Raw genomic sequence first — 229,400 nt, 5'->3', positions numbered from 1 at the left:
ACCGGTCGGAAAGAATGGAGAAGAGACGCGGGCCGCATCGGCTCCGCCGTGCCTGCGGGGAACCGCGGCCGAGTCGGGATGACAGGATTTGAACCTGCGACCCTCCGCTCCCAAAGCGGATGCGCTACCAAGCTGCGCTACATCCCGTTGCGGAAGCCGCGGGGCCTCCGGGCCGCGGGCGGCTCCTGCCGGAGCGGGCGACGGGAATCGAACCCGCACCATCAGCTTGGAAGGCTGAGGTTCTACCATTGAACTACGCCCGCGCGCGTACGACATCGATAGGATCGCCACGATGGTGTCTGCGTCGGCGACAGCAGGCTCCGCGCCACACCCGCGTTCGGCGGTCCCCGCCCGTGGCTCCCGCGGGTTGTCGGCCGGAATCCACTCCGCCGCAACGGATCACGGTGGATTCCGGCCGGGGTATCAGTCGAACTCGGGCGCCTCGTCGCGGGTGCGCTTGAGTTCGAAGAAGTGCGGGTACGAGGCGAGGGCGACGGCGCCGTCCCAGACCTTGCCGGCCTCCTCGCCGCGCGGGATGCGAGACAGCACCGGGCCGAAGAAGGCCACCTCGTTGATGTGGATGGTGGGGGTGCCGACATCCTTGCCGACCTTGTCCATGCCGGCGTGATGGCTGGCGCGCAACGCCTCGTCGTAGTCGGTGCTCGACGCGGCGGCGGCCAGTTCGGCGGGCAGGCCGGCCTCGGCGAGCGAATCGGCGATGACGGCGGCCAGCGACTCGCCGCGGTCCTCGCGCTCGTACTCCTCGCGGCGGTTGTGGATGCGGGTGCCCATCGCCGTGTACAGCGGCGAGAGGATCTTGTCGCCGTGCTGCTGGGCGGCGGCGATCGCCACCCGGACCGGCCCCCAGGCGGTCTTCATCATCTCCAGGTACTGCTCGGGCAGGTCGCGACCCTCGTTCAGCACCGCCAGGCTCATTACGTGGAACCGGGTCTCGATGTCGCGGACCTTCTCGACCTCCAGAATCCAGCGGGAGGTGATCCAGCACCACGGACACAGCGGATCGAACCAGAAGTCCACGCGGTCCTTACCGTCGGTCGGGGCGCCGCCGTCCGCCGGGGTGGTCGTCGTATCGCTCACCTTGAGTCCTCTCGGAAGATCGGGCCGGCACCGTGGAATCGCACCGGTGCCGTCAACACTGATCAACCACGGAATCTTCCGGATATTTCCCGGCCGGGCGACCGGCGCGCAGTAGTGTCGGAATCGACCTGGCTGCCCTCGTACGGAGGTGTGTCATGACCACGGATTCCGCGTTCGTCATCGTCGGCGGCGGGCTGGCCGCCGTCAAGCTCGCGGAGGCGTTGCGCGGCAACGACTTCGACGGCACCGTCACCCTGATCGGCACGGAGGAGCACCTCCCCTACGAGCGGCCGCCGCTGTCGAAGGAACATCTGCTGGGCAAACAGCAGCTCGCCGATTTCACCACCGCCCCCGCACAGTGGTACCGCGACCACCACGTCGAGGTGCTGCCCGGCACCACCGTAACGGCGATCGACCGCGACGCACGCACCGTCACGCTGCCCGACGGTTCCACACGGCGCTACGACAAGCTGGCGCTGGCGACCGGCTCGCGGCCGCACCGCCTGCCGATTCCGGGCGCCGACGCGGACGGGGTGTACGAGCTGCGCACGATCGAGCAGTCCGATGCGCTCCTCGCGCTGTTCGGTTCGGCGCGGCGGCTCGCGGTGATCGGCGCGGGCTGGATCGGCCTGGAGGTGGCGGCCGCCGCCCGCACCGCCGGTGTCGAGGTCACGGTGCTGGAGACGCAGCGGGTCCCCCTGCAAGCCGCGCTCGGCACCCGGATGGGCGAGGTCTTCGCCGAGCTGCACCGGGCGAACGGCGTCGACCTGCGCTGCGAAGTGCGGGTCGCCGAGATCACCACCTCGGGCGGCACGGCCACCGGGGTGCGCCTGGACGACGGCACCGTGCTCGAGGCCGACGCGGTCCTGCAGGCCGTGGGCGCGCGGCCGAATATCGAACTCGCCGGCAATGCCGGTCTCGCCGTCGACAGCGGCGTACTGGTGGACGAGCACCTGGCGACCAGCGATCCGAATATCGTCGCCGCCGGCGATATCGCCGAGCAGCAGCATCCGGTGCTGAAGCGGCGAATTCGCGTGGAGCACTGGGCGAATGCCCTCAATCAGCCCGCGGTGGCCGCGCAGACCATGCTGGGCAGGCCGGCCACCTACGACCGGCTGCCCTACTTCTTCACCGACCAGTACGACCTGGGCATGGAGTACACCGGATACGTCGCACCGGCTCAGGACGCGTCGGTCGTGATCCGCGGGGACGTCGCCGCGCGCGAGTTCGTGGCGTTCTGGCTGGACTCCGGGAATCGGGTGCTGGCGGGGATGAACGTGAACGTCTGGGATGTCACCGACCGGATCAAGGAGCTGATCGCGGGCGGCGAGGCGGTCGATCCGCAGCGCCTGACCGACCCGTCGACCCCATTGTGATCACCGTCACATGCCAGATGTGTAGAAGGCTCGCCGCCGGCTCCGACCTGTCGGTGAGAGCGCCACAGCGGGCGCACCGAACGGCGAGGAGCCGACCATGAAGTACATGCTGCTGAAGACCTACACTCAGGCCGCCTACTGCCACACCCAGATCGACCAGTGGACACCGGAGGAGATCGCGGCGCACATCGAGTTCCAGCGCGCCCTGGGCGAGGAGTTGAGCAAGTCCGGCGAACTGGTGGACGCCCAGGGTCTGGCCTTCCCCGACCAGGCCCGCATCGTGCACTCCGACGGCCGCTCGGCGCCCGTGGTGACCGACGGCCCGTTCCCGGAGACCAAGGAGTTCCTGGCCGGGTACTGGATGGTGGATGTCGACAGCCCCGAACGCGCCGTCGAGATCGCCGCCCGCGCCTCCGCGGGCCCCGGCCCGGGCGGCAAGCCGATCGGCGAGTACATCGAGGTGCGGGCCCTGATGGACGCCCCCACCGGCGACGCCTGACCGAATCCTGGTGCCCCGTGCCCGAATCGGAGACCCAGCAGCCCGGAACGCCAGCAACCGCGCCCGGCGATGCGTCCTCCGTCGTGAGCATGCCGTCTCCGGCTCGGGACGCGGGGTACCGGGGGCACGGCACGTCGCGGGCGGCGGGTGAGGTTGCGCTTCTGCTGCGGGAGATCGCGCCGACGGTGCTCGGTGTGCTGACGCGGCGGTCGGGGGATTTCGATAGGGCCGAGGACGCCGTGCAGGAGGCGATGCTGGCGGCGGCCACGCAATGGCCCGAGGACGGGCTGCCGGACAATCCGCGGGGATGGTTGCTCCAGGTGGCGCAGCGGCGGCTGACCGATGCGGTGCGCGCCGAAATCGCCCGGCGCAACCGGGAAGTCGCGGTCGCGGTGCAGGATGTCGTGCCGCCCAGCGATATTCGGCCGGCGCAGGACGACACCCTGACGCTGTTCCTGCTGTGCTGCCATCCGGCGCTGTCGCCCGCGAGCGCCATCGCGCTGACGCTGCGCGCGGTGGGCGGCCTCACCACCGAGGAGATCGCCCGGGCCTTCCTGCTACCGGAAGCGACCATGGCACAGCGGATTTCCCGGGCGAAGAAGCGGCTGGCGGCGGTGGAACGCCCCTTCGCGGCACCGGCCGATCTCGCCGACGACGGGCGGGTCGACTCGGTGCTGCGGGTGCTGTACGTCGTGTTCACCGAGGGCCACACCGCGACCGTCGGCGCTCGGCTGTACCGGGTCGACCTGGCCACCGAGGCGATCCGGCTGGCCTTCCTGATGCACCGGCTGCTGCCCGGCGATCCCGAGGTGACGGGCCTGCTGGCGCTGATGCTGCTCACCGACGCCCGCCGGGCTGCCCGCACCGGCCCCAACGGCGAACTCATCCCCTTGATCGAACAGGATCGCTCCCGGTGGGACCGGTCGCGGCTGGCCGAGGGCCTGCGGCTGGCCACCGCGGCGATCGGGCACGGCCTGGACGGCCCGTACCGGATCCAGGCCGCGATCGCCGCGCTGCACGCCCAGGCCAGGCGGGCGGAGGACACCGATTGGGAGCGAATCCTGGTGCTGTACACCATGTTCGACCGCCTCGCCGACAATCCGATGGTCACCCTCAATCGCGCCGTCGCCACGGCCATGGTGCACGGCCCCGCCGCCGGCCTGGAACTGGCGAACACCCTCGAGGATCGGCTCACCGGCAACCACCGCCTCGACGCCGTCCGCGGCCACCTCCACGAGATGTCCGGCGACCGCCCCGCCGCCGTAGCCGCCTACACGTCCGCGGCCCGCCTGACGACCAGCGCCCCGGAGCGCGACTACCTCACCCTCCGCGCCGCCACCCTGCGGCACGGGTGACAGGCGCCGACGTCGGCGACGGCCCGGACCCGGCCAGGGCCGGCGGACACCGAACCCGAAGGTCCCGGAAGGTCAGCTGCCGGACCAGGTCCGGGAGGTGATCAGTTCGTACGCCTCGACGTACTTGCGGCGCGTGCCGGCGACGATGTCGGCGGGGATCTCCGGGCCCGGGGGCTCCCTGTTCCAGCCGGTCGAGGTGGCCCAGTCGCGGACGAACTGTTTGTCGAAGGAGCGTTGCGGACGGCCGGGTTCCCAGTCGTCGGCGGGCCAGTAGCGCGACGAGTCGGAGGTCAGGACCTCGTCGCCGAGGGTGAGAACGTCGCCGTCCCAGCCGAACTCGAACTTGGTGTCGGCGATGATCACGCCCCGCTCGGCGGCGTAGGCGGCGCCGCGGGAGTAGACGCCGAGGGTGAGCTCGCGCAGGCGCTCGGCGACGAAGCGCCCCTCCTGCCGCACCACGTCGTCGAAGGTCATGGGCTCGTCGTGGCCCTGGGCGGCCTTGGTGGTGGGCGTGAAGATCGGCTCCGGCAGCTTGTCGCCCTCGCGCAGGCCCGGCGGCAGCGCGATACCCGACACCGAGCCGGTGCGCTCGTACTCCTTCAGCCCCGAGCCGGACAGGTATCCGCGCGCGATGCACTCGACCTGCACCATCTTCAGCGGCGCCACCCGCACCGCGCGCCCGGCGAATTCGGCCGGAACGTCGGTGGTCGACAGGATGTGGTTGGGGACATCGGCGAAGTACTCGAACCACCAGTTCGACAGCTGGGTCAGCAGCGAGCCCTTGTCCGGGATCGGCGTCGGCAGCACCACATCGAACACCGACACCCGATCGGAGGCGACCAGGAGCAGCGAGTCGCCGTCCTCGTACAGATCGCGCACCTTGCCGGAGTGGATGTGCCGCAACTGTCCTCCTCGTGGACGTGGGAAGCCGGGAATGTCGCTCAGCCTACCGACGCGGCATTGCCGCACGGTCGCCGCGGTAGGAACCCGGGTCCGGACACGAACCCCCGGGGCACCGCCGCGCGATTCCGGTACGGCGGACGCCTCGTCCGGCCGTCCGGGGCGGACACGGTCGGCCCGGCCGCGCACGGGCGCCGGCACGGGGCCCGGTCCGGGGACGCTCATCCGCTGAGCGCGGGCGCGGACGCGGCGGGGCGGCGGGCACCACGGATCGGCGGCCGGGCACCCGGTCGGCACCGCGCTCGTCCCCGGCGACCTCACCCCGAGCCGACGCCGAAACGGAACCGGCGCGCGCAGGTCGGCGGACACGATCCCGCACCGACGTGGCATTCTGGCTTCGTTGTCCCGCTCACGGGGCCGCGGCAGCACCGAACCCTCGCGACCGGCGGCACCGAGCCCTCGCGACACCGGGACCGACGCACCAACCGACGGCGCCGCCCGCTCCTCACCGGTGATGGGCGCCCCGCCCGGCACAGCTCTCCGACCAGCGAAGGAGTCTCCTTGTCCGCACCGAATCTCACCCGTGAGCAGGCGATCGCACGCGCCGCGACGATCGGCGTGGAGAACTATCGCGTCGACCTCGACCTGACCGGGTCCGCCGAGACGTTCTTCTCCCGGTCGGCCGTCACCTTCACGGCGACGCCCGGATCGGAGACCTTCCTCGATATCGTCGGCGCCGGGGTGCGGTCGGCGGTGCTCAACGGCGTCGCCCTGGAGATCGGCGACTACGACGAGTCCGAGGGGCTGACGCTGACCGGCCTGGCCGAGCGCAACGAACTGGTGGTGGAGGCCGACTGCGAGTACTCGCACACCGGCGAGGGCCTGCACCGCTTCGTCGACCCGACCGACGACAAGGTCTACCTGTACTCGCAGTTCGAAACCGCCGACGCCAAACGGATGTTCGCCTGCTTCGACCAGCCGGATCTCAAGGCCACCTACGACATCACCGTGACCGCCCCGGCGGGCTGGGAGGTCATCTCCAACGGCGCCGCGATCGAGACGACCGAGACCGGCGGCGGCGTCCGGCACACCTTCGCCACCACCCCGCGCATGAGCACCTACCTCGTCGCGCTGATCGCCGGCCCCTACGCCAAGTGGACCGACACCTACACCGACGAGCACAGCAGCATCCCGCTCGGCATCTACTGCCGCGCCTCGCTGGCCGAATTCATGGACGCCGACCGGCTTTTCACCGAGACCAAGCAGGGCTTCGGCTTCTATCACGAGAACTTCGGCGTGCCCTACGCTTTCGGCAAGTACGACCAGCTGTTCGTGCCGGAGTTCAACGCGGGCGCCATGGAGAACGCGGGCGCGGTCACCTTCCTCGAGGATTACGTCTTCCGCTCCAAGGTGACCCGGGCCTCCTACGAGCGCCGCTGCGAGACGGTGCTGCACGAGATGGCGCACATGTGGTTCGGCGACCTGGTCACCATGAAGTGGTGGGACGACCTGTGGCTGAACGAGTCGTTCGCCACCTTCGCCTCGGTGCTGTGCCAGACCTCGGCCACCGAATACACCAGCGCCTGGACCACTTTCGCGAACGTGGAGAAGTCCTGGGCCTACCGGCAGGACCAGCTGCCGTCCACCCACCCGATCGCCGCCGACATTCCGGACCTGGCCGCCGTCGAGGTCAACTTCGACGGAATCACCTACGCCAAGGGCGCTTCCGTGCTCAAGCAGCTGGTCGCCTACGTGGGCCGGGAGCCGTTCCTGGCGGGCCTGCGCGACTACTTCGCCCGGCACGCCTACGGCAACGCCACCTTCGACGACCTGGTGGGCGCGCTCGAAAAGTCTTCCGGCCGCGACCTTTCCGGCTGGGGCACGCAGTGGCTCAAGACCACCGGACTGAACATCGTGCGCCCGGAGTTCGAGGTGGACGCCGACGGCCGGTTCACCCGGTTCACGGTGATCCAGGAGGGCGCCCGGCCCGGCGCCGGCGAGCGCCGCGTGCACCGGCTGGCCGTCGGCGTCTACGACGAGCAGGACGAGGCCGGCGCATCCACCGGACCCCGTAAGCTGGTGCGCACCAAGCGCATCGAGCTCGATCTCGACGCCGTGGAGCGCACCGACGTGCCGGAACTGGTGGGCGTCCCGCGTGGCAAGCTGGTGCTGATCAACGACGACGACCTCACCTACTGCTCGCTGCGCCTGGACCCGGAGTCGCTGGACACAGTGGTCACCCGCATCGCCGATATCGCCGAATCGCTGCCGCGCACGCTGTGCTGGTCGGCGGCATGGGAGATGACCCGGCAGGCGGAGATGCGTGCCCGCGACTTCGTCGCGCTGGTGCAGCGCGGTGTCGGCGCGGAGACGGAAATCGGTGTGGTGCAACGAGTCCTGATGCAGGCGCGTACCGCGCTGGCCTCCTACGCCGAACCGGAGTGGGCCGCGCGCGAGGGCTGGCCGCAGTTCGCCGACCGGCTGCTGGAGCTGGCCCGGGCGGCCGAGCCGGGGTCGGATCATCAGCTGGCCTTCGTCAACGCGCTCAGCGACGCGCAGCTGTCCGCACAGCACGTCGAGGCACTCGGCGCACTGTACGAGGGAGATTCCGCCAAGGCCGGGCTGACGGGCCTGGTGGTGGACACCGACCTGCGCTGGCGGCTGGTGCGGGCACTCGCCGCGGCGGGCGCGATCGACACCGCCGGCGACGCGACACCGGTGATCGATGCCGAGCTCGACCGCGACCCGACCGCCGCCGGCCGCCGCCAGGCGGCCGCCGCGTCCACCGCCCGGCCGCAGCCCCCGGTGAAGGAGATCGCCTGGAACACCGTGATGACCGACGATTCGGTGCCCAACATCACCGCCCGGGCCATCGTCGGCGGCTTCGCCCCGGCGGGCCAGGCCGACCTGCTGGCGCCCTACGTCGAGCGCTATTTCGCCGAGATCCCCGGCGTCTGGGAGCGCCGCTCCAGCGAGGTCGCCCAGACCGTCGTCGTCGGCCTCTACCCGCACTGGGCGATCAGCGACGAGGCGGTCGCGGTGGCCGACAAGTTCCTCGCCGAGGACCGTCCCCCGGCACTGCGCCGCCTGGTGGTCGAGGGCAAGGCCGGCATCGAAAGGTCCCTGCGCGCCAGGGCTTTCGACGCCGAATAGCGCATCCACGCCCCTGCCTGTTCCGCCGCCTGCGTGACTCCGCGACGGCGGCGAGAACAGGCAGGGGACATGCTGGTCGTTCGGCGAGCAGTGCGTACAGCAACCCGGGCTGCTGGAATTCACCGAGACGCACGCGGTATCGGTCGCGCGGTGGTATGTGGTCGCGGTGTCGTTCGCCGCGCTGCTGGAGGACCATCCGGTCGACGCCGCACCGGGCTCCTTGGAGCTGTTCCGCGGCGATGCACCGCCCGCCGCCGGCGGACGCGACCGACACACCATCCGCCGCCAGTGGACGCGACCAACACACCGCCCGCCGCCAGTGGACGCGACCAACACACCGCCCGCCGCCAGTGGACGCGACCGACACCATGCCGCCAGGGTCCCGCCCCTCGTCGGGGCCCTGGCGGCACGTCTTGCGACGCAACGCGATTCCCGGGTCCGCGCGGGCGGGGCCGCCTTGCGAAGTCGTGGACGAACATCGGCCGGGCACGCAGGGAGGGGTGTCCGGCCGACGGAGGTCAGTCGAACGGCGGACGGATGTCGGTGACCGTGTACATCCACACGTCGACGGTCTCCATGGCGATACCCGTGTCCGGCGCGTCGGCTACGGCGCGCCAGGCGTCGAGGTGTTCGCGCGACTCCCAGCGCTCGAAGTTGTTCACCCGCTCCGGATTCAGGGGGTCCGCGGTGATGGCCACGTCGAAGCAGCCCTCGGCCGCCCGCGCCCGCCGGACCAGGTCCTGATGCGCGGCGACGAACGCGTCACGCCGGTCCGCCGCGACCGTGACATATCCGGCAATGATCAGCATCGGGCAACCTCCTGAGACAACGGCTTCCCAAGACAGACGGCGCGGCCGATCGAAATTCATCGCATCCGGCCGCCGTCACACCGCCGGACAACCCGTGCGCCTGTCCGGAGTCGGGGTGTCGTCCGGCATTCCCGAGAGAGTCCCGCGGCGGCCGGTAAGCAGATCTCCCGGGCACGATGCCGTGCTCCGCACACGCCGAGACAGTTGACCACCGGCTCGGCCGACTCCGCGCGTTTCCCGGCATTGTGACTCGTCGCCTCCGGGGCGACCGCATGGCCGATGGGAAGCGCCGGATCCTCGCTGCTGTGAGCAGATCCGCTCACAGCAGCGTGGGGCGGTTTTCCCGTGAGTGCGCGGGCACGGTGGGTGCATGACCAACGACGACAAGACTCCGCTGTTCAGCTGGCGCGCCCGCGAGCAACTGCTCAGCCGGCGCATTCTGGTGCTCGACGGGGGGCTCGACGACGACAACGGGACGCTGCTGGCGACGCAGTTGCTCACGCTCGCGGCCGAGGATCCCGATTCCGGTATCTCGCTGTGGATCCACTCCCCCGGCGGATCGGTGCCGTCGATGCTCGCGATCCGCGACGTGATGCGGCTGGTGCCGTGCGAGGTCTCCACGCTGGCACTGGGTTTGGCGTGCAGCGCGGGACAGTTCCTGCTCTCGTCCGGCACCCGCGGCAGGCGGTTCGCCCTGCCGCACGCCCGGATTCTCATGCATCAGGGTTCGTCGGGCATCGGCGGCAGCGCGGGCGAGATCGAGGTGCAGGCCGACGACCTGCGGCACACCGTCGAAACTGTGCTCGGACTGATCGCCGAGGACACCGGCCAGCCCTACGAACGCATCTACGAGGATTCCCTGCACGACCGCTGGTTCAGCGCATCCCAGGCCCAGGAGTACGGCTTCATCGACGGCATCGTCGACTCGTTCCACCAGGTGATCCCGAAACGACAGAAAGTGGGGATCTCAGCCTGAGCGGCCGGGCCCGGAGCCGGCAGCGAAGCGTAACCACGGGCCGCCCATACCGCACCACGACACCGCACAAGCAACCAAGCCCGAACCCGACAACGCAGCGCAACCACGCAGGACCCGCCCACGACGCACTGCGGCACAACAGGAGTAGCCGAGCCGGGCGCGGCAGTGAAGCGTGACCACGGAGGGCCACGCCGGCATTCACTCTCACCAGGACCGTCAGGAGACAGCATGACCAGTTACACGATTCCCAATGTCATTGCGCAGCATCCGCACGGCGAGCGGATCATGGACGTCTACTCGCATCTGCTCACCGAGCGGATCGTCTATCTCGGCACCCCGATCGACTCGGGGGTGGCCAACGCGCTCATCGCCCAGCTACTCCACCTGGACGCCGACAGCCCCGGGCAGGACATCAACCTCTACATCAACTGCGAGGGCGGCGACCTGTCGGCCATGCTCGCGGTCTACGACACCATGCAGCACGTCCACTCCCCGGTCGTGACCACCTGCGTGGGGCAGGCCATGGGCGTGGGGGCGGTGCTGCTCGCGGGCGGGGCGACGGGGCGACGCGCCATGCTGCCGCACACACGCATCGTGTTGCACCAGCCCGCGGCTCGCGGCCAAGGAGCGATTCCGGATCTGATCATCCAGGCCGACGAACTCGTCCGGCTACGCGCGGAGATCGAGACGATCCTGTCGAAGCACACCGGCCAGGAGGTGGAGATCCTGCGCCACGACACCGACCGCGACCGAGTCTTCACCGCCCAAGCGGCCGTCGACTACGGCCTGGTCGACCAGATCCTGGACCCGCGCGGCTGAACCGATCCGGGTTCGTCGATGTCGGCCGACGAACCGGGCGCGGCCACAGGACCTCGGCCAGGCCGTGCAGGGGTGCGGGACGTCCGCTCAGGCGGCCAGGGCCATGAGCGTGGGACCCTCGGGGCGGTGATCGGGCACGACCGGTTCGGGATCGCCCGGGGCGGTGACCCGGGTGAGGTCGAGCCGTCGGCGGCGTGCCGCCTCGAGCAGATCCGCGGGCGCCGCGCCGGACGCGCCCGCCGGCGTCGGCACCGCCTCTCGGCGCGAGGCGCCCGGACGGGCGAGGGCGAGCCGCCGCTGTCGCCGGAGTTCGTCGGCGACCTGTTCGGTGAGTCCGCCGAGGGAGGTGCCGAGCGCACCCGCCAGCGCGGCGATCATCTCGCTGGACGGCTCCTTACGCCCGCGCTCCACCTCGGACAGGTACTGCGGCGAAACTCCTGCGCGCCCGGCCGTTTCGGCCAGCGTCTCCCCTTGCTCCCGGCGCAGTGCGCGAAAACGCTCGCCGAGCGCCTCGCGCCACAGCGGTTCCCGGACCGCCTCCCCCGGCCGGGCAGGCGAGCGATCGTCGCGTCCGCCGGGAATCGAATGAAGTCGCGGGTGCTCGGCCATACTCCGAGCCTAAGGTCCCACCCGGCCACCGCACCCACTCATTACGCTCAGAGCGTAATTCGGACCTGCCGTTCGCAGGCCGGCGCGAGACCGCCCGGCACCGGTTCCGCGGCCGATACCTGCGTCGCCCGCGCGGGCTCACGCAACGGTGGCGGCATGCCGATCGGCGGCTCCGACCGAATCGGGGCTGACCGAATCGGACCGACGCCGCCCCGCTTATGTCCCCGCACTCGTTGCGGTGCGGGGAAACGGCAGGGGCGCAGCGTATGTCAGCTGGGGCGGCCGATGGCGGCGGCCATCACCCGGACGGCCGAGACCAGGCCGTCGATCAGCTGGCCCTGACGGAACGAGCTGAGCGCGGCCGTCACGCCGAGCTGGCAGATGCGGTCGTTGACCCGGTCGGCGACATCGCGGCCGGAGCGGACCTCGACGGCACGATCGTTCGGCGAGACGGCGATGAGCACCGAACGCTCCGCCTCGGGGGTGGCCGGGAAGATCGCCTCGACGCCGCTCGCCGGATCCGGCCGCAGCTCACCGATGTAGATGTTGAACCGGACCTTGGTCGCCCGGGTGGCCTCGGTCAGGGTGTTGTCCATCAGCAGCCGCTCGTTGTCGTTGAACGGCGCCTCCTTGAACATGTCCCCGGCCTCGTGCACGCCGGACACCCGGCCGCTGCTGGTGACTACGTATCCGCGCGGCAGGTCGGCCTCGACCACCGCGGGCCACTCAGAATGTGCCACTTGCCCGGCCTCCGATCAGGTCCGCCCCGGCGGATTCGATTGCCGCATGACCGCCATGCGAGGTACTGCCATGCGAGGTTTCGTCGACGTGGTGACCGAACGCCGTCACCTCGTCGGTCGCGCTCCACAGCACCGGGTCGGCGGTCCACTTGTCACCGAGGTTGTAGTGGACCGGCTTCTCGCCCGGCAGTGGCTTACCGAGGTACGACAACCCGGCGATCACCGCGTAGATCACCAGCGGGATGCCGACGAAGATCAGCGCTGTCTCGAGAATGCTCACAGCCCAACGTTAGACGATGCGTCCGACAGGGTCATCGACCGGTGACGTGTCGCGGCGACTCACACCAGCCAGACCGCCGCGTTCACCGGCAGCCGGTCGCCCTCCAGCGGCGCGCTGGCCAGCAGCACCTCGCCCGGCGGCAGCGGTATCGACGCCTCGGAGGCGTTCAGCGCGCAGACCAGCCCGCCCGGCCGCCGGAAGGCCAGGCAGTCGTCCGGGCTGCCGTACCAGTCGAGCTCGGCGCCGGCGAATTCCGGTCGCTCGGCACGCATCTCGATGGCCAGCCGGTACAGCGACAGCGTCGAATCGACGCTCTCCAGCTGCGCCTCCACCGTGAGATCCGACCACCGCGGCGGCAGCGGCAGCCACGACCGGCCCGTGGTGAACCCGAACGGCGGCTGCTCACCCTCCCACGGAATCGGCACCCGGCAGCCGTCGCGGCCGCGCACGGCATGCCCGGAACGCTCCCACGTCGGGTCCTGCAGCACCTCGTCCGGCAGGTCGTCGACGTTCGGCAGGCCCAGTTCGGACCCGTTGTACACGAACACCGCACCCGGCAACGCCAGCTCGAGCAGCATCATCGCCCGGGCCCGGTCCACCCCCACGCTGCCGCCGCCGTACCGGGTGACCTCGCGCTCGATATCGTGATTGGACAGCGTCCAGGTCGCGCTGGCGCCCACCGACGACACCGAACTCAGCGAATTGTCCACGGCCGCACGGATCTTCGTGGCGTCGAACGGCGTCTCGGCGAGCCGGAAGTTGAATGCCAGCTGCAACTCGTCGGGCCGCACGTACTCGGCGAAGCGGGCGTTGTCGTCCACCCACACCTCGCCGATCGACACCGCGTCCGGATACTCGTCGATCACCTTGCGCAGCCGGCGGTGGATCTCGTGCACGCCCGGATTGTTGAAGCGCGGATCGTCGTCGTCGTGCTTCAGCATGCGGGTCTCGACCCGTTCCATATCGGGCAGTCCCGGCGGCTTGGCCATGCCGTGCGCCACGTCGATCCGGAACCCGTCGATGCCGCGGTCGAGCCAGAACCGCATGGTCTGCTCGAAATCGGCGATCACCTCGGGGTTTTCCCAGTTCAGATCGGGCTGCTCGGCGGCGAAGATATGCAGGTACCACTGGCCCGGCGTGCCGTCCGGCTCGGTGATCCGGGTCCAGGCCGGACCGCCGAAGATGCTCGGCCAATTGTTCGGCGGCTCGCTGCCGTCGGAGCCGCGGCCGTCGCGGAATACGTAGCGGGCGCGTTCGGGGCTGTCCGGCCCGGCGGCCAGCGCCTCGGTGAACCACGCGTGCCGATCGCTGGTGTGATTCGGCACCAGGTCCATGGTGACCCGGATCTCCCGGTCGTGCGCCTCGGCGATCAGCTCGTCCAGCACCGCGAGATCGCCGAACAGCGGGTCGATATCGCGCGGATCGCTGACGTCGTAGCCGCCGTCGGCCATCGGCGACCGCATGACCGGGCAGATCCACAGCGCATCGACCCCCAGCAGCTCCAGATAGCCGAGCCGATCGCGCAGACCGCCCAGATCACCGACACCGTCCCCGGTCGAATCGGCGAAGGAACGCGGGTAGACCTGGTAGAACACCGCCGATCGCCACCACGGCGCACGCCCGTCCGTCTCGTCGGGCCGCACGGGAGCATGTTCGGCGCGGTATGAAGCTGTCACAACGGGTAATAGTGCCAAAGGCTTTCGGCAAAAGTCCCCCCGCCCTGGCGTGTTGGACCGATCCGGCTAATCTTCAGCAGGAATCGGACATTCCCCGGTACGAGCCGGAGTTTCCGGCAGACGTTCAGAATGCCGAGTTGACCAGCGAATTCGCCGCCATCTCCAGGTAGTCGAGCAGGGCGCGGCGATGCTCGTCGTCGAGCACCTCCGGCTCGATCTCCGCGACCGCGATCCGCATGCAGCGCAACCACGCGTCCCGTTCGATCGGGCCGATCGGAAACGGCATGTGCCGCATCCGCAACCGTGGATGTCCGCGCTCGTCGGAGTAGGTCCGCGGGCCGCCCCAGTACTGCTCCAGGAACATCCGCAGCCGGCGTTCGGCCGGGCCCAGATCCTCTTCCGGATACAGCGGCCGCAGCACCTCGTCCCGGGCCACCTCCCGATAGAACGCCGCCACGATCCGCCGGAACGTCGCCGCCCCGCCGACCGCCTCGTAGAAGGATGTCGCCGTCTGTTCGCCGGAAGCCATCAACCCTCACTGTGTCGGATTCGCTACTGTGTCGGATTCGCCGAACCTTCGTCGCGGCCCGCAACACCGCCAGCATATCGCTGCGCCGTTCGGCCCGGCACGGCCCGGGATCCGGCGGCGGACACATACCGCCCCCGGGTGTTACCGCACCTTCACGAAAGCCACAGACGGAATGTGTCAAATCAGCTGGCATAGCCGACGGTTCCATGGTCAACTGGGTGGCAGTGTCTGCCCAGATACCATACGAACCGGACCAATGAATTCGGGGTTCCCATGAAGCAGCGGAACGGTGCTCGGTCACACGAGGTGAGAACGCACCGACAACTCCAGCCCGCCGATGTCCACAATCGTGGGTCGGGGGCTTCTCCGCTGCATGTTCTGTCCGATAAACGTCCGTATCCGCACCGCACCGTCGAGCCGGTCACCAGCGCCACCGCATGGGTGAAGCGCCGGGTGTTGCTTCTGAATGCCACCTACGAGCCGCTCACCGCGCTGTCCGCCCGCCGCGCCGTCGTTCTCCTCATCTGCGACAAGGCCGATACCGTTCACCACAATCCCGACAGCCCCGTCGTCCACTCCGCGGGCACGTCGGTCGCCCTCCCGTCCGTGATCCGCCTGCGCAACTACGTCCGCGTGCCGTATCGCGCCCGAGTCCCGATGACCCGCGCGGCGCTGATGCACCGCGACCGCTACCGCTGCGCCTACTGCGGCGCCAAGGCGGAGACCATCGACCACGTGATCCCGCGCAGCCGCGGCGGCGCCCACTCCTGGGAGAACTGCGTGGCCTCCTGCGCGCCGTGCAACCACCGCAAGGCCGACAAGCTGCTCAGCGAGATCGGCTGGACCTTGCACCACTCGCTGGTATCACCGAAGGGCCCGCACTGGCGACTGCTGTCGACCACCGCCGACCTGGATCCGGCGTGGTTGCAGTACCTCGGCGAGGGCGCCGCATAGCCCCGTCGATCGACGAGGAGCCCGCCGCGGAGATTGCCGGGCAGGCGCCGTGCGGTCCTGTCACGCGCCCCTGATCCGTTCTCGCCCAGGCCGATCCGTATGCGGCCAGGCCCTCGGTGGGCGACCGTCGAGCCGCCGGCCGTTCACCGAACTCGGCATGTCGATGCCCGGACCGGCCGTTCAACCCTGCGGTTACCGAGTCTCGCGGAGCGGGGCGGGCCCCCGCGAATCGATCGGGTTCCCCCGGATTGCCATCGACCTCGACAGCCATCGGCTGTTCCCGCGAGCGGCGCTCGACCGTGCACCGATGAGCGGATACCCGCTCGCCGCACCACCTTTCGCTCTTCGTCCGCGGCCGAAGCCGAAGCCGAAGCCGCGGCCACGGTCGTAGTCGTGGCCGAGGCCCACCGGGCCACCTCACGCACCCACGATCCGGCTACAAGTTCCGGCGGCGGCTACCCAGCCGGGCCGTGCGTGGCAGATCCACCACCGATTCCGCTCCCGGGACGATCCCGCAGGTCGTGATGTGCGGCCACACCTGACAGAGAGCGCCCACACCAAAAGAGAGCACCGCTCTTGACAATGCGTGGGCGCGGCGGCATGCTCATATTCGACAGAGAGCATCGCTCTCTAAAGTGATAGGAGCGCACAATGCCCGAACTGCACGTCGTCACCGGAGCCGGGCCCGTCGGCACCACCGTCGCCGAACAACTCGTCGCCGCCGGGAAGAACGTCCGCGTCCTGACCCGGTCCGGTAGCGGCCCGGAGCATCCGCTGATCGAGCGCCGCAAGGTGGATGTCACACGGCGCGACCAGCTTTCGGCGGCCGTCGAGGGCGCGGTCGCGGTCTACCACTGCACGCACGGCTCGCGGTATGCGGCGAGCGCCTGGTGGGCCGAGCTGCCCGCCACCGAGCAGATCGTGCTGGAGGTGGCCGGCCGCGCCGGCGCCGTGGTCGTCTTCCCCGAGAGCCTGTACTCCTACGGCCCGGTGACCGCGCCGATGACCGAGGACACGCCCCGGGCCGCCGACTTCGGCAAGCCCGCCGTGCGGGTGGCGCTACTGCGGGCGCGCGAGGAATCGTCGACGCCGACGGTCAGCGTCGCGGCCTCCGATTTCATCGGGCCGCATGTGCGGAACTCGCACGCCGGCGAGCGCATGGTCCCGAATATCCTGGCGGGCAAGGCGGTTCAGGCCTTCGGCAAACCGGATCTGCCACACTCGTTCACCTACATGCCCGATCTGGCGGCCGCGATGATCGCCGCCGCCGCGAACCGCACGCTGTGGAACTCCTTCCTGCACGCCCCCACCGCGCCCGCGGCGTCGATCCGCGAGCTGGTCGCGGCGCTGGCCGGCGCCGCGGGGCGGCCGGCGCCGAGAATCCTCGCGCTGCCGACCTGGACGCTGCGCGGCGCCGGGCTGATGAACGAGCTGATGCGCGAGCTGGCGGAGATGAACTACCAGTTCGACCGGCCCTTCGAACTGGACTCCACGGCCAGCGAGCGGAGGCTCGGGTTGGCCGCCACGCCACTCCCCGACGTCGCGAAGGGCACCGTGGAGTGGTGGAAAACCGTTGTCGCCCAGGGTAAGTAATCCCGGCGACGAGCGGATCAGCCGTACTCGCTGACCTGCACGCCCCAGGTTCCGGGTTCTCGCGCCTCGAAGATGTGCGGGCGATCGCCGGGATAGCGGATGTAGTCGCCGGGTTCGAGCAGGACCGGCGCCTCGGCCGGTCCGGCCAGGGCTCGCCCGGCGGCCAGGATCAGGTGCTCGACCTCGCCGTGCGAATGCGGATCGGCCAGGCGCGGCCGGCCGGGCTCGGCGGAGACGCGGTAGATGTCGCGGCGGGCGTTCGGCGGGCCCGCCGCCAGCAGCGTCACCCGGTAGTCGGCCTCCGAGGCGCCCAGCATCGGCCCCTCCCCCGCCCGGATCACCTGCACCCGCGGGCGCGGCGGATCGAGCAGGCGCGAGAACGGAATCCCCAGCGCGACGCACAGCGCCCAGAGGGTTTCGATGCTGGGATTGCCGACCCCCGACTCCAGTTGTGACAGCGTGGATTTGGCGACACCGGCGCGACGCGCCACCTCGGTCAGCGACAGGCCGACCCGGGCCCGTTCGCGGCGCAACGCGGCGGCGATGGCCTCCTGCGGTGGCGCGGGCTGGGCGCCGTCGTGCTCGGTCATGATGAATGCAGACAGTACCCGGGGGTCGCGGACGCGTGATTGACGAGGCCGCCCTGTCGCGTTCAATATAGTAGCCGTGCGTTCGATTTGGCGAACACTCGGCCGGCGCGACCGGACCGGCATCGCAACCGTCTGCCTGGCGGTCGCGGCCATCGGCGTGTCCTACGGAGCCACGGCCATTACCGCCGGGATGCCCGCCTGGCTCCCCCTCGTGCTGAGCGTCCTGGTACTGGCCGGCGGTGCGGAATTCCTGTTCGTCGGCATCGTCGCCGCCGGTGGCGGCCCGGTCGCGGCGGTGCTGGCCGGGCTGGTGGTCAACGCTCGGCACCTGCCCTACGGGCTGGCCGTGCCCGATGTGGTGGGCACCGGATGGCGGCGGCTGATCGGCACCCACGTCATGAACGACGAGTCGGTGGCCCTGGCACTGGCCGAATCCGACCGCGACCGCCGCCGCGCCGCCTTCTGGCTGTGCGGGCTCGGCGTGCTGCTGGCCTGGCCGCTGGGCACGCTGCTCGGAGTGGCGATCGGCACCGCGGTGCCCGACCCCGACAGGTTCGGCCTGGACGCGGTGTTCCCGGCGGTGCTGCTGGCGCTGGTCCTGCCCGCGGTCCGCGGTGACCGGGCGACCCGCGCGGCCGTCCTCGTCGGCGCGGCGATGGCGGCGGCCGCCACACCCCTGCTCGGCGCCGGCCTGCCGGTGCTGCTGGCACTGCCCGCGGCGCTGCTCACACTGGTCGGCCGACGCGACCGAACACCCGACAGCGATCGAGAAATTCCGCGCCCCAACGAATTTCCGCCGCGAGGAGAGAACCGGTGAGCATCGCCCTGATCGCCGGCGCGATCGCCCTCGCGGCCGGGACCTACGCCCTGCGCTTCGCCGGCCCGGTGCTGCGCCGCCGCGTCAGCCTCTCGCCGCGCGTGACCCGGCTGCTGGAGGCGGGATCGGTGGTCCTGCTCGCCGCCCTGGCCGTCACCGAACTCGTCCCCGCGGGCCAGCGGGCCGGATTCGCCCTTCCCGCAGGCGTTCTCGTCGCGGTACTGCTCGCCTGGCGGCGCGCCCCGCTCCTCGTGGTCGCCGCCGCCGCTGCGGTGACGACCGCACTCCTCCGGCTGCTCGGGGTCGCGTAAACAGGAGTCGGCGGGATCCGGCGGATTTCGGGACCGCGGATTTCGGGACCGGGGATTTCGAAACCGCCGGTGCGGTGCCGGCGATCAGTCGTCGGCCGGGCGGGCCCGGTGACTCAGCGGGGTGTGAGGGGCATGCCGGGGCCGCGGCGGCGGGCCACGGAACCGTAGCGGGCGTCCAGTCGCAGCCAGGTGCGGGTGGTGCGCACCCGGACGATCTCGGTGGGGGCGATGCGGCGCGAGTCGGCCTTCTCGCCGGAGTGCGGGATGAAATCCATCGCGGTGAGCGTGAATACGACGCGCATCGGGACCTCGGCCTGTTCGTCCCCGCCGGTCACGGTGAGCACGGTCTGATCCAGCAGCGAGACCGGGGGCCCGAACTCGCTGCCGTGCTCCGCCGCCACCTCGGCGCCGCGTTCGGCCAGCTCCACCAGGCTGCGCGCGGGAACGTCGTCGACGTGCCTCCACCCCGACCGCGGCGGCAGGGCGGTGCGCCAGGCCGAATCCATCGAGTAGCCGAGATCGATCGGGTCCGCCGCCTGCGGCCCGGTCAGGCCCGACAGCAGCGTGTCGCCGCCGACGGTGACATCGTCGACGCCCAGTTCGGCGACCACGTTCCGCACCGCGAGCGCCTCGAAACCCGTTGCGGCCCAGGCAGAGACGTACTGCTCACCGCGGCGGCGCAAGCGGATGACGGCCGCCGGGTCCAGCCGCACGGCGCGCGCGACGAAGGTGGACAGATTCTCCCGCTCGGCCGGGTCGGGCACCCGCAGGGCACGCTGGTCGGAGTGTTCGAATCCCGGCATCATCGCCCCGTCGTCCTCACCTTCCACATCGTCGGCGCGGGCGGGCGGCCGGATGCCGCCCGCGACCGGCCGCAGACTCACGATCGGCCCGCCACTATGCCCGCACCCGCCCGGCGTCGGCCAGGCAGACGACCTCGGCGCGGCGCCCCGGTACCGCAACGACACCTTCGTCGTTCCGGCATGCTATCGGTCGGAACCCACGGGGGCCTATGGCGAGTGCCATTGCGGTACCCGCCCCGGTCCGCCGCGGCTCAGTCCTGCTTCCACTGCGCCAGGTAATCGCGCTCGGCGTCCGTCAGCCGCCGCAACCGCTGGGTATCGATATCGAAGGCGGCCAGCTGGGTGGTGGCGATCACCGCGGGCGGTGAGTCCAGGGCGGTCCCGTTCGCGCGCACCTCGTAACCGACCGTGAAGTCGACCGCGCGCAGCTGTTCGACCCACATCGCGATGTCCAGCGGCGTGTCCTCGTGCCGGAGCTGGCCCTTGTATCGCACGTGCAGATCGGCGAGCACGCAACCGGAGCGCAGACCGGCGGTCGGGCGGTCACCCTCGAACAGCCACGGAATGCGCGCCTCCTCCAGCAGGGTCACCATTCGGGCGTGGTTGATGTGCTGGAAGACGTCCATGTCCGACCAGCGGACATCGACCTTGGTGTGAAAGCGCTTGGGCAGCACGGCGGTACCGGCCGTCTTCGCGAGCCCGTTCACCGAACCGACACTCGTCACACTAACCTCCGATCGGATTGCCCCACGCACGCCTGCCACCGAGCGGCCGGCGCCGCGGGTCATGGAGCAGCGGGTCTCAACCGTTCCGGTGCGACGATGCCGCCGAACCGATTCAGTTCCCCAGTATGCCGGGTTCGCCGAGTGCCGACGGATCGAGGCGCCGCCCGATCCGCCGCACCCGGCTCACTCCGGGCAGGTCAGCACCGGATTTCGCGGCCGTTCTGTGAGTTGTGACAACGGTCGCGTCGCCCTCAGCGCTCGGACTGCGCGCCCACCCCGCTGACCATGCTGCGCACCTGCCGCGCCGCCACCGACAGCGTGGCCAGATCGTGCGTGCCGGACTCGAACAGCTCCGCCAGCGCGGTGCGGGCCCGGCCGAGCCGGGACTGGTTCTTCGACTCCCAGTACGCGATCTTCTCCTCGGCCGTCTCCTCGGGATCGCCGCCCGACAGCACGTCCAGGGTCAGCGAGCGCAACGACCCGTACATGTCGTCGCGCAGCGCCAGCCGGGCCAGCGCATGCCAGCGATCGCCTCGTTCGAGGTGGCTGACGGCCTGCAGCAGCCAGTCGATCTTCAGGTGCTCGTTGAGCGCGTAGTACAGCGCGCCCACCTCGTCGCCGCCGCGGTCGGTGATATCGGCGATATCGACCACATCGAGCAGCGGGAAGAGATTGAGCAGCCCGAACACCTCGGTCGCCAGCGGCGCCGGGACGCCGCGGCCGGTCAGCTTCGCCGACTGCTCCTCCAGCGAGTCGACGTGATGGCCGCGCAGCCAGCCCTGCACCTTGGGCGCCAGCTCGCGCACGCCCTCGGTGTACCGGTGGATCTCGGCGCCCACCGCTATCGGCTGCGGGCGGTTGCTCAGCAGCCACCGCGAGGCACGATCGAGGGTGCGCTTGGTCTCGAGCTCCAGCTCGTCCTTCACCGCGGTGGCGATGTCGGCCTCGCGGATCCGATGCCAGATGGTGTGCAGATCGAAGATCTCCGTCGCCGCCGCGAACGCGCGCACCGCGTCGGTCGCGCTGGCCCCGATCTCCTCGTTGAGCCGGTGCGCGTAGGTGATACCGCCGAGATCCACCATCTCGTTGATCACCATGGTGGTCACGATCTCGCGCCGCAGCCGATGCCGCTTGATGGCGGTGCCGAAGCGTTCCCGCAGCGGCGTCGGGAAGTACTGCGGCAACCGGGCCGAGAAGTACACGCTGTCGGGCAGATCCGATTCGAGCAGGTCGGATTTCAGCGAGAGCTTCGTATGCGCCATCAGATTCGCCAGCTCCGGCGAACTCAGCCCGTTGCCCTGTTCGGCACGGCGCTTGAGCTCGGCGTCCGAGGGCAACGCCTCCAGCTCCCGGTCCAGGCCCCGGCGCGACTCCAGATCCTCGATCAGGCGCTTCTGCACGTTCAGCATCCGCGCCGCCTCGGTCCGCGACAGGCCCATCAGGAAGTTCTGGGACACGTTGTCCTGCAATACCATTGCCGAGACCTCGTCGGTCATCGACGCCAGCAGCGAGTTGCGCTCCGCGGCCGGCAGCTCGCCCGCCGACACCACGCCGTCGATCAGCACCTTGATGTTGACCTCGTGGTCGGAGCAGTCGACGCCCGCCGAGTTGTCCAGCGCGTCGGTGTTGCACTTGCCGCCGCCCCGGCAGAATTCGATCCGGCCGAGCGCGGTCAGCCCGAGGTTGCCGCCCTCGCCGATCACCTTGACCCGCAACCGGTTCGCGTCCACCCGCACCGCGTCGTTGGACTTGTCGCCGACCTCGGCATCGGATTCGGAGCCGGCCTTGATGTAGGTGCCGATCCCGCCGTTCCACAGCAGTTGCACCGGCGACAGCAAAATCGCCCGGATCAGTTCCGGCGGCGACAGCGAAACGACACCGTCGGGCAGGCCGAGCGCCTGCCGGGCCTGCGGGCTGACCGGCACCGACTTCACGGTGCGGTCCCACACGCCGCCGCCCTCGCTGATCAGCGACGTGTCGTAATCGCGCCACGACGACCGCGGCAGGTCGAACATCCGCTGCCGCTCCGCGAACGAGCGCGCCGCATCCGGATTCGGATCCAGGAAGATGTGCCGATGGTCGAACGCCGCGACCAGGCGGATGTGCTCCGACAGCAGCATGCCGTTGCCGAACACGTCGCCGGACATGTCACCGACGCCCACGACGGTGAATTCCTGTGTCTGCGTGTCGATATCCATCTCGGCGAAGTGCCGCTTCACCGACTCCCACGCGCCCTTGGCCGTGATGCCCATGGCCTTGTGGTCGTAACCGGCCGAACCACCCGACGCGAAGGCGTCGCCGAGCCAGAAGCCGTAGGACTGGGCCACGTCGTTGGCGATATCGGAGAACGTCGCCGTGCCCTTGTCGGCGGCCACCACCAGGTAGGCGTCGTCACCGTCGCGGCGCAGCACCCGGGCCGGCGGCAGCACCTTACCGCTCGCCTGATCCACATTGTCGGTGATATCCAGCAGACCCGAGATGAACGTGCGATAGCACGCGACGCCCTCGGCCTGCATCGCCTGGCGGTCCGCACCCGGGTCGCCGGTCGGCGCGGGCGGATGTTTCACCACGAACCCGCCCTTCGCGCCGACGGGCACGATCACGGCGTTCTTCACCGCCTGCGCCTTGACCAGGCCCAGGATCTCGGTGCGGAAGTCCTCCAGCCGGTCCGACCACCGCAACCCGCCGCGCGCCACCGGGCCGAACCGCAGGTGCACGCCCTCCACCCGCGGCGAGTACACGAAGATCTCGAATTGCGGGCGCGGCTTGGGCAGTTCGGCGATCTCGCCCGGTTCGACCTTGATCGACAGGTAGTCGCGCGGCGTGCCGTGCTCGTCGGTGCGGTAGTAGTTGGTGCGCAGCGTCGCCCGCACCAGGCTCAGCAGGGCGCGCAGGATGCGGTCGGCATCCAGGCTCACCACCTCGTTGATCCGCTCGGTCAGCGCGGACTCCAGCAGCGCGGCCCGCTCCGGCGAGGCGGTATCGGGATCGAACAGCGCCGCGAACAACTCCACGAACAACCGGGCCGCCTCCGGCGACGCCAGCAGCACCCGGGCGATATTGACCTGGCTGTAGGGGAAGTCGGCCTGCTGTAGGTACTTCGAGTACGCCCGCAGGATGGTCACGGTCCGCCAGTGCAGACCGGCGCGCAGCACCAGTTCGTCCAGCGGATCCGCCTCGGCGCGACCGTGCCACAGCGCGGCGAACGCCTCCGTGAACCGGTCGCGCAGGCCGCTCACCTGGGCGTCGAATGCGTCAGGCCGGGCGGTGGCGGATATCCGGGCGGTGGCGGATATCTCGGTCGCGCCCCGGTTCTCCAGCAGTTCGGCATCCATGTTGCGGTCCAGCGACAGTCGCAACAGGTCGGGCCGGGCCTGGAGGCCGAAGTCGTAGATCCAGGTCTCCCGGCCGTCCTCGAACTGCAGCTGGTAGGGCCGCTCGTCGACCACCTCGACGCCCAGGCTCTGCAGCAGCGGCAGCACCTGGCTCAGCGAGATCTTGCCGCCGACGTAGAGCGTGAAACGCCATGAGCCGGGCTCGGATTCGGGGCGCCGGTACAGATGCTGGTCGATACCGCCGGCGTCCAGCCGTTCCAGGCGGACGATATCGGCGAGCGCGCGGCGCGCCTCGAAGTCCTCCTTGTAGGCATCGGGCAGGACGTCGGTGTAGCGACGCACCACGGCCGGATCCAGCACGGTGGAGGCGGCCACCTCGTCGCGCAGATGATCGTCCCAGGTGCGGCTGGCCTCGGCGAGCAGGCCCTGGATGCGGACCCGGTTCGACTCCGAGACATCCACCGGCGTCCCGGGTTCGGGCAGGCGCACGGTGAAATACACACTGGCGAGCTCGCTTTCGGAGACCCGCGCCGAATAGTCGATGGAGACGCCGCCGAGCTCGCGCACCAGGATGTCCTGGATCTCCAGCCGGACCCGGGTGGTGTACCGGTCGCGCGGCAGGTAGACCATGGCGGCCACGAACCGGCCGTAGGAATCCGAGCGCAGGAACAGCCGCACCTGCCGCCGCATGCCGACGTTGAGCACCGAACCGGCGGTGTGCCGCATCGTCTCGACGTCGGCGGAGAACAGCTCGGTGCGCGGGAAGGACTGGATCACCTCCAGCATTCCTTGGCCGGAGAACGAATCGAGATCGAACCCGCTGCGCTCGATCACCGAGCGCACCCGGCGCTCGACGACCGGAATGTCGAGCACGTTCTCGTGCATCGCGGCCACGGTGAACACGCCGATGAACAGATGTTCGCCGGTGACGGCCCCGGTGGAGTCGAACTCGGCCACGCCGACGAAGTACGGATACACCGAGCGGTGCACGGTGGCCGGGACCAGGCCCTGGGTGAGGATCAGCAGCGGGCGGCCGCCGCCGTCGACCGGGACGCGGAAGTCGGTGCCGACGTCGGGACGCAGCACGCCGAGGCAACTGTCCGGCACCACAACGGATTTCGCCTGCACGCCGCCCTCGGCGGGCCGCCGGTACAGGGCGTACCCGAGCAGGGTGAAATGTCCGTCGGCCAGCCAGCGCAGCAGGTTCGCGCAGTCGACCAGTTCGGTCCGGGAGAACGGCGGCGTGCCCTGCTCGGCCACGGCCTCGAGCTCCCGGGACAGCCTGTCCTGCACCGCGCGCATCGCCTCGGTGTCGCCGGTGACCTGACGGACGTCGGTGAGCACGTCGGAGATTCCGGACTCGAGCTCGTCCAGCATCGCGGGGCTGCTCGACGGATGCAGCTGGACGTGCATCCAGGACTCGCGCGGGCCGGCCGCGCCGTTGCCGTCGACCTCGTGCGGAACGGCCGATTCCAGCCTGCCCTCGGCATCGCGGGTCACCTCGAGCACCGGGTGGATCACCTCGCTGATGCTCACCCCGCACCGGCCCAGGTAGGACGTCACCGACTCCACCAGCAGCGGCATGTCGTCGGTGACCAGCTGCACGGCGGCGCCGAGACCGGCCGGGTCGTCCGGTCGGTACACCCGCACCCTCGCCTGCCCCGGCGGGCGGTGCATGGCCAGTTCGATATGTCGTCGAAATACCAGGTCCGACCCACCGGTGATCGCACAGTCCACATCGCCGGCGTCCACGTGGCGGAAGTACGCCTCCTCGAGGCTCGCCAGTTCACCGACCACCTGCTCCGGCAAACTCGCGACCCATGCCGTGGTGGACATATCGGACGAGACCGTCATTTTCTTCGCCAACTCCTCGGATTCGGTTCCGCAACAAAGTGACGCCGAAGTCGAGAGTAGCTGGCCGCCGGAAACGCCGCTGTGCAATTCCCTCGAACCCTCGGAGCCCCTGGGCCGTCCGCGCGGCCCGGTGGACGCGACCTCACCCGCGCACCACCCGATGTGCCAGGTAGTGCGCGACAAGCGTTGCGCCGGTGGCTATTTGACATCCGACCCAGTATGACGGATCACACAGTTCGCTTGTCGATAACCCGCGAGTAGCCAACGCGCTGCCGGATTCCGGTCCCGTCGCGACGACGGGACCGGACCGGCCGGAGGGTAGTCAGTCGCGCGTCAGTTTGCGGTGGGTGACCCGGTGCGGACGCGCCGCCTCCGGCCCCAGCCGCTCCACCTTGTTCGCCTCGTAGGCCTCGAAGTTGCCCTCGAACCAGAACCAGTCGGCCTCGTTGTCGTCGGTGCCCTCCCACGCCAGGATGTGCGTGCAGGTGCGGTCGAGGAACCAGCGGTCGTGGGAGATGACCACGGCGCAGCCGGGGAAGTTCTCCAGCGCGTTCTCCAGCGAGCTCAGCGTCTCCACGTCGAGGTCGTTGGTCGGCTCGTCGAGCAGGATCAGGTTGCCGCCCTGCTTGAGCGTCAGGGCCAGGTTCAGCCGGTTGCGCTCACCACCGGACAGCACACCGGCCGGCTTCTGCTGATCCGGGCCCTTGAACCCGAACGCGGAAACGTAAGCGCGCGAAGGCATTTCCTGATTGCCGACCTCGATGTGGTCGAGCCCGTCGGAGACCACCTGCCAGACCGTCTTCTTCGGGTCGATGCCGGCGCGGTTCTGGTCGACATAGCTCAGCTTGACCGTGTCGCCGACCTTGACCTCGCCGCTGTCGGGCTTCTCCAGCCCGACGATGGTCTTGAACAGCGTGGTCTTGCCGACGCCGTTGGGGCCGATGACACCGACGATGCCGTTGCGCGGCAGCGTGAACGACAGGTCCTTGATCAGCTGGCGATCGCCGAAGCCCTTGTCCAGATGCTGGACCTCCACTACGACGTTGCCCAGGCGCGGGCCCGCGGGGATCTGGATCTCCTCCAGGTCGAGCTTGCGCACCTTCTCGGCCTCGGTCGCCATCTCCTCGTAGCGCTGCAGGCGGGCCTTGTTCTTGGCCTGACGCGCCTTGGCGCCCGAACGCACCCAGGCCAATTCGTCCTTCAGCCGCTTCTGCAGCTTCTGGTCCTTCTTGCCCTGGACCGCCAGGCGCTCGGCCTTCTTCTCCAGGTAGGTGGAGTAGTTGCCCTCGTAGGGGTAGGTGCGGCCGCGGTCGAGCTCGAGGATCCAGCCGGCGACGTTGTCGAGGAAGTACCGGTCGTGCGTCACGGCCAGCACGGCGCCCTCGTACTGGGCCAGGAACTGCTCGAGCCACAGCACCGACTCGGCGTCGAGGTGGTTGGTCGGCTCGTCGAGCAGCAGCAGATCGGGCTTGCTCAGCAGCAGCTTGCACAGCGCGACCCGGCGGCGCTCACCGCCGGACAGGGTGGTCACCGGCTCCTCGGGCGGCGGGCAGCGCAGCGCGTCCATCGCCTGCTCGAGCTGGGAGTCGAGATCCCAGGCGTCGGCGTGGTCGAGATCCTCCTGGAGCTTGCCCATCTCCTCCATGAGCTCGTCCGAGTAGTCGGTGGCCATGAGTTCGGCGATCTCGTTGAAGCGGTCCAGCTTCACCTTGATCTCGCCGAGACCCTCCTCGACGTTGCCGCGGACGGTCTTCTCCTCGTTCAGCGGGGGCTCCTGCTGCAGGATGCCGACCGTCGCACCGGGCGCGATCCAGGCCTCGCCGTTGTTCGGCTGGTCCAGTCCGGCCATGATCTTCAGCACGCTCGACTTACCGGCGCCGTTCGGACCGACGACGCCGATCTTGGCGCCGGGCAAGAAGTTCAAGGTCACATCGTCGAGGACGACCTTGTCGCCGTGCGCCTTGCGAACCTTGCGCATCTGGTAAATGAACTCAGCCATATATCCCACCCTAATCTCTCGGTAATCGACCCACCCACACCGGGAGCAAGGTACCCCCAGGTAGGCAACGGGATTCAGGCAAGCTCCGCCACACCCCCGAGCCCGTCGTCGTCAAGATCGACAACATCCGTCTCCGACCCAGGTCTCCTAAAGGTCGTCACAGGATCGGAAGTCGTTCCCACACCAGATCGACCGCCGCCTGCGGCCGTTCATTGCCGACAGGCTGAAGGGTGCCCAGGCAGCCGACGCCGCACGCGGATCTCCGGCACGGTGTCACCCCCTATATCGGCGGCGAACCGATCCGCGGACTCGAACGGTCGACGGCCGGCTTCCGCCCATCGGCACGACCTCATCCGGTGTCGGATGCGGAGGTGGAGGCCGCATCGCCGGATTCCACCGGCTGCCGCGGTACCTCGGGAGCAACGGCTGTGGAACCGGCCGAGTTCCCGGCGCCGCGGCGCAGCACCGGCGCCGAACAGCGGCCCAGGTCGGGCCCCAGCGCGCTGGCGCGCATCTCCAGATCGCTGCGCTGCACGCCGTCCTTGGTTCGGTACTCGTGCGTGCGCAGCTGACCGTAGGCGATGATCGGATCGCCGCGGCGGATCGAGGCGTCCACCCCCTCCACCAGCCGCCGCCAGCAGTTGATCGTCAGGAACAGGCTGGCACCCTGCACCCACTCGCCGCGCTCGCGGTCGAAGCGGCGGGAATTGCTGGCCATCCGGAACGTCACCACCTGCTCACCGCTGGGCAGGCTGCGCCGCACCGGATGCGTCACGACCGTGCCGATGACGGCGGTATTCGCCTCATACATGATTCCTCCCCCTGGCAACTTCCTGAAGACCTCGCGACTTCATGAAGATTTCGGTAATTCCGACACCGCGTGCGACGGTTCGTGCACACTGATCCCCGCGGTTCCCCGAACCGCCACTTGCTCGGTTCGGGGAACACGTCCAAGCCTTACCGATCCGCGGCGGACACGCCAGGTAGAACGCGAATCTGGGGATGGATTTCCCGGTTGTGGATACGCGGTATTCCGCTACAGCGTCGCCGGATCCGTATTGGCCCCGCACAAGACGAGCACCGGCCGCTCCCCCGGTTCCGGCACGTACGCGCCGCTCTGGATCGCCGCCAGCGCCACCGCGCCCGCCGGTTCGACCACGATCCGGAACTCCCGCCACAGGTATTCCCGCGCCATCGCGATGGCATCGTCGGTCACCAGCACCGAGGCCATCCGGTAGCGCTGTGCGAGTTCCAGGGGAATGGCACCGATCCTGGTGGCGCCCAACGCATCCGCGGCGATGCTGTTGACGTGCACGTCCACCGCGCGGTCCGCGGCGAGCGCGGCATGCAGCGTGGGCGCGCCCTTCGGCTCGACGCCGACCACGCGCCCGCGCATTCCCAGTGCGGCCGCGATCCCGGAGGCCAGACCGCCGCCACCGACGGCGGCCAGCACCGGCGGGCGCCCGTGCACCTGCCGCTCGATCTCCAGCCCCACGACGCCGGCTCCGGCCACCACCGCGGGCAGGTCGTAGGCGTGCAACTGCAGGGCATCGCGCTCGGCGGCGAGCCCGTCGGCATATCCCTTGGCGTCGGCGTAAGTCGTTCCGTGCCACAGCACTTCGGCGCCGTAGGCCCACATGGCGGCCACCTTGGTATGCGGCGCCGACTCGGGCACCACCACCGTGCACGGCCGCTGCTGCAGGGCACACGCCAGCGCGGCGGCGATACCGGCGTTACCGCCGGAGGCGATGATGACGCCGCGGGCGTCACCCTTGTTCTCGAGCAGCGCGTTCAGGCTGCCCCGCACCTTGAAGGTGCCGCCGTACTGCAGGTACTCGAGCTTGAACGTCACCTTCACCGGACCGTGCGGACCGGTCACCTCGGTGTGGAAGACCGGCGTGACCCGGATCCGGCGGCCCAGGCGCAGCCGCGCCGCCCGCACGTCGGACCGGTACAACCGCACGACCTTTCGCGCATCGGTCACCCCCGGACCTCCCGGTCCCGCCGCGCCAGTTCGGCGAACATGGCGTTGTGCGCGGCCAGATCGGCGTCGTGGTCGCGCTCGGCGGCGCGGTCCATCCGCTTGGCCGCCCGGTTGTCGCTGCGCGACCACTGGACCAGCAGCGCCAGCATCACCAGCACCAGCGGAATCTCGCCGCTGGCCCAGGCCAGCCCGCCACCGGTGCGCTGGTCGCCGAGCAGATCGCTGTTCCAGCTCAGCCCCAGCGACCGGTAGAACCAGGCGCCGAGCACGGTCGTCATGCTCATCAGCGCGACGCCGAAGAAGGCGTGGAAAGGCAGCGACCCGAACACCATGCCCACCTTGGTCAGCGGCTGCACCTGTCGCGGCTTGGGATCGATGCCGAGCACCACCCAGTAGAAGAGGTACCCCGACACCAGGAAGTGCGCATTCATCGCCAGATGCGCACCGTGCGTGCCGACCACCGCGTCGAAGATTCCGGTGAGATACAGCCCGTAGAACCCGAGGACGAAAAACGCCGTGGCCACCACGGGCTGGGTCATGAACCGGGACACCGGATTGTGCACGGCGGCCAGCACCCATTCGCGCGGACCCGGCGGTGACTCGCGGCCCGCCGCCGGCAGCGCACGCAGTGTCAGCAGCACCGGACCGCCCAGCGCGAACAGGATCGGCGCCAGCATCGACAACAGCATGTGCTGAGCCATGTGCACGCTGAACATGGCCGGGGCGTAGCGGCCCACCCCCGAACTGGTGGCGATCAGCAGGACCGCGCAACCGCACAGCCACGCGACGGTGCGCCCGACCGGCCAGGTGTCGCCGCGGGCACGCAATCGCCGCACCCCGGTCAGATACAGCACAGCAAGCACGATCGACAGCGTCCCGAAGATCAGATCGAAGCGCCAGTCGAACAGGATTCTCGCGATCGTGGGCGGACCGGCCAGGTGGTATCCGAGCTCCACCTCGACGGGCGACGGAACCCGGCGCAGATCCGGGGGCGGCGTGCGGCCGAGGCCGACGGCGAGCCCGATGGTGGCCGCGAACACCAGCGCCTCCACACCGGCATAGCGGATCAGCGCGGCCCGGTCGTGCGGATCCGCCCGCAGCGCGGGCACGGCGATGCGCCGCTGCACGAATCCGACGACACCGAGCACACACAGCGCCATGGTCTTGGCGATCACCAACCGGCCGTAGGTGGTGGTGAACAGCTCGCTCCACGGCACCCGGACCCAGGCGTTGATCACGCCGCTCACCGCGACGACGGCGAAGGCGCCGGTCGCCACCAGCGAGAACCGCTGCGCCGCCAGGCCGGTGTGCGCACCCCCGCGCACCGCGTACGCCAGCACCGCGAACAGTCCGCCCACCCACAGGCACACCCCGACCAGGTGCAGGATCAGGCTGTTGGTGGCGATATCGTGCGCACCGCCCGACGACGAGTGCCCGGTGAGCGCGACCGGCAACAGGCAGCACACCGCCCACCCGAACAACGGCGGCGTCCATCCCCAACGCAGCGCCAGCCGGCATCCGACCGCCAGCGCGACGGCCATGAAGGCCGTCGCCCGCCAGGATCCGGCGACGTCGACCTCGCCGATGGCGTGCCAGACCTGCTCGGGCCGCAGCGTCGAGCGGACCGGTTGCCCGGTGGTGTCCGACAGCGTCAGCGGAACCAGCAGTGTGGCCGCGCCGGCCCACACCAGTGCCGCGATCCCGGCGCGCCGCAGCGCGCGGTACCCGCCGACGTCCAGCAGTCCACTACGCTGCGGAGGCGTGAGAAATGCCGCGAACAGCAGCGAGCCGACCGCCAGCGCGGCGGAGAGATCGGCGATCGCGCGCACCGCCGGCAGACCGTAAGTGGTCAGCGGACCAGGATCGGGAATTCCGAGCAGCGTCAGCGCCTGAGCTGCGGACAGGCCCACCACGATCGGCGCGACCAACGCCGCCACAGCCGTCGCGACCACCGTGAGCGCGGGAAACGCCGCCGCCGAATCCGACCGGACACCCGCTGCCTCGGATTCGACGGACGGGTCCTGCGGTGACGACATGCGATTCAGCCTAGTTCGTCCCCCGCTCGCATCCGCCCCGGCCCGACCCGCCCCCACCGGCCACTGTGACCGCGCCGACATGCCCGCGAGTTGCTCCCCGGCAACCCCGCCCCGATCTGGACGCTCGCTATACTAATCGTGCTGGACACCGTGCCACGAACCCGGCATGGTGTGTGGTGCTGCACTGCCTCCGTAGCTCAGTTGGATAGAGCAAGGGCCTTCTAATCCCTAGGTCGCAGGTTCGATTCCTGCCGGGGGCACTTCAAGTCTCTGACCAGCGACATCCGTCGCCGGATCAGAGATACCCATACCTCACGACGCTCAAACACCTGGGTTGAGATTCTCGCCGAGCGCGGACGCTCGGCGCTGCCCTGGATGAACTGGGACTTCAACTGATCTCAACCGTACCGCTATCCAAATCGTCACGCACCGATGATCGTTTGCGCAGATGGCTGATTCGCAACCCTCCTGCAATAACAGTCGTCCTGGAGGTTCCTGACCAACGACATGCGGTGGTCCCACGACTTGCCGAAGACGTTGGCGATGTACCGGACCCCTCGCTGTGCGGTCCCCGCCAAGCCCTGGTGGAACCCCCATGCGTCGCGGACGATGGGGGCCGTGGGCGGGGGGAGTTGAAGCTACGCAAGGGTTCCGACGGTAGGGAGGCGAAGGTGGGTTCGACGTCGTGGCCGCGCGGGTGGCTGAGCCCACGCGGTCGACAATTTATCGACGATCTCGACGTCGTGACCGACCTCCACGAGCCGATGAGCGACGACCGAACCGATGCACCCGGCCCCTTCATACCTGATCTCATTCATTCACATCGGAAGTGGCGCAACGGAATCCGGTGTCGTCGTCGCACATGGTATGGTCGGCGTCGTTGTGGGCCGCGGGGGCTGCCCGGTCGAACGGAGAGGTGAAGGCGCTGCCTTTAAGTTCGTATCTCCCGGTGGTGGTTTCACTTGCCTGCCATTCCCACACGTTGCCGCACATGTCGAAGGCGCCGAATGGGCTTGCGCCGCTTTGTAATTGTCGACCGGCGTGGTCTTCCGGGACCGCTGCCGCGAACATTGCATTTGGCGGGGTGGCCTGATTTCCCCACGGGTAGACATTGCCGCGCGTGCCACGCGCGGCTTTCTCCCATTCCAAGCTGTTGGGGAGGCGCTTGCATGCCCATTGCGCGTATGCGGTGGCATCGTCGTGGGTAACCCATACGACGGGACGTTCGACGATGTCCGATGGTGGGCACCCGTCCGGCCAGTGCTGGGGCGGCATATGGCAGGTGGCGGCGACAAATCGGGAGTAGTCACCGTTTGTGACAGAAAAAGCGTCGATCCAGAAGCCCGGCACCCATTCGGGTTTGTCCTGCGGCCCGGACAGATAGACCCTTCGGAATCCAGATGACCTGCCGTCTACCGGGTGACGGGTTCGGGTCGATTGGGCGAAGGCGTCGATGTCGAAGGCCGGACCTGTGTCTCTACTGCGCGGGAGCGCCGAGCCGTTCCCCTCGACGGCGGTGTGCTCGTCGGGGGTGTCGGTGCAGACGACAAGCCATATCGCAGGGTGCCCGGATCGGCATCGCCGCCGGTGCACGCGGTCGCGAAACCGGCTGCGGTGGCCAGTGATTCGGTCGGCGCGGACCAGCGGGGGTGTTTGCTGGGAGTTCCGAGCACGGTCATCGTTCGGCCTGCGTGGAACGGGTGATGAGCAGGTTCGCGAGCAGTCCCACGATCGCCGCGAGCAGCAGTACGACCCCGACGCGGGCGAGTCCGGTCTGCGGACCGGGCGCCGCGTACAGTCCGGCGGCGACCGCGGCGCCCAACGCGCCGCCCAGATTGTGGAAGGTCCACGACGCGCCGACCGCGAAGCCCGACTCGTCGGCGTCGACGGCCGAGAGTGCGGCGAGAGTCGCGGGCGCGAGAATGAGGGCCCAGCCGGCGCCGAAGAATACGAACCCGATGAGCAGCGCCGGTAGCGATCCGCTCAGCGCGCCCACCACGACGAGGACGGCGGTGCCGGCGAACGCACCGAAGCCCCACTTCAGCGGCAGCGTGGGGCCGTTGCGGTCGACCCATCGCCCGACGCGCGGGGACGTGAGTGCCATGGTGGCGCTCACCAGAAGCAGCAACAGGCCCGTAGCACGGACATCGAGAGCGTGGCGATCGGCCAGGTACGGCGGCAGGACGAGCAGTGCCGAGGCATAGAAGACGGCCAGAAAGAAGTCCGAGGCGAGCGCGACACGGAAACGCGGGTGCGTGAACAGCGCCAGTCGCAACAGGGGGGTACGCGCGCGGCGCTCCACCACAGCGGTCGCGGCGGCGCCGAGAACCGCCAGCACCACGGCGATCACGACCGGCGTGCTCAGCCGGCCCGTCGTCTCCGGCAGCGAGGCCACCGCGACCAGCGCCGCGACGGTCACCGCGACCAGCGCCTGGCCGGGCAGATCCAGCCCTACCCGCGGGCTCGGCGCCGGTGCGGGCACCGCGACGGCGATGGCGGCCAGCGCCGCGACGCCGAACGGGACGTTGATCCAGAACACGGCCGCCCACCCGAAGGCCGGAACCAGCAGGCCGCCGAGCACCGGCCCGAGCGCGAGGCCGACGCCGTTGACCGCATACAGCCGGCCGACAGCGCGACCGCGGGCCCCCGCCGGAAACAGGGTCTCGACCAGCGTCGAGGTCCCCGTGTAGAGGATCGCGCACGCGGCCCCCTGGACGAAGCGGGCCACCACCAGCGGGCCGACCGACGGTGAGAGTGCCGCGCCCACCGAGGCGAGCACGAACACCGCGATGCCGATCAACAGAGTTTGCTTGCGCCCCAAGTGATCTCCCAGCCGACCCGCGGTCACCATGAACATGGCCAGGGCGGTGAGGAAGGCACTCAGGACCAACTGCGCTACACCGAGCGACGTGTCCAGATCGTGGGTGATGGACGGCAGCGCGGTCGTGACGATCGTGAGGTCGACGCAGCCGAGGAACGAGGCGATGGCCAGGCCGAGGAAGCCGGCCGTGCGTCGTGCGGGCGAGGCCGGTGTCGGCTCGGGAGCAGACGTCTCGATGGTTTCGCTCATATCGCCGACTTCCGCTTCTGGAAGCGCAGCGGCAGCCACGCGACACGGTGCAGATCCCGCACCCGGAAGGCGTAGACCTCGCCCCCGAGCAGTCGCGACAGGTCATCGGCCGAGAATTCCCGGCGGGTCGTGGTCGACACGAAAGCCTGGTCGTTCACCGGCAGGGCGTCGTGGGTGACATTGATGGTCATGAGCAGATATCCCCTCCCGTGAATACTCGAACATGGCCGATGCGGGCCGAAAACCGCTGTCGCCGTGCGCGAAAGCCCAATTCGGACTGTATGCCGGAGCCGATTCGCGGGACACGGATTAGAATCGCCCTGCGGAAAATGCCGACTGCCGATTCGCGGGTCGGGACACGGACGTCGGCGGCTGCTCGAACGGACCCGAAACCTCGGCGCTCCCAGCCGGGTTCGACACTGCACCCGAGCGCGACACCATCGGAGGCGTCCCGCCACGCACGCACGTGGTATTTCACTCACTGCGATCGGATATCGAAACTCGCTGATTTACAGGCGGTTTCATCGTGGGATGGGCGGCGGGCGCCGAGTCGCGGGCTACCATCGGCGGCCATGACCTTCGATCCTGTCCCGCTCACCGGAGATCGCGCCACCGGGTACGACCAGCTCGCCGGACAGGCCGCGGCGCTGCTGGCGGGGGAACCCGACCGGATCGCCAACGCCGCCAACCTGAGTGCCCTCGTGTACCACTCACTGCTGGAGGTGAACTGGGCCGGCTTCTACTTCTACGACGGACACGAACTGGTGGTCGGCCCGTTTCAGGGTAAACCGGCGTGCGTCCGGATCGCCCTCGGGAAGGGTGTGTGCGGTACCGCCGCCGAGACCCGCCGCACCCAGCTCGTTCCCGATGTCCATACCTTTCCGGGGCATATCGCCTGCGACGCCGATTCCCGGTCGGAGATCGTGGTGCCGCTGATCCGCGACGACACCCTGATCGGCGTCCTCGATCTCGACAGCCCTCGCCCCGGGCGATTCGACGACACGGACCGGCGCGGACTGGAAACCCTCGCAGCCGTTTTCGTGAATTCGCCGACCACGTTCTGACCGGCACGCAGCGAGCCACGCCGCTCGCGGGACGTGGTCGCGACCTCCCGGAAGAACATACGGAACCGGGATCGGAATTGTGGGTCGTTTCTCGCTTCACGATCGGTAAAGAATCTCTTACCGACGAATCCAAGAATCAAGGTGGATCAAACCCTGTCGGTGCGCGGGGTGGGAGACACATCCTTTTCTGCGACAGTGATTCGTTCATCAGGACCACATCGGGGCTCAATTGCCGTGACTCACACAGGAATTCCGAAATCGATGAAGCGCGGGGACGATGAGCCCCGGTAAGCGCGTGCGTGCGGTCGCGGCGATGCTGCTCGCCACCGTGGTACTCGCCGGCTGCGCGGGGCCTGCGGTCGAGGAGCCCGGCGATGCCGGCCGCGGCGTGACGGTACTGCTGGGGCAGCTGCGCGGGTCGTGGCAGCAGCAGGAGACCAGCGACTGGTTCTCCGGGCAGGTCTGGAGCCAGATCGTCGACACGCTGCTCTACCGCGACAAGGACGGTTCCGTCGAGCCGTATCTGGCGCGGAGCTGGGACGTCTCACCGGATGGGCTGCGCTATTCCTTCCACCTCCGGCGCGGCGTGACGTTCTCGGACGGCACACGATTCGACGCCCGGGTCGCGGCGGACAATCTGAACCTGCTGGGACTGGGCGACAAGACGCGCGGCATTCCCCGCAATGCCAATATGCCCCAAAGCTTCCGGTCCGCCACGCCTGTCGGCGACGACACCGTCGAGGTGACGCTCGAGACGCCGGGTAACGGCCTGCCCGAGGCATTGACCGGTCTCACCACGGGCATGCTGGCCGAATCCACGATCAACGGCAGCCTCGAGTACCAGTCGGATCTCGCGAATGTCGTTGCCACCGGGCCCTATACGGTGTCCTCGGTCGATCCGGAGAAGCAGGTCGTCCTGCGACGCCGCGGCGACTACGACTGGCCCCGCGCCGGGGCACCGCACGCCGGTCCCGCGCAGATCGAACGGCTCACCTTCAACGCCCTGAAGGAAGACGGCCTGCGGGTGCGCGCGCTCGAGGCCGGCCAGGCCGACGTCATCCACTACGTCGAGCCCACCGAGGAGAAGCGGCTGGCCGAGGCCGGATACCACCTGCTGTACTCGAAATACCTGGGCGCCGTGTACGGATTGCAGCTGCGCTTGACCGCCGACCACGTCGGCGACGTCCGGGTGCGGCGCGCCGTCCAGCACGGGCTCGATCGGCAGGATCTGCTGACGACGCTGTACAACGAGAATTGGGAGCCCGCGCATTCGATCTTCCAGGACAACGTCGAGGGAACGCTCGACCTGAGCAAGGAATTCGCCTACGACCCGGCCCTCGCCGGCCGGCTCCTGGACGAGGCGGGCTGGACCGGCCGCGACGGCGACGGATACCGGACCCGGGACGGCCGCCGCCTGAGCCTGTACGTCTATCCGTCGGTGTACATCACCACCTCGGGAACCGAATTACAGCTCGTCGCACAGCAATTGCGCAAGCTCGGGATCGAGTTGCAGATCCGGGGCACCGACTTCAACAGCTACACCACGCAGACGCTGAGCCCGAAACTGCCCGTGTACGAGATCCATTGGTCGATGTACAGCTTCACCTCGCTGGTGAGCTGGTGGGGAAGCAAGAAGCAGAATGTCTTCCGCGCCGGCAACCCAACTCTGGACGACCTGCTGGCCGGCATCGTCGCCGCCTCGTCCCCCGAGCAACTGCACCCCTTGCTCGCCGATCTGCAACGGCTGCTGATCGATCAGGCGTATTTCATTCCCCTGCACCAGATCTACGAGACCTTCGCGACCGCGCCCCACGTGCACGGTCTCGACGCCACCGGACTGGGCCGACTGGTCTTCTACGACGCGACGCTGGACGCGAGACAAGGATCCGACAGCTGATGCGCGCCACCGACCATCTGCGGGTGACCGCGTGGAAGACGGTGCAGGCCCTGATCACCGTCGTGCTCGTCTACGCGGTGGTGTTCGTGATCGTCACCGTGATCCCCGGCAACCCGATCACCAACCGCCTGCGGGATCCGCAGAACAACTATTCCGCCGAGCAGATCGATGCGCTGCTCGCCTATTACCGCCTCGATCGTCCTGTCCTGGAACAGCTGTGGTATTCGATAGGCCGGTTCGCGCACGGTGACCTCGGACTGTCGCTGGCCTCGACGCGCCCGGTGTCGGAGATCTATCGGCACGCGGCGGTGTCGACGATCACCCTGTCGGTGCTGGCGCTCGCGCTGGCACTACTGCTGGCGCTGGTGATCGCGGTCGGCGCGCACTATCTGCCGCCGCGGTACGGCGGCACGCTGCTGCGGTCGGTGCCGTCGCTGTTCCTGTCGCTGCCGAACTTCCTGATCGGCCTGCTGCTGATCGATCTGTTCGCCTTCCGGCTGGGCTGGTTCGACATCACCCGGTATCAGGGGCCGGTGGCCGCGATTCCCGCGGCGATCGCCCTGGCCATCCCCGTATCCAGCCAGATCACACAGGTTTTCGTCTATTCGCTCGATTCGGTGCGGCACGAGCCGTACGCGATCGTCGCCGAGGCCAAGGGGCTCACCACGCCGTACATCTTCGTCCGGCATCTGCTGCGTCCGGCGGCATTGCCGACGCTGACCGTGATCGGCGTGACCGTCGGCGAGGTGATCGGTGGCGCGGTGATCACCGAAACCATCTTCGGGCGCACCGGTATCGGCTCGGTCATCGAGAAGGCCGTCACCAACAAGGACGTGCCGGTGCTGCAGGGCGGCGTGGTGCTCGCGGCGGTGGTGTTCCTGGTGATCAATCTGATCGTGGATCTCACCTATCCGCTGCTGGATCCGCGGCTGCGGAGATCGGCACGCGGGCCCGCCGGAAGGGCCCGGGAAGGGAACGCGCAGGCATGACCGATGTGCTGATCAAGGAGGAGTCCGACCGCACCGCTGTCGCGGGCGGCGTCCGACCCGCGCGGGAGGAGGTGGTCTCCGCCCGTCCGCGACGGCGATTCGGGCGGGCGGTGGTGCCGACGCTCGCGGTGACCGTGCTGCTGGTCATCGTGCTCTGGGCACTGTTCCCGTCGCTGTTCGCGCACCAGGACCCGTTCGACGGCGTGACGGCCGAGAAGTTCCAGGGCCCGAGCGCGCGACACCTGTTCGGCACCGACAACCTGGGCCGCGACATCTTCAGCCGCACCGTGCACGGCACCCGGAGCTCGCTGCTCACCGCGGTGATCGCCGTGGCGATCGCGCTTGTCGCGGGGTCGCTGCTCGGTCTGACCGGCGGCTACTTCCGCGGCGCCATCGATGCGGTGATCGGCCGGTTCACCGACGCGCTGCTCGCCGTTCCCAGCTTCCTGCTGGCCATGGTGGTGGTCACCTCGCTGGGCTTCAGCACGACGAACGCGGCGATCGCGACGGGAATCTCCGCGGTGGCGATCTTCGCGCGGTTGATGCGTTCGGAGGTGTTGCGCGTGACGAGCCTGAACTACGTGGAATCGTCGCGGCTGGTGGGCTGCGGGCCGTTGACGGTGCTGTTCGTGCACGTGCTGCCGAACGTCTATCGCAGCGTGATCGCCTTGGCCGTACTGCAATTCGGCATGGCGCTGATCGTCATCGCCGGCCTGGCCTATCTGGGGTACGGCAACCCGCCCCCCGCGCCCGACTGGGGCATCCTCGTGTCCGACGGCAAGAACTACATGGACCGGCACTGGTGGATCGTGTTCTTCCCCGGCCTGGTGATCATCGTGACCTGCCTGTCGCTGAACCGGGCGAGCCGGCTGCTGGCGGTGACCCGATGAGCGAGGGCAACGGCGCGGCCCTGCTGTCCGTGCGGAACCTGTCGGTGAGCTATCCCGGTGGCGCCGCGCCGACGGTCGAGGACGTGTCCTTCGACGTGGCGCCCGGCGAAACCCTCGCCCTGATCGGCCAGTCGGGCTCGGGCAAGTCGACCATAGCGAACGCGGTGCTGCGGCTGCTGTCGCACGTCGGCGCGCGGGTGAGCGGTGTGGTCGGATTCGACGGCCGGGACCTGCTCACGATGAGCGCCAAGGAATTTCGCGCGCTGCGCGGGCGGCGCCTGGGCTATGTTCCGCAGGATCCGTCCCATTCGCTGAATCCGGTGCGCACCGTGGGAGCGCAGCTCGCCGAGAGCCTCGGGCACCGGGATCTGCTCGGCGTCCGGCTCCTCGGCCGCGACGCGCGTCGCGCGCGGGCCGCCTACCGGGAGCAGGTGGTCGACCTGCTGAGCCGGGTACATCTGCCCGACCCGGTCGTGGTCGCCGGCCGGTATCCGCACGAGCTGTCGGGCGGCATGCTGCAGCGCGTGCTGATCGCCAACGCCATCGCCGGGAACCCGTCGCTGATCGTCGCCGACGAGCCGACCTCGGCACTGGATGTGACTGTGCAGCAGTCGATTCTGGAGCTGCTGGACTCGCTGAAGAACGAGCTGGGCGTCGGGCTCCTGTTCGTCACCCACGATCTCGCCCTGGCGGCGCAGCGGTCCGATTCGGTCATCGCGCTGGAGGGCGGGCGCATCCAGGAGCACGGCCCGGCCGCGGAGCTACTGCGCACTCCGCGATCGGACACCGCCCGGCGCCTGCTCGCCGACGTTCCGGCCCTGGCGCCCGGCAAATACGCCGAGACCCGGCGACGGCGCACGGCCACACACGATCGTCGCGAGACGGCCCTCGAGGTGACCGGTCTGGTGAAGACCTTCGGCAAGGGCGCGTCGGCGATCACCGCGGTCGACGGCGTGTCCTTCGCGGTGCCGCGCGCGACCACGCACGCGCTGGTCGGGGAGTCCGGTTCGGGCAAGTCCACCATCGGCCGGATCATCATGCGCCTGGAGCAGCAGGACAGCGGGCAGGTCTCGCTCGGCGGGGCCGCGGTGTCGGCGACCGGGAGGCGGGAGCTGAAGCAGCTGCGGCGCAATCTGCAACTGGTGTACCAGAACCCGTTCACCTCGCTGGATCCGGCGCGCAGCATCGACTACCTCGTCGCCGAACCGCTGGTGCGCCATCGGATCGGCACCCGGTCCGAGCGCGCCGAGCGGGCCCGCGCACTGCTCGACCTGGTCGGTCTCGGCGCCAAATCGGCGGCCGGGCTCACCACGGGCCGGCTGTCCGGCGGTCAGCGCCAGCGGGTGGCGATCGCCCGGGCACTGGCGCTCGAGCCGCGGCTGCTCATCCTCGACGAGCCGACCTCGGCGCTGGACGTGTCGGTCCAGACCCGGATCCTCGACCTGCTGGCCGAACTCCAGGAACGACTGGGGCTGACCTACCTGTTCATCTCCCACGATCTCGGCGTCGTCCGGCAGTTCGCGGACACCGTCAGCGTCATTCGGCGGGGAACGCTGGTGGAGCACGGCACCGCGGCCGAGATCCTGGAGGCCCCGCGGGAGGAGTACACCAGGCGCCTGGTCGCCTCGGTGCCCTGGTACGCCGGGGCGCCGGCCTCGGGGAATCGGTCCTCGGCGGATTGAGGGGCGGCGCGGCCGTGGCGATGCCGGACCTGTTGTTGCCGGACCTGCTACTGGGGACGCACACGCCACCGCGACAGGCGGCGTTCGAGGGTGACCAGCAGTCCGTTGAGGACCAGGCCGACCAGGGCGATGGCGATGATACCGGCGTACATGTCGGGGATCTGGAAGTTCTGCTGTGCCGCGGTGATCAGGTAGCCGAGACCCGCTCGGGCGCCGACCATTTCGGCGGCGATGAGTACCAGGATCGAGGACGCCGCCGCCATCCGCAGGCCGGTGAAGACCGACGGCAGCGCGGCGGGAAGGACAACCTTCCGGAACAGCTGGATGGGCGAGAATCCCAGCGAGACAGCCGATTTGATCAGCAGCGGTTCCACTGTGCGCACACCGTTGATGGTGTTCAGCAGGATCGGGAAGAACCCGGCGTAGACCACCAGCGCCACCTTCGACGTCTCGCCGATGCCGAGGATGAGGACGAACACGGGCAGCAGCGCGAGCGCGGCGGTGTTGCGGAACAGCTCGAGGATCGGCTCGAGGAAATCCGCCACCGGCCGGTACCAGGCGATGCCGATGCCGACGGGCACCGCGATGACCAGGGCGATCGCGAAACCGGTCAGCGAGCGCGTGAGGCTGGCCGACACGTTGTCCCACATCTGGCCGTGCCGGACCAGGTCGCCGAAGGCGTCCACGACCACCGAGAACGGCGGCAGGAACACCTCGTCCACCAGCCCGGCCCGCGGGGCGATCTCCCAGAGCGCGAGGAACAGCACGATGACCAGGACGGGCTTGACGACGCGCCAGCCCAGTCGCGCCGAGGCGCGCAGCACCCGCGCCGGGACGGTCCGCGGCGCGGGGTCCGGCCGCGCCGGAATCGGCTGCGGTTCGGCCGCATCCCGGACGGGGCGTTCGTCGAGATCCACGGTGCTAGACATGGCTGGGGCTCCGATCGGCGTGGGTGGTCGAGGCGCGTTCCAGGCCCTGCGCCCGGGTCACCTCGGTCTGCAGTTCGGCCCAGATCCGGTGCCGGAAGTCGCGGAAACGCTCGCTGGACCGGACGTCGTCGCCGGAGGCGCGTTCCAGGTCGATGTCCACGACGGCCTTGATCCGGCCGGGCCGCGAGGTGAGTACGGCGACCCGCTGGCCCAGGTAGACCGCCTCGTCGATGCCGTGGGTGATGAACAGAATGGTCTTGCCCGTGGTCTGCCAGATGCGTAACAGCTCGTCCTGCAGCAGCTCTCGGGTCTGCGCGTCGAGGGCGGCGAACGGCTCGTCCATCAGCAGGACCTCCGGATCGTAGGCGAGGCTGCGGGCGATGGCGACGCGCTGGCGCATGCCGCCGGACAGCTCGTGCGGGTACCGGTCGCCGAATCCGTCCAGCCCCACCAGGTTCAGATAGTGCGCGGCGGTCTCGCGGCGCTCGCGACGCCGCAATCCCTTGGCCTCCAAACCGAATTCGATGTTCGCGCGGGCGGTGCGCCAGGGCAGCAGCGCATACTGCTGGAAGACGATGCCGCGATCCAGGCCGGGCCCGGAGACGGGGGCGTCGTCGAGCAGGATCCGGCCCGCGCTCGGCTCGTCGAGCCCGCCGAGCAGATCCAGCAGGGTGGACTTGCCGCAGCCGCTGGGGCCGACCAGGACGAGGAACTCGCCGTCCCGCACCTCCAGCGTGACGTCCTCGAGCGCCGTCATCGGCTCCCGGGAGTCGCGGACGGGGAACTGTTTTCGCACCCCGATGATCGAAAGCTTTGCGGTGCCGGTCATTTCGCCGCTACCACCTCTCCGGACGGGCCGCCGGACGGCGCGTAGGTTCCGTTCGCGTACGGGTTGTCGTCATTGGTGTAGAGATCCTTCGCGGTCAGCTCGCCGGCATCGAGCTCGTTGTTGCGGACCAGCCAGTCGATCCAGATCTGCAGGTCCCGCTCCTCGATCACCGCGCCCGGCACCGGGATTCCCGAACTCCGCCAGTACTGCAGCAGGTTGGTGTTCTCGTTGCGGCCGCGCTGGTGGATGATCGACTCGAACCGCGCCAGGACCTCCTCGCGCGGTGTGACCTGCATCCAGCGGATCGCGCGGGCGGTGCCCTGCACGAAGTCCCGCACCGCGTCGCGATGTTTCTCGATGTAGTCCGTGCGGAAGATGTAGGTGCCGTAGTCGAAGGTGCCGAACAGGTCCTTGTCGGTGAACAGCGGATGGATGCCGCCGCGCGCGAGCGCGGTGTCGCGGAAGACGCTGCCGAGCGCGGCGACGTCGATCTGGCCCTTGTGCAGCGAGTCCTCGGTGCTGACCGGGGGCAGCACCACGAACTGCACCTGCTCGATGTCCTCCGCGCTCAGTCCCTGCCGGTGCAGCCACTCGCGGGTGACGAACTCGTGGTGCGCGCCGAGGGTGTTGACCCCGACCTTCTTGCCGATCAGATCACGGGCCGAGGTGATGCCGGAATCGTCGCGCACGTAGTACCCGGTGAAGGACCGGTCGTCGGCGCCGTAGGAGCTGAGCACCGGCCGCACCGGCGCACGGCCGGCGATCAGTTTCACGACCGCGCCGTTGAACGCGCTGCCGAACTCGATCTGGCGGGTGGCCGCGGCCTGGATATTGGCGGGGCCGCTGGTGCTGTCGTTCTCCCAGCGCAGCGCGATCCTGCTGAAATAGCCGAGGTCGTCGGCGAGTTCGAAAGGCGTCACCTGACCGGTCTGACCCTGATACCGCAGCACGGCCCTGCCGTCGGCGGTGGTGCCGGGGTCCGAGCCGCCGCAGCCGGCCGACAGCGCGAGGACGAACGGCAGTGCGAGCGCGACGGCCAGCAGCCGGGTCGGAAGGGGATGTGTCCTGGGAGAGAACATCTTTCGGTTCTTTCGCTGAGTACTCCGGCGCCGACGCGGATGCCCCGCCGCCGGATTCGATACTCCTGGAACTATGACGGCCGTCCCGGTGCGCGACAATAATTGTGCGCGCGGTGAGCGGAGGTATCGCCCGGGGCCTGTGCGTGCTGGTGCGGCGTCCCTACCACGTTCCGGTCAGGTCGTAGGTGGCCAGGATCGCGTCCAGGGGTGGGTTGACGGCCGGTGGGAGGATCTCGGCGCCGGGGTCGGCGGTGGGGATGAGGCCCTTGGCGGCCCGGCTTCTTCTGGTGCGGCGCAACCAGATTGCCCAGCAGTTCCATTCGCTGCCGTGCCGTGAGCCGTACATGATGCCGTGGGCGAGACTGGCGTCGTCGAGGGTGATCGGCCACAGGCGGGTGGCGATGGCCGTGGTGAGAGAGCGGTCGGTGCCACGCAATTCGGCGACACTGACCTCGGTGACGCCCCGTTCGACGAGGCTCGGCGGTGGGATCCTGGCGATCGCCGACAGGCTCGACGCGGCCTCGATGTCGATGAACCAGCCCATCGTGGGGAGGGTGATCTGATACAGCCGGTACTCGGTCAGCCAGGTCAGGTCGATTTCCCGGGGCGCGCGGAAACCGGCGTCCTCCCACTCCTCTCGGATCAGCGAGTCCAGTTCGTCGCCGGCATCGACGTCGTCGAAGTAGGTCGACGCGGCGACGGGCAGTGTCGGCTTGAGGGGAGCGAGCAGCTCGCCGTAGGCGCCCTCTTCGGTGCTGGCGGCGTAGACCGTCCTCTGCCCGGCCACGTCGTATCGGTTCCAGGGCGCGGGTGAATCTTCGCTGGAGAGTCCGCGCAACAGCGGATTGAGTGGGCCGTAGGAGGGTTTCGCCAACCGATAGACCTCGCGGCTGGCCGAGGCGACGAGCACCAAGCCGGTCTTCGAGCAGGTCCGCCGGGCGCTGGAGCGCCTGGCGTCGCTGATTGACACGAAGAATCCCCTCAGACGGCCTGCTCCGATCCGCTTGCAGCGGTATAGCTTAGTGGAGAGGGGATTCTCGCGGCTATCAGTTTCCCTCGGAGCCGTCCACGAAAGCGACTGCGGCGGCGATCACTTCGGGGAAGCGGCCCTCGCGGATCGCCACGCCCGGCGACTCCTCGCCCAGCCGGGGATTGGCGCCGATGAACCACGATCGGGCCACGTCCTCGCTTTCGGCCGTGGCGAGCAGAATCCAGCAGCGGTGCGCCACCTGCAGCCGCGCCAGCGCCGCGTCGCGCGGCCGCGGGCCGTCCGCGTGCGCCCACTTGTGTGGGAGCTTGCGGTCGCGCACGCCGGCGACCAACGCCACCAGGGTGGGCCCCAGATGCTGAATCAGCTGACGTGCGAGCTCGGACGGCTTCAGCCGCGCCGTTTCCACGTGGCTGGTGATGGCTCCGTTGGGAGCTGCCATGACTGTCACGACCTTCGCTGCACGAGACGGTTCCATCGGATTCGACCAGTTCAGGATATCTCTTATGCCACCTTAATGCAACCATTTGTGCTACCGTAAAAACCCATCAAATCCCCTCTTCGAACGGCTATTTCTCCATGTGGCGATGGCTCCGCGGCGAGCAGACACCAGCACAGTCCACCGGCCTGCACAGCCCCAAGTCGCCTCCGGCGGATGCCGATCCGCTCGGCGTCGCCCTCCACTACCTGCACCTGTTCCGGGACGAGTACGAACGCTCGCGGTTCGTGGTGAAGAACCGGGCCAAGCACGTCGTGGTCTGGACGGCCGTCGCCAACGGGCTCATCGCCGTGCTCGGCACCGCCATCGCCGTGTGCGACGCACCGTGGCTCGGGCTGTTCAGCACCGGCCTCGCCGCGTCGATCGGCGTCATCACCGCCTGGGACGGCCTGTACCGCCATCGCGAGATGTGGGTCCAGCGCAGTGTGATCCTGGGCCAGCTGCAAACCCTGCTCCGCACCACCGAGCTGCGGCAGGCGGCCGGCGAGGACCGAAACCTGCTCGCCCGCGAGACCATGCGGGAACTGAACGAAATCCTGGAGGAGGATCTCGAGGCCTGGACCTCGCTGCGCCGCACCCAGGCGCCGGCCCGCGAACGCAACGACGAACTCGCCGAGTAGGGATTTCACCGGGCCGGTTCGGCGCGGGTAACGTCGCCCGCCGAGGAGCCGGTCGAGCGGGAACGGAGGCGCGATGGCACGGTTCGGGCACTGGCGGCGGTCGGTCACCTTCTGGCGGGTGTCGGCCCTTGTGCTGGTTGCACTTCCGCAGGTGCTCGATGCGCGCTTCCCGGAGTCGGAGGACGCCGAGGCGGTCCACGGCGACGTGGCGATGTTCGGGGTGGCCTACCTGTCACCGCCGCCACTGCCCGAGCAATGGCTCGAATACGTCGCCGAGTCCGGTCTCGCGGTGCTGCTGCCCGCGGTCGCCCTCGTGCTGCCGCATCGGTATGCCCGGACCGGAATCTTGTGGGCCGCAGGGGTTCTGGCCGCACTCGGCGTGGCCGGCGGATACCTCGGCCTGTCCGCGCTGCAGAACGGCACCGGGGGATCGGGCTTCCTGCTGTTCATGTCGCTGTTCTACCTGCCGGCCGCGAGCGCGCTCGCGCTGAGCGAACGGGCGAACCGCCCCGCACCGAGCGAGCCCGAGATGAGTTAGACAGTCTCACAGGTGGTCCGGTTCCTCCCACCGATCATTTCCAGGCGAACACCGGTTGGCCGAAATGCGCGACGCGGGTGTGACGGCCGTGCAGGACCACTTCGCGGAACTGGTGCAGGACGGCCGCGGTCGGGGCATGCACGAGCGCGCCCCGGAACGGCCACTGGACGATGGGCTCCTCGACGGCCGGGTCGCTGACGAAGAGCGGGTCCACGTCGACCTCGTCGGGGGTTACGAGGAACACGTGCGCGACTTCGCCGGGATTCGGGCGTATCGCCTCGACGCGATCGCCGATCCATACGACGAACGGCGACATCACGTACCCCGACTTGGTGGCATAGTCGTCGAGCCGGCCGAGGACGTGCTCGGGCGTCGTCTGGATGCCGAGTTCTTCGGACAACTCACGAACCGCTGCCTCGGCCGCCGTTTCGCCACTGTCGACGCGCCCGCCCGGAAACGCGTACTGCCCCGGGTGGGAGCGCAGCGACGCACTGCGCTTGGTGAGGCATACGACGGATTCGCCCCGGTGCACTCCGACCGGAATCGCGATGCCCGCCGCGCGCCGCCCTTGCAGGGGAATCTCGGCGGCCCGGAACTCGCGCAGGGCATCGGTGAGCGTCTGCTGGTTCATGCCGAGGTCACTCCTTCCACCGGTCACTCCTTCCACCGTTGTGGCCTCGGCGCCGGTGTCGGCGAAACGGTTGTCGCGGTTCATCACAGTTCCCTCGGCCATCAGTTCGTTTCGTCCAGTAACCATAGGCCCCCGGCATTGTGGGCCGCCGGACAACCAGCGGTCCACGTCGAGGGTGGTGGCCGCCGCCCCGTCGCCACTCGGAACCCACTGGCCGCGTTGCGCTTCGGCACCGACGAGGTGGTCCGGCTCACCGCACGGACACCGGCACCACTGGTCGCGGGCGGGCAGGACCCGGTGGTCCCGGGGCCGAATCATACTGCGCACCAGTCGATGACCAGTGCGTCCGGACGCCCGGTCGGGGCGGGACGACCGGCCGAAACCCCCGGCAGTACGGCCCCGACACACCCACCGGGATGCGGACTGTCGGTGTCGTCCGGCATGCTCGTGGCGACACGACGTTCACCATTCCACTCGGAGCACATCATGCCGTCTCACCAAACGGGACAGAAACCGTTGTCGGACAGCGAGATCCGGCAAATAGCTGCCGATATCGACGCGGGCCGCCCACCGACCGTATGGTTCACCGCCGACGCGGTCGGTATCACCGAGGGACGATCCGGCAAGGTCGTCGCGCTCGCCGACCCGTCCGAACCCGACTATCTGCGGGTGCGTCCCACCGGATCCACCGACGTACTCGCGTTCTCCCCCACCGAACTCACCCTCGCCAGGCCCGCCCGCCGCCGCGCCGCGCAGCAGCACCCCCGCGCCACCCGGCGCACATCCCGATGACCGAGAACGACACCGACACCCGCGCACCGGATCCGAGCGGCACGACATCGAGATCCGGTCGGCTCGACCGTCACTCGGTGTCGGTCGGCGGTCACTCGGTGTCGGTCGGCGGTCACTCGGTGTCGGTCGGCGGCACCTCGGGCAGGCCCTCGCCGGCCCGCAGCTTGTCGGCGATGGAGGTGAGCAGCGCGAGCGATTCGTCGGACAGGTCGAAGGCCCGGTTGGACAGCCGCCGCAGACCGTAACCGCGCAGCTGGGAGAGTATTTCGAGATCGTGGTCGATCTTGGCGGCGTAGACGTCGTCGGTGAAGTAGGCGGGGTCGACCTTGAAGAACCGGGCGAGGGCCGCGACCGTCTCGGCGGACGGGTTGGTGCGCCGCCCGGACCGCAGCTGGGACAGATACGGTTTCGAGATCGGGTGGCCGGCGGCGGAGAGCGCAGCGGAGACTTCGGTGTTGGTATGCGGTTTACGACCCGGCGGATGAACCATGTCGAACAGTTTGTTCAACCGCTCGGCGAAGTCAGCCGTCATCGGCAGCCGACCTCCCCTCGATGGGTACTGGTTGTCGCCGCCCGCCCGGCGACGGGCGCCTCGCCGCCGAATGGCGGCGGTTGATCAACTGTACCAAGCAGGCTCGGCGGCCCCTCCGGCCCGGACACCGAGTCACACTGCCGCACAGGACAAATCGGGTGAAAGGGGCATGGTCACCGCAAACTCTCGGCGAAGCCGCGCGCGGCCGCCAGATCGTCGGCGTTCGGCCGGCCCTTCCGGATGCCGCCGACCAGTTTGAACGGCAGGTAGGTATCGAAGGCCCGGCACGAGAAAGTGGCGACGACCGCGAACCCCTTCTCCTCCAGCAACCGCGTGAGACCACGGGTGTACCCCGGCCACGGCGGCTCGGGCAGGCCGCTGGTGGAGAAGACGAACGCCTGGCCGCCCTGCTGCCGCGGCAGCGACCGGACGAACTCGCGCAACCGCGGGTGGAAGGCCATGGTGAAGATCCCCGACCCGAATCCCACGAGATCGTAGGCGCCGAGTTCGGCCGCATCGATCTGCTCGGGCTCGACGACCCGGGCGTCCAGGACCTCGCCGAAGACCTCCGCGATCCGCTGGGTATTCCCGTGCGACACCGAAGCGCACACGATGACGGCCTTCACCACAATTCCCCTCCAGCTCGGTCGAATCCTGTCGGCACCGGCCGGCCGAACAGCGGCCCCGTACATCTCCCTGGACCCGCTCGTTCGGTCACCGGCGGAGAACACTCCCGCTTCCCACGCAGGACGCTATCACTACCCCTGACGGGACTTCTCGCGGTCTCACGGAACGGGCCCATGACCGCGGCCGACATCGAACGGCGAGTGGGCGGCCCTCTCGGCGAGGACGGGCTCGCCGACCTCCGCCGGCTGCCCGCTCGGGCGGGCACAATGTTCGACCCGGCCGGGATCAACCCTCGGGGCCCGGCGAATCACGCAGTGCGGCAACCGCTCCGGTGAAGGCGCCCATACACATCGAGTGGACCTGTTCGCGGGTCGGGCGGTCGTGTTCGAGCCATTCCAGGCAGAGCGTGTGGACGAACATCAGCCAGGAGGTCAGCAGGGCGGACATGGCGGCGCGGGCCGCGCCGGTGAGGTCCGTGGCGCCGAGCACGACCTCGCGCATCGCGGTGTGTTCGCCGAAGACGATCGCCTGCACGACCGGATCGCCCGACAGCGCCCGATTGGCCGCGAGCACCGTGTTCCGGTTGGCGGCGAAGTACTCCAGGTGCACGTCCAGCCCGGCGGCGACCTGCCCGGTCAGCGGGACGTCCGGATCGATGCGCACCTCGGCCTGCAATGTCCCCGCCGCGCGCTCGTAGATCGCGGCGAACAGGGCGCTCTTCTTCGGGAAGTGGCGATACAGCAGCGCGCGGGACACACCGGCCCGCTCGGCGATCTGCTCCATCTGCACCCGCTCGTAGGGCATTTCGGCGAACAGCCGGGCTCCGGCGTCGAGCAGTTCGGCACGACGCTGGTCGGGCGAGAGGCGGCGGCGCGGTGGCATCGCCTCAGCTTAGTTGACACACGTCTACTTATCTGCCTACCCTTGCCCGGATCTAGTAGACACTTGTGTACTAAGTGCGGCACTGCTGGAGGGCGGAGTTGTGCGGGCTGTATTGCAGTGGTTTCTCGTCGTCTTCGGTGTCGTCTGTGCCACGATCGCGCTGGCGCACATCGTCATCGGGCCGAGCACGATCATCGGGGCGAACACACCGAATGCGACGCTGGACTCCGATATCCGGATGGTGATGGTGCTGTTCCTCGCCTACGGCATCGTCTGTGTCCGGGCCGCAAGGGATCTCGACCGCCACTCCGGGCTGATCCATCTGCTGATGCTGGTGTTCTTCGCCGGCGGACTGGTGCGCCTGCTGACCGTCGCCTACGTCGGCTGGCCACACTGGTTCTACATCGCCATGCTCGTCGTGGAAATCGGCCTTCCGCTGATCTACTCGCCGTTGCTGGCGCGAGTGACCGGACGCACCGCCCGCACGGACCTCCTGACCCTGGCCCGCTGACGGATCATCGCCGATGTCCTCGGCCGGGTAGGCACCGATCAGGGCATCGTCGCAGAGCGGGCGGTTTCCTGGCCCAATCCGAACGGGAGGAGTGTCGCCGGGTTCGACCAGTACACCGAGATCACGTCCGTCGCCCATCCCGCGGGGTGAGGCGGTTGACGCTCGACGGCGCCGATGGAAACCTTATATTTCAGTACTGAGAACATTGTTCTTACGCGCTCACCGGCGAGCCGACCGGCCGGAGTGGGCCCGGCCGGAGGCGAGTAGCGATGACCGAAGCGACGATGACGCCGGGCCGGCATGCAGCCCGGACCCCGGACCGCCCGGCGATCGTGATGGCATCCAGCGGCGAGGTGGTGACCTACGCGCAGCTCGAGGACCGATCCATCCGGCTCGGCCGGGCGCTGCGGGCGCGCGGACTCGGCATCGGCGATCACATCGCCATCCTGCTGGACAACAACCGGGAGTATCTCGAAATCGCCTGGGCGGCACAACGTTCCGGACTGTACTACACCGCGGTCAACCGGCACCTGCGGACGGGCGAGGTGCAGTACATCCTGGACGACTGCGGGGCCGTCGCCCTGGTGGCCGACGAGTCGGTGGCCGGTGTGGTCGCCGGCCTGGAGCTGTCGAACATCGCGGTCCGCCTCTGCGCGCACGGGGATCTGCCCGGCTTCGACCGCTACGAGGACCTGCTGACCGAGCACCCGCCGCTGCCGCTCGCCGACGAATGCGAGGGCCGGGAGATGCTGTACTCGTCGGGAACGACGGGCAGGCCGAAGGGAATTCGCAAACCCCTGCCCGCCACCGCGCTGGGCGATCCGGCGGCGGCGCCGGTGCAGATCGCGCAGGGGCTGTACCTGAGCGGGAGTACCGAGGGCGCGGTCTACCTGTCCCCCGCGCCGCTGTATCACGGTGCGCCGCTGGTGGTCTCGATGTCCTGGCATCGTCTCGGCGGCACCGTGGTGGTGATGGAGCGGTTCGATCCGCGGCAGTGCCTGGAACTGATCGAGCGGTACCGGGTGACGCACGCGCAGATGGTTCCGACGATGTTCGTCCGGATGCTGCGGCTGCCGGCGGCCGAACGCGAGCGCTACGACACGTCGAGCCTGATCGATGTGGTGCATTCGGCGGCGCCGTGCCCGGTCGCGGTGAAGCGGCAGATGATCGAGTGGTGGGGGCCGATTCTGAGCGAGTACTACTCCGGCACCGAGGACGTCGGCAGCACCTACATCACCGCCCCGGAATGGCTGGCGCACCCCGGATCGGTGGGGAAGCCGATGCAGCGGTGCCATATCGTCGGCGAGGACGGCACCGAGCGGCCGACCGGCCGGGTCGGGGTGGTGTACTTCGACGGCGGCCGACCGTTCGAATATCACAACAACCCGGACGAGACCGCGTCGGTCACCCACGAGCGCGGCTGGCGCACCCTCGGCGACATGGGCTATCTGGACGAGGACGGCTATCTCTACCTGACCGACCGGCGGGCGCACATGATCATTTCCGGCGGCGTGAACATCTACCCGCAGGAGACCGAGAACGTCCTGCTCGCCCACCCCGCGGTCGCCGACGCCGCCGTTCTCGGCGTCCCGGATCCGGAGATGGGTGAGGCGGTGAAAGCCCTTGTCCAGCCGGTGGATCCGGACTCGGCGGGCGAGCGGCTCGCGGCCGACCTGATGGCCCGGTGCCGCGCCGAACTGGCGTCCTACAAATGCCCGCGCAGCATCGACTTCGTCGGCGAGCTGCCCCGCGACCCCAGCGGGAAACTGCATAAACGCGTTCTGCGCGAACAGTATTGGGAAGGACACGACACTCGCGTGGTCTGACACGGCCGTTCCACCCACAGGACATTTCGCGCATCCCTCGCGTACACATCGCGCGTACCGGCGATGGAACCGCCAGGCGAAGTTAGCTTGAAGATAGCACCAGGCACACATTTCGTTCGGGCAGCCATTCACGATATCGAACGGAGACGCTCGTCGTGACCGAGGATGGGAGAAACGCGGATGGGGACGGTGCGGATGGGGACGGTGCGGACTGGGACGGTGCGGTCCGCCTGCTACGCACCGCGATCCGGCACCTGCTGTCGGGGGAGCCCCGGCCCTATCGCGACCTGTGGTCCCGGCGTCCCGACGTGACGATGCTGGGGTCCGCCGGCGGCTGCGCGACCGGATGGGACCAGGTCGATGCCGCCATCGCCCGCTCGGCGGAGCGGTTCTCCGGCTGGCGGATTCGCTACGACGAACAACTCCTGCACAGCCTCGGCAGCGGCGAGCTGGGCTGCTTCGCACTGCGAGAACGCATCACCGACCTGCGGCCGGCGGGCGAGGTCCGGGTCCGCCGAGTCACCGTGCTGTTGCGCCGCGAACGCGGCGCGTGGCGAATCTTCCACCACCACACCGATCCCCTGGACGAACGAGGGTGACCATGCCGAAGAACGCCGGCTGTGCGCTCTCCGGCCCGAACGCGGCACGTCGGATCGAGGGCAATCAAAACCAGTCGGTACACATCGAACGAAACCGACGACGATCCCGATTACGTCGAACAACGCAGGACCGCGGGTCGAGATATCGCGTCGGCGCACGGTAGCATTCCCGTTCCCGACGGCACCTCCCGCGATTTTCTGGACAACAGATCACGCACGCCATAAACTTGAGACAGTTACCGCGGAGACACTACGGCCGCATTCATTGCAGGAGTAGCCGTTGTCCGAATCTGGCGTACCCGAGGGACATCAACTTTTTCACACCAACAATCCGATCGAGGCGTGCGGGCGCAACAGTTCGATTTTCCGCCGCCATGCTCTCCGCATTCTCGGCGATCCGGAGGAATTCGATGCCCGCCATCGCCGGATTCGATGGGGATCGTTGTCGGTGCACGAGCTGAGTTTCGCTTCGCCGGTCGAGATCCGGGCCGAGGAGGACACCGCGGCCGACTTCTACACCGTGGCGATTCCCCTGAGCGGCACGGCACATCTGCACCTGGGCACGTCCGGCAGGCCACGAGTGACGATGCGATGCGGGCACAGCGGAGCGGTCATCGGGCCCTTCACCGCCGTCCGAACATGGTGGTCGGCACAGTGCGTCATGCTCCTCACCCGCATCGACGCCGCCGCCCTGACGGCACATCTCGAGACGCTGCTGCAGGAACGAATACCACCACGCGCACCGGCATTCTCGCCGGAACTGGACATCCGCGGCTGCGGCGGATTGTGGCACCGGCTGCTGCGCGCCTATCTCGACATGGCGGATATGCCGGGGACGCCCGTGTGCCGGCCGCCGCTGGCCCGGGTGGTGGAGCAGTCGCTGCTGACAACCCTGCTGGTGACGGCGCGGCACGATTATCGGGACCGGCTCGTCGGCGGCCGGAGTTCCCCGGTGCCGCCCGAGCTGAGCCGGATCGTCGAACATATTCACCGCAATCCGACGGCACCGAAGTCCGTCGCCGATCTGGCGGCCGTGGGCGGTATGAGCGTCCGTTCCCTGCAGGAGATCTTCTCGAGATATCTGGACACCACACCCACGGCATATCTCCGCCGGGTCCGGCTGTGGCGGGCTCGCGCCGACCTGTTGGCGAGCCCGGCACAACGGGGCGCCGTGGCGATCGCGGCGGCCCGCTGGGGTTTCAGCAATCTGGGACGTTTCGCGCAGGCCTATAGGGACGAGTTCGGCGTATCCCCGTCGAATTCGATTCACGTACCGTAGCGTTATTACCGGGATAGATTTCCGGAGAGGTCGGAATTTCACGACAGCGCCGAGGAGACATCATGATCCGCCCAGCAATCTCCGCGCGTCAGCCGCAGTTACGGCCGTTGGCCGACACCACCGAAATGGAATTCCGGCGCGCCGTCCACGACGTGACCGGAGAATTTCGGGCCGTCCTGACCCGGGCGCAGCCCCGCGAAGCGATCGCGCTCATCGACATGCTGAACACCGCCGACCGGATCTTCGTGGTCGGCGCCGGACGCTCCAAGCTGGCGGTCGACGCCTTCGCGATGCGGTTGATGCATATGGGATTCCGGGCGCACGTGTTCTCGGAGATGACCGCCCCGGCGGTCGGCGAGCCCGGTGACCTCGTCGTGGCCTGCAGCGGGTCGGGCGAGACACCCACCGTCACAGCGCATATGCGCACCGCGATCGATTCCGGAGCCGCCACGGCCGCCGTCACCGCCACCGAGGACTCGTCGCTGGCCGCGCTCGCCGATCTCACCGTGGCGCTGCCGGAACGCTCGGCCGACGGCATCCGCGACGAATCGGTCCAGTTCGTGGGCACGCTGTTCGAGCAGACAGCCTTCGTCTTCCTCGACGCGATCGTGCTGTCCATGGAGCGCCTGGGCCGCTACGACCGCAACCGTATGCTGCGCCGCCACACCAACTTCGAATGAGTCCGGAGCCCACATGCCCGACGTGGTCACCTGCACCAACACCAAGGCGGCGCTCGGCGCCGCCGAGACTCGACAGTGGATCCGCACCGTTCTGGTGCCGCTGGCCGACAAGCTGGGCGCGGCGGGATTCTTCGCCTGCCTGCCCGATCCGCTGCTGCCGATGGCCGTGGAGTCCTTGTCCGGCACCGGAATAGGGGTCGGCGCGCAGGACGCCTGGTACGAAACCGGCAACTACACCGGCGAGACACCGGCGGCGCTGCTGTGCGAACTCGGCTGCACCCACGTGATGATCGGTCACGCCGACCGCCGCGCGCGCGGCGAATCCGACGAGTTGATCGCCCGCAAGGTGGCCGGTGCGCACGCCGCCGGGCTGACGCCCGTGGTCTGCCTGGGTGAACGGGACCATCTCCCCGCCGCCGTCGCCGCGGAGGCGATCTGCGGACAGTTCGACGGCATCGTCCGGGACCTGTCCGCCGAGGCCGTCGCCGCGCTGCTGGTGCTCTACGAACCGGCCTGGGCGATCGGCGGCCGGGCCGCCGCGCCCGGCCACGTCGCCATCGTCTGCCGGACCCTGCGCCGCCATGCCGCCCGGCACGGCCGGCCGCCGGCCATCCTCTACGGCGGCGGCGTCGAGCCCGACACCTACCCGCGCCTCCTCGCCGCCGCGGCACCGATCGCCGGCGTCGGCCTCGGCCGCGTCGTCCATCGCCGCGAGATCCTCGAGGCCACCCTGGACACGATCCTGCGGACGCCCCGGAAGTAGGCGAAATCCTTGTGCAACAGGGTAGTCGGGTCGCATCCGGCAGACGCGCGGCCGAGGTGGCGCCGATGCCGGATTCGGCGGCCGGACGACGGCAGCGAGGACGAGCGGCGTCGCCGTACTACCTCGTGCCCGAGCGGCCGCGCGGACAGATCTCCCGCGCCGCGCCCTCCCGCGCGCGGACGCCGAGTTCGTCTTTCAGGGTCACCAGGACCGTGCGCGGGCGGTAGATGCTCGTGCGGCGGTACACGTCACCGCCGGGCGCGGTGTCGATGCTGTTGACGTTGTAGGTGACGACCAGGCGCGTCGGCGTGGAGAACTCAGGGTGGGCGTGCGCGTTGTAGGTGTAGACGTCGGGGTCGTGATAGGACCCCGGCGCACCCGTCTCCGGCGTGGTGTACAGCGTGGTGGCGGGGCCGAACGGGCCCCTCGGCGTCGGGCCGTACCTGCCGATCAGCCGATCGCTGAAGCCGTCGCCGCCCGCCATGGTGACGAGCAGGTACCGGTCCGGGCGCAGGGGATGCACCGAGAATTCGGCGTTGATCCCGTCGGCGACCCGGGCCGATTCCGCCTCGGAATCCGACCATCCGCGCCCGGTCCAGAAGGACATCGGGTTACGGAGATCGGCCCCCTCGACGCGCGCCACGTGCAGGTGCTTGTCGCCGGCCGCGGTCTCGACGCCGTACACGTACGTCCGGTCCCCCGCCGGCTGTATCCACTGGCCCCACTGGATGCCACGATCGCGGGGCAGCGGCGTCACCGCGACCGGCCGGCGCAGGTCGTGCTCGTCGAACCGCGCCACCGACGATCCGACGAACTCGAGATCGAGCGGTCCCGGCCCGGACGAGCGCCACTCGGTGAGCGGAACCTGGAGCGCGCCACCGAGATACGTGGCCGCGCCGAACCAGAACCAGTGCTCCGGGTCCGCCGGTTCGACTACCGCGGCCGGCCGCTCCGCGGTACCGCCGACGAGGGTGGTCAGCCGCCCGTCGGCCGCGCGGACGACGAACGAGTTGTGCACGAACCCGGCGTCCGGCGGGCGGCCCGGTGGGTCGACGGGCGGCAGGAACGTGTCGGAGAAGGCGAACACCTCGCGACCGCCCGGCAGCGCGGCGGACCAGGTCGAATCCCCGCCGGTCCAGCCGCGGCCGGAGTCCCCGTAGGCGGTGACGGCGGCATCGAAGCAGGTGAGCGGGCCGGCCTCGACGACCGACGGAGCGGCATCGCCGGGCACCGGCCACGGAGCGACCAGCCCGAGCCCGGCGGCCGCGACCACGACCGGGACGAGCGATCGGACCGGCCCTGGTGCTCGTACTCGGCGTCGCATGCCGCCCATCGTGTCATCGGCCGACCGGTTGACTACCAGCAAACCCGCCCTCCCGCCGACGCCGAGCCGATTCGCCGCACAGCGGCGAGCGAGCAACTGTGACACACTCGATTCAGACACGATGACCGAACCGATTGGGAGGATCGGTGGCCCACAGCACCGGCTCCGCGTTCGCAAGCGACGAGGACGACCCCGAGGACCCGGCCTTGCTGCGCCGGATTCTGGGGGTCCGGCTGCGCAAACTCCGCCTCGCCGCGGGTATCAAAGGGGATGCGGCCGGCCGGGCGATCCGCGCCTCGCATTCGAAGATCAGTCGCTTGGAGGCCGGGTTGGTGGGATTTCGCACCACCGATGTGGAGGACCTACTGACCTGCTACGGCATCGACGACCCCGGCACCCGCGCCGAGTTCGTCGACCTGGCACAGCGGGCGAGGACGTCCGGGCGCTGGCACCTCGACACCGATCTCACGCCCCGCTGGCTCGACACCTACCTCGCCCTCGAGGATTCGGCCACCCTGCTGCGCACCTACGCGCCCGGGACGATCCCCCACCTGCTACAGACACCGGACTACGCGCGGGAGGTGTTCGGCATCTCGCATCCGGGGTGCGCCGAGGACATCCAGCGGCGGGTCGAGGTGCTCGAACAGCATCAGCGGCTGTTGACCCGGGCCGATCCGCCCCGGATCTGGGTGGTCGTCGAACAGGCCGCGTTGCGCCGGCAGCTCGGCGGCCGCACGATCTGGGGCGAGCAGCTGGACCATCTCGCCCGCGCGGCCGAACAGCCCAACATCAGCGTGCAGATCATGCCCGACCACGCGATCGGCCCGGCCATCAGCACCGTTCCGTTCACCGTGCTGCGCTTCGGCGCCACCGACCTGCCCGATATCGTGCACGTCTCGCACGCCACCGGCGCCCAGTTCCTCGACAAGCGCGGCGATGTCGACATCTACCACGCGCTCTGGGATCGACTGTGCGTCAAGGCGATTCCGCCCGAGCGCACCAGCGACCTCGTCACCGCGGCCGCCGACGGCGCCCCCCTCTGAACCCCGGCCCGCCCGGCACCGGCGTCACGGGAGCGGATGGTTCCGGAACAGCTGCCACATGCGGTTGCGTACGTCGGCGCCTCGGGCGCCGCCGGGCGATTGCATCCATGCCGCGAGCACGCCGCGACGTGCGGGTGTCGTAACGGCCCAGCGAAATCCCTCAGTTCCTGGGCGGCGTCGTTTCAGATCCCCGGCCGGGGCGAACGGGTGGCCGGTGCCTACCGCAGTCTCGCGACGTTGTCGAGGATGGTGGTGCGGGTGGTGGCCCAGGCCGCGGAATTGAGTTCGGCGAATTCGCCGTGGCCGACGCCGGGGAGGATTCGCAGGTCGGTGTCGAGGCCGGCGCGGGTGGCGGCGGCGATGTAGCGGCGGCTCTGTTCGAGTTCGACGACGCGGTCGGCGTCGCCGTGTACGGCGCTGATGTGGGTGTCGACGGGCAGGTGGGCGATGGGGGACGCGAAATCGTAGCGGTCGGGGACCTCGGCCGGGCGGCCGCCGAGCAGGGTGCGCACGAATCCGTCGCGTCCGTTGGTCGCCGCGTAGCGCAGGTCCAGCACGGCGGCCATGAGGGTGACGCTGCGGATGCGGACGGCCGAATGTGCCGCGGGGCCGGTCATTCTGTTGTGCCAGCCCGCCACCCAGGCGGCCAGCTGCCCGCCGGCGGAGTATCCGGCCAGGTGCACCCGACTCAGGTCCAGGCAGTCGCCGCAGGTGTGCTGCACCACCGTCGCCAGCGCGGCGACGGCGTCACCGGCATCGGTGAGGGTGACCGGCCAGCCACCGTCGCCCTTCATCCGCCGGTATTCGATATTCCACACCGCGACCCCGCTGTCGGCGAGCGACCGGGCCATCGGCGCGAAGCCCGCCAGCGTCCGGCTCTGCGACCAGCTACCGCCGTGGATCATCACCACCACCGGATACGGGCCGGTGCCGCCGGTCGGCAGGTAGAGATCCCCGAAGGTGTCCGCGGCGTCGCCGTAATACACGCGCCGCGGCATTCCGGGCGCGCCCGCCGCGGACTCCACCGCGACGAGGGCCGGTGACGCCGTCTCCGACGAGGCGAGACCGATGGCGATGACAACGGATACGAGCACCACTATCGCGGCCGGGCGGCGCCGACCGCGTACAACTCTCGTCACTGTGGAAACCCTCCGGATACCGCTGACCGAGCGGTCGATACCGTACCGGCCGCCGCGCCCGCCGTCACCTCTTTACCTCGTCGTGCAGGAAAGAAGCGTTACCACCAGCCGAGCACCGGCTCCAGCTGCCGGCCGAGCGGCCCGGCCAGCGAGCGCGAATAGCTGGCCGACAGGTGATGTTCGTCGTGGTAGATGAGGATGTTGCCGGCGACCGCCGGACACACCTGGGGCTCGCAGACCGCGTCGGTGAGATCGATCGGAATCACGTTCGGGAACCGTGCCGCCGCGTCGATCTCGGGATCGACCGGGTCGAGTGCGTCGGCGCGGGGCATACCGCAGCTGATCCGATCCCCGCCCGCGGCAAGGCAATCCGGGGCCTTGTGCAGCACCCCGTCGCGCCGCAGCCACGGCGTGTCCCGGATGGCGACGACGTTGAGCCCGCGGTCGGCCAGTGTCGCCCAGACATCCAGATAGTCCTGCGGTGTCTCGTCGCCGATGCCGTCGCGGGGCCGGGTGCCGGTGGTGAAGATCCAGTCGGGGCGGTCGACGCCGAGCCGATCGATCACCTCCTGCGACCAGTCCCGGCAGTCCGGGATGGGCTCCCCCTTGTAGGTGGCGTTGTCGGCGAGGGTGAGCGGGCAGCCCATCTTCAGGTACACCTGGATGCGGAAGCCGTGCTGGGCGGCCAGGATCTGCAACGCCGGAATCCAGTGCTCGGCATGGGAACTGCCGACCACGGCGAGCGTGCGGGTGGCGTTCAGGTCGCCGTAGGTGCAGGTGATGACGGCGCGGTTGTCCCAGTCCGCGATGCATCCGTCGGCGGTCGGCGGTGGCACGTCGTTCGGCGCCTTGAGCACGCTCGGCCGCATCCGCGCCGGAGGCGTCGGTGCGCCGGAGGCGAGGGCCTCGGCGCCCGGGTACTGGGTCGGCTGCACCGCCACGGCCTCCTGCTGCGGGAACTGGTCGTCGACCACCACCTGCCAGGTGCCGGCGACCGCGACGATCGCCACGGCGGCGACCGTCAGCACGCCGCCGGCCACCCGCCGGTACCGCAGCGAATCGAGCAGCGCGGTCCCCGCCGACTCGAGCACCCGGGTGCCCCCGCGCGGCCGGATGCGCAGCCGCAGCGGCTCCTCCACCCAGCGGTGGGTGGCCCAGGCCAGCAGCACCGAGCCGGCGATGACGAGCAGACCGGCGCCGAGACCGGCATGCGGCTCGTCGCGGCCGGCGAGATAGAAGATCAGGATCGGCCAGTGCCACAGGTACAGCGGATAGGAGATATCACCGAGCCGGCGGGCCCACCGGGTCGCCAGCAACCGGTTGGGCCAGGGCCGCGCATCCGGTCCGGGAGTCGTCCCCGACAGGATCACCGCCACGCATGCGAGCACCGGCAGCAGTGCGACAGGTCCGGGAAATCGGTTGGCGCCGTCGACGATCAGCCACCCGCACAGCACCACTCCGGCCACGCCCAGCCAGGCCAGCACGATTCGGACGAGCCGCGGCAACGACAGATGCGGCGCGGCCAGCGCGAGCGCCGCGCCCGCCAGCAGTTCCCAGCCCCGCGCGGCGCTGTCGTAGTAGTTCCACCCCTGATGGGTGGCCGCGCCGTGCGCGGCGTATCCGAACGAGGCGACTCCCGCGCCGAGCACGACCGCCGCCAGCACCGGCAGCAGGACGTCGGTCCGCCTCCGGCACAGCCGGGCGAGCACCGCGACGACGGCGAGGGCGGCGAGATAGAACTGTCCCTGAATCGCCATCGACCACAGATGCTGGAGCGGGCTCACCGACGGATCGGCGGCCAAATAGTCCGACCACGTCAGCGCCAGCTGCCAATTCTGGTAGTAGAACAGCGAAGCCAGCGTCTGGGCGGCGAGACCGGACCACTGGGTGTAGGGGCGCAGCACGATGCCCGCGATCACGACGGCGGTGAGCACCAGGATCATCGCCGGCAGCAGCCGCCGCGCGGTCCGGCGCAGCGTGAACAGGACGCCCACCCGACCGGATTCGGCACGGCGCAGCAGCAGGCCGGTGAAGAAGTAGCCGGACAGCACGAGGAATACGTCCACGCCGCCGGAGACCCGGCCGAACCAGACGTGGAACACCACCACCAGGGCGATCGCCACACCGCGCAGCCCGTCGAGGTCCGCGCGGTATCCGGCGGCCGGGGACCGAAAAGTACTGCCGCCGAGGCCGGGCCGGGAGGAACCGACCGCCGGGCGCGTGATCTCGCTCGTCACCGTTCCCGGCCGACCTCACCCTCGGCCACCGCGGACCTGCGTCGATCGTGAGAACGCAGGGCGGCATGAACGGAGGATGACCAAGACACGACATTTCTCTTATCACGGGCGCGAATTCGGGGCTACTTCAACAAATCTCACCACATTCCGCGACCCGGCACACCGGATCGGCTCCACCAGCACGGATATCACCGATGCGGCAAGCGGATGTGAGCCATCTCGCAACCCCGCGGCACCGCCGGTCCGACCCGGGCCTCCACGGCGGCGGCCGGATCCGGGGGCGGATGCACCGGTAACGGGCCGTGTCCCCACCGCTAGCGCAAGCTACGGGCAGGACCGGCTCAGGCCAGCTCCTTGCCGAACCAGATCTCGGCATGTTTGTTCCGGTTGTAGGGCGCAATCTCCGAATATCCGTTCCGGCGGTACAGGGCGCGAGCTTCCACCAGATCCGAGCGGGTATCCAGCACGATCCGGGTACCGCCGAGCCCAGCCGCCGCCTCTTCCGCAGCCGCCAGCAGCTCGGCCCCACCACCGGTACCGCGCCACCGAGTGCGAACGAACACCCGCGCCAACTCGATCACACCGTCTTCGATCACGCCATCTTCGATCACACCGTCGCCGAACAGGCGCAAGCCCACGCACCCGGCCGGAACCCCGGCACACCGCCCGACCAGGAACAGCCCCCGCGGCGGAACGAGGTCCTCGACCGAATCGGCGGCCAGGCCCTTCTCGATCTCGGCCGCCGTGGACCGCCGCCCCAGATACAGCAGCCGGTAGCGATCGGCGACCTCGACGTAGTAACCACGCAGCAGCCCAACGGCATCCGGATCATGCACCGACGCCGGAGCGACCTCCCACACTCGTCCGCCGTCCCCGATCGTTGCCACATCGACATTGTCCGCGACGCGCCGGGACCTTGTCGGTGCGGGCTCAATTCGACATCGGCAGGACCTGGTCGATGACGAATTCGCGGCCGCGGACTCGCGCCGGCGCGCCGGCGTCGTAGTTGGTGATGTGGCCGAGAGCGGCCGGGCGGTCGGCCGGCAGCGCCTCGAGGGCATCGAAATCCCGGAGTTCGTCGAGCACGACCCGGGAGACGACGTCGACGAGGGCGCCGTCACAGTCCCGGAGTTCGAAACAGAACGTCGGGGGCACGAGGCTCCGAATACCGTTGTCGGACACCGTAACCGGTTCGGTGATCTCCTTCGTCAGCCCGGCCCCGCCCGCCACTTCGTCAGACACTTCGTCGGTCACCGTCTACGCCCTTCGCAGCCACACCCGATGTCAGAGCCAACCTAGCGTCGGAAACCCCACGGCAATAGGGCCTTTCGGCACCCGCCACGCCGCCACCGGGGCAACGCGCCTTCGCGGGCTCCGACGCACCGGGCGCGTGCCGCGATTTCCGTGACTCGGCGCCGGAAGAGCTGCGGAGGTACCGGTTTCGAGTGCCTGGCTTCGGTCCGCAGGCCACTCGACTCACCTCGGATCGGCCAAGGCGGCGGCGGTCAGGGTGAGGTGCCGGGTCAAGGTCGCGGCGGCGGTGCCGGGGTCGCGGGCCAGGGCCGCTTCCTCCAGGCTGCGGTGTTCGTCGGCGCCGTCGCGGTCGGGGTTGCGGCGGGCCGACCAGCGGCGGGCCAATTCGCTTGCGGTCCACAGGCGGTCGAAGGTTTCCAAGAGGACCGGGTTGCCGCAGCCCTCCAGCAGGGTGCGGTGGAAGATTCGGTGCGCCTCGGACCACGCCTCGGTGTAGTACTCGCCCTCCTCCGGCGCGTACGCCGGGGTGCGGGCCAGGCGGTGGTGGGCGGCCCGGACGCGGGCCTCCCAGTCGACGTCGCCGCGCTCGACGGACAGCCGCAGCAGGGCCGGCTCGATGGTCCGGCGGGCCTCCGCGATCTCCTGCCAGCGGCGGTCGGAGAAGGCCGGGACGGCGAAGCCGCGGTTGGGCAGCCGGTCGGCGAGGCCCTCGCCGACCAATCGCACGAGCGCCTCGCGCACGACGGCCAGGCTCACGCCTCGTTCCCTGGCGAGGTCCTGCGGCCTGAGGGCAGCGCCGGGGGCGTGACCCCCGCGCATGATCGCGTCCCGGAGCTGGGCGTAGACCTGCTCGGAGAGCATCTGCTTCGCCGAGGAGTCAGAGGTGATGTCCATCCGAGTCATGTCTCCATAATAGATGATCTGAAAAATAATCGATTATCTATGCTACGGTCGATGGAACGGGCGACGCCCCACCGAGATGCCGAAGGTCCTCCGAGGGCCGAAATACCGCCGCCCCCAGCATGACTCGAAAGGAATGACGCCGTGAGCGCCAACGACCCCTTCGCCCGCCTTCCCGAGGCGGCCACCTTCACCGTCACCAGCACCACGGTCGGCGATGGCGACCCGTGGCCCGCCGAGCAGCTGTCCTCCCGTGCCCCGGGCGGCAAGGACGTCTCCCCGCAACTGTCCTGGAGCGGTGCACCGGAAGGCACCGAGAGCTACGCCGTCACCGTCTACGACCCCGACGCCCCCACCGGGTCCGGGTTCTGGCACTGGGCGGTCGCCGACATCCCCGCCACCGTCACCGAACTGCCCGAGGGCGCCGGCGACGACACCGGCTCCGGCCTGCCCGCGGGCGCCCTCCCACTGCCGAATGATGCTCGCGCGACGCGCTTCCTGGGCGCGGCCCCGCCGGCCGGGCAGGGCCGGCACCGCTACTTCATCGTGGTGCACGCGCTCGATGTCGCCTCGCTCGGCGTCCCGGCCGATGCCACGCCGGCCCTCCTCGGCTTCACCATGTCCTCGCACATCCTCGGCCGCGCGGTCCTCGTCGCCACGGCGGAAACGCCGCCCCTGCGCGAACCCACCGAGCGGATGGAGGTTTCCCGCCTCATCCCGGCCCCCGCCGACGCCGTCTTCGCGGTCCTGACCGACCCGAAGGGCCACGTCGACATCGACGCGTCGGGCATGCTCATCGACGCCGAAGGCGAACCGGTCCGGCGGGCCGGGGACCGATTCCTGGTCCACATGGACAGGGAGGCCCTCGGCGACATTCCCCTGGGCAGATACGACGTCGAGGTCGTCATCACCGCACTCGTTCCGGACGAGGAGATCGCCTGGCAGATCGAGGCCCGCGGCCGGAACCTCCGCCACACCTACGGCTACCGGCTCGCGCCCGCCGAGGAGGGCACCCTGGTCACGTCCTACTACGACTGGTCCGAGGTCGACGAGAAGATCAAGCGGCGCTTCGCATTCCCGGTGATCCCCGAGTCTTCCCTCAAGGCCACCCTCGGCATCCTCGAGCGCACCGTCCGCCGCCGCGCCGCCTGATGGGTCGGGGCGGAAGCAGCCAGCGTGCGTAACCACGCAGGCCCCCCAGCAGGCGCAGACAACACCGCCCGACCGGGCGACCGGCGACGAAGGTCGGTCGTCGTGACCCCGGAAGTCCCTGTCGTGCGGGCGCGGCACGGCGGAGCGTTGGGGGATGACCATCGACCGTTCCGAACGCACCGAACATACGGTGCTGATCGCCTACGCCAGCGCCAACGGCTCCACCGCCGAGATCGCGGAGTTCATCGGAGAGCGCATGCGTGACAAGGGTTTACACGTGCGCGTCGCCCCCGTGTCGGAGAATCCCGATCCGGCCCGGTTCGAGGCGGTGGTGCTGGGCAGCGCCGTGCACAACGGTGAGTTCCTGCCCGAATTCGCCGAGTACACCGAGCGGCACGGCCTGGCCCTGCGGATGCGGCCGGCGTGGCTGTTCAGCGTCGGCATGGGTCCCGCCCTGCGCGGACCGCTCGGCGCGCCGCTGCGGCATTTCATCCCGCCCGCCATCGCCGACATACGGAAGCACCTGTGCGCCTTGGGCTACCGGTCCTTCGCGGGCGTGCTCCCCCGTCCCGACGACCGGCGGACCCGAATCATCGTGCGGCTGCTCGGCTGCCGGTTCGCCGACCTCCGCGACTGGCCCGCCGTCTCCGCCTGGGCCGACTCGCTCGCGATCTGGATCGACGCCCGGCTGCCGCAAGCCCCGTTTCCGGCCGTGCGCGAGCCCTGACGAACCGAGCCGGGCAACGAACCGGTATCCGACTGCCACGTCGCACCCTTCCCGTGCCGATACCGGCACCCGGGCGGGAAACCGCGTCCGGCCAACAGTTCCCTCACCGCACGCCCCGACCAGCGAATATCTGGCTACACTCAGTCGAGGATTCTGACGGCCCGGAAGATCGATGCGCGCGACGAAACTCTGAGAGGAGTCGGACATGGCGGTATACGACGTGGCAGATCGATCGGCGATCGTGAGCGGGGGTGGCTCCGGCATCGGTCGCGCCGTGGCGCTCGAGCTGGCGCGCAGCGGCGCGGCGGTGCTGGTGTTCGATCTGAACGCGGCGCACGCCGCCGCGGTCGCCGAGGAGATCCGGGCCGCGGGCGGCGCCGCCGCCCCGTTCGACGGCGACGCCTCGGACCCGGATACCGTGCGCCGCAGCGTCGCGGCGGCCGGGGAGCTCGGGCCGCTGCGGATCGCGGTCAACAACGCCGGCGTCGGCGGCGAGAGCAAGCCGATCGGCGAGTACTCGACCGAGAGCTGGCGCAAGGTGTTGTCGATCAACCTCGACGGCGTCTTCTACGGCCTGCGGGAACAGCTGCCCGTCGTCGCGGCGGCGGGCGGCGGGTCGATCATCAATATGGCGTCGATCCTCGGCAGCGTGGGATTCGCGAATTCGTCCGCCTACGTCACCGCCAAGCACGGCCTGCTGGGCCTGACCCAGAACGCCGCGCTCGAGTACGCGCCGCAGGGCGTGCGGGTCACGGCCGTCGGCCCCGGTTTCATCGAGACGCCGCTGCTGGCCGACACCATGGACGCTGATGCCAAGAAATTCCTGGCCGACAAGCACGCGCTCGGCCGCCTCGGCACCCCCGAGGAGGTCGCGGGCCTGGTCGCCTTCCTCGCCAGCGACGCCGCCACCTTCATCACCGGCAGCTACCACCTGGTCGACGGCGGCTACACCGCCCAGTAGCCCGATCAGGGCCGGCACCAACACAATCGGCGCGGGCCGCCGAGGGGACTCGGCCACCGCGAGCAGGACGGTTGCGTCCGCACGACCGCCCGCCGCGGCACCGACCGGCTACTCCGCATCGGCGCCGTGGCAGGGTCCGCCGGCGGTGCCCGAGCGAGGCGAGCCGTTCCGGAATTCGACCATCGCGAGCTCCCGTCCTCACGACCGTGAATCGGCAAATCCGAGCGCGGCCAGCCGGCGCCACTCCGTGATCGGCGCCGTGGCCTGGTCCGCCGTCAGCACCTGGAGGCAGACGTGATCGGCGCCAGCCTCGAAGTGGGCGCGGATCCGGGCGTCGACAGCGTCCAGCGCCGCCGGCCCGCCGCCCGCCACCAGCGCGTCCACCACCCGGTCACTCGGCCGGCCGGTCAGTTCGTCGGGCCGATAACCGAGCCGGAGCATATTCCGGGCGTACGCTCCGCCCCCGGCGAGGTACGCGCCGACATGGGACCGCGCGATATCGCGAGCGCCGTCGGCGTCCGATTCCAGCACCACCGCCTGCTCGACGGCGAGCAGCGCATCGGGCCCCAGCCGGCTGCGGGCGGCGCGGGTGTGCGCGACCGGAACGAAATACGGCAGCGCACCCGCGGTGCGTGCGGCGGCGAGGTCGAGCATCCGCGGCCCGAGCGCGGCCAGCACTCGACGAGAAGGGGCGGCGGGGGCCGGGCTCTGTAGCGGCACGGCATCCATCGCGTCGAGGTAGGCGCTCATCGTCCGGACGGCGCGGCCACCGGACGGAACGCGATAACCGAGATGAACCAGCGGCCGATCGTCGACTCGATGCCCGCCCAGACCGAGCACGAAACGACCCGGATAGGCCTCGGCCAGCGATCGTTCCGCGGCGGCCATCGCGATCGGATCGCGCAGGAAGATGTTCGCGATCCCGGTGCCGACCGTGAGCCGGTCGGTCGCGCCGAGCAGCAGTGCCGCCTGCACGAACGGGTTCCGGCCGAAACCCTCGCCGATCCACAGGGTGGCGAAGCCGAGCTCGTCGATCTCCGGGGCGAGGTCGCGCACCCGCGCGGCCGGCTGTGCGTCCCATGCCGTGGTCCAGAGGCCGATCCGGCCGATCCGACCGATTGCAGTGTCCATGCGTTCCTCCGAAGATTAAAGTGAGACCCTCTCACATTACTATAGTGAGGGGTACTCACATTGGCGAGTTATCATGGGCGCGAGGAGATATCGTTGACAAGAGAGGCCGGGGGACTACGCGCCGATGCGCGCCGCAACCGCGAGCAGTTGCTGGCGGTGGCCGATGCCGCGTTCCGCAGGCACGGCGTGGGAGCGTCGCTGGCGGAGATCGCGCGGGCGTGCAATATCGCGATCGGCACGCTGTATCGACACTTCCCCACGCGCGACGCCCTGCTGGAGGCGCTGTTGCACGACCGGGTCGAGGATTTGCACAGGCTGGCGGAACGACTCGGCGATGCGCCGGATCCGGCGGAGGCACTCATCACGTGGCTGCAGGAGTTCGGCCGGTGTTCGTCGACCTACCGGGGTTTGCCGGAGTCGGTCGTCGCCGTCGCGACGGATGCGCGATCCGATCTGCGTGCGAGCGTGATGAGCATGCACAACGCGGCCGGTGCGCTGCTGGCCCGGGCGCAGGAGGGCGGCGCGGTCCGGCGCGACGTCACCCGGTCCGAGGTATTCGCCCTGGCCTGTGGTGCCGCGACCGCGAGCCAGTACGGCGACGCCGACCCGGACCGGCTGCTGCGGCTGGTCGCCGAGGGCCTGCGCCCGCCGCCCGCCGATACGGCAAGCTGAGGCCGGCCGCCGAATGGCCGGACCGGCCGGTCGATCCGCGGCCCCTGGGAACTGCGGGGCGATCGTGACGTTAAGGATATTCTCCTAGAATGAGAATGACATTAACGCAGGAGCCGTGATCCGATGACGTCGCGCGCACCGCGCCCGACCCGACCACCCGATGAGGCACCATGACTTCCCCCACCGAGATCGGCCACTGGGTCGACGGAAAACCGTTCGCCGGAACCTCCTCGGTGACCGCACCGGTCACCAACCCCGCCACCGGGCAGGTCACCGGCCGGGTCCGGATGGCCGGCGGCACCGACGTGCGCACCGCCGTCGAGTCCGCCGCCGCCGCATTCCCGGCATGGCGCGACACCTCCCTGGCCAAGCGCGCCGCCCTCCTGTTCCGCTTCCGCGAACTGCTCAACGCCCGCAAGCCCGAGCTGGCCGCGATCATCACCGCCGAACACGGCAAGGTGCTCTCCGATGCGCTCGGCGAGGTGAGCCGCGGCCAGGAGGTCGTCGAATTCGCCTGCGGCATACCGCATCTGCTCAAGGGCGGGTACACCGAGAACGCCGCGACGAAGGTCGACGCGTACACCGTGCGGGCGCCGCTCGGCCCGGTGGCGATCATCTCGCCGTTCAACTTTCCCGCCATGGTGCCGATGTGGTTCTTTCCGCTCGCCGTCGCCGCGGGCAACACCGTGGTGCTGAAGCCCAGCGAGAAGGATCCGTCGGCCTCGCTGTGGATGGCGCAGCTGTGGGCCGAGGCGGGCCTGCCGCCGGGAGTGTTCAATGTCGTCCAGGGGGACAAGACGGCCGTGGACGAGCTGCTCACCGACCCCGGGATCAAGGCGGTGTCGTTCGTCGGCTCCACCCCGATCGCGCAGTACGTGTACACGACGGCCACCGCGACCGGTAAGCGCGTCCAGGCGCTCGGCGGCGCCAAGAATCACGCCGTGATCCTGCCCGACGCCGATCTGGACCTCGCCGCCGATGCCATGGTGAACGCCGGATTCGGCTCCGCCGGCGAGCGGTGCATGGCGATCTCGGTCGCGGTGGCGGTCGGTGACGTCGCCGACGACCTCGTCGACCGGATCGCCCGGCGCACCCGCACGCTGCGCACCGGCGACGGCCGCGCCGAGGCGGATATGGGCCCGCTGGTCACCGCGGCCCACCGCGACAAAGTGGGCGGGTACATCGACGCGGCGGCCGCCGCCGGCGCCACCCTCGTCGTGGACGGCCGCGGCATCACCGGCGACGACGGCGGCACCGGAATCGATGTCTCGCAAGGGTTCTGGCTCGGCCCCACCCTCCTCGACCACGTCACCCCCGAGATGAGCTGCTACCGCGACGAGATCTTCGGCCCGGTGCTGTCGGTGGTCCGCGTCGACACCTACGACCAGGCCCTCGACCTGATCAACGCCAACCCGTACGGCAACGGCACGGCCATCTTCACCAACGACGGGGGCGCCGCCCGGCGCTTCCAGAACGAGGTCGAGGTCGGGATGATCGGCATCAACGTGCCCATCCCCGTGCCGATGGCCTACTACAGTTTCGGCGGGTGGAAGAGTTCCCTGTTCGGCGACACGCACGCGCACGGCACCGAAGGGGTCCACTTCTTCACCCGCGCCAAGGCCGTCACCAGTCGCTGGCTCGACCCCAGCCACGGTGGCCTGAATCTGGGGTTCCCACAGAACGACTGAGGCCCGGACATACGGCGGAGCCCGGTCTCGGGCCCGCCGACCCGGTTCACAGCAACCACACAGCGAGTCTCCAGGTGCCTCGCGTCCTGCGCTCATACGGTTGTCACCGACGATTCCGCCGCGGATTCGACGGCACGAAGGACGCCCATGAGCAGCCGGTCCGGACGATACGAGGCGCACGAACACGATCTCGGTCTCGCGCACGACATTCGGGTCATGAACCGCCGCAGGGCCCTGCTGTGCTTCGGCGCCGCCGGGTCGCGACGGTCGCCGCGGGCTGCGCTCGACGGCGACAATGTCTTCGGTGACGGCTGGACCGCCGAATGGCCACTGTCACGGGCACACCCGCCGATGGCATGGCCATCGCCATCACCGTCGGCGTGGCCGAGAAGTCGCAGAGTGTGGCGAACGACGTGCCGCCCGGTCCGGGTGGGCCCGGCGGCCGGGACGGCCCCGGCGGAGCGGGTGACGGCGCACCGCCGTCGAGCCGCTGACCCGCCGAAGACTCAGGCCACGGCCGTCACGATGCCGCCGATGAGCGTGGCGGCCGCGAGTACGGCGGCGGCGATCACGCCGGCGACCCAGAGTTTGTGGTGCTTGGTCGCCTCCTCGCGGAGCTCGCCCTCGGTGCGGGTGGAGATGATGAAATGTCCGCCGCGCTCGGGCTTTCCGATCACCAGCGGGCCGATCCTGTCGTGCACCTCGCCCAGGATGTAGAGGCGATGGCCGAGGGGAATGATCCATTCCTTGTACTCGTAGCCGATGGTGGTGTCACCGCCGCCGGTCAGCACCTGCGACAGCATGCCGAGCAGCTGATTGCCGGAATCCTCGCCGCGGTGCGGCTCGAACCGGTTCACGGTCTGGACCGCGCCGTCGGGGGCGGTCCCGTTCGGGTCGACGCCCAGCGTCCGGCCCTGGCCGTCGATGAGCGCGAAGCCCTGCCACGAATTCTGCTCGGCAACCTTCTCCGACCGGCGCCTGCTGGTCCGGCGGCCGTTGCGGTGCTCGATGTCCTCGTAGTGCCGGTCGACCCGATACCGGTACCAGACGCACTCGGTCTGCGACAGCTCCGCCACCAACGGACCGTCGGGGTGCGGATGCGCCGCACCCGACACCTCACTGGTCTTGCGGAAACCTCCGCGCGCACCCAGTTCGTCGGAGACCTGCCGGAACTGTTCCAGCTCCGGAATCGACAGCTCCTCGGCGCCGATCATCGCGATCAGTTTCCCCCGCAGCCGCGACAACTGATACAGGCCGAACCCGGCCACGACGCAGGCCAGAGCCGCGACGATGAACCACCACATTCTCGATTCCCTCCCGCTCCGGAACACCACAGCACCTCAACACCACAGCACCTCGTCCCGGCCCTGCTGCCGAGGAGTATAGGCAGCGAGCAGCCGTCGAGACACCCGCCGGTTCCGAGGGTGCCGCCGATGCGGGCCGTCGAGGCGGGCCGGTGGCGAGCGCACGGCTATCTCGACGAGAGCGGACTATCCGCGCCGACGGAGCAGTGCGGTCGACCCGAATGCATGGGCGCTGTCGCGGGTCTCGACTTCACCTGGCAGGGCCTTTCTCCCCGCCTCGCGACCGAACCGTGGATGTGTTGTTCGGAAACACTCGAACCCCGGGGGAAAAGGCCGAAGTCTTGTCCACCCGCGACCGAACCGGTGTTTCCCGGGCACCGGGGTAACCGAGGCATCCGGACAAACTTCTTCGATTTGCGAAAGCCAATACAATGGGTGCTAGTCTTGTTCAATGGCTAAGAAGACAATTGTGGAAACCTTCGATGACCTGAATGGCGAGCGAATCGATAGCGATATCGTCCCGAACCCGACGATCCGCTTCGCGGTCGATGGCGTGGAGTACGAAATCGAACTCGGTGCCGAGAATCGCGACAAGTTCTACACGGCATTCGAGCCCTACGTCAAAGCGGCCCGCAAGGTGGGTGGCCGCCGCCCGCGGCGCGTCGGCGCGACCAACGGAAATGGGTCCGCGAGCGTCGACAAGGCAGAGGTGATCAAGATCCGCGATTGGGCGCAGGCGACCGGCCGTAAGGTTTCGACTCGCGGGCGGCTGCCGAAAGAACTCGTCGACGCGTACCGGCAGGCGAATTCCTGATCGGCGGGCGCGGGCGCGGGAAATCCCGCCGAGCCTCCGGTTGCCACGAATTTCCAGGTCAGCGCGGAACGCCACGATCGAGGCGGCACGGTGACGAACAGCCGCCTCGCGTGGCCCCGAACTTCTCGGCGGGGTAGCCGCCTATTCGATCAGCGCCGGCGCGACCGGTACCAGCAGGTCCACCAGCTCGCCCGCCGGCGGCCGCGGATCCATCAGCAGCCACTCGTGCGCAACGCCGTTGACGGTGCCGATCAGCGCTGCTCACCAGCGCCGTCCCGCCGCGGATCCGGGTACCCGGCCCGCCGATCCGGGACGGCCATCTCCACCAAGGTCGCCCACGCATAGCGCCGTTCGCGGCGATGCCGCTCCCTCCGATCGCTCACGCCGCCCGCTGCCGCCACCAACACGTTCTCGCGCGTGTCGAACACCTCGTACCGTATCCGAGCGGTTCGGCACCGCACCGGACGGGAAATCCAATTACCGACCAATTGGTCTGAGATAACGGATCAGTTGCTACTGATCGGAAATATCCCTCGCTCCGGTCGGCCGCCGATAAACTGGCGACCGTCCCCGGGTGCCCCGGGGATTCTCCACCGGGTGATCCGCGGTAGCCCAAGCCGCTGGTCACTTGCTGTACTGCAGTCCGATGAGGCCCGAGGTCGAACCGTGTTCCCTCGGGCCTCATCCTCCAGTTCCGGCTTCTCGGGTCCCGGGGTTGCGGGACGGCGCCCCGCGACACCGAATCCCGATCACCGAACGTGTCCGCGGTGGAATTACCGCCGCCGAGCGGGGTATCACCGAAGCGGACGACGAGAATCCCGCCCCACGACGACAACGGGAGAGGTGATCGAGGTGTCGGACTATCCCTCGATCGGCGTCCGCATGCTGCGGACCGCGCCCTGGAGCGCCAACCCGCTGATGCGGCCCGCGGACCGCGCCCTGGCCGTCCTCCGCGTGCTCGCGGTGCTGGCGTGCCTGCTGGCGATCCCGCTGGCCGGCGCGATCGGCACCGCCGTGTACGGCGACCACTCCGAACGGATCCGCTTCGAGCGGGCCACCAAGGTCCGGACCACCGCGACCGTGATCGACGACCCGGCGCCGGTGCGGACCGACCGCGGCACCCAGGCCCGGGTGCGATGGGACCACGGCGGCCGCGGCGGCGAGGCCACCGTGCCGATCCCGGCCACGGCCTCCCGCGGCGACCAGGTTCCGCTGTGGCTCGACACCCACGGCTACCCCACCGAACCGCCGGTGTGGCCCGGTGCCGCCGCGGTCGCCGGATTCGGCGCCGCCGCCGGAATGATCACGGCGACGGCTCTGCTCGGGTCCGGCATCTGCGCCGCGGCCGACCGCATCCTGCTCCGGCACCAGACCCGCTTGCTGGATACCGAATGGCGCCAGTTCAGCCCCGGACACCACTGATCGCCGCCGCGACCGCACGGTTCGGATCGAGCCCGCACCGGAGCACGCCCCTCGGCACCGGAGCGCGCCCCTCGGCGAAACCATCATCGCCGGCGCCGAAACTGCCCTTGGTCGAACTCTGCCCGTCGAACTCTGCCCATGTTCGAACTACGCCGGACCTGAGCCCTCGGACCGGAGCGGCCAACGGGCGCCCTCGGACCGGAACGGCCGACGGGCCGGAACCGTCGGGCGCTCACGCCGGAACGGTCGAGGCCACCCGGCCCCACACCCGGTGACCGGCCAGCGCGGCGGCGAACTCGGCGACGAACCGCTCGGCGAGATCCGCTCCGCCGCTGTCGGTGACGACCACGCCGTTGCTCTCGCGGACGCCCGGTTCCGCCGGGGTGTCGGGGCCGATGCCGGCGATGCGCAGCACCGTGGCGCCGGAGCCGAAGGCGGCGATCGGCTTGGCGTGCTTGTACGCCTCCAGCAGGAAGTGGATGGCGGAACCGTTGTAGCCCAGGGTATTCGCCGACTTGTTCCCGCCGGGTACCAGGACGGCGTCGTAGAGAACCGATGCGGTGGTGAGGATCGTGCGGTCCACCGCCAGGTCGCTGCCGTCCTCGCCCTGTACCGAACCACCATGTGGCCCCACGGTTTCGGCAATGGCCCCGCGGGCGCCCAGCAGTTCGCGCAACCGCCCGATGCCCGCGGCGTCCACCCCGTCGTCGACCAGGATCGCTATCCGGCGGGTCTCGATCGTGCCCAGCTCGGTAGTCGTCTGCGACAGGGCCGGGGAGACGAACGCGTCGCCGAGGTCTCGGTGCTCCGCGGGGGCGGGCAGGCCCAGCTCGCCCGCGACCCGGGTGGCCAGATCCGCGTCGATCAACGTCAACTGATCGACGACACGCCGGCGGATGCCGAGGGTGTCGACCTTGCCGAGTTCGAAGGCGAACGCCGAGACGATGTGCTCGGCCTCGTGTGCGGACATGCTGCGCCAGAACATCCGGGGCTGCCGGTAGTGGTCGCGAAAACTGTCGGCGCGCTTGCGCATGGCCGTTCCCGACAGCGACTCCGGATGGTGCCGGAAGCCGTCTGCGCTCAGGGCCGGGCACCCGCCGCCCAGCGAGTTCTCCGTATAGCTCGCGCGGCCCTGCGGGATCGCGTGCTGCCCGTAGCCGTCCTGCTGATGGTTGCGGACGTCGGCGAGGGGCCGATTGATCGGCAATTGCGCGAAGTTGGGCCCGCCCAACCGGATCAGCTGGGTATCGAGGTAGGAGAAGTTGCGCAGCTGCAGCAGCGGATCGTCGGTGAAGTCGATGCCCGGCACCACGTTCGCGGTATGAAAGGCGACCTGCTCGGTCTCGGCGAAGAAGTTGTCCGGGTTGCGATCGAGCACCATCCGGCCGACCGGCAGCACCTCGACCTGCTCCTCGGGGATGATCTTCGTCGGGTCCAGCAGGTCGAAATCGAAGTCGTGCTCGTGCTCCTCGGGAACCAGCTGAACGCCCAGTTCCCACTCCGGATACTGTCCGGCCTCGATCATGTCCCACAGGTCGCGGCGGTGGAAATCCGCGTCCCGGCCCGCGATCTGCTGACACTCGTCCCACAGCAGTGAATGCGTGCCGAGCTTGGGCGTCCAGTGGAACTTGACGAAAGTGCTCGCGCCCGCGGCATTCACGAGCCGGAAGGTATGCACGCCGAAGCCCTGCATCATGCGGTAGCTGCGCGGCAGCGCCCGGTCCGACATCAGCCACATGATGGCGTGCAGCGTCTCCGGCTGCAGCGATACGAAGTCCCACAGCGTGTCGTGTGCGGAGGCGGCCTGCGGAATCTCGTTGTGCGGCTCGGGTTTCACCGCGTGCACGAAGTCGGGGAACTTGATCCCGTCCTGGATGAAGAACACCGGGAAGTTGTTGCCGACGAGGTCGTAATTGCCCTGTGCGGTATAGAATTTCGTCGCGAAACCGCGCACGTCGCGCACCGTGTCGGCCGAACCGCGCGAACCCGCCACCGTCGAGAACCGGACGAACACGGGGGTGCGGACCTCGGGCCGGGCGAGGAACTCGGCCACGGTGAAATCGGCCATCGAATCGTCGTAGGGCTGGAAGTACCCGTATGCGCCCGCGCCGCGCGCGTGCACCACCCGCTCCGGAATGCGCTCGTGATCGAAGTGTGTGATCTTCTCCCGAGCGTGGAAGTCCTCCAGCAGGGTCGGACCGCGCTCGCCGACCTTCACCGCATCGTCGGTGTTGTCGACCCGCACGCCCTGCTGGGTGGTCAGCTTTCCCTGCCGCCGATCCACCCGGTACCCGTCGAGCTGCTCGTCCTTCACGTCCTGCTCGTGCTCAACATCCCGGCCCGGTCGGCCGTCCTCGGATGATCCGCCCACGGTCGCCTCCTCGGTAGAGTGCCCCCGCTGCGCGGCTGCCCGGTGCGACGGTGCGTAAACATCCGCGCTCTCCCGGTCGTCTCCGCCACGACATGCGCAGGCACGTCCGAGGCCGACGGCGCCCGCGGGACCGGCACGTGGACCGATTGCCCCTGCGGCCGGGCTGTGGGCGAGTTCTGCTCGAGCGGATTCGACCGTCTGGCAAAGGTTTCGGCGATATCGCAGGAGACGGGGCCGCTGCGCGAGAGCCCGCGCGGGCCTCCCCGCCGTCCTGCCGCCGGACCGGCCCCGCTCCGGGCTACTCGGGCCGGAACTCCTGACCGGATGCCGTCAGGAGCGCTCGCCCGGCTTCCCGCCGGCGAAGCGGCTGCCCAGGAAGCCGACGTAGGCGAGCAGGCCGACGGCGCCGAGTACGCGGGTGCGGCGGAAGGTGATCGCGAGTCCGAGCAGCAGTTCGGTGCCGCCGTTGCGGTAGGTCCACTGCCGGGTGTGCCGCGGGAAGGCGACACCGGTGATCGTATCGAAGAGCTGCGGGGCGGTGAAGTGCGCGGCACCGGTGCCGGCCAGGCCGAGGCCGAACAGGCGGGCGGGGACGCTGTCCGGGGTGCGGGCGTCGATGACCACCGGGTTCTTCGGCGTCTTGCCCTCGACCAGCGCCTGGCTCGCCCGGCGCTTCCTCCTGCTGCGGCCCATGGTCACTCCTGTCGGTCGGTCCGGGTTGCGGCGGCGGCCGGGGCCGCCCCGCTTGTCTGAGACAGTCTGTCACAGCGGCCGGCGGGCGCCCCGTGCGACGCGGGCCGACGAGTCCTACCGGCCGGTTCGCAGGCAGAAGCCGGCGCGCTGCCCGCGTTGAACGTTTAAACTTCGCTCGCTGAATGTGGGGTTCGGACTACGAGAGCGGGCTCATGACGAGCGTCGGGGACATCATCGCGGGCCGGTACACGCTGCGGGCGTTGTTCATGCTCGGCGGCGAGGGGATGGTCTGGCGGGCCACGGACGAGGATCTGGGCCGCGACGTGGTGCTGAAATGCCCGCGCCCGGACGACTCCGACAGCGCGGAGCGGTTGCGGACCGCGGCACGCAACGCGGCCCGCCTTCGCCACCCGCACGTCGCCGGCGTGCACGACATCCTGGTCGACGACGGCGTGTGCTGGCTGGTCATGGAGTACGTGCCGGGCCGCTCGCTCGCCGAAATCGCGCGCAGCGACCGCAAACTCGACCCGCTGCGCGCCGCGGCCGTCGGCGAGCAGATCGCGAGCGCGTTGGCGCACTGCCACGATCACGGGATCCTGCACTGCGACGTCTCCCCCGAGAACATCATCGTCACCGACGAGGGCGACGCCCTGCTGACCGACTTCGGCAGTTCCCTGGACCTGCGCAACGCTCCCACCGGAGAACGTCCGAGAGTCGATGCGGCGCGCGGGAAGTGGCAGTATCAGGCGCCCGAGATCGAACGGGGCGAGACGGCCGGTCCCCAGGTGGACGTCTACGCGCTCGCGGCGTCGCTGCAGGCCGTGACCCGGCGCCGCCGCCGCACCGGTCAGCTCGACGAGCTGCTGACCCAGCTGATGCAACCCGGGCCGAACCACCGCCCCGCCGCCGCAACCGCCGCGGCGCGCTTCGCTCGCCTGGAACGGCCTGCGCGAGAATGGAATCGCGTGGTGCTGCGGCGGGTGGCGATCGGCGTCGCGGAGATCACCGCCGTCGCGCTGAGCGTCGCGGCAGGTGTGGCCATACCGGTGACCGCGGCGACGGATACGCTGGGCGACCGGCGCACGGCCGATCCGTGCGCGCTGCTGGATCCGGCCGCGCTGGCCGAGTTCGGCCGGATCGATCTGACCACCGACGAGGCCAATTTCGACACCTGCGACCTGCGCGTGCGGATGTGGGGAGACGATTTCCACCCCGACGTCGGCCGGGTCCGGCTGATCCTGAAGGCCGACGCCCCCGAACAGACCTCGCAGCTGTCGCTCGTCCGGTCCGGGAACGTCACGATCGTGTCGGAGCCGCCCAGCGGCACCAGATGCATTCGCACCCTGGTGGTTTCGAGCGGCGGGAATATCGAGATCACCGGCGAGCGGCTGGCCGAGGCCGGGCCGGACCCGTGCGCGATCGCCGACGCATCGGTGATCCATGCACGAGACATGGTGTGGCGCAGTGCGATACCGCGCCGCTCGGCGCCCTTTCCGGCGGCTTCCCTGGCCCGGCACGACGCCTGCGGGCTGCTGGACGCCTCGGCACTCGGCAAGGTGGCGGGCATCGACGCCGTCCATCCGGTCGTCGGGTTCGGCAACTGGTCGTGCCGCTGGAACAGCACCATCGAGGGGCACGTGACCGTGCGCTACGACCGCGACTCGCTGAAGACCGCGGCCGACGGGCAGCCGCTGACGCTCGCCGGCCTGCCCGCCTTCCGCCGGAGCGGCCCCACCGATCAGAACAGCTGCGTGGTGCAGATCGAGTACCGCCGCTTCCGCGGCACATCCGGCGGTGACCGCGCCGAGGTCGTCGTGATCCAGTATTCGGGGGCGCCGACGACCGCGGAGCGCTGCGCCACCGTCACCGATCTCGCGACCACGGTCGCGGCCGACCTGACCGGATGAGAGCCGCGGGCCGGTTCTACCGGTAGGACCCGCTGTAGTACGGCTTGTTCTGTTCGTAGTCGTAGGGCTTGTAGCCGGGGTCCTGCGCTCCGGCGCATCCGGGCTGATAGCTGTCGCACGCGCCGTAGGGCTGGTAACAGCCGTAGCTGTTCGACCCGCACGGGTTGTATTGCGTTGCGGCGGTGCCAGTTCCGAATGCGATGCCGGGCTGCGCCGAGGCGGCCTGGAACGATGCGGAGCAGGCCGCGACGGCGAAGACCGAGATCGCGATCACGCGGCCGAGGGAGACGGTGCGGCGAGACATGGCGTCTGTTCCTTCCGATTCACTGAATAGCGTTGGAGTGCACCGGAATTCCGATCCCACGTCGACGCCGTGCGATCGGTGCGTCCGGCGCGGCCAGGTTAGCCATCCGGCCGCGGGACCGGTCCCGATATCAGCTCTCGCCGCCGAGCTCGATCAGGAACAGGTCGCGCGGCACCAAGGTTCCCGACAGCATGAGTTCCTGAATCAGATTGTGGTTCAACATATTACCGATCGGCTGCGGAACCTCCTCCGCGACCAGCCCGGCGACGCCGAGGCGGTGCAGCCGCAGCCGGACGGCGCCCACGAGTTCTTCGACCCGCCGCCGTTTCCACCCGGCGTCCGGCTGGATCTCGGCGAGAAGTTTCGCGGTGGCGTCCCACGTCCACGGTTGCGGCGTGGACTCGTGCCGCAGATACCGCTGCCCCAGCACGACCAGCACCAGCCGCTCGGTATCGCTGAGGTCGTGCGACGCAACGGGACTGGTCAGATGCCGGTGCCGAGGACCGGGCTCGCTCAGCCCGGAGGCGGTGACGAAGACCTCCAGCAGGTGTTCGCGCCGGTCCGACCCGCGGATGAACAGCGGCGTGTATCCGTCGTCGAGCGGAACCGGCTCCTCCTCCCGGAAAAGCAGGCACGACTCGGCGATCCGGATCGGCTGCGCCCCCAGATTGTGCACCCACCACCGGTTGTCGCCGCACACGAGCGTGCCCTGGTGCCGGCTGATCCGCACGTCGTTCTCCCCGATGCACACGTGCACCAGCGGCCGATTGCGGCCGAAGATCACCTTGCGGCCATCCTTGGGACGGAAGGTGACACCGCCGACGAGCGACAGCGCCGACACCGTCCCCGCGACCGGCGCGGCCACGCCCCGGGCGAGGCTGTCGTGCGAGGCGGGCAGGCGCTGCCCGTCCACCGGTTCCAAGGTCCGACACATTCGAATCACCTATCCGTCTGCGGTCCGGTTACCGTCCCGTCGATCCTGGCAGCGATCTCCGGGACCGATCCCGGAATCGTGCCGAATTGCCCCGCCGAGGCGCTACCGCAGCTCACGAAGTTCCTGCCCTGACGGCCGGCGTCGGCAACCGGCTGTCGCCCGAACCCGGGCCGGGCTGGCAAGATGCCCAGCACACGGAACGAGGAGGCGAAGATGTTGGCACTGCAGGAAATGTCGGATCGGCTGGAGATCCAGGACCTCACGGTGCGGTACGCACACGCGGTCGACACGCACCAGTGGGACCTGCTCGACGATCTCTTCACGCCCGACGCGCACATCGACTTCTCCGCGACGGGCGCCCCCACGGGCGGACTGGCCGGGCTCAAGGAGTTCCTGGCGCAGGTGCTGCCGAATTTCGTGGCACACCAGCACTTCCTCAGCAATTGGTCGATCACCGTCGACGGCGATACGGCGGCCGTGCGGACCATGTGCCACAACCCGATGGTGGTCGCGGACCAGGAGGGACGGCAGACGCTGATGCAGTACGGCCTGTGGTACGTCGACGACCTCCGGCGTGTCGACGGCCGCTGGCGCATCGCGCGGCGCGAGCAGGAGAAGAGCTACGCCTTCGTCGGCTCATCGGCGGTCGGACCCTGATTCGGGCGATGGGTGATACAGGCGATGGGGTGATACGGGCGATGGGCTGAGCGACAGACTCTGTGCCCCAACAGGACACAGAGCCTTGGTCGCCTCGAGGGCACGAACGTGGTGCAGGTCTATTTCCACCGGCACCAAGTCCGTGCGGGATCCTACTTCGACGCGGCCAGGTTTTCGGTGACCTCGGCGTGCGAGTTGCGGCCGAATCCGACGTGCGATTCGGCGCGCATGCGGTCCACCATGTGCGGGTAGTGCAGTTCGAACGCCGGACGCTCCGACCGGATCCGCGGCAACTCGTAGAAGTTGTGCCGCGGCGGCGGGCACGACGTCGCCCACTCCAGCGAACTTCCGTAGCCCCACGGGTCGTCCACGGTCACCACCTCGCCGAACCGGTGGCTCTTGAACACGTTCCACACGAACGGCAGCACCGAGGCGCCCAGGATGAAGGCGCCGATCGTCGAGATCGTGTTCAGCAGCGTGAAGTTGTCGATATCCAGGTAGTCGGCGTACCGGCGCGGCATCCCCTCGGCACCGACCCAGTGCTGCACGAGAAACGTCGTGTGGAAGCCGATGAACGTGGTCCAGAAGTGCCATTTTCCGAGCCGCTCGTCGAGCATGCGGCCGGTCATCTTCGGGAACCAGAAGTAGATGCCCGCGTAGGTGGCGAACGCGATCGTCCCGAACAGCACGTAGTGGAAGTGCGCGACGACGAAATAGCTGTCGGACACATGGAAATCCAACGGCGGGCTCGCCAGGATCACCCCCGACAGGCCGCCGAACAGGAAGGTCACGATGAATCCGACCGAGAACAGCATCGGTGTCTCGAACGTCAACTGCCCCTTCCACATGGTGCCGATCCAGTTGAAGAACTTCACCCCCGTCGGCACCGCGATCAGGAAGGTCATGAACGAGAAGAACGGCAACAGCACCGCACCGGTGGCGAACATGTGGTGCGCCCACACCGCGACCGAGAGGGCCGCGATGGCGAACGTCGCGTAGACCAGTGCGGTATAGCCGAAGATCGGCTTGCGGCTGAACACCGGGAAGATGTCCGACACGATGCCGAAGAACGGCAGCGCGATGATGTACACCTCCGGATGCCCGAAATACCAGAACAGGTGCTGATACAGGATCGCTCCGCCGTTCGCGGGGTCGTAGATGTGCCCGCCCAGGTGCCGGTCGTAGGCCAGCGCCATCAGCGCGGCCGTCAGAATCGGGAACGCCAGCAGGATAAGAACACTGGTGACGAGGATGTTCCAGGTGAAGATCGGCATCCGGAACAGCGTCATCCCCGGGCACCGCAGGCAGACCACCGTCGTGATCATGTTGACGCCGCCGAGGATGGTGCCCAGACCCGAGACGGCCAGGCCCATGATCCACAAGTCCGCACCCACACCCGGCGCATGCACGATATCCGACAGCGGGGTGTAGGCCGTCCAGCCGAAATCGGCGGCGCCACCGGGGGTGAGGAAGCCGGCGGTGGCCATCGTCGCGCCGAACAGATAGAGCCAATAGCTGAACGCGTTCAACCGCGGGAACGCGACGTCCGGCGCACCGATCTGCAACGGCAGCACGACATTCGCGAAACCGAACACGATCGCGGTCGCATAGAACAGCAACATGATCGTGCCGTGCATCGTGAACAGCTGATTGAACTGCTCCGGCGACAGGAACTGCAGACCCGGCCGCGCCAGCTCACCACGCATCAGCAGCGCCATCACGCCACCGATCATGAAAAAGGACATGGCCGTGAACATGTACATCTGCCCGAGCAGCTTGGGATCGGTGGTGGTGACCGCCTTGAACAGGAACGACCCCTTCGACTCGGACCGCGCCGGATAAGGCCGCACGGCCTCGAGCCGATCCTCCGGTTTCGGAGATACAGCAGTCACCACATCCTCCTAGGTCGTTCTCGCAACTCGTCCGTACCAACGGAACCGGCACCGGAAACCCATGAATGACGCGCACAACCGAACGCAAGCAGCATACTTGCAGCTAACGGATCTCCACACTGCCGCAGACCCCGTGTCCGGTGGGACACGGGGCCTGCGTGGAATCGGGCGGGGCCGTGCGCCCGCCCGGCCGGCGGACTCGGTGGTACGGGCGTATCCCGCGGCGCGGGCGCCTCGATGGTGGTCTAATCGGGCCTCTCGTGTCACGATCCATCGTCGGGCCGTGAACTGGGGCCGCCGTCTGTCCACGCTGTGCGCTCGCTGCGCGCCCCCTATCCCCGTCACCAGGCGATTCGCCGATCCACCCCGCGATCGACTATCGTGGAAACCCGTCGCCGCAAGGCACGCGGATGTAGCGCAGCTGGTAGCGCATCACCTTGCCAAGGTGAGGGTCGCGGGTTCGAATCCCGTCATCCGCTCCACTCCCTTCAGCACCGCACCGCCGCAGGTGCCCGCTCTGACGGCCCCGCATCAACGCCCCGCCGTCATCGCCGGCTGCGGACGTCCGCTTCTCGGACGCGAGATTCCCAGCGGGGCCGGAGAATTGGCGGCGACCACAATCCCGGCGATCGCGGGGTTGTGGGCCGACGTAGATGTTCTTCCCGCACTATCGGATCGGCGGGCGGTGGCGGATACTTCCGGTAAGTCGGGCATGGTCGATCCGAATCCGTCGATCCGAATCCCTGGGGGAATGCCGTGAGATCGATACGCGCAGTAGTGATTATGGCGTTGGTCGGCTGTCTGTCGTTCGGGCAGCCGTGGGCTCGGGCCGACGACGAGACATTCGGCGGGCCGCCGGCGCCGCCGAGCGCTCCGGCTCCCTCCGAGTTTCAGCGGTGGATCGACAGAACCGTTCCGGCACTGCCGTTTCCGGCGGCACCGTCGCCACCCACCGCCGACCTCCCGCCCGAACTTGCGGCCGTGTGGCGCGGCGTCCTGCCGCTGCCGACGGGTGATCCCGCCTTCGACGCGTGGCCGGCCGGTCTCGATCGGCTCGCACCCGGCGATCTCGTCGAGTGGCGCGACGTGACGGCGACGACCGCGCCACTGGCGGTCGTGCCGATCCGGCGCGCCCTGCTGCTGAAGTTCCGGACGACCGCGGCATCGGGCGTACCGTCCTTCGGCACAGCCACATTGGTGATTCCGGCGGCGGCCTGGACCGGCCCGGGCGGCCGGCCGGTGCTCACGAACGCACTGCCGATCAACGCGCTCGGCGCGCGCTGCACGCCGAGTTACGCTCTGGCACACGGCATTCACGACAAGTTCAACACCGGCGACCTGTTCCCGCCGACGACCTGGTGGGGCCTGAGCCGGGGCTATGCGGTGCTGGTCCCGGACCACGAGGGCCCGTGGATGTCGTACGCCGAACCGGCCGTGGCGGGCCACGTGGTGCTCGACGCCATCCGCGCCGTGCGGGCGGTGTCCCCGGCCGAGTTCGCGGACAGCCGATTCGCCGTCACCGGATATTCGGGCGGGGCGATCGCCTCGTATGCGACGGCCATGCTGCTCGGCGACTACGCACCCGAACTGAGCGGTGTGCTGGCCGGGGCGGCCGCGGGCGGGCTCGTCACCGACTACCGTGCGCTGGCGCACAAGTTCAACGGCAATATAGCGTCCGGAATCCTGCTGGCCGTGTCGCTGGCGATGGCACGAGAGCATCCGGAACTGCTCGCGACCATGAACCATCTCGCGCAGTGGGTGGCGGCCTCGCCGGTGAAGGACACCTGCGGCGACACCAACGGGCCGCTCGGCGTGATCGGAATCCCGATCGAGATCGCCACGAACACCGCCGACCCACTCGACAGCCCGGCCGCCGACCGGGTGCTCCGGCAGGCCGACCTGAGGGACCGGACCGCGGGAGCGCCGCTGCTCATCTACCATGGCGCACACGACTTCTGGCTCCCCATCGAAGGACCCCGGGAGCTGTACCGGCAGCAATGCGCACGCGGCGTTCCGGCCGTATTCCGCCCCGAGCCCGGCGAGCACCTGCTCGGCGCGCTCGCCGGATTCCCGGAAGTGGTCGACTGGCTCGATGCGCGCCTGCGCGGCGTCTCGGCCCCGACCGAATGCCCCGCGGCCCCGCAGCAACCCCCGGCTTCTCCCCCACGATGAGGTTCGCGAACCCTTCCCCTCGGCACGGCCCTAACGCCCTGGGAGACAGGGGGTTCCGGCAAGAGTCCCGCACGCCGGGCTCACTGCCGGTAGGTGGCCAGGAATCGTCCGATGCGTTCGATGATCGCTTCCAGGTCGTCGGCGTGCGGCAAGGTGAGGATGCGGAAGTGGTCGGGGTGCGGCCAGTTGAAGCCGGTGCCCTGCACGATGTGAATCTTCTCCTGTAGCAACAGGTCCAGGACGAACCGCTCGTCGTCGCGGATCGGGTACACGCTGCGGTCGATGCGCGGGAAGGCGTACAGCGCGCCCTGGGGTCGCACGCACGAGACCCCGGGGATCGCGTTGAGCGCCTCCCACGCCCGGTCCCGCTGTTCGCGCAGCCGCCCGCCGGGCGCGGTGAGCTCGAAGATGCTCTGGTGCCCGCCGAGCGCGGCCTGAATCGCCTGCTGCCCGGGGACATTCGCGCACAACCGCATGCCGGCGAGCATGGTCAGGCCCTCCAGGTAGTTGCCGGCGTGCTGGGTGGCACCCGACACGACCAGCCACCCGGAACGGAATCCCGCGCACCGGTAGGTCTTCGACAACCCGGAAAATGTCAGGCACAACAGATCCGGGGCGAGCGAGGCGACCGCCGTGTGCGCCGAGCCGTCGTAGCGGATCTTGTCGTAGATCTCATCGGCGAGGACGATCAGCTGATGCCGGCGAGCGATCTCGACCAGCTGGCCGAGCACCTCCGGCGGATACACCGCCCCGGTCGGGTTGTTCGGATTGATGATCACCAGCGCCCGGGTCCGGTCGGTGATCTTGGACTCGAGGTCGGCCAGATCGGGGTACCAGTCGGATTGCTCGTCGCACAGGTAGTGCACCGCGTGGCCGCCGTTGAGGGCGACCGAACCGGTCCACAGCGGGAAATCCGGTGCGGGAACGAGGACTTCGTCGCCGTTCTCCAGCAGCGCCGTCATCGCCATCATGATCAGCTCGGAGACACCGTTGCCGAGGAACACCTCCTCGACGTCGACGCCGGCGACCCCGAGGGTCTCGTAGTACTGCACCACCGACCGGCGCGGCGGCAACAGCCCCTTCGACGAACAGTAACCGCTGGAGGCCGGCAGCGACCGCACGATGTCCTGCACCAGCGCCGCGGGCGGCTCGAACCCGAACAGCGCCGGGCTCCCGGTATTGAGCTTCACCACGTGATGCCCCTCGGCCTCGAGCCGCGCGGCGTGCTCGGCCACCGGTCCGCGGATCTCGTAGGACACTCCCGCCAGCTTGCTCGACTGCTTGACCTGCATGAACATCCCTTCTCGGTGCCGTTGCCGGACACTCTACTTGGAATTACCAAGTATGCACTTGGATTTTCCAAGCTCGACGCTACAGTGGGTGCGTGCCCCGCCGAAGCTACGACCACTACTGCTCCGTCAGCCGCGCCCTCGATATCGTCGGGGACCGCTGGAGCCTGCTGGTGGTCCGCGAATTGTGTTCCGGCCCGCGCCGATACAGCGATCTGTTCGCCGATCTGCCCGGCATCAGCACCGATATGCTCGCCGCCCGGCTGAAGGACCTCGAGCGCGACGGCATCGTCACGCGCGGCAGCACCGGCCCGCGCACCTATGCGCTGACCCCGCGCGGCGACGCCCTGCGCCCGGTCCTGAACGCGTTGTCCGAGTGGGGAACTCCGCTACTGGGCGAGCGCCGGGCCACCGACGCCGTCCGCGCCCTGTGGTTCGCGCCGCCGCTGGGCCGGGCCGTCGCCGAACAACTCGGCACCCACACGGCCACGATCCACCTCGGCGACACCACCTTCCACGTCACGGCCACCGCAGCGGGAATCGCCCACCACGACGGCCCGGCCCCCACCCCCGCCCCCGAAATCCACCTCGACCTGCCCGCCGCCACCGCCATAGCCACCGGCGCCCGCACCCTGACCGACACGGCACCGGGTGTTCGGATATCGCCACCGGACACCTGCCCGCCATCCTGAGACGAGAACCGGCAGCCGTACTCCGAATGGTTGCAGGGCCGGATCTCTTGCGCGATAGTACGGATGTGATCGAAGATCAGTTGTCCGAGGCGTTCGACCTCATCGAGATCCGGGGCCTGCTGTCGGGCGGGTTCGCGGTGCGGGGGCCGTGGGTGTCGCGCGGGACGATCGGTGTGCCGCTGAAGTTCATGGCGATGGCGCGGGGCCGGGCCCGCCTGGTCACCGACGGGCTCGACGGCCCGATCGAGCTCGAACCGGGCGACGTCGCGATCCTCAACAACCGCGCGTGGCTGGAGCTGCGGGGCGGCACCGGAGACGAGCCGCCGCGCGAGGTCGTGCCCGAGGACGGCGATCCCTTCCTCCGGCTCGCCGAGGCCGACGACGGCACCGACGTGCTCATCGGCGGCTATATCGACCTCAACCCGGTGGGCCGGGCGCTGCTGCTGCAGGCGCTGCCGCCGGTCGCGCACGTCCGGGCGGCGGCCGCCACGGCCGCGAACGTGCGCGGCAGCCTGGACCGGCTGCTGGACGAGGTGACCGGCAACCGGATCGGCTCGGCGTTCGCCGTCCGGCAGTACGGCCAGCTCCTGCTGCTGGAGGTGCTGCGGGCCTACGTCGAGCAGGCCGAACTCCCGCCGGGCTGGTTGCGGGTGCTGACCGACGAACGCCTGAGCCCGGCGCTCACCCTGATGCACACCGAGCCGGGCAGACCCTGGCGCCTCGACGAACTGGCACGTGCCGCGGCGATGTCGCGGACCTCGTTCGCCGAACGCTTCCGTGTGGTGTCGGGCATCCCCCCGCTGACCTACCTCAACCGGTGGCGAATGCTGCTGGCGCAGCGGGCTCTTCGCGGCGGCGACGTGCGCATCGGAATGCTGGCCGCCGATCTCGGATATGCCTCGGAGAGCGCCTTCAGCACCGCGTTCAAACGGGAGGTGGGCGTCTCCCCCTTGCGCTACCGCTACCGCGTGCGCGACGAGAAGTCGGGCTACGCAGAGCCTCTACCGACCCGGCCGGCGGCGATCGGCTGAATCGCGGTGCGCCGCCGGTCGATCGCGGCCGACCGGATCAGTTCGCGCAGTTCGGTGACGGCGGTGCGCCCGCGCTCCTCCGGCGGTATGGCGTCGAAGACCTGCTCGGTGAGGCCCATGACGAAGCGGGTTCGATACCCCTCGGCCGGCAACCGCTCGACGGTGGCCGTGGCATGGCGGGCTCCTTCGGCGCAGTCGCCGCTGCGCACCCGGCACAGCGCGCGCTGCAGTTCGATCTGTGTCGGCCCGCGCAGGAAACCGGGCGGGTACAGCCGCAGCGCGGCCTGCTGCGCGGCGTCGGCGGCCTCGATATCGCCGAGATGGGAATAGACGAAACTCTCGGCGAACCGCACCCGCTCCTCCGGATACGCCCAGCAGTGCCAGCCGTGGTCGGCCGTCATATCCGGCGGCAGGCCGGCGAAGGTATCGCGCAAGGCACGCAGCGCGGTCTCGGCCTCCGCCGCCCGGCCCAGCAACGCGTACGACTGCGCCCGCGCCGCGAGCAGGCCCGGCCGCCCGACCACCGGACCGGTGGCGATCAGCTCGTCGGCCGTGCCGATCGCGCCGACGATCGACAGGGGTGGGCGGCCGTCGTAGATGTCCCGGATCGCCGCACGACCGCGGATGTACAGCATGATGTGCGGATCGCCCGAGGAATCGGCGGCGAACCGGGCGGTGCGCCACCAGCGGGCGGCTTCCCGAAACTGTCCGAGATCACCCACCGCCTGCGCCATGTACTGGCTCAGCAGGGCGCCGACCTTGTACAGCTCCCGGCGCCGGTCGGCGCAGGGCGCCTGCGCCAGCGCGAGCTGGAGAATCAGGATGTCGGGCAGCAGCATCTCGGGCAGGCGCCTGGACGTGTCCATGCCGTAGCAGTCGGCATGTTCCCGGACGATCTCGTACCAGTCGGTGATATCGGCCGATTCCCCCTCGGCGACAGCCTGATTCAGGCCGTGGCGGGCCGCCTCGACGCCCAGCGCCGCGCCCACACCGGCGAGGGGGATATCGTCCAGAAAGGTCCGCCGCCGCACCTCGGCGAGGCCGCCCCCGATCGGCGCGGGCGGCGCGGGCGGCACAGGCGGCGCGGCGCACTCCGTCCCCCGCTCGGCGCCGGCCCGACTCGGCGGCCGGAAGCCGAGTTCCGCATCGGTCTCGATGCCGAGTACGGCGCGCAGCCCGGCCCGGCAGTCGTCACCCGGCCAGCGGACCAGACCCCGCTCGAGCTTGCCGATGTAGTTGCCGCACAACTGGACCGACCGTCGGCGCTCCCGGAACACCCAGGCGTTCACCGACTCCGCCAGTTCGGCGCGGGTCAGCGGGTGCCCGCTCGTCGAGGAGCGGATCCGGTTCCGTGCGTAGTTGAGCTGGTCGTTCGGTTCTCGCATGTCCCCGCCATTCCGATGGCCCGCGCATTCTTCGCGGAATCATCGCAGCTCAGGCCGCGCCGTACCGCAGGATCCGGCAATCTTCCCCGAACTCTCCCCCAAATGTGACCGCAATCGGGCGTTCCGCCCGGCGGCCCGGCTCCGGAAACTGTTGCGCAGCCCCGCTGCCGGGTCGATGCCGGACATCCGGCACATCGCCCGGGCCCGACCCGTGTGACGCCCGCGCGATGGCAGCAGCTCCCCGGCGGCGGGTGCTCACGGCGCGAGACAGGAGAAGCGCGATACAGAAGAAGGGAGCGTCCGGAATGTACGACGACATGATCGATGAGATTCCCTCGCAGGCGGTCGTGGGCACGCCGGCCGGCCCGGAGGCAGGCACCCGCCCGATCACCGAACGCCCGCTCGCGAGCGACTGACGGCCGGGTCCGGCATGGAGGTGCGTCACACCGAGATCGAAGGTCTTCGCGCGACGTGGCGCCTGGATCGCCGGCAGATCGAAATCCTCGAGGTGCACAACCTGTCTCGTGACGCCGAGACCGGTGCGGAGGTGACATTCGAGCCCGGCACCGACCTCGCCGAGGCGCGCGTGCGGCGGCCCGAGTGGGAGCCGCTGTGGAACGCGATCCGGCGCGAGTTCTGGCTGGCATGCACCCGGCGGCCCGGCGATCGGCCCACACCCCGGTGAGGTCGCCGGATCAGCTCCGCGCCACCAGATCCCGGCCCAGATCGGCCGCGGTCTCCCGCAGCAGCGGAATGACGGTATCCATGTCCAGTCCCGAAACCCGGGCCTGCGGACCCGATATCGAGATGGCGGCCCGGGCCGGGGCGTCGGGGATCGCGACCGCGAAACAGCGGACGCCGACCTCCTGCTCGCCGTCGTCCTGCGCGTAGCCCTGGATGCGGATGCGGTCGATCTCGGTGCGCATCACGTCCGGGTCGGTGATGGTGTGCGCGGTGCGGGGGCTCATGGTGATCCGGGCCAGGACGCGATCGGTCTCCTCCGGGGCGAGCGTGGCCAGCACCGCCTTGCCGACGGCCGTGCAGTGCAGGTCGACCCGCTGCCCCACCTCGGTGAACATGCGCATGGCATGCGGTGAGGGCACCTGGGCGACGTAGACGACCTGATCCCCGTCGAGCACCGCCATATTGGTGGTCTCCCCGGTCAGGTCGCGCAGCCGGGTCAGATGCGGGCGGGCCGAGGCGCCGAGCACCCGGCCGGCCGACTCACCGAGCCGAATCAGCCTGGGGCCCAACGAGTATCGCCGGGACGGCTGCTGACGGATGTAGCCGCCCACGATCAGGGTGCGCAGCAGCCGGTGAATGGTCGGCTGCGGCAGGCCGGACGCCTCGGCGAGATGCGACAGCGTCGTCTCGCCGCCCGCGTCGGCCACCAGCTCCAACAGTTCGAAGGCACGATCGACGGACTGCACCCCGCCGGTCCGCGGACGGGCTTCGGTCACGGCGATCCTTCCCTCGTGGGTGGGCACGCCCACCATTTTCGCAGCCGGCTTCCGCCTTACGAAACTTGGCAATACGACGCCGGAACGTATCACGGCCCGTCCGGCCGCCGCGAACTAGCAGAAGCCGGGGATCCCGTGCCACGCCGCGCCCGGATCGGTCGCGTCGTCGCGCTCGACCGTGGCCTCGATCAGGCCGTACGGGCGATCGGCGGCGATGAACACCTCGCCGGGGTTGTCGATGCCGAAACGATCCAGGTCGTACCGGAAGTGGTGCTTGTTCGGCGCCGAGAACCGGATCTCGGCCACCTCACGATGCTGCTCCAGCACCGCGTGCCCCATGCTGTAGAGCGTCTGCTGCAGCGCGTAGGAATGCACGGAAGCGAACCGGCTCAACAGGATCGAGCGAATCGAGTCGTAGGTCTCGTCCCAGTCGACGTCGGTATGGTCGTAGCGCCACCGGGCGATCAGGGATGTGGCCATGACCCGATCGGTGGTCTCCTCCAGCGTCGTGTATTCGTCCTTGAAGAAGCCGTGGAACTCCGAGCCGGTCGTCTTCAGCAACACCAGATCCCGGATACCGGAGACCACGTGCGCGCGCCGGTCCGGGCCGGCACCGTCCACGTTGATCACCGTGGTGCGCACGCCCCCGCCACGCTGCACGAAGGAATGGTCGTGCCCCCGGCCGTCGACCGGGATGCGGTCCCAGGCGTATTCGTCGATCTCGATGCGCGCACCGTCGGCGCCCGGGCAGCGGGCGATGAAGTGGTCGGCGAGGGTGAGGCCGAAGTCCTCGATCGCCGCCACACCCTTCTCCTCGGCGAAGGCGAAGATCGTGTTCTTCTGCGAATCGGTGGGGAGGATGTCCTTCTGGTCGCCCGTGACGTGGGCGTCGGCGAACCGGCCGCGCAGCGCGGTGGAGACGTTGAGATCGCGGATGTGGTGGCGCGCGGAGTCGCGGTGGACCCGCACCAGGCGGTTCTCGGCCTTGCCGTACTGGTTGGGCCCGAGCTGGATGGCCATGGACGTTCAGCTCCCTCGATAGGTGGACATGGCGAACGGTGACAACAGCAACGGCACGTGGTGATGCTGCCGCGGATCGGCGACGGTGAAGGTGACGGTCACCTCGGGGAAGAAATGGTCGCGGTCGCCGAAATAGCCCGCCGTGTCGAAGGTCAGGCGGAAGTCGCCGGCCTCCACCTGCGCGGGGCCGATATCCGATACGCGGCCGTCGGCGTCGGTGCGGCCGCTGCCGAGTTCGCGCCAGCCCTCGCCGGTACGAAACTCCAGGCGCACCACGATGCCCCGCGCCGGATGCCCGGCGGCGGTGTCGAGCACGTGCGTGGTGATGGCGCTGCGACCGGAAGTAACCAACCGCTCCAACCGCTTTCGCGCGATCGCGGCGAGTTCCGCTCGGGTGACCAGGATTTCGCTACCCGGATCGTTGTCCAACCGGGTGGTGAGATCGGCGAGCAGCTCGGGACCGCCGCGGCCCGCGGCGCAGACCAGGTAGATGTGGCCGAACTTCGCCTCGTAGGCGAGGTTGCCCACCCGCAGCCGCTCGGCCAGCTCGGTGTCGGCGGCATCGACGCCCGACTGCTCGTGCGCCGCCCGGGAACCCGGCGCGGTGACCGCGCCGATGCGCGGATGGTCGGCCAGCGCCCGGCGCACCTGCTCCGCGGTGAGTGCGAGCGCCTCCCGTTCGGCCAGCGCCAGCAGGGACTCGCGGTCGGCATAGGGGCGTGCGCCGCCCACCTTGTCGATCCACTCCGCGACGCCCAGCACGTCCTGCAGTGATTCCCGCCAGCTCGCGGCAGGTAGCTCGTTGATCCGGGAGATCGGGAGCGGTTCCGTCACGGGGGTTCACCTCCGCCCGGCGCACCGGGGATCGACTAATTCTGCATTACGGAATATTAGTTTCGACTGACCGAATGTAAGGCGACCAGCAAAGGACTGTCAAACCGGCACGGGCGCGGTTCACCCGGGACCGCATCGGGGTGTTGATCGGCACACCATTCTACCGTTACCGTCGTTGTACGGAATTATGATTCCATATAACGGAAGATAATATGTCGGTGGATCCACTACATCCACTCCCCTACGCGGTGAACCTGTCCTGTTCACCGAGATCCCCCTGCTGGACCGCCCCGCGGCGGCCGCGGCGATCGGTTTCGACGCCGTGGGTTCTGGTGGCCGTTCACCACCGCCACCCCGGACGACGCCGCGATCGAGACCTTCGCCCAGGCCGTCGAGCAGGCGGGCGTGCGGTTGATCGGCCTCCATCTGTTCGCCGGGGACATGCCTGCCGGCGAGCGCGGCCTGGTGTCCTGGCCGGGCCGCGAACAGGAATTCGCCGACAGCGTGGCCGCCGCCGCGCGGATCGGGCGCCGGCTGGGCTGCCGGGCGTACTGGCCGACGCGGGCGGTAGACGCGCCGGCAGCATCGCCGAGGCGGTACGCGACGCCGAGGTCGTGGTGACCATGCTGCCCAACCATCCCGAGGTCGAACGGGTTGTGCTGGGCGACGACGGCGTCTTCGCCCATGCGCCGGAAGGTGCTCTGCTGATCGACTTCTCGACCATCCGGCCGGCGAGTTCGGTCGCACTCGCCGAGGCCGGTGCCGAGCGCGGATTCCGGGTACTGGACGCACCGGTGTCCGGCGGACAGGCGGGGGCCGAGCAGGGCGTGCTGTCCATCATGGTCGGCGGTAACGAGGCCGACTTCGACTCGGCCACACCGATTTTCGAGGCGGTCGGCAAGACCTACCGGCACGTCGGGGGCACGCGCGAGCACGAGCCGGCGTGCGCCGGGCGGCTACCCGACGAGGCACAGCCGCGCTCCGCGGGATGCACCGCCGCTTACGCGCTCACCGAATATCCGGCTCCGCGTGCGGGATGCCGCCGAATTGCCTGCCCGTCAAGGAGAACGGATCGCCGAGGAGTATCCGCCGGTCACCGCCCCCACCCGACAGCGGCGACCGGCACACCGGCCGCAACCGCCGAGAGCGGGCCGGCGGCACGCCGATGGCATAGTCTGCGCTGATGATGTTCCGGCGAATCACGGGCACGGCGCTGGCATGCGCCGGTGCGGCCGTCGTCTGTGTGTTGCCCGCGCGGGCCGTGGCGGACGAACCCTGTGCGGGCTGGCGGATCGACACCGTCGCACAAGGATTGGAGCAACTGGAGAATCTCGAACCGGACGGGCAGGACGGCTTCTACCTTTCCGGGGACACGAAGGTCTCTCACGTCGACGGTGGCGGGCAGGTCCGCACGGTGCTCGACAACCTGGCGGCTCCCGGTGGCCTCCAACTCGACGGAACGACTCTGCGATTCCTCACCCGGCAGGACGGCCGGTTGTGGGAGACGGACACCGCGACCGGCACCTCGGCGCCACCGGTTCCGTTGCCCGGCAACGGTTTACTGCGACTTCCCGACGGCGATCTCCTGACCACCTGGGTCGGCACCGAGGGCGGACCGTCGCGGGGTGTCAGCCGCTATCGGCACGACACCGGCGCCGTGGAACCGAACTGGTCGCCGGTGCCGCGCGCGGAGGGTCTGGCCCTCTCCCCCGACCACCGCACCGTCTACACCGACGACCTGTTCACCGGCCAGATCTACCGCATACCGCTCGACGACCCCGGTGCGTGGACCACCGCCGCCACCCTGCCCGGACTACTCTCCGGGCCCGACGACCTGACCATGTCGCGGGCCGGAGATCTGTATGTCGCCGCCCACGTCGCCGGGACGGTCTACCGCGTCGATCCCGATACCGGCGCGGCCTGCGCCGTCGCGTCGGGACTGTCGGGCGGGTGGACGGGCCCGAGTTCGGTGCGCATCGCACCGGACGGCGACGGCTGGGCCCTGTATGCCACGCTCTTCGACGGAACACTGCGCCGGCTGCGGCCGCCGGCCGATGTCGCTCTGGCACCGGTCCCGACCACCTGAAATCCGGCCGCTCGGGTAGGTCTGCCGCGGTGATCGGCCGACGGCAGATATGTTCGAGGGAATTCGGATCCCTGTCGCCGAACTATCAGGAAGCGGGGTGCGATGCACTGGGATCAGATGACCGCAACGCCGGACGACCTGCGCAAACGCGCGACGAGGCTGCGCCGCGGGGTCGGTCAGCTCGGCATGATCGAGGCGATCATCGACGCCGCGACCGGCCCGTGGCTGGGCGCGATGGATGCCGACGGCCGCGGCACGGCCGAGCTGCGCATGCACCTGGCCGGGCGATACCGGCTCACGGCCGTGGTGACCAGCGCCGGAAAACTCAACCTCGTGCAGATGCAGACCCCGGCGGCGGGTCCGGGCGCCGAGCGGGTGCTGTCGTCGAAGCCGCAGCTGCGGCGCGGCTGGGAACCTCCCGAGAGCATGCCCAAACAGCCGGACTGGCTCGACCACGTCGTCGACTGGGTCGCCCGCGCCAGCGCCGACGTCGACCGCCGCGCCGTCATCGAATGGCATCTGACCGGCACCGACCGCAAGCTCGCCGCCATGGACGACACCATCGACAGCCTGCGCGTCAGCCTGCGGGAGCGCGAACAGCTGCGCGACGAACTGGCCGCGGAGGTCGCCGAGCTGCGGGCGGAACTCGAATCGCTGGGCACGCGGGCCGAGCCGGGCCCGGAGACGACGTCCGACGACGAACCCGCGTCTCCGGAAACGGCCTGGACCTGATCCCCGGGGACGCGGCGGAGCACTCCTCGCACCTGACGGGCGCGGTCGTATGCGGGCCGGAGAAACCGCCGGCGGTCAGAGCTGCCGCACGACCGCGCCCTGTTCGTCGAGTACGGCGATGGTGGGCGTGCCGTCCATCGCGACCTGCAACCGAATCCGCGGCCTGCCCTGCGGGTCGCACAGCATCAGGGCGGAGCCGTGCTCGTTGTCGACGGACAGGTGGACACCGGTCGGATGACGCGCTTGCTCGAGCGGAGCCTCCGGATCCCCCATGTGGTTCATCTCCAGCGACGCGCCTCCGGGCTGCTGATCCGAAAAGCAGCCCAGATGGATGGCATCACCATTCGGATAGTCGAAGGAGATCTGAGCGCCACCGGCGGCCGCGACAATGCCGCCCTTCTCATTGCCGTTCTCGTCGTTGAACAGCAAATAGGAGGCGTCCGGACCGGACCGCTCCGCGGCCGGATACGTCTTACCGCCGATGATGATCGGCGGCTTGGTCGTCTCCAGCAGAAAGCGCTGCTTCCCGCGACGATCGACCACCTTGAACGATCCTTCGGCGACCGCCGCGTCGTCCTCGGTCTCGCCGACCTTCGCGGCGGCCACTCCGGCCCCGACCCCCACGGCCGCCGCGACAGCGGAGCCCACGATGGCCGCCCGCCGACTGGTCGTGCTGTTATCCGGTTTGTCCTCTCCCATCGGCCGAGCATAGGGCGCGCCACCCGGCGGCGCCCCGGAAAACGTCGGGTCAGTAGGCGATGAAGAGGATCTCGTCGCGGGTGTACTCGTGGCCGGGGTGGTTCTCGGCCAGGTGCTTCTGGGTCTTCTCCACCAGGTCGTCCTCGTCGGTGCCGACGATGGATTCTCCACAGGGGCAGTTCAGGTTTCGCTTCATCAGCAGTCCTTTCCTCTGATCGGAAGTGTAGGCGTTCCCTTATGGGTAACACACACTGGCCGATACCGGACGGTGGGTTTGCGTATTCGCCGAAGGGCTGGGTCAACCGTAGACGCGATAGAGAGATTCGGCCACGCACACCGGTTTGGCGCCGCCCTCGCGTTCGAAGGTGAGCCCCGTCGTGATCTGCGCGCCTCCGTCGAACCGATCGACGGCATCGATCGACAGTCGCATCCGATACCGGGCATCAACCGGCAGCGGCGCCGGGAAGCGGAGACGATCGACGCCGTAGGCGACGGTGAACGCGAACCCCTCCAGGCGCCACAGCTCCGCCATCAGCACCGGCGCCGCCCCCATGAGAAAGTAGCCGTGCGCGATGGTCGAACCGAACGGTGTCCGCCGCGCGAACCCAGGATCGACGTGTAGCGGATTCCGGTCGCCGGTCGCCTCGGCGAAACGGTCGATCGTCTCCTGCGTCAGCTGCCGCCACTCCGACACCGCCACCCGCCCGACCGCCGATTCCAGCTCATCCACTCCCCTGATGATGATCATCACCCGATCGTAACGACGCGGCAGAACACCGTAGCGGACCGCCGAATTCCGCTGCCTCCGGCGAAGACTCAGCAACCGTCCGGTATCACTTTCGGAACATTGCCGATTTCCCAATCCTGTTGTGAACGCGACCCAATCGCCGTAGCGTTAATTGGTTGTGTGCGCTGATCCCAGTGTCTACCTGCGACTGGCAGAGGCAGGATTCCGCAGGCAGTGGCACTACCGGCTGGCAATGTTCGCCGGCATGTTCACCAATGTGGTGTTCGGGCTGGTACGCGCCTCGGTGATGCTCGCCGCGGTGCGAGCAACCTCGGAATTCGGCGGGTACAACGCACATTCCATCGGGGCCTACGTCTGGCTGTCGCAGGCGTTGCTGGGCGCGCTCGGCGTGATGGGGCCGCCGCTGGATCTGGTCGAACGCATCAAGAACGGTGACGTCGCGGTGGACTTCCTGCGTCCCATCGACATCCAGTTCTCCTACCTCGCGTCGGATCTCGGCCGCGCCGGCTGCACGCTGTTGCTGCGGGGACTCCCGAGCGTCGCCGCGGGCATGCTGACCTTCGAGCTCGGACTGCCGCGCACCGGCGCCCCCTATCTGCTGGGCGTGGCGAGTGTCATACTGGCGGTGACGATTTCGTTCCTGTTGCTGTTCGCCGTGAGCTTGGTCGGCTTCTGGCTGGTGGAGACGCGAGGGATCAGGCTGCTGTACCAGATCGTCGCGACTTTCCTGGCCGGATTGTTCGTCCCGGTCCACTTGTTTCCCGGTTGGCTGTACCTCATCGCGCGCCTCACCCCGTTTCCCTCACTGCTCCAGGGACCGATCGACGTGCTCTCCGGGCGGGCGGCGGGTGCGGAGGCGTTGCAGATACTCGGGCTGCAGGTGTTCTGGGTGATCGCCGGAACAGCGCTGGGGAGGTTGCTACTACGGGCGGGCCGGCGCAGGCTGGAGGTGCAGGGTGGCTGAGACATCGGATACGCTGCCGCCGGTAATCACTGCGGTACACGGCAATTGGTTCACTCCCTACGTCGCCGTGCTGCGCTCCCGGATGCGTTCGCAGCGGGCCTATCCCCTGTCGTTCGCCGCGGATATGCTGTCGTCGTTACTCATCGGGCTGGTCGAATTCGCCGAGGTCTGGGTGATCTACCACAACGTGCGCGTACTCGGCGGTCTGGACATGCGCGCCATGCTGCTGTTGTTCGGACTGTCCAATCTTGCCTTCGCCCTGGCCCAGATCGTGGTGGGGCACACCGACACCCTGCCCACCTACATCCGGATGGGCACCCTCGACGCCTTCCACCTGCGCCCTCAGCCGCTGTTGCTGCAGCTGATCACCAGCGACGTGTCGCTGCGCCGGCTGGCCCGCGCCGGCGTCGCCGCGGTGGTGCTGGTCACCGGCCTGGTCGTCAACGACATCGATTGGAACACAAAGGCTTTCGTACTCCTACCGCTGTCCCTGGGGGCCGGCACAGCGATCTTCGCCGGGCTGTTCGTCTGCGCCGCCGGACTACAGTTCTTCCTCGTCGACGGCTCGGAGCTGACCAACAGCTTCACCTACGGCGGCTCGTTCGCCTCCCAGCAACCGACATCGGTGTTCTCCCACCCGATGACGCTGCTGTTCGGATTCGCCGTGCCGGTGGCCTTCGTGGCCTACCTGCCCACGATCGCGCTGCTGGGCCTGCCCGGCCCGGCATGGCTGCCGTCGTCGCTGGCGTGGGCGACACCCGTCGCGGCGCTGTGGATCTGGATCCTCGCATTGACGTGCTGGCGAATAGGTGTACGGCACTATCAGGGAGGCGGTGGATGAACGCGATCGAGAGCATCGAACTGACCCGGCAGTTCGTTGTGCGGCGCAAGGAGGACGGGCACTGGCGACGCCGCCGCGACGTGCTGACCGCCGTCGACCGCATGAGCTTCACCATCGAAACCGGCTCCGCCGTGGGCTATATCGGCGCCAACGGGGCGGGCAAGTCCACCACGATCAAGATGCTCACCGGCATCCTGGTGCCGACCTCCGGCACGGTGCGCACCTGCGGGCTGGAGCCGGTGCGGCAGCGGCGCGAACTGGCCGGCCGCATCGGCGTGGTGTTCGGCCAGCGCTCGCAGCTGTGGTGGGATCTGCCGCTGCGCGAATCGTTCACGATCCTGGCCGCCATCCACCGGCTCGATCCCGACGCCGCGCGCAAGCGCACCCACGAACTCGTCGAACAGCTGGAGATGGCCGCCACCCTGGACACCCCGGTGCGCCAGCTCTCACTCGGCCAGCGCATGCGGGCGGAAATCGCGGCGGCCCTGCTGCATTCGCCGGAGCTGCTGATTCTCGACGAGCCGACGATCGGCCTGGACGTACTGTCCAAGCAGCGGCTGCGCGAGTTCCTGTCCTATGAGCGGATCCAGCGCGGCACCACGCTGCTGCTGACCACCCACGACATGGGCGATATCGAGCGGCTGTGCGATCGGGTGCTGGTGGTCGACCACGGCCGGCTGGTCTACGACGGCTCGCTGACCGGCCTGGCCGCCACGGTGGGGATGCGGCGAGTGCTCGTGGTCGACCTCGCCGCACCCACCGCCGACCTGACCGGCCTGCCCGGCGCCCAGCTGCTGGCCAGCGAGGGCGGCGGCATCCGTCAGCGCCTGGCGTTCGATGCCGAAACCACCACGGCGGCACAGCTTCTCACCGCGGTCTCGGCCCGGGCCGAGGTGCGCGATCTGTCCATCGAGGAGCCCGACATCGAGGATGTGGTGCGCCGGATCTACGACGCGGACTCCGGCTCCCTCGGCCCCTGGTCGAGCCGGAAGGGCGGGTACTCGTCACGCATCAGCGAGGCGTAGGCCCGCACCCGGATCGACCAGCGGTTCACGCCCATGACGAACGCGTACAGCCCGGCCGGATAGCGGCCGGTGAACAGCAGGCCGATCACGGCGATCAGGACCAGGACGGCCAGCAGCGGCGGCCAGCCCATGCCGCCACCGTCGCCGTCGCCCCAGTACTGCCCGCCACCGGTGAGGGCCGCCACGATCAGATACTGCGGAATCGCCAGCAGCCACCACTTGATCAGCACCAGCCCGCGCGACAAACGCTCGGGATAGTCCACCTCCAGATCGGCCGGATAATTATCGTCCGGCCGCAGGCTGAACGGCGGATACCGGTCGGTCCCCAGCGCCGACAGGGCATAGAAACGCACCCGCCAGGACCACCGCATGACGCCGACGTTGAAATCGAAAAGCCCACGGGGATAACGCTCCGTGAACAGAATGGCGAAGAACGCGATCACGGTGACGACGAAGTACGCGATGCTGAGGAAGAACAGCACGATGTAGTGGGGAATCGCCAGAATCCATTTGACTATCCACTGCCAGCGCGACAGTGCGGGATCCAGATCACCGCGCACGCGGATCGGGTGGGGATTCACCTCGGGTTGCGCAGTCGTATCGGGTTCCATGACGCCACTCCTTTCGGGCGTTTCGGCTCGTCCATGCGGGAGCCGGTTGTGTCGTCAATTGTTTCCCACCGAACCGGAATCTATGGGACTTTCCGTGGTGGATGCGTCATCGACGAGGTCGCGTACGGCGTGTCCGATTCGGCCGGTCGCGTACGGCGCGGCGCCGCGCCGTTCCTGTTGCGGACCCGATCGGGGTGTGCCAGGTTGCTTCTGATTCTCCACGGCGCGCGGCCGGCGGTCGGCGTCGAGCGAATAACGAGGAGTACGAGTGCGATTCCGCCGAAACCGATTGTTGCCGTCAGGTAGCAAAAAACTCACACCGTTGTCCCGGGTGATGCGGCCCCGTACCATTCGCGGTCAGCTGACGCGGGTGCTCGTGGTCTCGGTGCTGCTGGCGCTGGTGCTACTCGGGGTGATCGTCGCCCGCCAGGTCGACGCGTACCGCGACACCGACACCACCGTGCGCGGGGTCTCGCTGGCGCTGTCGGTGCAAGACCTGGTGCACGAATTGCAGCGCGAGCGCGGCCTCACCAACGGCCTGCTCGGCGGCGACGCGGCGCTGCGGCAGACCGTCGACGACCAGCGCGCGGCCACCGACCGGGCCCGGCTTGCCCTCGACTCCGCGCTGACCGCCGACGCACCCGGCGCGGATCAGGCGCGGGTGGCGCTCGAACGGCTCACCGCGCTCGGCGATACCCGCGACCGCGTCGACGCCCGGGGCGCCGATCGCACCTCCACCTTCCAGTTCTATTCCGACACGATCGGTGCGCTCGGCCGCACCCGCTCCGGCCTCGAGCACGCCCGCGACGACGAGATCTGGCGCGGTCTGCAGGCCCTGTACGCCCTCGGCGACGCCAAGGAGTTCACCGGTCAGGAGCGCGGATTCCTCAACGGCGTCTTCGCCGCGGGCGGTTTCGGGCCGGGCGAATACGTGCGGTTCCTCACCATCCGCGCCGGACAGAACTCCGCGCTGGCGGCGTTCCGGCAGGACGCGACCGCCGGCCAGCAGGCCCGGCTCGACACCGTGCTGCATTCGGAGGACGCCGTGCGGGCCGCCGAGGCCGAGTCGGTGGCGCTCGCCTCCGACCGCGGCCCGCTGACGCAGCCGGTCGCCGCCGGCGACTGGTGGGCCCGGATGACCGCCGTCATCGACCAGCAGCGCGACGTGCAGGGCAGCGTCGGCGCCGATATCGAGCACCGAGCCGATCAGCTGCGCCGCACCGCCGCCCTCCAGCTCGGCGCCTACACCGGGGCGGCCATGCTGGCCCTGTTCATCCTGGTGCTGCTGGTGGTGGCGAGCGCCCGCGCCATCGTGCGCCCGCTGGCCGCGCTCGCCGGCGAGGCCGACGACGTGGCCTCGCGCCGGCTGCCCGAACTGATCCACGCCTGGCAGGCCGCGACGGACGCCGAACCCGATCCGCCGCAACAGGTCCGGACGCCGGCGGGTGCGAGCACCGAGATCGTCTCGGTGGCGGAGGCATTCGACCGGGTGCAGGTCACCGCCTACGAGCTCGCCTCGCAACAGGCGCTGCTGCAACGCAATACGACCGAGTCACTGGCGAATCTGGGGCGGCGCAACCAGAATCTGGTGCGCCGGCAGCTGGCGTTGATCAGCGAGTTCGAGCGCGAGGAGCTCGACCCCAAGATGCTGGCCAACATGTTCGAACTCGACCATCTGGCAACCCGCATGCGCCGCAACGCCGAAAGCCTGCTGGTGCTCGTCGGCGAGGCCAGCCCGCGACGGTGGTCCGAGCCGATCCCGCTGACCGACGTGATCCGCGCGGCGCTGTCGGAGGTCGACGACTACCCCCGGGTCGTGCTGCGCCGCGTCGACGACGTCGCGATCACCGGCGCGGTGGTCAGCGACCTGGCGCATATGCTGGCCGAGCTGATCGAGAACGGATTGGCCTTCTCCCCACCGGATCTGGAGGTCGAGATCTACGGCCGCCGCCTCGGGCAGCACTACCTGCTGGCGATCGTCGATCACGGGGTCGGGATGTCCGCCGACCAGCTGGCCGACGCCAACGCCCGGCTGCGCGGCGACGCCGATTTCCTGGTGGCGCCGACCCGGTATCTCGGCCACTACGTCGTCGGCCGACTCGCCCGCCGGCTGGGTATCGAGGTGGAACTCACGGTGTCGCCGGTCAGCGGCGTGGTCGCGCGGCTGCTGCTGCCCCTCGGGCTGCTGGCCGATCCCGGTACGGCCCGGCCGAACGCGACACCCGATGCGGCACCCGCGATCCGCGCGCGGGACATCGACGGTCACCCGGCGACCGAGACGACATCGGAGCATGCGGCCGCCGAGGTCACACAGCCCACTTTCCGTTCCACCCGGCGCGCGCTCGCGCTCTCGCCCGATCCCGCGCCCACCACGGAACTCCCGTCGGTCAGCACCGGGAACGCCGGGAACGGGCAGGCGCCGGAACGCTATTCGCCGGGGCGGCACAGCCTTCCGGCGAGCCGGGAGACATCGGCAAACACATCGGCGGGCACACCGATGGACACATCGGCGGGCACACCGTCCGGCGATCCGCAGCCCGACCCGTTCCCGACGCTGCCGCCCGGGCCGATGAAGGACTCCCTGTACGCCGCGGCCGCACACCGCAATCGCGCCGCCGCGGCGCCGGAAGCACCCGAACCTCACACCCCCGACGACACACCTGTTGCCGAAGTTCAACGTACGCGAAACGGGCTCGTCAAGCGCAACCGGAAGACTCGCGATGCCGGAGCCCGCCCCGCGGTCGCGCCCCGGCAGCCGGCGGCGCCCGCCGCCGACCGCTCCCCCGACCAGGTCCGCGGCATGCTCACCGGTTTCCGCGCCGGACATCAGCGCGGCGAATCGACCGAGCGGCAACGGATTCCGGCTTCGACCACACAGGAGGAACCCAGGTGACGACCCACCTGCCGGACACCGGTCCGCACGCGTTCAACTGGCTGCTGACCGACTTCGTCCGCAGCACGGACGGTGTCCGCGACACGGTCGCGGTATCCTCGGACGGACTATTGATGGCGATGTCGGACGGCCTGGACCGAGCCGGCGCCGATCGGCTCGCGGCCATGGTCTCCGGACTGGTCAGCCTGTCCCGGAGCGCCTCGCGCAGTTATGATTTCGACGGGCTGAAACTGATCATGATCGAGATGCGCCGCGGTTTCCTGCTGGTGTCGGCGATCGCCGACGGCAGCTGCATCGGCGTGATCGCCGGCAGCGATGCCGACGTGGGCCTGGTGGGCTACCAGATGGCCGTGCTGGCCGACCGGGCCGGCGCGCTGCTCACCCCGGCGCTGATCTCCGAACTGAGAGAATCGTTGCGCAGATGACCGAGCCGCACAGATTGCCGGATCGCCGGATGATCGCGCTGAACCGGCCGGCGGCGTGGTCCGATCCCCGCGCGGCCCCGCCGCACCAGCACGCCGACGGCGGTGGCGACGAACCGGTGGTCCGGCCGTTCCTGATGACCGGCGGCCGCACCGCTCCGCTGGTCGACGGCCTGCGCATCGAGACCCTGGTGCACGCGCGCCCCGCCGCGCTGTCGGCACCGCTGCGATTCGAACAGCAGACCGTCGTCCGGCTCTGCCAGCAACCCCGTTCCGTCGCGGAAATCGCTGCCGCACTGGATGTTCCGGTGGGCGTGGCCCGGATCGTCGTCGGCGATCTGGTCGCCGCCGGGCACGCGACGGCACAGACCGCGGACGAACTGTCCACCGCCGCCATCGAGAGGATCAGGGATCTTGTTCGGGCACTCTGACACCGCACACTCTGACACCGCACACTCCGAGGACGCCGCACACTCCGAGACCGAGCGCTCCGATGCCGGGGATTCCGACACCGCGCCCGAACTGTCGGCCTCCTCGGTGAAGATCGTGGTCAGCGGCGGTTTCGGGGTCGGTAAGACCACCTTCATCGGAGCGATCTCCGAGATCGAGCCGCTGTCGACCGAGGCGGCGATGACCGAGGTGTCGGTCGGCGTCGACGATCCGGGCCTGCGCGAGGACAAGACCACCACCACGGTGGCGATGGACTTCGGCCGCATCACCCTCGACCGCACCCTGGTGCTGTACCTGTTCGGCACGCCGGGCCAGGAGCGATTCGAATTCCTCTGGGACGACCTGCTCGACGGCGCGCTGGGCGGGGTGATCCTGCTCGACACCGCCCGCGTCGAGGACTGCTACCCGGTGCTGGACTACTTCGAGCAGCGCGATACCGCATTCGTGGTGGCGGTCAACCGGTTCGACAGCGGCCAGCACTTCGACCTGGACGAGGTGCGCGAGGCCCTCGATATCGACGAGTCGATCCACCTCGTCGAATGCGATGCGCGCGACCGGACGTCGGTCAAGCAGGTCCTGGTCGAGCTGCTCGAACAGGTGCTGCTGCACCGGTTGTCGCAGGCGGTCGCCAGCTGACCCCGCAGACGGCCGACACCGCCCCGGCGCGAACACCGGGGCGGTGTGAGAAGAGCCGGCGAGGCGGGCTCAGCCGCCGAAGGAACCCGTCAACAGGGTGTTCAGAATGCCCTGGAAAGCAGCGCCTCCGGTGTTGAGCAGACCGCCGAGCGCAGCGCTTCCGGTGTCGATGATGACGGGGATCATGGTCGAACCTCTCTGTAGGGAACAGGTATTCGCGGTCGGCGCCCCTGTTGGACCAACGACCGGAACCCACATTTCCCAGACCACCTGAACACCGGCTTGCCTGTAGCTGAGAGGTCGCTGAGAGCCCCTGTGCGATGAATCATGCTAACGAAATCCGCCCGCGGGGCGATGAATCCGCATCTCCGCTACCCTCCGGCCCGGCGTCGCTACCTGCGCAGACTCATCCCGGAATGCTGCCCTGCGACGAATACAGACTGATTCCGCCCTGGTCGTCGAGGAAGGCGTTCACCAGCATCGTGCGAGCGGCCAGCAACTCCTCCGGCTCCGGCGCACCGGTGGTGACCGAGATCTGCGGGATGGCGGCCCAGTTCACCACGTAGCGCTCCGGCGGCCCGGCCGTGCCGGACACGTGCGCCAGCCGGAACACGGATACGGTACGGCGCTCCATCAGATTCCGCACCACATCGGCGATTCGCTCCGGATCTTCCAGCGCGAACAGGAAGCCGAAGGTCAGCTCCGGGGAGGACACGTAGGCGGACACGAAAGACCAGGCTATCGGACGGCACGCGGGATGCGGCACGTGGATAGCTACCGTGTCGCCGAACAGCGAGTACATCCGTTCACCGAAACCGCACGCGACCGGCCGCCGGATCGGCTCGGCGGCACGGCGTTTCGTGATCTCGCCGGACGGGTATCCTGCGTTCCTACATCCGTGCACGATCTTCGATCTTGGCGGCCGCGTGACCCGCCCGTAACGGTCTATAACGATTGTCCGGCAGCTTCCGTTTTCGGGCGGCGGCTTGTTGCGCGGATTCCCCCGAGGCGCTTTCCTGAATATGTCCCGCATTTACCCGGACAGTCTTCTATCGCATCGTCGCGGCTTTTCCCGGTTTCTTCACCGTGAGCATGTGCCGAGGACTGTCGTGCCCGGGCCGCGGGACTGCGCCGTGGCCGAGGGGAGCCCCTCCCCGATACCCCCTCGGCCCTGGCGCATCCAGTCGACACAGGCGAGGGTGAGGACCATGGCGACCGAATACGCCGGTGGTCGTATCGAATTCGGTGGGCTGCCATCCGCGGCGGAACTCCTGCACGCATTCCGCAGCGGCGCGGACAACGCGCATCCCGTACTCGAAGCCGGATACGACCTGGTGCGGTGCCACGAGCGCCGCCGGCACGCGCAGCAGGCCGCGCACGCACCCGACGCGCCCAGCAGCAGGGTCGCCGCCTGCAGTCAGGTCGTCGACGATGTCGACGGCGCCCGGACCCGGCTGATCGATCACATCGACACCTGGGTCGCGGAGCACGTCGCGCACCGGGCCGGCGCCTCGCTGCACACCGAGACGCTCGGCGCCGTCATCGACCGGATGGCCGCGAAATGGGTTGCCGCGCACCATGCTCTGGGCCTGCGCATGGCCGATCCGAAGGGCGACCGGCGTACCCGGGTGAGCGTGCTCTCGCGCCGGGGCGGCGTCGACGGCGAGGCGCACCTGCAGTGGGTCCGCCTCGCCGAACTCGCCGACGGTTACAAGGACCTGATCACCGACGTCACCGAGCATCGACGCCGGCTGCCGGTGTTCTGAGCACCGGCGGCACCCGGATCAGCGCTGGTCGGGGTCGATGATCTCCACGTCGGCGTCGATATAGGGCTGATCGGCGGCGACGTGCGGCGTCTGCCGCGACTCGTCCGGCAGCACGTCGGACTCGTCACGCCCGCCGTTCACGTCGGCGGCGGCCTCGTTGTCGCGCCGCGCGGCCGCGGCCGCCTCGCGCATCTCGATGGCGTCGGTGACCCATTCCCCGACCTCACGCGTCACCTCGGCGACGGTACCGGTGATGATCGTTGCGATATTGCCGACGTGTCGTGCCCCGGACGACGTCAATTCCTGGATCAGATCCTTGTTGCTTTCGAATTTCCCGATCATTCACACGCCCGCTTCACTAGGGTGTCGCTCTCGCATCACGATAACACCGGGAGGTGACGTCTTCCCGGTCGGCGCGGGCGGCAGCGCGAGGCGGAACAGCTTCCCCCACACCTCACCGATCTGCTTGCCGAGCGGGCCGGTGTTGTAGGGCAGGCCGTATTTCTCGCACAGCGCGCGAACCTCGGGAGCGATCTCCGGATAGCGGTTGGCCGGCAGGTCCGGAAACAGGTGGTGCTCGATCTGGTGCGACAGGTTGCCGGACATGATGTGGAACAGTGTGCTGCCGGTGATGTTCGCCGAGCCGAGCATCTGCCGGACGTACCACTCGCCGCGGGTCTCGTTCTCGGTCTCCTCCTCGGTGAACGTCTGTACGCCGGACGGGAAGTGGCCGCAGAAGATGATCGAGTACGCCCAGACGTTGCGCACCAGATTGGCGGTGGCGTTGCCGGCCAGGGTGGACAGGAACAGCGGCCCGCTCAGCAGCGGGAACACCACGTAGTCCTTGAGCACCTGCCGCCCGGCCTTGCGCACCTGCCCCTTGACCAGCCGCTTGATATCCGACCACGAGCGCTTCCCCCGGACGATGTTGTCGGCCTCGAGGTCGTGCAGCATCACGCCCCACTCGAAGAACAGCATCAGCAGCGCCGCGTACACCGGATTGCCGAGGTAGTAGGGATTCCACTCCTGACCCTCGTCGATGCGCAGCACCCCGTACCCGATATCGCGGTCGCGGCCGTGGATATTGGTGAAGGTGTGGTGCACGTAGTTGTGCGAGTGCTTCCACTGATCGGCCGGACAGACCGTATCCCATTCGAACACACGGGAATTCAGGCCCGGCTCACGCATCCAGTCCCACTGGCCGTGCATGACGTTGTGGCCGATCTCCATATTGTCCAGGATCTTGGAGACGCTCAGCGCGGCCACCCCGGCCAGCCAGAACGGCGGCAGGAAGCCCAGATACATCAGGCCGCGCCCGGCGATCTCGAAACCGCGCTGCGCCTTGATGATCGAGTAGATGTATTCGCGGTCGCGCTCGCCCAGATCGGCGGTGACGCGCTCGCGCAGTTCGTCCAGCCGGCGGCCGATCTCCTCGACCTGCTGCGGGCTGAGCACCAGCGGGCCGTTCTCGGTCTCGGTGAGAATGGTCATATCGCTTTCTCCCCTTCAGATTTCGATGTCCACGTCGCCGACGGCGGCGTTGATGCAGAGCTGGATGGGCTGATCGGGATCGCCGTCCAGCTCGCCGGTGCGCAGATTGCGGGTGCAGCCGGAACGCCGGACCGCCGTGCAGGAGAAGCAGATCCCCATCCGGCAGCCGTACTCCGGTGTGAGACCGGCGGATTCGGCCTGGTTCAGCAGGCTGTCGCCGGTGTTGTCGGCCCGCACGCCGCTGACCGAGAAGGTGGTGGCGCCGGTGACGCCGGCGGGATCCACCGGCGGGGCCGACAGCGTGAATTCCTCGGTGTGCAGCCGGTCGTCGAGCCCTTCGGCCCGGTAGACGCGGCGGACCGCCGTCATCAGGGCCGGTGGGCCGCAGACGAAGGCTTCTCCCGCGGCAAACCACGGCGCCAGCTGCTCCAGGGTGTCGTAGCCGAAGTAGCCCACCGGGCGCGCGGGGGCCGCGCACGACCACGGGGCGCCGCCGCTCGCATCGGCGGAATCGGCCTGAGCCGCAACGTCTGTCGGCCCCGAGCCGCCCGAAGCAGGATCCACCGGGAGCGAGTCCGCGGCGCGCTCGGTCTCACCCGCCGTCCGCGGAGCCGCATCGGATCCCGGCGACCCCGGGCGCTCGCCGACGGCGCGGCTCGGGTACCGCAGCTCGATGCGGAAGTTGTTGTGCCGCTGGGCGATATCCTCCAGTTCCGGTCGATGCGGGACGGCCTCCGGCGAGGCCGCGTAATGCAGGAACACCAGCTTTCCCGGGTAGTTCTCGTCGGCGAGGGTGCGCAACATCGACAGCACCGGGGTGATGCCGCTGCCCCCGCTGATCAGGAGGATCCGGTTCGGGCGCGGATCGGGCAGGGCGAAGGCACCGGCGGCCGGCGCCAGATCCACCACCATGCCCGGCGCCGCGTGCCGGAACAGGTACTGCGAGACCAGGCCGTCCGGATGCGCCTTGACGGTCAGGCGCAGGTGCCGGTCGCGGCGGCCCTGCGTATCGATCGGCGAATAGCAGCGGGTGTGCTTGACACCGTCGATCAGCACCCCGATCTGCACGTACTGCCCGGCACGGTGTCCCGACCACTGCCGGGTCGCGCGCAGCGTCAGGGTCACCGAATCGGGCGCCGAGCGGCGCACGTGCGTGATCTCGGCGCGCATATCGCGCAGGGTCAGCGTCGGCCGCACCAGCTCCAGATAGCGATCGATCGGGTGCGGCGAGGTCAGCGTCTGCACCAGGTCGACGAGTCCCCTCATGCGGTTCTCCCAAGGCTTGTCGGGCCGAGCGTGTCACCGAGATCCGGCCGTCCGCGCGTCGTCATAAGCGCCGGAACAGCTACCCACAATTTCGGTGCACATCTGTACACTCAAATAGTGTGCCTGCTGGTGCCACACAAGTTCAACCAGCAAGAGCTGTGACCGAAGCAACATCCCGGGGAGAGAACGAATCGTGAACGGATGTATGCTCACCGAGATGAGCGAGCAGGTGGAGTCCCGCGTCGAGCGCAAGGAGCGCACCCGGCAGGCCCTACTGGAGGGCACGCTGACGCTCGCCGCCGACCGTGGCTTCGCCGCGCTGTCCCTGCGTGAGATCGCCCGCTCGGCCGGCATCGTGCCGACCGCGTTCTATCGGCACTTCGCCTCGCTGGACGAACTGGGCGCCGCCCTGGTCGACGAGGGCGTGCGCCAATTGCGCTTGGCGCTACGGGAATTGCGCCGCACCCCCGACGCCCGGCTCGCCGAGACCGTGCATTTCGTCTTCGGCCAGGTGTCCGGCCGGGAGGCGCTGCACGGCTTCCTGATCCGCGAGCGGCACGGCGGCTCGTCCGCGCTGCGCGGCGCCATCGTGGTCGAGATGCAGCTCATCACCAGGGAACTCGTGGTCGACCTGTCGCGCATCCGGGCCCTCGACGCCTGGCCCCCGGACGATCTGGAACTGGCCGCCGACCTGATCGTCTCCACCGTCGCCGATCGCATCGCCGACTACCTTGCCGCCCCCCTGCGCGACCGCGTCGACATCGTCGACCGAGCCGTCCGTCAGGTCCGCTTGATAGCCCTCGGCATGGCCTCCTGGCGCACCACCGGAACCCCCTGACCGCCACTCACCTCCTCGCGACGCCGGCGCGGATCACGGCGTGGGAGGATCGGCCCATGCCACGCATCGCCACCGCCGAGAAGGTCGAACTGTCCGCGCTCCTGGAGTTCCTGCGGCCGCGTCATCGCGGCGTGCTGATGACCACCCGCGCCGACGGCAGTGCCCAGCTGTCGCCGGTGACCTGCGGTGTCGACTCCGAGGGCCGCATCGTCGTGTCCACGTATCCGGCCCGCGCCAAGACGCGCAACGCCCGCCGCAACCCCCAGGTATCGATCTGCGTGCTGTCCGACGAGTGGAACGACCCGTACGTCCAGGTCGACGGGCGGGCCGAGGTCCTCGACATGCCCGAGGCCGTCGACGGACTCGTCGACTACTTCCGCTGCATCTCCGGCGAACACCCCGACTGGGACGAGTACCGCGAGGCCATGGCCCGCCAGAACAAGTCGCTGATCCGCATCCACATCGAGCGCTGGGGCCCCGTCGCCACCGGCGGCTTCCCGCCCGAACTCGCCGATTCCTGACCCGTTTCCCGCTGGGCCCGAATGACTTTCGCGGCCCGGACTACGCCGGCGGCCGGATATCGCCGGGGACCGTCACAGGGCGCACTCCTCGAGGGGGTAGCCGGGGTTGCGTTCGGCGACGAATGCCTCGTGTGCCTCCCAGTCGGCGGGATCGAAGCGGCCGTTGCCTTCCTCCGCGTTCTCCGGGTTGTCGAACATGCCGGCCTCGAATCCGGTGACCAGAGTGTCGAGCCACGCCTCGAGGGTGGGATGGATGAGCGTTCGGTACTCGTCGTCGTGAACCCACTCCGTATTCCACCACAGCTCCTCGAAACCCTCGTCCTGCGCGACCTGGGCAGCGGTATCCATTGTGTCGGCGATGTTTTCGGCCGACATCAGGGACCAGTAGAACGCCAGACACCCGAAGTAGTCCTGACTCTGCCCGTTTCGCCAGGTGAGCAGCTCCCGTAACAGCGAAGGTAGTTCGCCGTCGACCCGGCCCGCGATCTCATCGATGGCCGCCGCCGAAGCACCGGGCAGGAGCCCGGCGTGAAAGTCGGGCCGGTTCGCCGCCAGCCAGCTGTCGAGTCGCACGAGGAGCGAATGCATTTCGCCAACCTACCAACCGAATCGGTTCGGGCCGAGGCGAATCAGCGGCGACGGGCACAGGCGGACGAGCCACGACGCCCGGCTCCATCCTGTGCCCGCGAACCCCGACCGAGCGCATCCTGACCGCAGAACAGGCCGTGCCGGCGCTCTCGCCCGGCGCACACGTCGAGGGCCGATCACGACTTGAACCTGACGTACGGTCGGGTCTTAGCGTCGGCGGCACCGGCGCAGAGTGCGTCGGCGGAAGTGGGAGAAGGCGGATGGACGAGCCGGAATCCGGGCGAATGTGGAAGGTGGGTGAGCTTGCCACCGAGGCCGGTTTGACGGTGCGGACGCTGCACCATTACGACCGGATCGGCCTGGTGTGCCCGGCACAGCGGACGTATTCCGGGCATCGGCTGTATGCCGAGGCCGATGTGCGGCGGCTGTACCAGGTGATGGCCCTGCGCCAACTGGGGCTGCGGCTGGACACGATCACCGAACTGATGGCCGGCGCGGTCGACGTGACGCAGGTGCTGGCCGCGCACCAGGATTTTCTGGCCGCACAGCTGACCGCTATCCAGGATCTACACGCCCTGGTGTCGGCGCTGACCGCTACGACGGAAAGCCGGCCGGCAACATCCGCCGAAAACTTCCTGGAATTGATCAGGAGGACCGTGATGGTCGACGACACCGTCAAGAAGTACTTCAGCGAGAACCAGCTGGCGCAGCTCGCGGCGCGCCGGGAGGAACACGGCGACGAGCAGGTCCGCCGTATCGAATCGGGATGGGCCGAACTCATTCCGAAGGTCGACGCGGCGATCGAGTCCGGCGTGGACCCGTCCTCGCCGGAGGCTCGCGCCCTCGCCGCCCGATGGATGGAACTCCTCGAGGGCTTCCACGGCGGCGACGCCTCCCTGCGCGAGAACCTGTATCGCATGCAGGCCGACAACGCCGACCGAATCGAAAGCGAATTCGGCGGCCCGTCCCCCGCGCAGATCGAATTCATCAAGGCCGCCAACGCTTCTCGCTGACAACCGGCCGAAGATATGAGCCGCGACTCGGAGACGTGGCGCACGGGAGGTCCCGTGCGCCACACCGAACCGCACGACAATGCCGGTGTTTCCACGCCGACCGGGCGGGCCGACTCTTGATCAGCGGGTTCAAGGTTCGCGTCCTCCGGGCAACGAGAGCACCTGCCCGACGGATGGTGCCGATTCGGTCGGCTGGGAGCTTCGCGGTGGCGGTCGGCCGATCGGGCCGGGCCCCGGCGTCAGCCGATCGGGGTCAGCATTCGATGGGGGCGCTCCAGGGCACGGGCTACTCGGTCGCCGCGGCGCATCGCGTTGGTCCCGGGCCCCGGGCGTATGACGAGGTCGTCGGGGCCCGGGGTCCGGCCGCACGCCGGGCAACGGCCGAAATCGTCTATGTCGCTGCCGCATTCCGCGTGGCTGAAGATCCGGGCGGGGTGCGGGCCGTTCGTATGGCGCTCGCCCCACTTGGACAGCGAGAAGATGGTGGGCCACAGCGCCCGGCCGGCCTCGGTGAGCAGGTATTCCGGATGCCCGCCCGAGTCCTGCCGGACCAGCACGCCGGCCTCGATCAGGGTGTCGAGCCGGTCGGTGAGCACGGCCCGGGAGATATCGAGGTGTTCACGCAGGTCGGTGAATCGGCGCACGCCGTAGAAGCAGTCGCGCAGGATCAGCAGGGTCCAGCGCTCGCCGACCACCTCGAGGGCGCGGGCGAGGTAACAGCCCTGCCGGTCGTATCCGGTTCCCAGTGCCATGGCTCCATCGTATCCGCGGTTAGGTCTGTTCACCAGACCGAATCTCTGTCACGATAGTCTGGTGAACAGACCAAGCCCCGGCACGGCCGCAGCCCGATCGACCACCGACACACCGGCGTCTTTCGGTGCGGCGCTTGTGCTTACGTCGCTGAGCACGTTCGTGGCCATGCTGGCCTACTCGGGCCCGCTGGGCAACGCGGCGACGATCACGACCGCCCTGACCGCCGCACCGGGAACCACGATGTGGATCCTGAGCTCGATGAGCACCGCCCTCGCGGTGAGCCTGCTGACCGCGGGCGCGCTCGCCGACCAGTCGGGCCGCCGGAGGATCTTCGTCGTCGGTGGGTACGTGTTCGCGGCCGGATCCGTCGTGTGCGCCACCGCGACCACGGCCGCGCAGTTCGTCATCGGCCGACTCGTCGAAGGGATCGGCGCGGCGGGCCTGATCGCGACCGGGCTGGGCCTCGTGGCCGCGGTGCACAGCGGCGCGCGGTCGCGGTCGCTCTCGGCCAGCTGGTGGGGTGCCAGTATGGGCCTGGGCATCGCGCTCGGCCCGCTGCTGACCGGCCTGTTCGACCTCGCGGAATTGTGGCGAGCCCCCTACTGGCTGCTCGCCGTGGCCGGAGTGGGCGTCGCGCTCGCCGCGCGCCGCTGCTTCCCGGAGACGGCGGTCGTTCCCGGCAGGCACCTGGATCTGCTCGGCGCCGCCCTGCTGACCCTCGGGATCGGACTGCTGCTGGTCGCGCTCATCGAAATCCGCCAGGGCGGCCTCGTCGCGGCCCCGATCTGTTTCGGTGTTTCGGCGGTCGCCCTGGTGGCCTTCGCCGTCAGCCAATTCCGCAGCCGCTCACCCATGATGGACTTCGCGCTGTTTCGCCGCGGCGACTTCACCGCCGCCACGGCGGCTGCCGCGGTCACCGGCGCCGGAGTGATCGCGCTGATGTCGTTCGCCTGCACGTTCCTGGTCACCAGCATGAATATGAGCACCTTCGGCGCGGGTGCGGCACTCGCGCTCTGGTCCGGCACCAGCGCCGTCTCCGCCGTGCTGGGCCGCTGGGCGACAGCGCGAATGACCGGCACGGCGCAGCTGGTCCTCGGCCTCGCGGTCACCGGAATCGGCCTGCTCCTCCTCACCGGGCTCGACACCGATTCGACCATCCGGCACCTGATCCCCGGCCTGCTGGTGGCCGGCGTCGGCGGTGGCGTCCTGAACGCGGCATTGGGACGGCAGGCCACGGCCACCGTCCCGCCCGAACGCGCCTCGGTGGGCGTCGGCATGAACAACACCACCCGCTACATCGGCGCCTCGGTCGGAGTCACCGTCGTCGGGGTCCTGGCCGCCGCGCCGCGCGACGATCTCACCGCGCAGCTGTCGGGCTGGAATCTGGTCTCCGTACTCACCGGAACCGTCACCCTCGCGGGCGCCGCGACGGTGCTCCTGCTCCACCGGCGCGCACCCGACACCACACATTCACAACCGACAACTCCTGTCCCGCAAGGTAAGTCGACATGACCCGCAGGTGCGGTTCCACGAACGTGCACGCATCGAGCGACACCCCACTCGAGCTCGAGAGCCGACGCAGCACTGCTCGTTGTGAATCGTGTGTAGAACAGTCGTCGGCCATTGCGGATGCGGTGGTTGTGGAAGTCGGTCGGTACGGGACCGGCGGCCGGTGTTGCCTACCGGATACCGGAGACCCGCTGTGCGCGTTGGATCTTCGGCCGCGACCGTTCAGCAGCATCCGTCATGGTGTGGCGCGGGCGCCTTCCGGCTCGGGGCGGTGTTCACCGGTGACCGGGTGTCGCCGCGCCATTCGACCGCCCGGCTCGGGGGCGGGGTCTGCTCGCTGCGACGCTCGACCAGCGGCACACCGTCGACGACCACCGTGGCGATGCCGGGCAGGTCGCCCAGGGCGAAGCATTCGAGCCCGTCCTGGGCCGTCGACCCCGTGATGGGGCCGAGGACGAGGAAGTCCGCCGGTTTCCCGACCGCCAGCACGCCGCCGTCCAGACCGTGCGCCGCGGCGGTCTGCCCGGTGCCGGCTGCGACGGCCGCCACGGGATCGACACCGCACATCGACGCGAGATAGCAGATATTCCGCAGCATTCCCCGCGGAATCACGCCGGTGCCGCCGGGGGTGTCCGTCCCCAGCGTCAACCGCCCGAGTTCTCCCCGGGCGGCGAGTTCGTCGACGACGAGTTTCGTGGCCCGGAAATTCATCGAACTGCACACCTCGAGCTGTGCCGAGGGCAGGTCCCGGATGATCGCGAGGAGGTCGCCGTCGGGCGCGGGAATCGGCCCGCCCGACAGGTGGCCGATGATGTCCGGGGCGACCGCGACCGCGATGTCCCGGCCCGCCACCCGGCTCGATCCCGACCGCGAGACGCCGCCGGAGTGCATCTTCACGGTCATCCCGCGCTCGTGCGCCCACCGGACATAGCGCTGGGCTTCGCCGTCGCCGAGCCGATTCCAGTCGTAGAAGATGAACTTGAGCTGGTCGATCCCTTCCCGGGCCGCCCGGTCGAAATGCTCCTCGGACATGCCGGGCACCAGCAGCACCGTTCCGGCGTTCACCTTCACGCCCGACGGCCGCATGCGAGCGGTGGTGTGCCGGGAGGTGATCGCGATGCTCAGCACCAGTTCCGGGGTGAGCGCGGTGAAATCCAGTCCGGGAATGTGGAGTTCGCCCGCGGACACCATCGAGGTGGTCCCGCCGTGCAAATAGTTGTGTATCCATCCGACCGAGTTCTGCGCCGGTGTCCATTCCCCGAACGTGGGATGCACGTGCCCGTCGACCAGCCCCGGCAGCACCGTCAGGCCGCCTGCCGACAGGACCCGGTCGGGCGCGGGGTGATCGACGCCGATGTCGGTGATCACCCCGTCCTCGACAACCATCGAGGTGTTCCGCAACGGCACCTGGTCACCGAGTCCCTGCACCAGCAGACCGATGTCTTCCACGAGAAGTACGGTCACGGCTTCCCCTTTCAGGTATATTGGATTTTGTATACACTACTCCACATTCAGTGCTGCGGCAGACCATCACAGCGGGAGACCGTCACTGCGGCAGACCGGTGTCAGGGCAGCCGCGCGCCGCGGCAGGCCGGCGCGGATCCCGTCACCGGAGACGTCGCCGGATCACCGTTCGCCCCATCGCAGAGGAGATGCGCCATGTCCCTGGTCCCTTCGTGGGAACTCCGAGCGGAGTTCGCCCGCGCACTGTCGGCGATGTACGGCACCGAGGTCCCCGCCTACAACGACCTGCTCGAGGTCGCCACCGAGGTCAACGGGGACGTGCTCGGCCGCGACGGCGCCGACGCCGAGCGCTTGGGCGACGCCGGCCGGGTCGCGGCGGAACGGCACGGCGCGATCCGAGTCGGCACCCCTCGGGAGATGCGCCGGGTGGCGACGATCTTCGCCGGATTCGGCATGACACCGGTCGGCTTCTACGATCTGCGTGAGGCGGCCACCAGCGCCGTCCCCGTCGTCTCGACCGCCTTCCGGCCGGTCGCTCCGGAAGAGCTGGCGCTCAACCCTTTTCGCGTGTTCACGTCGCTGCTGGTCATCGACGATCCGCGGTTCTTCGCGCCGGAGATCACCGCGGAGCTGAGCCGATTCCTCGACGACCGCGAGCTGTTCGGGGAGGAGCTGCTGGAACTCGCGGTGTTGGCCCAGGACGGCGGGGGCCTCCCCCGCGCGCAGGCCGACCGCTACGTCCGGCTCGCGACGGCCGCCTTCGAACTGTCCGGCGATCCGGTGGATCACGAGTGGTACCGGACGCTGGACGAGATCTCGTCCGTGGCGGCCGACATCGGTGGCGTCACGAGCACGCACATCAACCATCTGACCCCTCGGGTGCTCGATATCGATGAGCTCTACCGCCGGATGGAGGCGCGGGGCATCACGATGATCGACGAGATTCAGGGCCCGCCCCGCTGGGCCGGACCCGATGTGCTGCTGCGCCAGACGTCCTTCCGGGCGCTGGCCGAACCGCGCAAGTTCCGCGCCGCCGACGGCAGCGTCTTCACCGGCTCGCTCCGCCTCAGGTTCGGCGAGGTCGAGGCCCGGGGAGTCGCACTGACACCGGCCGGCCGCGACCTCTACGACCGGATGATCGCGAAAGTCGATGCGCGCCTTGCCGACCGGCCCGGACGCACCAGGCAGGAGGTGGCGGCCGAGGTCTGGTCCGCCGACCTGCCGGCGAGCGAAGACGAACTCGCGCTGCGGGATCTCGCCTATTTCACCTTCACCGTCGCGGCCGAACCACCGAGCACCGGCCGGCCCGGCACCGATCTGGCCCAACTCGTTCGCGACGGCTGGGTGACTCCCCAGCCGATCGTGTACGAGGATTTCCTGCCGCGCTCGGCGGCCGGCATCTTCCAGTCGAACCTCACCTCCGAGGGCCACAAGGACACGTCCCGGGACGGATCGGACCGCAGCCCCGAGTGGCTGTCCGAGATCCTCGGCCGCCCGGTCGCCGACCCCTACGACCTCTACGCCGCCCAGCGCCAGGCGAGCCTGGACCGGGTCGCCCGGCAGCTCGGGCTCTCCGCGCCCATCACACTCACGAAGGATTCCCGCTGACCGGACGGCCTGACGACCACTGATGCTCCAGCAGCTGACGTCACCCATTTCTCGCCCTCCTGGCACGCCCTCGCCCCGTCATCCGCCCCAGCACGCCCCTGCCACGTCATCCCGGCACGCGCCTGCCTCGTCATCCCAGCACGCCCTTGCCACATCATCCCGGCACGCTTTTGGCCGGGAACCATTGCGGTACTTGTGAATTCCGGCCACAAGCACGCCGGAACAACGGAGAGACAACACACCCGAATGACCGAGAGGCAGCACGCCCGAATGACGGGGGCGGGGGGCGGGGTTGCGGTACTACTCCGACGTATCGGCGTCCAGGACCGCGTCCACGATGCCCTGATATCCGGTGCAGCGGCAGATATTTCCCGATATCGCCTCCCGTACCGTGTCCTCGGTCAGCGGCTTCTCGCGGTCGGGGTCGCGTAACAGTTCCACCGAGGTCACGAGGAATCCGGGTGTGCAGAAGCCGCATTGCAGCCCGCGCCGCTCCGAGAAGCACCGCCGCAGCCGCCCGGTTTCCTCGAACCGGTCCAGGCCCTCGACGGTGACCACGTCGCATCGATCCACCTGCGCGGCCAGCGTCAGGCAGGCCCGGGCGCTGCGCCCATCGATGAACACCGCACACGCACCGCACACGCCGTGCTCGCAGCCGAGATGGGTACCGGTCAGGCCGAGTTCGTCGCGCAGAAAGTCGGCCAGCGTCATGCGCGCGGGAACCGTTCGCTCACAACGGCGTCCGTTGATCGTCACCACGAGGGGCACCGCCGCGGCGCCCGGGGAATTCTCGCCGGTCATCCGATTGCTCCTGTTCCTCGCTCGATGCGGCGTTCGGCGGCGGTCAGCGCCTCGGCCAGGGCGGCCGCGCACAGCCGGCGGGAATAGCCGGGGTCCTCGGACGACGGTTCGGTCCGGGACGCCCACCGCTCGGCGAGATCTCGCCACAGGTCCGGTCCCGGCCGTTCGCCGATCACGTCCTCGCCGAGGAACAGTAACGGCCGATCGGCCGCGTTCAGAACCGCCGCCCGCAGGGAGGCGATGCGGCGCTCCGGATCGAGACCGAGCAGCACGCCGGCGCCCGCCATCCCGTAGTCGCCGTGCTGATGGGCGTATTCCACGAAGCCCCAGCCCTGTTCGGGCGCGATCGCGGGAACCGAGATCCAGGTGATCATCTCGTGCGGGTGCAGGGAGTTCGTGTAGAACGACTCGAACATCTCCTCGGCGGCCACCTCGCGACGACCGGTGACCGCGGATTCGACGTGGCAGGTGGCGCCGAGAGCGACGGCGGCCAGCGGCATCTCCGCGGCCGGGTCGGCGTGCGCGATCGAGCCGCCGAGGGTGCCCCGGTTCCGGATGCCGATATGGCCGATGTATCGCGCCGCATTCGCGAGAAGCGGTGTGCGCGTGGCGATCAGGGGATCGGTTTCGACCGTGCGGTGGGTGACGAGAGCACCGAGGATCAGGTCGTCGGTGTCGTCGAAGATCCGGGTGAGTTCGCCCAACCGGCCGATATCGATCACCGCGCTGGGCCGGGCCAGGCGGAGATTCATCAGCGTCAGCAGCGATTGGCCGCCGGCCAGCAGCTTGGCATCCGGATCCTCGGCCAGCAGCGCCAGCGCCTCGGCCACCGAATCCGGTCTGTGATAGGCGAATTCGGCGGGCTTCACCGCGGCACCTCCGCTCCGGCCGATGCCCGGCACAGCGCTCCGGTATCGATCGGGGTCCGGGTCACGTGGAAGCCGCCGCCGAGCGCATCGTCGACGCCGGCGGCGACCGCCGCGTAGACGGCGATGGTCCCGCTCTCCCCCGCTCCGCGCACCCCGATCGGGTTGACGGGCGTATCGACGTGCAGGTGGTTGACCGTGACCCGGGGCATATCGGTGGACAGCGGAAGATGGTATGCCGCAAACGTGGTCGACAGCGGGTTGCCGGTGTCGGAGTACCCCCACCGCTCGAACAGCGCCCCGCCCACACCCTGCGCCACGCCACCGACGACCTGGCCCTCGACGATCTTCGGGTTGATCTCGCGCCCGCCCTCGTGCGAGACGGCGTACTCCAGGATCCGGACCATCCCGGTCCGGCGATGCACCCCGAGAACCACCGCATGCGCCCCCATCGTCCATGTCACGGTCCGCGGCCGGAAGACGGCGGTGACGTCCATGGCACGGCCGCCCTCCCCGTCCCCGCCGACCGACTGCGCGGCCGCGAGCCCGCGCCAGTCGACGGAGCGATCGGAGGCGGTGAAACGCCCGGCCTCGTAGCTCACCGGGCCGTCGGCCAGCAGCCGGTGGGCCCGCTCCGCCGCGAGTTCGACGAGGTCCCGCGACGCCTGGTGGATGGCCGAACCGGACAGAATCGCCGAGCGGCTGGCGAACGTGCCCACCCCTTCGGGCAGCCGCTCGGTGTCGGAGACGACGTAGTGCACGGTATCCAGCGGAACGCCCAGCGCATCGGCGGCGACCTGCGCGAACACCGTCTCGTGCCCCTGCCCGGCGCTCGCCGCGCCGGCGGTGACCTCGAAGTGGCCGTTCGGCAGCACGCGGATGCGGGCGGTCTCGTGCGGCCCCCGCCCGGTGGCCTCGAGATAACAGCCCAGCCCGTATCCGATGCGGAGGTCCGGATGTTCGGCGGCATACCGTGCGACGCGTTCCGGAGGCAGGGTCTCGGCGACCGAGTCCAGGCAGGCCCGGTAGTCGGCGCCGTCGTAGACGATCGGCACGCCGTCGCGATAGGGAATCGGCCGCGGGTAGGGCATATCCGCCGCGGTGAGCAGGTTTCGCCGGCGGATCTCGGCAGGTGTCAGGCCCAGCTCGGCGGCGGCCGCGTCCAGGCTGCGTTCCAAGGCGAAGGCGGCCTCCGGGCGCCCGGCACCGCGATACTGGGCGACCAGTGTCTTGTTGGTCAGCACCGCGCGGCCGGCGATGCGCGCGGCCGGCATCCGGTAGGGACCGAGCAGATGAATGGCGGTATTGGCGACAATCCCTGCGACCCAGAGACTTCCGGCCCCGATGTCCACGACGAAGTCGTCCTCCCACGCGAGGATCGTCCCGTCCTCGGCCACCGAGAGCCGCGTGCGGTGCAGCTGGTCGCGACCCTGCGCACTGGCCGCGAGGTGCTCCTGGCGATCTTCGACCCAGATCAGCCGGTGGCCGGTCAGCCGGGCCAGGATCGCGAGCACGATCTCCTCGCCGTAGACGTTGGCCTTCGTCCCGAACCCGCCGCCGACGTCCGGAACGGCGACCTTGACCTCCTGGGGATCCCATCCCGTCACGCCGCAGATCGCCTTGCGCACCATGTGCGGGACCTGTGTGGAGGTGACGACGTCGACCTGCCCGCGCCGGGAATCGACCTGTGCGAGAACGCCTCTGCACTCCAGCGGCACCGCGCCGTGCCGGTCCATCCGGTAGGTTCCCTCGACCACACGGTGCGCCGACTCGCGCGCCGCATCCACTCCGCCGAACGAGAAGCCCAGCCGTGCCGCCTCATTCGTCGCCAGATGATCGAAGAGAACGGGACTGTCCGGTTCGAGGGCGGCCACCGGATCGGTCACCACCGGCAACGGCGAATACTCCACCGCGACCGCCTCGAGCGCGTCCTCGGCCCGGTATCGGTCCTCGGCGACGACGACGGCGATCGGCTGACCCACGTAGTGCACGCGATCGCCGGCCAGGATGGGCAGTCGCTGCTCGGCCAGGACGCAGGAGGTCGCCGCGTCGAAATCCGCGTCCGGGCGGGTCAACAGCGGAATCGGCGTTCCGTCGATGCCGAGGTCGGCGGCGCCGAAGATACCGAGCACGCCCGGCAGCCGCTCCGCCGCCGACGCATCGATCCGGTCGATGCGCGCATGCGCCTCGGTCGAGCGGACGAATACGACGTGGTGCGCTCCCGCCGCGAGGTCGGCGAGGAAACGCCCCTGCCCCCGCAGCAGGCGATCGTCCTCGCGGCGCGGCACCGAGACGCCGATGTATTCCCGTGAAGAATCGGTACTGGTCACTGAATTCGCTTCTCCCACTGCCACAATGCGATCGACAGGGTGAAGGAGACGGTGATCAGGAGCACGAGTGTCGCGACCATCGACGCGTAGTCGCCGTGGCTGTACGCCTGTAGAACCACCCGGCCGAGTCCTCGCCGGGTGGCGAAGAACTCCGACAGCACCACACCGACGACGGCCAGGCTGACCGCCAGGCGGATGCCGGTGAGCAACGGCCGGCGAATGGCGGGCGCGATGAGGTACACCAGCTTCTGCCACGCGTCGGCCTGCACGGATTCGGCCAGTTTCCAGTAGACCCGGGGAATTTCCCGCACCCCCGTCGACACGTTGATCAGCACCGGGAACAGCGCGAACAACACACCCATGACGATCTTCGACCCGACCAGGCTGAAAATCGGCAGCAGCACCGGGTACAGCACGATCTTCGGAATTCCGTTGAGCATGATGATCAGCGGCTCGAAGGTGCGCCGCAGCCACTCCGACAGCCCGAGGAGCAGACCCAGGACGCCGCCGACGGCGGTGCCGATGACGAAGGCGAAGAACACATTCTGAGCCGTCACCCGCACATCGAAGATGTAGCCGGGGTCGGTGATGTTGTCGGCCAGAACGGAAATCGTTTCCGCCGGTGAGGGAATCACGAAGGTGAGCCCGGAGGCCACCTGCCACAGCAGTACCAGGAGCACGGCCAGGGCGAGCGATCCGACGAACTGGTTCTCGGCCAGCGCCCGTAGGCGACTCCTCGTGGACGACGGATACCGCGGCGCCGGTGCAGTGGTCGTCATCGGGTCCTCCCTCGCGTCAGCGCGCGCTCGACCAGGGCCAGGATCACGGTGAGGACGCACGACAGAATCAGCACCACGGCGATGTAGGCGAACATCCCTGTGTTGTCGAAGATTTCGTACAGGTAACGCACGCGATATCCCAATCCGGCCTGCGCCGTGGTGAATTCCATCGCGATCGTGCCGATCAGCGCGTAGACCACCGCCAGCCGCAGCCCGGCGACGATATAGGGACCGGCGGCGGGTATCGCGATGGCGAACAGCGTCTGCCGCGGCGAGGTCCGCAGCGAGCGAGCCAGTTTCATGTACACCGGCGGCATACCTTTCAGGCCGACGGCGGTGTTCAGCGCCATCGGAATGGCCGCCATGATCGTCGCGAGAATGATGACCGACATGGCGTTGATACCCACCACGACGATCATCACCGGATAGAACAGCACGAGCGGCACCGCGTAGAACGACACGAGATACGGTTCGAAGATCCGGCCCATCAGCGGCAGCCGCCAGAACAGCACGCCGGCGGCGAGGCCGATGAGCCCGCCGAAGACGATGGCCGCCGCCACCTCGAGGCCGGTTCGCCGCGCATCGGTCCAGAACTGGCCCTCCGTCACCAGCTTTCCCAGCTCCGCGACGATCGTCGACGGCGCGGGCAGAATGCTCTCGTTCCACAGCCCGGCGCGGACACCGATCTCGCAGATCACCGCGAACAGCGCGATGAGGACGACGGTCGCGACGACGCTGTACAGGCCGTCGCCGATCCGCCGCCCGCGCCGGCCCGCAGGCCGCGGACGGCCGGCCGGCGGTGCCGCCTCCGCCGGCGAATCATCCTGTGCGACAAAGGAGGCGGTCATCGAATTGCCGCCTCCTGCTGCGTGAACCCGCGCTTGGATTCGGCCTGCAGCGAACTCCAGATCCGGTTGTGCAGTTCGTTGAATCGAGGAGTCGACACCACTCCGGCGTCCCGGTCGTCCGGCAGATCGATATCGACGGTATCGATGATCGTGCCGGGGCGATAGGACATCACCCAGACCCGCTGGGAGAGCAGAATCGCCTCGGAAATGTCGTGTGTCACGAATACCACAGTCTGATCGGTCCGCGCCCAGATCTGCCTGACCTCGGCACCCAGGAAAAGCCGGGTCTGCTGGTCGAGTGCCGCGAAGGGCTCGTCCATGAGAACGACCTCGGGCTGGACGGCGAGGGTGCGTGCCAGCGCCACCCGCTGGCGCATCCCGCCGGACAGCATCGACGGATACGATTTCTCGAACCCGGTGAGCCCGACCAGTTCGATCGCCTCCCGCGCGCGGGTGCGCCGGGCCGCCTTATCGATGCCGATCATCTGCATGGCGAAACAGACATTTTCTTCCACGGTCCGCCACGGCAGCGTCGAATCCTCCTGAAAGACGATGCCGATTCGCGGGTCCGGCCCGGTGACCGGCGTACCGCCGATACCGACGGCGCCGGTGGTCGCCTTCTGCAACCCCGCGACGACCGCCAGCAATGTCGACTTGCCGCACCCGCTGGGGCCGACGATGGAAACGAAACTGCCGTGCGGCACGTGCTCGGTCACCGCGTCGACGGCGGTCACACTGCCCGCCGGCGTCTCGAAGACGACCGATACGCCGTCCATGGTGATGCCCTGTTGATTCATGCGGATGACTCTCCGATCCACTACTGGAAACTCGTGCGCGCTTGCACCGGCAGATACTGCTGATCCAGTTCGGTGGACCAGTCGACAGGTTCGGTGATCTGCTCGGCCTCCAGCATGAGATCCGACAGATTCTTCAGGCCCGCCGGATCCACCCGCAGCGAATACCCCTTGGCGAGCTCCGGCGAGGCGGCGAACGCCCGGGCCAGGACGTCGGGGGTGACGCCGATCAGCGGAGCGATCTCCGCCGCGGCCGCGGCCGGATCGGCCACCACCCAGTGGTTCAGGCGGTCCACGACCCGGAAGAAGATGCGCAGATTCTCGGGATTGCCGGCGGCGTAGTCCTTGTTGACGGCAACCAGATCGGCGGGCAGGTCGCCGAGGACATCCCGGCTGTTGACGAGGACCTCGGCATTCTCCGACATCCGCTTTTCGGTGATATACGGCTCCATCGCCCACCCCGCGGTGATCTCACCGGCCTTGGCGGCGGTCCAGTTGTCCCCCATCGCCCCGACGGCCTGCGATTTCACCTCGAGATCGCGTTCGAGTCCCTTGACGAGCAATTCGGTGGACGAGCCGGCCGAGCTGAAACCCAGGGTGGCATTCTGCACGCTGCGTCCGGCCGGCGCGATCCATCCGAAATCGTTGACCTGGAACCACGGGGCGATGACGGTCAGATTCGAACTGACCTGCCGCGAGGCCAATACCACGGAGCTGTTGCCCGCGATCGCCAGATCCGCATCGCCGCTCGTGACGACCCGGAGCGTATTTCCACCGCCGCCGCCCGAGTACATGTTGACGGCGAGGCCCTCCTCGGTGAACCACCCCTTGTTGATCCCGACCTGCAGAATTGCCATGAACGGCAGGCTGTCGACCCCGGTCGCCGAAATTCTCAGCGAGTTCGAACTCTCGGTCGGCGCGGCGGATTCGTTCACGCAACTCGCGGTCCCACCCGCCACCACGAGGGTTACCAGAACGGCCATGACACGTTTCGGGAAGCGGGCCATTCGCAAACCTTCCAGGTAGTGGATACTGGATCCAGTTTACGAATCGGTGTGACCTAGGTCAACGAAATTTGATTTCCGGTACGTAAAAGTGTTGTTCCGCGCCGATGGCGCGCGGCCAGGTAGCGGGCCAGCTCCAGGCCGCCGGCCAGGCCGAACATCGCCGCCGCGAGCGTGGCGCTCCACCCCGGGGAGGTGTTCTGCCGCAACGAGATCGGCGCGGGAGGCTCCCCGGCCGCTTCCGTCACCACCTCGCCAGCCGGTCGCACGGCACCGTCGGCCGGAGTCAGTGCCCGCTTCAGCCGAGGCGGGGCGCCGGGGACCGGACTGCCGGGCGCCGGGAATCCAGGCCCCTCCGGCTCCCGGGAATCGTCGGATGGCATTGCTACAGACCCGCGACGATCTCGGCGAACCGGCGAATCGTGGGCTCTCTGCTCTGCCCCGGCCGCACGAACGGAACGATCGAAACCTGATCGACCCCAAGCGATTCGATCTCCTTCAGACGCCGTGCGCACTCCTCCGGCGTGCCCGCGAGCGCGAAGAGATCGACCAGCTCGTCGGGAACCAGATCCGCGTGCGACGCCTCGGTATCCATGTGGTGGTAGTAGTCGTAGGACCGACGGATCCGTTCGATGGCGGCGTCGAGGTCGGGCGAGACCTGCGCGGGCAGCGGGCGAATCGCGACGCGCGAGACGTGCGCCCGGACGAGGTCGCGGGCCTCGGTGCGGTCCGGGTCGATGGCCGTCGGGGTCCACAGCACGATGTGGATGTCGTCCAGCGTGCGGCCGCTCTCCTTCGCCCCCTCCTCGATGGTGGCGAGCGCCGCCTCGATGAAACGCGGTTCGGTCCCGACCAGGACGATCACGCCGTCCGCGATCCGGCCGGACATCCGGAGAATCTTCGGCGCGGAGGCCGCGATGTAGATCGGCACGTGCACCGGTTCGGTCAGGTAGTTCAGGTGATACTCGGCGCCGCTGGTCGGCTCGGCCACCTTCTCCCCGCGAAACAGCAAGCGCAGCTGGCGAATCGACTCCTCCAGCGCGGCCAGCTTCAGCGGCCGGAGACCCATCGTGCGCAGCGACGAATCGCCCGTGCCGATGCCCAGTGCGACACGGCCGCCGGTGAATTCCGCCAGCGTGGCCCACGAGGACGCCAGCAGCGACCGGTGACGGGTGACGGCATTCGTGACGCCGGTACCGAAGACGATCCGCTCCGTCCCCACCGCGGCGGCGCCCATGACCGTCGACGATTCCCGCCAGATGTTCTGCGAGTCGCCGAACCAGACGTTGTCGTACCCCAGCGACTCGCTCAGCAGCACGTAGTCACGCATCGCGCCGACCGGCTCGGTGGGGAACAGACCAACTCCCATGCTCAACATCCGATTCGAACCTTTCGCCGATAGCGGGCCACGAGAGCGAGCCACCCGGGCCGCTCGCCCGAACGCTCACCCGACCGTAGATTGACTGGATATCGGATCCAATCCTACCGTAGACGGCACCTGCCGCACCCGGAAGAGCTGTTCACCCCGAATCTCGGAGCCGCCCCATGCACCTCGTCAACGAGTTCACCGTCGATGCGCCGATCGAAACCGCCTGGTCGGCGCTGACCGATATCCCCCGGATGGCCGCGTGCATCCCCGGCGCGCAGATCGACGGCTCCGACGGCGCCGGCTACGACGGCCGGGCCGTCATCAAGGTCGGGCCGGTCGGCCTGACGCTGCTCGGCACGGCGACGGTGCTGAGCCGGGACGACGACGAGCACTCGATGGTGCTGCGGGGATCCGCTCGCGACCGCAAGGGCCAGGGCTCCGCGGAGGTCGTCATCACGATGAACGCGCGGGCGGACGGGAACGGCTCGGCGGTCACCGTCACCACCGACCTCGAATTGGGCGGCCGCATAGCGCAATTCGGCGCCGGGGTGATCTCTCAGGTGAGCGGGCGGATCATCGGGCAGTTCGTCACCCGCCTGAACGCGATGATCGCGGCGGAATCCGGTGCGCCGGCGACCGCGATATCGGCGGCCCCCGCGACGCCGGGCAGGGCATTCGCCGCACCCGGGACATCGGATCGGCGGGACCGGTTCATATCCCTCGCGGTCACCACGCTCGCGGGTGCGGCACTCGGACTCGCGGTGGGCCGTGCGGTCTACGCCCGGCCCTGACCGGATTCGCGATGCGGCTACGAACCCTCTTCCGCCCCAGGGGATCCGAGAATCTGCGTCAGGTGGTCGATGGCGTGCGAACGGTGCTGGTGATTGAGCGCGACCACCCGCTCGACATCGCCGGCCTCGACCGCCTCCAGGAGCATGACGTGCTCGGAATTGACCTTCTCCAGATCCATCAGCTCCGCATAGAGCGGGCGATACGGATCCGCGGTGTTCCACAGCTGGTTGACGATCCGCTTCGTCCGCGACATCCGGCTCCGCTCGAAGGTGAGAAAGTGGAATCGCCGATTCGCCACGCCGACGGCCACCAGATCTCCCGCCGCCGCGGCCACCTCCATATCCGCCATCATGGCGCGCATCTGATCGACGGTCTCCGGCGAGACCGGCTCGCGCATCGCGTCGCGGATCAGTTCCTGCTCGAGCAGATCGCGAATCCGGAAGATCTCGGTCAGCTCCGCCAACCCGAGCTGGACCACGCGATATCCGCTGTGCGGCTCGTAGGTGACGTATTCCTCGGCCGCCAGGGTCTTCAGCGCCTCGCGGACCGGGATTCGCGACATCCCGAACTGTTCGGCCAGGACCTCCTGCACGATCGGGGTTCCCGGCGCCAGCCTGCCCGTCGTGATGTCCTGCCGCAGGGCATCCGCGGCGGCCTGCTGCGCGGTCTTCGGGCGGACGAATCCGGGACGGGGTTCGACCGGCTGCTGCCCCGCCTTTCTGGCTGGCGAATTCCGTTCAGAACGCGGTCCCGCGGGCACCGGCCCCTCCTCTCCGTATAATGGATATTCTATGCGATCCGATCATAGTGCGTGAACTCCCTGCCCCGGCCCACGAGTGGGCGAGGAAGAAATGAACGTTGTCGACACCGAAATTCTGCCGCGCTGGCGGCGCGGCGAGCCGATTGCCGCTGCCACAGTGGTGAATACGTCGAATTCGGCACCCATGCCGATGGGGTCGACGATGTACGTGACCCGGTCGGGGTCCGTCGTCGGAAGCGTTTCGGGTGGTTGCGTGGAGGCGGCGGTCCTCGAGATCGCCACCCGGGTGATCGACGACGGGCAGCCCCGGATCGCGCGTTTCGGGATCACCGAAGACGAGGCGTTCGCGGTGGGCCTGACCTGCGGGGGTGTCATCGAGGTGTTCGTGCAGCGCATCGACCGCGCCATCTTTCCCGAATTCGCCGATGCCTGCGCGCAAGCCGGCGAGCCGGTGACCGTCGCCACCGTTGTTCGTTCCCCCGCCGCCGACCGGGTCGGCCGTCGGTTGGTCGTTCGAAACGACAGTGTCACAGGCACTCTCGGTACCCCCGCTCTGAATGCTCGCGTGGTGGACGATCTTCCGTCGATCGGCGGCACCGCGCTGCGCCGCTACATGACCGCACCGGACACGGCCGGCGAACCGACCGAGGTGTTCGTGACGGTACGCCGCCGGCCGCCCCGCATGCTCGTCTTCGGGGCGACCGACTTCGCGGCGGCGCTGGCACGCATCGGTTCCTTCCTGGGGTACCACGTCACAGTGTGCGACGCACGCGCCACCTTCGCGACACCCGAACGGTTCCCCGCGGCGGACGAGGTCGTCGTCCAGTGGCCACACGACTACCTGCGGGCCGAACGCGACGCCGGCCGTCTCGACGGCCGGACCGTCTTGATCTCGCTGACCCATGATGCCAAATTCGAGATCCCTTTGCTCCGAATCGCATTGAGCGCGGAGGACTGGCCGGAGTCCCCGGCCTACGTCGGCGCGCTCGGCTCCCGGCGGACGCACGCCGACCGCTGCGCCCGGCTGCGTGCGGCCGGCCTGACCGAGGCGCGGATCCGCCGGTTACGGGCGCCCGTCGGATTGAATCTGCGCGCGGTCACGCCGGAGGAGACGGCGGTATCCATCGCCGCCGAGATCATCGCGCTCGGCCACGGGGGCGACGGGCGCGCCCTCTCGAGTACCGCGGGCGCGATCCACGCCACGACCTACGGCATGGGCCGGGGCGCCTGTGACGCGCCCTCGGGGACGACCGCGGACCAGATCTCCTCGGCGCTCGGCTCCGCTCCTTCGTGAACTCCTTGGGCGACAAGCAGTTTGCCGGTATTGACCAGATGCGCGTACATCGCCGCCGCCGCGGCATCGGGGCGTGCGGCGAGTATGCCGTCGAGGACGGGCGCATGTTCGGCCTCGATGTCGCGCAGTCCGCGATCCTTCTCCGCGGTCGACGCGCCGAGCAGCCGGGTGGTCTCCCGCAGCCCCTGCACGATGGATCTGGCCCGCTCGTTACCCGCCGCCGCCAGGATCAGATCGTGAAAAAGCATGTCGTGCCGGGCGAAAAGGTGCTCGTCGCCGGCCGCCGCGGCCGCGCGCATCAGCCGGCACTGCTGCCGCAGCGCCTCGCGCAGCGCATCGTCCACGACGCTCGCGGCCCGGCGCGCGGCGGGCAGTTCGAGGGCCAGCCGGACGGCGAAGATCTCGGCGATCTCTTTCGGCTCGGGGAGGAGAATCCGAAACCCCTGCCGCGCCTCGAATTTGACGATCCCGACCTCCTCCAGGCGGAGGAGGGCCTCGCGGACGGGAGTGCGCGAGATGCCCAGCACCTCGGCCAGCTGGTAGACCGAGTACTTCACGCCCGGAACCATCCGACCGGTATCGATGGCGTGGCGAACCGCCGCCACCGCCCGCTCCATCCGCCGGCCTTCGCCCGGAGCCAGCGGGTCGAGATCGAGGGTTCCGTCTGCCACGACCTCACCGTATCAAGACGCCCCCTCCCCTAGCATGCTACGAATCTGTAGCATGCTAGGACATGATCTCCCCTGCGGGCCTGGCCGCCGAGCTGCACCGGGCGGGTGTCAGCGATGTCCTCGCCGACGACACCACCAGAGCCGCCTACTCGTCCGATGCCTCCCTGTATCGATCGCTGCCGCTGGTGGTCGCCCGTCCCCGCCACGCCGACGAGGTGGCGGCGGCGCTCGAGGTGTGCCGCCGCGTGGGCGTGCCCCTGACCAGCCGCGGCGGGGGAACCTCGGTGGCGGGCAACGCCGTCGGCGAGGGACTGGTTCTCGACTTCAGCAGGCATATGAACCGGGTGTTGTCCGTCGATCCCGAGGCGGCAACCGCGACCGTCGAGCCGGGAACCATCCAGGCGGTGGTGCAGAGCGCCGCGGCGCCGCACGGGTTGCGCTTCGGGCCGGACCCGTCGACGTTCACCCGCTGCACGATCGGCGGAATGATCGGCAACAACGCCTGCGGATCACGGACTCTCGGGTACGGGCGCACCTCCGACAATGTCACCGGGCTGCACGTGCTGACCGGCTCCGGCGAGTCGATCCGGCTCGACACCGCGGCCGAGGCTCCCCCGTCGCCCACGCTGACGCGGCTGCGTCAGGTCACCGGTGCCGGGCTGGCCACGATCCGAACGGAACTCGGGCGGTTCGGCCGTCAGGTCTCGGGCTATGCCCTGGAGCATCTGCTGCCCGAGAACGGATTCGATGTCGCCCGCATGCTGGTCGGCAGCGAGGGCACTCTCGCCGTGGCGACGGAGGCGACGGTGCGGCTGGTCACCGAACCCGCGCACCGCATTCTGGCCGTGCTCGGCTATCCCGACATCGCCGCGGCCGGAGACGCCGCGCCGGCGGTGCTCGAGTTCCATCCCACCGCGTGCGAGGGCATCGACTCGCGGATCGTCGACGTGGTCCGGGAGCGCCGTGGTCCCGACGCCGTTCCCCCGCTGCCCGCCGGGGCCGCGTGGCTGTTCGTCGAATTGGTCGGCGCCGACCTCGACGCCGTCATCGCCCGGGCCGGACGGCTCGGCGAAACATGCGGCGCCGTAGACAGTCTCGTCGTCACCGATGCCGCCAGAACGGCCGAACTGTGGCGGATCCGAGCCGACGGGGCGGGTCTCGCCGGCCGCAGCCAGACCGGCCTGCCCGCGCACGCGGGCTGGGAGGACGCCGCCGTCCCGCCCGCCCGGCTGGGCGCCTACCTGCGCGAGTTCGACGCCCTGATGGCCGATTTCGGTGTTGCGGCGCTACCGTACGGTCACTTCGGTGACGGCTGCCTGCACATCCGGATCGACTGGCCCCTCGGCAAGCCCGGCGGAACCGGAATCTTCCGTGAATTCCTTTACGCGGCAGCGACATTGGTCGCAAGTTACGGTGGGTCGCTCTCGGGTGAGCACGGCGACGGGCGCGCCCGCAGCGAACTTCTCCCGCTGATGTATTCGGCCGATGCGCTCGGCCTGTTCGCCGCCGTCAAGCACACCTTCGATCCCGCGAACATCCTGAATCCGGGAGTCGTCGTCGATCCCCGCCCGGTCGACGCGGACCTCCGGGTTCCCGCCGCGCCGATCCTGCGCCGCGACCTCGCCCTGGCCTATCACCGCGACGGCGGCGATTTCACGCAGGCGGTGCACCGCTGTACCGGTGTCGGAAAATGCCGGGCGGACAACACCGCGACCGGCGGCGTGATGTGCCCGTCGTATCAGGCGACCCGCGACGAAAAGGACTCCACCCGCGGCCGGGCCCGGGTGCTACAGGAGATGATCAACGGCACCGCCGTCACCGCTGGGTGGCGATCACCGGAGGTGCACGAGGCGCTCGACCTGTGCCTGTCCTGCAAGGGGTGCTTCTCGGACTGTCCCACCGGGGTCGACATGGCGGCGTTCAAATCCGAAGTCCTGCACCAGAGTTACCGCAGGCGCCGCCGGCCGGTGACGCACTACTCCCTGGGCTGGTTGCCGCGCTGGGCCCGAATCGCCGGTCGGGCACCGAATCTGGCCAATGCGGCCATGCGGCTCCCGGGCCTCGCGCCGCTCGCGTTGTCCGCGGCCGGGGTGGACAAACGCCGAACCATCCCCGCCTTCGCCACGCAGACATTCCGGTCCTGGTTCGAGGAAACCCGGCCGACCCGGCCCGCCGCGGGCGATCCCGTCGTGCTGTTCGTGGACTCCTTCACCAACTACTTCACCCCCGAGGTCGGGCAGGCCACGGTCCGCGTGCTCGAGGCGGCCGGATATCGGCCCGAAATCACCGAGCGACAACAGTGTTGCGGACTCACCTGGATCTCCACGGGACAACTCGACGCCGCGAAACGCATCCTGGGCCGCACCGTGAACGCGCTGCACGCCCACTCCCCCGCCGGCACTCCGATCGTCGGCATGGAGCCCTCGTGCACGGGCGTCCTGCGATCCGACGCCGGCGAGCTCGTCGGAACGGCCGCCGCGGCGGCGGTCGCCGAGAACACCCGCACCCTCGCGGAACTGCTCACCGACCGGCAGTGGACACTGCCGGACCTGACAGGCCGGGAGATCGTCGCGCAACCTCATTGCCACCACCACTCCGTGATGGGCTGGGGCCCGGACGCTCGATTACTCGAACGGGCCGGTGCGCAGGTGCGGCGACTCGGCGGCTGCTGTGGCCTGGCAGGCAACTTCGGCGTCGAGAAAGGCCACTACGAGGTCTCCGTGGCCGTCGCGGAACAACAACTGCTCCCGGCGGTTTCGTCCGCCGCCCCGGATACCGCGATCCTCGCCGACGGCTACTCCTGCCGCACCCAGCTGGCGGATCTCAGCGAACGTCGAGGGCAGCATCTCGCCCAGCTGCTGGCGGAGGAACTCGACTCCCAAGGGCGCACGGAGTAGGTCGGGGCCTATCGAATTGCGTACCGACAGAGCACGAGTGGTGCCCGGCCGACCGACACGATCGCACACGGGCGCCCCGCGTGTCACGAAATGACCTCGGCGGCAACATGTTCGGGTAGGAACGACGCGGCACCGAGGGCCGTGCGCCGTACCGCCGGGGCAGGTCCTCGCCCCGGCGAACGCACACACGGAAACTATCCGAAGATGCGCGCGGTGGCGAGGGTGGTGAGCCGGTTGTCGTTGCCGGTGTCGCGCACCTCGACCCGGGCCAGGCCGTCGTGCAGGCGAGCCTCGGCGGCGACCGGGCCGACACGCGCGCCGAGCAGATAGCGCAGGCCGAGGAAGCTCAGGGTGGAGCCGGGCGCGAGGGAGAGCACGGACTCCTCCGCGGCCAGGGCGAGCAGGCCGCCGTTGACGGTGCCGGAAGCGTTGAGCCCCTCCACCGATCGCGGCAGCATCACGGTTCCCGGAGCGACGCGCTCACACTCGGCCCGCTCGGCCAGCGGCACGGGCAACCGTTCACCCGTCTGCGGGAGATCGACGCTCAACCCCTCGGGAAACCGCACCTCCGGATCCGGCGCCACCATGAAGGACGCTGCGCTGAAACCGATCGGCTCGCCGTCCACGCTGAACTCGCATTCGGCGACGAACACCGAGCGGCCGACCTTCACCGTCCGCCCGACGGCCCGCACCGCACCGGAGGCGGGCGCCGGCCGATACAGGTGCAGGTCGAGTTCCAGCGTCACCGGCACACGCGGCCCCATCACCAGCGAGGCCAACAGACCCGAAGTCGTATCGGCCCAGGTAGCCAGCACGGAGGTACGCAGCACGCTGGTACCGGGAACATGCATCTCGGGCGTGATCTCGGCGGACCCGTGCAGTTCCTCCCCCACCCGCCGGGTCGCGAACCCCAGTTCGCGCAGGATCCGGCCGCGATCCTCCAGGCTGCTCGGTATCGTCGTCACGGTCTTCCCTCCGCCGTCGGGCACCACTCGGGCGCCCGAACCGGGTAAAACTTCATTCTCCGATACAGAGAATGACACTTACGAAGGTAGCGCTCCGGCGCGCGGGATGGTTCGGCATGCCCGGTGACAACGACCACACGGCCGGCACACCGAGGCCCGGCCGTACCGGCTCCAGCCCTGGCCTGCGACCGGTAGCCGATTCACCGCGCGGCCGGCGTCGCCACGGCACGCGGCACGGGATCCCAGGTGCGCTGGACGGCGTCGGCCCATCGAGCCGCGAAATCCTTACCGACAGAAGATGATCCGGCCCGAACCAGCACCGGACGCCCTGCGGCGAGCGCGGTACAACAAAGGGCTCTTACCCGGCCGTGCCTGAAATCGGTACTGGGGCAACGGCAGAAGGGCACCCCCCGGGCCTCGCGACTCGGCGAGGTGCCCTTCCCGTATCCGAGATGGTGCCGAGCACCGGATCTGATGATACCGAGAGCAGTGGGTATTTTCTCGGTCATTTATACATTTTTTTCCGTACTATGCACCGAGTTGCATAGTACGGCGAGTATCAGTTAATCTCGGCGCATGGCTCTCGAGCATGCGTTGCTGGTGTCGCTGACCGAGCGCAGCGGCTCCGGTTACGAGCTGGCGCGGCGGTTCGACAAGTCGATCGGATTCTTCTGGAAGGCCACCCACCAGCAGATCTATCGCGTCCTCAAGCGCATGGAGGAGCGTGGCTGGGTGCGCGGCGAGGCCGTGGCGCAGGAGGGGCGGCCCGATAAGAAGGTCTACCGCGTCAGCCCCGACGGTCGCGCCGAACTGGCCCGCTGGATCGCCGAGCCCAGCGAGGACATCGGCCCCCTGCGGAGCGAACTCGGCGTCAAGATCCGTGCCGCGGCGCACGGTGAACTCCCCGCGGTGCTCGCCGAGGTCGCCCGGCACCGGGACCGGCACGCCCAGCGGCTCGAGGCCTACCTGCTGATCGAGAAGAAGGATTTCCCTGCGCCGCAACGGCTCACCGGCACCGCCCTGCACCAGTACCTGGTACTGCGCGGCGGCATCCGGCTGGACTCGGGCTTCGTCGAATGGTGCGACGAGGTACTCGAGGCGTTGCGCCCCGATGTGACTGCCCGTACCGGCGCGGATGCCTCAGCCCGGCATCCGCTTCCCGCTACCGAAAGGTGATCCGATGACCGCGAATCCCGATTCCGCGGCCGCACAGTCGAACCCGTTCCCACACTTGTTCGAGCCCCTGCCCCTCGGCCACACCACACTGCGCAACCGGGTCGTGATGGGCTCCATGCACACCGGGCTCGAGGACCGGGCCTGGGACACCAACCGGCTGGCCGCCTACTTCGCCGAACGTGCCCGCGGCGGAGTCGGTCTCATCATCACCGGCGGCTACGCGCCGAACCGGGAGGGCTGGCTGCTGCCGTTCGGCGCCAAGCTCAGCAACAAGACCGAGGCGTACCGGCACCGCGCGATCACCCGGGCCGTGCACCGCGAGGGCGGCAGGATCGCCCTGCAGATCCTGCACGCCGGCCGCTACGCCTACGTGCCCTTCAGCGTGTCGGCCTCCTCGATCAAGGCCCCCATCAGCCCCTTTCGCCCACGCAAGCTGTCGGACAAGGGCATCGAGCGCACCATCGACGACTACGTGCGCTGCGCGCAGCTCGCGAAGCTCGCGGGCTACGACGGCGTCGAGGTGATGGGCGGCGAGGGCTACCTGATCAACCAGTTCCTGGCCCCGCGCACCAACAGGCGCACCGACAGGTGGGGCGGCTCGGCGGCGAACCGCCGCCGCTTCCCCCTGGAGATCGTGCGCCGAATACGCGCCGCGGTCGGCGACGACTTCGTCCTCGTGTTCCGGCTGTCCATGGCGGAATTCGTCGAACACGGCCAGACCGAGACCGAAATCGTCGCGCTGGCAACAGAATTGGAACAGGCCGGCGTCGACGTCATCAACACCGACATCGGCTGGCACGAGGCCCGGGTGCCGACCATCGTCACCTCGGTGCCGCGTGCGGCATTCGTCGAGTTCACCGCGAAAATCAAGGCGCGGGTGAGCATTCCGGTGTGCGCGTCGAATCGCATCAACATGCCCGAGGTGGCCGAGGAGATCCTCACCCGCGGCGACGCCGACCTGATCTCCCTGGCCCGGCCGCTGCTGGCCGACCCGGACTGGGCGAACAAGGCCCGGCAGACCCGTGCCGACGAGATCAACACCTGCATCGCCTGCAACCAGGCCTGCCTGGATCACGCTTTCGTGCACAAAACCGTGTCCTGCCTGCTCAACCCGCGCGCCGGACACGAGACCGACCTGCGACTGCTCCCCACCCGGCGAACGCAACGGATCGCGGTCGTCGGCGCGGGCCCGGCCGGCCTGTCGGCGGCGGTCAACCTGGCCGAACGCGGGCACAAGGTCGACCTGTTCGAGGCCGACGGCAAGATCGGCGGGCAGTTCGACATCGCGCGCCGCATCCCCGGCAAGGAGGAGTTCAACGAGACCATCCGCTACTTCACCCGCAAGCTGGAGACCAGCGGCGTGCGGGTTTTCCTGAACCGGCGGGTGAGCGCGGCGGAGCTGACCGAGGGCCGCTACGACCACGTGGTGCTGGCCACCGGCGTGCGCCCGCGCATCCCGGACATCCCCGGCATCGACCATCCGAAGGTCCTCACCTACGCGGAGCTGGTGCGCGAGGAGAAGCCCGTCGGCAAGAAGGTCGCCGTGATCGGCGCCGGCGGAATCGGCTACGACGTCAGCGAATTCCTCACCGTCGACGGCCATCCGGCGCTGAAGCTCGACGAGTGGAAACAGGAATGGGGCGTACTCGCCGACGATCCGGACGCCCCCGGCCAGCTCACGAAGCCGAAGCCGTCGCCCGCCACCCGGGAGGTCGTTCTGCTGCAACGGAAGTCGACCTCGTTCGGCAAGAGCCTCGGCAAGACCACGGGCTGGGTGCACCGGGCCGCGGTGAAGGCCAAGGGCGTCGAACGGGTCGGCGGGGTCAACTACGAGCGCATCGACGACCGCGGCCTGCACATCAGCTTCGGCGAGAAGCGGCAGCGGCCGACGGTCATCGAATGCGACAACGTCATCCTGTGCGCCGGCCAGGAATCGGTGCGCGAACTGGCCGATCCGCTCCGCGCGGCCGGTGTGCGGATCCACCTGATCGGCGGCGCGGAGCTGGCCGCCGAACTGGATGCCAAGCGTGCCATCGACCAGGGCACCCGGCTGGCGGCGGCGCTGTAATGCCGGATCTGGTGAGCCTCGGCCTGCCGGGCGACGAGAAGTCCTGGACGGCACTCGGTTTCGCGGTCGACAATGCGAGATTGCAGGTCGGCTCGGTCTCCTGCGTGGTCGATATGCCGCCGAGCTGGGGCTTCGACGAGTTGCGCGGCGACGCATCGGTTCTCGGCGTTCCGGAACTGGTGAGCGAGAATACGGCCGGTGCGGCGGATCCGGTGCACAAGGTCGAGCAACTGCTCGAACATCTCGCCGCCGATACCGACGCCCCGGTCCCCGCGAAGATCGGAAACGACTCCGGCACGGCACATCCCAACGGCGCGACCTTCGTCGACCACATCGTCTACCTGGCGAACGACCTGGACGAGGCCGTCGCCGGGCTGACCGATGCGCTCGGCATGCCGCCGCGCCGCCGCTTCCGCCCGCGCGGTCCCTCCGGCCCGGAGATGGCCTTCTACCGCGTCGGCGAGGCATTCATCGAGGTCGTCGCGGCCCCCGGCCGGTCGCCGAGCCTGATCGGCATCGCCTTCGGCACACCGGATCTGGACGCCACGGTCGCCGCCGTCCGCACCGCGGGCGGACCGATCAGCGACCCGAAACCGGCCGTCCAGGGCGGCCGCATCGCCAGCGTGTGGAACGGACACATCGGCTGGGGCATCGCGTTCATGGAGCCCGAACCGCGCTGAATCTCAGCGCCATCCACCGGCACAGGCCAGTGCCAGGCTGCCGACCGCCAGTACGACGGAGAGAATGCCGCCGAACAGGAGCGGGCGGGCGCCCGCGCGGCGGACCCGCTCCCAGGTGAGCGAGGTTCCGACCGCGACGCAGACACCGGCGATGAGCCAGGCGCTCACGCGCGACGACGCGCTGCCGACCACCGCCGGGATCAGGCCGGTACCGGCGAGCACCGAGGCCGCCACGAACAGCGGCACGAACAGCGGGAAGACCCGCCGCAGGGCGAAACGACCGGTCCCGGACGCGCGCCGCCGTTCGAGGTGCAGGCCCAGGCACATCGGCACGATCAGCAGGCTGCGGACGAGCTTGACGATCACCGCGAACTGCGCGGCCGCCGGTCCGAAGACGACACCGGCCGCCAGCACCGAGGACGTGTCGTTGATGGCGGTGCCCGCCCACAGCCCGAACCCCTCGTCGGACATCGACAGCAACCGTCCCACCGGCGGAAACACCAGCACCGCAACGATATTGAAGACGAAGATGGTACCCAGCGCGTACGCCGCCGCTGCTCTCCGCGGCCGCATGACCGCCGTGGCGGCGGCGATGGCGGACGCACCGCAGATGGTCGTCCCGACCGCCACCAGCGTCGCCGACTCGCGGTCGAGCGCCAGCAGCCGACCCACCACCAGCGCCGCGAGCGATCCGATCACCGCCGTGCCCAGAAGTACGACCCCGGTGCTGTGCCCGACCCGGAGCACCGCGTCGAACGGCAAGCCGAGACCGAGCAGCACGATCGCCGCGGGCAGCAGTCGCCGCCGGGCGAAGGCCAACCCCGGACCACAGGCTCCCCCGTCCTCGACGGCGCGCGGCCGGAAGGCGCCGAGGGCCGCGCCCGCCAGCAGGGCAAGCACGGGTGCGCCCACGACGGGCGCCCACAGCCCCAGCGCGGTGGCCACCGAAGCGACGCCGATCACGAGCAACAGACCGGGGACAAGAGGCCGCACGTTCGTCATTCGCTCACCCTCGCGTTCCGGGCGAACGTCCGGTAGCCGCCGATTTCCGCGCACCTCATAAGTGAGACTTATGGCCGAAAAGATGCCCGGGCTCCGGACCACCGAGCGAGGTTTCGCCCGAGGACACGCCGGAACGACGGCAGCCATGCGCCGAAGTAATCGACCAGCTACCCACCGGAGTGATCGGCGGCCACGCACCGGACAGCTGAGTAGCTGTGCGGCGGAACGACCGGCAGGCACACACACCGGAGCGACCGGGAACTCGCGCACTCCGGGTGAGTGGGCAATTATGCGGCAGGACGCCCCAGCAACCAGCGCCGGGTGGCCGGGCTACCACGCCAGGACACTCTCGAGCAGGACACTCTCGAGCTGTGCGCTCGGATGTCCGAGACCCACGGGCTGCCGCGGGGTCGGCCGGGCGCATAATCGGGCCGTATGAGCCTGCCACCCGAGATGCCGGACCTGGGGGCACTCGACCTGCTCGTTTCCGTGGCGGAGCTCGGCAGTCTCGGTGCCGCCGCGCGCCGGCACGGCATCAGCCAGCCCGCCGCGAGCCTGCGCATCACCGCACTGGAGCGTCGGCTGCGCCTGCGGCTGCTGGATCGCGGCCCCACCGGCTCGGCGCTGACCGAGGACGGTCACGCCGTGGTCGATCGGGCTCGTCCCGTACTCGACGCCGCCGCCGGATTCCTGGACGGCGTCGTGGCCCTGCGCGACGTCGACAAGCCGCGGCTGCATATCGCTTCCTCGAAAACTATTGCCGACCACCGGATTCCGCAGTGGCTGGAGGCTCTGCGCCGAAGCAGTCCGGAGGTGACGGTCACCCTCGAGGTGGACAACTCGCTGCACGTCGCGGAACTGGTGCGCACCGGCGGGGCCGATCTGGGATTCGTCGAAGGTCCGCATGCGCCACGGGATCTCGGCGGCCGCGTCCTCGGCGCGGACGATCTGGTCGTGGTCGTCGCCCCGACCCATCGATGGGCTCGCCGCCGCAGGCCGCTGACCCTGCTCGAACTCGCCGGCACCTCCCTGCTGTGGCGCGAATCGGGCTCGGGCACAAGGGATACCGTATGGGAGACGCTGCGCCCGTACGGCCCCGTCGCGGCGCCGGCGGCCGAACTCGGTTCGGCGGCGGCGATTCTGGCCGCCGCACGCAGCGGCACCGCACCCGCGGTGCTCAGCGGACTCATCGCCGCACCGGATCTGCGCACCGGCGCCCTGCACGCGGTCGAACTCGCCGACCCGGCCGCCCTCACCCGGAAATTCCGCGCCGTCTGGCGGCGGGCGAGCCCACCGTCCGGCGCGGCCGACCTCCTCGTCCGCTACGCGCTGCGCCTCGAGCACCGGCCGTAGCCGTGTCCGGGCGGGACGTCGCAGGCGACCGGTGGCGCGACAGCCGACCCGGTAGGCTCCCGGGCGTGAGCCTGCCTGCACCGACCTCCGAGAACCGTGCCGTCGTCACCGGAGCCTCCTCCGGGATCGGGACCGCGCTGGCCGAAGAGCTTGCCCGGCGCGGATATTCGCTGATCCTGGTGGCCCGCCGGGGCGATCTGCTGACCGAACTCGCCCAGCGGCTGACCGAGCGGTACGGCGTCACCGCCGAGGTGCGCGCGGTGGATCTGTCCGATCGCGAACAGCGTTCGCCGCTGACCCAGGAGCTGTCGGCCCGCGATATCGCCGTACTCTGCAACAACGCCGGTGTCGCCACGTTCGGCCCGGTCGCCGAGCTCGATCCCGGTTTCGAGCGGTCGATCATGGAGCTCAACGCGGTGGCCGTGCACGACCTCACGCTCGCCGTGCTGCCCGGCATGATCGAGCGGCGCGGCGGCGGCATCCTCGTCACCGGCTCGGCGGCGGGCAACATGCCGATCCCACACAACGCCACCTACGCGGCGACCAAGGCGTTCACCAACAGCTTCTCCGAATCGCTGCGCGGCGAACTCACCGGCACCGGCATCAACGTCACGCTGCTCGCGCCCGGCCCGGTCCGCACCGACAACCCGGATCAGGACGAGGTCGGCGGCAAGATCCCCGACTTCGTCTGGGTCACCGCCGCCTACACCGCGAAGATCTCGATCGACGCCCTGGAACGCAACAAGATGCGCGTGGTCCCCGGCCTGATCAGCAAGGGTATGAGCGTAGCCGGGCAGTACGCGCCGCGGGCTCTGACGGCACCGATCGTCGGCACCTTCTACAAGCGGCTGGGCGGCAGCTGACCGAGGTGGTCGTGCGGCCGGTCACAGCCGTGTCAGCAGGGCGTCAAGATCGCGGCAGCAGCTGTCAAGGCCGTGTATCGGCACGGTTGGGCGGCAGGGAATCGGCGTAGTCCTGTCGATGGCCCCGCAGCAAGGCGAAAGCGGGGAAACAGCAGGAGAGACCGTGACTCTGCTCGAGATATTCCCCTCACTGCGATCGGGAATGCCGTCCACCCGGGTCGACACCGCCGTCTGGCCGTGCGAGACCCACTACGACGCGCTCGGCCGCATCGCCATCGGCGGCATCGCCCTGGCCGACATCGCCGATCAATACGGCACGCCGACCTATGTGCTGAACGAGACCGAGGTCCGCGACCGGTGCCGCGCCTACCGCAGGCACTTCCCCGAGGCCGAGATCATCTACGCCGCCAAGGCGCTGCTGACCAAGTCGGTGGCCGGGTGGATCACCGGCGAGGGCCTGTCGATCGACGTGTGCTCGGGCGGCGAACTGGCGATCGCGCTGGCCGCCGGCATCGACCCGCGGCGCATCGTGCTGCACGGCAGCGGGAAGCCGTTCGCCGAACTGGAGGCGGCCGTCGCCGCCGGGGTCGGCCGGATCGTGATCGACTCGCTCACCGAGATCACGCTGCTGTCGGCGCTGGTATCCCGGACACAGCAGGTGCTGCTGCGATTATCGCCCGATATCGACGTGCACGGGCATCCGGCGGTGAAAACCGGTGTGGCAGACCAGAAATTCGGATTCCCGCTCGGCAGCGCCGAGGCCGACGAGGCGATCGAGCGGGTGCTGCGGCAGCCCGCCCTCGACCTGGTGGGTTTCCACTGCCACCTGGGTTCGCAGATCCACAATCCGGATCACTACGGCGAGGCGGTGCGTCGCCTGGTCGCCGAAATGGCCCGGGTGCGTGACGAATTCGGCGCGATGCCGACCCAGCTCGATCTCGGCGGCGGGCACGCGGTGGCCTACCGCTCCGGCGATGCGGAGATGAACCTGTACGAGCTCGCCGACATCATCGAGGACGCGCTCGACGCCGCCTGCGCGCGCAATCGCTTTCCGCGCCCGCGCATCTCGCTGGAGCCGGGGCGGGCGATCGTGGCCCGGGCCGGGGTGACGCTGTACCGGGTGATGACGATCAAGCACATCGAGGGCGGCCGCACGTTCGTCATCGTCGACGGCGGCATGAACGACAATCCGCGCGTCGCGCTGTACGGCGCCCGCTACGACGCCGTCGTGGCCAACCGGCATCCCACCGGGCCGCAGATGACGGCCACGGTGGCCGGGCGCTACTGCGAGGCCGGCGACATCCTCGCCGCCGACGTGCGATTGCCCGCCGACCTGCGCCCCGGCGAGATCATCGCCGTCCCCTGCACCGGCGCCTACCACCACAGCCTCGCCTCCAGCTACAACGGCGTCGGCCGGCCGCCCCTGATCGGCGTCCGCGAGGGCCGCTCCCGCGAACTGGTCCGCCGTGAAACCGCAGCCGACCTCCTCGCCCGCGACCTCGGCTGATCCCGGCCTCAGCGGCGGCGGGTGCCGAAGATGCTGCGGCTGATCTCGCGGCCCGCGGCGCTGGCGGCGGAACGGAGGAAACCCTTGACCGCCGGATTCTTCATCATGCGGTCGACGGCCGAATCTTCGTCGCGAGAAGGTTTTTCGGGTTTGCCTTCGGGTTCCGGCTCCGCCGCGGCGACCTTCGCGTTCAGCAGCTCGTAGGCCGATTCGCGGTCGACGGTCTCGCCGTACTCGGCCGCGAGCGGGCTGGACTGCGCCTGCGCGCGAATGGCGTCCTCACCGATGGTGTTCATCAGCGAGCGCGGCGGGCGCAGGCGCGTCCAGGCCACCGGCGTCGGGGCGCCCTGTTCGGACAGCACCGTCACCACCGCCTCGCCGATACCGAGCGAGGTGAGCGCCTGCTCCAGGTCGTAGACGCCGGTCTTCGGGTAGGTGCGCACCGTCTTGGTCAGCGCCTTCTGATCCTCGGGGGTGAAGGCGCGCAGCGCGTGCTGGATGCGGGCGCCCAGCTGCGACAGCACCTGATTCGGCACGTCGGTGGGCAGCTGGGTGCAGAAGAACACGCCGACGCCCTTGGACCGGATCAGCTTCACCGTCTGCTCCACCTGATCCAGGAACGCCTTCGAGGCGCCGTGGAACAGCAGATGGGCCTCGTCGAAGAGGAAGACCAGCTTGGGCTTATCGATATCGCCGATCTCGGGGAGCGTCTGGAACAGATCCGCCAGCACCCACATCAGGAAGGTGGAGAACAGCACCGGCCGCGACGACTGCGCGCCCAGCTCGAACAGCGTGATCACGCCCCGATCGCCGTCCGTGCGCAGCAGGTCCGACGGATCCAGTTCGGGCTCGCCGAAGAAGGTGTCGCCGCCCTCGTTCTCCAGATTCACCAGCGCCCGCAGGATCACGCCCGCGGTGGCCGCCGAGACGCCGCCGATGCCCTTCAGGTCCTCCTTGCCCTCCGGGCTGGTCAGGTGCTGGATGACCGACCGCAGATCCTTCAGGTCCAACAGCGCGAGCCCCTGCCCGTCGGCCCAGTGGAAGATCAGGCCGAGCGTGGATTCCTGAGTCTCGTTGAGCCCCAGCACCTTCGACAACAGAATCGGGCCGAACGCCGTGATGGTGGCGCGGATCGGCACCCCGATGCCCTCGGTGCCGAGCGAGACGAACTCGGTCGGGTAACCGGCCGGCGCCCAGTCGGTGTCGCCGGTCTCGCGGGCGCGCGCAGTCAGCTTGTCGCCGCCCTCGCCCGGCCGCGACAACCCCGACAGGTCGCCCTTCACATCGGCCAGCACCACCGGCACCCCGGCCGCGGACAGCTGCTCGGCGATGCCCTGCAGGGTCTTCGTCTTACCGGTACCGGTCGCCCCCGCCACCAGGCCGTGCCGGTTCATCATCCGCAGCGGAATCCGCACCCGGGCGGCCGGATCGACCGCCTCGCCGACCACCACCGTCCCCAGCTCGAGCGCCGCGCCCTCGAAGGCGTATCCGGCGGCGATCTCCTGCGCCTCGGAGTTCCCCGAATCCGCCGCCGCTTTCTCCCCGGAAGTACCCATCGCCGATCCTCCGTCTGCCCTGCCAACATTCCGCCAACATTGCCGACCGCCTGACCGAAGCACGGACCTGCGAAAACTGTATCCCGGCGCACGTCGATTCGTGCGGCAACCGTAGTCGGCAACACCGAGGCGATCGCCCGGCTACGGCCATCGAACCCGGTCGGCGGCACAACACGCAGGCCATCGCGCCGGATATCGGTGGCCGCTCCTTGCCCGCGTGCCGCCGGTTCGGCGAACGGCCATCGGATGAGCTGTAGTGTCGTCCGAGTGTCGGAGAAATACATGGTGTGGATGGATTGCGAGATGACCGGCCTGCGACTGGACGTCGACAAGCTGATCGAGGTGGCCGCGCTGGTAACCGATAGCGACCTCAACATCCTCGGCGAGGGCGTCGACATCGTCATCCATGCCGACGACGCCTCGCTGGCCTCGATGCCGCCGGTGGTCCAGGAGATGCACGCCAAGTCCGGACTCACCGAAGAGGTGCGACGCTCCACCGTCACCATGGCCGACGCCGAGCAGCAGGTTCTCGACTACGTCAAGCAGTACGTGCCCACCCCGCGCACGGTCCCGCTGGCCGGCAACTCCATCGCCACCGACCGCGGCTTCATCGCCCGCGACATGCCCGCCCTCGACGCCCACCTGCACTACCGCATGGTCGACGTGAGCTCGATCAAGGAACTGTGCCGCCGCTGGTACCCCCGCATCTACTTCGGCCAGCCGGAAAAGGGCCTGACCCACCGCGCCCTGGCCGACATCAAGGAGTCCATCCGCGAGCTGGAGTACTACCGCCGCACCGCCTTCATCCCCGCCCCCGGCCCCTCCACGGCAGAGATCGCCGCGGTCGCCGGCAGCGTCGGTTCCGCAGAAGAATCCCCAGCTGGAGACGCCGATTAGGTCCAGCCCAGCCCAAGGCGTTACGATCTAGCCCGCCGGTTGTTACCGGCAATGGTGGCTGTAGTTCAGTTGGTAGAGCACCAGGTTGTGATCCTGGCTGTCGCGGGTTCGAGTCCCGTCAGCCACCCTAAAAGGGCAGGTCACGGAAGCATTCCGGGCCTGCCCTTTCGCTTGGACTAGAGTTTCCAACTCTATTCCAACTTTTCCGGCCCTCGCGTACCCACCGATCATGAGGCGTAGGCGTTGAGCACGTCACGGTTATCAGGCACCTCGGCGGCCCTGTCGACGTAGTGCTGGGCGGTCACCCGAGAGCCCGCCGCGTGGTTGAGCTGGCGTCCGGCGGCGTCAACGCCCTTGGCCTCCGCTGTCGCCGAGGCAACTGTCTTGCGATACGTGCGCAGCGTGATGTCCGCGAACTCGCTGCCCCGGGCCGACCGCCAAAGTCGGTTGAAGTTGTTCGGGTTCTTTACCTGACCGTTTCGCGAGGTGAAGATCAATCCCTGAGCAGGCCGCCTCCGATCGACGGCGCACCGTCTCCGCATCATCGCGAATCATGGTGTCAACGGGGCTATTTCGATCTCAGTTCGCCAAGATACGCGGTCTACGATAAACGCCATCCTGCATAGGAAACGGCTACTCCACCCGAGACACCGCCTGGACCTGCGAAGGAGGCCGTGATGTACCGACCTCAGTAGGACCCGACACATTCGCGCGGGGCCGGATCCTCCATCCGGACCAGCGACAGGTACGCGAGCTTGCGCGCTCGCCGACACCGGAGACCAATCGGTGCCGCACCTACTCGACACACGGCTGTTGCACTACCGGATCGCGACGGCGGGTGCTCTCTCGGCCGTCGCGCGCGAGGCCGACTCTGTTGGTGCAGATACCGCACCAATGACCAACCTGCCCTCGGAACCGTACCGAGTTGGATCGACCGAATACCGGCTCGATGTGCACACCGGTAGGCCAATACTGCACAACTGAGCAGCCGAACGAAAACCGACTCGGCACAACGACTTCCATATCATTGACCAAGACCAGGGATAAGCGACGTGGCCACACTGCTCGACACCGCGGCGGTAGCCGAACGCGACCGCCCGGAACTGATCGCTACCACTGTGCTGGAAGCGTCGGCACCGGCACAAATAATCCTGCACGATCGGAACCGCGCTGTACACGGCCGTATAGAAGGATGGCAGTTCGGCGCGACAGGACTGGTGCGGGTACGCACAGCCGGTTTTTGCGTAGTACGCACCCCGCGTCAGATCCGGCAGTCACCGGCCTCGTCGTTGCAGATCTCCTTGTCCCGCAACAGCATCGTGCGACGAACGCAAGGCAACATCCGATCCGAACTCCGGCCGCAACAGACACACATAACGGACTACAACCAACCCTTCGAGGTCGATTGGTGCGGCGGCGAGGGTATCGCCTTGGGAATCCCATTGCAGGACCTCGGCGTACCGGCCGAAACCCTCCGCCGCGCCGACCACCTGCAAGCCAGTCCATTTCACTCGTTGATCGCCAACCAGCTTCTTCTCATGGCCGACGCCGCAGAAGTCCTCGTCGCCGATCCCGCCGCGACCGACCTCGGTGCCGCCTGTGTGGAGATGGTGCGCGCCCTGCTGATCTCCGCCGCAGGCGGCCACGGCGACGGCACCGCACTGCCCGCCGACATCATGATCACCCAGATCCGCCACTACATCCAACAGCACCTCACCGACCCCGACCTCGCCCCCGCGAGCATCGCCCGCGCACACCACATCTCGATCCGCTACCTCTACAAACTCTGCGCTCGAGCCAACTTCAGTCTGCACCGATGGATCATCGCCCAGCGCCTCGAGCGCGTCCGCCGCGACCTCGCCGACCCGAAAAATCGGCACCGGACCATCGCGGTCATCGCACAGCAATACAGCTTCCGCGACCCCTCACACTTCACCCGCCGCTTCCGCGCCGCCTACGGTATGACCCCCCGTGAATGGCGCGACACAGCACTCACCCACCGACCGAGCTAACCGATACGAACCCTATCGGACAATCTACCCATCCTCGGGACGGTCGAACTCACCGTCACGCCGAACGGCTCGAGACTCCTCAGCGTTACCGCGCACGTCAGCTCCCCCAGATAGACACGGTTCGCCAACATCCGTGTCAGTTGCCGCGTCACCGAGGCTCTCGGTCTGAGAACGACTGGTCAACGGTGGCGGCCCGCACGGCGTTGTCGGGCTCGCCTGGTTGACGAGGCTGATGTCGAAGGTCGTTCCCGCATCGCCGGACCGGGTGATCGTGCCGTCCAGTTGGGCGGTCAGGGCGTTGATGAGGCGTAACCCCAGGGAACGGGTTGTGCGGAAGTCCACTGCTGCCGGCAGTCCGATTCCGTTGTCGCTCACCAGCAACCGTATCCGGTCGCTGCCTGCCGGCCGTAGATCGACGCGGATCTCACCACACCGTCCGTCCGGGAAGGCGTGCTTGAGCGCATTCGACACCACCTCGCACACGAGCAGCCCGCACGGGATCGCCGTGTTCATCCCCAGCGTCACGTCCCGCACCGTGATCCGCAATTGGATGCGTCGGCTGTCGGCACCATAGGAAGACGCGAGGTTGGCTATCAGATTCTCGAGGTACTCGGCCGCGTCGATGCGAGCCGGTCCGCTCGACTGGTACAGCTGCTCGTGGACCAGCGCCATCGATCGGATACGGTCCTGGCTTTCCTCGAGCACCTCCCGCAGGGATTGTTCCTCCAAGCAGCGCGACTGCAGACTGAGCAGGCTGGTGATGGTCTGGAGATTGTTCTTCACGCGGTGATGGACCTCCGCGAGCAGGATCTCCTTTTCGCGAAGCGAGGACCTGATCCGATCCTCGGCGTGCCGACGCTCGGTGACGTCACGGACGACCTCGATCACCAGCGGCCCGTGCGCCCGCTCCATCGAACTCAGCATGACCTCGACGGGAAACTCGGTCCCGTCGCGGCGCCGGGCTGTGAACGTCGCGTCCACCGGCCGGTGATCGGGAGCTGTGAGACAGGCGGTGCGGCGGTCCACGTGCAGAGCGCGGGAACGTTCCGGAAGCAGGGTTTCGACGGTCCGCCCCAGCAGATCCGCGCCCGCGTACCCGAACATCTTCTCGGCCTGCGGATTGACGCAGACGATGCGCCCTTCCCGATCGCACACCACAACACAGTCGGGAGCCGATTCGAACAAGCTGCGCAGCGTCGCCTCACGGGCGCGCAGCTCCTGTTCGGCTCGTCGCCGCTCCTCGGTCTCCCGCTGCAGGTCGGTGTAGAGGCGGTCCGCCCGGGTCCACAGCGCCGCGGTCCGCACGGCACGGCGCATGGTGGCCGCCGACAGCGCGAAACCCCCCGCGGTGCCGATAGCGACGATGAAGGCGGTCAGCAACATCCAGTCATCGAGCCGTAAGCGGCCCCGGCCCCCGGTCGGTCCCGGGACCAGAAACACCACGCTCCACATCAACACCCCAGCCACCGAAGCAACCAGGGCGGGTGCCCTGCCCCACCGCCCGGCGACCAGAAGGACAACGACGACGTGGACGAGAGCCACTGCTCCTGGCCGGTCACTGATCAGATCGCGAAACGGCAGGAAAGCGATGGTCACCACCGCCAGCCCTGACAGCGCGACGAGGTACGGGACCGCCGATCTGCCGCTCACTACCAGGCCCCCCGAACCAGATCACCGAGTCGCGCCGGCGCGGGACGACGCATCCGCACAGTATCCCCGGTTCGGACCCTGTAGCCTGCTACCCCCGGCACGCTGGATACGCTCGCGTGGTTGTCCCGGACAAGGGATCCATCCAACGACCCGGTCACCGCATCCACCTATGGCTGCCGAAGCGACGAGAAGCAACCGACCGTATCGGCCCGAGCCGACACACTGGCTCGCTCGTCGAGACGGAGCTTACAGCCCAATCGCGACACCCGGAGCCCCGTTCGTCCCGTCTTGACACATCCGCCGCGAGTGGCCGGGGGCCGGCCGCCGGGCCCTGTTTTGAAAGTGGGTGAGGGCGGGCGGGTGCCCGCCCTCACCCGTGTCGTAGCCATTGATTGATGGCGGCGATGTGGGCGGTGGCCTGGTAGCGGACGGCGAGTTTGTCGTATTTGGTTGCCACGGCCCGGTTTTCCTCGAGTTGGCCGATGCCGCACTCGACCGCGTGACGGTCCTTGTACCGTTCGGGGCCCGGCGTCGAACCGGCTTGTCTGCCGAGACCGGCCCGGAAACGGCCGCAGGAACGGCTCGACAGGTACCCGGGGAATCCGCGGCCACTTCCCGAGTCCCGGTGGGGTTTCCGGCTCGTAGCCCATTCACGATGCGGCCCGAGTGGAACAGGGGTTCACACCAGGTCGGCGAACGACTCCACGCAGGCGATGCTGCCGGACACGATGAGTTCGTCGCCGTCGGAGACGACGGTTTGCGGTGTGGCGTAGGTGAATTCGCCGTTGCGTGGTTTGATGGCGACGACGGTGACGTGGAAGTGTTCGCGCAGCCCGCTGTCGGTGAGTGTCATGCCGACGACGGCGTCGGGCGCGGTGGTGCGGACCATGGCGAAGTCTTCATCGAACTCGATGTAGTCGAGCATGCGACCGGTGACCAGGTGCGCGATCCGCTCGCCCATGTCGAATTCGGGCGCCACGACGTGGTGGGCGCCGATGCGTTCGAGGATGCGGCCGTCCTGGGGGTCCGGTCGATTGGGCCTCGAACTCCACGAGATCGACCTCCACGCTTACCTGGTCGCCCCCAGGGCTGTGCGCTGCGCGCCCTTCGCCCTCGTCGGCGTAGGTTTCGTTGGCCGCTTTGTACCAGTGGCGTAGGGTGCCGGCGCCGGGCCGCGCCCTATCTGCTGGGGCAGCCGTTGGGGGCGGATACGCCGTGTAGCCGGTCGTCGAGCCAGGTCATGGCGGGTTCGAAGCTGGTGGCCATGCCGATGACGTGTTCGCCGAAGACGCCGATGTACGAGGCGGTGGCGCCGAGTCGGCACTGTTGCTCGAACAGGGCGCGGGCGCCGGCGGCGGGGATCCAGAATTCCTGTTCGCCGTTGATGATCGCCATCGGTACCGCCGAACGCATCTGCGGCATGCGGGTGGCTTCCAGTATTTCGTGTGCGATCGGGGAGTGCAGCGGATCGGTGATGTCGGCGGCGATGTCGATCGGCAGCGATAGTGCACCGGGTGGTGCGATCAGGCTGATACAGGCGTTTTTCAGAGGTGAGGTGGCGATCCATTCCGCCAGGTGGTTCATTTTCCCGAGTATCTCGGGGCGTTCGCGGGCGATGCCGAAGACGGCCGCCAGGAAGAACGAGCTGGCGAAGTTCCCGTTCATGGTGTGGGTGAGCATCTCGTAGTCGGCGGGGACTCCGCCCGCGGCGGCACCGGCCACGGCCGTAGCGAGTTCCGGTGCGTAGCCGGCGACGAGTTTCGCGGCGGCGACCGTGGCGATCGCCCCGCCCGAGTAGCCGAACATGCCGAAGCGGCTGTCGCCCAGTTCGCCGGGATCGACCGCCCGGGTGGCGCGTATCGCGTCGAGAACGATGTGTCCGGCGACGTAGGGTTCGGCGTAGGCCATGCGGGGGCCTTCGTGATCGGGTATCAGGACCGCGTATCCGCGAGACAGAGCGAGCTGGGTGACGGGTGGGACGAAATCGGTCGGTGAGGTGGTCGGTGACAGGCCGTGGGCGAGCGTGTAGCTCGCGCTGCAGGCGCGGCCGAGGCCGTCGGTCGCGACATTGTTGACGACCACGGGCCGTGGGCCGGGACCGGACCAGTCCGCGGCGGGGACCGCCAGTGTCGCTGTCGCGAACGACGGTGCGCCGTGAGCGTCGGTGGTGGCGAATTTGAGTTGCGTGACTCGCCGCACGGGCACCACCAGCAGTGCCGCGGCGGCCGAGGTCACCTCGCGGGTCTCGACGATCTGCCCCTCGCCGAGGGTGTCGAGTCCGGGCGGCGAGTCGTCGAAGAATTCGTCGCCCACCGGATCGGGCATCACCGCGCGGTGCAGGGTCGCCGGGTCCGCGTCGGCCGTCGGCGGCGGGGGCACGAGTGCGTTGATGATGTCCGGCAGGGCCGCCGGAGGCGGCGGCTCGGCGGGTGGCGGCGCAGCGTTCGCCGGGACAGCGGCCAACGCGCTCACGAGCGCGAGCACAACGATGCCCCGGCGCCGCAACGATGAGCGCGGAACGTGAGACACCGGGAATGTTGCCGACATCTCGACCTCCTCGGATCGGTCACGATTTCTCAGCTGGCGGGTCGGGCGGACGGTCCGGCCGTGGCGCCGCCCGCTGTACCCCGTCACGGACCCATCCACAGGCAGATGCAGGGCATGTCCGCCAGGTCCGACGGCACGTGGTCATCGATGCGCACGCGGGCGATGTGCTGGGCCTCGGCTTCCTCGGCGAACTGCGCCGCGGCCGCGGCCGCGGCGCGGTAGGCGACGACGATCGGCGACCCGCCGGCCGAGAATTCCACGGTCACGCGGCACGTCCCGTCCACATCCGCGCCGGGGTCGGTGCCTGCGGCAGGGCGATCGCGTGGCCCAGGATCGGCGCCCGGGGCTGGATGCTCATGCGGCATAGTCGCCTCCGTACCGAGGCGGCCGGCACCGCGCCCGCAGCGGCCGGGTTCCGGGACCGGTGACCGCGTCGTGACCGGGCCGGGCTGGTCCGGTGGCCGGCCACAGTCGCTCCGGTGACACGGTGGCGACCGGGCACACGGTGCGCACGGCCGGCAGGCGGTCGCGGCCCCACATGTCGCGCAAGTGCAGCAGGTCGGGCACCACCACCGTGTCGGCGGCCAGCATGCGCGAGACCGTCAGCAGGTGTGCGATCGGATCGGTGATGCCGTCGGTGCCCGGCTGTAGCCGCAACATCCGCACCAGGCGCCACTGGTGCCGGCCGGCCATCGCCCGCACGGCGGGCTCCTCGGCATCACTTACCGCGCGCGACATGGCGCGATTGCACGCCGTGCGCACGTCGGTGCGCAGATAGCCGACGACCACCGGACCGGATCGCGGCCTCGTCGCCGCACGCACCGGCCACAGACCACAGGCCGCGGGCACCGGCGGACGGGGGATCGGCTCGGCCGCCGGACCGGCCCGGCCGCTGCCGGGCACGCCGTTGCCGTGCTCGTCCGCGAACCGCACGCCGGTGAGCAGAGTCGTTGCCGCTCCAGGTGCTGCGTGGTGGCGAAGATCCATCGTCATGAGACCTCTTCCCCCGCCTCTCCCGGGCCACGGATCTCTCGGCTGCTGTTACCGGCAGTAGCCGGGCATTCGGCCGTTCGATTTCGACGGCAATGACCATGCGAGCGAGACGTGCGGAAATATTTGTTCATCCGCCGCCGGAAACGCCGCACCACTGGCCGAGCACGCCCGAAATACCGGTGAGACGTCGTCACGATGAGCGGAGATCTCGAAACACGCCTCGGGTGCTGCTCACCGGGATAGCGAAACGCATCCGCCGGACCCTGCGCGGCACGCTGTCGGGACCGCGAAAGAAACCTGTGGGGTTGTTACTGGTGGTTACGCCGTTATCAAACCTCGGAAACAGACGGCGCCGCCACCCTTTACGAGGGGCAAAAATAGTGCCGAAACCGTGCATTGTCGACATCACCAGCGGCGATCAGGGAAATAGGCAGAATCTTTGTCTGCTTTTCCGGCAGCATCCGGCCGTGACAGGGCCGCGGCGCGGATCGGTGGCCGGGATCGCGCGGCCGGATGCCGCCGTGCCTTACAGCTCGGGTCCTGCGTACTCTCGCCGTCTGACCTGGTGGACGCGCAGATATGGGTCGACGAGGGCGTCGTCGTCCGGGATCTCGCTGATCTGGATGCTCGCCGTCCACGGCTGTCCGGTGTCGGGATCCCGCATGTGGCACGGTGTTTCCGGGCCGCGGCTGTACACGACCGCCGTGGGGTTGTCCCGCCACAGCGCATTGAACTCGTCGCTGGCTCGCAGCCGCCGCAGCACCGTCCATGCCTCACGGCAGCCGCGGAAACGAGCCAGTCCCGCGCGGATGATCGCCACCAGCCAGACCGCCTCGCCGTGCCAATCCACGGCGACGTGTTTGGCGGGTGACTCGCCGGCACCCGGACGGAAATGCCACAGGGCGACGTTGTCGTCGGCCTCCTCGTGCAGTCCGGGCATCGCCTGGTAAAAGGACTTGTTGCCGACCACGACGTTCCACACCGGATCGGTCACGCCGTAGATGACTCCCTTCGAGTCGAAGAACTCGAGGTCGTCCAGCCGGTCGGCGATCGCCAACTGCCGGCGCAGATCGTCGACCGTCGGCAACTCCAGCGCCGGCGCCGCCAGCTCCCGGGTATAGCGCGCCTGCCGGGGCGTCAGCTCATAGCGTTCGACGAACCGCTCGACGACCCCCCTGCTCGGGACGACCCGGTTCCGCTCGATCTGCTTGACGTAGGAGTCGCTGACGCCGAGCAGGTCGGCTGCCTTCTCCCGCGAGAGCACCCTGCCGGTCTCCTGATCGCGGCGCAGCCGCCGCAGGGTCTGCAGCCAGCTACCGAGATCCGGCATCTCGGCTCTCCCGGCCTTCCCGTCCCGCGCCCGGCCGCGATACCGGGACGCCTCGATCCGCTCACCGGAATTCCCGCTCATCTCGCAGCCCCCTCCTCCCGCCCCCGGTCCCCCTGTTTCCTCGCCACCCGCTGGGATCGACGAACAACCGGCCTCACCCGCACGCGCGTGTGTGTCCTTGTGCATATCAAAACTCGACCATCCCGGCAAATACTGATCCTTGCCACGCGGCGGTTTCACGGCCCGTCGTCCGAGCCGGTCCGAGCCGCCCGGCATTACCGCGAAAAGCGGCAAATATCTTGCCCATTTTCGCAGTCGGTGCTGATCGCGGCGGCAACGCGAGTATCAGGCAAAATCTCTGCCCTCCGAACCGGTAGCGGCGCAGCCCATTTCCGAGGTTTGATGGGAAACAAGCCGGCCGAGGAGGGAAACCCCCATGACATCCGCATCACCAGCGGTCGCCGATATCCCTGCCGCCCCGGGAGCCCTGCCCATGATCGGGCACGGCTGGGCACTGATGCGTGCACCCCTGCGCTTCCTGGCGTCACTACCCGACCACGGCCCCCTGTGCCGCATCAAACTCGGTCCCGAAACGCTCGTCTGCGTCTGCGACCCGGCCCTCGCCGACGACGTCCTGCGCAACGATCGGATCTACGACAAGGGCGGGGTCCTGTTCGAGCGGGGCCGCGAAGTCGTCGGCAACGGACTCGGCACCTGCCCGCACGCCCGGCATCGCCGCCAGCGGCGCCTCTGCCAGCCCGCGTTCGGCAAAGACCGGTTCCCGGCGTACGCCACCACCATGACCACGGAAATCGCCGCCACCGTACAGACCCGATGGACCGACGGCCAGGTGATCGACCTCGGCGCAGAACTCTCGGCGATGACCTTCCAGGTAGCGATCACCACGATGTTCTCCGAATCGCTGCCGCCGCAGATCCGCAGCATCGCGGCGGATCTGGGCACACTCAACGCCGGCCTGTTCCGGCGCACGGCCCTCCCCCCGGCGCTCAACCGGCTCCCGACCCCGCACAACCGCCGCTTCAACGACGCCCTGCGACGCGTGCGGGACTGCGCGGCCGCGGTCATCACCCAGCGGCGCACCGGTCCCGCACACGACCACGACGACCTGCTGACAGCATTGCTGCAGGCGCGGGACTCCGATTCCGACTCCGTCCTCACCGACGCCGAACTCATCGACCAGACCCTGACCTTCTTCATGGGCGGCGGCGAAACCACCGCCGGCACCCTGAGCTGGGCGCTGTATCTACTGGACCGACATCCCCACATCCGCCACCAGCTGCACCACGAGGTCGACGCGGTCCTGCACGGCCGCACCGCCACACAACACGACCTCCCGCACCTCCCCCTGGCCCGGCGAGTGATCACCGAGACACTGCGGCTCTACCCGCCCACCTGGATCCTCACCAGACACGTCACCGCCGACACCACCCTCGGACACACACCCATTCCCGCCGGCACGACCATCGCCGTCAGCCCCTTCATCGCCCACCGCAGCCCACAGCTCTACGACGACCCGGCCGAGTTCCGCCCGGACCGCTGGATACACCGAGCACCCAAGCCCGACGGACGCTTCATCGCGTTCGGCGCCGGCGCCCGCAAATGCATCGGCGAGGACTTCGCGTGGATGGAGGCCACACTCGCCCTCGCCACCATCACCGCCCGATGGCGCCTGTCGTCGGCCGGGCCACCGATCACCCTGTCGATGACACAGATCCCCGTACCCAAACACCTCCGGATGCGACTGACCCAACGCCGACCCAACGGCGAGGACGCCGCACACTGATGCGCAGCCGCGGGCATCCGGCCTGCGCACCGCTCCGGCCGATTCGTCCGACCCGGACCCGAACACCGCCCACCGTGTAGTCGTCCTGATGGGTGAGGGACCGTCCGATTAAGGGCGGATCCGACCTCGGTGTCGGTTGGTTGCCGGCCGGGGTGATCGGGCCTTCGAAGGTGATCGCGAACGCGGTCAACGCATTCGCGATCACCTTCGCCGACCGCTGGCCCAACGCCCAAACCTACTGAGAGACAACGCCGGAAACACCGTCAGCGAGATAGACCCCGCCCGTCGAACAACGCGCCGACTGCGGCGGGAACTGCCGCAGTGGTAGATCGCAGCCAGCGAAAGGTCGGGCGGCGCAATCCTTCCGGGCCTGTTCGATATCCGGCGGGACCTCATATCGCTCCTGGCTGATGGGCGGTGTTGTCTCGTCGGCCGAGTGTGGGTAGGAGGGCGCTGGTGATGGGTGTGGCCGCCCCGGCCGTCGGTGTGTCGGCGACCGGGGCGGGGAGGGTCACGTTCCGTTGGCGGGCTGGGTGTAGGTGTGGCCGTCGAGGGTGGTGGTCATGGTGCCGGTGGCTTGGAAGTTGTTGCGGAGCGTTTCCGGGCCCATGGTGAATCCGCCAGGTTCGCTGGTGGTGCGGGAGCCGGTGTGGGCGCCCGAGACCTTCAGGTCGCTGTGCCAGGTGAGGGGTTCGAATCCGATGACGCCGGGTTTGGAGACGCTCTCGGTGCCGTCGAGGATGATGCCGTCGCCGTCGCTGTAGCCGGTGTAGCTGACGCTGATGGCGGTGATCATCGTCTTGTCGGGGTTCTCGGTGATGACGACCTGCGCGCTGCCCTGCTCGGTACCGCGCAGGGTGTAGGTGCCGGCGGGCAGGTGCGGGCGCGGGGGCAGCGGGTCACCCGGGCGGTGTTCCACGCCCCACGCGGCGTCCGGGGCCTCGGCGACCGGCTGCGGCGCGGTGGGGGCGATGTCGTCGAAGCGGGCGATCATCACCCGGCTGTGGCGCCCGCCGGGTTCGCTCGATTCTGGGCAGGGCAGCGGGTTCGCACCGCCGCAGGCGGGTGCGGTGACCAGGTTCTCGGCCCACACCGCGCCGGTGCTGTCGGCCAGCCAGGCCGGGTCGGCGGCGGCGTTCCAGTTCGGGTCGCCACCGGCGTTCACCTGCTGGCTGTCTCCGGTCTGCAGATCGACGAGGTAGGGGGTGAAGAAGCGGCGTTGGCCGTTGTTGCGGATGCCGGAGATGTGACCGGTGGTGGGCATCTGTTCCAGGATCGGGGGGATGCCGGGGATGCCGGCGAGGAAATCGACGCGGCCGGAACCGATGACCTGTTCGGCGAGCAGGTATCTGCCGTCGGGAGAGGTGGCCATGGGGTCGGTGTAGCCGGCGAAGGGGGTCAGGGCGCGCGAGGCGCCGGTGGTGTTGTCGGTGGCCCAGGCATCGATGCTGCCGGACTGGTGGTGCTGGATGCCCAGGGCCGCGGTGCCGTCGGGGGTCCAGCCCCGGAACTCGCCGATCATGCCGGCGGGGTTGAACTTCAGTTCATCGCCGTCGATCAGGTAGGGCTGGTACTGCGGGGCGGGGTTGTGCAGAGCGCGGACGTCGGTGACGGTGTAGCGGTTGCCCGCCGGGTCGAAGACGAGTTCGCCCATGAACGGGATCTGCTCGTACTGGTCCTCGCGCTGGGCCGCGTAGCTGAAACCGATGTGCACGTCGTCGGGGTTGAGGCGGGGTTCGCGCAGGGTGCCGGGCCGGCCGTCGCCCGGGTTCCACTGGAGCGGGTAGATCCGTATCCGGTCGGCGGTGCAACGGTTGTCGGCGAACCGGTACTCGCCGCAGTCGATGATGTTGGTACCGGCCAGCGCACGCTTGCCGTCGCGGAATCCGTTGATCGGGTAGGTCAGTTCGACCGAGTTCGAGGCGTCGGTGCTCATCCCGGCCGGTCGTGTCGGTGCGGGTTGCCCGCAGGTCAGGCACTTGTAGCCGTCCCCGTTGGGAAACGTGGTGCCGTCGGTGCGCACCAGCAGCACCTGCGGGCCGGTGAAGGCCGCGGCGGGCCCTTCGGCCGGAGCGCCCGCGAACCTGACGCCCACCAAGGTGAGATTGCTGTCGGGCCAGTAGGTGCCGATCGAGCCGAGAGCGCCCCAGCCGGGATCCGTGCACCCGGTGCCGCGCGGGTTGACCTCGGTGGTGCACGAGCCCGGTTCGGCCGAGGGCGCGGTCGGCGGCACCGGCAACTGCGCCAGCGACACCTTCTGCCGCAGTTGCATAGAGGGATCCACCGCGAGCTTGCCGCCGTTGTCGCTGATCGGTGTGCGCACCGGGGCGGGGGCCTGGGACGAACATCCGGCGAGCAGCAGCACCACAACAGCGACGGCGAACTTGGTCGGATGGCGGCGACGCGGCGACGGTTCACCCGGAGCGAGTCCACCAGAAAACATCTTCACAGATGTATCTGTACCACAGATGCATCTGTGGCGATTCACTTTGCTACCGTGGTCGGCGTGAACGGCAGACAGCTCAACCGTCTGGCCCGGCGGCTGCACGAGCTGGCTCGCGAGGCCAGCACGTACCCCGGGGACCCGATTCCCACCGCGGGAGAAACCGCGGTCCTCGGCACGGTCGCCGAGCATCCGGGCAGCTCCATCCGGCAGCTGTGCGAGCGCACCGGGTTTGTCCAGAGCCATATCTCCACGATCGTGGCCGGCCTCACCGAACGCGGACTGCTCATCACCTCCACCGATCCCGCCGACCACCGCCGGACCCTCGTCCACCCCGGCGAGCCGCTACTACGCGGAATCCGGCGACGTCAACGCCCCATCGACGACACCCTCACCACCGCCCTGGGCGGCCCCGACACCGCCCGCCGTGTCAGCGAGCTCCTCGGCGAACTCGCCATCCTGCTACTTCCCGACCCGGAATCCTCGAGCCCGGCCGATCACCCGACGCCGCCTCACGACGACCGGCACGCGTCCTGAGACATCGACCGTCGCACGGTGGCGGGTCGGAGCCAGCGGCAGAGCAGTGACGACACCGGCGCAGCGGTGGACGCGCCGGGATGGGGATGGGCCGAAAGCTGCAGGGCGAACGTAGGAGCTCCGTCCCAAGTTCGGCGGTAACGGGTTCTGCTCTACCCCAGCAGGATTCGGTGTCGGATTAGCGGAAAGCCTGCACGGCCGTACATTTGACGATCTCGCGTCGCCGGACTCGAAATATCCACCTGCACTTGACTATGCCGCAACGGCATAGTGTTCCATGAAGGCGATTGCGCGGCAGAACCACCAGGCCGAAGACGTCGCCGCACCCGGCCTTCGGGCCGGACTATCGAGGGAGTGAATTTCGGATGGGTTACAGATCGGTGTTCGGGTTCGGGATCCTCGCCGCCGGATTCATCGGTGCCGCGGGGGTTTCGGCGCCGGTGGCCACGGCGGAACTGCCGCCCGGCTTCTCCTGCGACGGTAACCGTTGCACCAACGACACCGACGACCAGTATCTGGTGAACGGTACTGTGTTCTGCCACGAAACCAACACGATTGCGCCGGTCCAGTTCCTCGTGAGTGCGCACGGCTATGGGAGGCCGGTGGTCCCGTGCTACACCAGGACAATGGAGGGGCCGGACGGTATCCCACGCACGGCACCAAGTAACAACTACTCGCAGCTTCACGTCGACAGCGCTGTTGTCCATAACGGGCCCTGGGTGAATTCGGGCTCAGCGGGATAGTCGTTTCCGAAGGGCGAGTCACCCCGCCACCGCGACGGCTTCACACAATGTCGGTCGATGCGACGAACGCTCCGGCTCCCGGGTGAGCACCCCGGCGCAGAATCAGGACTGGGGACCGAACCACCACAGCAGACTCAGCGGAGGTGAATCCCCAACTTCACCGCATCCGCCTGTGCCGCAATCCGATACGCCTCAGCTCGGTGCGAGTACGACCGGATTGCCGCCAGCCGAGCCCGTGCCTCGCACGACGCCGTTCGAGCATCGCGCACCTTCACTTTTACTCTGCGGGCCGCCGTCTGCGCCTCTGCCAGCGCGCGACGGGTCCGATCGCACTCCGCAACGACAGCCGTTCTCAGTGCCTCCATCACCCCAGTATTGGCTACAACCCGATCACATCGCCGAGGTTTGAGCGCAAGTCTCGAAGGACTGCCGCTCCCCTCCGGCTCGCGGCGCTGTCCGGCGTCGTCCTGCTTATCGTCCTACCGGAACTCGGCCTGCCCTTCCGAATCGAGTGCGATCACCGGCAGCCCGGTCGCCATCGCCTCGAGCCGGCACGCTACCTGTCCCCGTAGCCGATACCGTAGCCATAACCGTACGAGCGTGCGATTCCGTACCCGTAGGGACCGCCGACATCGTGGCGACCGGGCCCCATCGGAGGCGCGGGATGGTCCCGCCGCAGATCCTCGGCCCGCGCGAACTCCGGGAAGACGGCCGTCGCCATAGGAGTGCAGCGACGGGACGAGCTCCGACAAGACATTTCGACACCATGAACAGGACGCCGGCGATGAACAGGCCGATGATGCTGCCCGAACGAAAGAATCGTGGAAGCCGCCGGCGCCATGATCAAGCCCATCGTGGTTTCTCGAACGCCCGGGTGACACACTCCAGCGCCGTACGCGGGTGCGGTGCGAGACTGCTGTGATGACTACCGAGGATCAGCGACCCGGCCCGCCCGTGACCAGTGCCTCGATCCTCGTGCTGACGCTGGCGCGCCGGGTCGAATCCGAACTCGGCGCGGCGCTCGCGCCCCTCGATCTCACCGTCGCCCGGCTCGGCCTGCTCGGCCACATCTCCGGCGTGCCCGGGGCGTCGTTCAGCGAGCTGGCCCGGATGTCGGGGATCAGCGTGCAGAGCGTGCACACGGCGGTGAAGGCGCTGGTGGCCGCCGGCCTGGTGCGTGACCGGACGGCCCGGGCCGGTTCCGCCTCGACGATCGAGCTGACCCCGAAGGGCACCCGGCTGTTGCAGGCAGCGGAGGACGTGGTGACGGAGGTGGACGAACGCCTGTTCGGGGCGGAGTCCGATCCCGTTCTGCGACGGGTCGGTACCGCCATCCTGGCCGCGTTCTCGGGCTGACCCGATCCGCCTCAGGCCGTGGTGCGGGCGGTCAGGTCGTCGAGCAGGATCATGACCTCACCCTTCTGCTTGATCACCTCGGTGATGCGGATTCGCAGCGCCGACAGCTCGGCACCGGCGATCGGATCCGGCAGCGGGTGCTGCAGGCGCCGCCACTCACCGTGCGCGGATACCTCGCCCAGCAACAGGTTTCGAGCCTCCTGCCCGGCGGACGAGATCCGCGCCGACACCTCGATCGACGCATGCGGCGACCGCACCCACAGGTTCACCGCCGTCAGGCTGCCCGGAATCGACGGTGCCCGACCGGGTTTCGCGACCAGCTCCACCGTAAGATCGTCGTCCGCCGACCGGACGAGCAGCACGAGGGCCCGGTGGTCGGCACCGGTCGCGCCGTCGGCGTAGACGCCGAGATCCTTGTTCGGCGCTCCCTCCGAGAACGTGGTCAGGTGCGTCCGGCTCGCCCCCGTCCCCTCGATCTCCCATTTCTGCTTGTCCTCGAAGTCGTCCAGCAGTACCTCGACCGACGCATCCGACATCGCCACGTCCCCTTCCTCCGCTCACCGACCTGTACCGGCCCTCGAAACCCTACAAGCCCGCACCCCGATCCGGTCCCCGGCGCACGCGATCACGGGGTGGTGAGCGGGCCACCGGCGGCGCGCCAGTCGATCAGGCCGCCGCTCATGTTCACCGCGTCGAAGCCGTTCTCCACCAGCAGATTTGCCGCTCCGGCCGACCGGAGACCGCCGGTGCAGAAGGCGATGAGCAGGCGGTCGTCGGGAAGCTCCAGGCAGCGTTCGGGCAGTTCTTCCAACGGCATGTGGACCGCGTCCGGGATGTGCGTCCGGTTCCATTCGAAGCGACGGCGGACGTCCACGACGAGCGCGCCGTCGGCGACCAGGCGGACCGCCTCGGCGGCGGTGATGGCCGGCGGCCGGCGCAGGTAATGCCGGAACCTCATGCGCCGCGCACCTCCCGTCACACGGTGACCATCGTCAGCGGGCCGCTCAGCACGGGCAGCAGCGCGCCGGCGCGGGTGCGCACCGTCAGGCCGCGACCGAACAGCGCCGTGACGGCGACGGCCAGGTAGAGCGCGCCATGAGCCGGGCCGAGCGCACTCGCGACGGTGCCGTCGTGCACGGTGGCCAGGTTCAGCAGCACGAGGACACTGACGAGTTCGAGTACCGAGAGCACGGCCGGCGTGCGCAGCAACGCGGTCATGCGTAGCTCGATCCGGGACGCACGACCATGAGCACGACGACGACCGCCCACAGCAGGTTGAAGACGCCGGACAGCATGCCGAGGCGGCGCAGCCGGGCGCCGTCGTCGGGGGCGGCGAACGCCTCGCGCTGGCGCGGCGCGATCTGCAGTGCGAGCAGACCGCCCGCGACGGCGGTGAGCACCATCGCGACGATGATCCAGACCTCGGTCGTGCGGCCCTGCACGACGGCGAGCGTGAGGCCGACGACGGGAACCGCCAGCGCCAGCACGCCGTAGACGCGGGTGATGCGATGCAGCAGGCGGGCGATGTCGTGGCTGCGTTCGGCCCGCTCCGCGCCGGCGGGTGTGACGGTCACCGGCGCGTATCGGGGAAACAGGCTGGTGGCCACGGCGACGGGGCCCACGAAGAGGATGCCCGCCACGACATGGACGGACAGCAACAGAGATTCCATAACCTTCAGCCTAACTGAAGGATGTGGAAGTTCACCCGGTCACGGGAATCACATTCCGATCCGGGCACCCGGCCCGGACGTTCAGGGCTCGTCCGCTGTCACTCCTCGACCTCGGCCGGGAGCACGCCGCTGTCCACCGCGCGGACCAGTTCGGCGTGGTCGGCCTCGGTCCGATCGGCGTAGGCGAGGGCGTAGCGGGCGTAGGCGGAATCCATCCTGTCGCCGTCCTCGCAGTAGCCGGCGAGGACTCGCGGATCGATCGAGCGGCTGTGCGCGCGGGCCAGCAGGGCTCCGGCGAGACGGCCGTAGTCGTCGAGGTCGTTGCCCTCCAGCTCGGTGACGTCGATGGAGCCCTTGCGATTTCGGAACTGCCGGACGATGTACGGGTGCTCGCCGATCGTGGCCCAGCCGAGCAGGATGTCGGTCTCGGCCTGCACCAGGCGCGCGCCCTCGACGATCCGCCGGCCGTCGTGCGGCACGGGCGCGAGGCCGAGCGCCTCCCGCAGCGCGGTCGGCCGGGCCTGCTTGGCCTGCAGCACCAGCGCCTCATCGCCGTTGCCGCGCAACAGGATCAGATAGTTGCGCAGTCCGACGCTGCCCGTGCCGACCACGCGGAAGGCCACATCGCATGCGGCGTACCGCTTGATCAGATGGGCCCGCGACTCGCGCAGCGTCTCCACATAGCCGTCCAGGGCGTCGGTCACCTCGGCGGCGACCTCTCCCGAAACCTCGGTCAGCACAGGCGGATCGGCGACGAACCGCCAGTGCGACTCCTCCACCTTCGTCGACTTGGCCGCGACCTTCTCACTGGTGTTCTTCTTCGCCTTCTTACTGGCCTTGGCGAAATCATCGAGCAGCGCGTCGGCTTCGGCCCGGTCGATGATGGATTCGTCGCCGAGCGCCGTCCAGGATTCCAGGAACGGCAGCCGCGCCAGATGGTCGATGGTGCGGCGGTAGCTGCGGGCGGCGTCGTGCGCGGCCTCCTCGCACCGGTTCTCCGACACCCCGGCCTCCCGGCCGGCGAGCACCAGGCTGGCCACGAGCCGCTTCAGGTCCCACTCCCACGGACCGGGCGCGGTCTCGTCGAAGTCGTTGATATCCATGACGATTCGGCCGTCCGCGGTGCCGTACAACCCGAAGTTCGCGGCGTGGGCATCGCCGCACAGCTGCGCGGTCAGGCCGCTGCTCGGTGTCGCGGCGAGGTCGCCGGCCATCAGCGCGGCGCTGCCTCGATAGAACGCGAACGGCGACTCCAGCATCCGCCCGATCCGCAGCGGTATCAGCTCCGGCATCCGGCCGGCGTTGCTCGCCTGCACGAATTCGACGATCGCGGGACGGTCGTCGGGGAGGGCCAGATCCCGGTGCTCCCGGTGGTCGTCGTCCTCCTGCAGCGCCCGGCCGCGCGCGTACGCCTCGTCCGAATCCAGCCACTCGTCGAACATCCCACGCACTCCTCGCTGTCTGCCCCACACCTGCCACCTCAACGTACGCGCAGGTGGGGGCAGTTCCGCGCAGGACTCGGTCAGCCAGGGGCTCGGTCAGCCGTTGTCGGCGTTGCCGGCCTTCCACTCCGCCCACGGGATGTTCCAGTCGCCGAGCCCGTCGATGCCCGACAGCGTCGGGCCCACCGTGTTCTTCACGATCGCGATATCGCCGCGCTTGGCGTTCTGGTAGACCCACTGGGCGTCCGCGGGGCTGAGGTTCAGGCAACCGTGGCTGGTGTTGGAGTAGCCCTGCTGGCCCACCGACCACGGCGCGGAGTGCATGAAGATGCCGCTGTAGGACATCCGCGTCGCGAAATCGACGGGCGTGCGGTAGCCGTTGGGCCCGGTCGCCGCGACGCCGTAGGTGGACGAGTCCATGATGATGTGGTCGAACCGGTCGCTGATGATGTACACGCCGTTGTCGGTGGGGTCGGACGCCTTGCCCATCGAGGTCGGCATCGAGCGGACCACCTGGCCGTTGTGCTCCACCGTCACCGTCTTGGTGTTGTCGTCGGCGGTGAAGATCATCGGGTCGCCGACCGTGAACGCGGAGTGGATGTCGCTGTCGCCGATCAGGCCGTTGCCCAGGTCCTTGCCGTAGGTGTTCACGTCGACCGTGACCCGGGTGCCGGGGGCCCAGAAGTTCTCGGGCCGCCACCGCACCTCACGGTTGTTGACCCAGTAGAACGCGCCCTCCACCGGGGGGACCGTGGTGACCTTGATCGCCTCCTGCGCGGCGCGGCGGTCGGGAATGTTCTCGTCGAACTGCACGGCCACCGGCTGGCCGATGCCGACCACCTCGTCCTCGCCGGGCAGCAGCCACGGATGCGTCTTGACCCGCGGCGCGAGCGTGGTGAAGCTCATCGTGCTCGTGGCCTTGCCGCCCAATCCGATCGCCTCGGCCTGCAGGCGGTAGGTGCGGCCGAAGCCGAGTTGCTCTGTCGCCTGCCAGGATCGGCCGTCCGGGGCGAGCTGACCGCCCACCGCGCCGCCCTCCGGGTTGAGCAGCGTGACGCTCGCGAGCTTGCCGTCCTCGACGCGCAGGTTCAGCGGTGTGGCCGGGGAAACGTTGGCCTCACCGTCCTTGACCGACGAGACCAGCTTCGGCGTGATCAGATCGGCGACCGGGTTGGCCTTGATGGCCGGCCCGCCGCCGGTCGCCCCCGAATCGCTGCACGCGGTCGCCGCCAGCCCGAGCACGGACAGGACGGCCATCGATCCCAGGAACATCTTCGACCGAAATCGGCCCCGCCAAACGCTCATGTGCAACCCCGTTCCATGTTCTCGGCGCCGCCGGGCCGACCCGACGATGCTGCTCGACCCACCACGCTTGCGGGGATCGGTCGAGACCACGCCCCGCCTATTCTGCCAGCCGGAAGGGCCCGAAACGCGCAAACACGACGGGCTCTCCGCACCGGCCTGCCCCTTCATCCGTTCCGGCCGCCCATCCGTTAACAACCGCCGCCACATCTCCCCCCACCGCCCGCGAACAGGCGATTTCACTTTCGCCTCGCCGGGCTGTTATGGTTTTCCCCGCACCCGGAACGGAGCCCACGGGCCCCGTCACCGGTTCACGCATCAGCGCCATTAGCTCAATTGGCAGAGCAGCTGACTCTTAATCAGCGGGTTCGGGGTTCGAGTCCCTGATGGCGCACACTTCCTCTTACCGCAATCAGAATTCCCGTGCCACGTGCTCTAGTGCACTAGAACACGCTCCGTCCGATCCCGTGACCGGCGGTTATCTTCCGTTTCCCCAGTTCGTGCCTCCGGTCTCGACCGATCCCGATACATCGGCATCCACTGAGCCTCGCAAGCTTCGGGGCGGACAACTCGAGTCGATGCCGGCCACGTCCCTCACTCGTGTGCGGGTGGTGCTCGGCTCGGTGCTGGTCAACCACAACGGCCGGATCGCGGAACGCGCCGTGCTCGGTTCGCTGGGATGGGCGCCCGGCGTCCGCATCGATATTCGATCAGTCGCCGAAGGCGTCCTTCATGTCGTCGCAGACCCGAACGGCGCACACGCGATCGCCCGCAACGGCCAACTCCAGATCCCCGCCGTGATCCGCCGCCGCGTCCGGCTGCGGATCGGGCACCGGGTACTGCTGGCCGCTCATCCCGACCGGAACCGGCTGATCATCGTCTGCGAATCCGTCCTGCACGAGGTCGTCACCGAGATCACCACCGTGATCGACGGGGGTGAACCGCAGTGACAACCCCGGCCGCCACCGGTACCGAACTCGACGCCGCCCGCACCCTGCTGGCCCGCATGGGCATCACCCCCGCCGACCTGCTCGACATCCGCCCGGCCGCACCGACCTTCGCCGAATACATCCCCACCGTCCGGGACAGGGTCACCTCACCGTCGACCCTGCGCACCTACAACACCCATTGGAAACGCCTCGAACGCGAGTGGGGCACCCGCCGCATCGACGAGCCGAGCCAGGGCGAGGTCACCGCCATGCGCGATACCGCGCGGCAAGGTGCCAAACACGACCGCAATGCCCGCGACGGCCGCGGTGCGGCCGAGGCCATGATCGGCGCACTGCGGTTCCTGTACCGGCACGCCGAGGACGACGGGCTGATCCGGCCAGGCGACAACCCGGCCAAGCGAGTCGCCAAACCGCGGCGCGCCCCGTCGACCCGGCGCGGGCTGCCGCTCGAGCAGCTCGCGGATATTACTCGCGTGGCCGCGACCACCGGCAACGACCCGGACCTCGACACTCTGTTGCTGCGGCTGCATGCCGAAACGGCGTGCCGTCGCGGTGGCGCGCTGGGTCTGCGGCCCGAGGATCTGGACGCCGGGAATTGCCTGATCTTCCTGCGGGAGAAAGGCAAGAAGTCCCGGTGGCAGCCGGTGTCGCCGACACTGATGGCCAACCTGCTCCACCACGCCCGCGAGCGCGGCGCACGACCGGACGAGCAGTTGCTGCGCTACCGCAGCGGCAAGCCGATCACCCGCCGCCGCTACGACGGCCTGTGGACACGGATCGGACTCGAGTTGCCGTGGGTGGAGAAACAGCAGATCAGCATTCACTGGCTGCGGCACACGACCCTGAAATGGGTGGAGCGCAACTTCGGGTTCGCCGTCGCCCGCGCCTACGCCGGGCACGCCGAAAGCAAATCCGACGGCGCCACCCCCACCTACGTTCGCGCCGACCTCGACGAGGTCGCGCTGGCGCTGGCCACCCTGACCGGCGAACCGCATCCCCTGGCGCTCGCCGCCTGACCCTGACCCGACTCCGAAAAGGAGGTCGTCATGTTCCGAGTTGAAAGCAAATCTGTCTCGCCCGCCGCTCAAGCCGAGTTCAGCGCGTGGGCACTACGACGTGCGCACGCTCTCGTCTTTGTTCGTCGACTTCGTCGGCACACCACACCCGAAATATCCCGGCGGACGCGGGTGATCCGCGAAATCCGTTGGGCCGCAGTCGTCGCCGCCGCCGAAATCGGGGCGGCGAAGGTTCGCAGGCGGCTGCGGATCGCTGGGGGTACGCGATGAACCCCGCCAGCTACGACATTCGCACAGTTGTCATCGCGATCGATCAGCACCCGCTCGCGGTGTGCCTGACCGCACTCGCCGTACTCGTTGTCCTCACCATCACAGTCCGGTGCAGCCGTCGACTCATCGGTCGCGCGCACCATCGCGGCTGGCAGAGCGAGAAGGCGGGCACGGTGCTGGCAGCGCTCATCGCGACGGGCGTCAGCGCGCAAGGCATGTGGATCTTCATGGGCGACACGCTGCAGTTGACGACCACGCTGCGGGTGATGTTCTTCGGGTTCCTCGAAACCATGACCATCACCAGCGCCATCCGAGCCCGCGCGGCGCAACGCGCCGCCGGTTCGGCCGGCGTCGACGGTGTCGCCATGTGGATCCTGACAGGTCTGAACGCGATCCTGTCGGCCACCGAGGCAGACAACCTCGGCACCGTGCTGATCCGGTTGAGCGCGCCCCTGGTCGCCGCGTGGGGCTGGGAGCGCAGCATGGCCTTGGAGCGGCACCTGCGCACCGGCCACGGCGCCCGCATCAACTGGCGCATCACCCCTGCGCGACTGCTCGCCCGGCTCGGACTAACCGATCCCAACCCGCAACGCAGCGCTTCCGACGAGGCAGCCCAACGCAGCTTGATCGCTGTCGCGCTCGCGGTGGACGATGCGAGGGTACTGCGCGACAGCACCAATCCGAACCTCCGCAAGGTGCGCAAAGCGCAGCAGCGGCTCCGGCAGGCGATGCGCCGCGCTGCCGCGGACGGTGGGTTGATCCCGGTGGAGGGCCGTGACCGCCGCGAGGTGCTCCTCGACCACATCGCCGTCCTGCGCAGCACGTCCGCACTCCTCGATCTGGACATGCCGAATCCGTGGCCGAGCATCGGCTGTGGCGAATCCGCCGCAGAGTCCACGATTCGTCTGCTGCGCAGCGATGCGCAGCAGGACGAATCCGGCGGCGAGCACGGCGCTGACCTACCTGCGCGGCTCGCGCCAGGGCCGTCGCTGTCTCGTGTCGCGGACGGCGACCGTGCCACCGAGGCACGCAACGGTGCGCACCGAGACCCGGCTATGAACGGACAGACGAAGCGGTTGCACGTGATAACCGACCGCAATCTGTGGGCGACGGTGGCCGAGCAGGTATGCGCCGACGACCCAGCGCGTCGACGGCAACCCGACGAGGTCGAGGCGATCCTGCGGCTACACCACGACGAGCATCGGACTTATCCTCAGATTGCCCGCGAGGTCGACGGGTTCAGCAAACACGCCGTCGGCCGGGTGATCCGCCAAGCCCGCAAATACCATTCAATCCAGCAGGCAACCACAGGCCGAGGGAGCACACTGTGACCGAGCGTGATCACGGCAAGCGCTTCGACCGCATCGCCAAGCTGCTTACCCAGGCTGCCAGCGTCGCGGGAACGCCGGAAGCCGACGCATTCACCGACCGCGCCTTCCGGCTCACCGCCGCAGCCGGGATCGATCGGTCCGGCTGCCAAGAGTCCGCCATCGTGCGCCGTGACTTTCCTGTCGAAGGCGATTTCCTGGATCAGCGGATCATGCTGCTCACCCGGATCGCCATAGCACTGCACTGCGCCTATGCGTACTGGTTGTTCAGCCCGACCACATCGTCGGTGGAGATATACGGAACACCAGAGAACATCGACCGCGTCCGAGTTCTCTACGAACCGCTACAGGCACGCATGTTCCGGCAGGCGATGTCCTCATCCCGACCGCCATCGTCCGGCTTGTCACCGGAAGAACACCGGATCAGCTGGATGCAAGGGTTCACCCTCAGCATCCGGGCACGCCTACGCGAAGCAGAGGCAGCTGCGGCGGTCGACGCGGACCGACGCGACGGCACCGACGTCCACACCCGCAGACACACGACCGATGCCGAACGAGCCGACGCTGAGAAGCGACGGCAGCTGCCAAAGGTACGCCGCCGCACTTTCAACCAGAAGCTCGGGCGCGACGCACTCGTCGAGGGTTACCGTGCTGGCCAGAGCACCGACGTGCAGTGAGGACGATAGCCGATCGGGGCGCCGACAATGCTCGCCGAGTCGGCGCTCTACCTGACTCAGGCGTGCCCGGATTGCGTGCTCAGTCGCGACGTCAGCCACTCGTGGCGGACACGGACACCGGATACAAACGACACAGGGGCCATGCGGCGAAGAGTTGTTCCGGTGAAGCGGCAGTACGAAACGGTACCGTGGCCGGACGTGACAATATTGAGCCACGTGCAGTCGTGGGCACAATCCTGGCTTCTACGTCGCCGTAGGCCAGAAATACAAGAGCAGGGACCAGTGCCGCCGCCGGTCATCCGGACCGGCAGGCTGGCGGTACTGTTCGATGCCGAGAACGTCTCCGCGGGCAAGGCGGGCGCGGTGCTGGCGTCCGTCGCCGACCATGGCGAGGTGGGGATCAAACGCGCCTATGGCGACTGGAGCCGCCCCCACCTTGTCAGTTGGTCTCTCACAGCTCGCGCCTACGGGATCCGTGCCGTGCACGCACCAGCCATGTCACCCGGCAAGAACACCGCTGACCTGGCGCTCGTCGCGGAGGCGATCCAACTGGCCTACACCGCAGATCTATCCGGGGTCGTCATCGTCAGCAGCGATTCGGACTTCACCGACCTCGCGCTTCGGCTGCGTGAAGCCGGGCACGTCGTGTTCGGGTACGGCGAACGCCGAACCCTTCCACCGTTCGTCGCCGCGTGCGATCAGTTCGTCTTCCTCGATAATCTCACCTCCCCCGAGAGTGGCCCAGCCAAACCCGCCACCGCCCCGGCCCGAAGAACCGCGTCGAACCCAGCGCTCGACTCCTCGAAGAAACCCTCGCCGCAGAACGATGGCAATGGGTTACCGGTGCATGCCGCGGACCGGCTGCGGGCTCTCGTGGACGCCACCGCATCCGCTGACGGTTGGGCCAACCTCGCCACCGTATGCAGCCGCCTCCATGCCGAGTCCCCGAACCTTCATCTGCTTCCTGCCGACAAGCGCAATAAGCCCGGCCGCTACCTCAAAACTTGCGGCCTGTTCGACGTGGCCAACCGGAGTCCCGGCGACGGGAAACCGAAGGTCACATTCCTGCGCAACAAATCCTCAAACAAGTCCTCGTCAGGAGTATCTCCCGTTGGACAGAAATAGCCCTGGAGGCGGGCCGGTTACCGCGGCCACGGCACAAGCGGCGGGCTGCGAATACCTGATGGACAAAAATCGTGGCAGCGTCTTCAGGTCAGTACGTAGTTGATCGGGTTATTCGAGAACCCCAGCCGGGATGTATGGGAGGAAGATCGCTCAGCTGGGGGTCCGGTGGCATGGGTGTCTGTGTGTCGTCGCCGTCCCAGCGTCTCCCATACTGGTCGGGGATCGTGCCCCAGCCCCAATACGGGCAAGGCAGATCGGGCTCGACACCGACCGCCCGCACGGGATCGATGCGGCTGTCGGCGACGGTACAAAGATGGGTCCAGCAGTCTCCGAGGTCGAAGATGTAGACGAATTGCTGACCGAGATCGAGGTGGCTCAGCCTGGTCTTGCCGCTGCCGAGCACGATGCCGGGTTCGTCGAAGTCGGGGTCCGGTTCACCGATACGAAGGCCGTTACCCAGTTCGAACTCGTGCAGATGGCTTCGATCCCAACGGGCGAACGCATCGTCGATCGCTGTGGCCAGCTCGGCGAACGTATGCCGGCGGGCTGCTGCGAATATCCGACCCGGCCGCGGCCACAACTCGTCGCCACCACCGCTGACGAGATCAATCCGGATGGACAGCCACGTGCTACTCACGACGTTGATCCTGCCATTCACACTCGCCCGGTTTCGCGATAAACGCTGACCGTCTTCCCTGCAAGGTTGCAACCCCTGCCGGATAGCTCCCGGCAGCCCTACGCGCGTGGCTCTGCCGTCGAGGTCAGACCGCATGCGGACCGTTCGGTGCCGGCAGCCGGGGCTGCCCCGTCGTCGGCGCCGCCATCGACACTTGAGTTCCCCGCGCGGACGCCGGCAACCGTCGCCGGAGCTGTACGATCGCGCCTCACAGTGCGTACCGATCGGGGTGCGGCTTCGGCTTGCGAAATGTCCTCCGATTGCTGGTCCGATGCAGCAGCGATCAGACGTCTCGCTTCTCGGCTTGTCAATCCGGTCCGGTCGGCAATAACGGGTAGCGCCTCACCGCGTCGACTCATTCTCGCAAGACATCCTGCTTGCTTCAGCTTCAATTCTTGGACGACAGCCTGATGGCGTTCCCGGGCACTTCTGATCACAGCATCGCGATCGGAGTCGGCCGTCGCGATCTCCTGTTCCAGAACCAAGTAATCGATGAGGTCTGCCTCGTTCTTCCGGTCCCGTTCAGCCTGCTCCGCGCGCTCGCGAGCGAGGCGCTCGCGCGCTTCACGACGTGCGACGATCGCTGCAGCTTTCTTACGAACCACCACTGCACTCCTCACTTGCCAAGCACACCTTCAATTCGCAATCCATTATACTTCTTGACATTTGCCGCATTCTGACCTAGCCATTTAAATACATGCCCAACTGTCACCGACTCGCCCCTTCCACACCTCTTGCACCGAGGATAACAAAACAATAACGACGGCTATAATATATGTAGTGACAGCGACGCTGCATAAGATTTCTGCTGGGAGCGGGTACGAGTACTACGTTCGGCAGGTTGCTGCGTGCGATGCCTCGGATCGGGGCCGTTCCGCGCTGGCGGACTACTACACCTCGAAGGGCGAATCACCCGGTTCGTGGTGTGGGTCCGGGCTGGTGGCGTTCGGTGACGTCGATACCGGTGACCTGGTGTCGGAGGGCCAGATGAAGGCGCTGTTCGGGGAGGGCCGGCATCCGAATGCGACCAGTATCGAGGAGCAGATCCGCACGGCAGAGATCGCCAAAGGCGCGAAGGCGAAGGACGCAGCGCGGGCGGCGTTGGCTGCCACTCGGCTGGGCAACCCCTACAGGATCTACGCGGAGGGCGGGGCGTACAGGCAGCGGTGCGCGGAGGCGTTCGCTGCCGCCAACGTCGCTCGCGGCGAGCCGCCGAACGCGGCGCTGCCCGACGAGCAGCGGGCGGTGATCCGCTCGAAGGTCGCGCGGGAGATGTTCGCCGAGGAGTTCCATCGAGCCCCGGCCGACGATCGGGAGTTGTCCGGGTGGGTTGCCCGCAATTCTCGCAACGCCACCACCGCCGTCGCGGGATTCGACTTCACTTTCTCCCCGCCGAAGAGCGTGTCCGCGCTCTGGGCGATCGCGCCGCGCGTGGTCGCGGACAAGATCACGGCGGCGCACGACGCCGCCGTGGCCGATGCGCTCGCGTATCTGGAGCGCCACCACACCTACACGAGGGTGGGTCGCCACGGCTGCCGTCAGGTCGACGTCGAGGGCTTGGTCGGGACCGCGTTCGTGCATAGAGACAGCCGCGCGGGTGACCCGGATCTGCACACGCACCTGGTGATCGCGAACAAGGTCCGCACGCTCGACGGCGGCTGGTATGCCCTCGATGGCCGGTTGCTCTACCAGGGCACCGTGACGGCGTCGGAGGTCTACAACAGCCGCTTGGAGAAGCATCTGGCGCTCATAGTCGGGGTGGTATTCGAGACCGTTCCGCATCCCGATCCGTCCAAGCGGCCGACCCGGGAGATCGTCGGGGTCGATCGCGAACTGTGCCGGCGCTGGTCGCGGCGCCGCGCCCGGATCGAGACTCGTCTCGGCGAGCTGGCGACCGGGTTTCAGCACCGTCACGGTCGCGAACCGACCTCGAAGGAGATGCTCGGTTTGGCGCAGCAGGCGACCCTGGACACCCGCGAATCGAAACACGAGCTGCGGTCGCTGGGCGAGCAACGCGCCAGCTGGTGGGCCGAAGCCGTCGAGGTGCTCGGCTCCCCCGCCGCGGTTGTTGCGATGGTGCACGCGGCCTGCCATCCACCCCGCACCGAGCCGGAAACGATTGACGCCGTGTGGGTTTCCCGCGTCGCGGACGAGGTGATCGCCACGGTGTCCGAGGAGCGTGCCACGTGGCGGGAAACCCATGTCCGGTCCGAGGCGGAGCGCCGGGTTCGAGGCCGGGTTCCCGCCGACCGGTGGGAGGCCACGGTGGAGTCGGTCGTGGCCGCGGCGTTGGCGCCGAACCGTTCGATCGCGCACCGCATCCCCGACCGGATCGCGACGCCCGCGCTGCTCGTGCGCCGCGACGGTTCGGAGGTCTACCTGACGGCCGGTGCGCAGCAATACACGTCCGCGCGGATCCTCGCCGCCGAACGGCGCCTGCTGGCCGCCGCCCACCATCGTGGCGCCACGACCGTCACCGACGGCACCGTGGATGCGGCCGTGCGCGCGTTCGCCGACCGGAACTCCGGCCGCGGGCTCAACGCCGGGCAGGAGGCCCTCGTGCGGCATTTCGCGACCTACGATGCGCAGTTCACGGTAGCGACGGCACCCGCCGGCACGGGCAAGACCACCGCCATGCGGGTGCTCGCACGAGCATGGACCACCGAGCGCGGCGCGGTGCTCGGGCTGGCCCCGACCGCGGCCGCCGCGGCGGTGCTGGGCGAGGACATCGAGGCCCCCACCCGCACCATCGACAAACTCACCCACACCCTCGAGCGAATCCTCGCCGGGGACGATCCGGTCGTCCCCGAGTGGATTCACGACATCGGCCCGCACACGTTGGTGATCATCGACGAGATCGCCAAGACCGGCACCCTGAAGCTGGACCTGGCCGTCGCGTTCCTGCGCCGGCGCGGCGCGAAAGTGGTCGGCATCGGCGACGACCACCAGCTCGCCTCCGTCGCCGCCGGCGGCATCGTCCGCGACATCGTGCACGCCACCGACGCGCACACCCTGACCTCCGTCATGCGGTTCGTCGACCCCGACACCGGAGAACGCACCGCCGAAGGCCCGGCCAGCCTCGCCCTGCGCCGTGGCGACCCGGCCACCATCGGCTACTACCTCGACAACGACCGCATCCACTCGGGCACGCCGGCCGCGATCCAGGACGCCGCGTACACCGCGTGGAGTGACGACACCGCGGCCGGGCGCGACACGATCATGCTGGCGCCCACCCACGACATCGTGCACGCGCTCAACGAACGCGCCCGCGCCGACCGACTCGCCGTCCTGCTCGGTTCCGGCGGGTCGGTGGGCCGGCAAGCCGAACTGGACGACGGCCTGCACGCCAGCGTCGGCGACGTGATCATCACCCGCCGCAACGAGCCGCGGCTGCGCATCTCGACGACCGATTCCGTGCGCAACGGATACCGGTGGCTCGTCACCGCCGTCGGTCCGGACGGCAGCATCACCGCCACGCACCTGAAGTCTCGGCGACGCGTCACCCTGCCGCCCAGCTACGTCGCCACGAACGTCGACCTGGGCTACGCCTCCACGATCAGCACCGCCCAGGGCATCACCGTCGATACCTGTCACGGTGTCCTCGCCGGGCAGGAAGACCGCGCCCTTCTGTATGTGATGCTCACCCGCGGCCGATACGCCAACCACGCCTACGTACCCACCGCACCCGACGGCAGCGAACACAGCCCCTGGACCTACGAAGCGCTGCACCCGCCCACCGTCGTCGACACCCTCACCGACATCATCAGCCGCGACGGACACCAACGTTCCGCCACCACCCAGCAGCGCGAAATGCACAATCCGAGCGTGCGTCTCGGCCACGCCGTCGACGCCTACACCGACGCCATCGGCGCCGTCGCCGAACACCTCGCCGGCCCCGACACCATGACCCGCATCGACGAAACAGCCGATCAGATCTACCCAGGACTGACCGACCAACCCGCCTGGCCAGTACTGCGCGGACACCTCGCCACCCTCGCCGTCGAGGGACACGACCCCATCGACGCGCTCCGCGTCGCCGCCGACGAACGGGAACTCGACACCGCCGACGATGCCGCCGCCGTCCTCGACTGGCGACTGGACCACACCGGCAACCACTCCGCCGGCACCGGCCCGCTTCCCTGGCTACGCGCCGTACCCACCGCACTCACACGCGACCCCGTCTACGGCCCCTACCTGGCCACCCGCACACGGCTCGTCACCGACCTCGCCGCGCAGGTCGCACACCGAGCCCGGCGATGGACAACCGCGTCGGCGCCGACCTGGGCGCAGCCATTAGCAGGCGTCGACGCCGGCCTTCTCGACGACCTCGCAGTCTGGCGTGCGGCCCTGCATATAGACGACGCTGATCGCCGGCCAGTCGGGCCACCACGCCGATACCCGCTAGCCGAGAAGCGGCATCAGGACCGGCTGCACCGCCGGATCATCGAGATCCTCGGCAGCCATCCCGGCCATGCCACCAACCGGTGGGCCACACCCGCCCACCAAATCAGCCCTCGCATCCTCGACGATCCGCACTGGCCGCTGCTCGCCGAACAACTCGACCTCGCACACCGCGCAGGATTCGACGCAACGAACCTGCTGCGTACCGTCGCCGACCGCCGGCACCTGCCCGACGAACTCCCTGCCGCCGCGCTCTACTGGCGACTGGTCAGCGAACTGGAACCCGGCGCACTCGCGGCAGCGAACAACCACCTGCAGCCCGCATGGACCGCCACGCTGGCAGACGTTCTCGGTGACGACCTCGCCACCCGGGTGTTGAGCGACCCCGCATGGGCCCAACTCGTCGCCGCGATCGAAGCCGCCGACCCCAACGAATGGCCACCCCAGGTACTGCTGGACTCGGCCTACGCACTCATCACCGCAACCCGTACCGACAAGCGAAACACCGTCCAACCACACGAGCTGACCACCGCCATGGTCTGGTGGATCGACAACATCGTCCACCACACCGCCACCCCATCGACCGACCTTCCCCCCGAACCACCCGACCCCCACGCCGACGAAGAAGCCGCCGCCCGCGCCGGCATCACCGACCCCGACAGCCCGATCGAACCCGACGACGAACACCCACAGCCCTGGGCATCGCCAGCCGGATTCACCAGCGAAACGCCCGACGACAACTACTTCGAGGCGCTGCTCGCAGACCAGCCGCCCAGCGAAGCCGACCAGTGGCAGCTCACCGAAGACAACGACTTCGACTGGGCAGCGGCCGCACTCCATGCCGCCGAGACCAGCCCTCGCCGATACCCGAACCTGTCACTCGCCGAGCAATCCGACCAACTTCACAAGGACCTGGACGACCAGGCGCGGTTGATAGAGGAGCTGCAAGCCGAGATCGACGCCCACAACCCCTTGCGCGACATCGGGATCACCGACCCGGACGTACTCGAACTCCGCACCCGATCCGACCAGCAACGGCCCCACCGAATCGCCTGGCTCGACGCCATGGAGCGCCACCTCGACGCCGAAATACAGGCAGCAACCGACCGCGCCCGACGCCACGAACTCGCGGCAGAACTCGACCGAACGAACGGACACGACCCACAGATCGCCGAACTCAAAAACCTGATGGACCAAGCAGGACCAGCCGTAGCCGCCGAATACGCCGACACGGTCGCCGCCCTCCAGGCAGCACCCGACAACGTCAGCACTCGGCTCGACCTGCACTTGGCCGAACTAATGGCATCCAGCTCGACCAAGGCAGCCGAGGAAGCCAAAGCGGAGGTCGAAGCCGCACGAATCGCGCTGGTCGAATTCGCCGGTGGCCCAGAGCAACTCGTCGACGAAACAGACGTACAGCTAGCCCACCTGAACTCCAGGTTCCATCTTCGCGACCAACTCACCCACGCCCAACAACAGCTACAGGAAACCAAAACCGAGCTATTCCGCGTCACCAGCCTCCGCCGCACTGAACACGCGCAGGCAGCCGATCAAGCAGTCATTGATCGAAGTGGCGACCCGATCTGGCGGCTGACCGACAGCCAACTGGACAAGCTGATCAGCAGCCTCCGCCAGCGACTCGCCGTCATCGCCCCACCCAATCCAGCCCACGATCCCGATCAAGCCGACCGACACGTCAGTATCGCGATCGGCTCGAAGGCCGACGTGGCGCGATTCGAACAGCGGCTGACGGAGGCACGCGAGGAGCGGAAGCGCCGAACAGCGCTCACCGACGACCAACGCACCCACGACGCCGCGCTCCGCACGCGAGCTGTAGACGCTTCTGCCCGGCGACACGATAATGTCGCTCCCATACCACCGCCTGCGCAGGATCAGACCACGGATTTGGGCCTCTAGAGGCTGTTTGAGAAGTGACCTGTCAGGTTTGTGGTAGGCGGGCAAGGCGGCGGTTCATCTGGAGGATGGCGGCCCATCGGACCATCGTGATGTGTTGTCGGGGAAGGCGTTCGTAGTCGCGAGCGCAGCGTCGTCGTCGGCTGATCCAGGCGAAGGACCGCTCCGCGACCCAGCGGCGGGGAAGGACATGGAAGCCGGTGAGCTTTTCGCGTGGTCGGTGGACGATGTCGATGGCCAGACCGAGCAGGTCTTCGCAGTGGTCGCTGAGCGGGCCCTCGTAGCCGTGATCGGCCCAGACACGACGGATACCACGGCGACCAGCCCAGTACAGTGCCTTCCAGGCCGCGTCGCGGTCCTGCACGGAGGCGGGGGTGACCAGCACCGAGACCAGCAGGCCGAGGGTGTCGGTGACGATGTGACGCTTGCGGCCGTTGACCTTCTTGTAGTGGTCGAATCCGCTGGTGTCGCGGCCCACGACACCTTCGGCGGACTTGTGCACCGACTGCGAGTCGATGCATCCGGCACTCGGATTGCGGTTGCGCCCCAAAGCGATACGTAGACTGCCGCGCAGCGCGTCGACCAGGTCGGCGGTTGCGCCGTCGTCTGTCCAGCGCCGCATCAGGGCGTAGACGGTCTGCCAGGGCGGGAAATCGGCGGGGAGACTGCGCCATTTGATGCCGTTGTCGACCAGGTAGAAGATCGCATCGACCACGGCACGGCGATGATGTTTCTCCGGTCTGCCACCAAGTTCGGTCAGCGCCAGCGGGGCTGGCAGCAGTGTCACCAGGACCGCCCACTCGGCGTCGGTGGTGTCGGAGGGGTAACGGCGGGTGCGGGTGGCGCACCCGCAGGTGCAGGCTGTACCCGGTGTCCGGCGGGCCGGACCGGCAAGGTTCAATGACATCGGCGGGTTGTTGTGATCGCGAGTGTAGGCAACTCAGCGATACCAGCAACCCGCCCCCGACCCGGTGCGACACACCGAAAAACCTTGCTGCCGAGCCATTCTCGGCGTTCTTCCTGTCATCACGAACCAGATCGGACCACCCCAGACGGTTCAGCGAACAGAGCCGCATCACCTACCACACGTCCCGACCGACCTTCTCAAACAGCCTCTCTAGTACCAATGCCGCACTGAAAGGTGGGTGCTATCGGCGACCATGCCTGCCGCCCGGGGCCGCGGATAGAGCGCGGCCTTATAGGCGAAAGGTAGCGGTTCGACTACGGATAAGAAGGTTGAGTTCGATTCCGCTACTCGCCGCCCGTCGGCCACTTCACAAGGGCCTGGCCAGCCAGATGGTCCATGCCGTTGAAGGTCATGACCGGGTGGCCGTACAGCTCATAACCGTCGGCGAGCAGCTCGTTGACCAGCCGCTCGAAGTGCGCCCAGTCGGACTTCCCCGGAACGCCGGCGATGAACCGGTAGTGCGGGATCCCGGGCCGGGGTGTCAGCCAGGCATCCTGTGTAGTCCACGCGCCGTCGCCGCGTTCGGCCGGTGCCCTCCCCTCGCTGTGCTCCATCAACCAATTATGGCCGGGATGGACTCGCGGGCGGGAGGATTCGCGAGGCCCGGCCCGCTGGCGCCGGGGTGGGAAGTCCGACCTGCGGCGGCGACCGCCGCAGGTCGAGCGCGCCGCCTGTCCCTCGTCCCGGCAAACGTCGGTTCAGTGACCTGAAACACAGTCAGTCCGGTCGGGCATCGCGGTATTTTCCCCGCTTCCAGAGCCGGTTCACAGTGTCCGTTATCGAATTGCAATGCATGCCAGCTATCGAACAGCACACTTTCGCCGGGTTGCATTCTAGTGTTGACCTGGTGATTCCCTTGCCGACATTGCAGGCCGGATGTGTTCCGGACAGCCTTATGTCACCGGATTGTGGGGCGTTTCCCCTGCTCTCCAGGTCAGGGGATCGAGTACAGTCCAACAGCAGGTAACGCACATGATGTGACCCATCTCACAATATTGGCGTTGGTTGGTCGCATCGTTGTTGTCCTGAGCAACGACGCTGGGAGAACGGGCGTTACCGTATGGATGTCCTACTAAAAGGAAATGCTCGGATTCGCAGGGCGCTGACCCTGACGAACCCGAGCATCTCCGGGGCAGGTCACCTGCGCGACGACGAGGCCAATCGAGCGATCGCGCGAAGTGACACAGCAGACAGCCTGGCGAGTGTCGCCAGGCTGTCTCTGTTAGTCAGGGACGCGACCACCGCGGCGGCATCGAGTCCCATAGCTACAGCCTGGACCAACTCTCCGACTGTCACCGGCCGGCGCGGGCGCGGAGCCTTCTGCCGGTCGGAGTCCGATTCGGACGGATCGTGATCCACCGAACCTCCTTTACTGCCGGACCACCTGGATGGTGGTCGGGGCTCTTGGCCCGCTTTGCGCCAAAGGGGGCTGAGGGCAGTACGGAGACTCGAGGAGGATCAAGCAATCGCCGCGTCGAACAAACGGTCAGTCTAGAGCGCGTCACCGTCATGCATCTGCAGAGACACCGCGCCACATTCCATCCGGTCTTCCTCGGTCGATCATCCAATCCGATCGGATGGCCCACCAGCGCGGTCGAACTCGGGTACGCCCGTGAGCCACGCGCTATTGGATCACCCCTTCAATCCGGAAAAGAGACGACACGCCGTAGTGCATCCCACGGCCGTCTCATTTCCCGTGCTATCGAAATTTCACCTGTGGCGAACTAACGGTGTTCACTTCACGGGGCACGCCGGACAGGACCCGGCGCCACGAACCCGCTCTTCGCCATTTTCCTTGTGCCCCAGTGCTGTTCGAGTACTGCGGTGAGCATCCTCGTCTTCGCAGGTTCCGGTAGCGCCGCGATGATCTCGCTGACCACCCGGGGGTGCATGTCGACGAGCATCTCCGCGGCCACGCGGGGTTTCGCGATGGCGAGGTTACCGATCGCGGACCGGTCGCCGTCACGGGCGCTGGGCAGTACGACTCCGTGCATCGAGCGGGTGCGCGGCGGGCTCTCGCCGGCGAGCACCCTGTTGAACTCGGCCCGCGTCCACGCTTCGGCCCACGCCTGGTCGGACTGCCACGGCCGCTGCTGCTCCTCGGACTCGAAAGTCACGGTCGACCGATTCCGCAGCGCGATCACGATCGCCTGGAACAGCGACGCGTTCGGGCGTCGCCGACCGGTGAAGATGTCCGACAAGGTTGTGACCGAGGCCGTGACCTTGTTCGTGCGGACATGGAACGAGTGAAAGTTCACCTCCGGCGCCAGGTCGCGCAGCGGGGGGTTCCCGGCAGCCACTTTCAGCCGACGCAGCTCGTGGGCGAGATCGCCGAACGTTTCGACCAGATCCGGCCGCGGCCGCCAGTCACGAGTGCCTCCGACCGCCAGCTCTCGCGGTCTCGGATACCCCTCCTCCTCGTCATCGTCTTCGCCGTCCTCACCGCTCTCTCCCGGCCGCCGGCGTGCGCGCAGCGCCTGGGACAGCACCTCCCAGTACGCCTTCCACGTCGAAAGTTCGGCAGGAGTCGCCCCGCAGCACTTGAGGATGTCTTCGGTGACCGGCCACGTCGGAAGCCGTTTGCCACCTACGGCGGCGGCGATCGTGGACCGTCCCCACTTAGTGAGCTTGGCGATTTCCCGATAGGTCAGGCTCGGGTCACGAGCCAACTGTTCCTGCAGTTTCGCCGCGAAGCGGGCGACCGGATCACTGCCCTCGATCGGAGTTCGTTTGCGTCCCATCGAGATCACTCAGCCCAACAGCAGGAGCCCGACCGGCGGGCCCGCGCGAAGCGCACCGGCCGCAGTCGGCGAGAACACGACGGAGACTCCGCCTCCGACACGGCGAGTCGTACACGGAATGTCGTCGAAAACATCAGTGGCGGAAAGCCGTTTGCATAGCAGTGTCTGCCGCGTAGAGAGAGGGCGGGGCATCGAGTTCCTTCTTATTTCGGACACTTCGGTCATTCGGGATGGAACGGGAAACGAGCAGTGCAGCGGTGCGAGAGCGGGTGAGCAGCCCGAACCCTCCGGTTTGCACGGCCTCTAATCGTGCACTGCCGAACCGTCCAGCGGAACAGAAATTGAAGACCAGATTGTCCGGACCTTGCCGAATGCCGAACCGTTGTCCGGTTGTCCATAGAATTATCGGACAACCTTATGAAAACCCGATGACCACAGCGCATTCCGATACACTCCGTCCCGGATCTGTTCGGCTTTGTCCGACCCCGTACATCACCTCGCGAATGCCTCAATGAAGAGCACATCCTTACCAATCTCGCGGGTGTGCTTACACCTCCGCGAGGAGGGCCGGGCCGGTGGAACGGGACGCCTCTCGGGTGGAGTACCTGGAGCAGCGGGTACTCCACCCTCATTCGGCACGAGCCGATCTCGACGGGGCTGGCATGCATCGACGAACGCGCACGGACCGCGACTGCCCGGCCCATGATGATCGCCTCGCCGATGCTTTGAGCGCTGTTGCGGCCCAGGGAGATCGAGGTTCCGACGAGCGGGATGGGGTTCGACGGGACCACCGAAAACCGGGCGGATATGACGTAGCCGCTGGTCAGATGACTCGATCAGCAGGTGCCCGTACTGTTGGAAGAGCCAAAGCACCAGCGCCTCAGGGGGTTTGCGATGCCCAGTTTGGAAGAGCTGTACAACGAGCTTATCGCGAAGTCGAAGCAGCTCGGCCACGATCCCGATCCCGTCCGTGTGCGCACGCTGCGGGAAGAACTCGACCTACTCGACGACCGGGTCCGCCGCGAAGTGCCGGCGGGCAAACGGCACTACGAGCTGACTCTGCTGAGCAGCGAGGCCGATACGTTCCTGACCGCCGCAGATTCCCGCATTCAGATCGCCCGCAGCGTCGCCCGCGCCGCACGCGAACGCGAAGCACACGACGCGGCGCACCCGAACATCCTGAGTCCGCGCAGCGCGCTCGGGGACTGGAGGCCCGGCGACGCGCTCGGCCGGGCCGTGCACAATCGCCGAGAGGGCCTCGATCGCGAGCGCTGACCACCGAAACCACTGTGGTGCATGCCGAGTCGTCGGCCGCATCGAACGCAGAAGGGCCACCAACCGGTGGGCCCTTCTGTCTGGACAACACATGCCCTGTTGTCAGTGCGACGCTCTACCAACTGAGCTACACCCCCATGAGTGGAGGCGACGGGGCTCGAACCCGCGACCTTCGCAGTTGCCGACAAGCATATACCGGTGCACCGACAGCCTTGCCGACACACGCGATTCCCGTTGAAGCCGCCAAGCCTTGCTGACCCGGCGGGCCACAGATCGACCCCCCGATCGGGCTGTGGACCGCCGCCTCCCCTGTCAGCCCGGCCACCCCGCTACCGAACCGTCGCCTCCGCGACCTCGACCAACTCATCGACGCTGAAGTACATGGCGTCTACGCTGAAGGACCGCTCTCTCATCCGAGACCGGAAGATCGGCTGGTACACCTCCAACTTCGCCTGGTAGTAGGGCAAACATCGGTGATGCGAGTTGCCGTCGTCGCCGATCTCCTCCAGGCGGGGCACGATTTCCTGCCAGCGAGGAAGATGCCGGTCGGGACTGACCAGGTACTGCGTGTAGGTCAGCAACCGGCCTTCCAGATCGTCCGCGAGGTCGAAGCCGTCGAACTGCAGCCTGCGGATCCGGTCCTCACCGAGCACTGCCCTGTCCTCCGGGCTGAGCTTGTCGATGCTCGCACCGAGTACGCGGAACATGTCCAGGATGTCCCAGACCAGCTCGCACTCGCTACGAGTCATCTCGGCGCCGATCGTCCCGAACACCGCTTCGTACTCCCCGGCGAATCCTTCGTCGAGGATCTCGGCCTGCTGGTTGTAGTGATCGGCCTCGTCCGGATGCAGCGCCGCCAGAATCTTCGCCTGCTGCGAGAGCAACAGCCGTTCGGCCATCGTCAGCGAAACCGGCACCTCACGGCGATCCAATCCCCGGATGTCACGGCCGAGCAGATCATCGATCTGATCTCGCAGGAGCAGGCTCACGGTCACGCGCTTGGACTGCGCCAGCGCTTCCAGTTCGTCGCGGGTCTTGTCGTCAACCCTGAGAGTAATTGTGGCCATCAAGAAAGCCCTCCTGCGTCATACGGTACACGGCATGTAATACCGTATTACGACGGTAGCACAGTATTACATGATGCGACACGAATGAGCGCGTTATTGCTCGAAGGCGGTTTCGACGACCGCGGCCTGCTCGGCGGTCCCGGCGCGGAAGTAGCGGGGCTGATCGAACGAACGATATCGTCGCCGACAGGCTACCGCTGGCTCACGATCCGCTACGAGCGCAAGGGATCTCACTACTGGCCTTCCTGACGCTGGCCGCTACGCTCACCTGCTTCAAGAAACTGACGAAAGCGAAATCAGCGACATGAGACACGTCGGGCCCACAGCCGTTACCGGCGGCGGTTGTCGGACACCTCGATCACCGGCCGCTAGGTCTTGATCGGGTTACAGGTCCGCAGGCTGTTCTGCGGCAACTCCGAGTGCGGCAGAAGAACTTTCACCGAACAGGTCCCGCAACTGGCCGCCAGGCACGCCCGCCGCACAGTGATCCTGCAGCGAACGCCTTACTCGAGAAAGCCAGAATTCTGCTCCTGACAACCAGCGATCTAAAAACCCTGGGATCCACCGACGACGTTGTTGCTCTGTTGCACCGGCGCCTGCTCGACCTCGTGGCCGCAGGCACTTTCACTCTCGCGTAGCTCTGTTCGGTCCCCGTGCGGTGGCGGGAGAGCCAGTATCCAACACTCCCGGATGACGTGATTCGACTCAGCATCGTTATTGCGTCCATCCGCCACGGTTCATGCGTTCGAAGTAGGCGTCGTCGGCTGCTTGGATTTCTTCTTCGGTCATGGGCCGGTCGTGCTGTCGGGTCTGGCGGGGGTCGAATGTTTCGCGGATGGTGCGCAGGCCGTTCTCGACGCGGTGGTCGCTGGTGAGGGGGCGCATGGCTTGGGTGGATTTGTGGCGGGCGTCTTTTTCGGCGGCTGCGGTCGCTTCGAGGATGAGGCGGGACAGTTGGTTGCCGAGGCGGGTGGTGTTGGCGGGGAGTGTGAGGGCGCGGAGGTGTCCGGCGGAGTCGACGACGGCGGTGATGGTGCCGTTGGCGGCGGTGCCGGTGCCGCGGATGGCGGCGAGGTCGGCTTTGACGCGGGCGGCTTTGTTCTGGATGTCGGCGATCGAGGCGTCGAGGTCGGGGTACTCGCTCATGGGATCAGGTCCGCGAACTCGGCTCGGATCTCGGGCCGGGTTCCCGGTTCCCGGATGTAGTAGAGCGGGCTTTTCGCCCCGAAGTACCCCTTGATCGTTTCCCGGGTGGGGTCGGCGCCGCGGGCACGCAGTACCCGGATCGTGGCGACCGGGTCGCCTCGCACGGTGGTGGCGGCCCAGTAGATCGCCGGCATCCCTTTCTCGGTCAGGGCGTGGATGTCGGCGCCGGCGTCGAGCAGCCGGGCGACGACGTCCGCGGCGCCGGCGTCGGCGGCGAAATGCAGCGGGGTCCAGCCGCCGCTGTCGGCGAGGTCGACGTCCTCGGAGGCCAGCAGTTCGTTGACGGCGGCCAGGTCACCGTCGCGGGCGGCGTAGTGTAGGGGTGTGCGGCCGAACTCGTCGAGTACCGGCATCATTTCTCCTCTCGGTGGTGGTCACGGTTGCCGGGGAAGTCCTCGACATGGAAGTAGTCGGGATGACGGTTGACGTGATCGTTGAACTGCTGTTGCGTCATATTCTGATCCTGCGCCTCGGCCAGCAGCTTGCGGTGTTCGAACCCGCTGTTGTGCCCGTACTCCCACTTCGGGTTCACCGGATACCGGACCTCGTTCGCGGCGTCGACGTAGTACTTGCCGTCCTCGGACTTCGGCAGCTGGGTGACCCACGGATTGTCGTCGTAGGACCTGTTGATCGGCACCTTGATATCCGGCTCGGACTTGACCTCGTAGAACTCCGGTTCCTTCCCGGGCGGGCCCCACTTCTTGGTGCCGGCCTCGATCGTGTCCTTGGTCTGCTGCGTCAGCTTCGGCCGATACAGACTGGAGAACGACGTGAACGGCCCCGGCGCCACCGCCCCCTCCGCGCCCGCCAACGCCGGGCGCGCCCGCAACAACGGAATCAGCGCCTCGGTGCCACGAGAGACCGCCTGCGACACCGCGACCGGCACCCGCGCCGCCTCGGTCAACCCGACCAACGCGCGGATCATGGCCGCGATACGGGCACCATAAATGGAGATAGCCAGGGCCATCCCGCCCTGCGCGGCGACCGCCGACCCGCCGCCGGTCAGCGCGGCCCCGATCCAGCCCGCGGCCTGGTCGACCGCGACGATCGCGGCGAGTTCGATCAGCGCCTCGACGATCTGGCCCTTGGTGTGGCTGACCGAATCCGCGTACGCGTCACAGGAACTCGCCAGCGCGTCGCACGCGCCGGCGAGGGTGTCGAACTGGTTTTTGACCAGATCGGCCTGTTCGAGGGCCTGCTGGGTTTCCGGGGTCTGCTGGGATTCGATCAGCTGTCGCGCCCCCGGCAAGCCGAGGGTGGCCATCCGCAGCTTGGTGGCCATCGACCGCCACGCCCCGGCCGCGGTGCGCAGCTTGCTCGGCCTGCCGTTGGGCCACAGTTCGCCCTGGACAGCGCCTTTCACCCAATCCCAGCCGGTGGGCTCGGGATCGTCACCACCGAACGTCGGGGGCGGTTCGGGCGGGTTGTACACCGGCAGCGACCCGGGCGGGAACACCAGCGCGGCCGGGTTGGCGTCCGGGGCCGACTGGGTGTTGGCGTTGCGGTGGTTGGACGACGTCGCCTGCAACAGGTCGTGCATCTGCCCGACCGCCAGCGCCAGGTCACCGAGCGCATCAACAGTGCTGTAGGCGGCCGGGTCGTAATCGGCCGACCACTTCAACCCCGCATTATCCGAACCCGCCGACCCGCCACACCCGGCCAGCGCGCTCGACAGCTCCGTGATCGCCGGGACCAGACTGTTGCGGTGGATCTGCGCGTAGACCTCGGCCGCCTGCGTGAACCCGTCCGGGTCGACGACGATCGGCGCAGTCACCGCGGCCACATCCCGGTGTTGGTGTCCACCGCGGTCGAATAGTTCGTGTGCGCCCGGCGAGCGACCGTACGGAGCTCGTCGAGGTTCCCCCGCATCTCCCGCACACCAGCCGCCCACTTGTCGTGAGCGGCCCGCTGCGCGGCCGCGGCCTGGCTCTCCCACGACAGGTGCAGATCCGCGATATGCGCATCGATCTCACCGAGCCACGCATCGACATCGGCGCCGAAAGTCTCCATCGCCGTCACCGATTCATCCAGCAGCGGCAGATCGACCCGGAACCGATCACTGTTGGGGCCCACCATCACGCCCTCCCACCCGGATCCCGCAACGAATCGCTGACCCGCTGGATGACGGCACTGCTGTCCTGGTCCTGCGCCTCATACAGATTCGCGGTCTCCGCCAGCTTGGCCGCCGACTCATCCAACGCCGCAATCACAGTGTCGGCGCCCTGCTTCCACTCGATCCAGCTGCCGTCGTACCCGGCGGCAGCCTTACCGTCCCAGCCCTCGGCCAGCAGCCGCTTGCCGACCGTATCGTCCAACCGCTGCAACCGATCCCGCATCGCCTGCGCCTTACCGGCCACGCACCGCGACGCCTCCCGTAGCCGCGCCGGATCAACCCGCACCTGATCTGCCACACCCGCCTCCCCTCCGGTGGACCGCACCCCGTACGTCGTCTTCGCACTATAAGCCGCGACCGACTGAAAGTTGGAGGGGCCGCAACGCCCGACAGGACACCCACCGGTCACCCACACCGCCGCACGGCACCACCCGCACCGGTCCGGCGTCGAACGGGGTATGGACAAACCTTGCGGTGTAGACGGTCCGGCGCTGCGGTGGCAGCAGGCGCGGATACGGATCCTGCTCCGGATCTCCTGTGGCCGCCCACCACTGTGCCGCCGGGATCGGCGGCGGCTGTCCCGATACGGCATCACCGTCGACTAGCCCGATCCGGCCCGGCGCCGCCGGGCCGGTGTCTCAGTCTGTCGGTGTGCGTCGATACATTCGCTGCAGCAGGCGATCCCAGTAGCATCGGCCTGCCTCGACCGGTGGGAGGGTGGGAAATTGACGACATTCGCGGCCATGTCATGGAGTTGTTTTGCGCGGCAGCGGAATTGCGTGGCTATACGGGGCAGGTGACGGCCGCGGGAGAGGTGGCGGTGACCTGCGTGTCCAGGGTCACGGCCTACTACCTGGCGAACCTGTTGGGCAAGGTTTCCGCGGCGCCGCAGCAGGAGTGGGCGGCGCTGGGTGCCGGCCACCTCGGCACCGGCCCGGCCCACAACGAGGCGACTCATGGTGCGGTTCTGCTTACTCCTTCCCGACTGGCGAAGGTGGCGGAAGCTCAAAATAGCGGCGGATCCACCACGTCACCGCCACATTCTGAGACTCCGCCATCGGTCCTGAGACCCCTACATTCAGCCGACGTGTTCGGTCTTGTCAGGCTGCCGCCGAAGACGTGAGGTCGAACTCTCGCTTCTCAATGCCGTCACAGAAGGCATCCCACTCCGAGTGCGTGTACGTCAGGGTGGTCGGGCCGCTGGAGAGGGAGACGCCCCCATCCGCACGGTACGAGATCGTCGGAAGTCCACCGAAGCCCGCGCCGTCCTCGTCCATCACGGCGTCGAGGAATTGATGCCAAAGACTGCATGGGATGCTGATCATCGGCTGGTCTGCGCCACTGCGGGTGCCAGGCTCGCGGAGGTACTTGCTATCGCGGATCAGCCAGACCTCCCCTGCGTTGGCGACTTCGACGCAGTTCGACGTCGAGGTGGACTTGGTCGCCTTGAACCAGTTGAGTGCGGTGGTACTGGCGTTCATGTTGTTGAGCTTACTCACCTGCTGGATCTGTCCTTCTTCTGTCCATCTATACGAGTCCGTTGAGGAGATCCAAGGAGTCCTCGCGGCTCAGTGACTCTGTCTGCAAGTGTCCGAACACGATAGTCATGTTGCGGATCCGTTGTTCGTCCTCGACGAGTTCGTCGTGGGTCGGCACCTCGTTCCACGCGAGAGTGGGCAGATGCGGCCGGGGGAAGTCGAGGAGGTGAAAGGTAGATACCCCGCGTATAGCGCCGGTGTGGCTCGCGAACGGCAGCACGCGAAAGTCGATGGTGTCGTGCGCCTCAATCATCGAGATCAGATGTTGTAGCTGCCTCCGCAGCACGTCGGGGCCGCCAGTCTGCTGCCGCAGCGCTGCCTCACTGACGACGACGTTCAGGCGAAGCGGATCGTCATCGGTCAGGCGTTTCTGCCGCTCCAAGCGTGCATCAATTCTCTGCTGCACCTCGATCTGACGGATGAACGCCGTATCACCAGTGATCAGCGTGCGCGCGTACTCCTCGGTTTGAAGCAGACCGGGAATGAGCAGGCTCTCGACCGTGCTGATCTCCTCGGCGCCCCACTCAAGCCCGAAAATACGAAGCTGCTGTTCGCTGAACAGCCCGCTGTACTCAGACCACCAGCCGCTCTGGCCAGCCAGGCGGCGGACTTCCATCAGGTCTTCTCGCTCCTCAGGGCTGAACTCCAGAAACTCAAGAAGGCGGGTGGTGTTGTCCTCCTTCAGGATCCGCAAGTCACGCTCGACTTTGGGCCAGTAGGTCGTGGAGAACCCCAAGGCTGCCGCGATCTTCGGGCCAGTGACATTCAGCTCGTCCCGGCGCTTCCGCGTCCGATACGACAGTTCCCAGCGTGCCACTGCCGGTGACCTCGGTGCCATCGCAGTCGGTTCCTCTCCTCGGATCGGGGCAGCGCCACCATAGCATTCGTCGAAATGACAGCTGTCATTCATGATGCTACAACTAGCGATAGAACATCTTGACGCACTAGTTCTTGTCGTTCTAGCCTCACATGTGTCGGCCGTCACAAGCGGATGGCCACGCGACTACAGCAGGCAGAGGTGATGACCATGCAGCTCGACTCGGCACCGGAGCCGCTAGTGCGGTACGTGGGTCTAGACCGGTACGCCCTGCTGTGGTTGCCCGGTTGGACCGTCGAAGCCGGGACGGCGCAAGCGGCGGTCCGCGCGGCGGAGGCGGTGCAGCAAAAGCCTGCAACGGATGACCAGGTGTGGCAGGTGGTCCGCGAGGGAGCGTCGGCGCTCGGGCTAACGCTTCGCGAGTTCGCACAATCCATTGCGCCGGATGTGGCGATACCGCCCGAACCATCAGTGCCGGACGGGAATCCCGTCCGGCGCCGGTGGCTTCGAGGCGGCAAATGAGGGGGCCGACATGTATCCGCAACTGTTGATGCTGGGTTACATCCGCGAAGAGCTGGTGCTCGACGCGCTTGAGGCGGAACGGCAGATGGGCGCGTTCGCGCTCGGGGAGGGATTCTGCCTGGGGCGCGTGTATCACGACGCCGCCACGGCGACGGGCTCCCTATGGGTGCTGGGAAACGAACTCGATCGAGGAGACTGTCGTGACCTGGTGGTTCCCTCTCGGATGCACCTAGACGCAGCACCAGGGCCACGGTGGGTGGTGCAGCGGTTGTGGGAGATGGATCCCGCGCTGCGGTGCTGGTCGCTGGACCGGCGGGAAGGACTCGCAGTCCTCCGCCGACGTGAGCGGGGTGGCGACCACTCGCACTCAGCGGGGGTGACGGAGCTGAACTGTTTCCGGTGCCCGGTCACACCCGCGGGCCGGGCGACGGCCGGGTTGCATGTGCACGAGAGCCTGACGCGAGCCGGCTTGCGCGACATGGTGACTGCGGTGGACACGGTGCTCGGTGCGCTGGTCGACGAGGCGCTGCTGGCGCGTCGGCGGCGGACATCCCGGGAGTATCCGATCTATACCCGCACCGCGGCGGCGCTGCAGCAGCTGGCGAGCGAGGCGTTCAACGAGCTACAGGTGAGGCTGCTGGTCACGCGCTCGGACGAACTCGTGGTGGAGGTCGTCGAGCCGCGCGAGCACGAGAAGGACCTGCTGCCCGCGGCGCTCGTTCCTCTCGGGCGAGGCGGGCGGCTACGGCCGCGGGAGGGCGGCACGCTGACCTGGTGGGCGCTGCCGCTGGCGGCCGCCTGGACCGAAATGGCGGACCTGGTGCGCGCCCATCACAACGTTGTCGCCGGGGGTGTGTTGTGAACCCAATGGCTTATGCGATTGTGCGGCAGGACATTTCGGGAGATCTGACCGACGAGCATGTCCGGCGGCTGCGGCAGCTGGCAACGGCCGAGCAGCTGGACCTGCGCGGGATCTTGCTCGCCGAAGACGATGCCCCGTACGCACAGCTGTTCGCGAGTTTCGAGGCATCGCGGATAACGGTGCTGCTGCTGCCGGACCTGCGGTGCGTGAACGGGTGGCAGGACGTGATCCGGCACCAGGTCGAGGTGCTGACGCTCGCGCCGCGAAAACGCTGGGAGCGGCTGCCGGAGCCCGACGCGGAAGACACCGTCGGGTGAGCCGGGGACGTGGCCATGACCAGCGATGTGCACGTGACGGTGGAGTTCCCGACCGACCAGCTGCCGATCGTCATGGAGTTCCGGGCCGACGCCGAGGCCGCGCTCCACTTCGCCGCGGAGGCCGAGCATCTGCACATCGCGCATGTCCACATCGACGACGACGTGACACCGGGCCTGCCGGATATGCCGTGCCAACGACTCTGGACGTGACCGCACGGTCGGCCGAATTCGGTGACCGGCAATCGAAAGTGATTGACCACCATACTAATTCGACTCTTTAGCGAGGACTGATGTCTAGTTCAGTACTATCCTTCACCGCGGAGGCGGACCGGACCACGAGTGCGGACCTGCTGGCGAAGTATCGCAGCTACCGGGAGACGTATCAGCGGTTGTACGGGCCGGTCCGCTACGACCGGTGCAGCCGTGCTCTCACGATCCGCGCGCACGACGTGCGGGCGTTCATGACGCCGCCGTTGTTCGGCGCTGGGGCACTCGAGGTGCTGGGAGCCGGGCGGCTGCCGGTCTACACGGTGTTCGGCACCGAGAGTTCGGTGTGGGTGTTCGTCACCGGATACCCGGGCCCCGATGACAATCCGCTCGAACTGTCGCTGGGAATCCTGCGGCATCGCCTGCCCGTCGTGACCGTCGGCGCGGGCGCGGAACTGGCGCTGCCGACGCCGGGCTACACCCGCCGCGCGTGGTTGCGCGGCCTGCCGGACGGACAGCTCCCGGCCTACGGCGAGGTCGTGCGGGCGTTGGTGGGGGCGGCATCGTGATCGACTACCCGCTGCCAGGACAGCAAGAGCTTCTGTACGTGGTGAATCCCGACATCGGATACGACATCGACGATGCCGTAGCGTTGCCGATCGCGGCACGGCGGTGCCCGCGGCTGGTGGTGGTCACCTCGGACGAGACGTGGGGCCGGCGGGCCCGGCTGACGCGGCACATGCTCGACCTGCTCGACCGCCCGGATGTGCCGGTGTACGAGGGCCGCGACTTGGGCGGGGACCGGTTCCTGCTCGATGAGGTGCTGCCGTCGGTGCCCCGGAAGTCGATCCGTCCGCTCGACGACCTCGTAGGACTGCTCGAGGACGAGGCCGGCCCGATCATCTGGATCGGGCAGGGCACGATGGGCGAACTCGCCCACGTGCTGACGCGGGCACCGCATCTGGCCGAGCAGATCAAGGTCAACCAGATGGGCGGCTGGTTCGAGAACTATCGGAGACCGGACCGTGCCAGCCACAATCTGGACACCGATCGGAAGGCCGCGAATATCGCGCTGCGGCTGGCCTGCCGACCGCGCCTGGTGCTCAGTGACCACACCAATGTCGACGAGCTGGCGATCTGGCCGGAATCAGAAATGACCCAGTGGATGACCGCGCCGAACGCGGAACCGTGGGCGCGGCTGATCGGCGCGAACATGACGGCGTGGTGGGCGTGGCAGCGCGGGCGGAACGCGCCCGCCCGCACCCGCCTGCACGACCCGGTCACGGTGTCGGCAGCGCTGGGAGAGCCGTTCGTGCGGTTCGCGGAGGAGCGGATCCGCATCATCCCCGACGCGCGCACGCGCCGCGATCCGCTCGGGCGTCCTGTCGAGGTCACGACGAGCATCGACTGCGAGGCGGCGATGGCGTGGATCCACGACCAGGTGTACGCGGCATGACCGCCGGGATCGGCTGGCCGGACATCGTGGATGCCTGGAACGGCATCGCGCCCGTAGTGAAGCCGATGTACTGCGAAGAACTCGACGGCGATGCTCTGCCGTCGACCGCTGGACGGGTACTGCTGGCGAGGGAGCACAAACAGCACAGCGGATCGTTCCGGGCCCGGAGCGCGGTCTGGTTCCTGCGAGCCCGGCGTGCGGCCGGCGAACTGCCCGCGGCAGGGATCGCGGTGGCAGCGGGCACGGAATCGGCGGCCGCGGCGTGGGCGTGGGCGGCGCACAGGGAGAACGTCGCGGCGACGGTGTTCGTGCCACCGTCCCTGGACACGGTGCGGATGCTGCCTGACGGGCCGGTGACCGTGCAGGTGGTGCCCGATGGTGATGCGGTCGCCCACCGCGACGCATATGCGCGTGAAGTGGGGGCGCTGACACCGAACCCGGCCGATCCGCTGCTGGCGGCCGGGGCGGGCACGTGGGTGCTCGGCGTCAACTGCGTGGTCTGGGGGTTGGCGACGGTGATGATTCCCGTCGTCGATGGCACCGACGACGGCCTGCTGCTGGGCACGGTCACCGCCGCGCACCACTACGGCATCAAAACGGTCCTCGTCGCCGCGTCCGGCACCGCGATACCTACTGCGGCGCAGCAAGTCCTGGCCGGAGATGCGGCGGAGCTGGCCGGCATGGCGTCCGACGGCCACCGGATCAGCATGGAGCTGGTGACGGTGTCGGTGGGCGACGCCGCAGCCGCCGAACAGATGCTGCGCCGCCGCGGCCGCATCGTCAACGCCGAAGGCGCGCTGCCGTGGGCAGCGCTGGTGGCACCGAACGAACAGCCCCGCTGCTACTACCGGCCCGCCCCGGGCGAATCGGTGGCCGCATTACTGGCGGGCCCACCCGCCGACAGCGCCCGGCCGGACCGGGTGAATCCGTTGCGGCTGCAACCCAGACCCGCCCGCAGCACAGACGCTGGTCTGTGAAATCTACTGCGGGCGAAGACCATTCGAGCAACACACAATGCAGGAGGAGAGATGACGACAGGCCGGGTGAAATGGTTCGACGACGCGAGGGGGTTCGGTTTCATCAGCCAGGACGGCGACGAACCCGACGTCTACGTGCATCATTCCGCCATCGTCGGAGACGGCCACATGCACAGGACGCTGGACGCCGGGCAGCGTGTGCAGTTCGAGATCGACTGGTCGGACAGCAAGGGCCCGAGAGCGACGAACGTCCGGCCGAGCGGAGCCGACGGTGCGAGACGGGGAGAGCGGCGTGGCTGAGCGGGACGAGCCGCCGCGGCTGCGGCCGGTCTCGGCGGGGCAGGATCCGGGTCCCTTGTGTACGGAAGGCTCGAAGCCGAATATGGCTCGCGTGCAGAACTATTGGCTCCGTGAGACCACCAACGTCGGTATCGACCGCGAGGCGGCTGCCTGGATCGGCGAGATCGCGCCGCGCTGGCCCGCCGTGGTACGCATGGGCCGCGACTGGACACGCCGCGTCATCCGCCATCTGGCCGAAGCCGGGATCAACCAGTTCCTCGAGTTGGGGGCGGGACTGCCGCTGTTGTGGTCGGCCAACACGCACCAGGTCGCCTGCGCCGTCACGCCGGGCTCCCGGGTGGTGGCCGTGGACATCGATCCCCTGTGCGTCACCTACGGGCAGGCGCTGCTCGAGGGCGACAACATCCACTACGTGCACGCGGACGCCGCGGCACCGGACACAGTGCTCGGGCCGTCGGTCGCCGGCGGGCTGCTGGACTGGGCGCGGCCGGTCGCGGTGATCGCGTCGGACGTCCTGCCCCATATCCCGGATCCGGCCGTGGTCATGTCCAGCTACAGCCGGACACTGGTGGCGGGCTCGTACGTCGCGCTCAGCCACTTCACCGATCCCGGTGACGGGACCGATGCCGAGGACCTGGCGACAGATCTGCAGACGAGATTCCTGCAGTGCTTCGGATCGGGGTCCTTCCGCAGCCGCGAGGAGATCGCCGCCTGCTTCGCGGGCCTGGACATGATGGCGCCCGGCCTGGTGCCACTGGACGAGTGGTGGCCCACGACGGCGACCCCCGTCGTGGGCCGCCGTCCCCGCGAGGCCCGGCTGGTACTGGGCGGTGTCGGTGTCAAACCGTAGATATCCGCTGCGACCGATCCGGATGAGCGGAGACAGCCGGGCGGGGACCGGGTGTTTCGCCGGGCATCCGCAGGTCGCCTCATGACCGCCGCTGGGGCCGTGCCGGGGGCGAGACCGGCACCGAAGGGCGTCAACCCGTCCCAGCCGAGTTCTGCCCGGGTGTTCGACTATCTGCTCGGCGGCAAGGACAACTACGAGGCCGACCGGGTTCTCGCCCAGCACATGCTCGAAGTCGCGCCCGATACCCGGACGCTGGCCTGGTTCAGCCGCAGATTCCTCACCGGCGCCACCCAATTGGCCGCCGAGAAGGGCGTGCGGCAGTTCGTCGACATGGGCGCCGGCCTTCCGACATCGCCGAACGTGCACGAGGTGGCGCAGAAGGTCGATTCCGCCGTGCGGGTGGCGTCCGTCGATTTCGACCCCATCGTCTACGCGCACGCCAACGCGATGCTCGACGGCGAGCCCGACGTGACGGCGATCCTGGGCGATTTCCGAGACCCGGGAAACGTCCTGCACCGCCTGCGCACCGAGGCGAAGATCGACCTCGACCAGCCGATCGCGATGCTGGTCGTCGGCGTCCTCCACTTCGTGATGGACGACGAACGCCCGGCCGATCTCATCGCCCGGTACCGCGACGCGATGACACCGGGCAGCTATCTGGCCTTCACCCACGGATCCACCGACACCAGCGAGGCTTTCATGCACCGGGCCACGACCGGCACGCACGGCAGTCCGGCCCAAATCGTATTCCGTTCCGCGGCCGCGATCGAAGCGCTCTTCGAGGGCTTCGAGATCCTCGATCCCGGCATCGTCCCCATCCAGAAATGGATCGGCGACGACCTGCCGAAGACCCGGCTGGACCTACTCGGCGCCGTGTGCCGCAAACCGGATGGCCCCGGCTGACCTGTTTCCCACTGCGCTCGAGGGCGACGCCCGAATAGACAGCGCGCGGCCGTCGACGCCCAACGCGGACGCCCCGCCACCAGACCCCCGCCGCAGACATCGGCGGAAACGTCGGCGAAACCCTTCGCTGACCCGACACGAAGGAGAAGTCCATGAAATTCCACGCGATCACCACCGCCGGGCTAGCCACAGTCGCGATCACCATGGCGGCCGTACCGGCCCACGCTGCCCCGCAGACCGAGACGGGCATCAGCGGGGTCGATCACGGCATCGAATACGTCGCCGCCCCGACCCCCGACCACGCGGGCGTGACCACGACCGTGGCGGCCGGCAGCTTCGCGCTCACGAACGACGGGCAGGCGGTCACCCTCACCGACGTCGCGGGCCGCGAGGTCATGACGATGCCGCTGACGATGCAGGCCGCGGGCGCCACGATCGCCCTCACACCGCAGATCGGCGCCGACGGCCGCGCCCTGACGCTGACACCGCAGTCCGACGCCACGCAGGTCGCGCAGAACATCGGCGAGGCGGAAGACACCATCGCCCGCAAGCAGCAGAACGCCGTGGTCGGCGCGCTGATCGGCGGCGGAATCGGCGCCGTGATCGGCTTCTTCCTCGGCGGCGTCGGCGCGTTGATCACCGTGCCGGTCGGCGCCGGAATCGGCGCGTTGATCGGCTACTCCACGCCGTAGCGCCGGCGCCGGGCAGCGGCCGTCACCATCGACGAGCTGTTGCGGCGATGCGGTGCTTCCCTTCTTCTCGCTTCCGCTCTCTACTGCACCAAGAAAGGCGACCATGTCGTCGTATCCGCTGTCCGGCGCCACGTTCGTGCCCGGGGCAGGCCCGTTGGCCCAGACCGACGATCTGATCACGACCCTCACCGGCACCCACGGCTATGACTACGCCGTGCTACTCGCTGTGACGACCCACCTCGCCAGCCAAGATGACCAAGCCGGCCGCCGGGACGGCATGTGTTGCGCGATGGGGCTGCTGACCGCCGGGGGCATGCGCGTCGAGGAGGCTGCGGTGATACTGCACAGCCACATCACCCAGATTCTCGCCGCGATCCGCGCCGACCTCTCGATCCGCGAGCACAACACCCGGACCACGGGACACCGTGGCCCTCGGCACTGCCCGGCGCCACAGCGTTTGGGCAAGCCCCGGACAGGCGGCGCGACATGACACGGGGCCCAGCCAACGGCTCCCGCCGCAGAACTGGTGGCGCCGAGGCCGTCTCGCCAATGCCCGACCTTCACCGGCCGGGCGACACCACGCCTCGACGAGATCCGGCCGATGCCGGGTGCCGTCACCGACATTGCCGAAAAGCCCAGCGGCCGACGATGCGACGTCGAGTGAATCCTTCTCGTCGAACCCATTGCAATGCATCATGATCGGAGGAATCTCATGCCGGTGGCTGCGGGGTCCGGGCCCTTTCAGCAGCGGATCCTGGGCTGTCTGAGTGACGAGGAAATGCGGACGTGCCGGGAGGTCGCCGCAAAGACCGGAATCGCCTACGAGACAACGAGGTTCACTATGCGCGCGCTCGGGAAACGGGGACTCGTCCGCGATACCGGTGAACGCGGGGGCGACAACAGTCGACAGAAGTACTGGGTGATCACCGATGATGGCATCGAAAAGTCCAGCGCAGCAGCAGAATACGTGCACACTCGATCTACCGAGGAAAGGTTGACGACATGACTGATCTCGTCGTCGTGACGCGGCACCGGCCGTGGGCTCGCTGGTGGCAGTGACTGACTCGCGCCACTCGGGCCGTGCGGAGGGAACGGTGTATCAGGAGCGCCGTAGGTTCACGCCGAAAGACACGGCCACGCTCGCTGTCTGCCTGTTCTGCACCATCCTGGCCGCCGTCTTCGACAGCGTTCCTCTGCGGTCCGTGTGCATCGTGCTGTTCGGTGCGGCGACAGTCGGCTACTTCTGTCTGATGGTGTCGCGGCGGGAAGCGCTGCGGGTCGACGACACCGGTATCACCCTGCACCGCCCGGGGAGGACACCGACCTTCGTGCCATGGGACGAGGCGCTCGCCGTCTGGGTGTGGGAGACCGCCCGGTGCAGCGTGGGTGTCGAGCGCCGACCGTCCTGCCAGAAACGCAGGGCCCGCATGCAGTGGGTACCCGGCGTTCCCCGGGGCGCGCTGGCCGAAAGCGTCGCCGTCGTGGGCTGGCGCCTCGACCGGCAGCTGCTGACTGACGCCGTCAGCACGCACGCCCCGCACATCGCCGTCCACATCCTCGACGGCAGCCACGGGATCAGAAGCATCCAGCAGCGCCCGCCTGCTCGCGGGCGCTGCGGGACAGTGGCGGCCGTCCGGAGGTGCTGGAATCGCCTGGCCGCCAACATCGTCGGCTACTGGCTCGCGGGCGGGGTAGTAGCCCTGATCGGGCTCGTGATCTTCCTGCCTCAGCTGCCGGGTGCCTGGGCCGCCCGCGAGAACGACGGCCGTCTCGGCACCTGGACGGTCACCGAGGTGCACTGCCCGACCGACACGTTCTGCCGGGCGTGGGGAGATTTCAGTCCCGCCGACGGCGGGCCGGGCCGGGATCACGTCACGCTGTCGGGCCGCGACTTCGCGGTCGGGGAGGGGGACATCGGCGCACGATATCCCGCCATCGATACCGGCGGCCACGTGTACACGCCCGGCGGCGGGCGGGCCTGGGCGATCGTGTGGATCGTCGCCGCGCTGAGCGTACTCGCCGGAGCGTGGCTACCGAGCGTCGCCGTGCTCGCCGCCCGCCGCTGGCTGTGACGACCCCCGAGTACCTCAGAGAGGAGTTGAACCGTGGACAGCAATGAAATCATCGAAGACGGCAGCGCCGGCGACGATGTCGAGCCGGCCGGGAGCGTTATCCGTGTAGAGGGTGTCTACCCGCTGAGCGTCCAAGAGAACCCGTTCGTCGTCGGCCGGACTGTCGGAGACTTTCACATCGGACAGCGGGTGCAATTGTGCACCGCGGACCACACCACCCATTCCGGCACGATCGACGGCTTCCACATCCGGCAACACGACAGCAACAGGCATGTCTTCGTGTTCTCCGATGACATTTCCGCACACGTCCAACCAGGCGACATCATCCGCCCTCTGCCCGAAGGAGAAGTGCCACCTTGAGCGATCCGAGATCGAGCGGTGTCATGCCCGAGCCCTATCCGGTGCCGTGGAAGCTCACACTGCTGCTCACCGGCCGGTTCGTCGGCTTGCTTTGTGTCATCGGGGTTTTGTGATGCACCGCAGCGAGTGGCAGGGGACATCTGCCGAGACCCGACCTCGAACGGTAGGTGTCGATCCAGTTCGAGGGCATCAGTGGTCACGCACCCGACGGTGTGCATTGCACCGGGCCGCTCACCCAGTAGCGCTACCTACCGGGTTCTAGCAGCCGCCGACGACCGGTGACGGCACTGTCCGCTGCGGGTGACCGGTTAATCGAATATGCCGAGGCTGCCGCCCGTCGGTGGGAATGGTGTCGTGGAGTCGTGAGAGGGTTCGTTATTTCGGTTGGTGGTCAACGTTTTCGGGTGCATGATGACAGCCTCGATGCGGTGCGGAGGGAGGCGGATCGTGCCTGAGCAGACACGGATAGCGGTGGAGCGCAGCGCGGATCGGGACGAGTTACTGGGGATGGTGTCGAAGATCGCCGGGGTACTGCGTGCCGGTGCCGATACCGGGGAGGAGGCGCGGCTGGTGGCCGCGGAGCCGATGCGGGTGCTGCGGGAGTCGGGCCTGCTGGCGGCGTTGGCGCCTGTCGAAGTGGGTGGGTGGCAGGCCGATCCGGTGACGGAGATGGAGTTGATCGAGGCGGTGTCCGCGATCGACGGGTCGACGGGCTGGTTGTATTGGGCGCTGGCGGGTAGTACCGCGCGGGCGGCGTCGATGCTGCCGCCGGAGGCGGTGGAGGCGGTGTTCCCGCCGGGTGGCCGGTTTCCGTTGATCGCGTTCCAGGAGAACGCGTTCGGGAACACGGTGGTGCCGACCCAGGCCGGGTTGCGGGTCGATGGGCGGTGGCCGTTCGGAACCGGCGCCGAGTATGCCGATTGGGTACTGGCGATCGGGCACCGCGAGAGTTCGCAGCACTGCCCGTGGCCAGGAGCGCGTCAGTTGGCCGCGGTGGTGCCGACGGCGCAGGTCGAGGTCCTCGACTGCTGGGACGGTGCCGGCCTGGCCGCGACGGGGACCGTAGACTACCGGATCACCGATGTGGTGGTGCCGTGGTCGCGGGTGTGGCCGTACCCGGCCGGGGCGCCGGTGCGCGGGGGTGTGTATTTCTGTTTCCGGCGCGCGGCGATCAAGCATCTCGGTTTCGCGCTCGGCGTGGCTCGCGGGGCTCTCGACGAGTTCACCGCGCACGCCGGTCACCGATACGCCGGTGATGACCGTCCGGTGCCGGACGGGCTGGTGGCCGGGGTGGCGCGGGCCCGGCTGTCGGTGGACGCGGTGCGCGCGCTCGGGCACGAGGCCGTGGCGCTGGTGTGGCGGGAGGCACGGGAATCCGGCGCGGTAGGCGAGGATTCGTATCGGCGGCTGCGGGCGGTGGCACGGTATGCGACCGAGGTGGCGTTCGAGGCGTGCGCGCTCGTGGCCCGGTTCGGCGACGCGTCCATGGTGGCGCGGCAGCATCGCTCGCAGCGGGCGTTGCGCGACATCGTCGCCGGATCCGCGCACGCGGAGATGAGTTCGATCGCACTCGACGAGTACGGCCGGGATCTGTTGTCGGGCAAGGGGGCTACCGAGTGAACGGTGGGATTGTGACGGCGGTGCGGGCGAGTTTCCCGCCGATCGTGGCGGCCGAGGGCGGCCACTTCACGCTCGCCGACGGACGCCGGTTCGTGGATCTGGCGGCGCAGACACTGAATCTCGCATGGGGGCAACGGTTTTCGCCTGTCGGCGCGGCCGTGACCGAGCAGGTGCGGCGGGTGGAGTTCGCGTCGTCGCGGTTTGCCAGCGAACCGTTCCTGGCATTGTGCGAGCGGCTTGCGGAGTTGGCGCCCGACGGTGTGGACGCGGTGGCCGCGAAGCTGACCAACGGCAGTGATGCCGTGGAGACGGCGGTGAAGCTGGCCCGGTTGCATACGCGGCGCCGCATGGCGGCTGTGCTGCCGGGAGCCTGGCACGGGGAATCGTTTCTGACGTTGGGGCTGGCGACGACGCACCGGGGCCGGCTCCTGGCCGATTCCACGGTGGCGGTCGCGGCCGAGGAACCCGACATCGCGGTGCTGGCGCAACTGGTCCGGTCGCGACGGGACCTGGCCGCGGTGGTCGTCGACCCGGTGATGGTGGCCCACGGCCTGCCCGCCCGTGACGTCCGCGACGGGCTGCGAGCGCTGCGCGCGGCGTGTGATGCGGCCGGGACTCTGTTGGTGACCGACGAGGTGCAGTCGTTCGGGTGGCTCGGCGGGCACCTGTTCAGCAGCGAGCAGACCGGGGTGCGCCCGGACATCGTGTGCCTGGGCAAGGCGCTGGGGGCCGGATATCCGCTCGCGGCGGTGCTGGCCCGGCGAGACCTGATGGCGGTGTTGCAGTACAACGACGCCGAGTTCACCGCCGGTGGCCACCCGGTGTCGTGTGCCGCGGCGCTGGCCGGCCTCGACCAGCTGTCGGCGCAGCGCGGGGTCCTGGCCGACCGGGTGACCGGGTTCGCGACCCTGCTGCGGGAGCTGGTGGATAGTGACCGGTTCGAGGTGCGGCAGACCGGATTGATCGCCACCCTCACCACCCGGTCGCCACGGCTGCGGGAAGCCTGGGCGGCGCAGACCACCGCCGCGTGCGCGGAGGCCGGGTATTTCGTGCGCACCACCGACGCGGGCCGCCGGCTGCTGATCAAGCCGCCGCATGTCCTGTCGCTCGGCGACCTACGGGCGGGGATCGAGACCGTGGCCCGCCTCGGCGCGGCTACCGCCACCGCGGTCAACACCGTGGTTTCCCTCGAGCAGGCGCGCGCGAGCCCGCAGGACAGGCAGGTGGTGCGCCGCCCGGTCCGGGCGAATCCGCACGAGGGGTACGTGTCGGCGTTGCTGCGGGGCGCCGGGCTGGGCATGCTCACCCGCAGCCCGCACGCCCAGCAGGACCTCACCGCCGCGCTGGCGCGCATCGGGATTCCCGTGACGGCCACCTACGCCGTCGACGGCATGGACGCGGTGGATTACGGGTGGATCCCGGGCCGGGCACTGCATCGGGTGCTGGCCGACCCCGACACCGACCCTGCGACGGTCAACGGGCTGGTGTTGCGGCATTACGAGCTGGTGGTCCGTGCGCATGATCACGGGATCGTGATCGGGGACCGGTGGCCGGGCAACGCGATCGTCACCCCGCGGGCGGAGGTGGTGTTGATCGACTTCGAGATCGGTTACGACGGACCGCACCACGACACCGCCTTGTTCGAGGAGGCGTTCACGATCCTGCACACCCTGGTCGCGATCCCGGCCGGGAATCCGGTCCGGGAGGATCTGCTGCAGCGTCTGACCGATGCCCTGGTCGATCGCCACGGGATCAGCCGGGCCGGCGCGGTGTGGCGGTGGCTGGCCGAGTTCTACGGTGATCCGGCACGCCCGGTGCACGCGGACTCGGATACCGCTTCGGCGTACGCGGGGATACTGTGGGCCGCATCGTCGCGGCTGTCGCCGCCGACGCGTATCTGCCCGGACACCGACGGAGGAACCGACCAACCATGTGCGGCATCGTGGGGATGACCTCGCCCGAGATCACCGTGACCGGGCTGACCGCCGAACAGCTAGCCGTCCTGGAGTACCGCGGCTACGACTCGTGGGGGCTGGCCTGCCTGACCGACACCGCGCTGTCGGTGGTCAAAGACACCGGATCGGTCGGCAAGGCGCTGGCCGAGGGGCGCCTCGATGCCTTGCCGGAGTCGCGCCTGGCGCTGGGCCACACCCGGTGGGCCACCCACGGCGGGGTCACCGCCGCCAACGCCCATCCCCACCTGTCCTACAACCGGGCCGTGGCCGTGGTGCACAACGGCGTGATCGAAAACCACCTCGCGCTGCGCCGCGAGCTGGAAGCCGACGGGATCACCTTCGCCAGCGACACCGACTCCGAGGTCGCCGCGCACCTCCTCGCCCGCCACCTCGAGCGCGGCGCGTCGATGCGCGACGCCATCGCCGCCACCACCAGCGCGCTCGCCGGGGAATACGCGCTCGCGGTCATCGCCACCAGCGACCCCGCCACCGTGTGGGGGGCCAAACACAAAAGCCCCCTGGTCGTCGCCTACGACGGGAACCGCGGCATCCTCGCCTCCGACCAGATGGCCCTCGACGGCATCAGCGACCAGGTGCTGTTCCTCTACGACGGCGACATCGTCGCGGTGCGCGCCGACTCCGCCGACACCTACACCACCGTCGACCACACCGCCCACCCGGTCGAACGGGAGTTCACCCGGCTCGCAGCCCGGCAGGAACGCGCCGACAAAGGCGAATACCCGCACTGGATGATCAAGGAAATCCACGAAACCCCCGCCGCGGTGCAGGCCGCGCTCGCATTGCCAGCTGAGCACTTCGCCGGGATCCTGCCGCCGGACCGGCTGGTGACCCTCGTCGGCGCCGGCAGCGCCTTCTACGTCGCCTCCATGGGCCAGTACCTGCTCAAAAGCCTTGCCGGAGTGCGCGCCACCGCGCTGCCGTCCGACGAGGCCGAATATCTGGCCGTGCTCGGCGCCGGTGACCCGCTGATCGCGATCTCGCAGTCCGGGGAGACCTTCGACACCCTCGAAGTGTGCCGCGACGCCATCGCCGCGGGCGCGGTCCTCACCAGCATCTGCAATGTGCCCAGCTCCACCCAGGAACGCCTCGCCACCCACCGGCTCCCGCAAGGCTCCGGACCCGAGATCTGCGTCCTGTCCACCAAGAGCATCGTCAGCCAGGTCGTCCTCCTGGCCCGCCTCGCCCTGGAAACCGGACACACCAACGGCACGCTGACCGGCGAGCAGCACCACGCCCACCAGCAGTCCCTGGAACGTCTGGCCGACACTCTGACCGAGTTCATCGCCACCACGGCCACCAGCGTGCAAGCCCTCGCCGTCAAATACAGTCACGTCGCCGACTGGTTCTTCCTCGGCCGCGGCATCCTGTATCCGGCAGCCTGTGAAAGTGCCTTGAAATTCAAGGAAGTCAACTACCACCACGCCGAAGGCGCCGCCGCCGGATTCTTCAAACACGGCACCATCTCCCTGATCGACGAGCACTTCTACACCGTCGCCCTGCTGCCCTCCCACACCGCCGCCCCCGACCGCTACGCCGCCACCCTGGCCGCGGTTAGCGAGATCGCCGCCCGCAAGGGCCCCGTCATCGGCATCGGCCCCGCCGACATCCCTGCCGACGACCTCGGCGTCTTCGCCGAATACCTGCTACTGCCCTACCACGGCGACGACATCGCCGACCTCATCGTCAACCTCGTCGCCGGCCAACTCCTCGCGTACTACTGCGCCCTGGACCTCGGCCGCGAAATCGACCAACCCCGCTCACTGGCGAAATCCGTCACCGTGCGCTGACAACAACATAGAGACAAAAGGGGGATTGTCGTCGTGGCCGACTGGCTGCTGATCCCGATGTGCCCGACACCCAACGGCCGCCTGCACATCGGCCACGGCGCCGGCCCTTACCTCCGCGCCGATGCCATCGCCCGCGCCCAACGCCGCAACGGCGACACAGCCACCGTCATCACCGGCACCGACGCCTACGAAAACTGGGTCCTCGCCGCCACCACCGACGACACCACCCCCGAACAAACCTGCCGCCACTACCACGCAGGAATCAAACACGACCTCGACAACCTCGGCGTCGACCTCGACGACTGGATCGACCCCCTCGCAGACGAACACCGGCACCACTACCGCCACCTACACGAACAACTCCTCGACACCCTCCGCGAACACGGCATCGCACGACAGGAAACCGAAGCGATACCGATCGGCGCCGACACCGGACGCCCCCTGCTCGGCGTCTGGATCGCCGGAACCTGCCCCACCTGCGGTGCCCCGGCCGGCGGGAACACCTGCACCGCCTGCGGCGACCACTTCCACCCCGACCAACTCCGCGATCCGCACAGCCGCCTCACCGACGAGGCCATCCGCTGGAGCGAGACCGACAGCTGGCTCGCCCGCCCCACCGACCCCACCCGGATACTCGACAACCTGCGGGCGACCGGGCTCGCCGACCAGTTCCTCACCGCTCCGCGCACCTACCTCCAGCGCGCCGACGCCCGCATCCGACTGTCCCAGCCCGGCGACTGGGGCATCACCAGCAGCAACCTCCCGGACGGGCACGTGTTGGCCAACACCTACTACGGCTACGCCCTCTACACCGGCCTGCTCCACGCCAACGGCAACGGCAACTCGCTGAGCACCGACTCACCGGTGACCGTCGTCGGGCTCTTCGGCAGCGACAACTCCATCGCCGGACTCGTCGCACCCCACATCCTCTCCGCCACAACCGGATACAAACCCTTCGACCACACCGTGGTCAACCACATGCTCCACCTCGACGGCCGCAAACTGTCCACCAGCAAACAACACGGCATCTGGATCAGCGACCTGACCGACAACACCACCATCACCCCCGACGAACTGCGCTACGCCCTCGCCCACGAACCCCTCGACCACCACATCGGCGACATCACCCCCACCACACTCGTCACCCGCATCAACCAACTCCGCGCCTGGCGGCATGGCCCACTTGCCACCGCCCTCCAGACGCTGCGCCAATCCCATACTCCCGCCGTCGATTTCGCGCGGATCGCACCGCTGCTCGACGAGCAACACCACCACCTGACACCACCGCATGTCGACCTGGCCGCCGCTACCCACATCGCAAACACCTGGATGATGCCCACCCCCGGCGGCCTCTACGCCCCCGACACTGTTGCGACCTGGCTCACCGGCACAGCACTGCTCACCAGCCCGATTACCCCTGCACTGGCCGGCAACCTCTGGGCCGCACTCGGCTTCCGCGGCCAACCAAGTTGTCCACCGTTTCCATCGAACGGGAACTGACCGCCGTCGCCTGACAGCAGTGAAAGGCGGGCCGCGGTCGTGCTTCCCGCGGCCCGGCCTCCGTAGTCCCACGGGGGTGCGAGACCCGAACAGCGTAGCTATTGCGGGCTTGGCCGTGTGTGCACCAGCCGCTCTCCGAGCCGCATCCGCCCACGCCGGACGCGGCAGCGAGGACAAGGGTCACCGACTCGTGCGCTAGCCGCGGTCGCCAACGTATCCATAACGGTCGTGGGTGGGAACGGCCGGGACGAGGATGGTCATGACGGCGAACAAGGCACACAAGAAGGCCGCACGCGAGCAGGCCGCGACCGCCGGGGGCCAACTACACCACGGCGCTGCGCGGCATCTCGGAGACCAGCAGCACCCCATCGGAATGCCCGCCCCTGGTGCGAGGACCATATCGACACCAGGCCCGACGATGAACCCGACGACGGACCGTTCCACAAGGGCCTGAAGAACGCCATCCCGCTCACCTGCGCTACCGGGGCCGAGGTGGTGACGAAGCTGACCCGCTTCGACGCCTTCGACGGCAGCATCGAGGAGTACCACATCGAAATCACCGACGGCGATGACTACGGTGGTGCTCTGCCCCCGCTCGCCCCGGCCGAGGCAGAACACCTCGCCCGCGAACTGCTGCGCCTGGTGGCAGTCACGAAGGCCGAGACCGGTTCAAACGGTGACGGTGCCGACGGCGCTGGAACAGACAGGTGAAGCACTGGGCCGCAGCGAGTTTCGACTGTGGCCCAGTGCGCTGGCCTTTTCATCCGCCATCGGCGCAGGCGCGGGGGTGAACTTGAGCCACGGGCTACTTGCGTTCGTCGTCCACACGCCGGCGCGCAACGTTCAGCTCTTGGACCCCTCTCTGTGCATGAGGGTCCGCATTCGGCGCGCGGGAGGAACCGGGGCGTGATGCGCGCGGCATTGAACGAACCCGCCGGTGAGAACCGTTTCGCCTGGCGCGATGAGAATGCCTGGGCGCCAACCACGGATACATGCTCTGGTTCAGAGCTGAAACCGGTCGGACCGCAGGCTGCGGTCCCGAGATGGCCAACTTGTCGGTCCCGCCCGCCATGATGGAGCGCACATGCATTTGGCTCGGGTGGGAGGAGAACGATGAGCGGCGCGGACGCTGTCGAAGGGTTCCGATATCAGTTCCTGTGCACGCTGGAGTACGCGCTGAAGAGCTGGCTGACTCCCGACAGCGACTTCACAGCAGTGCTGGTCGACTCCAGCCGGGCCGAGCATGGTTCACCGGCCGACGCCGAGGTCGTGGACTTCGAAATCCATGAGGGCGGTCGGAGCGTGATCGCCGCGCAGGTGAAGGGCGGCACCAGCGACAGAACCTTCACTGCTGGCCAGGTCGTGGAGATCCTGCTACGGCTCCTCAGCAACGACTCCGACCGCTATGTCGTCATCAGTAACCGCAAAGCCGGACCCGGACTGCGGGACTTGTGCCGGTTGCTGGAGCGGCATCGATCCGGGCAAGAACAGACCGGAGCCATCCGGGAGGCGATGGAAACCGAGATCCCGATGTCCGATCGGCTCCGCGAGTCAATTCGGGCGGCAGGAAGCCGATGGTGGGATCGGCTTCGACGAACCGACATCGTGATCGACCTCCGCGCGGCCGACGAAGTCGACGACAGTGTTCGCGATCTGGTCCGTACCGCGCGCCGTCATGCCGATCCGGCCAGCGTTGGCTGGGAAGCTGCCGGGTTGATATCGAAGTACCTGACTGCGGTGATGATGGACGCGGCGACCGGCCGCAGCGGGCACAAGCTCTCCCGAGACGACCTCACTAGCCACCTGCGTGTGGATCCTCAAGCGGCACGATCGATACTCCGAACCAAGGAATGGGCCTTGCATGTACTGCCCGCTCCACGCGGCGGGGACGTGGCTCGTCGCCAAATCATCGACACCATCGGCCAGCATCTGCCGCCCCCGGCCGACGGACAGGAACCTCCGGTGTGCGTACTGTCCGGGCTGTCCGGGATCGGAAAGAGCAGCATCGCGGCTGCCTGGACCGACGAGCGCGCCGATGCCTACGCGCAGATCTACTGGATGGACGCCTCGACCGAGGCGAACCTGATTGCCTGCTTCGCGGCCATCGCGGCATGGCTGGCCGAGCAGGGCGTAGTCACCGCAGGTGACGATCCACGGGCCCGGGTCTTCGCCGCGCTCGCGGCCTCGACCAGGCCGTGGTTGATGGTGTTCGACAACGTGGCCGATCCTCGAGGCGCCGCGCGGTGGATACCGTCGCGTGGACCCGGGCACGTCGTGGTGACCACCGTGCGTGGCGGTGCGCTCACGGGGGCAGGGATATCGGAGATCAAGATCCCGGCGATGACTGACACGGAATCGGTACAGCTGCTCTCGCGCCGCCTCACCGATGGTGGGGCCACCCCCGCGAGCGACGATGATGCTCGGCTGGCAGTGTTAGCTCGCAAGCTGCACAATTGGCCATTGGCGCTGGAACTGGCCGCCGCATATCTATGTAACTGTTGCGGTGGCCTGTCGGGTATCAATGAATTCGAGCAGCTGATCCTGAGATCGCTCGACGACGAAGAATCGATACCAAAGGATTATCCAACAACGCTTGTACGGGCGATCGGTCTGTGCTGGCAGAAGCTCGCCGAACGGCCGGAAGAATCGTATCAGCGAGCAGTCCTGGCATTGCAGAGCGCCGCGTTCACCGGGTCGCGTCAAATCCCACTACAGATCCTGCTGGCCGCGAGTGTCGTCACGCCCGAAGATATGATCATGCCCGACACGAGCAAAGGATTTATGGCCTACGGCCTGTCCGTGCCCCCGACGGGAGAGGTGCTGCGCGCGATGCGGAGCTATTCTCTGATCGGTACCGACGTTCCTATCGCGACGCCACCGGGTCGATCGGACACGAACCCGACGCATTTCGGATTCACGGTAACCATGAATGAGATAGTCCAATCAGTGGTTCGCGACAGATACATCGATAAATCGCAGTTGGATACCGTGATATTCGGAGTTGCGGGTGTGCTTCAGCAATGGTTGTCCGCCGCGAATGACCGTAAAGCTCTCGGGTTCCTAGAGTCAATAGCAGGACATGCTGCGACCGTCAGCGAACATGCCATCGATTACGGTATGGAAAACGTCCTGATAGCAATCCTGTGGGGTAATACCGGTATCATTCTGAAGAACATCGGATATTCAGAACCGGCGGTACGCTACCTTTCTCGAGAATTGGTTTACCTTCGTCGGTCTGCGCGCCAATTCCCGGTCTATCGAATGCAGGCTGCGGTGGCACTGGCCGACGCTAGAAGACGTTCTGTCGAGGACCCTCGGGAGATCTCCGACGAGGTGGCCGACCTTCTTGAGGAATGTTTGAGCCTGATCAATGCGGCGGTAGCCGAGAACAGCTACATCGTGGCACAAACAGTGCGAAACGCTGTGATGGTTGCGTTGACGATGTTTCCTGATTGCAAGGCCAACTTGAGACTCAACCAGGTTTGCGCGGCCCTCGAAGATTACGCTCGTATGCTGCCCATTACCAAGGGTACCGATACGTTTGGCGTTCTCCGCGAGGTCGAGACCCTATTGAAAGACGCTCGCTACGAGGAAGCGTTGGCGGGTATCAAACCCCTGGTCGATAGGTTCGATGCGCGCGCTCCCGAGGCCGCGGCTATTCTCCGCTGGCTCACCGAATGCCATGTCGGACTGGACGACTGGGACGCCGCCGAGCAGGCTGCTGAACGGTTCGCCGACGGCGTACGGAAGTTTCGATCCTTCCAGGAGCAGGCCGGTACCTTCGGTCGCAATGTCGGTATCGCCTGCCATATGCATGCCTTGGCCGGAAAAGAAGGGGCGGTACGGCTTCTTGCTGCAACGACACGTATTGTTGACGACGCGGTCGCGGGCGGCGTCAGGGTTCAAGCGGTCGACAGAGCCATGTCCCTACTATTCAGGGCAATGCACCAGGCGATAATCCAGGACGTCCACGAAACCAGCCGGACACTGCGGTCCATCAATCCGGACGATCTATCCAGCGCGGACACAGTACAGATATTCAAGGTCATGTACCGCACCCTAGATCGATGGGTGGACAGCACCGTCGGTAACATCGAGAAATCTCAGCCTCCGTCCAGTGATCCCGAGGCATCGACCGGCGACGATAGCCAGCCGGCATCCGAGAACCTCGTCGCAGAGATTTCTCCGGAAGCTTACTTGGACGCGGTACACTCCGCACGACCAGACAAGGCTCTGCTTCTGACCGCTGCAATTGTTCAATGGACGTTGTCGTGCGGAACAGCCGTACGTCAGCCGATCGAAGTTGCGACTCGATTGAAATACGCCCTCGGCATGCTCGGCGTGGAATCGTCCGTTCTCGAATTTCAGCTGGACGTGATCCTCGCAGACCGAGACTTCACCCGGCCGGAGAACCGGATATTCTTGGACGACACCTTGCGAGGATGTGATCCCGCACATGCATTCGATACGGTGTACGGACTGTGGGTACCGTCGATCGAAAAGTTTGTCGATCCCACCGTCCCGCATCTCGCACCGCAATACCAGCGTTCGACGTGCCACGAAGCCGTCGAGAACTTGCCCGTCGTACTGCCCATCCCCAAGCAGGCCATTCCATCAAATCCGCTGCACATCCCCAGAACACACCACATCCTGCGATACCGACTGACACGGCTCTTGCCTGATTTCGACCAGCATTCGAGGCTGTCGAGTCAGTCTCGCGCCCAGTGCGCGATAGAAGGAATATCCATAGCAATCAACACTGCTAGTATCCTCCTTCAACGGACGTCCGAAGAATTGCAACAAGTATGCACGCAGTTCCCGAAGTTCGGTGAGCTAATCGGTCCCTGACAGTCAGGCCGGTCATTCGCTATCAATCATGCGGGGGATGCACTTCAGGATCTGCTCCGAACCGGTGATTCGCGATGACTCGTCGTTGCGCAGGAGCCGATCCCATCGCGTCGGCTCCGTCTGGGGTGGACAGGTTCGCCGGGGTATGTCGGCTGAAAGCGCCTCGTAAACAACGACATACGGGCCTCACGAGGAATCAGATGGTGAGACAAGCTTGCCCCTGGAGGTGACCCGTCCTTGAGCAGCCGGTGCGCGTCAGCGACGCGCTCGAACGGGAGCGCCTCCTGTACGTGAACCCGGAGCTTGCCTGTTCGACGAGTTCGACGAGACGTCGCAGGGCGACCGGATCGGGGTCGACCGCAATGCCGCTGAAGCGTTTGCCTGGCCGCCTCGAACCTGGCGGCGAGTTCCGAATCTTCCTGCGCACGACCCGCATCGTCGCCGATCTCGGCGCCGAAGCCATCCGCAATCCCCGTCTCGCACAAGCCCTTTCCGGCGCGCTGCGCGAACCGCGACGCGCCGCCGGGAAAGCCATGCTGCACAGGGCCGTCGAATGCGGCGAACTACCCGCCGACCTCGATACCGACCTCGCCCTGGACTGCTTGGTCGCTCTCACCCACGCGCGACCGCAGAACCTCACCGCCACAGGCGATCTCACCGACCCCTACCCCCGCCAGCGCCTCGTCGACGTCATCCTCACCACGCTCGCCGCCTGCCGCACCGAACCGCCTACCCCGACCGGCTAGACAGATAAGGCCACCAACCTACCCGCCACGAGGTCGCTCGCCGCCTATGGCTACCCACCGGATACCATGACCGGATCGGTTGCCCGGCACGATCTTTACGCTGCCGCGGCGTCCTCGACCTCGGCAACCAGGTCCACCACCTCGTCCAGCCGGTCATCGGTCGTCAAGTGCCCCATCCCCTGTCGCACCCGGAGTTCGACACCCAGGTGCCGCCGCACCGCCGGCCGCAGCCGGACCGGGGCCAGGAACCGGTCGTGTTCGCCGACCGACACGGCGCACGGCACCGCCGCCCGCCGCCGCAGCACCGACGGCGGCAGCGGTGGTGCGGCAGTGCCGGGCGACCAGCGTCATCCACTCGACCTCGCGGTCCGGTGGCCGCGCGCCCGGCGCCACGAACAGCTCGAGCAACTTGCGGGTCCGGTCCGGCGAAGGATTCGACAGCCACGGGATCGCGGCCGCCGCGCCCCTCGGGGGCACCGTGAGCCGGACGATCCCGCCCGGCGACACCAGCGCCCGCCCGGCGATGCGCGGCGAGTCGCAGGCCAGGGCGATGGCCGCACCGAGCGAGTTCCCGGCCACGACGACCCGATCGAGCCCGGCCGTGTCGAGAACGTCCGCGAGAACCCGCCCGTACCAGCTCGAGCGGCCGAGCGACGGGCGGTTCTCGTCGCTGAGGCCGGGCTGCCCGACGACGTCGACAACGTGAACTTCCCTGTGCCGGGCCAGTTCTCGTGCCCACGACATCGTCATGGCGGCGTTGAAATTCGTCCCCGGCACCAGCACCACCGGGCGATCACCACGGCCCGCCGACACCATGTGCACCCCTCCGGCGAAGGTAGCGAGGACCGACCGGGTGTGCGGCACGGACCATCTACCCAGCTCCGACTCACACCACCGGCGTATCACCCGGCGACCCGCCGCATTCTTGTACACCGAAGGCATCCGGTGAGCGTATATCGGTCTATCCCAGCTCATTCCGGATCCACCGAGCCGGGATCGGCTGAACCTGAGACCGCTCGGCCGTCGCGGCGAGCGTTGTCATGCGCTCGGAGTCCGCAACGGAGACTCATACCAGGTCGGCGAACGACTCCACGCAGGTGATGCTGCCGGACACGATGAGTTCGTCGCCGTCGGAGACGACGGTTTGCGGTGTGGCGTAGGTGAATTCGCCGTTGCGTGGCTTGATGGCGACGACGGTGACGTGGAAGTGTTCGCGCAGCCCGCTGTCGGTGAGTGTCATGCCGACGACGGCGTCGGGTGCGGTGGTACGGATCATGGCGAAGTCGTCGTCGAACTCGATGTAGTCGAGCATGCGGCCGGTGACCAGGTGCGCGATCCGTTCGCCCATGTCGAATTCGGGTGCCACGACGTGGTGGGCGCCGATGCGTTCGAGGATGCGGCCGTGCTGGCGGCTGTTGGCCTTGGCCCAGATGCGCGGGATGCCGAGGTCGACCAGCAGTGAGGTGGTGAGAATGCTGGCTTCGAGGTCGCCGCCGATCCCGACGACCGCATGCGGGTAATCGGCGACGCCGAGTTGTTCGAGAGCGTCCGGATCGGTGGTGTCGGCGACCGCGACGTGGGTCAGCTCATCGGAATACTGCTGCACCAGCCGCGCATCGGAGTCGATCGCCAGGACTTCCGAGCCGTGCTCGACCAGCTCGTGGGCCAGTGACCCGCCGAATCGGCCGAGGCCGATGACCACGACCCGGGTGGTGGGGTGTTTCGGCATTTTCGCCAGGGGTGTTCTAGCCAACGATGGGACGCTCCTCCGGTAGCTCGTAGCGTCGTTCGTGCTCACGCAGGGCGAGCGCGGACGCCAGGGTGATCGGGCCGACCCGGCCGATGAACATCATCACGATCAACAGTAGGTGTCCGGCCGCCGGCAGATCCGCGGTGATACCGGTGGACAGGCCGACGGTGCCGAAGGCCGAGACGACCTCGAACAGCACCGCGTCCAGCGGCAGCTGCGACAGCCGCAGCAGGATCAGGGTGGCCACCAGCACCGCGGCGACACCGAGCAACGCGACGGTGATCGCTTGCCGCTGCACCGCCGCGGCCAGTCGGCGTCCCATCACGTGCACCGTCGGCTGCCCACGTACCTCGGCGGAGATCACGAACGCCAGGAGCGCGAAGGTGGTCACCTTGATCCCGCCGGCGGTGCCGGCGCTGCCGCCGCCGATGAACATCAACGCGTCGTTGACCAGCAGAGTGGTCGGATGCATCGCGCCCACATCGACGGTGTTGAACCCGGCCGTGCGCGGAGTGGCCCCCTGGAACGCGCCCGCCAGCAGCTTGCCGGGCAACGACATCGGGCCCAGCGTGGCCGGATTGGCCCACTCCGAGGCGGTCACGAGAACGATACCGGTGAGCAGCAGCCCGGCATAGGTGAGCACGGTGATCTTGGTGTGCAACGACCACCCGGGGATTCGGGCACCGCGCACGCGGGCGCCCAGCGCGCGGCCCAGCTCGAAGACGACGGGAAACCCGATGCCGCCCACGATGAACGCCGCCGTGACCGGCACGACGATCCACGCATCGCCGGCGTGGCGGACCAGGCTGTCCTCGTGCAGCGCGAACCCGGCGTTGTTGTATGCCGAAATCGCGTGGAACACGCCGAAATACACAGCCTGCCCGAACGATTCGGCGGTGTCGGCCAGGCGGCGGCCGGTGAGGGCCGCCGCCGTCACCAGTTCCACGACCGCGCTCATCGCGACGACTCCGACGACCACCCGGCGGGTTTCTCCCAACCGCAGGGTCTTGGTTTCAGCCTGCGCGACCAGCTGCATGCGCAGTCCCATGCGCCGGGCCACCAGTAGTCCGAGCAGCGAGGCGGCGGTCATGATTCCCAGCCCGCCGATCTGGATCAGGCCCAGCACCACCGCCTCACCGAAAGGCGACCAATACGTCGCCGTGTCGACCACGACCAGACCGGTGACACACACTGCCGACGTCGCGGTGAACAACGCCGTGACCGGGCCCGTCCAGTCCCCGGTTTCCGACGCGATCGGCAACGTCAACAACACCGCGCCGACCAGGGTGATGGCGGCGAACCCCGCCACGGTCAGCCGCGCCGGATGCCCCATCGGCCCCAACCGGCGCATCACAGGCAGTGCGGTCCGGCCCATCGCCTACCCGGCCGAGCCCGACACGACACCGACGACCGCAGTGTCACCCACGACGCACCCCTTGCTCCTCCCACTCGAACAGCGGCCGATCCCGTACCTTGCCTCCGAGCGTTCCCGGGGCATCCACATGCGGGCACCGGTACCGGGTACCCACTCGACGCGCTGGCGAGTGTATACACGGGTCGTCACCTACCGGCGATTCGGAGCCATACACCGGCAGTAACGCCTGTGCCGGCCGACAGCTGTCGGTTCCGAGTGGATTGCCTCAAACCCGCATCTCCTACGACGAGGCCACCGCCCGGCCCGCACGCGTCGAAAAAGCCACTGCCGCTTGACACTCCAGCCCCTGGGATCTCTAGTGCCCCGAAACAGTGTGCACCCCTACAGTCGCGCGGCCGGGTGCTGCCGGACCCCCACGCCCCGGCGATCCGCCCCCTTATCCCGCTCTGGGCACAGGGTGGGTGCGTTCAGCTCGCCTTGTTGTAGGCCGCGATGATGTCCGCCTGGATCCGGCCCCGGCTGGACACCTGGTACCCCTGCTTACGCGCCCAGTCCCGAATCGCGCCCGTCTGTTCCCTATCGACGGCCACGCGGCCACCGGTCTTGGTCTTACCCTTGGGAATTCGCCCCACCTTACGGGCAGGGGCAGTCCATTCCTCGAACGCTGCGCGGAGCGTGGCCGCGTTCTTCATCGACAGGTCGATCTCGTACTCCACGCCGTCGACACCGAACCGCACCGTCTCCTCGGCCACGGACGTGCCGTCGTAGTCGTCCACCAACTCGACGACGACCTTCTTCGCCATAAAGCCCCTCCTCCACGCGCGTACGAGAATGCCGGAGCGGCAATCATAATCACGGACCACCGGTAAAGACGGACCCGGGCGCTCGTATCACGGATGCGGTCAACAGCTGTACCCGCCGCACGGACGACGAGCACCGCAAGTACGCGGGCGCCTGAAGGTCCACCGCGCGGCCGGGGGCAACGACATCGCCGCGCCGTAGCAGCAAGTCAATGACCTTCAGAGGTCAAGAGCCCCACCAATTTCTCTACAGCGCCAGGCAGACGGGGCCGAGGCTGATACCGGGCCCGACTTCTACCTGCATGGTTTTCTCGCTGCCGATCTGGACGGCGTGCAGGGTGTGGATGCCGGTGGTGTGCGGTGTCCAGTTGGCGGAGACCTTGCCGGATTGGTCTACCAGGATCGCGCCGGGTGGGTCGAACGATCCGTTCTGGCTGTCGTAGAAGCTCACGTATTCGCCGGGTGCCGCGTCGGCGAACACCAGGTGGGTACACCCGGTGCCGTACGGTGACGGGCCGAAACTCCACCCCGGCGAAATACCGAAACTGTCGACCGAGGCAGGCGCCGCGGGTGCGATAAGCACGACCGCAGCCAGCGCACCTGCGGTCACTGCGGCAGCGGCGGACATTCGGGATCGGAACATGATGTGGATCCTTCCGCGTCGTGTGTTCGCTCGGCATACCTCTACCAGGCACGTCGGCATCGGCGGGGCAGTAGTTACGCCCCTGGTTGCGGCACCCCAAGATCCGGTCCGATCACCAGCTGCCCACCCGGGAAACCGCAGTTCACCGCCGTTCCCATGTTCACAGCGCCCCGCCAGCGGCACCTAGAGGATGGTTGTGTCCCACGCCATAGGTCACCGTGCGGTTATCGGTCGGCCGTCGCTCGTATCTACGGGCTCACGCGCACGACCACGACCTCGTCACCGGTTTCGGTGATGTCGAAATCGGCCGGGTCGAGTCTGGTGAGGTTCTGGTCGTCCCGCAGTGGTTGCAGGTCCTCGATGTCGATCCAGCGCGGGAGCGTACCGGGAGACCGTAGTGGGGAGGGAGACCACAAGGTTCCGGTTTCGGTGTCGATGATCGTGGTGCCGCCATCCGGTAACCGTTGCACCTGTATCACCCGGTCTTCGCGCATCGCTCTGCCGTCGCCACGCCACAGGCGAAACGAGTCGTAGCCATCCTGGGAGCTGACGTAGATGAGCGTGCCGTCGCCGGCCTGGCACAGATATTCCACTCGCCTGCTCATGGCCGTGCCATCTGGTTGTGCACGGTTGCGACGATCACGCAGGCAATGGTGAGACGGCGGGCCGCGGTGGCGACCGCGATCGTGTCGGTATCGGCGCCCGACGCCACGAACGCCCGTGCGGCCTGGGGCGTCTCGACCGCGCAGCGAAGCCGAATCGCCGACGCCTGGGCGGTGCACGCCACGTCACCCGAACCGCTCCCGAGACGATCGCGGGTGCCGCCGACGATGTGCCTGGCACCGCAGGCACCGGAGGGCAGTGGCCGGGCGGGGTGGCGGCCGCTTCGGCCGCATCCCGCGATCATGGTGTGTGCGTGCACGACGCCTTCCTCCGGCCTGGTCACGACGATATCTGTTCGCCGACCAGGCTTCCCGGCACACCGCAACGAACCCTAGTGCCCTGCACCGGTGTTCACCAGCACCACCCCGCCGCACCGGTCCGACCACGGGCGGTGTCCTCCGTCAGGGCGGGCCGATTTGCCCGAATAGGGTCATCTACGGCATCTTTACACCTTGGTGTGCCGGGAAGCCTGGTCGGCGAGTTGGGTCCGCGAATGCGGGTGACACGTGCGACCGGCCGATGGGAGACCTGCTGTTGACCGACACCGAAGCGATCTCGACCGATTCTCCACCGATGGCCATGCGCCCCGGGGTCGTATCCTGCGAGTGTGCATGCTTCTCAGATAGCCGAGGATTACCCGGTGGTCGGGATGGACACCGACGCGCTGGACGCGGCCCGGCTGCTCGCCGAGCACCGGCTGCCCGGCATCGTGGTGACCGACGCGAAGGGACGTCCGGAGGCGGTGCTGCCGGCGTCGCAGGTGGTGCGTTTCCTGGTGCCGACCTACGTGCAGGACGACCCGTCGCTGGCCGGTGTGCTGAACGAATCGATGTGCGAGCGGGTGGTGGCGAAGCTGCGCGGCAAGAAGGTGCGCGACGTGCTGCCCGAACACTTGGCGAAGGTCCCGGCCGCGAAGGCCGACGACACCGTCATCGAGGTCGCGGCCACCATGGCGCAGTTCCGCAGCCCGCTGGTCGCGGTCATGAACGATACCGACCTGATCGGCGTGATCACCGCCTCCCGGCTGCTGCAAGCATCGCTGCAGCACGACTGAGCCACGGTCCTGCCGCGGAGTTGCCGAGCCGAGGCACCGGCACGGCGGCGCCGAGTCGCGGCGTCGCCGCTGCGGCGGCCGGGGGGAAGTCGTGAGCACATCCGCCATCGTCGCGGTCGGCGTCTTCGCCGTCGCCTACGTCTTGATTGCAACAGAGCGAATCCACAAGACCGCGGCCGCGCTCGGTGGTGCGGCGATCGTGCTGGCTCTGGGCGTGGTGGGGTCGGCCGACAGCTTCTTCTCTCACGACACCGGCATCGACTGGAACGTCATCTTCCTGCTGCTCGGGATGATGATCATCGTTGGCGTGCTGCGCCAGACCGGTGTGTTCGAATACACGGCGATCTGGGCGGCCAAGCGCGCCAAGGGATCCCCGCTGCGGGTGATGATCCTACTGACGCTGATCACGGCCGTCGCCTCCGCCCTGCTCGACAACGTCACCACCGTGCTGCTCATCGCGCCGGTCACGCTGCTGGTGTGCGAGCGCCTCGACATCAATCCGGTGCCGTTCCTCATCGCCGAGGTCCTGGCGTCGAACATCGGCGGCGCCGCCACGCTGATCGGCGACCCGCCCAACATCATCATCGGCAGCCGGGCGGGCCTGGCGTTCAACGACTTCCTGATCCACATGGGCCCGCTGGTGATCGTCGAACTGATCGTGTTCACGCTGGTGCTGCCGCTGTTGTTCCGCGGCAGTTTCTCGGTCGACCCGGAGCGTGCCGAGGATGTCATGTCGCTGAACGAGCGCGAGGCGATCCGCGACCCGCGGCTGCTGATCAAGTGCGGCCTGGTGCTGGCAGGAGTGTTCGCCGGGTTCGTCGGGCATTCGGTGTTCCACGTCGACCCGTCGGTGGTGGCGCTGCTGGGCGCCGGGGTGCTGGTGCTGATCTCCGGTGTGCCGCAACAGGATTACCTGTCGGCGGTGGAATGGGAGACGCTGCTGTTCTTCGCGGGCCTGTTCGTGATGATCGGCGCGCTGGTGAAAACGGGTGTGATCGAGGATCTTTCGCGCCTGGCGGTGGACGCGACCGGTGGTGACGCGCTGGTGGCGACGATGCTGATCCTGGTGGTGTCGGCGGTGCTGTCGGGCGTGATCGACAACATCCCGTACGTGGCCACGATGAGCCCGCTGGTCGCCGAGCTGGTCGGCGGCATGGGCCAGCACGCCGACACGCTGTGGTGGTCGCTGGCGATCGGCGCCGACTTCGGCGGCAACCTCACCGCCGTCGGGGCGAGCGCCAACGTGGTCATGCTCGGCATCGCCAAACGCGCCTGCCACCCGATCACGTTCTGGGAGTTCACCCGCAAGGGCATCGTCGTCACCACGATCACCATCGCGATCGCCGCACCGTACCTGTGGTTGCGCTACTTCTTGCTCGGGTCCTGACCCCGTTGCTCGGACAGTCGCCGGAGGACAGGTGTCCCTCGGGAATCGGGCGTCGCGGGAGGTGGCTGCGAGCGAACCGGTTCTGTCAGCGTCCAGAGCGCTTGTAGCTCCTGGGCTGCCGCATCAGGCCGGCGGCCGGGAGGGATCGGCCGGTCCGAAGACGACCGAACGAGCAGACGACCCTCCGCAGACGATTCTCGTCGGGGTCCGCGGCGCATGCCGGATCCGTGCCGGTCACGGGACGCGCCGCCCGACGCTCCGGGGTTCGCAGCGGGGGCCTAGTGTGCGGTGAGTCCGCGTACCGCGGCGAGTTGGGTGGGGGTGCCCAGGATGATCAGGACGGTGCCGGGAATGATCGCGGTGTCGTCGGCGGGGTTGGCGACGAACCGCCCGCCGGGCGTACGGAGAGCGAGAACGAGTGCTCCGGTGCTGGGGCGCACAGCGGCGTCGGCAAGGGAGCGGCCGTCCAGCGGAGACTGCGAGCCGATCGTGATCTCCTCGATCCGGTACTCGAGGGCGTCGTCGTGCATGACGACGTCGAGGAACTCGGCGACGTTCGGTTGCAGGGCGAATGCCGCCATGCGGCGGCCGCCGATCAGTTGCGGGTTGATCGCACGGTTCGCTCCCGCCCGGTGCAGCATGGCCTTGGCGTTGTCGCTTCCTGCTCGCGCGACGATCACCAGGTCCGGACGTTGCGAGCGCGCCGACAGCGTGACGTAGACGTTGTCGGCATCGCTGTCGAGTGCGGCGATCATGGCGTGGGCGTGCTCGATACCGGCCGCGCCGAGGACGCTGTCGTCGGTGACGTCGCCGAGGACGTAGGCGAACTCGATGTCGTCGAGCCGGTCCGGGTCACGATCGATGACCACGATCGCTCTGCCGAGGCTGCTGAGGTACTGCGCGGTGGAGCGGCCGACCCGGCCCCAGCCGCACACGATGACGTGCCCACGCAAACGTTCTATCTGCCGATTCATTCGTCGTCGCTCCAAGCGGTGCCGTAGGTGTCCGTCGATGAGGGCCTCCAGCAGGACCCCGAACATGTAGAAGACAGTGCCCGCACCGACCAGGATCAGCGCCATCGTGAAGACCTGCCCGAGCGGGGACAGCGGGTGGACCTCCCGGAAACCGACGGTCGAAATCGTCGTCACCGTCTGGTAGAGCGCGTCGAGGACACCGAAACCCAGGATCACGTAACCGACAGTCCCCACCAGGGTCACCAGCAAGAACGCCACCATCACCCGGGCCAGGCGTCGCAGCGGGCTCACGCGACGATTGTGACACCGGCGCCCCCGGCCCGCTCTCCAGGCGGGCGAGCACAGCCGGTTCGTGGCGTTCGGCACGGCCGCTGCAGGACTCGCCCACACCGGTACAGCAGGTCCTCACGACCGCAGCGGCGGCGGCTGGACGGGAGGCTCCCGCACCGTGGTCGATCGATCTGCCTGATCACTGGCCGACCGCCTGCGTGACCTGTGCCGTTCGCGGACGTGGCCGGAAGGACTGTCCCGCCGGCGCAGGGGTCGGACGACGGGACGGTACTCCGGTGTCAGGTGAGGTCGCGGTGGTTGAACCGGTAGGTGCCGGCGGCGACCAGTGCGGCCGAGGTGGCGGCGAGGACGAGCAGGCCGGTCCAGCCGACGCCGTTCCGCAGCGGTTCGCTGTCGATGTAGTAGTGGAACGGTGACAGGTAGGCAGCAGGGCCGAGCCCGATCTGGGCGGCGAAGGCGTGCGCGGCGTAGGCGGCGACGCCGACGACGGCGGTGACGGCGAACACGACACCGCGGCGCCCGAAGGCGGCGCCGATTCCGGTGGCCAGTGCACCGAAGGTGACGGTCAGCAGGACCAGATGCGCGCACTGGGCAGCGAATCGGCCGGGATCGACCGCCGACAGGTCCGCAGCATCGCGGATCGCGAGCATCGCCAGCCAGAGGACGGCCCCGATGCCGGTGGCCGCCAGCACAAGTGCGGCGAAGCGTTGCAGGATCAGCGATGTCCGGGTGATCGGGTGGGCCAGTAGCAGATCGAGGGTGCCGGATTCCTCGTCGGCGGCGGTGACGCGCGCGCCGGTGGCGGCGCCGAAGAACATGGCAAGCAACGGCACGATCAGCCCGAACACGGTCGAGCCGAGATAGCCCGCCGCGGAGGTGATGTCGGTCATGTTCAACGCGTCACGCAGGCCCTCGGGCAGGTTCTCGGTCTGGGCGGCACCGTTTTTCGCCATCTGCGGGTAGAACCCGGCATACAGCACGGCCGCCAGCGTGATTCCGGCGGTCCAGCCGACCAGGCCGCGACGATTGTCGCGCAGGGTCTTGACGACAACCGTGGTGCGGGTGGTGACCTCGATCGGCGCGGTGGCGGTGGGGAGGGTGGTCATCTCTGTATGTCCTTGTCGGTGAAGAGATTCGAGGGGATCAGGCGGCGGGCCGGGGTGCGGCCGCGGTGCCGGTGTAGTGGCTGTGGAAGATCTCGTCGAGGTGCGGTTCGGTGGTGTGCAGCGCGGTGACCGTGTGCCGGGCGGCAGCCTTGACGACCGCGTCGGGCGTGCCGGTCAACCCGGCGCGCAGGACGGTGCCGGTCTCGTCCAGCGACGGCTCCACCAGTCCGGGAAGAGTGCGGAACTCGTCGACCGAAACCGGTGCGGCGAAACCGATCTCGATGCGGCGCGTGGCTGCCGCACGCAGGTCGGCGACGGTGTCGAGGGCGACCAGCGTCCCGTCGCGGAGGATGCCGAGGCGGTCGGCGACGGCCTCGACCTCGTCCATGATGTGGCTGGACATGAACACCGTCTGCCCGTTGCCCGCGGCCTCGGTGACCAGTTCCAGGAAGGTCTGCTGCACCAGCGGATCCAGCCCGGACGTGGGCTCGTCCAGGATCAGCAGTTCCGGGGTGTGCATGAATGCCTGCACCAGTCCGACCTTCTGCCGGTTGCCCTTCGACAGGCTCTTGATCGTCGCGCCCTGGTCGAGACCGAGCCGGTCGGCGAGGTCGTCGATGCGGTGCCGCGGGACACCGCCGCGCAGGTCACCGAGGAACCGCAGGCATTCCCGCACCCGCTGACGGCCGTCGACAACGAAATCGCCTGCCAGATAACCGGTCCGGCGCCGCATCTCGACGCCGTCGCGCCGCGGGTCCAGCCCCAGTACGGTCGCGGCACCGGAGGTGGGGCGGATCAAATCCAGCAGCAGCCGGATGGTGGTCGACTTCCCGGCGCCGTTGGGGCCGAGATACCCGAACACCTCGCCCTCGCGGATGTCGAGCGTCAATCCCGTGAGGCCGCGGCGGGGACCGTAGGACTTGGTGAGGTCCCGGATTTCGATGGCGTTGCTCATGACTCACACGGTAACGAGTTTTCAGAGATTTGTGAATATTCGAAACCATCGGAGATGTATGTATGGTGAGGTTATGGACTCCGAGCAGCGACTTCGCGACGCGGCTGAGCGGCTGGCGTTGACCCTGGCTCAGGGTGGGATGCAGAAGACGACGGCGCGGGTGATGACCGCGCTGTTGTACACCGAGCAGGACACGATGACCGCGGCCGACCTGTGTGAACGGTTGTCGATCAGCACCGGAGCGGTGTCGACGGCGATCAAGCAACTCACCCAGTCGGGGATGGTGGAGCGGGTACCGGCGCCCGGCAGCCGCCGCGAGCACTACCGGTTCCCCAAAGGCGTATGGGCGCACCTGTTCTCGCAACAGAACGCCATGCTGAAGGTGATGCAGGACGCCGCTCAGGACGGCCTCGACGTCGTCGCCGAGACCACCCCGACCGCCGCCCGGCTCCACGAGATGCGCGACTTCTACAACCACATGGCCCAGGAGATGCCCGCACTCATCGAACACTGGCGAGAACGCTACGAACCGCCCCGGCCCACACCCGGCCCTCGGGGAGCTGAGTCCCGGTAACCGGGCGAGTCGCTGACCGGGGTCGGCAGCCCGGCCCGAGGCGCTGAGCGCTGTGGGTGATGCTTCTTGTCACCGGCGCCGGACGGCGTCGGTGTCGTCGTAGAGCACTGCCCACACCGCGAAGCGTGACAACGCGTCCACTGTGGCGCGACCACGAGCGGTCAGCCGGATCTCGTCGGCACGGGAGACCGGACCGTCCCAGCTGCCCTCGCGCGACGCAGTGATCAATCCGCGCGCCGCCATCAGCCGCAGCACCCGCGTCAGCACCCGGTATCGTCCACCGACCGCGGTTGCGCAGCTCGGCCAGCACGCTGGCCCAAAACCGTGCTCCCTCACCGGAATCGGCGGGCCCGATCCACAACCCGAGCACGTGTTTGCGGCCGTCGAGATCCACGCCGACGGCCAGGTAGACCGGCCGGTTCGACACGGCACCGTCGCGGATCTTGATCCACAGTGCATCGATGTAGACGATCGGCCAGACCGGGTCCAGAGGCCGGTTCTGCCATATCGTGATTTTCTCGGTCACCGCGTCGGTGACCCGGGAGATCACGTCCCCGGATACCTCGACCCCGTACATCTGCTGCAGGTGAGAGCGGATGTCGCGCACCGACATCCCCCGCGCATACAGCGACAGGATCTGCTCGTTGAACCCGGCCAGGCGGCGGGCGTGTTTCGGGACGATCCGGGGTTCGAAGCTGCCGTTGCGGTCGCGTGGGGTGTTCACCTCGACCGCGCCGATATCGGTGAGCACCTTCTTGGCCGTGGTCCCGTTGCGGTTGTTACCCGACCCGCGGCCGCCCGGATCGCCCTTCTCATACCCCAGATGCTCGGCGAGCTCCGCATCCAGGGCCCGGTCGAGCACTCGCTGGGTCAACTGTGTCAGCAGCCCGTCCGGGCCCAGCAGCTGCGCAGATTCCGCATCGGCGCGGCCGAGCAGCTGGTCGGCCAGCCCATCCACATCCGGGCCGAGCTGCTGCTCGTCGTTGGTGTCTTGGCGCCACCGTGGTCTTCCTTCCTTGGGTGGCAAGGCATTTCGCCTTGCCACCCTGCCAGACCACGAGATCAACTCACACAAGAGATTCCGTACACGCCCGGCCCGGTGGCGTTTCGCGAGGGACTGTCTGATCTCTGACGGGGTTGAACGCGAATTGTGACCGCGGCGGCTTGTCGATCGGTCGATTCAGGATGTGGTGGAGGGGAATACGTGGTCGAGGTGGTCGTGGAGTACCTCGTGGGCGTAGTCGGTGGTGTGGTGGCCGGCCAGGATGCTGGTGCCCAGGCCGTTGACGATCATGACCAGACGTGTCGCCTCGAGTTGGGGGTCGACGCCGGGGGCGAGGTCGCCGTGGTTGCGGGCGCGGGCGAGTGCCTCGGCGAGTTGATCTTCCAGTCGGTCGATGCCGGCGGTGAACGGGTGTGCGGCCAGTTCGGGGTCGGTGCGGGCGAGCATCGAGTAGGAGGTGCCGACGAGGTGGAACGCTCGGCTGGACTCGTCGGTCGGCAGGGCTTCGGCGAGGAAGGCTTCCGCGAATGCCCGTGGGGGTGGCGGATCGGGCAGGCCACGGAGTCGTTCGGTCCACCGTTGGTGTGATTGCTGTTCGAGGTGGTGCAGCGCGCCGATGAGTAGCCCGGTCTTGGTGTGGAAGTAGTACTGCACCAGGCGAAGTGATACCCCGGCTTCGGCGGCGACCGACCGCATCGACACCGCGTGCAGGCCGTCGCGGGCGGCGACGTGCACCAGCGCCTCCGCGATCTGGGCGCGGCGGGCGGTGTGATCGGCGGTTCTCGGCACCTCGGGATTCCTCCTGACTCACCATTCTGATACAGATGTATAGGGTACATGTGTATCAGTATTGGTGGGGAGGTGGCCGATGGGAACCGCGGATCCGGTGGCCGGTGACCGGCTGCGGGCCGGGCACGGTGGGCTGGGTGCGCTGCTGGGGGTGGTGTGTGCGGCGCAGTTCATGGTGGTGCTGGACGTGTCGGTGGTGAACGTGGCGTTGCCGTCGATCCGCGACGGGCTGGGGTTCTCCGAGACCGCGTTGCAGTGGGTGGTCAACGCCTACGCCCTCACATTCGCCGGGCTGCTGCTGTTCGGCGGTCGGCTGGCGGACCTGTTCGGGCGGCGGCGGGTCTTCCTCGCCGGACTCGGAGTGTTCACGGCCGCGAGCCTGGCCGGTGGACTCGCGACGTCGGCGGGTGTGCTGGTGGCCGCTCGCGTGGTGCAGGGGGCGGGGGCGGCGGTGCTGGCGCCGGCGACGTTGACGATCCTGACGGCCTCGGTCGGTGAGGGGCCGCGGCAGACGCGGGCGCTGGCGGCGTGGACCGCGGTCGGGCTCGCGGGTGGCACGGCGGGCAACCTGCTCGGCGGCGTGCTGACGGAGTTCCTGACGTGGCGGTCGACGCTGCTGATCAACGTTCCCGTCGGCATGCTGGCGGCGATCGCGGCGGTCCGGTCGATTCCCCGCGATGCGGACCGCGAGGCGATCGTCCGGGTGGATGTGGCCGGGGCGGTGCTGGCGACGGCCGGGCTGGGCGCGTCGGCGTTCGGTATCGCGCAGGCAGCACCGAGCGGCTGGACGGCGCCACCGACGCTGAGCGGGATCGGCGCCGGGCTGGTGCTGCTGACGGGATTCGTGGTGGTGGAGGCGCGGTGCGCGGCGGTGCCGTTGATTCCGTTGCGGCTGTTGCAGATTCGGTCGGTGTCGGCGGGGAATGTGGTCATGTGTCTGGCGGGGCGTGCCTGAATCCGATGTGGTACTTTCTCACCTTGTCCCTGCAGAACGTGCTCGGTTACACGCCGCTGCAGACCGGGTTGGCGTTCCTGCCGCACACTCTGGTTGCGATCCTGGTCACTACGCAGGTGACGCCGTGGTTGATGGCTCGCGTCGATTCGCGGGTGGTGATCGCGGCCGGAGGCGTGCTCGCCGCGGGCGGGTTCTGGTGGCAGAGTCGTCTGGACCCCACCTCCGGTTACCTGGCGGGGATTCTGGGCCCCGCTGTCGTGTTCAGCGCCGGGAGCGGCCTGTTGAACACCCCGGTCACAACCGCGGTCACCGCCGGGGTCGGTCCGGCCGACGCCGGCGCGGCGTCGGGGCTGGTGAGCGCACGCCGGACGGAATGCAGCGGTTGTTGCACGCGGCAGCGTGGGATGCGGATGGTGTGCGTGATGATGTGCGCTCCTATGCCGTCGAGCACCTCGGTGATCCGGACGGGGTGCTGGTCGTGGACGAGACCGGGTTCTTGAAGAAGGGCACGAAATCGGCTGGGGTGCAACGGCAATACTCCGGGACGGCGGGCCGGATCGAGAATTGCCAGTTGGGGGTGTTCTGCGCCTATACCGGCAGCAGAGGGCGGACGCTGATCGATCGGGAGTTGTATCTGCCGAAGTCGTGGACCGAGGATCGGCAGCGGTGCCGTGAGGCGAGCGTGCCCGAGGGCGTCGTGTTCGCGACCAAGGCGACGCTGGCAAAGAATATGCTGGCCAGGGCTCTGGATGCGGGAGTGCCGGCGCGGTGGGTGACCGCCGATGAGGCCTACGGCGGCGACGGCAAGTTCCGGGCATGGCTCGACGATCGCCGGATCGGGTATGTCGTCGCTGTCCCACGCAGTCAGACAATCCCCAGCACTGCCGGCTGCACGCGCGCGGACCACCTTGTCACACAAGCACCTTCACAAGCATGGAAACGGCGTAGCTGCGGCGCCGGAGCGAAAGGGCCACGGATGTTCGACTGGGCGGTGGCCTCTCTGCCGGTCTATGAATGGACCACCGCCGCGGGCTGGGGTCGCTGGCTCCTGGCACGACGGGCGCTGACTCCGACTACCAAGGGAGAGTTCGAGATCGCCTACTACATGTGCTGCGCACCCACGGGCACCAGCGACAACGAACTGATCCGGGTCGCCGGGTCCCGATGGGCCGTGGAGGACTGCTTCCAGACTGCGAAAACCGAGGTCGGACTCGACCAATACCACGTCCGCCACTACGACGCCTGGTACCGCCACATCACCCTGGCCATGCTCGCCCACACCTACCTCGCCGTCACCGCCGCCATCGCCCCAAAAGCATTGGCAGCGGCCTCATCCCGCTCACCCTCGGCGAAAACCGACGTCTCCTGGCACACCTGATCACCCACCCACCCGCCCTCGCGGCCCATCCAGCGATGGTCGACCTGGCGCCGCCGCCACCAGTACCGAGCCAAGAAGGCCCACTACCAGCATCGACACCGATTACATCACGAAGTGCAGCTAGAGTACTAAGCCACGAGAGCGGGAATTCAACGGCAGAGCGAGCCGGTCGACTACTCGATCATGACACTGAGAACAACGGCTCCTCTCCATGTCAAGTCGTGGCGGGCAGAGAGGAGCTGTTGCTCCTCGTCCCCGGATCGGAGGAAGGTCGAAACGACGCGACACCCGGGAAAGCAGCCGATCACCCTCCTGAAGGATCTGCCCTGAATCGCCACCGATCACCGGCGATGAGTATCGGTCGAATTGCCACCCGGACAAGGATATAGGAGGTGGCCTGCCGGAGGATGCATGCGACGAGGGAGGGGACCTCGGAGCATCCTCCGGCAGATTTCTAAATGAACTTTATCTTGCCGAGGATTGTATTTTCGACGATTCCGGTGAAAACCGCGATGAGGAATTCCACGAGAGACATGATTGCTGTCCACCTATCTGTATTGCATACATTTGCAGGAATTTATGGACTTGTCAAGTGAGATCAATTAAAGTTTCTATGATGGATCGTCATTGTCAATACTGCATGCCGCGCCGATTCCGGCCACCGATGAATCGGCGATTCGAGGCATGCATATTCGAATACTCCGTCTGACGTCTTCACTACGTTAATCTCAGAAAATCACTCCGCTCTGTTGTCGTTATTGCGCGATCGGAGGATCGAGCAGATCTCGGATATCGAATTAGGTTCGATTATCTGCGCGTGCGCGCCATCGATTTCGCACTCGATGACCGGGCCGGAGACATAGGGCTCCCACCTGGGTGCCAGCGGGTCCGTTGGGGATCCGTCGGCGCGCGTGGATGCCCGGAACATCAGAACCTCGCCGGCGAATACCGGCGGATGATGGCGTGCCACGAGATGCGCGTTGTTGATCCAGATCGATCCGATTGTCACCGCCAGCTGCTCGACGATCTCGTTGTCGTGAGCACCGAATTGTTGTGCTATGAAGCCGATAATCGAATTATGTATGTCCTCCCTCGCCTCCTCGAGCATCTCGCTCGTCGACTCGGTCCGGTTGAGGTCGTGATCGTCGCCGCCCGGCGGAGAGTCGATAATTATCAAATCGGCGACCGCTCGCCCGCGCCGATCCAGCGCCGCGGCCAGCGCGTGCGCGATGATTCCGCCCGCCGAATATCCCAGCAGCGAGTATGGGCCGTCGGGCTGGACGGCGATGATCTGTTCGAAGTAGTCGTCCACCATTTCGTCCAGGGATTCCGCCGGGGGCGTTCGACCTTCCACGCCACGGGCTTGGAGTCCGTAGACCGGGCGATCGGTCATGTGCTCACCGAGTGACGAGTAGCACCAGCTCAAACCGCCGGCCGGGTGGACGCACCACAGCGGCGGTCTGCTGCCGGTCGTTCGGATCGGCAGCACGGTCGCGAACGGGTCGAAGGATTCGTGGTCCTCCGCGAGGCGAGCCGCCAGACCGGCCACGGTCGGCGATTCGAACACCTTCCGGATCGGGAGTTCGATGCCGGTGAGGTCACGGACGCGGGCGATCAACCGCATCGCGGACAGCGAGTGCCCGCCGAGTTCGAAGAACGAATCATCGGCTCCGACGGTATCGACTCCGAGGATTTCGGTGAACGCCACGGCCAGTAGGGTTTCCGTGGGCCCGGACAACTCGCGGAAGGGCGTGCCGGTGATGAGGACCGGGGTGGGGAGGGCGTGGCGGTCCAGTTTGCCGTTGGCGGTCAACGGGATTCGATCCACGACGGTGACGGCGGCGGGGACCATGAACGCCGGCAGCGACAGGCTTGCGAATTCGCGCAGTGCCCGCGCCCATTCGGCATCATCCGGGTCGGCGCCGACGGTATCCGCCGCCGGAGAAACGCTCCCGCCGGCGGTTTCGGGGACGACGTAGGCGACCAACTGCCGCCCGCCCGTCTGGCCGGGCAGTTCCCGCGCGACGACCGCGGCCTGTCCGACGCGGGGGTGCCGCAGCAGGACCGCCTCGATCTCACCGGGTTCGATGCGGAAGCCCCGGATCTTCACCTGATCGTCTGCGCGGCCGATGTATTCGAGCACTCCGGCGGCGGTCCAGCGGACCAGATCGCCGGACCGGTACAACCGTTCGCCCGGCTCCCCGTAAGGATCGGCGATGAATCGAGCCGCGGTCAGTCCTGCTCGTCCGCGGTAGCCGCGCGCCATGCTCGCGCCGCCGAGATGGAGCTCTCCGGTGACGCCGGCCGGGACCGGCCGCAACCAGGCGTCCAGCACGAGGGCGCGCACATTGTCTAGTGGAGCGCCGATCGGCACCGGTTCTTCGCCCACGACGCCGGGAGCAGCGGGGTGGGCAGTGGCGAAGACGGTGGTCTCGGTCGGTCCGTAGGTGTGGACGAACCGGGTCCGGCTCCAGCGGCGCACGGCTTTCCAGAACACGTCGCCGGGCACCTCCTCGCCGCCGATCCACACCTGACGGACGCCGTCGAAGCAATCGGCGCCCTGGTCGACGAGCAGTTCGAACAGTCGCGGGGTGAGGAACATCGACTGCACGGCATGGCGCTGGACGAGCTGCATGATCACGCTCGGCGCAAGGCGGTCGCCGGAGGCCACGACCAGGGTGCCGCCGGTGGTCAACGGCACCCACATCTCGTAGGTCGAGGCGTCGAAGGCCGTGGAGGAGTGCGCGAGTACGCGGCCGTGGTCGCTGTTCCAGACCCGGTTGCCGGTGAACGCGACAACGTTGCGGTGGGTTACCGCAATCGCTTTCGGTCGGCCGGTGGATCCGGAGGTGTAGATGACATAGGCCAGATTGCCCGCACGCAGGGGTTCGAGCCGCTCGGAATCGGTCACATCCACATCATCGGCGCGGGTGCCGTCGCCGAGGACGAGTGTCGGACGAATGCCGTTGCTGGGCAGCAGGGTTCGCAGTTCCGCCGTGGTGACGACAGCGATTGGGTCGGCGTCACCGAGGATGTACTCCAGACGTTCGGCTGGGTAGGTGGTGTCGATCGGCAGGTACGCGCCGCCTGCCTTGAGTACTGCCAGCAACGCGACCATCAGGTCGTACGAGCGTTCCACGGCCACCGCGACCACCGTGTCCGGCCCGACCCCGGCCG

The 229,400-nt window shown here is 68.4% G+C and carries 217 protein-coding genes, 6 tRNA genes and 2 pseudogenes (1 of these 225 running past the window's edge); 109 read left to right on the top strand and 116 right to left on the bottom strand.

The features are described 5' to 3' along the window. Positions 1-73 precede the first annotated feature (73 nt). From D892_RS0121475 to D892_RS0121465, 3 genes are all read right to left on the bottom strand, one after another. Positions 74-147: transfer RNA gene (locus tag D892_RS0121475), tRNA-Pro, on the bottom strand. 45 nt (positions 148-192) lie between these two features. Then, positions 193-263 (bottom strand) — tRNA-Gly (locus tag D892_RS0121470). Positions 264-423: 160 nt separating this feature from the next. After that, positions 424-1,098 (bottom strand): DsbA family protein, encoded by a 675-nt coding sequence (locus tag D892_RS0121465; protein WP_024803216.1) that lies wholly within the window; start codon positions 1,096-1,098, stop codon positions 424-426. A gap of 155 nt (positions 1,099-1,253) precedes the next feature. Between D892_RS0121465 and D892_RS0121460 the strand changes: the two genes are divergently transcribed. The 3 genes from D892_RS0121460 (at position 1,254) to D892_RS0121450 (ending at position 4,328) form a co-directional block, all read left to right on the top strand. Next, complete coding sequence (locus D892_RS0121460; protein WP_024803215.1) at positions 1,254-2,474, top strand: NAD(P)/FAD-dependent oxidoreductase; 1,221 nt, start codon at positions 1,254-1,256, stop codon at positions 2,472-2,474. Between the two features lie 97 nt (positions 2,475-2,571). Next, positions 2,572-2,973 carry a YciI family protein gene (locus D892_RS0121455; protein WP_024803214.1) on the top strand — a complete coding sequence of 134 codons (402 nt, stop codon included), beginning with the start codon at positions 2,572-2,574 and terminating at the stop codon, positions 2,971-2,973. Between the two features lie 17 nt (positions 2,974-2,990). Further along, the gene (locus tag D892_RS0121450; RefSeq protein ID WP_024803213.1) at positions 2,991-4,328 is read left to right on the top strand and encodes an RNA polymerase sigma factor; all 1,338 of its coding nucleotides are present in this window, start codon (positions 2,991-2,993) and stop codon (positions 4,326-4,328) included. A 72-nt stretch (positions 4,329-4,400) separates the two neighbouring features. Here the strand turns inward: D892_RS0121450 and D892_RS0121445 are convergent, their stop codons facing one another. Then, the gene (locus D892_RS0121445) at positions 4,401-5,231 is read right to left on the bottom strand and encodes a phosphoribosylaminoimidazolesuccinocarboxamide synthase (RefSeq protein ID WP_024803212.1); all 831 of its coding nucleotides are present in this window, start codon (positions 5,229-5,231) and stop codon (positions 4,401-4,403) included. Positions 5,232-5,789: 558 nt separating this feature from the next. Here D892_RS0121445 and pepN point away from each other — a divergent pair. Then, a complete protein-coding gene (gene pepN / locus D892_RS0121440; RefSeq protein WP_024803211.1) occupies positions 5,790-8,381 on the top strand; it encodes an aminopeptidase N in 2,592 nt (863 codons plus the stop codon). 518 nt (positions 8,382-8,899) lie between these two features. On the opposite strand, the gene D892_RS0121435 is transcribed toward pepN, so the two are convergent. Further along, positions 8,900-9,190 (bottom strand): putative quinol monooxygenase, encoded by a 291-nt coding sequence (locus D892_RS0121435; protein WP_024803210.1) that lies wholly within the window; start codon positions 9,188-9,190, stop codon positions 8,900-8,902. A 370-nt stretch (positions 9,191-9,560) separates the two neighbouring features. Here D892_RS0121435 and D892_RS0121430 point away from each other — a divergent pair, with 370 nt between their 5' ends. Together D892_RS0121430 and D892_RS0121425 are read left to right on the top strand one after the other, a co-directional pair. Then, the gene (locus tag D892_RS0121430) at positions 9,561-10,166 is read left to right on the top strand and encodes a ClpP family protease (protein ID WP_024803209.1); all 606 of its coding nucleotides are present in this window, start codon (positions 9,561-9,563) and stop codon (positions 10,164-10,166) included. A gap of 228 nt (positions 10,167-10,394) precedes the next feature. After that, entirely contained in the window at positions 10,395-10,985 is a 591-nt protein-coding gene (locus tag D892_RS0121425; RefSeq protein ID WP_024803208.1) for a ClpP family protease, read from the top strand. Positions 10,986-11,072: 87 nt separating this feature from the next. Here the strand turns inward: D892_RS0121425 and D892_RS49655 are convergent, their stop codons facing one another. The 5 genes from D892_RS49655 to D892_RS0121400 all read right to left on the bottom strand — a co-directional run bounded on the left by D892_RS49655 (position 11,073) and on the right by D892_RS0121400 (position 14,819). Next, the gene (locus D892_RS49655) at positions 11,073-11,594 is read right to left on the bottom strand and encodes a helix-turn-helix transcriptional regulator (RefSeq protein WP_024803207.1); all 522 of its coding nucleotides are present in this window, start codon (positions 11,592-11,594) and stop codon (positions 11,073-11,075) included. 269 nt (positions 11,595-11,863) lie between these two features. After that, a complete protein-coding gene (locus tag D892_RS0121415; protein ID WP_024803206.1) occupies positions 11,864-12,334 on the bottom strand; it encodes a DUF5130 domain-containing protein in 471 nt (156 codons plus the stop codon). Further along, positions 12,321-12,614 (bottom strand): hypothetical protein, encoded by a 294-nt coding sequence (locus D892_RS0121410; RefSeq protein WP_024803205.1) that lies wholly within the window; start codon positions 12,612-12,614, stop codon positions 12,321-12,323. Before D892_RS0121410 ends, D892_RS0121415 begins: the two co-directional genes overlap by 14 nt. A gap of 59 nt (positions 12,615-12,673) precedes the next feature. Beyond that, the gene (locus tag D892_RS0121405) at positions 12,674-14,290 is read right to left on the bottom strand and encodes an alpha-amylase family glycosyl hydrolase (RefSeq protein WP_369801764.1); all 1,617 of its coding nucleotides are present in this window, start codon (positions 14,288-14,290) and stop codon (positions 12,674-12,676) included. Positions 14,291-14,414: 124 nt separating this feature from the next. Continuing rightward, positions 14,415-14,819, bottom strand: coding sequence for a globin (locus tag D892_RS0121400; protein WP_024803203.1), 405 nt, complete (start codon positions 14,817-14,819; stop codon positions 14,415-14,417). Positions 14,820-15,092: 273 nt separating this feature from the next. On the opposite strand from D892_RS0121400, the gene D892_RS0121395 reads away from it, so the two are divergent. Together D892_RS0121395 and D892_RS0121390 are read left to right on the top strand one after the other, a co-directional pair. Further along, positions 15,093-15,773, top strand: a complete 681-nt coding sequence (locus D892_RS0121395; protein ID WP_232236136.1) for an HNH endonuclease — start codon at positions 15,093-15,095, stop codon at positions 15,771-15,773. A gap of 651 nt (positions 15,774-16,424) precedes the next feature. Continuing rightward, positions 16,425-17,366, top strand: coding sequence for an NAD-dependent epimerase/dehydratase family protein (locus tag D892_RS0121390; RefSeq protein ID WP_024803201.1), 942 nt, complete (start codon positions 16,425-16,427; stop codon positions 17,364-17,366). 17 nt (positions 17,367-17,383) lie between these two features. On the opposite strand, the gene D892_RS0121385 is transcribed toward D892_RS0121390, so the two are convergent. Beyond that, positions 17,384-17,956, bottom strand: a complete 573-nt coding sequence (locus tag D892_RS0121385) for a helix-turn-helix domain-containing protein (protein ID WP_024803200.1) — start codon at positions 17,954-17,956, stop codon at positions 17,384-17,386. Positions 17,957-18,032: 76 nt separating this feature from the next. Here D892_RS0121385 and D892_RS0121380 point away from each other — a divergent pair, with 76 nt between their 5' ends. Together D892_RS0121380 and D892_RS0121375 are read left to right on the top strand one after the other, a co-directional pair. After that, complete coding sequence (locus D892_RS0121380) at positions 18,033-18,773, top strand: AzlC family ABC transporter permease (RefSeq protein ID WP_024803199.1); 741 nt, start codon at positions 18,033-18,035, stop codon at positions 18,771-18,773. Then, positions 18,770-19,084: an AzlD domain-containing protein gene (locus D892_RS0121375; protein WP_024803198.1), complete on the top strand. Its 315-nt coding sequence runs from the start codon at positions 18,770-18,772 to the stop codon at positions 19,082-19,084. The genes D892_RS0121380 and D892_RS0121375 overlap by 4 nt, the downstream gene beginning before the upstream one ends. A gap of 113 nt (positions 19,085-19,197) precedes the next feature. Here the strand turns inward: D892_RS0121375 and D892_RS0121370 are convergent, their stop codons facing one another. The 7 genes from D892_RS0121370 to D892_RS0121340 form a co-directional block, all read right to left on the bottom strand. Then, positions 19,198-19,887 (bottom strand): hypothetical protein, encoded by a 690-nt coding sequence (locus D892_RS0121370; RefSeq protein WP_036569418.1) that lies wholly within the window; start codon positions 19,885-19,887, stop codon positions 19,198-19,200. Between the two features lie 251 nt (positions 19,888-20,138). After that, entirely contained in the window at positions 20,139-20,612 is a 474-nt protein-coding gene (locus tag D892_RS0121365; protein ID WP_255360240.1) for a thioesterase family protein, read from the bottom strand. Between the two features lie 251 nt (positions 20,613-20,863). After that, positions 20,864-25,801: an NAD-glutamate dehydrogenase gene (locus D892_RS0121360; protein WP_024803195.1), complete on the bottom strand. Its 4,938-nt coding sequence runs from the start codon at positions 25,799-25,801 to the stop codon at positions 20,864-20,866. Between the two features lie 322 nt (positions 25,802-26,123). Then, complete coding sequence (ettA, locus tag D892_RS0121355) at positions 26,124-27,800, bottom strand: energy-dependent translational throttle protein EttA (protein WP_024803194.1); 1,677 nt, start codon at positions 27,798-27,800, stop codon at positions 26,124-26,126. Between the two features lie 349 nt (positions 27,801-28,149). Continuing rightward, positions 28,150-28,611, bottom strand: coding sequence for a single-stranded DNA-binding protein (gene ssb / locus D892_RS0121350; RefSeq protein ID WP_024803193.1), 462 nt, complete (start codon positions 28,609-28,611; stop codon positions 28,150-28,152). Between the two features lie 225 nt (positions 28,612-28,836). Beyond that, complete coding sequence (locus D892_RS0121345) at positions 28,837-29,784, bottom strand: threonine/serine dehydratase (protein WP_036567323.1); 948 nt, start codon at positions 29,782-29,784, stop codon at positions 28,837-28,839. Continuing rightward, the gene (locus tag D892_RS0121340; protein ID WP_024803191.1) at positions 29,781-31,820 is read right to left on the bottom strand and encodes a cytochrome c oxidase assembly protein; all 2,040 of its coding nucleotides are present in this window, start codon (positions 31,818-31,820) and stop codon (positions 29,781-29,783) included. Before D892_RS0121340 ends, D892_RS0121345 begins: the two co-directional genes overlap by 4 nt. Positions 31,821-32,006: 186 nt before the next feature. On the opposite strand from D892_RS0121340, the gene D892_RS0121335 reads away from it, so the two are divergent. Continuing rightward, positions 32,007-32,080 (top strand) — tRNA-Arg (locus tag D892_RS0121335). Positions 32,081-32,630: 550 nt separating this feature from the next. Here D892_RS0121335 and D892_RS47825 read toward each other — a convergent pair. The 3 genes from D892_RS47825 to D892_RS0121320 all read right to left on the bottom strand — a co-directional run bounded on the left by D892_RS47825 (position 32,631) and on the right by D892_RS0121320 (position 35,081). Beyond that, a complete protein-coding gene (locus tag D892_RS47825; protein ID WP_255360239.1) occupies positions 32,631-33,413 on the bottom strand; it encodes an SUMF1/EgtB/PvdO family nonheme iron enzyme in 783 nt (260 codons plus the stop codon). Between the two features lie 82 nt (positions 33,414-33,495). Next, positions 33,496-34,890 (bottom strand): MFS transporter, encoded by a 1,395-nt coding sequence (locus tag D892_RS0121325; protein ID WP_024803189.1) that lies wholly within the window; start codon positions 34,888-34,890, stop codon positions 33,496-33,498. Further along, the gene (locus tag D892_RS0121320) at positions 34,887-35,081 is read right to left on the bottom strand and encodes a hypothetical protein (protein WP_024803188.1); all 195 of its coding nucleotides are present in this window, start codon (positions 35,079-35,081) and stop codon (positions 34,887-34,889) included. The genes D892_RS0121325 and D892_RS0121320 overlap by 4 nt, the downstream gene beginning before the upstream one ends. A 381-nt stretch (positions 35,082-35,462) precedes the next feature. On the opposite strand from D892_RS0121320, the gene D892_RS0121315 reads away from it, so the two are divergent. From D892_RS0121315 to D892_RS0121295, 5 genes are all read left to right on the top strand, one after another. After that, positions 35,463-35,954, top strand: coding sequence for a GAF domain-containing protein (locus D892_RS0121315; protein WP_024803187.1), 492 nt, complete (start codon positions 35,463-35,465; stop codon positions 35,952-35,954). Positions 35,955-36,231: 277 nt separating this feature from the next. After that, positions 36,232-37,851 carry an ABC transporter substrate-binding protein gene (locus D892_RS0121310; RefSeq protein WP_024803186.1) on the top strand — a complete coding sequence of 540 codons (1,620 nt, stop codon included), beginning with the start codon at positions 36,232-36,234 and terminating at the stop codon, positions 37,849-37,851. Beyond that, positions 37,851-38,840, top strand: coding sequence for an ABC transporter permease (locus D892_RS0121305; RefSeq protein ID WP_024803185.1), 990 nt, complete (start codon positions 37,851-37,853; stop codon positions 38,838-38,840). Before D892_RS0121310 ends, D892_RS0121305 begins: the two co-directional genes overlap by 1 nt. Then, a complete protein-coding gene (locus D892_RS0121300) occupies positions 38,837-39,730 on the top strand; it encodes an ABC transporter permease (RefSeq protein ID WP_024803184.1) in 894 nt (297 codons plus the stop codon). Before D892_RS0121305 ends, D892_RS0121300 begins: the two co-directional genes overlap by 4 nt. Beyond that, positions 39,727-41,412, top strand: a complete 1,686-nt coding sequence (locus tag D892_RS0121295) for an ABC transporter ATP-binding protein (RefSeq protein WP_024803183.1) — start codon at positions 39,727-39,729, stop codon at positions 41,410-41,412. Before D892_RS0121300 ends, D892_RS0121295 begins: the two co-directional genes overlap by 4 nt. A 47-nt stretch (positions 41,413-41,459) precedes the next feature. Here the strand turns inward: D892_RS0121295 and D892_RS0121290 are convergent, their stop codons facing one another. The 5 genes from D892_RS0121290 to D892_RS0121270 form a co-directional block, all read right to left on the bottom strand. Then, the gene (locus tag D892_RS0121290; protein WP_024803182.1) at positions 41,460-42,341 is read right to left on the bottom strand and encodes an ABC transporter permease; all 882 of its coding nucleotides are present in this window, start codon (positions 42,339-42,341) and stop codon (positions 41,460-41,462) included. Then, positions 42,334-43,170, bottom strand: coding sequence for an ABC transporter ATP-binding protein (locus tag D892_RS0121285; RefSeq protein WP_024803181.1), 837 nt, complete (start codon positions 43,168-43,170; stop codon positions 42,334-42,336). Before D892_RS0121285 ends, D892_RS0121290 begins: the two co-directional genes overlap by 8 nt. After that, positions 43,167-44,249: an ABC transporter substrate-binding protein gene (locus D892_RS0121280; protein ID WP_024803180.1), complete on the bottom strand. Its 1,083-nt coding sequence runs from the start codon at positions 44,247-44,249 to the stop codon at positions 43,167-43,169. The genes D892_RS0121285 and D892_RS0121280 overlap by 4 nt, the downstream gene beginning before the upstream one ends. 160 nt (positions 44,250-44,409) lie before the next feature. After that, complete coding sequence (locus D892_RS41765) at positions 44,410-45,219, bottom strand: RES domain-containing protein (RefSeq protein ID WP_024803179.1); 810 nt, start codon at positions 45,217-45,219, stop codon at positions 44,410-44,412. Positions 45,220-45,295: 76 nt separating this feature from the next. After that, positions 45,296-45,679, bottom strand: a complete 384-nt coding sequence (locus D892_RS0121270; RefSeq protein WP_024803178.1) for a hypothetical protein — start codon at positions 45,677-45,679, stop codon at positions 45,296-45,298. 137 nt (positions 45,680-45,816) lie between these two features. Here D892_RS0121270 and D892_RS0121265 point away from each other — a divergent pair, with 137 nt between their 5' ends. Further along, positions 45,817-46,356: an SLATT domain-containing protein gene (locus D892_RS0121265; RefSeq protein ID WP_024803177.1), complete on the top strand. Its 540-nt coding sequence runs from the start codon at positions 45,817-45,819 to the stop codon at positions 46,354-46,356. A 73-nt stretch (positions 46,357-46,429) separates the two neighbouring features. Further along, positions 46,430-46,894 carry a hypothetical protein gene (locus D892_RS0121260; protein ID WP_024803176.1) on the top strand — a complete coding sequence of 155 codons (465 nt, stop codon included), beginning with the start codon at positions 46,430-46,432 and terminating at the stop codon, positions 46,892-46,894. Positions 46,895-46,928: 34 nt separating this feature from the next. On the opposite strand, the gene D892_RS0121255 is transcribed toward D892_RS0121260, so the two are convergent. Beyond that, positions 46,929-47,525 (bottom strand): CoA pyrophosphatase, encoded by a 597-nt coding sequence (locus tag D892_RS0121255; protein ID WP_036569399.1) that lies wholly within the window; start codon positions 47,523-47,525, stop codon positions 46,929-46,931. A 486-nt stretch (positions 47,526-48,011) separates the two neighbouring features. On the opposite strand from D892_RS0121255, the gene D892_RS46885 reads away from it, so the two are divergent. Then, positions 48,012-48,317: a hypothetical protein gene (locus D892_RS46885; RefSeq protein WP_036569396.1), complete on the top strand. Its 306-nt coding sequence runs from the start codon at positions 48,012-48,014 to the stop codon at positions 48,315-48,317. A gap of 112 nt (positions 48,318-48,429) precedes the next feature. Here D892_RS46885 and D892_RS0121245 read toward each other — a convergent pair whose 3' ends face one another. The 3 genes from D892_RS0121245 to D892_RS0121235 form a co-directional block, all read right to left on the bottom strand. Next, entirely contained in the window at positions 48,430-48,849 is a 420-nt protein-coding gene (locus D892_RS0121245) for a helix-turn-helix domain-containing protein (protein ID WP_024803174.1), read from the bottom strand. A 173-nt stretch (positions 48,850-49,022) separates the two neighbouring features. Next, entirely contained in the window at positions 49,023-49,475 is a 453-nt protein-coding gene (locus tag D892_RS0121240; protein ID WP_024803173.1) for a flavodoxin family protein, read from the bottom strand. A gap of 286 nt (positions 49,476-49,761) precedes the next feature. Beyond that, positions 49,762-50,358 carry a TetR/AcrR family transcriptional regulator gene (locus D892_RS0121235; RefSeq protein ID WP_024803172.1) on the bottom strand — a complete coding sequence of 199 codons (597 nt, stop codon included), beginning with the start codon at positions 50,356-50,358 and terminating at the stop codon, positions 49,762-49,764. Between the two features lie 100 nt (positions 50,359-50,458). Between D892_RS0121235 and D892_RS0121230 the strand changes: the two genes are divergently transcribed. The 3 genes from D892_RS0121230 to D892_RS0121220 all read left to right on the top strand — a co-directional run bounded on the left by D892_RS0121230 (position 50,459) and on the right by D892_RS0121220 (position 53,294). Next, positions 50,459-50,869, top strand: coding sequence for a DUF4345 domain-containing protein (locus tag D892_RS0121230; protein ID WP_036567321.1), 411 nt, complete (start codon positions 50,459-50,461; stop codon positions 50,867-50,869). A gap of 269 nt (positions 50,870-51,138) precedes the next feature. Then, entirely contained in the window at positions 51,139-52,695 is a 1,557-nt protein-coding gene (locus D892_RS0121225; protein ID WP_084161161.1) for an acyl-CoA synthetase, read from the top strand. Between the two features lie 155 nt (positions 52,696-52,850). Continuing rightward, positions 52,851-53,294, top strand: a complete 444-nt coding sequence (locus tag D892_RS0121220; RefSeq protein WP_024803169.1) for a nuclear transport factor 2 family protein — start codon at positions 52,851-52,853, stop codon at positions 53,292-53,294. A gap of 262 nt (positions 53,295-53,556) precedes the next feature. Here D892_RS0121220 and D892_RS48690 read toward each other — a convergent pair whose 3' ends face one another. Next, positions 53,557-53,715: a hypothetical protein gene (locus tag D892_RS48690; RefSeq protein ID WP_232236437.1), complete on the bottom strand. Its 159-nt coding sequence runs from the start codon at positions 53,713-53,715 to the stop codon at positions 53,557-53,559. Between D892_RS48690 and D892_RS43885 the strand changes: the two genes are divergently transcribed. From D892_RS43885 to D892_RS43880, 3 genes are all read left to right on the top strand, one after another. Next, on the top strand, positions 53,656-54,573 hold the full coding sequence (locus D892_RS43885; RefSeq protein WP_232236361.1) for an AraC family transcriptional regulator: 918 nt from the start codon (positions 53,656-53,658) through the stop codon (positions 54,571-54,573). The genes D892_RS48690 and D892_RS43885 overlap by 60 nt on opposite strands. 62 nt (positions 54,574-54,635) lie before the next feature. After that, positions 54,636-55,253, top strand: a complete 618-nt coding sequence (hxlB, locus tag D892_RS0121210) for a 6-phospho-3-hexuloisomerase (RefSeq protein WP_084161160.1) — start codon at positions 54,636-54,638, stop codon at positions 55,251-55,253. A gap of 13 nt (positions 55,254-55,266) precedes the next feature. Beyond that, complete coding sequence (locus D892_RS43880) at positions 55,267-56,016, top strand: triose-phosphate isomerase family protein (protein WP_024803166.1); 750 nt, start codon at positions 55,267-55,269, stop codon at positions 56,014-56,016. 118 nt (positions 56,017-56,134) lie between these two features. Here D892_RS43880 and D892_RS0121200 read toward each other — a convergent pair whose 3' ends face one another. Next, the gene (locus D892_RS0121200) at positions 56,135-57,340 is read right to left on the bottom strand and encodes a DUF4185 domain-containing protein (RefSeq protein WP_156959618.1); all 1,206 of its coding nucleotides are present in this window, start codon (positions 57,338-57,340) and stop codon (positions 56,135-56,137) included. 146 nt (positions 57,341-57,486) lie between these two features. Between D892_RS0121200 and D892_RS0121195 the strand changes: the two genes are divergently transcribed. After that, positions 57,487-58,383 carry a helix-turn-helix transcriptional regulator gene (locus tag D892_RS0121195; RefSeq protein WP_024803164.1) on the top strand — a complete coding sequence of 299 codons (897 nt, stop codon included), beginning with the start codon at positions 57,487-57,489 and terminating at the stop codon, positions 58,381-58,383. Between the two features lie 218 nt (positions 58,384-58,601). Here D892_RS0121195 and D892_RS0121190 read toward each other — a convergent pair whose 3' ends face one another. The 5 genes from D892_RS0121190 to D892_RS0121170 form a co-directional block, all read right to left on the bottom strand. Further along, the gene (locus tag D892_RS0121190) at positions 58,602-59,522 is read right to left on the bottom strand and encodes a S9 family peptidase (protein ID WP_051499134.1); all 921 of its coding nucleotides are present in this window, start codon (positions 59,520-59,522) and stop codon (positions 58,602-58,604) included. A gap of 98 nt (positions 59,523-59,620) precedes the next feature. Continuing rightward, positions 59,621-61,759, bottom strand: coding sequence for an acyltransferase family protein (locus tag D892_RS0121185; RefSeq protein ID WP_024803162.1), 2,139 nt, complete (start codon positions 61,757-61,759; stop codon positions 59,621-59,623). 341 nt (positions 61,760-62,100) lie between these two features. After that, a complete protein-coding gene (locus D892_RS0121180; protein WP_232236134.1) occupies positions 62,101-62,646 on the bottom strand; it encodes a GNAT family N-acetyltransferase in 546 nt (181 codons plus the stop codon). Positions 62,647-62,689: 43 nt separating this feature from the next. Beyond that, positions 62,690-63,001 carry a hypothetical protein gene (locus tag D892_RS48685; protein ID WP_232236133.1) on the bottom strand — a complete coding sequence of 104 codons (312 nt, stop codon included), beginning with the start codon at positions 62,999-63,001 and terminating at the stop codon, positions 62,690-62,692. A 234-nt stretch (positions 63,002-63,235) separates the two neighbouring features. Beyond that, positions 63,236-63,916, bottom strand: coding sequence for a GntR family transcriptional regulator (locus tag D892_RS0121170; RefSeq protein ID WP_024803159.1), 681 nt, complete (start codon positions 63,914-63,916; stop codon positions 63,236-63,238). Between the two features lie 141 nt (positions 63,917-64,057). On the opposite strand from D892_RS0121170, the pseudogene D892_RS47820 reads away from it, so the two are divergent. The 4 genes and pseudogenes from D892_RS47820 to D892_RS0121155 form a co-directional block, all read left to right on the top strand. Next, positions 64,058-64,585: pseudogene (locus tag D892_RS47820) on the top strand (YbhB/YbcL family Raf kinase inhibitor-like protein); the annotation flags it as partial. Positions 64,586-64,609: 24 nt separating this feature from the next. Beyond that, a complete protein-coding gene (locus tag D892_RS49650) occupies positions 64,610-65,065 on the top strand; it encodes an SRPBCC family protein (protein ID WP_198037161.1) in 456 nt (151 codons plus the stop codon). A 154-nt stretch (positions 65,066-65,219) separates the two neighbouring features. After that, complete coding sequence (locus D892_RS0121160) at positions 65,220-65,792, top strand: flavodoxin domain-containing protein (protein ID WP_024803157.1); 573 nt, start codon at positions 65,220-65,222, stop codon at positions 65,790-65,792. Between the two features lie 205 nt (positions 65,793-65,997). Next, complete coding sequence (locus D892_RS0121155) at positions 65,998-66,753, top strand: SDR family NAD(P)-dependent oxidoreductase (RefSeq protein ID WP_024803156.1); 756 nt, start codon at positions 65,998-66,000, stop codon at positions 66,751-66,753. Positions 66,754-66,951: 198 nt separating this feature from the next. Here D892_RS0121155 and D892_RS0121150 read toward each other — a convergent pair whose 3' ends face one another. Continuing rightward, positions 66,952-67,884 carry a TIGR03620 family F420-dependent LLM class oxidoreductase gene (locus tag D892_RS0121150; protein ID WP_024803155.1) on the bottom strand — a complete coding sequence of 311 codons (933 nt, stop codon included), beginning with the start codon at positions 67,882-67,884 and terminating at the stop codon, positions 66,952-66,954. Between the two features lie 93 nt (positions 67,885-67,977). Between D892_RS0121150 and D892_RS0121145 the strand changes: the two genes are divergently transcribed. From D892_RS0121145 to D892_RS46880, 3 genes are all read left to right on the top strand, one after another. Next, the gene (locus D892_RS0121145) at positions 67,978-68,556 is read left to right on the top strand and encodes a TetR/AcrR family transcriptional regulator (protein WP_024803154.1); all 579 of its coding nucleotides are present in this window, start codon (positions 67,978-67,980) and stop codon (positions 68,554-68,556) included. A 170-nt stretch (positions 68,557-68,726) separates the two neighbouring features. Further along, positions 68,727-70,244, top strand: coding sequence for a CoA-acylating methylmalonate-semialdehyde dehydrogenase (locus tag D892_RS0121140; RefSeq protein ID WP_024803153.1), 1,518 nt, complete (start codon positions 68,727-68,729; stop codon positions 70,242-70,244). Positions 70,245-70,567: 323 nt separating this feature from the next. Then, positions 70,568-70,738 carry a hypothetical protein gene (locus D892_RS46880; protein WP_156959617.1) on the top strand — a complete coding sequence of 57 codons (171 nt, stop codon included), beginning with the start codon at positions 70,568-70,570 and terminating at the stop codon, positions 70,736-70,738. A gap of 12 nt (positions 70,739-70,750) precedes the next feature. Here the strand turns inward: D892_RS46880 and D892_RS0121130 are convergent, their stop codons facing one another. Then, a complete protein-coding gene (locus D892_RS0121130) occupies positions 70,751-71,548 on the bottom strand; it encodes an E3 ubiquitin ligase family protein (protein WP_024803152.1) in 798 nt (265 codons plus the stop codon). 451 nt (positions 71,549-71,999) lie between these two features. Between D892_RS0121130 and D892_RS0121125 the strand changes: the two genes are divergently transcribed. Further along, positions 72,000-72,362 carry an Lsr2 family protein gene (locus D892_RS0121125; protein WP_024803151.1) on the top strand — a complete coding sequence of 121 codons (363 nt, stop codon included), beginning with the start codon at positions 72,000-72,002 and terminating at the stop codon, positions 72,360-72,362. A gap of 251 nt (positions 72,363-72,613) precedes the next feature. Here the strand turns inward: D892_RS0121125 and D892_RS47810 are convergent, their stop codons facing one another. Further along, on the bottom strand, positions 72,614-72,790 hold the full coding sequence (locus D892_RS47810) for a hypothetical protein (RefSeq protein ID WP_198036960.1): 177 nt from the start codon (positions 72,788-72,790) through the stop codon (positions 72,614-72,616). A 424-nt stretch (positions 72,791-73,214) separates the two neighbouring features. On the opposite strand from D892_RS47810, the gene D892_RS43875 reads away from it, so the two are divergent. Then, positions 73,215-73,784, top strand: a complete 570-nt coding sequence (locus D892_RS43875; RefSeq protein ID WP_156959616.1) for a hypothetical protein — start codon at positions 73,215-73,217, stop codon at positions 73,782-73,784. 232 nt (positions 73,785-74,016) lie between these two features. Here D892_RS43875 and D892_RS0121110 read toward each other — a convergent pair whose 3' ends face one another. Together D892_RS0121110 and D892_RS41740 are read right to left on the bottom strand one after the other, a co-directional pair. Further along, positions 74,017-76,155, bottom strand: a complete 2,139-nt coding sequence (locus D892_RS0121110) for a catalase (RefSeq protein WP_024803149.1) — start codon at positions 76,153-76,155, stop codon at positions 74,017-74,019. A 330-nt stretch (positions 76,156-76,485) separates the two neighbouring features. After that, a complete protein-coding gene (locus tag D892_RS41740; protein WP_024803148.1) occupies positions 76,486-76,848 on the bottom strand; it encodes a hypothetical protein in 363 nt (120 codons plus the stop codon). Positions 76,849-77,060: 212 nt separating this feature from the next. Here D892_RS41740 and D892_RS0121100 point away from each other — a divergent pair, with 212 nt between their 5' ends. Further along, entirely contained in the window at positions 77,061-78,755 is a 1,695-nt protein-coding gene (locus D892_RS0121100) for a serine/threonine-protein kinase (protein ID WP_198036959.1), read from the top strand. Between the two features lie 16 nt (positions 78,756-78,771). On the opposite strand, the gene D892_RS0121095 is transcribed toward D892_RS0121100, so the two are convergent. Next, entirely contained in the window at positions 78,772-79,059 is a 288-nt protein-coding gene (locus D892_RS0121095) for a hypothetical protein (RefSeq protein WP_024803146.1), read from the bottom strand. A gap of 130 nt (positions 79,060-79,189) precedes the next feature. Then, positions 79,190-79,993 (bottom strand): hypothetical protein, encoded by an 804-nt coding sequence (locus D892_RS0121090; RefSeq protein WP_036567318.1) that lies wholly within the window; start codon positions 79,991-79,993, stop codon positions 79,190-79,192. 213 nt (positions 79,994-80,206) lie between these two features. Here D892_RS0121090 and D892_RS0121085 point away from each other — a divergent pair, with 213 nt between their 5' ends. Continuing rightward, complete coding sequence (locus tag D892_RS0121085) at positions 80,207-80,650, top strand: nuclear transport factor 2 family protein (RefSeq protein WP_024803144.1); 444 nt, start codon at positions 80,207-80,209, stop codon at positions 80,648-80,650. 152 nt (positions 80,651-80,802) lie between these two features. Here D892_RS0121085 and ctaD read toward each other — a convergent pair whose 3' ends face one another. Continuing rightward, complete coding sequence (ctaD, locus tag D892_RS0121080) at positions 80,803-82,542, bottom strand: cytochrome c oxidase subunit I (protein ID WP_024803143.1); 1,740 nt, start codon at positions 82,540-82,542, stop codon at positions 80,803-80,805. Between the two features lie 406 nt (positions 82,543-82,948). On the opposite strand from ctaD, the gene D892_RS0121075 reads away from it, so the two are divergent. Next, positions 82,949-83,024 (top strand) — tRNA-Gly (locus tag D892_RS0121075). A 301-nt stretch (positions 83,025-83,325) separates the two neighbouring features. Then, entirely contained in the window at positions 83,326-84,714 is a 1,389-nt protein-coding gene (locus D892_RS0121070; RefSeq protein WP_084161158.1) for a lipase family protein, read from the top strand. Positions 84,715-84,794: 80 nt separating this feature from the next. Here D892_RS0121070 and D892_RS0121065 read toward each other — a convergent pair whose 3' ends face one another. Next, a complete protein-coding gene (locus D892_RS0121065) occupies positions 84,795-86,006 on the bottom strand; it encodes a pyridoxal phosphate-dependent aminotransferase (protein ID WP_024803141.1) in 1,212 nt (403 codons plus the stop codon). 92 nt (positions 86,007-86,098) lie between these two features. On the opposite strand from D892_RS0121065, the gene D892_RS0121060 reads away from it, so the two are divergent. After that, positions 86,099-86,695 (top strand): helix-turn-helix domain-containing protein, encoded by a 597-nt coding sequence (locus D892_RS0121060; RefSeq protein ID WP_024803140.1) that lies wholly within the window; start codon positions 86,099-86,101, stop codon positions 86,693-86,695. Between the two features lie 65 nt (positions 86,696-86,760). Further along, a complete protein-coding gene (locus D892_RS0121055) occupies positions 86,761-87,726 on the top strand; it encodes an AraC family transcriptional regulator (protein WP_024803139.1) in 966 nt (321 codons plus the stop codon). On the opposite strand, the gene D892_RS0121050 is transcribed toward D892_RS0121055, so the two are convergent. After that, a complete protein-coding gene (locus D892_RS0121050) occupies positions 87,684-89,111 on the bottom strand; it encodes a hypothetical protein (RefSeq protein ID WP_024803138.1) in 1,428 nt (475 codons plus the stop codon). The genes D892_RS0121055 and D892_RS0121050 overlap by 43 nt on opposite strands. Positions 89,112-89,547: 436 nt before the next feature. On the opposite strand from D892_RS0121050, the gene D892_RS0121040 reads away from it, so the two are divergent. Next, on the top strand, positions 89,548-89,796 hold the full coding sequence (locus tag D892_RS0121040) for a hypothetical protein (RefSeq protein WP_198036958.1): 249 nt from the start codon (positions 89,548-89,550) through the stop codon (positions 89,794-89,796). A 10-nt stretch (positions 89,797-89,806) separates the two neighbouring features. Here D892_RS0121040 and D892_RS0121035 read toward each other — a convergent pair whose 3' ends face one another. From D892_RS0121035 to uraH, 3 genes are all read right to left on the bottom strand, one after another. Continuing rightward, a complete protein-coding gene (locus D892_RS0121035) occupies positions 89,807-90,571 on the bottom strand; it encodes an IclR family transcriptional regulator (protein WP_369801763.1) in 765 nt (254 codons plus the stop codon). Positions 90,572-90,685: 114 nt separating this feature from the next. Then, positions 90,686-91,591: a factor-independent urate hydroxylase gene (pucL, locus tag D892_RS0121030; RefSeq protein WP_024803135.1), complete on the bottom strand. Its 906-nt coding sequence runs from the start codon at positions 91,589-91,591 to the stop codon at positions 90,686-90,688. Positions 91,592-91,597: 6 nt separating this feature from the next. Continuing rightward, positions 91,598-92,425: a hydroxyisourate hydrolase gene (gene uraH / locus D892_RS49210; RefSeq protein WP_198036957.1), complete on the bottom strand. Its 828-nt coding sequence runs from the start codon at positions 92,423-92,425 to the stop codon at positions 91,598-91,600. A gap of 405 nt (positions 92,426-92,830) precedes the next feature. On the opposite strand from uraH, the gene D892_RS48670 reads away from it, so the two are divergent. From D892_RS48670 to D892_RS0121005, 4 genes are all read left to right on the top strand, one after another. Continuing rightward, positions 92,831-93,046 carry a hypothetical protein gene (locus D892_RS48670; protein ID WP_051499130.1) on the top strand — a complete coding sequence of 72 codons (216 nt, stop codon included), beginning with the start codon at positions 92,831-92,833 and terminating at the stop codon, positions 93,044-93,046. Beyond that, the gene (locus D892_RS45475; protein WP_232236359.1) at positions 92,965-93,609 is read left to right on the top strand and encodes an NAD(P)-dependent oxidoreductase; all 645 of its coding nucleotides are present in this window, start codon (positions 92,965-92,967) and stop codon (positions 93,607-93,609) included. Before D892_RS48670 ends, D892_RS45475 begins: the two co-directional genes overlap by 82 nt. Then, entirely contained in the window at positions 93,609-94,511 is a 903-nt protein-coding gene (locus D892_RS0121010; RefSeq protein WP_024803133.1) for an SMP-30/gluconolactonase/LRE family protein, read from the top strand. Before D892_RS45475 ends, D892_RS0121010 begins: the two co-directional genes overlap by 1 nt. A 117-nt stretch (positions 94,512-94,628) precedes the next feature. Further along, positions 94,629-95,243, top strand: a complete 615-nt coding sequence (locus D892_RS0121005; protein WP_156959615.1) for a hypothetical protein — start codon at positions 94,629-94,631, stop codon at positions 95,241-95,243. A 75-nt stretch (positions 95,244-95,318) separates the two neighbouring features. Here the strand turns inward: D892_RS0121005 and D892_RS0121000 are convergent, their stop codons facing one another. The 3 genes from D892_RS0121000 to D892_RS0120990 all read right to left on the bottom strand — a co-directional run bounded on the left by D892_RS0121000 (position 95,319) and on the right by D892_RS0120990 (position 96,690). Beyond that, on the bottom strand, positions 95,319-95,942 hold the full coding sequence (locus tag D892_RS0121000; protein ID WP_024803131.1) for a hypothetical protein: 624 nt from the start codon (positions 95,940-95,942) through the stop codon (positions 95,319-95,321). Between the two features lie 49 nt (positions 95,943-95,991). Then, the gene (locus D892_RS44580) at positions 95,992-96,138 is read right to left on the bottom strand and encodes a DUF1059 domain-containing protein (RefSeq protein ID WP_063629967.1); all 147 of its coding nucleotides are present in this window, start codon (positions 96,136-96,138) and stop codon (positions 95,992-95,994) included. Positions 96,139-96,240: 102 nt separating this feature from the next. Further along, a complete protein-coding gene (locus D892_RS0120990; protein WP_024803130.1) occupies positions 96,241-96,690 on the bottom strand; it encodes a MaoC family dehydratase in 450 nt (149 codons plus the stop codon). Positions 96,691-96,847: 157 nt separating this feature from the next. Here D892_RS0120990 and D892_RS0120985 point away from each other — a divergent pair, with 157 nt between their 5' ends. The 3 genes from D892_RS0120985 to D892_RS0120975 are packed head-to-tail and all read left to right on the top strand — an operon-like array spanning position 96,848 to position 99,520. Then, entirely contained in the window at positions 96,848-97,654 is an 807-nt protein-coding gene (locus D892_RS0120985) for an ABC-2 family transporter protein (protein ID WP_232236132.1), read from the top strand. Then, positions 97,647-98,495: an ABC-2 family transporter protein gene (locus tag D892_RS0120980; protein ID WP_024803128.1), complete on the top strand. Its 849-nt coding sequence runs from the start codon at positions 97,647-97,649 to the stop codon at positions 98,493-98,495. Before D892_RS0120985 ends, D892_RS0120980 begins: the two co-directional genes overlap by 8 nt. After that, positions 98,492-99,520 carry an ATP-binding cassette domain-containing protein gene (locus D892_RS0120975; RefSeq protein WP_024803127.1) on the top strand — a complete coding sequence of 343 codons (1,029 nt, stop codon included), beginning with the start codon at positions 98,492-98,494 and terminating at the stop codon, positions 99,518-99,520. Before D892_RS0120980 ends, D892_RS0120975 begins: the two co-directional genes overlap by 4 nt. On the opposite strand, the gene D892_RS0120970 is transcribed toward D892_RS0120975, so the two are convergent. Next, positions 99,442-100,131, bottom strand: coding sequence for a DUF4389 domain-containing protein (locus tag D892_RS0120970; RefSeq protein ID WP_024803126.1), 690 nt, complete (start codon positions 100,129-100,131; stop codon positions 99,442-99,444). The two genes, D892_RS0120975 and D892_RS0120970, sit on opposite strands and share 79 nt — an antisense overlap. Before the next feature lie 334 nt (positions 100,132-100,465). Here D892_RS0120970 and D892_RS0120965 point away from each other — a divergent pair, with 334 nt between their 5' ends. The 4 genes from D892_RS0120965 (at position 100,466) to D892_RS0120950 (ending at position 104,532) form a co-directional block, all read left to right on the top strand. Next, positions 100,466-103,024 (top strand): nitrate- and nitrite sensing domain-containing protein, encoded by a 2,559-nt coding sequence (locus tag D892_RS0120965; RefSeq protein ID WP_024803125.1) that lies wholly within the window; start codon positions 100,466-100,468, stop codon positions 103,022-103,024. Beyond that, a complete protein-coding gene (locus D892_RS0120960; protein ID WP_024803124.1) occupies positions 103,021-103,449 on the top strand; it encodes a roadblock/LC7 domain-containing protein in 429 nt (142 codons plus the stop codon). Before D892_RS0120965 ends, D892_RS0120960 begins: the two co-directional genes overlap by 4 nt. After that, a complete protein-coding gene (locus D892_RS0120955) occupies positions 103,446-103,877 on the top strand; it encodes a DUF742 domain-containing protein (RefSeq protein ID WP_024803123.1) in 432 nt (143 codons plus the stop codon). Before D892_RS0120960 ends, D892_RS0120955 begins: the two co-directional genes overlap by 4 nt. Before the next feature lie 91 nt (positions 103,878-103,968). Continuing rightward, a complete protein-coding gene (locus tag D892_RS0120950; RefSeq protein ID WP_036569338.1) occupies positions 103,969-104,532 on the top strand; it encodes an ATP/GTP-binding protein in 564 nt (187 codons plus the stop codon). Between the two features lie 406 nt (positions 104,533-104,938). Here the strand turns inward: D892_RS0120950 and D892_RS0120940 are convergent, their stop codons facing one another. After that, positions 104,939-105,259: a hypothetical protein gene (locus D892_RS0120940; protein WP_024803121.1), complete on the bottom strand. Its 321-nt coding sequence runs from the start codon at positions 105,257-105,259 to the stop codon at positions 104,939-104,941. Between the two features lie 481 nt (positions 105,260-105,740). Between D892_RS0120940 and D892_RS0120925 the strand changes: the two genes are divergently transcribed. Beyond that, positions 105,741-106,298, top strand: a complete 558-nt coding sequence (locus D892_RS0120925; protein ID WP_024803120.1) for a DUF4254 domain-containing protein — start codon at positions 105,741-105,743, stop codon at positions 106,296-106,298. Between the two features lie 18 nt (positions 106,299-106,316). Here the strand turns inward: D892_RS0120925 and D892_RS0120920 are convergent, their stop codons facing one another. The 3 genes from D892_RS0120920 to D892_RS48665 are packed head-to-tail and all read right to left on the bottom strand — an operon-like array spanning position 106,317 to position 109,055. Further along, entirely contained in the window at positions 106,317-106,640 is a 324-nt protein-coding gene (locus D892_RS0120920; protein WP_024803119.1) for a hypothetical protein, read from the bottom strand. Beyond that, positions 106,641-107,789, bottom strand: coding sequence for an acyl-CoA desaturase (locus tag D892_RS0120915; protein WP_024803118.1), 1,149 nt, complete (start codon positions 107,787-107,789; stop codon positions 106,641-106,643). A gap of 15 nt (positions 107,790-107,804) precedes the next feature. Further along, a complete protein-coding gene (locus D892_RS48665; RefSeq protein ID WP_024803117.1) occupies positions 107,805-109,055 on the bottom strand; it encodes a ferredoxin reductase in 1,251 nt (416 codons plus the stop codon). 217 nt (positions 109,056-109,272) lie between these two features. Here D892_RS48665 and D892_RS0120905 point away from each other — a divergent pair, with 217 nt between their 5' ends. Both D892_RS0120905 and D892_RS0120900 read left to right on the top strand, forming a co-directional pair. Beyond that, positions 109,273-109,893: a TetR family transcriptional regulator gene (locus D892_RS0120905; protein ID WP_084161623.1), complete on the top strand. Its 621-nt coding sequence runs from the start codon at positions 109,273-109,275 to the stop codon at positions 109,891-109,893. A 56-nt stretch (positions 109,894-109,949) separates the two neighbouring features. Beyond that, a complete protein-coding gene (locus D892_RS0120900) occupies positions 109,950-110,414 on the top strand; it encodes a PPOX class F420-dependent oxidoreductase (protein WP_024803115.1) in 465 nt (154 codons plus the stop codon). 72 nt (positions 110,415-110,486) lie between these two features. On the opposite strand, the gene D892_RS0120895 is transcribed toward D892_RS0120900, so the two are convergent. Further along, positions 110,487-111,002: an SMI1/KNR4 family protein gene (locus D892_RS0120895; RefSeq protein ID WP_024803114.1), complete on the bottom strand. Its 516-nt coding sequence runs from the start codon at positions 111,000-111,002 to the stop codon at positions 110,487-110,489. 260 nt (positions 111,003-111,262) lie between these two features. Here D892_RS0120895 and D892_RS0120890 point away from each other — a divergent pair, with 260 nt between their 5' ends. Further along, positions 111,263-112,015: a MerR family transcriptional regulator gene (locus D892_RS0120890; RefSeq protein WP_024803113.1), complete on the top strand. Its 753-nt coding sequence runs from the start codon at positions 111,263-111,265 to the stop codon at positions 112,013-112,015. A gap of 239 nt (positions 112,016-112,254) precedes the next feature. Here the strand turns inward: D892_RS0120890 and D892_RS0120885 are convergent, their stop codons facing one another. Then, entirely contained in the window at positions 112,255-112,767 is a 513-nt protein-coding gene (locus D892_RS0120885) for a helix-turn-helix domain-containing protein (protein WP_024803112.1), read from the bottom strand. A 61-nt stretch (positions 112,768-112,828) separates the two neighbouring features. On the opposite strand from D892_RS0120885, the gene D892_RS0120880 reads away from it, so the two are divergent. Further along, positions 112,829-114,280, top strand: a complete 1,452-nt coding sequence (locus D892_RS0120880; RefSeq protein WP_024803111.1) for an MFS transporter — start codon at positions 112,829-112,831, stop codon at positions 114,278-114,280. A 219-nt stretch (positions 114,281-114,499) separates the two neighbouring features. Here the strand turns inward: D892_RS0120880 and D892_RS0120875 are convergent, their stop codons facing one another. Continuing rightward, complete coding sequence (locus tag D892_RS0120875) at positions 114,500-115,741, bottom strand: amidohydrolase family protein (protein WP_024803110.1); 1,242 nt, start codon at positions 115,739-115,741, stop codon at positions 114,500-114,502. Positions 115,742-115,936: 195 nt separating this feature from the next. On the opposite strand from D892_RS0120875, the gene D892_RS0120870 reads away from it, so the two are divergent. Next, on the top strand, positions 115,937-117,349 hold the full coding sequence (locus tag D892_RS0120870) for a VOC family protein (protein WP_024803109.1): 1,413 nt from the start codon (positions 115,937-115,939) through the stop codon (positions 117,347-117,349). A gap of 300 nt (positions 117,350-117,649) precedes the next feature. Here D892_RS0120870 and D892_RS0120865 read toward each other — a convergent pair whose 3' ends face one another. The 9 genes from D892_RS0120865 to D892_RS0120825 all read right to left on the bottom strand — a co-directional run bounded on the left by D892_RS0120865 (position 117,650) and on the right by D892_RS0120825 (position 126,140). Next, complete coding sequence (locus D892_RS0120865) at positions 117,650-118,150, bottom strand: (2Fe-2S)-binding protein (RefSeq protein ID WP_024803108.1); 501 nt, start codon at positions 118,148-118,150, stop codon at positions 117,650-117,652. Beyond that, the gene (locus D892_RS0120860) at positions 118,147-119,019 is read right to left on the bottom strand and encodes a xanthine dehydrogenase family protein subunit M (protein WP_024803107.1); all 873 of its coding nucleotides are present in this window, start codon (positions 119,017-119,019) and stop codon (positions 118,147-118,149) included. The genes D892_RS0120865 and D892_RS0120860 overlap by 4 nt, the downstream gene beginning before the upstream one ends. After that, on the bottom strand, positions 119,016-121,346 hold the full coding sequence (locus D892_RS0120855; RefSeq protein ID WP_024803106.1) for a xanthine dehydrogenase family protein molybdopterin-binding subunit: 2,331 nt from the start codon (positions 121,344-121,346) through the stop codon (positions 119,016-119,018). Before D892_RS0120855 ends, D892_RS0120860 begins: the two co-directional genes overlap by 4 nt. Beyond that, positions 121,343-122,125 (bottom strand): ABC transporter permease, encoded by a 783-nt coding sequence (locus D892_RS0120850; RefSeq protein ID WP_024803105.1) that lies wholly within the window; start codon positions 122,123-122,125, stop codon positions 121,343-121,345. Before D892_RS0120850 ends, D892_RS0120855 begins: the two co-directional genes overlap by 4 nt. Further along, on the bottom strand, positions 122,122-122,973 hold the full coding sequence (locus D892_RS0120845; RefSeq protein WP_024803104.1) for an ABC transporter permease: 852 nt from the start codon (positions 122,971-122,973) through the stop codon (positions 122,122-122,124). Before D892_RS0120845 ends, D892_RS0120850 begins: the two co-directional genes overlap by 4 nt. Further along, a complete protein-coding gene (locus D892_RS0120840; RefSeq protein WP_024803103.1) occupies positions 122,970-123,770 on the bottom strand; it encodes an ABC transporter ATP-binding protein in 801 nt (266 codons plus the stop codon). The genes D892_RS0120845 and D892_RS0120840 overlap by 4 nt, the downstream gene beginning before the upstream one ends. A 20-nt stretch (positions 123,771-123,790) precedes the next feature. Further along, positions 123,791-124,750, bottom strand: coding sequence for an ABC transporter substrate-binding protein (locus D892_RS0120835; RefSeq protein ID WP_232236131.1), 960 nt, complete (start codon positions 124,748-124,750; stop codon positions 123,791-123,793). Positions 124,751-124,827: 77 nt separating this feature from the next. Next, positions 124,828-125,040, bottom strand: a complete 213-nt coding sequence (locus tag D892_RS41715) for a hypothetical protein (protein ID WP_232236130.1) — start codon at positions 125,038-125,040, stop codon at positions 124,828-124,830. A 116-nt stretch (positions 125,041-125,156) separates the two neighbouring features. Beyond that, positions 125,157-126,140, bottom strand: coding sequence for an LLM class flavin-dependent oxidoreductase (locus D892_RS0120825; RefSeq protein ID WP_232236129.1), 984 nt, complete (start codon positions 126,138-126,140; stop codon positions 125,157-125,159). Positions 126,141-126,316: 176 nt separating this feature from the next. Here D892_RS0120825 and D892_RS0120820 point away from each other — a divergent pair, with 176 nt between their 5' ends. Next, positions 126,317-126,931 carry an SRPBCC family protein gene (locus D892_RS0120820; protein WP_024803100.1) on the top strand — a complete coding sequence of 205 codons (615 nt, stop codon included), beginning with the start codon at positions 126,317-126,319 and terminating at the stop codon, positions 126,929-126,931. 17 nt (positions 126,932-126,948) lie between these two features. Here the strand turns inward: D892_RS0120820 and D892_RS0120815 are convergent, their stop codons facing one another. After that, entirely contained in the window at positions 126,949-127,692 is a 744-nt protein-coding gene (locus tag D892_RS0120815) for a GntR family transcriptional regulator (RefSeq protein WP_024803099.1), read from the bottom strand. Positions 127,693-127,783: 91 nt separating this feature from the next. Here D892_RS0120815 and D892_RS0120810 point away from each other — a divergent pair, with 91 nt between their 5' ends. Beyond that, complete coding sequence (locus D892_RS0120810) at positions 127,784-128,986, top strand: XdhC/CoxI family protein (protein ID WP_024803098.1); 1,203 nt, start codon at positions 127,784-127,786, stop codon at positions 128,984-128,986. On the opposite strand, the gene D892_RS0120805 is transcribed toward D892_RS0120810, so the two are convergent. Next, the gene (locus D892_RS0120805; RefSeq protein ID WP_024803097.1) at positions 128,899-129,657 is read right to left on the bottom strand and encodes a GntR family transcriptional regulator; all 759 of its coding nucleotides are present in this window, start codon (positions 129,655-129,657) and stop codon (positions 128,899-128,901) included. The genes D892_RS0120810 and D892_RS0120805 overlap by 88 nt on opposite strands. Positions 129,658-129,719: 62 nt before the next feature. Between D892_RS0120805 and D892_RS0120800 the strand changes: the two genes are divergently transcribed. After that, positions 129,720-132,554 carry an FAD-binding and (Fe-S)-binding domain-containing protein gene (locus D892_RS0120800; protein WP_024803096.1) on the top strand — a complete coding sequence of 945 codons (2,835 nt, stop codon included), beginning with the start codon at positions 129,720-129,722 and terminating at the stop codon, positions 132,552-132,554. Between the two features lie 194 nt (positions 132,555-132,748). Here D892_RS0120800 and D892_RS0120795 read toward each other — a convergent pair whose 3' ends face one another. Both D892_RS0120795 and D892_RS48660 read right to left on the bottom strand, forming a co-directional pair. After that, positions 132,749-133,519, bottom strand: coding sequence for a hotdog domain-containing protein (locus D892_RS0120795; protein WP_051499818.1), 771 nt, complete (start codon positions 133,517-133,519; stop codon positions 132,749-132,751). Between the two features lie 245 nt (positions 133,520-133,764). After that, positions 133,765-133,874, bottom strand: a pseudogene (locus D892_RS48660) (LLM class flavin-dependent oxidoreductase); the annotation flags it as partial. 221 nt (positions 133,875-134,095) lie between these two features. On the opposite strand from D892_RS48660, the gene D892_RS0120790 reads away from it, so the two are divergent. The 3 genes from D892_RS0120790 to D892_RS43860 are packed head-to-tail and all read left to right on the top strand — an operon-like array spanning position 134,096 to position 137,443. Next, entirely contained in the window at positions 134,096-134,695 is a 600-nt protein-coding gene (locus tag D892_RS0120790) for a PadR family transcriptional regulator (RefSeq protein WP_024803094.1), read from the top strand. A 4-nt stretch (positions 134,696-134,699) separates the two neighbouring features. Continuing rightward, positions 134,700-136,763, top strand: a complete 2,064-nt coding sequence (locus D892_RS0120785) for an NADPH-dependent 2,4-dienoyl-CoA reductase (protein WP_024803093.1) — start codon at positions 134,700-134,702, stop codon at positions 136,761-136,763. Then, positions 136,763-137,443: a VOC family protein gene (locus tag D892_RS43860; RefSeq protein ID WP_024803092.1), complete on the top strand. Its 681-nt coding sequence runs from the start codon at positions 136,763-136,765 to the stop codon at positions 137,441-137,443. The genes D892_RS0120785 and D892_RS43860 overlap by 1 nt, the downstream gene beginning before the upstream one ends. Positions 137,444-137,446: 3 nt before the next feature. Here D892_RS43860 and D892_RS0120775 read toward each other — a convergent pair whose 3' ends face one another. Continuing rightward, positions 137,447-138,445, bottom strand: coding sequence for a YeiH family protein (locus D892_RS0120775; RefSeq protein WP_024803091.1), 999 nt, complete (start codon positions 138,443-138,445; stop codon positions 137,447-137,449). Positions 138,446-138,880: 435 nt separating this feature from the next. Here D892_RS0120775 and D892_RS0120770 point away from each other — a divergent pair, with 435 nt between their 5' ends. The 3 genes from D892_RS0120770 (at position 138,881) to lysA (ending at position 142,168) form a co-directional block, all read left to right on the top strand. Further along, on the top strand, positions 138,881-139,798 hold the full coding sequence (locus tag D892_RS0120770) for a LysR substrate-binding domain-containing protein (RefSeq protein WP_024803090.1): 918 nt from the start codon (positions 138,881-138,883) through the stop codon (positions 139,796-139,798). Between the two features lie 65 nt (positions 139,799-139,863). Continuing rightward, complete coding sequence (cmrA, locus tag D892_RS0120765) at positions 139,864-140,661, top strand: mycolate reductase (protein ID WP_024803089.1); 798 nt, start codon at positions 139,864-139,866, stop codon at positions 140,659-140,661. A gap of 163 nt (positions 140,662-140,824) precedes the next feature. Next, positions 140,825-142,168, top strand: coding sequence for a diaminopimelate decarboxylase (gene lysA, locus D892_RS0120760; protein WP_024803088.1), 1,344 nt, complete (start codon positions 140,825-140,827; stop codon positions 142,166-142,168). Between the two features lie 8 nt (positions 142,169-142,176). Here lysA and D892_RS0120755 read toward each other — a convergent pair whose 3' ends face one another. Beyond that, positions 142,177-143,724 (bottom strand): helicase HerA-like domain-containing protein, encoded by a 1,548-nt coding sequence (locus D892_RS0120755; protein ID WP_024803087.1) that lies wholly within the window; start codon positions 143,722-143,724, stop codon positions 142,177-142,179. 282 nt (positions 143,725-144,006) lie between these two features. On the opposite strand from D892_RS0120755, the gene orn reads away from it, so the two are divergent. Together orn and D892_RS0120745 are read left to right on the top strand one after the other, a co-directional pair. Continuing rightward, positions 144,007-144,621, top strand: a complete 615-nt coding sequence (gene orn / locus D892_RS0120750; protein WP_036569323.1) for an oligoribonuclease — start codon at positions 144,007-144,009, stop codon at positions 144,619-144,621. A 54-nt stretch (positions 144,622-144,675) separates the two neighbouring features. Further along, positions 144,676-144,748: transfer RNA gene (locus D892_RS0120745), tRNA-His, on the top strand. A 100-nt stretch (positions 144,749-144,848) separates the two neighbouring features. On the opposite strand, the gene D892_RS41705 is transcribed toward D892_RS0120745, so the two are convergent. Then, complete coding sequence (locus D892_RS41705) at positions 144,849-145,118, bottom strand: hypothetical protein (protein ID WP_156959613.1); 270 nt, start codon at positions 145,116-145,118, stop codon at positions 144,849-144,851. Between the two features lie 621 nt (positions 145,119-145,739). Between D892_RS41705 and D892_RS0120735 the strand changes: the two genes are divergently transcribed. Continuing rightward, positions 145,740-146,633 (top strand): helix-turn-helix domain-containing protein, encoded by an 894-nt coding sequence (locus D892_RS0120735; protein WP_198036956.1) that lies wholly within the window; start codon positions 145,740-145,742, stop codon positions 146,631-146,633. Positions 146,634-146,657: 24 nt separating this feature from the next. On the opposite strand, the gene D892_RS41700 is transcribed toward D892_RS0120735, so the two are convergent. The 6 genes from D892_RS41700 to D892_RS0120700 all read right to left on the bottom strand — a co-directional run bounded on the left by D892_RS41700 (position 146,658) and on the right by D892_RS0120700 (position 153,234). Then, complete coding sequence (locus D892_RS41700; protein WP_084161155.1) at positions 146,658-148,283, bottom strand: sensor histidine kinase; 1,626 nt, start codon at positions 148,281-148,283, stop codon at positions 146,658-146,660. Positions 148,284-148,962: 679 nt separating this feature from the next. Further along, positions 148,963-149,262: a TrkA C-terminal domain-containing protein gene (locus D892_RS0120720; protein WP_024803082.1), complete on the bottom strand. Its 300-nt coding sequence runs from the start codon at positions 149,260-149,262 to the stop codon at positions 148,963-148,965. Positions 149,263-149,462: 200 nt separating this feature from the next. After that, on the bottom strand, positions 149,463-150,830 hold the full coding sequence (locus D892_RS0120715; protein ID WP_084161154.1) for a lipase family protein: 1,368 nt from the start codon (positions 150,828-150,830) through the stop codon (positions 149,463-149,465). 83 nt (positions 150,831-150,913) lie between these two features. Next, positions 150,914-151,096: a hypothetical protein gene (locus D892_RS0120710; RefSeq protein ID WP_024803080.1), complete on the bottom strand. Its 183-nt coding sequence runs from the start codon at positions 151,094-151,096 to the stop codon at positions 150,914-150,916. Between the two features lie 88 nt (positions 151,097-151,184). Beyond that, positions 151,185-151,823 (bottom strand): hypothetical protein, encoded by a 639-nt coding sequence (locus D892_RS0120705; protein WP_156959612.1) that lies wholly within the window; start codon positions 151,821-151,823, stop codon positions 151,185-151,187. A gap of 526 nt (positions 151,824-152,349) precedes the next feature. Then, positions 152,350-153,234 carry a helix-turn-helix domain-containing protein gene (locus D892_RS0120700; RefSeq protein ID WP_024803078.1) on the bottom strand — a complete coding sequence of 295 codons (885 nt, stop codon included), beginning with the start codon at positions 153,232-153,234 and terminating at the stop codon, positions 152,350-152,352. A 355-nt stretch (positions 153,235-153,589) separates the two neighbouring features. Between D892_RS0120700 and D892_RS0120695 the strand changes: the two genes are divergently transcribed. After that, positions 153,590-154,957, top strand: coding sequence for a cytochrome P450 (locus D892_RS0120695; protein ID WP_036567309.1), 1,368 nt, complete (start codon positions 153,590-153,592; stop codon positions 154,955-154,957). Between the two features lie 511 nt (positions 154,958-155,468). On the opposite strand, the gene D892_RS0120685 is transcribed toward D892_RS0120695, so the two are convergent. Continuing rightward, positions 155,469-157,406: a hypothetical protein gene (locus D892_RS0120685; RefSeq protein ID WP_156959611.1), complete on the bottom strand. Its 1,938-nt coding sequence runs from the start codon at positions 157,404-157,406 to the stop codon at positions 155,469-155,471. Positions 157,407-157,463: 57 nt separating this feature from the next. Here D892_RS0120685 and D892_RS0120680 point away from each other — a divergent pair, with 57 nt between their 5' ends. The 3 genes from D892_RS0120680 (at position 157,464) to D892_RS41690 (ending at position 160,036) form a co-directional block, all read left to right on the top strand. Beyond that, positions 157,464-157,937 (top strand): MarR family winged helix-turn-helix transcriptional regulator, encoded by a 474-nt coding sequence (locus tag D892_RS0120680; RefSeq protein ID WP_024803075.1) that lies wholly within the window; start codon positions 157,464-157,466, stop codon positions 157,935-157,937. 365 nt (positions 157,938-158,302) lie between these two features. Continuing rightward, positions 158,303-158,680 carry a hypothetical protein gene (locus tag D892_RS46865; RefSeq protein WP_156959610.1) on the top strand — a complete coding sequence of 126 codons (378 nt, stop codon included), beginning with the start codon at positions 158,303-158,305 and terminating at the stop codon, positions 158,678-158,680. A 921-nt stretch (positions 158,681-159,601) separates the two neighbouring features. Beyond that, positions 159,602-160,036, top strand: a complete 435-nt coding sequence (locus D892_RS41690; protein WP_036567306.1) for a MarR family winged helix-turn-helix transcriptional regulator — start codon at positions 159,602-159,604, stop codon at positions 160,034-160,036. An 11-nt stretch (positions 160,037-160,047) separates the two neighbouring features. On the opposite strand, the gene D892_RS41685 is transcribed toward D892_RS41690, so the two are convergent. From D892_RS41685 to D892_RS0120640, 6 genes are all read right to left on the bottom strand, one after another. Further along, positions 160,048-160,578: a hypothetical protein gene (locus D892_RS41685; RefSeq protein ID WP_036567303.1), complete on the bottom strand. Its 531-nt coding sequence runs from the start codon at positions 160,576-160,578 to the stop codon at positions 160,048-160,050. Between the two features lie 83 nt (positions 160,579-160,661). Beyond that, positions 160,662-160,994: a rhodanese-like domain-containing protein gene (locus D892_RS0120660; RefSeq protein WP_024803073.1), complete on the bottom strand. Its 333-nt coding sequence runs from the start codon at positions 160,992-160,994 to the stop codon at positions 160,662-160,664. Positions 160,995-161,011: 17 nt separating this feature from the next. Continuing rightward, entirely contained in the window at positions 161,012-161,254 is a 243-nt protein-coding gene (locus tag D892_RS41680) for a hypothetical protein (protein ID WP_036567301.1), read from the bottom strand. Further along, on the bottom strand, positions 161,251-161,706 hold the full coding sequence (locus tag D892_RS0120650) for a membrane protein (protein WP_024803072.1): 456 nt from the start codon (positions 161,704-161,706) through the stop codon (positions 161,251-161,253). Before D892_RS0120650 ends, D892_RS41680 begins: the two co-directional genes overlap by 4 nt. Positions 161,707-161,804: 98 nt before the next feature. Next, positions 161,805-163,148: a DUF2252 domain-containing protein gene (locus D892_RS0120645; protein ID WP_024803071.1), complete on the bottom strand. Its 1,344-nt coding sequence runs from the start codon at positions 163,146-163,148 to the stop codon at positions 161,805-161,807. Between the two features lie 96 nt (positions 163,149-163,244). Beyond that, on the bottom strand, positions 163,245-164,453 hold the full coding sequence (locus D892_RS0120640) for an Ig-like domain-containing protein (RefSeq protein WP_024803070.1): 1,209 nt from the start codon (positions 164,451-164,453) through the stop codon (positions 163,245-163,247). A 318-nt stretch (positions 164,454-164,771) separates the two neighbouring features. Here D892_RS0120640 and D892_RS0120635 point away from each other — a divergent pair. The 6 genes from D892_RS0120635 (at position 164,772) to D892_RS0120610 (ending at position 169,816) form a co-directional block, all read left to right on the top strand. Further along, a tRNA-Lys gene (locus D892_RS0120635) sits at positions 164,772-164,844 on the top strand. A 184-nt stretch (positions 164,845-165,028) separates the two neighbouring features. Continuing rightward, a complete protein-coding gene (locus D892_RS0120630) occupies positions 165,029-165,400 on the top strand; it encodes a hypothetical protein (protein ID WP_156959609.1) in 372 nt (123 codons plus the stop codon). Beyond that, on the top strand, positions 165,397-166,416 hold the full coding sequence (locus D892_RS0120625) for a site-specific integrase (protein ID WP_024803068.1): 1,020 nt from the start codon (positions 165,397-165,399) through the stop codon (positions 166,414-166,416). Before D892_RS0120630 ends, D892_RS0120625 begins: the two co-directional genes overlap by 4 nt. A 443-nt stretch (positions 166,417-166,859) precedes the next feature. After that, complete coding sequence (locus D892_RS47805; protein WP_198036955.1) at positions 166,860-168,017, top strand: hypothetical protein; 1,158 nt, start codon at positions 166,860-166,862, stop codon at positions 168,015-168,017. Then, positions 168,014-168,691 carry a DUF2786 domain-containing protein gene (locus D892_RS0120615; protein WP_024803066.1) on the top strand — a complete coding sequence of 226 codons (678 nt, stop codon included), beginning with the start codon at positions 168,014-168,016 and terminating at the stop codon, positions 168,689-168,691. The genes D892_RS47805 and D892_RS0120615 overlap by 4 nt, the downstream gene beginning before the upstream one ends. A gap of 282 nt (positions 168,692-168,973) precedes the next feature. Then, positions 168,974-169,816, top strand: a complete 843-nt coding sequence (locus tag D892_RS0120610; RefSeq protein ID WP_024803065.1) for an NYN domain-containing protein — start codon at positions 168,974-168,976, stop codon at positions 169,814-169,816. Positions 169,817-169,904: 88 nt separating this feature from the next. Here D892_RS0120610 and D892_RS0120605 read toward each other — a convergent pair whose 3' ends face one another. Both D892_RS0120605 and D892_RS46860 read right to left on the bottom strand, forming a co-directional pair. Then, positions 169,905-170,453 (bottom strand): hypothetical protein, encoded by a 549-nt coding sequence (locus tag D892_RS0120605; protein WP_024803064.1) that lies wholly within the window; start codon positions 170,451-170,453, stop codon positions 169,905-169,907. Positions 170,454-170,551: 98 nt separating this feature from the next. After that, positions 170,552-171,097, bottom strand: coding sequence for a hypothetical protein (locus D892_RS46860; RefSeq protein ID WP_156959607.1), 546 nt, complete (start codon positions 171,095-171,097; stop codon positions 170,552-170,554). Positions 171,098-171,272: 175 nt separating this feature from the next. On the opposite strand from D892_RS46860, the gene mobF reads away from it, so the two are divergent. Further along, positions 171,273-176,810 carry a MobF family relaxase gene (gene mobF, locus D892_RS41670; protein WP_024803062.1) on the top strand — a complete coding sequence of 1,846 codons (5,538 nt, stop codon included), beginning with the start codon at positions 171,273-171,275 and terminating at the stop codon, positions 176,808-176,810. A 22-nt stretch (positions 176,811-176,832) separates the two neighbouring features. On the opposite strand, the gene D892_RS0120590 is transcribed toward mobF, so the two are convergent. The 3 genes from D892_RS0120590 to D892_RS0120580 form a co-directional block, all read right to left on the bottom strand. Next, positions 176,833-177,714: an IS5 family transposase gene (locus tag D892_RS0120590; protein ID WP_232236128.1), complete on the bottom strand. Its 882-nt coding sequence runs from the start codon at positions 177,712-177,714 to the stop codon at positions 176,833-176,835. Positions 177,715-178,058: 344 nt separating this feature from the next. Continuing rightward, the gene (locus tag D892_RS41665) at positions 178,059-178,328 is read right to left on the bottom strand and encodes a DUF1737 domain-containing protein (protein ID WP_024803060.1); all 270 of its coding nucleotides are present in this window, start codon (positions 178,326-178,328) and stop codon (positions 178,059-178,061) included. Between the two features lie 1,185 nt (positions 178,329-179,513). Next, positions 179,514-180,515 (bottom strand): helix-turn-helix transcriptional regulator, encoded by a 1,002-nt coding sequence (locus D892_RS0120580; RefSeq protein WP_156959606.1) that lies wholly within the window; start codon positions 180,513-180,515, stop codon positions 179,514-179,516. A gap of 843 nt (positions 180,516-181,358) precedes the next feature. Between D892_RS0120580 and D892_RS0120575 the strand changes: the two genes are divergently transcribed. Further along, complete coding sequence (locus tag D892_RS0120575) at positions 181,359-181,790, top strand: hypothetical protein (protein ID WP_156959605.1); 432 nt, start codon at positions 181,359-181,361, stop codon at positions 181,788-181,790. 329 nt (positions 181,791-182,119) lie between these two features. Here the strand turns inward: D892_RS0120575 and D892_RS43850 are convergent, their stop codons facing one another. Continuing rightward, the gene (locus tag D892_RS43850) at positions 182,120-182,857 is read right to left on the bottom strand and encodes a YfbU family protein (RefSeq protein ID WP_024803057.1); all 738 of its coding nucleotides are present in this window, start codon (positions 182,855-182,857) and stop codon (positions 182,120-182,122) included. 84 nt (positions 182,858-182,941) lie between these two features. Between D892_RS43850 and D892_RS46855 the strand changes: the two genes are divergently transcribed. Continuing rightward, a complete protein-coding gene (locus D892_RS46855) occupies positions 182,942-183,106 on the top strand; it encodes a hypothetical protein (protein WP_156959604.1) in 165 nt (54 codons plus the stop codon). Positions 183,107-183,571: 465 nt separating this feature from the next. Here the strand turns inward: D892_RS46855 and D892_RS0120560 are convergent, their stop codons facing one another. From D892_RS0120560 to D892_RS0120530, 7 genes are all read right to left on the bottom strand, one after another. Next, complete coding sequence (locus D892_RS0120560; protein WP_024803056.1) at positions 183,572-184,003, bottom strand: YbaB/EbfC family nucleoid-associated protein; 432 nt, start codon at positions 184,001-184,003, stop codon at positions 183,572-183,574. After that, a complete protein-coding gene (locus D892_RS41655; protein WP_084161151.1) occupies positions 184,000-184,419 on the bottom strand; it encodes an ankyrin repeat domain-containing protein in 420 nt (139 codons plus the stop codon). The genes D892_RS0120560 and D892_RS41655 overlap by 4 nt, the downstream gene beginning before the upstream one ends. Then, positions 184,416-185,837 carry a GH-E family nuclease gene (locus D892_RS0120550; protein ID WP_156959603.1) on the bottom strand — a complete coding sequence of 474 codons (1,422 nt, stop codon included), beginning with the start codon at positions 185,835-185,837 and terminating at the stop codon, positions 184,416-184,418. The genes D892_RS41655 and D892_RS0120550 overlap by 4 nt, the downstream gene beginning before the upstream one ends. Beyond that, positions 185,834-186,139, bottom strand: coding sequence for a WXG100 family type VII secretion target (locus D892_RS0120545; RefSeq protein ID WP_024803053.1), 306 nt, complete (start codon positions 186,137-186,139; stop codon positions 185,834-185,836). Before D892_RS0120545 ends, D892_RS0120550 begins: the two co-directional genes overlap by 4 nt. Continuing rightward, positions 186,139-186,474: a WXG100 family type VII secretion target gene (locus D892_RS41650; protein WP_024803052.1), complete on the bottom strand. Its 336-nt coding sequence runs from the start codon at positions 186,472-186,474 to the stop codon at positions 186,139-186,141. The genes D892_RS0120545 and D892_RS41650 overlap by 1 nt, the downstream gene beginning before the upstream one ends. Before the next feature lie 802 nt (positions 186,475-187,276). Next, positions 187,277-187,675: a DUF397 domain-containing protein gene (locus D892_RS0120535; RefSeq protein ID WP_024803051.1), complete on the bottom strand. Its 399-nt coding sequence runs from the start codon at positions 187,673-187,675 to the stop codon at positions 187,277-187,279. A gap of 28 nt (positions 187,676-187,703) precedes the next feature. Beyond that, positions 187,704-188,531 (bottom strand): Scr1 family TA system antitoxin-like transcriptional regulator, encoded by an 828-nt coding sequence (locus D892_RS0120530; RefSeq protein WP_051499122.1) that lies wholly within the window; start codon positions 188,529-188,531, stop codon positions 187,704-187,706. A 532-nt stretch (positions 188,532-189,063) separates the two neighbouring features. Between D892_RS0120530 and D892_RS0120520 the strand changes: the two genes are divergently transcribed. The 20 genes from D892_RS0120520 to D892_RS0120415 all read left to right on the top strand — a co-directional run bounded on the left by D892_RS0120520 (position 189,064) and on the right by D892_RS0120415 (position 210,526). Further along, a complete protein-coding gene (locus tag D892_RS0120520) occupies positions 189,064-189,915 on the top strand; it encodes a hypothetical protein (RefSeq protein ID WP_024803048.1) in 852 nt (283 codons plus the stop codon). Between the two features lie 5 nt (positions 189,916-189,920). Next, positions 189,921-190,232 (top strand): hypothetical protein, encoded by a 312-nt coding sequence (locus D892_RS0120515; protein ID WP_024803047.1) that lies wholly within the window; start codon positions 189,921-189,923, stop codon positions 190,230-190,232. 15 nt (positions 190,233-190,247) lie between these two features. Continuing rightward, positions 190,248-190,442 carry a hypothetical protein gene (locus tag D892_RS0120510; RefSeq protein WP_024803046.1) on the top strand — a complete coding sequence of 65 codons (195 nt, stop codon included), beginning with the start codon at positions 190,248-190,250 and terminating at the stop codon, positions 190,440-190,442. Positions 190,443-190,522: 80 nt separating this feature from the next. Next, the gene (locus D892_RS0120505; protein WP_024803045.1) at positions 190,523-191,008 is read left to right on the top strand and encodes a hypothetical protein; all 486 of its coding nucleotides are present in this window, start codon (positions 190,523-190,525) and stop codon (positions 191,006-191,008) included. Beyond that, positions 191,005-191,895 carry a nucleoside hydrolase gene (locus D892_RS0120500; RefSeq protein WP_198036954.1) on the top strand — a complete coding sequence of 297 codons (891 nt, stop codon included), beginning with the start codon at positions 191,005-191,007 and terminating at the stop codon, positions 191,893-191,895. The genes D892_RS0120505 and D892_RS0120500 overlap by 4 nt, the downstream gene beginning before the upstream one ends. Beyond that, positions 191,892-192,872 (top strand): pyridoxal-phosphate dependent enzyme, encoded by a 981-nt coding sequence (locus D892_RS43845; protein WP_024803043.1) that lies wholly within the window; start codon positions 191,892-191,894, stop codon positions 192,870-192,872. The genes D892_RS0120500 and D892_RS43845 overlap by 4 nt, the downstream gene beginning before the upstream one ends. 51 nt (positions 192,873-192,923) lie before the next feature. Next, positions 192,924-193,172: a cold-shock protein gene (locus tag D892_RS0120490; RefSeq protein ID WP_024803042.1), complete on the top strand. Its 249-nt coding sequence runs from the start codon at positions 192,924-192,926 to the stop codon at positions 193,170-193,172. Beyond that, on the top strand, positions 193,165-194,022 hold the full coding sequence (locus tag D892_RS0120485) for an SAM-dependent methyltransferase (protein WP_024803041.1): 858 nt from the start codon (positions 193,165-193,167) through the stop codon (positions 194,020-194,022). The genes D892_RS0120490 and D892_RS0120485 overlap by 8 nt, the downstream gene beginning before the upstream one ends. Positions 194,023-194,103: 81 nt before the next feature. Further along, a complete protein-coding gene (locus D892_RS0120480; protein WP_024803040.1) occupies positions 194,104-194,925 on the top strand; it encodes an SAM-dependent methyltransferase in 822 nt (273 codons plus the stop codon). Positions 194,926-195,077: 152 nt separating this feature from the next. Beyond that, positions 195,078-195,617: a hypothetical protein gene (locus D892_RS0120475; RefSeq protein ID WP_024803039.1), complete on the top strand. Its 540-nt coding sequence runs from the start codon at positions 195,078-195,080 to the stop codon at positions 195,615-195,617. Positions 195,618-195,720: 103 nt separating this feature from the next. Then, positions 195,721-196,107 (top strand): hypothetical protein, encoded by a 387-nt coding sequence (locus tag D892_RS0120470; RefSeq protein WP_024803038.1) that lies wholly within the window; start codon positions 195,721-195,723, stop codon positions 196,105-196,107. 604 nt (positions 196,108-196,711) lie between these two features. Continuing rightward, positions 196,712-197,689 (top strand): hypothetical protein, encoded by a 978-nt coding sequence (locus D892_RS0120460; protein WP_156959602.1) that lies wholly within the window; start codon positions 196,712-196,714, stop codon positions 197,687-197,689. A 33-nt stretch (positions 197,690-197,722) separates the two neighbouring features. After that, positions 197,723-198,049 carry a hypothetical protein gene (locus D892_RS0120455; RefSeq protein WP_024803035.1) on the top strand — a complete coding sequence of 109 codons (327 nt, stop codon included), beginning with the start codon at positions 197,723-197,725 and terminating at the stop codon, positions 198,047-198,049. Positions 198,050-198,496: 447 nt separating this feature from the next. Further along, positions 198,497-199,669 carry a hypothetical protein gene (locus tag D892_RS0120445; protein ID WP_156959601.1) on the top strand — a complete coding sequence of 391 codons (1,173 nt, stop codon included), beginning with the start codon at positions 198,497-198,499 and terminating at the stop codon, positions 199,667-199,669. Beyond that, a complete protein-coding gene (locus D892_RS0120440; RefSeq protein WP_198036953.1) occupies positions 199,666-201,621 on the top strand; it encodes an aminotransferase class III-fold pyridoxal phosphate-dependent enzyme in 1,956 nt (651 codons plus the stop codon). The genes D892_RS0120445 and D892_RS0120440 overlap by 4 nt, the downstream gene beginning before the upstream one ends. Further along, positions 201,600-203,432 carry a glutamine--fructose-6-phosphate transaminase (isomerizing) gene (glmS, locus tag D892_RS0120435; RefSeq protein WP_024803032.1) on the top strand — a complete coding sequence of 611 codons (1,833 nt, stop codon included), beginning with the start codon at positions 201,600-201,602 and terminating at the stop codon, positions 203,430-203,432. Before D892_RS0120440 ends, glmS begins: the two co-directional genes overlap by 22 nt. A gap of 33 nt (positions 203,433-203,465) precedes the next feature. Further along, the gene (locus D892_RS0120430) at positions 203,466-204,932 is read left to right on the top strand and encodes a class I tRNA ligase family protein (protein WP_024803031.1); all 1,467 of its coding nucleotides are present in this window, start codon (positions 203,466-203,468) and stop codon (positions 204,930-204,932) included. A 495-nt stretch (positions 204,933-205,427) separates the two neighbouring features. Continuing rightward, positions 205,428-205,643, top strand: coding sequence for a hypothetical protein (locus tag D892_RS0120425; protein ID WP_156959600.1), 216 nt, complete (start codon positions 205,428-205,430; stop codon positions 205,641-205,643). A gap of 402 nt (positions 205,644-206,045) precedes the next feature. Next, a complete protein-coding gene (locus tag D892_RS0120420; RefSeq protein ID WP_024803029.1) occupies positions 206,046-209,780 on the top strand; it encodes an ATP-binding protein in 3,735 nt (1,244 codons plus the stop codon). Positions 209,781-210,028: 248 nt separating this feature from the next. Next, positions 210,029-210,526, top strand: a complete 498-nt coding sequence (locus D892_RS0120415) for a TetR-like C-terminal domain-containing protein (RefSeq protein ID WP_084161148.1) — start codon at positions 210,029-210,031, stop codon at positions 210,524-210,526. 153 nt (positions 210,527-210,679) lie between these two features. Here D892_RS0120415 and D892_RS45470 read toward each other — a convergent pair whose 3' ends face one another. The 7 genes from D892_RS45470 to D892_RS0120375 form a co-directional block, all read right to left on the bottom strand. Further along, the gene (locus D892_RS45470; RefSeq protein ID WP_198036952.1) at positions 210,680-211,342 is read right to left on the bottom strand and encodes an alpha/beta fold hydrolase; all 663 of its coding nucleotides are present in this window, start codon (positions 211,340-211,342) and stop codon (positions 210,680-210,682) included. A 250-nt stretch (positions 211,343-211,592) separates the two neighbouring features. After that, positions 211,593-212,255: a TrkA family potassium uptake protein gene (locus D892_RS0120400; protein WP_036567294.1), complete on the bottom strand. Its 663-nt coding sequence runs from the start codon at positions 212,253-212,255 to the stop codon at positions 211,593-211,595. Between the two features lie 16 nt (positions 212,256-212,271). Further along, the gene (locus tag D892_RS0120395; RefSeq protein WP_024803024.1) at positions 212,272-213,651 is read right to left on the bottom strand and encodes a TrkH family potassium uptake protein; all 1,380 of its coding nucleotides are present in this window, start codon (positions 213,649-213,651) and stop codon (positions 212,272-212,274) included. Positions 213,652-214,118: 467 nt separating this feature from the next. Beyond that, positions 214,119-214,454, bottom strand: coding sequence for an Lsr2 family protein (locus D892_RS0120390; RefSeq protein WP_024803023.1), 336 nt, complete (start codon positions 214,452-214,454; stop codon positions 214,119-214,121). A 244-nt stretch (positions 214,455-214,698) separates the two neighbouring features. Next, on the bottom strand, positions 214,699-215,094 hold the full coding sequence (locus D892_RS0120385) for a hypothetical protein (protein WP_156959599.1): 396 nt from the start codon (positions 215,092-215,094) through the stop codon (positions 214,699-214,701). Positions 215,095-215,342: 248 nt separating this feature from the next. Next, positions 215,343-215,699, bottom strand: a complete 357-nt coding sequence (locus tag D892_RS0120380; RefSeq protein WP_156959598.1) for a hypothetical protein — start codon at positions 215,697-215,699, stop codon at positions 215,343-215,345. Continuing rightward, positions 215,696-216,040 carry a hypothetical protein gene (locus tag D892_RS0120375; RefSeq protein WP_024803020.1) on the bottom strand — a complete coding sequence of 115 codons (345 nt, stop codon included), beginning with the start codon at positions 216,038-216,040 and terminating at the stop codon, positions 215,696-215,698. Before D892_RS0120375 ends, D892_RS0120380 begins: the two co-directional genes overlap by 4 nt. A gap of 324 nt (positions 216,041-216,364) precedes the next feature. Between D892_RS0120375 and D892_RS0120370 the strand changes: the two genes are divergently transcribed. Together D892_RS0120370 and D892_RS0120365 are read left to right on the top strand one after the other, a co-directional pair. Further along, a complete protein-coding gene (locus D892_RS0120370) occupies positions 216,365-216,811 on the top strand; it encodes a CBS domain-containing protein (RefSeq protein WP_024803019.1) in 447 nt (148 codons plus the stop codon). A 91-nt stretch (positions 216,812-216,902) separates the two neighbouring features. Then, positions 216,903-218,198 (top strand): SLC13 family permease, encoded by a 1,296-nt coding sequence (locus D892_RS0120365; RefSeq protein WP_024803018.1) that lies wholly within the window; start codon positions 216,903-216,905, stop codon positions 218,196-218,198. A 278-nt stretch (positions 218,199-218,476) separates the two neighbouring features. Here the strand turns inward: D892_RS0120365 and D892_RS0120360 are convergent, their stop codons facing one another. From D892_RS0120360 to D892_RS0120350, 3 genes are all read right to left on the bottom strand, one after another. Beyond that, positions 218,477-219,463 (bottom strand): TrkA family potassium uptake protein, encoded by a 987-nt coding sequence (locus D892_RS0120360; protein WP_024803017.1) that lies wholly within the window; start codon positions 219,461-219,463, stop codon positions 218,477-218,479. 278 nt (positions 219,464-219,741) lie between these two features. After that, positions 219,742-220,569 (bottom strand): ABC transporter permease subunit, encoded by an 828-nt coding sequence (locus D892_RS0120355; RefSeq protein ID WP_024803016.1) that lies wholly within the window; start codon positions 220,567-220,569, stop codon positions 219,742-219,744. A 37-nt stretch (positions 220,570-220,606) separates the two neighbouring features. Then, positions 220,607-221,524 carry an ABC transporter ATP-binding protein gene (locus D892_RS0120350; RefSeq protein ID WP_024803015.1) on the bottom strand — a complete coding sequence of 306 codons (918 nt, stop codon included), beginning with the start codon at positions 221,522-221,524 and terminating at the stop codon, positions 220,607-220,609. A gap of 73 nt (positions 221,525-221,597) precedes the next feature. On the opposite strand from D892_RS0120350, the gene D892_RS0120345 reads away from it, so the two are divergent. Continuing rightward, positions 221,598-222,098, top strand: a complete 501-nt coding sequence (locus D892_RS0120345; RefSeq protein WP_036569287.1) for a GbsR/MarR family transcriptional regulator — start codon at positions 221,598-221,600, stop codon at positions 222,096-222,098. Here D892_RS0120345 and D892_RS49205 read toward each other — a convergent pair. Next, the gene (locus D892_RS49205) at positions 222,025-223,125 is read right to left on the bottom strand and encodes an IS256 family transposase (RefSeq protein WP_198036951.1); all 1,101 of its coding nucleotides are present in this window, start codon (positions 223,123-223,125) and stop codon (positions 222,025-222,027) included. The two genes, D892_RS0120345 and D892_RS49205, sit on opposite strands and share 74 nt — an antisense overlap. Positions 223,126-223,278: 153 nt before the next feature. After that, positions 223,279-223,890, bottom strand: a complete 612-nt coding sequence (locus D892_RS0120330; protein ID WP_024803011.1) for a TetR/AcrR family transcriptional regulator — start codon at positions 223,888-223,890, stop codon at positions 223,279-223,281. 79 nt (positions 223,891-223,969) lie between these two features. On the opposite strand from D892_RS0120330, the gene D892_RS41635 reads away from it, so the two are divergent. Together D892_RS41635 and D892_RS0120320 are read left to right on the top strand one after the other, a co-directional pair. Continuing rightward, positions 223,970-224,845, top strand: coding sequence for an MFS transporter (locus D892_RS41635; RefSeq protein ID WP_051499120.1), 876 nt, complete (start codon positions 223,970-223,972; stop codon positions 224,843-224,845). Between the two features lie 196 nt (positions 224,846-225,041). Beyond that, positions 225,042-226,223: an IS701 family transposase gene (locus D892_RS0120320; protein ID WP_024803010.1), complete on the top strand. Its 1,182-nt coding sequence runs from the start codon at positions 225,042-225,044 to the stop codon at positions 226,221-226,223. A gap of 736 nt (positions 226,224-226,959) precedes the next feature. Here D892_RS0120320 and D892_RS0120310 read toward each other — a convergent pair. After that, positions 226,960-229,400, bottom strand: partial view of a non-ribosomal peptide synthase/polyketide synthase gene (locus D892_RS0120310; RefSeq protein WP_024803009.1) — the end only. Its footprint extends 27,607 nt past the window's final position; 2,441 of the gene's 30,048 nt are visible here — the last part of the coding sequence; its start codon lies off the right edge, out of view; the stop codon is at positions 226,960-226,962.

The sequence above is a fragment of the Nocardia sp. BMG51109 genome, from assembly GCF_000526215.1.
Classification (GTDB): Bacteria; Actinomycetota; Actinomycetes; order Mycobacteriales; family Mycobacteriaceae; genus Nocardia.
Note: the sequence above shows the minus strand (reverse complement) of the source record. Positions and strands in the feature narration are given on the sequence as shown.

Excerpts from the sequence above, each read along its gene's own strand:
- D892_RS0121460 (WP_024803215.1), top strand. The coding sequence starts at position 1,254 with ATGACCACGGATTCCGCGTTCGTCATCGTCGGCGGCGGGCTGGCCGCC.
- D892_RS0121455 (WP_024803214.1), top strand. The coding sequence starts at position 2,572 with ATGAAGTACATGCTGCTGAAGACCTACACTCAGGCCGCCTACTGCCAC.
- D892_RS0121435 (WP_024803210.1), bottom strand. The coding sequence starts at position 9,190 with ATGCTGATCATTGCCGGATATGTCACGGTCGCGGCGGACCGGCGTGAC.
- D892_RS0121430 (WP_024803209.1), top strand. The coding sequence starts at position 9,561 with ATGACCAACGACGACAAGACTCCGCTGTTCAGCTGGCGCGCCCGCGAG.
- D892_RS0121425 (WP_024803208.1), top strand. The coding sequence starts at position 10,395 with ATGACCAGTTACACGATTCCCAATGTCATTGCGCAGCATCCGCACGGC.
- D892_RS49655 (WP_024803207.1), bottom strand. The coding sequence starts at position 11,594 with ATGGCCGAGCACCCGCGACTTCATTCGATTCCCGGCGGACGCGACGAT.
- D892_RS0121400 (WP_024803203.1), bottom strand. The coding sequence starts at position 14,819 with ATGGCTTCCGGCGAACAGACGGCGACATCCTTCTACGAGGCGGTCGGC.
- D892_RS0121395 (WP_232236136.1), top strand. The coding sequence starts at position 15,093 with ATGAAGCAGCGGAACGGTGCTCGGTCACACGAGGTGAGAACGCACCGA.
- D892_RS0121390 (WP_024803201.1), top strand. The coding sequence starts at position 16,425 with ATGCCCGAACTGCACGTCGTCACCGGAGCCGGGCCCGTCGGCACCACC.
- D892_RS0121385 (WP_024803200.1), bottom strand. The coding sequence starts at position 17,956 with ATGACCGAGCACGACGGCGCCCAGCCCGCGCCACCGCAGGAGGCCATC.
- D892_RS0121370 (WP_036569418.1), bottom strand. The coding sequence starts at position 19,887 with ATGCCGGGATTCGAACACTCCGACCAGCGTGCCCTGCGGGTGCCCGAC.
- D892_RS0121360 (WP_024803195.1), bottom strand. The coding sequence starts at position 25,801 with ATGACGGTCTCGTCCGATATGTCCACCACGGCATGGGTCGCGAGTTTG.
- ettA (WP_024803194.1), bottom strand. The coding sequence starts at position 27,800 with ATGGCTGAGTTCATTTACCAGATGCGCAAGGTTCGCAAGGCGCACGGC.
- ssb (WP_024803193.1), bottom strand. The coding sequence starts at position 28,611 with ATGTATGAGGCGAATACCGCCGTCATCGGCACGGTCGTGACGCATCCG.
- D892_RS0121340 (WP_024803191.1), bottom strand. The coding sequence starts at position 31,820 with ATGTCGTCACCGCAGGACCCGTCCGTCGAATCCGAGGCAGCGGGTGTC.
- D892_RS0121325 (WP_024803189.1), bottom strand. The coding sequence starts at position 34,890 with ATGAGCGAAACCATCGAGACGTCTGCTCCCGAGCCGACACCGGCCTCG.
- D892_RS0121320 (WP_024803188.1), bottom strand. The coding sequence starts at position 35,081 with ATGACCATCAATGTCACCCACGACGCCCTGCCGGTGAACGACCAGGCT.
- D892_RS0121315 (WP_024803187.1), top strand. The coding sequence starts at position 35,463 with ATGACCTTCGATCCTGTCCCGCTCACCGGAGATCGCGCCACCGGGTAC.
- D892_RS0121310 (WP_024803186.1), top strand. The coding sequence starts at position 36,232 with ATGAGCCCCGGTAAGCGCGTGCGTGCGGTCGCGGCGATGCTGCTCGCC.
- D892_RS0121305 (WP_024803185.1), top strand. The coding sequence starts at position 37,851 with ATGCGCGCCACCGACCATCTGCGGGTGACCGCGTGGAAGACGGTGCAG.
- D892_RS0121300 (WP_024803184.1), top strand. The coding sequence starts at position 38,837 with ATGACCGATGTGCTGATCAAGGAGGAGTCCGACCGCACCGCTGTCGCG.
- D892_RS0121295 (WP_024803183.1), top strand. The coding sequence starts at position 39,727 with ATGAGCGAGGGCAACGGCGCGGCCCTGCTGTCCGTGCGGAACCTGTCG.
- D892_RS0121290 (WP_024803182.1), bottom strand. The coding sequence starts at position 42,341 with ATGTCTAGCACCGTGGATCTCGACGAACGCCCCGTCCGGGATGCGGCC.
- D892_RS0121285 (WP_024803181.1), bottom strand. The coding sequence starts at position 43,170 with ATGACCGGCACCGCAAAGCTTTCGATCATCGGGGTGCGAAAACAGTTC.
- D892_RS0121280 (WP_024803180.1), bottom strand. The coding sequence starts at position 44,249 with ATGTTCTCTCCCAGGACACATCCCCTTCCGACCCGGCTGCTGGCCGTC.
- D892_RS0121270 (WP_024803178.1), bottom strand. The coding sequence starts at position 45,679 with ATGGCAGCTCCCAACGGAGCCATCACCAGCCACGTGGAAACGGCGCGG.
- D892_RS0121265 (WP_024803177.1), top strand. The coding sequence starts at position 45,817 with ATGTGGCGATGGCTCCGCGGCGAGCAGACACCAGCACAGTCCACCGGC.
- D892_RS0121260 (WP_024803176.1), top strand. The coding sequence starts at position 46,430 with ATGGCACGGTTCGGGCACTGGCGGCGGTCGGTCACCTTCTGGCGGGTG.
- D892_RS0121255 (WP_036569399.1), bottom strand. The coding sequence starts at position 47,525 with ATGAACCAGCAGACGCTCACCGATGCCCTGCGCGAGTTCCGGGCCGCC.
- D892_RS46885 (WP_036569396.1), top strand. The coding sequence starts at position 48,012 with ATGCCGTCTCACCAAACGGGACAGAAACCGTTGTCGGACAGCGAGATC.
- D892_RS0121245 (WP_024803174.1), bottom strand. The coding sequence starts at position 48,849 with ATGACGGCTGACTTCGCCGAGCGGTTGAACAAACTGTTCGACATGGTT.
- D892_RS0121235 (WP_024803172.1), bottom strand. The coding sequence starts at position 50,358 with ATGCCACCGCGCCGCCGCCTCTCGCCCGACCAGCGTCGTGCCGAACTG.
- D892_RS0121225 (WP_084161161.1), top strand. The coding sequence starts at position 51,139 with ATGACCGAAGCGACGATGACGCCGGGCCGGCATGCAGCCCGGACCCCG.
- D892_RS48690 (WP_232236437.1), bottom strand. The coding sequence starts at position 53,715 with ATGGCGGGCATCGAATTCCTCCGGATCGCCGAGAATGCGGAGAGCATG.
- hxlB (WP_084161160.1), top strand. The coding sequence starts at position 54,636 with ATGATCCGCCCAGCAATCTCCGCGCGTCAGCCGCAGTTACGGCCGTTG.
- D892_RS43880 (WP_024803166.1), top strand. The coding sequence starts at position 55,267 with ATGCCCGACGTGGTCACCTGCACCAACACCAAGGCGGCGCTCGGCGCC.
- D892_RS0121200 (WP_156959618.1), bottom strand. The coding sequence starts at position 57,340 with ATGCGACGCCGAGTACGAGCACCAGGGCCGGTCCGATCGCTCGTCCCG.
- D892_RS0121170 (WP_024803159.1), bottom strand. The coding sequence starts at position 63,916 with ATGACTCGGATGGACATCACCTCTGACTCCTCGGCGAAGCAGATGCTC.
- D892_RS49650 (WP_198037161.1), top strand. The coding sequence starts at position 64,610 with ATGGAGGTTTCCCGCCTCATCCCGGCCCCCGCCGACGCCGTCTTCGCG.
- D892_RS0121160 (WP_024803157.1), top strand. The coding sequence starts at position 65,220 with ATGACCATCGACCGTTCCGAACGCACCGAACATACGGTGCTGATCGCC.
- D892_RS0121155 (WP_024803156.1), top strand. The coding sequence starts at position 65,998 with ATGGCGGTATACGACGTGGCAGATCGATCGGCGATCGTGAGCGGGGGT.
- D892_RS0121150 (WP_024803155.1), bottom strand. The coding sequence starts at position 67,884 with ATGGACACTGCAATCGGTCGGATCGGCCGGATCGGCCTCTGGACCACG.
- D892_RS0121140 (WP_024803153.1), top strand. The coding sequence starts at position 68,727 with ATGACTTCCCCCACCGAGATCGGCCACTGGGTCGACGGAAAACCGTTC.
- D892_RS46880 (WP_156959617.1), top strand. The coding sequence starts at position 70,568 with ATGGCCACTGTCACGGGCACACCCGCCGATGGCATGGCCATCGCCATC.
- D892_RS0121130 (WP_024803152.1), bottom strand. The coding sequence starts at position 71,548 with ATGTGGTGGTTCATCGTCGCGGCTCTGGCCTGCGTCGTGGCCGGGTTC.
- D892_RS0121125 (WP_024803151.1), top strand. The coding sequence starts at position 72,000 with ATGGCTAAGAAGACAATTGTGGAAACCTTCGATGACCTGAATGGCGAG.
- D892_RS41740 (WP_024803148.1), bottom strand. The coding sequence starts at position 76,848 with ATGGGCCGCAGCAGGAGGAAGCGCCGGGCGAGCCAGGCGCTGGTCGAG.
- D892_RS0121100 (WP_198036959.1), top strand. The coding sequence starts at position 77,061 with ATGACGAGCGTCGGGGACATCATCGCGGGCCGGTACACGCTGCGGGCG.
- D892_RS0121095 (WP_024803146.1), bottom strand. The coding sequence starts at position 79,059 with ATGTCTCGCCGCACCGTCTCCCTCGGCCGCGTGATCGCGATCTCGGTC.
- D892_RS0121090 (WP_036567318.1), bottom strand. The coding sequence starts at position 79,993 with ATGTGTCGGACCTTGGAACCGGTGGACGGGCAGCGCCTGCCCGCCTCG.
- D892_RS0121085 (WP_024803144.1), top strand. The coding sequence starts at position 80,207 with ATGTTGGCACTGCAGGAAATGTCGGATCGGCTGGAGATCCAGGACCTC.
- D892_RS0121070 (WP_084161158.1), top strand. The coding sequence starts at position 83,326 with ATGGCGTTGGTCGGCTGTCTGTCGTTCGGGCAGCCGTGGGCTCGGGCC.
- D892_RS0121065 (WP_024803141.1), bottom strand. The coding sequence starts at position 86,006 with ATGCAGGTCAAGCAGTCGAGCAAGCTGGCGGGAGTGTCCTACGAGATC.
- D892_RS0121050 (WP_024803138.1), bottom strand. The coding sequence starts at position 89,111 with ATGCGAGAACCGAACGACCAGCTCAACTACGCACGGAACCGGATCCGC.
- pucL (WP_024803135.1), bottom strand. The coding sequence starts at position 91,591 with ATGGCCATCCAGCTCGGGCCCAACCAGTACGGCAAGGCCGAGAACCGC.
- D892_RS0121010 (WP_024803133.1), top strand. The coding sequence starts at position 93,609 with ATGATGTTCCGGCGAATCACGGGCACGGCGCTGGCATGCGCCGGTGCG.
- D892_RS0121005 (WP_156959615.1), top strand. The coding sequence starts at position 94,629 with ATGACCGCAACGCCGGACGACCTGCGCAAACGCGCGACGAGGCTGCGC.
- D892_RS0121000 (WP_024803131.1), bottom strand. The coding sequence starts at position 95,942 with ATGGGAGAGGACAAACCGGATAACAGCACGACCAGTCGGCGGGCGGCC.
- D892_RS44580 (WP_063629967.1), bottom strand. The coding sequence starts at position 96,138 with ATGAAGCGAAACCTGAACTGCCCCTGTGGAGAATCCATCGTCGGCACC.
- D892_RS0120990 (WP_024803130.1), bottom strand. The coding sequence starts at position 96,690 with ATGATCATCATCAGGGGAGTGGATGAGCTGGAATCGGCGGTCGGGCGG.
- D892_RS0120975 (WP_024803127.1), top strand. The coding sequence starts at position 98,492 with ATGAACGCGATCGAGAGCATCGAACTGACCCGGCAGTTCGTTGTGCGG.
- D892_RS0120970 (WP_024803126.1), bottom strand. The coding sequence starts at position 100,131 with ATGGAACCCGATACGACTGCGCAACCCGAGGTGAATCCCCACCCGATC.
- D892_RS0120965 (WP_024803125.1), top strand. The coding sequence starts at position 100,466 with ATGCGGCCCCGTACCATTCGCGGTCAGCTGACGCGGGTGCTCGTGGTC.
- D892_RS0120955 (WP_024803123.1), top strand. The coding sequence starts at position 103,446 with ATGACCGAGCCGCACAGATTGCCGGATCGCCGGATGATCGCGCTGAAC.
- D892_RS0120925 (WP_024803120.1), top strand. The coding sequence starts at position 105,741 with ATGGCGACCGAATACGCCGGTGGTCGTATCGAATTCGGTGGGCTGCCA.
- D892_RS0120920 (WP_024803119.1), bottom strand. The coding sequence starts at position 106,640 with ATGATCGGGAAATTCGAAAGCAACAAGGATCTGATCCAGGAATTGACG.
- D892_RS0120915 (WP_024803118.1), bottom strand. The coding sequence starts at position 107,789 with ATGACCATTCTCACCGAGACCGAGAACGGCCCGCTGGTGCTCAGCCCG.
- D892_RS48665 (WP_024803117.1), bottom strand. The coding sequence starts at position 109,055 with ATGAGGGGACTCGTCGACCTGGTGCAGACGCTGACCTCGCCGCACCCG.
- D892_RS0120905 (WP_084161623.1), top strand. The coding sequence starts at position 109,273 with ATGAGCGAGCAGGTGGAGTCCCGCGTCGAGCGCAAGGAGCGCACCCGG.
- D892_RS0120900 (WP_024803115.1), top strand. The coding sequence starts at position 109,950 with ATGCCACGCATCGCCACCGCCGAGAAGGTCGAACTGTCCGCGCTCCTG.
- D892_RS0120895 (WP_024803114.1), bottom strand. The coding sequence starts at position 111,002 with ATGCATTCGCTCCTCGTGCGACTCGACAGCTGGCTGGCGGCGAACCGG.
- D892_RS0120890 (WP_024803113.1), top strand. The coding sequence starts at position 111,263 with ATGGACGAGCCGGAATCCGGGCGAATGTGGAAGGTGGGTGAGCTTGCC.
- D892_RS0120885 (WP_024803112.1), bottom strand. The coding sequence starts at position 112,767 with ATGGCACTGGGAACCGGATACGACCGGCAGGGCTGTTACCTCGCCCGC.
- D892_RS0120870 (WP_024803109.1), top strand. The coding sequence starts at position 115,937 with ATGTCCCTGGTCCCTTCGTGGGAACTCCGAGCGGAGTTCGCCCGCGCA.
- D892_RS0120865 (WP_024803108.1), bottom strand. The coding sequence starts at position 118,150 with ATGACCGGCGAGAATTCCCCGGGCGCCGCGGCGGTGCCCCTCGTGGTG.
- D892_RS0120850 (WP_024803105.1), bottom strand. The coding sequence starts at position 122,125 with ATGACGACCACTGCACCGGCGCCGCGGTATCCGTCGTCCACGAGGAGT.
- D892_RS0120845 (WP_024803104.1), bottom strand. The coding sequence starts at position 122,973 with ATGACCGCCTCCTTTGTCGCACAGGATGATTCGCCGGCGGAGGCGGCA.
- D892_RS0120840 (WP_024803103.1), bottom strand. The coding sequence starts at position 123,770 with ATGAATCAACAGGGCATCACCATGGACGGCGTATCGGTCGTCTTCGAG.
- D892_RS0120835 (WP_232236131.1), bottom strand. The coding sequence starts at position 124,750 with ATGGCCGTTCTGGTAACCCTCGTGGTGGCGGGTGGGACCGCGAGTTGC.
- D892_RS0120825 (WP_232236129.1), bottom strand. The coding sequence starts at position 126,140 with ATGGGAGTTGGTCTGTTCCCCACCGAGCCGGTCGGCGCGATGCGTGAC.
- D892_RS0120820 (WP_024803100.1), top strand. The coding sequence starts at position 126,317 with ATGCACCTCGTCAACGAGTTCACCGTCGATGCGCCGATCGAAACCGCC.
- D892_RS0120810 (WP_024803098.1), top strand. The coding sequence starts at position 127,784 with ATGAACGTTGTCGACACCGAAATTCTGCCGCGCTGGCGGCGCGGCGAG.
- D892_RS0120800 (WP_024803096.1), top strand. The coding sequence starts at position 129,720 with ATGATCTCCCCTGCGGGCCTGGCCGCCGAGCTGCACCGGGCGGGTGTC.
- D892_RS0120790 (WP_024803094.1), top strand. The coding sequence starts at position 134,096 with ATGGCTCTCGAGCATGCGTTGCTGGTGTCGCTGACCGAGCGCAGCGGC.
- D892_RS0120785 (WP_024803093.1), top strand. The coding sequence starts at position 134,700 with ATGACCGCGAATCCCGATTCCGCGGCCGCACAGTCGAACCCGTTCCCA.
- D892_RS43860 (WP_024803092.1), top strand. The coding sequence starts at position 136,763 with ATGCCGGATCTGGTGAGCCTCGGCCTGCCGGGCGACGAGAAGTCCTGG.
- D892_RS0120775 (WP_024803091.1), bottom strand. The coding sequence starts at position 138,445 with ATGACGAACGTGCGGCCTCTTGTCCCCGGTCTGTTGCTCGTGATCGGC.
- D892_RS0120770 (WP_024803090.1), top strand. The coding sequence starts at position 138,881 with ATGAGCCTGCCACCCGAGATGCCGGACCTGGGGGCACTCGACCTGCTC.
- D892_RS0120755 (WP_024803087.1), bottom strand. The coding sequence starts at position 143,724 with ATGGGTACTTCCGGGGAGAAAGCGGCGGCGGATTCGGGGAACTCCGAG.
- orn (WP_036569323.1), top strand. The coding sequence starts at position 144,007 with ATGGTGTGGATGGATTGCGAGATGACCGGCCTGCGACTGGACGTCGAC.
- D892_RS0120715 (WP_084161154.1), bottom strand. The coding sequence starts at position 150,830 with ATGTCGGCAACATTCCCGGTGTCTCACGTTCCGCGCTCATCGTTGCGG.
- D892_RS0120705 (WP_156959612.1), bottom strand. The coding sequence starts at position 151,823 with ATGACGATGGATCTTCGCCACCACGCAGCACCTGGAGCGGCAACGACT.
- D892_RS0120700 (WP_024803078.1), bottom strand. The coding sequence starts at position 153,234 with ATGAGCGGGAATTCCGGTGAGCGGATCGAGGCGTCCCGGTATCGCGGC.
- D892_RS0120695 (WP_036567309.1), top strand. The coding sequence starts at position 153,590 with ATGACATCCGCATCACCAGCGGTCGCCGATATCCCTGCCGCCCCGGGA.
- D892_RS46865 (WP_156959610.1), top strand. The coding sequence starts at position 158,303 with ATGGGTTACAGATCGGTGTTCGGGTTCGGGATCCTCGCCGCCGGATTC.
- D892_RS41690 (WP_036567306.1), top strand. The coding sequence starts at position 159,602 with ATGACTACCGAGGATCAGCGACCCGGCCCGCCCGTGACCAGTGCCTCG.
- D892_RS0120660 (WP_024803073.1), bottom strand. The coding sequence starts at position 160,994 with ATGAGGTTCCGGCATTACCTGCGCCGGCCGCCGGCCATCACCGCCGCC.
- D892_RS41680 (WP_036567301.1), bottom strand. The coding sequence starts at position 161,254 with ATGACCGCGTTGCTGCGCACGCCGGCCGTGCTCTCGGTACTCGAACTC.
- D892_RS0120650 (WP_024803072.1), bottom strand. The coding sequence starts at position 161,706 with ATGGAATCTCTGTTGCTGTCCGTCCATGTCGTGGCGGGCATCCTCTTC.
- D892_RS0120645 (WP_024803071.1), bottom strand. The coding sequence starts at position 163,148 with ATGTTCGACGAGTGGCTGGATTCGGACGAGGCGTACGCGCGCGGCCGG.
- D892_RS0120640 (WP_024803070.1), bottom strand. The coding sequence starts at position 164,453 with ATGAGCGTTTGGCGGGGCCGATTTCGGTCGAAGATGTTCCTGGGATCG.
- D892_RS0120630 (WP_156959609.1), top strand. The coding sequence starts at position 165,029 with ATGCCGGCCACGTCCCTCACTCGTGTGCGGGTGGTGCTCGGCTCGGTG.
- D892_RS0120590 (WP_232236128.1), bottom strand. The coding sequence starts at position 177,714 with ATGTCATTGAACCTTGCCGGTCCGGCCCGCCGGACACCGGGTACAGCC.
- D892_RS41665 (WP_024803060.1), bottom strand. The coding sequence starts at position 178,328 with ATGGAGCACAGCGAGGGGAGGGCACCGGCCGAACGCGGCGACGGCGCG.
- D892_RS0120580 (WP_156959606.1), bottom strand. The coding sequence starts at position 180,515 with ATGGGACGCAAACGAACTCCGATCGAGGGCAGTGATCCGGTCGCCCGC.
- D892_RS43850 (WP_024803057.1), bottom strand. The coding sequence starts at position 182,857 with ATGGCCACAATTACTCTCAGGGTTGACGACAAGACCCGCGACGAACTG.
- D892_RS46855 (WP_156959604.1), top strand. The coding sequence starts at position 182,942 with ATGAGCGCGTTATTGCTCGAAGGCGGTTTCGACGACCGCGGCCTGCTC.
- D892_RS0120560 (WP_024803056.1), bottom strand. The coding sequence starts at position 184,003 with ATGAGCGAGTACCCCGACCTCGACGCCTCGATCGCCGACATCCAGAAC.
- D892_RS41655 (WP_084161151.1), bottom strand. The coding sequence starts at position 184,419 with ATGATGCCGGTACTCGACGAGTTCGGCCGCACACCCCTACACTACGCC.
- D892_RS0120545 (WP_024803053.1), bottom strand. The coding sequence starts at position 186,139 with ATGGTGGGCCCCAACAGTGATCGGTTCCGGGTCGATCTGCCGCTGCTG.
- D892_RS0120520 (WP_024803048.1), top strand. The coding sequence starts at position 189,064 with ATGTATCCGCAACTGTTGATGCTGGGTTACATCCGCGAAGAGCTGGTG.
- D892_RS0120515 (WP_024803047.1), top strand. The coding sequence starts at position 189,921 with ATGGCTTATGCGATTGTGCGGCAGGACATTTCGGGAGATCTGACCGAC.
- D892_RS0120510 (WP_024803046.1), top strand. The coding sequence starts at position 190,248 with ATGACCAGCGATGTGCACGTGACGGTGGAGTTCCCGACCGACCAGCTG.
- D892_RS0120505 (WP_024803045.1), top strand. The coding sequence starts at position 190,523 with ATGTCTAGTTCAGTACTATCCTTCACCGCGGAGGCGGACCGGACCACG.
- D892_RS43845 (WP_024803043.1), top strand. The coding sequence starts at position 191,892 with ATGACCGCCGGGATCGGCTGGCCGGACATCGTGGATGCCTGGAACGGC.
- D892_RS0120490 (WP_024803042.1), top strand. The coding sequence starts at position 192,924 with ATGACGACAGGCCGGGTGAAATGGTTCGACGACGCGAGGGGGTTCGGT.
- D892_RS0120480 (WP_024803040.1), top strand. The coding sequence starts at position 194,104 with ATGACCGCCGCTGGGGCCGTGCCGGGGGCGAGACCGGCACCGAAGGGC.
- D892_RS0120475 (WP_024803039.1), top strand. The coding sequence starts at position 195,078 with ATGAAATTCCACGCGATCACCACCGCCGGGCTAGCCACAGTCGCGATC.
- D892_RS0120470 (WP_024803038.1), top strand. The coding sequence starts at position 195,721 with ATGTCGTCGTATCCGCTGTCCGGCGCCACGTTCGTGCCCGGGGCAGGC.
- glmS (WP_024803032.1), top strand. The coding sequence starts at position 201,600 with ATGTGCGGCATCGTGGGGATGACCTCGCCCGAGATCACCGTGACCGGG.
- D892_RS0120420 (WP_024803029.1), top strand. The coding sequence starts at position 206,046 with ATGAGCGGCGCGGACGCTGTCGAAGGGTTCCGATATCAGTTCCTGTGC.
- D892_RS45470 (WP_198036952.1), bottom strand. The coding sequence starts at position 211,342 with ATGGTGTCGGCGGGCCGTGGTGATCGCCCGGTGGTGCTGGTGCCGGGG.
- D892_RS0120400 (WP_036567294.1), bottom strand. The coding sequence starts at position 212,255 with ATGCCGAAACACCCCACCACCCGGGTCGTGGTCATCGGCCTCGGCCGA.
- D892_RS0120395 (WP_024803024.1), bottom strand. The coding sequence starts at position 213,651 with ATGGGCCGGACCGCACTGCCTGTGATGCGCCGGTTGGGGCCGATGGGG.
- D892_RS0120390 (WP_024803023.1), bottom strand. The coding sequence starts at position 214,454 with ATGGCGAAGAAGGTCGTCGTCGAGTTGGTGGACGACTACGACGGCACG.
- D892_RS0120385 (WP_156959599.1), bottom strand. The coding sequence starts at position 215,094 with ATGTTCCGATCCCGAATGTCCGCCGCTGCCGCAGTGACCGCAGGTGCG.
- D892_RS0120380 (WP_156959598.1), bottom strand. The coding sequence starts at position 215,699 with ATGAGCAGGCGAGTGGAATATCTGTGCCAGGCCGGCGACGGCACGCTC.
- D892_RS0120355 (WP_024803016.1), bottom strand. The coding sequence starts at position 220,569 with ATGACCACCCTCCCCACCGCCACCGCGCCGATCGAGGTCACCACCCGC.
- D892_RS0120350 (WP_024803015.1), bottom strand. The coding sequence starts at position 221,524 with ATGAGCAACGCCATCGAAATCCGGGACCTCACCAAGTCCTACGGTCCC.
- D892_RS0120345 (WP_036569287.1), top strand. The coding sequence starts at position 221,598 with ATGGACTCCGAGCAGCGACTTCGCGACGCGGCTGAGCGGCTGGCGTTG.
- D892_RS41635 (WP_051499120.1), top strand. The coding sequence starts at position 223,970 with ATGGGAACCGCGGATCCGGTGGCCGGTGACCGGCTGCGGGCCGGGCAC.